At 70.0% G+C, this 228308-nt stretch carries 206 protein-coding genes, 1 tRNA gene and 1 pseudogene (2 of these 208 only partly in view); 63 read left to right on the top strand and 145 right to left on the bottom strand.

What is annotated here, in order from left to right; all coding sequences use genetic code 11:
* The 4 genes from ACQ3HE_RS13230 to dapA all read right to left on the bottom strand — a co-directional run.
* A protein-coding gene (locus ACQ3HE_RS13230) for an ABC transporter ATP-binding protein (protein ID WP_079707092.1) crosses the window boundary here: on the bottom strand, window positions 1–47 show its start. 658 nt of this gene lie to the left of the window's left edge; 47 of the gene's 705 nt are visible here — the first part of the coding sequence; its start codon is at window positions 45–47; its stop codon lies off the left edge, out of view.
* A complete protein-coding gene (locus tag ACQ3HE_RS13235) occupies window positions 44–1036 on the bottom strand; it encodes an efflux RND transporter periplasmic adaptor subunit (RefSeq protein ID WP_124769515.1) in 993 nt (330 codons plus the stop codon). Before ACQ3HE_RS13235 ends, ACQ3HE_RS13230 begins: the two co-directional genes overlap by 4 nt.
* Before the next feature lie 147 nt (window positions 1037–1183).
* Window positions 1184–2860, bottom strand: a complete 1677-nt coding sequence (locus ACQ3HE_RS13240; RefSeq protein ID WP_064294449.1) for a ribonuclease J — start codon at window positions 2858–2860, stop codon at window positions 1184–1186.
* A 20-nt stretch (window positions 2861–2880) separates the two neighbouring features.
* Window positions 2881–3858: a 4-hydroxy-tetrahydrodipicolinate synthase gene (gene dapA / locus ACQ3HE_RS13245; RefSeq protein WP_124769516.1), complete on the bottom strand. Its 978-nt coding sequence runs from the start codon at window positions 3856–3858 to the stop codon at window positions 2881–2883.
* Between the two features lie 108 nt (window positions 3859–3966).
* Between dapA and ACQ3HE_RS13250 the strand changes: the two genes are divergently transcribed.
* From ACQ3HE_RS13250 to ACQ3HE_RS13265, 4 genes are all read left to right on the top strand, one after another.
* Window positions 3967–4401, top strand: a complete 435-nt coding sequence (locus ACQ3HE_RS13250; RefSeq protein ID WP_430893116.1) for a thioredoxin family protein — start codon at window positions 3967–3969, stop codon at window positions 4399–4401.
* A complete protein-coding gene (locus ACQ3HE_RS13255; protein WP_430893117.1) occupies window positions 4398–4898 on the top strand; it encodes a DUF4395 domain-containing protein in 501 nt (166 codons plus the stop codon). The genes ACQ3HE_RS13250 and ACQ3HE_RS13255 overlap by 4 nt, the downstream gene beginning before the upstream one ends.
* Window positions 4899–5026: 128 nt before the next feature.
* Window positions 5027–5452, top strand: coding sequence for an OsmC family peroxiredoxin (locus ACQ3HE_RS13260; RefSeq protein WP_079707096.1), 426 nt, complete (start codon window positions 5027–5029; stop codon window positions 5450–5452).
* 39 nt (window positions 5453–5491) lie between these two features.
* Window positions 5492–6382, top strand: coding sequence for a TIGR01777 family oxidoreductase (locus tag ACQ3HE_RS13265; RefSeq protein WP_124769520.1), 891 nt, complete (start codon window positions 5492–5494; stop codon window positions 6380–6382).
* A 23-nt stretch (window positions 6383–6405) separates the two neighbouring features.
* Here the strand turns inward: ACQ3HE_RS13265 and ACQ3HE_RS13270 are convergent, their stop codons facing one another.
* The 10 genes from ACQ3HE_RS13270 to ACQ3HE_RS13315 all read right to left on the bottom strand — a co-directional run bounded on the left by ACQ3HE_RS13270 (window position 6406) and on the right by ACQ3HE_RS13315 (window position 17231).
* Window positions 6406–6828, bottom strand: a complete 423-nt coding sequence (locus ACQ3HE_RS13270) for a hypothetical protein (protein ID WP_430893118.1) — start codon at window positions 6826–6828, stop codon at window positions 6406–6408.
* A gap of 11 nt (window positions 6829–6839) precedes the next feature.
* Window positions 6840–7658, bottom strand: a complete 819-nt coding sequence (dapB, locus tag ACQ3HE_RS13275; protein WP_430893119.1) for a 4-hydroxy-tetrahydrodipicolinate reductase — start codon at window positions 7656–7658, stop codon at window positions 6840–6842.
* A 47-nt stretch (window positions 7659–7705) separates the two neighbouring features.
* Entirely contained in the window at window positions 7706–8308 is a 603-nt protein-coding gene (locus ACQ3HE_RS13280; RefSeq protein WP_071262315.1) for a histidine phosphatase family protein, read from the bottom strand.
* Window positions 8309–9676, bottom strand: a complete 1368-nt coding sequence (locus ACQ3HE_RS13285; protein WP_430893120.1) for a M16 family metallopeptidase — start codon at window positions 9674–9676, stop codon at window positions 8309–8311. It lies immediately after the preceding gene.
* A gap of 70 nt (window positions 9677–9746) precedes the next feature.
* Window positions 9747–10826 (bottom strand): aldo/keto reductase, encoded by a 1080-nt coding sequence (locus ACQ3HE_RS13290; RefSeq protein ID WP_079002693.1) that lies wholly within the window; start codon window positions 10824–10826, stop codon window positions 9747–9749.
* Between the two features lie 171 nt (window positions 10827–10997).
* Window positions 10998–11843 (bottom strand): HpcH/HpaI aldolase/citrate lyase family protein, encoded by an 846-nt coding sequence (locus tag ACQ3HE_RS13295; protein WP_430893121.1) that lies wholly within the window; start codon window positions 11841–11843, stop codon window positions 10998–11000.
* Window positions 11840–12337, bottom strand: a complete 498-nt coding sequence (locus tag ACQ3HE_RS13300) for a MaoC family dehydratase (RefSeq protein WP_430893122.1) — start codon at window positions 12335–12337, stop codon at window positions 11840–11842. The genes ACQ3HE_RS13295 and ACQ3HE_RS13300 overlap by 4 nt, the downstream gene beginning before the upstream one ends.
* 7 nt (window positions 12338–12344) lie before the next feature.
* On the bottom strand, window positions 12345–13511 hold the full coding sequence (locus tag ACQ3HE_RS13305; RefSeq protein ID WP_159879087.1) for an acyl-CoA dehydrogenase family protein: 1167 nt from the start codon (window positions 13509–13511) through the stop codon (window positions 12345–12347).
* Window positions 13508–15619 carry an acetyl/propionyl/methylcrotonyl-CoA carboxylase subunit alpha gene (locus tag ACQ3HE_RS13310; RefSeq protein ID WP_430893123.1) on the bottom strand — a complete coding sequence of 704 codons (2112 nt, stop codon included), beginning with the start codon at window positions 15617–15619 and terminating at the stop codon, window positions 13508–13510. Before ACQ3HE_RS13310 ends, ACQ3HE_RS13305 begins: the two co-directional genes overlap by 4 nt.
* Window positions 15620–15623: 4 nt before the next feature.
* Window positions 15624–17231, bottom strand: coding sequence for a carboxyl transferase domain-containing protein (locus tag ACQ3HE_RS13315; RefSeq protein WP_430893124.1), 1608 nt, complete (start codon window positions 17229–17231; stop codon window positions 15624–15626).
* A gap of 105 nt (window positions 17232–17336) precedes the next feature.
* Here ACQ3HE_RS13315 and ACQ3HE_RS13320 point away from each other — a divergent pair, with 105 nt between their 5' ends.
* Entirely contained in the window at window positions 17337–17969 is a 633-nt protein-coding gene (locus ACQ3HE_RS13320; RefSeq protein ID WP_124769531.1) for a TetR/AcrR family transcriptional regulator, read from the top strand.
* Between the two features lie 15 nt (window positions 17970–17984).
* Here ACQ3HE_RS13320 and ACQ3HE_RS13325 read toward each other — a convergent pair whose 3' ends face one another.
* The 6 genes from ACQ3HE_RS13325 to ACQ3HE_RS13350 all read right to left on the bottom strand — a co-directional run bounded on the left by ACQ3HE_RS13325 (window position 17985) and on the right by ACQ3HE_RS13350 (window position 25882).
* Window positions 17985–18362, bottom strand: a complete 378-nt coding sequence (locus ACQ3HE_RS13325; protein WP_430893125.1) for a VOC family protein — start codon at window positions 18360–18362, stop codon at window positions 17985–17987.
* Between the two features lie 118 nt (window positions 18363–18480).
* A complete protein-coding gene (locus ACQ3HE_RS13330) occupies window positions 18481–19824 on the bottom strand; it encodes a dihydrolipoamide acetyltransferase family protein (RefSeq protein ID WP_430893126.1) in 1344 nt (447 codons plus the stop codon).
* On the bottom strand, window positions 19821–20867 hold the full coding sequence (locus tag ACQ3HE_RS13335) for an alpha-ketoacid dehydrogenase subunit beta (RefSeq protein ID WP_430893127.1): 1047 nt from the start codon (window positions 20865–20867) through the stop codon (window positions 19821–19823). Before ACQ3HE_RS13335 ends, ACQ3HE_RS13330 begins: the two co-directional genes overlap by 4 nt.
* On the bottom strand, window positions 20864–22012 hold the full coding sequence (gene pdhA, locus ACQ3HE_RS13340) for a pyruvate dehydrogenase (acetyl-transferring) E1 component subunit alpha (protein ID WP_430893128.1): 1149 nt from the start codon (window positions 22010–22012) through the stop codon (window positions 20864–20866). Before pdhA ends, ACQ3HE_RS13335 begins: the two co-directional genes overlap by 4 nt.
* Window positions 22013–22206: 194 nt before the next feature.
* A complete protein-coding gene (locus tag ACQ3HE_RS13345) occupies window positions 22207–24498 on the bottom strand; it encodes a polyribonucleotide nucleotidyltransferase (RefSeq protein ID WP_079707114.1) in 2292 nt (763 codons plus the stop codon).
* A 301-nt stretch (window positions 24499–24799) separates the two neighbouring features.
* Entirely contained in the window at window positions 24800–25882 is a 1083-nt protein-coding gene (locus ACQ3HE_RS13350) for an FUSC family protein (RefSeq protein ID WP_430893129.1), read from the bottom strand.
* A 117-nt stretch (window positions 25883–25999) separates the two neighbouring features.
* Here ACQ3HE_RS13350 and ACQ3HE_RS13355 point away from each other — a divergent pair, with 117 nt between their 5' ends.
* Window positions 26000–27112 (top strand): acyltransferase family protein, encoded by a 1113-nt coding sequence (locus tag ACQ3HE_RS13355; protein ID WP_430893130.1) that lies wholly within the window; start codon window positions 26000–26002, stop codon window positions 27110–27112.
* Here ACQ3HE_RS13355 and ACQ3HE_RS13360 read toward each other — a convergent pair.
* Window positions 27102–28022, bottom strand: coding sequence for an NADP-dependent oxidoreductase (locus ACQ3HE_RS13360; protein ID WP_159879101.1), 921 nt, complete (start codon window positions 28020–28022; stop codon window positions 27102–27104). The genes ACQ3HE_RS13355 and ACQ3HE_RS13360 overlap by 11 nt on opposite strands.
* Before the next feature lie 117 nt (window positions 28023–28139).
* Here ACQ3HE_RS13360 and ACQ3HE_RS13365 point away from each other — a divergent pair.
* Window positions 28140–28625 (top strand): annotated as a pseudogene (locus tag ACQ3HE_RS13365) (DedA family protein); the annotation flags it as partial.
* Between the two features lie 144 nt (window positions 28626–28769).
* Here the strand turns inward: ACQ3HE_RS13365 and ACQ3HE_RS13370 are convergent.
* From ACQ3HE_RS13370 to ACQ3HE_RS13390, 5 genes are all read right to left on the bottom strand, one after another.
* Window positions 28770–30257: an amino acid permease gene (locus tag ACQ3HE_RS13370; RefSeq protein ID WP_430893131.1), complete on the bottom strand. Its 1488-nt coding sequence runs from the start codon at window positions 30255–30257 to the stop codon at window positions 28770–28772.
* 248 nt (window positions 30258–30505) lie between these two features.
* A complete protein-coding gene (rpsO, locus tag ACQ3HE_RS13375; RefSeq protein WP_056012204.1) occupies window positions 30506–30775 on the bottom strand; it encodes a 30S ribosomal protein S15 in 270 nt (89 codons plus the stop codon).
* A 102-nt stretch (window positions 30776–30877) separates the two neighbouring features.
* Window positions 30878–31666, bottom strand: a complete 789-nt coding sequence (locus tag ACQ3HE_RS13380) for a hypothetical protein (RefSeq protein ID WP_124769538.1) — start codon at window positions 31664–31666, stop codon at window positions 30878–30880.
* 148 nt (window positions 31667–31814) lie between these two features.
* On the bottom strand, window positions 31815–32444 hold the full coding sequence (locus tag ACQ3HE_RS13385) for an FMN reductase (protein WP_194645604.1): 630 nt from the start codon (window positions 32442–32444) through the stop codon (window positions 31815–31817).
* Window positions 32441–33604 carry an LLM class flavin-dependent oxidoreductase gene (locus ACQ3HE_RS13390; RefSeq protein ID WP_430893304.1) on the bottom strand — a complete coding sequence of 388 codons (1164 nt, stop codon included), beginning with the start codon at window positions 33602–33604 and terminating at the stop codon, window positions 32441–32443. The genes ACQ3HE_RS13385 and ACQ3HE_RS13390 overlap by 4 nt, the downstream gene beginning before the upstream one ends.
* Window positions 33605–33755: 151 nt before the next feature.
* On the opposite strand from ACQ3HE_RS13390, the gene ACQ3HE_RS13395 reads away from it, so the two are divergent.
* Window positions 33756–34865, top strand: coding sequence for a M4 family metallopeptidase (locus ACQ3HE_RS13395; protein WP_430893132.1), 1110 nt, complete (start codon window positions 33756–33758; stop codon window positions 34863–34865).
* A gap of 41 nt (window positions 34866–34906) precedes the next feature.
* Window positions 34907–35179, top strand: coding sequence for a protealysin inhibitor emfourin (locus ACQ3HE_RS13400; protein WP_064294474.1), 273 nt, complete (start codon window positions 34907–34909; stop codon window positions 35177–35179).
* Between the two features lie 33 nt (window positions 35180–35212).
* Here the strand turns inward: ACQ3HE_RS13400 and ACQ3HE_RS13405 are convergent, their stop codons facing one another.
* On the bottom strand, window positions 35213–36253 hold the full coding sequence (locus ACQ3HE_RS13405; RefSeq protein ID WP_430893133.1) for an LLM class flavin-dependent oxidoreductase: 1041 nt from the start codon (window positions 36251–36253) through the stop codon (window positions 35213–35215).
* Window positions 36254–36421: 168 nt separating this feature from the next.
* Between ACQ3HE_RS13405 and ACQ3HE_RS13410 the strand changes: the two genes are divergently transcribed.
* Window positions 36422–37066, top strand: coding sequence for a hypothetical protein (locus ACQ3HE_RS13410; RefSeq protein WP_430893134.1), 645 nt, complete (start codon window positions 36422–36424; stop codon window positions 37064–37066).
* 37 nt (window positions 37067–37103) lie between these two features.
* Here the strand turns inward: ACQ3HE_RS13410 and ACQ3HE_RS13415 are convergent, their stop codons facing one another.
* Both ACQ3HE_RS13415 and ACQ3HE_RS13420 read right to left on the bottom strand, forming a co-directional pair.
* Complete coding sequence (locus ACQ3HE_RS13415) at window positions 37104–37385, bottom strand: YdeI/OmpD-associated family protein (RefSeq protein ID WP_430893135.1); 282 nt, start codon at window positions 37383–37385, stop codon at window positions 37104–37106.
* Window positions 37386–37469: 84 nt separating this feature from the next.
* Window positions 37470–37901 carry a pyrimidine dimer DNA glycosylase/endonuclease V gene (locus ACQ3HE_RS13420; RefSeq protein ID WP_079707123.1) on the bottom strand — a complete coding sequence of 144 codons (432 nt, stop codon included), beginning with the start codon at window positions 37899–37901 and terminating at the stop codon, window positions 37470–37472.
* A 131-nt stretch (window positions 37902–38032) separates the two neighbouring features.
* Between ACQ3HE_RS13420 and ACQ3HE_RS13425 the strand changes: the two genes are divergently transcribed.
* A complete protein-coding gene (locus ACQ3HE_RS13425) occupies window positions 38033–39349 on the top strand; it encodes an MFS transporter (protein WP_426738528.1) in 1317 nt (438 codons plus the stop codon).
* Window positions 39350–39352: 3 nt separating this feature from the next.
* Here ACQ3HE_RS13425 and ACQ3HE_RS13430 read toward each other — a convergent pair whose 3' ends face one another.
* Together ACQ3HE_RS13430 and ACQ3HE_RS13435 are read right to left on the bottom strand one after the other, a co-directional pair.
* Complete coding sequence (locus tag ACQ3HE_RS13430) at window positions 39353–39883, bottom strand: adenine phosphoribosyltransferase (protein WP_124769542.1); 531 nt, start codon at window positions 39881–39883, stop codon at window positions 39353–39355.
* An 88-nt stretch (window positions 39884–39971) separates the two neighbouring features.
* The gene (locus ACQ3HE_RS13435; RefSeq protein WP_064294480.1) at window positions 39972–40346 is read right to left on the bottom strand and encodes an FKBP-type peptidyl-prolyl cis-trans isomerase; all 375 of its coding nucleotides are present in this window, start codon (window positions 40344–40346) and stop codon (window positions 39972–39974) included.
* A 329-nt stretch (window positions 40347–40675) separates the two neighbouring features.
* Between ACQ3HE_RS13435 and ACQ3HE_RS13440 the strand changes: the two genes are divergently transcribed.
* Window positions 40676–41578 carry a fumarylacetoacetate hydrolase family protein gene (locus ACQ3HE_RS13440; protein ID WP_370281973.1) on the top strand — a complete coding sequence of 301 codons (903 nt, stop codon included), beginning with the start codon at window positions 40676–40678 and terminating at the stop codon, window positions 41576–41578.
* Window positions 41579–41652: 74 nt separating this feature from the next.
* Here ACQ3HE_RS13440 and ACQ3HE_RS13445 read toward each other — a convergent pair whose 3' ends face one another.
* The 3 genes from ACQ3HE_RS13445 to ACQ3HE_RS13455 form a co-directional block, all read right to left on the bottom strand.
* Window positions 41653–43131 carry an aspartate ammonia-lyase gene (locus ACQ3HE_RS13445; RefSeq protein ID WP_086474295.1) on the bottom strand — a complete coding sequence of 493 codons (1479 nt, stop codon included), beginning with the start codon at window positions 43129–43131 and terminating at the stop codon, window positions 41653–41655.
* 191 nt (window positions 43132–43322) lie between these two features.
* Window positions 43323–44225, bottom strand: coding sequence for a phosphodiesterase (locus ACQ3HE_RS13450; protein WP_430893136.1), 903 nt, complete (start codon window positions 44223–44225; stop codon window positions 43323–43325).
* A 73-nt stretch (window positions 44226–44298) separates the two neighbouring features.
* On the bottom strand, window positions 44299–45750 hold the full coding sequence (locus ACQ3HE_RS13455; protein ID WP_430893137.1) for an NCS2 family permease: 1452 nt from the start codon (window positions 45748–45750) through the stop codon (window positions 44299–44301).
* A gap of 135 nt (window positions 45751–45885) precedes the next feature.
* Here ACQ3HE_RS13455 and ACQ3HE_RS13460 point away from each other — a divergent pair, with 135 nt between their 5' ends.
* A complete protein-coding gene (locus ACQ3HE_RS13460) occupies window positions 45886–47163 on the top strand; it encodes a uracil-xanthine permease family protein (RefSeq protein ID WP_079707128.1) in 1278 nt (425 codons plus the stop codon).
* Window positions 47164–47321: 158 nt separating this feature from the next.
* On the opposite strand, the gene ACQ3HE_RS13465 is transcribed toward ACQ3HE_RS13460, so the two are convergent.
* From ACQ3HE_RS13465 to ACQ3HE_RS13480, 4 genes are all read right to left on the bottom strand, one after another.
* Window positions 47322–47657 carry a peptidase gene (locus ACQ3HE_RS13465; protein ID WP_079707129.1) on the bottom strand — a complete coding sequence of 112 codons (336 nt, stop codon included), beginning with the start codon at window positions 47655–47657 and terminating at the stop codon, window positions 47322–47324.
* Entirely contained in the window at window positions 47654–48832 is a 1179-nt protein-coding gene (locus tag ACQ3HE_RS13470; protein ID WP_079707130.1) for an inorganic phosphate transporter, read from the bottom strand. Before ACQ3HE_RS13470 ends, ACQ3HE_RS13465 begins: the two co-directional genes overlap by 4 nt.
* A 144-nt stretch (window positions 48833–48976) precedes the next feature.
* The gene (locus ACQ3HE_RS13475; RefSeq protein WP_430893138.1) at window positions 48977–50821 is read right to left on the bottom strand and encodes a DUF2207 domain-containing protein; all 1845 of its coding nucleotides are present in this window, start codon (window positions 50819–50821) and stop codon (window positions 48977–48979) included.
* Between the two features lie 53 nt (window positions 50822–50874).
* Window positions 50875–51714, bottom strand: coding sequence for an aldo/keto reductase (locus tag ACQ3HE_RS13480; protein ID WP_430893139.1), 840 nt, complete (start codon window positions 51712–51714; stop codon window positions 50875–50877).
* Between the two features lie 76 nt (window positions 51715–51790).
* On the opposite strand from ACQ3HE_RS13480, the gene ACQ3HE_RS13485 reads away from it, so the two are divergent.
* Entirely contained in the window at window positions 51791–53893 is a 2103-nt protein-coding gene (locus tag ACQ3HE_RS13485) for a S9 family peptidase (protein WP_430893140.1), read from the top strand.
* A gap of 60 nt (window positions 53894–53953) precedes the next feature.
* Here the strand turns inward: ACQ3HE_RS13485 and ACQ3HE_RS13490 are convergent, their stop codons facing one another.
* Complete coding sequence (locus tag ACQ3HE_RS13490; RefSeq protein WP_064294489.1) at window positions 53954–54982, bottom strand: 6-phosphofructokinase; 1029 nt, start codon at window positions 54980–54982, stop codon at window positions 53954–53956.
* A 146-nt stretch (window positions 54983–55128) separates the two neighbouring features.
* Between ACQ3HE_RS13490 and ACQ3HE_RS13495 the strand changes: the two genes are divergently transcribed.
* Window positions 55129–55395: a mycoredoxin gene (locus tag ACQ3HE_RS13495; RefSeq protein ID WP_064294490.1), complete on the top strand. Its 267-nt coding sequence runs from the start codon at window positions 55129–55131 to the stop codon at window positions 55393–55395.
* Window positions 55396–55452: 57 nt separating this feature from the next.
* Here ACQ3HE_RS13495 and ACQ3HE_RS13500 read toward each other — a convergent pair whose 3' ends face one another.
* The 19 genes from ACQ3HE_RS13500 to ACQ3HE_RS13590 all read right to left on the bottom strand — a co-directional run bounded on the left by ACQ3HE_RS13500 (window position 55453) and on the right by ACQ3HE_RS13590 (window position 76598).
* Window positions 55453–57636: a DEAD/DEAH box helicase gene (locus ACQ3HE_RS13500; RefSeq protein ID WP_430893141.1), complete on the bottom strand. Its 2184-nt coding sequence runs from the start codon at window positions 57634–57636 to the stop codon at window positions 55453–55455.
* A gap of 165 nt (window positions 57637–57801) precedes the next feature.
* Window positions 57802–58194, bottom strand: coding sequence for a DUF779 domain-containing protein (locus tag ACQ3HE_RS13505; RefSeq protein WP_079707135.1), 393 nt, complete (start codon window positions 58192–58194; stop codon window positions 57802–57804).
* A 121-nt stretch (window positions 58195–58315) separates the two neighbouring features.
* Window positions 58316–59839 carry an acetaldehyde dehydrogenase ExaC gene (exaC, locus tag ACQ3HE_RS13510; protein ID WP_159879125.1) on the bottom strand — a complete coding sequence of 508 codons (1524 nt, stop codon included), beginning with the start codon at window positions 59837–59839 and terminating at the stop codon, window positions 58316–58318.
* 114 nt (window positions 59840–59953) lie between these two features.
* Window positions 59954–61234 (bottom strand): GAF domain-containing protein, encoded by a 1281-nt coding sequence (locus ACQ3HE_RS13515; RefSeq protein ID WP_430893142.1) that lies wholly within the window; start codon window positions 61232–61234, stop codon window positions 59954–59956.
* Window positions 61235–61309: 75 nt separating this feature from the next.
* Window positions 61310–63604, bottom strand: coding sequence for a heavy metal translocating P-type ATPase (locus ACQ3HE_RS13520; protein ID WP_430893143.1), 2295 nt, complete (start codon window positions 63602–63604; stop codon window positions 61310–61312).
* A complete protein-coding gene (locus tag ACQ3HE_RS13525) occupies window positions 63604–63828 on the bottom strand; it encodes a heavy-metal-associated domain-containing protein (protein ID WP_430893144.1) in 225 nt (74 codons plus the stop codon). Before ACQ3HE_RS13525 ends, ACQ3HE_RS13520 begins: the two co-directional genes overlap by 1 nt.
* Before the next feature lie 153 nt (window positions 63829–63981).
* Window positions 63982–64575, bottom strand: coding sequence for a DUF4232 domain-containing protein (locus ACQ3HE_RS13530; protein WP_430893145.1), 594 nt, complete (start codon window positions 64573–64575; stop codon window positions 63982–63984).
* 79 nt (window positions 64576–64654) lie between these two features.
* On the bottom strand, window positions 64655–65653 hold the full coding sequence (locus ACQ3HE_RS13535) for a malate dehydrogenase (protein ID WP_430893146.1): 999 nt from the start codon (window positions 65651–65653) through the stop codon (window positions 64655–64657).
* A gap of 9 nt (window positions 65654–65662) precedes the next feature.
* Complete coding sequence (locus ACQ3HE_RS13540) at window positions 65663–67261, bottom strand: SDR family oxidoreductase (protein ID WP_124769555.1); 1599 nt, start codon at window positions 67259–67261, stop codon at window positions 65663–65665.
* 90 nt (window positions 67262–67351) lie between these two features.
* Window positions 67352–68212 carry an aldehyde dehydrogenase family protein gene (locus ACQ3HE_RS13545; protein ID WP_430893147.1) on the bottom strand — a complete coding sequence of 287 codons (861 nt, stop codon included), beginning with the start codon at window positions 68210–68212 and terminating at the stop codon, window positions 67352–67354.
* Complete coding sequence (locus tag ACQ3HE_RS13550; protein ID WP_430893148.1) at window positions 68209–69705, bottom strand: aldehyde dehydrogenase family protein; 1497 nt, start codon at window positions 69703–69705, stop codon at window positions 68209–68211. The genes ACQ3HE_RS13545 and ACQ3HE_RS13550 overlap by 4 nt, the downstream gene beginning before the upstream one ends.
* Before the next feature lie 6 nt (window positions 69706–69711).
* Entirely contained in the window at window positions 69712–70734 is a 1023-nt protein-coding gene (gene deoC, locus ACQ3HE_RS13555; RefSeq protein ID WP_079707146.1) for a deoxyribose-phosphate aldolase, read from the bottom strand.
* Window positions 70731–71732, bottom strand: a complete 1002-nt coding sequence (locus ACQ3HE_RS13560) for a sugar-binding transcriptional regulator (RefSeq protein WP_083397443.1) — start codon at window positions 71730–71732, stop codon at window positions 70731–70733. The genes deoC and ACQ3HE_RS13560 overlap by 4 nt, the downstream gene beginning before the upstream one ends.
* 146 nt (window positions 71733–71878) lie before the next feature.
* Window positions 71879–73108, bottom strand: a complete 1230-nt coding sequence (locus ACQ3HE_RS13565; RefSeq protein WP_430893149.1) for an MFS transporter — start codon at window positions 73106–73108, stop codon at window positions 71879–71881.
* Complete coding sequence (locus ACQ3HE_RS13570; RefSeq protein WP_079707151.1) at window positions 73108–74040, bottom strand: bifunctional riboflavin kinase/FAD synthetase; 933 nt, start codon at window positions 74038–74040, stop codon at window positions 73108–73110. Before ACQ3HE_RS13570 ends, ACQ3HE_RS13565 begins: the two co-directional genes overlap by 1 nt.
* A complete protein-coding gene (locus ACQ3HE_RS13575; RefSeq protein WP_124769560.1) occupies window positions 74037–74456 on the bottom strand; it encodes a hypothetical protein in 420 nt (139 codons plus the stop codon). Before ACQ3HE_RS13575 ends, ACQ3HE_RS13570 begins: the two co-directional genes overlap by 4 nt.
* Before the next feature lie 102 nt (window positions 74457–74558).
* On the bottom strand, window positions 74559–74927 hold the full coding sequence (locus tag ACQ3HE_RS13580) for a hypothetical protein (protein ID WP_064294504.1): 369 nt from the start codon (window positions 74925–74927) through the stop codon (window positions 74559–74561).
* Window positions 74924–75859, bottom strand: a complete 936-nt coding sequence (truB, locus tag ACQ3HE_RS13585) for a tRNA pseudouridine(55) synthase TruB (protein WP_430893150.1) — start codon at window positions 75857–75859, stop codon at window positions 74924–74926. Before truB ends, ACQ3HE_RS13580 begins: the two co-directional genes overlap by 4 nt.
* 64 nt (window positions 75860–75923) lie before the next feature.
* Window positions 75924–76598, bottom strand: a complete 675-nt coding sequence (locus ACQ3HE_RS13590) for a nucleoside/nucleotide kinase family protein (protein ID WP_430893151.1) — start codon at window positions 76596–76598, stop codon at window positions 75924–75926.
* Between the two features lie 38 nt (window positions 76599–76636).
* Between ACQ3HE_RS13590 and ACQ3HE_RS13595 the strand changes: the two genes are divergently transcribed.
* Window positions 76637–77521, top strand: a complete 885-nt coding sequence (locus ACQ3HE_RS13595) for an HhH-GPD family protein (RefSeq protein WP_430893152.1) — start codon at window positions 76637–76639, stop codon at window positions 77519–77521.
* A gap of 153 nt (window positions 77522–77674) precedes the next feature.
* On the opposite strand, the gene rbfA is transcribed toward ACQ3HE_RS13595, so the two are convergent.
* The 4 genes from rbfA to nusA all read right to left on the bottom strand — a co-directional run bounded on the left by rbfA (window position 77675) and on the right by nusA (window position 82554).
* Window positions 77675–78112 carry a 30S ribosome-binding factor RbfA gene (gene rbfA, locus ACQ3HE_RS13600; RefSeq protein WP_079707157.1) on the bottom strand — a complete coding sequence of 146 codons (438 nt, stop codon included), beginning with the start codon at window positions 78110–78112 and terminating at the stop codon, window positions 77675–77677.
* A gap of 118 nt (window positions 78113–78230) precedes the next feature.
* A complete protein-coding gene (gene infB / locus ACQ3HE_RS13605; RefSeq protein WP_430893153.1) occupies window positions 78231–80990 on the bottom strand; it encodes a translation initiation factor IF-2 in 2760 nt (919 codons plus the stop codon).
* Between the two features lie 287 nt (window positions 80991–81277).
* Window positions 81278–81547 carry a YlxR family protein gene (locus tag ACQ3HE_RS13610; protein WP_430893154.1) on the bottom strand — a complete coding sequence of 90 codons (270 nt, stop codon included), beginning with the start codon at window positions 81545–81547 and terminating at the stop codon, window positions 81278–81280.
* Between the two features lie 5 nt (window positions 81548–81552).
* The gene (gene nusA, locus ACQ3HE_RS13615; RefSeq protein WP_079707160.1) at window positions 81553–82554 is read right to left on the bottom strand and encodes a transcription termination factor NusA; all 1002 of its coding nucleotides are present in this window, start codon (window positions 82552–82554) and stop codon (window positions 81553–81555) included.
* Between the two features lie 207 nt (window positions 82555–82761).
* Between nusA and ACQ3HE_RS13620 the strand changes: the two genes are divergently transcribed.
* Together ACQ3HE_RS13620 and ACQ3HE_RS13625 are read left to right on the top strand one after the other, a co-directional pair.
* Window positions 82762–84471 (top strand): sensor histidine kinase, encoded by a 1710-nt coding sequence (locus tag ACQ3HE_RS13620; protein ID WP_430893155.1) that lies wholly within the window; start codon window positions 82762–82764, stop codon window positions 84469–84471.
* Window positions 84468–85148, top strand: a complete 681-nt coding sequence (locus ACQ3HE_RS13625; RefSeq protein WP_064295346.1) for a response regulator transcription factor — start codon at window positions 84468–84470, stop codon at window positions 85146–85148. Before ACQ3HE_RS13620 ends, ACQ3HE_RS13625 begins: the two co-directional genes overlap by 4 nt.
* A gap of 47 nt (window positions 85149–85195) precedes the next feature.
* On the opposite strand, the gene ACQ3HE_RS13630 is transcribed toward ACQ3HE_RS13625, so the two are convergent.
* From ACQ3HE_RS13630 to ACQ3HE_RS13660, 7 genes are read right to left on the bottom strand one after another with little or no spacing between them, the layout of a single operon-like run.
* Window positions 85196–86953, bottom strand: a complete 1758-nt coding sequence (locus ACQ3HE_RS13630) for a proline--tRNA ligase (RefSeq protein ID WP_079707162.1) — start codon at window positions 86951–86953, stop codon at window positions 85196–85198.
* 41 nt (window positions 86954–86994) lie between these two features.
* Window positions 86995–88089 carry a hypothetical protein gene (locus tag ACQ3HE_RS13635; protein WP_430893156.1) on the bottom strand — a complete coding sequence of 365 codons (1095 nt, stop codon included), beginning with the start codon at window positions 88087–88089 and terminating at the stop codon, window positions 86995–86997.
* Window positions 88086–89126, bottom strand: coding sequence for a VWA domain-containing protein (locus ACQ3HE_RS13640; RefSeq protein WP_430893157.1), 1041 nt, complete (start codon window positions 89124–89126; stop codon window positions 88086–88088). Before ACQ3HE_RS13640 ends, ACQ3HE_RS13635 begins: the two co-directional genes overlap by 4 nt.
* The gene (locus ACQ3HE_RS13645; RefSeq protein WP_137243278.1) at window positions 89123–90121 is read right to left on the bottom strand and encodes a vWA domain-containing protein; all 999 of its coding nucleotides are present in this window, start codon (window positions 90119–90121) and stop codon (window positions 89123–89125) included. Before ACQ3HE_RS13645 ends, ACQ3HE_RS13640 begins: the two co-directional genes overlap by 4 nt.
* Window positions 90112–90579: a hypothetical protein gene (locus tag ACQ3HE_RS13650; RefSeq protein ID WP_079002737.1), complete on the bottom strand. Its 468-nt coding sequence runs from the start codon at window positions 90577–90579 to the stop codon at window positions 90112–90114. Before ACQ3HE_RS13650 ends, ACQ3HE_RS13645 begins: the two co-directional genes overlap by 10 nt.
* Window positions 90566–91456, bottom strand: a complete 891-nt coding sequence (locus ACQ3HE_RS13655) for a DUF58 domain-containing protein (RefSeq protein WP_236555491.1) — start codon at window positions 91454–91456, stop codon at window positions 90566–90568. The genes ACQ3HE_RS13650 and ACQ3HE_RS13655 overlap by 14 nt, the downstream gene beginning before the upstream one ends.
* A 4-nt stretch (window positions 91457–91460) precedes the next feature.
* On the bottom strand, window positions 91461–92462 hold the full coding sequence (locus ACQ3HE_RS13660) for an AAA family ATPase (RefSeq protein WP_430893158.1): 1002 nt from the start codon (window positions 92460–92462) through the stop codon (window positions 91461–91463).
* A gap of 198 nt (window positions 92463–92660) precedes the next feature.
* Here ACQ3HE_RS13660 and ACQ3HE_RS13665 point away from each other — a divergent pair, with 198 nt between their 5' ends.
* Genes ACQ3HE_RS13665 through ACQ3HE_RS13675 form a run of 3 tightly spaced genes read left to right on the top strand, consistent with a single transcriptional unit; the run spans window position 92661 to window position 96194 of the window.
* Window positions 92661–93929, top strand: a complete 1269-nt coding sequence (locus tag ACQ3HE_RS13665) for an acylneuraminate cytidylyltransferase (RefSeq protein ID WP_192018564.1) — start codon at window positions 92661–92663, stop codon at window positions 93927–93929.
* Window positions 93926–94855 (top strand): N-acetylneuraminate synthase family protein, encoded by a 930-nt coding sequence (locus ACQ3HE_RS13670; protein WP_430893159.1) that lies wholly within the window; start codon window positions 93926–93928, stop codon window positions 94853–94855. Before ACQ3HE_RS13665 ends, ACQ3HE_RS13670 begins: the two co-directional genes overlap by 4 nt.
* A gap of 31 nt (window positions 94856–94886) precedes the next feature.
* Window positions 94887–96194, top strand: coding sequence for a DUF6716 putative glycosyltransferase (locus ACQ3HE_RS13675; protein ID WP_430893160.1), 1308 nt, complete (start codon window positions 94887–94889; stop codon window positions 96192–96194).
* 45 nt (window positions 96195–96239) lie between these two features.
* Here ACQ3HE_RS13675 and ispG read toward each other — a convergent pair whose 3' ends face one another.
* From ispG to ACQ3HE_RS13710, 7 genes are all read right to left on the bottom strand, one after another.
* Window positions 96240–97400, bottom strand: coding sequence for a flavodoxin-dependent (E)-4-hydroxy-3-methylbut-2-enyl-diphosphate synthase (ispG, locus tag ACQ3HE_RS13680; protein WP_064295337.1), 1161 nt, complete (start codon window positions 97398–97400; stop codon window positions 96240–96242).
* A 76-nt stretch (window positions 97401–97476) separates the two neighbouring features.
* Window positions 97477–97815, bottom strand: coding sequence for an SHOCT domain-containing protein (locus ACQ3HE_RS13685; protein WP_138944658.1), 339 nt, complete (start codon window positions 97813–97815; stop codon window positions 97477–97479).
* A gap of 134 nt (window positions 97816–97949) precedes the next feature.
* Window positions 97950–98609 carry a response regulator transcription factor gene (locus tag ACQ3HE_RS13690; protein ID WP_430893161.1) on the bottom strand — a complete coding sequence of 220 codons (660 nt, stop codon included), beginning with the start codon at window positions 98607–98609 and terminating at the stop codon, window positions 97950–97952.
* Window positions 98606–99814, bottom strand: a complete 1209-nt coding sequence (locus tag ACQ3HE_RS13695; protein ID WP_430893162.1) for a sensor histidine kinase — start codon at window positions 99812–99814, stop codon at window positions 98606–98608. The genes ACQ3HE_RS13690 and ACQ3HE_RS13695 overlap by 4 nt, the downstream gene beginning before the upstream one ends.
* A 120-nt stretch (window positions 99815–99934) precedes the next feature.
* Complete coding sequence (locus tag ACQ3HE_RS13700) at window positions 99935–101269, bottom strand: M50 family metallopeptidase (RefSeq protein WP_079707172.1); 1335 nt, start codon at window positions 101267–101269, stop codon at window positions 99935–99937.
* Window positions 101270–101354: 85 nt separating this feature from the next.
* Entirely contained in the window at window positions 101355–102434 is a 1080-nt protein-coding gene (locus ACQ3HE_RS13705) for a 1-deoxy-D-xylulose-5-phosphate reductoisomerase (RefSeq protein ID WP_430893163.1), read from the bottom strand.
* Between the two features lie 35 nt (window positions 102435–102469).
* Entirely contained in the window at window positions 102470–103468 is a 999-nt protein-coding gene (locus ACQ3HE_RS13710) for an FKBP-type peptidyl-prolyl cis-trans isomerase (protein ID WP_079707174.1), read from the bottom strand.
* Window positions 103469–103614: 146 nt separating this feature from the next.
* Here ACQ3HE_RS13710 and ACQ3HE_RS13715 point away from each other — a divergent pair, with 146 nt between their 5' ends.
* The gene (locus tag ACQ3HE_RS13715; protein WP_159879177.1) at window positions 103615–104427 is read left to right on the top strand and encodes a lysophospholipid acyltransferase family protein; all 813 of its coding nucleotides are present in this window, start codon (window positions 103615–103617) and stop codon (window positions 104425–104427) included.
* A gap of 21 nt (window positions 104428–104448) precedes the next feature.
* Here ACQ3HE_RS13715 and ACQ3HE_RS13720 read toward each other — a convergent pair whose 3' ends face one another.
* Complete coding sequence (locus tag ACQ3HE_RS13720; RefSeq protein WP_086473942.1) at window positions 104449–104931, bottom strand: OsmC family protein; 483 nt, start codon at window positions 104929–104931, stop codon at window positions 104449–104451.
* Window positions 104932–105013: 82 nt separating this feature from the next.
* Between ACQ3HE_RS13720 and gabT the strand changes: the two genes are divergently transcribed.
* Window positions 105014–106387 carry a 4-aminobutyrate--2-oxoglutarate transaminase gene (gene gabT / locus ACQ3HE_RS13725; RefSeq protein ID WP_430893164.1) on the top strand — a complete coding sequence of 458 codons (1374 nt, stop codon included), beginning with the start codon at window positions 105014–105016 and terminating at the stop codon, window positions 106385–106387.
* Window positions 106384–107388, top strand: coding sequence for an asparaginase (locus ACQ3HE_RS13730; RefSeq protein ID WP_430893165.1), 1005 nt, complete (start codon window positions 106384–106386; stop codon window positions 107386–107388). The genes gabT and ACQ3HE_RS13730 overlap by 4 nt, the downstream gene beginning before the upstream one ends.
* 31 nt (window positions 107389–107419) lie before the next feature.
* Here the strand turns inward: ACQ3HE_RS13730 and ACQ3HE_RS13735 are convergent, their stop codons facing one another.
* Window positions 107420–110470 (bottom strand): FtsK/SpoIIIE domain-containing protein, encoded by a 3051-nt coding sequence (locus ACQ3HE_RS13735; protein WP_430893166.1) that lies wholly within the window; start codon window positions 110468–110470, stop codon window positions 107420–107422.
* A gap of 91 nt (window positions 110471–110561) precedes the next feature.
* Window positions 110562–111356 carry a PP2C family protein-serine/threonine phosphatase gene (locus tag ACQ3HE_RS13740; RefSeq protein WP_229939081.1) on the bottom strand — a complete coding sequence of 265 codons (795 nt, stop codon included), beginning with the start codon at window positions 111354–111356 and terminating at the stop codon, window positions 110562–110564.
* A gap of 193 nt (window positions 111357–111549) precedes the next feature.
* Here ACQ3HE_RS13740 and ACQ3HE_RS13745 point away from each other — a divergent pair, with 193 nt between their 5' ends.
* The 3 genes from ACQ3HE_RS13745 to ACQ3HE_RS13755 all read left to right on the top strand — a co-directional run bounded on the left by ACQ3HE_RS13745 (window position 111550) and on the right by ACQ3HE_RS13755 (window position 115012).
* A complete protein-coding gene (locus tag ACQ3HE_RS13745; protein ID WP_064295326.1) occupies window positions 111550–112032 on the top strand; it encodes an Lrp/AsnC family transcriptional regulator in 483 nt (160 codons plus the stop codon).
* 74 nt (window positions 112033–112106) lie between these two features.
* Complete coding sequence (locus tag ACQ3HE_RS13750) at window positions 112107–113843, top strand: sensor histidine kinase (RefSeq protein WP_430893167.1); 1737 nt, start codon at window positions 112107–112109, stop codon at window positions 113841–113843.
* Complete coding sequence (locus ACQ3HE_RS13755) at window positions 113840–115012, top strand: diguanylate cyclase domain-containing protein (RefSeq protein ID WP_430893168.1); 1173 nt, start codon at window positions 113840–113842, stop codon at window positions 115010–115012. The genes ACQ3HE_RS13750 and ACQ3HE_RS13755 overlap by 4 nt, the downstream gene beginning before the upstream one ends.
* 19 nt (window positions 115013–115031) lie before the next feature.
* Here ACQ3HE_RS13755 and ACQ3HE_RS13760 read toward each other — a convergent pair whose 3' ends face one another.
* Window positions 115032–115670, bottom strand: coding sequence for a hypothetical protein (locus ACQ3HE_RS13760; RefSeq protein ID WP_242664507.1), 639 nt, complete (start codon window positions 115668–115670; stop codon window positions 115032–115034).
* Window positions 115671–115869: 199 nt separating this feature from the next.
* On the opposite strand from ACQ3HE_RS13760, the gene ACQ3HE_RS13765 reads away from it, so the two are divergent.
* Both ACQ3HE_RS13765 and ACQ3HE_RS13770 read left to right on the top strand, forming a co-directional pair.
* Window positions 115870–117366, top strand: a complete 1497-nt coding sequence (locus ACQ3HE_RS13765; protein ID WP_079707182.1) for a glycosyltransferase family 2 protein — start codon at window positions 115870–115872, stop codon at window positions 117364–117366.
* Window positions 117363–117740 carry an Hpt domain-containing protein gene (locus ACQ3HE_RS13770; RefSeq protein ID WP_079707183.1) on the top strand — a complete coding sequence of 126 codons (378 nt, stop codon included), beginning with the start codon at window positions 117363–117365 and terminating at the stop codon, window positions 117738–117740. Before ACQ3HE_RS13765 ends, ACQ3HE_RS13770 begins: the two co-directional genes overlap by 4 nt.
* Before the next feature lie 64 nt (window positions 117741–117804).
* Here ACQ3HE_RS13770 and ACQ3HE_RS13775 read toward each other — a convergent pair whose 3' ends face one another.
* Together ACQ3HE_RS13775 and ACQ3HE_RS13780 are read right to left on the bottom strand one after the other, a co-directional pair.
* Window positions 117805–118743 carry a response regulator transcription factor gene (locus ACQ3HE_RS13775; protein WP_430893169.1) on the bottom strand — a complete coding sequence of 313 codons (939 nt, stop codon included), beginning with the start codon at window positions 118741–118743 and terminating at the stop codon, window positions 117805–117807.
* Window positions 118744–118798: 55 nt separating this feature from the next.
* Window positions 118799–119860: a glycoside hydrolase family 6 protein gene (locus ACQ3HE_RS13780; protein ID WP_430893170.1), complete on the bottom strand. Its 1062-nt coding sequence runs from the start codon at window positions 119858–119860 to the stop codon at window positions 118799–118801.
* A gap of 264 nt (window positions 119861–120124) precedes the next feature.
* On the opposite strand from ACQ3HE_RS13780, the gene ACQ3HE_RS13785 reads away from it, so the two are divergent.
* Window positions 120125–121891, top strand: coding sequence for a BCCT family transporter (locus tag ACQ3HE_RS13785; RefSeq protein WP_430893171.1), 1767 nt, complete (start codon window positions 120125–120127; stop codon window positions 121889–121891).
* A gap of 9 nt (window positions 121892–121900) precedes the next feature.
* Here the strand turns inward: ACQ3HE_RS13785 and ACQ3HE_RS13790 are convergent, their stop codons facing one another.
* The gene (locus tag ACQ3HE_RS13790; RefSeq protein WP_159879191.1) at window positions 121901–122869 is read right to left on the bottom strand and encodes an aldo/keto reductase; all 969 of its coding nucleotides are present in this window, start codon (window positions 122867–122869) and stop codon (window positions 121901–121903) included.
* Between the two features lie 108 nt (window positions 122870–122977).
* Between ACQ3HE_RS13790 and ACQ3HE_RS13795 the strand changes: the two genes are divergently transcribed.
* Together ACQ3HE_RS13795 and ACQ3HE_RS13800 are read left to right on the top strand one after the other, a co-directional pair.
* Entirely contained in the window at window positions 122978–123526 is a 549-nt protein-coding gene (locus tag ACQ3HE_RS13795) for a methylated-DNA--[protein]-cysteine S-methyltransferase (protein WP_430893172.1), read from the top strand.
* Window positions 123523–124110: a DNA-3-methyladenine glycosylase I gene (locus ACQ3HE_RS13800; protein ID WP_430893173.1), complete on the top strand. Its 588-nt coding sequence runs from the start codon at window positions 123523–123525 to the stop codon at window positions 124108–124110. Before ACQ3HE_RS13795 ends, ACQ3HE_RS13800 begins: the two co-directional genes overlap by 4 nt.
* Window positions 124111–124120: 10 nt before the next feature.
* Here ACQ3HE_RS13800 and ACQ3HE_RS13805 read toward each other — a convergent pair whose 3' ends face one another.
* From ACQ3HE_RS13805 to ACQ3HE_RS13880, 16 genes are all read right to left on the bottom strand, one after another.
* Window positions 124121–124882, bottom strand: a complete 762-nt coding sequence (locus tag ACQ3HE_RS13805; protein WP_430893174.1) for a YaaA family protein — start codon at window positions 124880–124882, stop codon at window positions 124121–124123.
* Window positions 124883–124886: 4 nt separating this feature from the next.
* A complete protein-coding gene (locus ACQ3HE_RS13810) occupies window positions 124887–125162 on the bottom strand; it encodes a F0F1 ATP synthase subunit epsilon (protein WP_064295316.1) in 276 nt (91 codons plus the stop codon).
* A gap of 2 nt (window positions 125163–125164) precedes the next feature.
* A complete protein-coding gene (atpD, locus tag ACQ3HE_RS13815) occupies window positions 125165–126631 on the bottom strand; it encodes a F0F1 ATP synthase subunit beta (RefSeq protein ID WP_064295315.1) in 1467 nt (488 codons plus the stop codon).
* 47 nt (window positions 126632–126678) lie between these two features.
* A complete protein-coding gene (locus ACQ3HE_RS13820; RefSeq protein ID WP_064295314.1) occupies window positions 126679–127572 on the bottom strand; it encodes a F0F1 ATP synthase subunit gamma in 894 nt (297 codons plus the stop codon).
* Between the two features lie 3 nt (window positions 127573–127575).
* Window positions 127576–129204 (bottom strand): F0F1 ATP synthase subunit alpha, encoded by a 1629-nt coding sequence (atpA, locus tag ACQ3HE_RS13825; RefSeq protein ID WP_071262368.1) that lies wholly within the window; start codon window positions 129202–129204, stop codon window positions 127576–127578.
* 109 nt (window positions 129205–129313) lie between these two features.
* The gene (locus ACQ3HE_RS13830) at window positions 129314–130111 is read right to left on the bottom strand and encodes a F0F1 ATP synthase subunit delta (RefSeq protein WP_159879195.1); all 798 of its coding nucleotides are present in this window, start codon (window positions 130109–130111) and stop codon (window positions 129314–129316) included.
* Window positions 130111–130662 (bottom strand): F0F1 ATP synthase subunit B, encoded by a 552-nt coding sequence (locus ACQ3HE_RS13835; protein WP_064295311.1) that lies wholly within the window; start codon window positions 130660–130662, stop codon window positions 130111–130113. Before ACQ3HE_RS13835 ends, ACQ3HE_RS13830 begins: the two co-directional genes overlap by 1 nt.
* 30 nt (window positions 130663–130692) lie before the next feature.
* Window positions 130693–130926: an ATP synthase F0 subunit C gene (gene atpE, locus ACQ3HE_RS13840; protein WP_064295310.1), complete on the bottom strand. Its 234-nt coding sequence runs from the start codon at window positions 130924–130926 to the stop codon at window positions 130693–130695.
* A 46-nt stretch (window positions 130927–130972) separates the two neighbouring features.
* A complete protein-coding gene (gene atpB / locus ACQ3HE_RS13845) occupies window positions 130973–131752 on the bottom strand; it encodes a F0F1 ATP synthase subunit A (RefSeq protein ID WP_175117868.1) in 780 nt (259 codons plus the stop codon).
* Between the two features lie 275 nt (window positions 131753–132027).
* Window positions 132028–132513, bottom strand: coding sequence for a Cg1360 family ATP-synthase-associated protein (locus ACQ3HE_RS13850; protein ID WP_085513235.1), 486 nt, complete (start codon window positions 132511–132513; stop codon window positions 132028–132030).
* The gene (locus tag ACQ3HE_RS13855; RefSeq protein ID WP_079707192.1) at window positions 132510–133775 is read right to left on the bottom strand and encodes an MraY family glycosyltransferase; all 1266 of its coding nucleotides are present in this window, start codon (window positions 133773–133775) and stop codon (window positions 132510–132512) included. The genes ACQ3HE_RS13850 and ACQ3HE_RS13855 overlap by 4 nt, the downstream gene beginning before the upstream one ends.
* Window positions 133772–134440, bottom strand: a complete 669-nt coding sequence (locus ACQ3HE_RS13860) for an L-threonylcarbamoyladenylate synthase (RefSeq protein WP_079707193.1) — start codon at window positions 134438–134440, stop codon at window positions 133772–133774. The genes ACQ3HE_RS13855 and ACQ3HE_RS13860 overlap by 4 nt, the downstream gene beginning before the upstream one ends.
* A 73-nt stretch (window positions 134441–134513) precedes the next feature.
* Window positions 134514–135500 carry an MraY family glycosyltransferase gene (locus tag ACQ3HE_RS13865; protein ID WP_430893175.1) on the bottom strand — a complete coding sequence of 329 codons (987 nt, stop codon included), beginning with the start codon at window positions 135498–135500 and terminating at the stop codon, window positions 134514–134516.
* Window positions 135497–137317 carry a polysaccharide biosynthesis protein gene (locus ACQ3HE_RS13870; protein WP_124769589.1) on the bottom strand — a complete coding sequence of 607 codons (1821 nt, stop codon included), beginning with the start codon at window positions 137315–137317 and terminating at the stop codon, window positions 135497–135499. Before ACQ3HE_RS13870 ends, ACQ3HE_RS13865 begins: the two co-directional genes overlap by 4 nt.
* Window positions 137318–137329: 12 nt before the next feature.
* On the bottom strand, window positions 137330–138301 hold the full coding sequence (locus tag ACQ3HE_RS13875) for an NAD-dependent epimerase/dehydratase family protein (RefSeq protein ID WP_430893176.1): 972 nt from the start codon (window positions 138299–138301) through the stop codon (window positions 137330–137332).
* Window positions 138298–139095, bottom strand: coding sequence for a glycosyltransferase (locus ACQ3HE_RS13880; protein WP_191941410.1), 798 nt, complete (start codon window positions 139093–139095; stop codon window positions 138298–138300). Before ACQ3HE_RS13880 ends, ACQ3HE_RS13875 begins: the two co-directional genes overlap by 4 nt.
* Before the next feature lie 125 nt (window positions 139096–139220).
* Between ACQ3HE_RS13880 and ACQ3HE_RS13885 the strand changes: the two genes are divergently transcribed.
* Window positions 139221–139859, top strand: a complete 639-nt coding sequence (locus ACQ3HE_RS13885) for an HAD-IA family hydrolase (RefSeq protein ID WP_240044036.1) — start codon at window positions 139221–139223, stop codon at window positions 139857–139859.
* 181 nt (window positions 139860–140040) lie between these two features.
* On the opposite strand, the gene prmC is transcribed toward ACQ3HE_RS13885, so the two are convergent.
* A complete protein-coding gene (gene prmC, locus ACQ3HE_RS13890) occupies window positions 140041–140949 on the bottom strand; it encodes a peptide chain release factor N(5)-glutamine methyltransferase (protein ID WP_430893177.1) in 909 nt (302 codons plus the stop codon).
* Window positions 140950–141112: 163 nt separating this feature from the next.
* On the opposite strand from prmC, the gene cysK reads away from it, so the two are divergent.
* The 3 genes from cysK (at window position 141113) to ACQ3HE_RS13905 (ending at window position 144276) form a co-directional block, all read left to right on the top strand.
* Window positions 141113–142051 carry a cysteine synthase A gene (gene cysK, locus ACQ3HE_RS13895; protein ID WP_064295302.1) on the top strand — a complete coding sequence of 313 codons (939 nt, stop codon included), beginning with the start codon at window positions 141113–141115 and terminating at the stop codon, window positions 142049–142051.
* A 9-nt stretch (window positions 142052–142060) separates the two neighbouring features.
* Entirely contained in the window at window positions 142061–142627 is a 567-nt protein-coding gene (epsC, locus tag ACQ3HE_RS13900; protein WP_137243300.1) for a serine O-acetyltransferase EpsC, read from the top strand.
* A 92-nt stretch (window positions 142628–142719) separates the two neighbouring features.
* Entirely contained in the window at window positions 142720–144276 is a 1557-nt protein-coding gene (locus ACQ3HE_RS13905; protein WP_079707201.1) for an ABC-F family ATP-binding cassette domain-containing protein, read from the top strand.
* Window positions 144277–144341: 65 nt separating this feature from the next.
* Here the strand turns inward: ACQ3HE_RS13905 and prfA are convergent, their stop codons facing one another.
* The 8 genes from prfA to ACQ3HE_RS13945 all read right to left on the bottom strand — a co-directional run bounded on the left by prfA (window position 144342) and on the right by ACQ3HE_RS13945 (window position 155500).
* Entirely contained in the window at window positions 144342–145421 is a 1080-nt protein-coding gene (gene prfA, locus ACQ3HE_RS13910) for a peptide chain release factor 1 (RefSeq protein ID WP_071262434.1), read from the bottom strand.
* Between the two features lie 109 nt (window positions 145422–145530).
* Window positions 145531–147750, bottom strand: coding sequence for a transcription termination factor Rho (gene rho / locus ACQ3HE_RS13915; RefSeq protein ID WP_159879209.1), 2220 nt, complete (start codon window positions 147748–147750; stop codon window positions 145531–145533).
* A 232-nt stretch (window positions 147751–147982) separates the two neighbouring features.
* Window positions 147983–148939 carry a homoserine kinase gene (gene thrB / locus ACQ3HE_RS13920; protein WP_430893178.1) on the bottom strand — a complete coding sequence of 319 codons (957 nt, stop codon included), beginning with the start codon at window positions 148937–148939 and terminating at the stop codon, window positions 147983–147985.
* A 65-nt stretch (window positions 148940–149004) separates the two neighbouring features.
* The gene (locus ACQ3HE_RS13925; protein ID WP_079002763.1) at window positions 149005–150324 is read right to left on the bottom strand and encodes a homoserine dehydrogenase; all 1320 of its coding nucleotides are present in this window, start codon (window positions 150322–150324) and stop codon (window positions 149005–149007) included.
* Window positions 150321–151727: a diaminopimelate decarboxylase gene (gene lysA / locus ACQ3HE_RS13930; protein WP_430893179.1), complete on the bottom strand. Its 1407-nt coding sequence runs from the start codon at window positions 151725–151727 to the stop codon at window positions 150321–150323. The genes ACQ3HE_RS13925 and lysA overlap by 4 nt, the downstream gene beginning before the upstream one ends.
* 322 nt (window positions 151728–152049) lie before the next feature.
* Window positions 152050–152817 carry an LmeA family phospholipid-binding protein gene (locus ACQ3HE_RS13935; protein ID WP_430893180.1) on the bottom strand — a complete coding sequence of 256 codons (768 nt, stop codon included), beginning with the start codon at window positions 152815–152817 and terminating at the stop codon, window positions 152050–152052.
* Window positions 152818–152935: 118 nt separating this feature from the next.
* A complete protein-coding gene (locus tag ACQ3HE_RS13940) occupies window positions 152936–154606 on the bottom strand; it encodes an arginine--tRNA ligase (protein WP_064295369.1) in 1671 nt (556 codons plus the stop codon).
* Between the two features lie 60 nt (window positions 154607–154666).
* A complete protein-coding gene (locus ACQ3HE_RS13945) occupies window positions 154667–155500 on the bottom strand; it encodes a transglutaminase-like domain-containing protein (RefSeq protein WP_086473968.1) in 834 nt (277 codons plus the stop codon).
* 90 nt (window positions 155501–155590) lie between these two features.
* On the opposite strand from ACQ3HE_RS13945, the gene ACQ3HE_RS13950 reads away from it, so the two are divergent.
* Both ACQ3HE_RS13950 and ACQ3HE_RS13955 read left to right on the top strand, forming a co-directional pair.
* A tRNA-Arg gene (locus ACQ3HE_RS13950) sits at window positions 155591–155665 on the top strand.
* A 55-nt stretch (window positions 155666–155720) separates the two neighbouring features.
* Entirely contained in the window at window positions 155721–156389 is a 669-nt protein-coding gene (locus ACQ3HE_RS13955; protein ID WP_430893181.1) for a 4'-phosphopantetheinyl transferase family protein, read from the top strand.
* Between the two features lie 6 nt (window positions 156390–156395).
* Here the strand turns inward: ACQ3HE_RS13955 and ACQ3HE_RS13960 are convergent, their stop codons facing one another.
* Entirely contained in the window at window positions 156396–157730 is a 1335-nt protein-coding gene (locus ACQ3HE_RS13960) for a M1 family metallopeptidase (protein ID WP_430893182.1), read from the bottom strand.
* Window positions 157730–161734 carry a Pls/PosA family non-ribosomal peptide synthetase gene (locus ACQ3HE_RS13965; protein ID WP_430893183.1) on the bottom strand — a complete coding sequence of 1335 codons (4005 nt, stop codon included), beginning with the start codon at window positions 161732–161734 and terminating at the stop codon, window positions 157730–157732. Before ACQ3HE_RS13965 ends, ACQ3HE_RS13960 begins: the two co-directional genes overlap by 1 nt.
* A 159-nt stretch (window positions 161735–161893) precedes the next feature.
* On the opposite strand from ACQ3HE_RS13965, the gene ACQ3HE_RS13970 reads away from it, so the two are divergent.
* Window positions 161894–163228, top strand: coding sequence for an aminotransferase class III-fold pyridoxal phosphate-dependent enzyme (locus ACQ3HE_RS13970; protein WP_430893184.1), 1335 nt, complete (start codon window positions 161894–161896; stop codon window positions 163226–163228).
* A gap of 230 nt (window positions 163229–163458) precedes the next feature.
* On the opposite strand, the gene ACQ3HE_RS13975 is transcribed toward ACQ3HE_RS13970, so the two are convergent.
* Both ACQ3HE_RS13975 and ACQ3HE_RS13980 read right to left on the bottom strand, forming a co-directional pair.
* Complete coding sequence (locus ACQ3HE_RS13975; protein WP_071262446.1) at window positions 163459–164289, bottom strand: DUF3097 domain-containing protein; 831 nt, start codon at window positions 164287–164289, stop codon at window positions 163459–163461.
* Between the two features lie 185 nt (window positions 164290–164474).
* Window positions 164475–165221, bottom strand: coding sequence for a gamma-glutamyl-gamma-aminobutyrate hydrolase family protein (locus tag ACQ3HE_RS13980; protein WP_064295286.1), 747 nt, complete (start codon window positions 165219–165221; stop codon window positions 164475–164477).
* 277 nt (window positions 165222–165498) lie between these two features.
* On the opposite strand from ACQ3HE_RS13980, the gene ACQ3HE_RS13985 reads away from it, so the two are divergent.
* The 5 genes from ACQ3HE_RS13985 to ACQ3HE_RS14005 all read left to right on the top strand — a co-directional run bounded on the left by ACQ3HE_RS13985 (window position 165499) and on the right by ACQ3HE_RS14005 (window position 171178).
* On the top strand, window positions 165499–167571 hold the full coding sequence (locus ACQ3HE_RS13985) for a TPM domain-containing protein (RefSeq protein ID WP_430893185.1): 2073 nt from the start codon (window positions 165499–165501) through the stop codon (window positions 167569–167571).
* 74 nt (window positions 167572–167645) lie between these two features.
* Window positions 167646–168419 carry a PspA/IM30 family protein gene (locus tag ACQ3HE_RS13990; RefSeq protein ID WP_064295284.1) on the top strand — a complete coding sequence of 258 codons (774 nt, stop codon included), beginning with the start codon at window positions 167646–167648 and terminating at the stop codon, window positions 168417–168419.
* 79 nt (window positions 168420–168498) lie between these two features.
* Window positions 168499–169359, top strand: coding sequence for an arginase family protein (locus ACQ3HE_RS13995; RefSeq protein WP_064295283.1), 861 nt, complete (start codon window positions 168499–168501; stop codon window positions 169357–169359).
* Window positions 169356–170771, top strand: coding sequence for a dihydrolipoyl dehydrogenase family protein (locus ACQ3HE_RS14000; RefSeq protein ID WP_430893186.1), 1416 nt, complete (start codon window positions 169356–169358; stop codon window positions 170769–170771). The genes ACQ3HE_RS13995 and ACQ3HE_RS14000 overlap by 4 nt, the downstream gene beginning before the upstream one ends.
* Window positions 170768–171178, top strand: coding sequence for a hypothetical protein (locus ACQ3HE_RS14005; protein ID WP_064295281.1), 411 nt, complete (start codon window positions 170768–170770; stop codon window positions 171176–171178). Before ACQ3HE_RS14000 ends, ACQ3HE_RS14005 begins: the two co-directional genes overlap by 4 nt.
* A 46-nt stretch (window positions 171179–171224) precedes the next feature.
* Here ACQ3HE_RS14005 and ACQ3HE_RS14010 read toward each other — a convergent pair whose 3' ends face one another.
* On the bottom strand, window positions 171225–171680 hold the full coding sequence (locus tag ACQ3HE_RS14010) for an SIP domain-containing protein (protein ID WP_430893187.1): 456 nt from the start codon (window positions 171678–171680) through the stop codon (window positions 171225–171227).
* 272 nt (window positions 171681–171952) lie between these two features.
* Here ACQ3HE_RS14010 and ACQ3HE_RS14015 point away from each other — a divergent pair, with 272 nt between their 5' ends.
* Genes ACQ3HE_RS14015 through ACQ3HE_RS14035 form a run of 5 tightly spaced genes read left to right on the top strand, consistent with a single transcriptional unit; the run spans window position 171953 to window position 176888 of the window.
* Complete coding sequence (locus ACQ3HE_RS14015; RefSeq protein WP_086473978.1) at window positions 171953–173461, top strand: ABC transporter substrate-binding protein; 1509 nt, start codon at window positions 171953–171955, stop codon at window positions 173459–173461.
* Window positions 173458–174417 carry an ABC transporter permease gene (locus ACQ3HE_RS14020; protein WP_430893188.1) on the top strand — a complete coding sequence of 320 codons (960 nt, stop codon included), beginning with the start codon at window positions 173458–173460 and terminating at the stop codon, window positions 174415–174417. The genes ACQ3HE_RS14015 and ACQ3HE_RS14020 overlap by 4 nt, the downstream gene beginning before the upstream one ends.
* The gene (locus ACQ3HE_RS14025; RefSeq protein ID WP_430893189.1) at window positions 174414–175325 is read left to right on the top strand and encodes an ABC transporter permease; all 912 of its coding nucleotides are present in this window, start codon (window positions 174414–174416) and stop codon (window positions 175323–175325) included. The genes ACQ3HE_RS14020 and ACQ3HE_RS14025 overlap by 4 nt, the downstream gene beginning before the upstream one ends.
* A complete protein-coding gene (locus ACQ3HE_RS14030) occupies window positions 175322–176110 on the top strand; it encodes an ABC transporter ATP-binding protein (protein ID WP_430893190.1) in 789 nt (262 codons plus the stop codon). The genes ACQ3HE_RS14025 and ACQ3HE_RS14030 overlap by 4 nt, the downstream gene beginning before the upstream one ends.
* On the top strand, window positions 176103–176888 hold the full coding sequence (locus ACQ3HE_RS14035) for an ABC transporter ATP-binding protein (protein ID WP_430893191.1): 786 nt from the start codon (window positions 176103–176105) through the stop codon (window positions 176886–176888). Before ACQ3HE_RS14030 ends, ACQ3HE_RS14035 begins: the two co-directional genes overlap by 8 nt.
* Before the next feature lie 33 nt (window positions 176889–176921).
* Here ACQ3HE_RS14035 and ACQ3HE_RS14040 read toward each other — a convergent pair whose 3' ends face one another.
* The 12 genes from ACQ3HE_RS14040 to ACQ3HE_RS14095 all read right to left on the bottom strand — a co-directional run bounded on the left by ACQ3HE_RS14040 (window position 176922) and on the right by ACQ3HE_RS14095 (window position 190095).
* Complete coding sequence (locus ACQ3HE_RS14040) at window positions 176922–177875, bottom strand: oxygenase MpaB family protein (protein ID WP_430893192.1); 954 nt, start codon at window positions 177873–177875, stop codon at window positions 176922–176924.
* Window positions 177876–178044: 169 nt separating this feature from the next.
* On the bottom strand, window positions 178045–178809 hold the full coding sequence (locus ACQ3HE_RS14045; RefSeq protein WP_430893193.1) for a class I SAM-dependent methyltransferase: 765 nt from the start codon (window positions 178807–178809) through the stop codon (window positions 178045–178047).
* Between the two features lie 35 nt (window positions 178810–178844).
* Window positions 178845–180563, bottom strand: a complete 1719-nt coding sequence (locus ACQ3HE_RS14050; protein ID WP_430893194.1) for a dipeptide ABC transporter ATP-binding protein — start codon at window positions 180561–180563, stop codon at window positions 178845–178847.
* Window positions 180560–181432 (bottom strand): ABC transporter permease, encoded by an 873-nt coding sequence (locus tag ACQ3HE_RS14055; RefSeq protein ID WP_430893195.1) that lies wholly within the window; start codon window positions 181430–181432, stop codon window positions 180560–180562. The genes ACQ3HE_RS14050 and ACQ3HE_RS14055 overlap by 4 nt, the downstream gene beginning before the upstream one ends.
* Complete coding sequence (locus tag ACQ3HE_RS14060) at window positions 181429–182520, bottom strand: ABC transporter permease (protein WP_430893196.1); 1092 nt, start codon at window positions 182518–182520, stop codon at window positions 181429–181431. Before ACQ3HE_RS14060 ends, ACQ3HE_RS14055 begins: the two co-directional genes overlap by 4 nt.
* A gap of 71 nt (window positions 182521–182591) precedes the next feature.
* Window positions 182592–184214 carry an ABC transporter substrate-binding protein gene (locus ACQ3HE_RS14065; RefSeq protein WP_430893197.1) on the bottom strand — a complete coding sequence of 541 codons (1623 nt, stop codon included), beginning with the start codon at window positions 184212–184214 and terminating at the stop codon, window positions 182592–182594.
* A 90-nt stretch (window positions 184215–184304) separates the two neighbouring features.
* Complete coding sequence (locus ACQ3HE_RS14070; RefSeq protein WP_430893305.1) at window positions 184305–185795, bottom strand: NtaA/DmoA family FMN-dependent monooxygenase; 1491 nt, start codon at window positions 185793–185795, stop codon at window positions 184305–184307.
* Between the two features lie 114 nt (window positions 185796–185909).
* A complete protein-coding gene (locus ACQ3HE_RS14075) occupies window positions 185910–187340 on the bottom strand; it encodes an amidase (RefSeq protein ID WP_137243320.1) in 1431 nt (476 codons plus the stop codon).
* 109 nt (window positions 187341–187449) lie between these two features.
* The gene (locus ACQ3HE_RS14080; RefSeq protein WP_079707223.1) at window positions 187450–188031 is read right to left on the bottom strand and encodes a GNAT family N-acetyltransferase; all 582 of its coding nucleotides are present in this window, start codon (window positions 188029–188031) and stop codon (window positions 187450–187452) included.
* Window positions 188032–188096: 65 nt separating this feature from the next.
* Entirely contained in the window at window positions 188097–188816 is a 720-nt protein-coding gene (locus tag ACQ3HE_RS14085; protein ID WP_159879257.1) for a uracil-DNA glycosylase, read from the bottom strand.
* Between the two features lie 3 nt (window positions 188817–188819).
* Window positions 188820–189557, bottom strand: a complete 738-nt coding sequence (locus tag ACQ3HE_RS14090) for a Type 1 glutamine amidotransferase-like domain-containing protein (protein ID WP_064295268.1) — start codon at window positions 189555–189557, stop codon at window positions 188820–188822.
* Window positions 189558–189597: 40 nt separating this feature from the next.
* On the bottom strand, window positions 189598–190095 hold the full coding sequence (locus ACQ3HE_RS14095; RefSeq protein WP_071262460.1) for a phosphoribosyltransferase: 498 nt from the start codon (window positions 190093–190095) through the stop codon (window positions 189598–189600).
* A 45-nt stretch (window positions 190096–190140) separates the two neighbouring features.
* Here ACQ3HE_RS14095 and ACQ3HE_RS14100 point away from each other — a divergent pair, with 45 nt between their 5' ends.
* Window positions 190141–191667 carry an MFS transporter gene (locus tag ACQ3HE_RS14100; RefSeq protein ID WP_430893198.1) on the top strand — a complete coding sequence of 509 codons (1527 nt, stop codon included), beginning with the start codon at window positions 190141–190143 and terminating at the stop codon, window positions 191665–191667.
* Between the two features lie 33 nt (window positions 191668–191700).
* Here ACQ3HE_RS14100 and ACQ3HE_RS14105 read toward each other — a convergent pair whose 3' ends face one another.
* Complete coding sequence (locus ACQ3HE_RS14105) at window positions 191701–192477, bottom strand: SDR family NAD(P)-dependent oxidoreductase (protein ID WP_430893199.1); 777 nt, start codon at window positions 192475–192477, stop codon at window positions 191701–191703.
* 204 nt (window positions 192478–192681) lie between these two features.
* Here ACQ3HE_RS14105 and ACQ3HE_RS14110 point away from each other — a divergent pair, with 204 nt between their 5' ends.
* From ACQ3HE_RS14110 to ACQ3HE_RS14130, 5 genes are all read left to right on the top strand, one after another.
* Window positions 192682–194007 (top strand): bifunctional o-acetylhomoserine/o-acetylserine sulfhydrylase, encoded by a 1326-nt coding sequence (locus ACQ3HE_RS14110; RefSeq protein WP_079707226.1) that lies wholly within the window; start codon window positions 192682–192684, stop codon window positions 194005–194007.
* A gap of 284 nt (window positions 194008–194291) precedes the next feature.
* On the top strand, window positions 194292–195497 hold the full coding sequence (metX, locus tag ACQ3HE_RS14115) for a homoserine O-acetyltransferase MetX (protein WP_137243323.1): 1206 nt from the start codon (window positions 194292–194294) through the stop codon (window positions 195495–195497).
* An 80-nt stretch (window positions 195498–195577) separates the two neighbouring features.
* Window positions 195578–196744, top strand: a complete 1167-nt coding sequence (locus ACQ3HE_RS14120; RefSeq protein WP_137243324.1) for a sensor histidine kinase — start codon at window positions 195578–195580, stop codon at window positions 196742–196744.
* The gene (locus ACQ3HE_RS14125; RefSeq protein WP_430893200.1) at window positions 196741–197973 is read left to right on the top strand and encodes a hypothetical protein; all 1233 of its coding nucleotides are present in this window, start codon (window positions 196741–196743) and stop codon (window positions 197971–197973) included. The genes ACQ3HE_RS14120 and ACQ3HE_RS14125 overlap by 4 nt, the downstream gene beginning before the upstream one ends.
* Window positions 197970–198620 carry a response regulator transcription factor gene (locus ACQ3HE_RS14130; protein ID WP_056012577.1) on the top strand — a complete coding sequence of 217 codons (651 nt, stop codon included), beginning with the start codon at window positions 197970–197972 and terminating at the stop codon, window positions 198618–198620. The genes ACQ3HE_RS14125 and ACQ3HE_RS14130 overlap by 4 nt, the downstream gene beginning before the upstream one ends.
* A gap of 36 nt (window positions 198621–198656) precedes the next feature.
* On the opposite strand, the gene ACQ3HE_RS14135 is transcribed toward ACQ3HE_RS14130, so the two are convergent.
* The 7 genes from ACQ3HE_RS14135 to ACQ3HE_RS14165 form a co-directional block, all read right to left on the bottom strand.
* On the bottom strand, window positions 198657–199958 hold the full coding sequence (locus ACQ3HE_RS14135; RefSeq protein WP_430893201.1) for an MFS transporter: 1302 nt from the start codon (window positions 199956–199958) through the stop codon (window positions 198657–198659).
* A 76-nt stretch (window positions 199959–200034) separates the two neighbouring features.
* Window positions 200035–200343: a thiamine-binding protein gene (locus tag ACQ3HE_RS14140; protein WP_079707231.1), complete on the bottom strand. Its 309-nt coding sequence runs from the start codon at window positions 200341–200343 to the stop codon at window positions 200035–200037.
* 2 nt (window positions 200344–200345) lie between these two features.
* Window positions 200346–201575, bottom strand: coding sequence for a glycosyltransferase 87 family protein (locus tag ACQ3HE_RS14145; protein ID WP_079707400.1), 1230 nt, complete (start codon window positions 201573–201575; stop codon window positions 200346–200348).
* Between the two features lie 89 nt (window positions 201576–201664).
* A complete protein-coding gene (locus ACQ3HE_RS14150; RefSeq protein WP_430893202.1) occupies window positions 201665–203206 on the bottom strand; it encodes an FAD-dependent oxidoreductase in 1542 nt (513 codons plus the stop codon).
* Between the two features lie 58 nt (window positions 203207–203264).
* On the bottom strand, window positions 203265–204152 hold the full coding sequence (locus tag ACQ3HE_RS14155) for an FAD:protein FMN transferase (RefSeq protein WP_430893203.1): 888 nt from the start codon (window positions 204150–204152) through the stop codon (window positions 203265–203267).
* Window positions 204153–204172: 20 nt separating this feature from the next.
* Window positions 204173–204700 carry an FMN-binding protein gene (locus ACQ3HE_RS14160; protein ID WP_430893204.1) on the bottom strand — a complete coding sequence of 176 codons (528 nt, stop codon included), beginning with the start codon at window positions 204698–204700 and terminating at the stop codon, window positions 204173–204175.
* A 149-nt stretch (window positions 204701–204849) separates the two neighbouring features.
* Window positions 204850–205713 (bottom strand): ADP-dependent NAD(P)H-hydrate dehydratase, encoded by an 864-nt coding sequence (locus ACQ3HE_RS14165; protein ID WP_138944715.1) that lies wholly within the window; start codon window positions 205711–205713, stop codon window positions 204850–204852.
* Window positions 205714–205853: 140 nt separating this feature from the next.
* Here ACQ3HE_RS14165 and ACQ3HE_RS14170 point away from each other — a divergent pair, with 140 nt between their 5' ends.
* Window positions 205854–206930 carry an NADH:flavin oxidoreductase/NADH oxidase gene (locus ACQ3HE_RS14170; protein WP_159879273.1) on the top strand — a complete coding sequence of 359 codons (1077 nt, stop codon included), beginning with the start codon at window positions 205854–205856 and terminating at the stop codon, window positions 206928–206930.
* 75 nt (window positions 206931–207005) lie between these two features.
* On the opposite strand, the gene ACQ3HE_RS14175 is transcribed toward ACQ3HE_RS14170, so the two are convergent.
* From ACQ3HE_RS14175 to ACQ3HE_RS14185, 3 genes are all read right to left on the bottom strand, one after another.
* Window positions 207006–208055: a hemolysin family protein gene (locus ACQ3HE_RS14175; protein ID WP_064295254.1), complete on the bottom strand. Its 1050-nt coding sequence runs from the start codon at window positions 208053–208055 to the stop codon at window positions 207006–207008.
* Window positions 208052–209371 (bottom strand): hemolysin family protein, encoded by a 1320-nt coding sequence (locus ACQ3HE_RS14180; protein ID WP_137243333.1) that lies wholly within the window; start codon window positions 209369–209371, stop codon window positions 208052–208054. The genes ACQ3HE_RS14175 and ACQ3HE_RS14180 overlap by 4 nt, the downstream gene beginning before the upstream one ends.
* A gap of 149 nt (window positions 209372–209520) precedes the next feature.
* Window positions 209521–210834: an MFS transporter gene (locus ACQ3HE_RS14185; RefSeq protein WP_430893306.1), complete on the bottom strand. Its 1314-nt coding sequence runs from the start codon at window positions 210832–210834 to the stop codon at window positions 209521–209523.
* Between the two features lie 203 nt (window positions 210835–211037).
* Between ACQ3HE_RS14185 and ACQ3HE_RS14190 the strand changes: the two genes are divergently transcribed.
* Window positions 211038–211883 carry a LysR substrate-binding domain-containing protein gene (locus tag ACQ3HE_RS14190; protein WP_079003972.1) on the top strand — a complete coding sequence of 282 codons (846 nt, stop codon included), beginning with the start codon at window positions 211038–211040 and terminating at the stop codon, window positions 211881–211883.
* A 15-nt stretch (window positions 211884–211898) separates the two neighbouring features.
* Here the strand turns inward: ACQ3HE_RS14190 and ACQ3HE_RS14195 are convergent, their stop codons facing one another.
* A complete protein-coding gene (locus ACQ3HE_RS14195) occupies window positions 211899–212198 on the bottom strand; it encodes a hypothetical protein (protein ID WP_430893205.1) in 300 nt (99 codons plus the stop codon).
* Between the two features lie 48 nt (window positions 212199–212246).
* The gene (gene guaB1 / locus ACQ3HE_RS14200; protein ID WP_430893206.1) at window positions 212247–213686 is read right to left on the bottom strand and encodes a GMP reductase; all 1440 of its coding nucleotides are present in this window, start codon (window positions 213684–213686) and stop codon (window positions 212247–212249) included.
* Window positions 213687–213820: 134 nt separating this feature from the next.
* On the opposite strand from guaB1, the gene ACQ3HE_RS14205 reads away from it, so the two are divergent.
* Window positions 213821–217591 (top strand): multifunctional oxoglutarate decarboxylase/oxoglutarate dehydrogenase thiamine pyrophosphate-binding subunit/dihydrolipoyllysine-residue succinyltransferase subunit, encoded by a 3771-nt coding sequence (locus ACQ3HE_RS14205; RefSeq protein WP_430893207.1) that lies wholly within the window; start codon window positions 213821–213823, stop codon window positions 217589–217591.
* A gap of 136 nt (window positions 217592–217727) precedes the next feature.
* Entirely contained in the window at window positions 217728–219431 is a 1704-nt protein-coding gene (locus tag ACQ3HE_RS14210) for a cation:proton antiporter (RefSeq protein ID WP_085513347.1), read from the top strand.
* A gap of 16 nt (window positions 219432–219447) precedes the next feature.
* Here the strand turns inward: ACQ3HE_RS14210 and ACQ3HE_RS14215 are convergent, their stop codons facing one another.
* Together ACQ3HE_RS14215 and ACQ3HE_RS14220 are read right to left on the bottom strand one after the other, a co-directional pair.
* Window positions 219448–219699 carry a zf-HC2 domain-containing protein gene (locus tag ACQ3HE_RS14215; protein WP_079707242.1) on the bottom strand — a complete coding sequence of 84 codons (252 nt, stop codon included), beginning with the start codon at window positions 219697–219699 and terminating at the stop codon, window positions 219448–219450.
* Window positions 219696–220385 carry a sigma-70 family RNA polymerase sigma factor gene (locus ACQ3HE_RS14220; protein ID WP_079707243.1) on the bottom strand — a complete coding sequence of 230 codons (690 nt, stop codon included), beginning with the start codon at window positions 220383–220385 and terminating at the stop codon, window positions 219696–219698. Before ACQ3HE_RS14220 ends, ACQ3HE_RS14215 begins: the two co-directional genes overlap by 4 nt.
* 43 nt (window positions 220386–220428) lie before the next feature.
* On the opposite strand from ACQ3HE_RS14220, the gene aroA reads away from it, so the two are divergent.
* From aroA to bcp, 3 genes are read left to right on the top strand one after another with little or no spacing between them, the layout of a single operon-like run.
* Complete coding sequence (gene aroA / locus ACQ3HE_RS14225; protein WP_430893208.1) at window positions 220429–221778, top strand: 3-phosphoshikimate 1-carboxyvinyltransferase; 1350 nt, start codon at window positions 220429–220431, stop codon at window positions 221776–221778.
* Between the two features lie 4 nt (window positions 221779–221782).
* On the top strand, window positions 221783–222844 hold the full coding sequence (gene rsgA / locus ACQ3HE_RS14230) for a ribosome small subunit-dependent GTPase A (protein ID WP_079707245.1): 1062 nt from the start codon (window positions 221783–221785) through the stop codon (window positions 222842–222844).
* Between the two features lie 13 nt (window positions 222845–222857).
* Window positions 222858–223337, top strand: coding sequence for a thioredoxin-dependent thiol peroxidase (gene bcp / locus ACQ3HE_RS14235; protein ID WP_411558594.1), 480 nt, complete (start codon window positions 222858–222860; stop codon window positions 223335–223337).
* A 38-nt stretch (window positions 223338–223375) separates the two neighbouring features.
* Here the strand turns inward: bcp and ACQ3HE_RS14240 are convergent, their stop codons facing one another.
* Window positions 223376–223801, bottom strand: coding sequence for a hypothetical protein (locus ACQ3HE_RS14240; RefSeq protein ID WP_430893209.1), 426 nt, complete (start codon window positions 223799–223801; stop codon window positions 223376–223378).
* 193 nt (window positions 223802–223994) lie between these two features.
* Between ACQ3HE_RS14240 and ACQ3HE_RS14245 the strand changes: the two genes are divergently transcribed.
* Window positions 223995–224243, top strand: a complete 249-nt coding sequence (locus tag ACQ3HE_RS14245) for a WhiB family transcriptional regulator (protein WP_056012627.1) — start codon at window positions 223995–223997, stop codon at window positions 224241–224243.
* Window positions 224244–224320: 77 nt separating this feature from the next.
* Here the strand turns inward: ACQ3HE_RS14245 and ACQ3HE_RS14250 are convergent, their stop codons facing one another.
* From ACQ3HE_RS14250 to ACQ3HE_RS14265, 4 genes are all read right to left on the bottom strand, one after another.
* On the bottom strand, window positions 224321–225820 hold the full coding sequence (locus tag ACQ3HE_RS14250) for a sensor histidine kinase (protein ID WP_079002802.1): 1500 nt from the start codon (window positions 225818–225820) through the stop codon (window positions 224321–224323).
* A 139-nt stretch (window positions 225821–225959) separates the two neighbouring features.
* Window positions 225960–226295: a histone-like nucleoid-structuring protein Lsr2 gene (locus ACQ3HE_RS14255; protein WP_085513359.1), complete on the bottom strand. Its 336-nt coding sequence runs from the start codon at window positions 226293–226295 to the stop codon at window positions 225960–225962.
* A gap of 208 nt (window positions 226296–226503) precedes the next feature.
* Window positions 226504–227769 carry a CpaE/TadZ family protein gene (locus ACQ3HE_RS14260; RefSeq protein ID WP_430893210.1) on the bottom strand — a complete coding sequence of 422 codons (1266 nt, stop codon included), beginning with the start codon at window positions 227767–227769 and terminating at the stop codon, window positions 226504–226506.
* A protein-coding gene (locus tag ACQ3HE_RS14265) for a hypothetical protein (protein ID WP_430893211.1) crosses the window boundary here: on the bottom strand, window positions 227769–228308 show its 3' portion. Its footprint extends 117 nt past the window's final position; only the last 540 of its 657 coding nucleotides appear in the window; its start codon lies off the right edge, out of view; it ends in the stop codon at window positions 227769–227771. The genes ACQ3HE_RS14260 and ACQ3HE_RS14265 overlap by 1 nt, the downstream gene beginning before the upstream one ends.

A 228308-nucleotide genomic window follows, 5' to 3' on the forward strand; every position in this document is an offset into this window, starting at 1 on the left:
GGGATCTGGACGACCCTGGTGACCCCGCGGAGTTCGAGGAGCGTCACCCGACCGACCCGTCGCAAGCCATGCTGCCGTCCGGAAGCGTGGTGCAGCCTTCGGGCGCGGGTGCGACGGCTCCAGGGACGAACTGGAGCACCGAGTCGCCTTCGGCGACACCGTCGACGATCTGCACCTGCTGCCCGTCGTTCAGTCCCAGCGTGACCGGCCGTTCCTCCTGCGCACCGTCGGCGCCGACGACCCAGACGGTCCCGGTCCCGGCCGAACCCTTGACCGCGGTCGTCGGGAGCACGAGGACGTTCTCGGCGACGCCGCCCGCGAGTTCGATCGTCGCGGCGAGTCCGGCGAAGACCCGGACGTCACCGGGCACCGCGCAGGTGACGGCGGTTCCGCCGGCACCGGGTGTCTGCCCGGATCCACCACCCGTCGTCGGCTCCTCCTCGTCGCCACCGCTCGACGGCGTCGTGACGCGCACCGCCGGACAGACGAACGGGGCCGGGCCGCCGTTGATGGTGACCGTCGCCTCGCCGGGGATGGTGAGCAGACGGTACTGTTTGTCGGCGCTCAACGCCCCGGTGATCGAGAACGTGGCCGGTGACACCTGCGCCACCGCGTCGCCGATTTGCACCGACTGCCCGTGGATGAGCTTGACGTTGCCGAGGGTGCCCGCGACCGGCGCGGTCACCTGCACGTACCGCTCCTTGCCTTCCTCGTCGATCGTCTTGACGTCGAGGATGGGATCGCCCTCCGCGAGGACGGCCCCCTTGGCCGCGAACACCTCGTCAACGGTCCCGGCGACGGTCGACTTCGCCGTGCTGGCCGGGTCGGCGACGACCTGGCCCTCCACGGAGACGGTGTTGACCACGGTGCCGAGGGCCGCCTGGACCTGTGGTTCCACGAGGCTCCCGGTCGGCTGCGTCGGCCCCTCCTCCTGCGGTGCGTCCGGGAAGAACGCGACCTTCACGAGCGCCACCGCGATCGCGGCGAAGACGAGCAGTTTCAGAATGGGGAACACCCAGGTGCGGACAATGCCCACGCCGACCTCCGGAATCCACCGCAGTCGGAGTGACGAGCGGCCATAGGGGATTCCAAGGTAGCAACGCGGAAGGCGGCCGGACATCACCCTCGCGAATGATGTTCGACCGCCTCCTGGCGGGTGGGACCGAGCGGACCCGACCCGTGATCAGGCCTCGATGACGAGCGGGACGATCATCGGGCGGCGACGGAAGGACGTGTTGACCCAGCGGCCGACGGTCCGACGGATCACCTGCGACAGCGCGTGCGTGTCGCGGACGCCGTTCTCCGCCGCCTCGGCGAGTGCCTTGGCGACCTTCGGCTTGATGTCGGCGAAGACCTTGTCGTCCTCGGCGAAGCCCTTCGCGTGCACCTCGGGGCCGGAGATGATGTGCCCGGTCTTCGAGTCGACGACGACGATGACCGAGATGAAGCCCTCCTCCGCCAGGATGCGACGGTCCTTGAGGTCGGCGTCGGTGATCTCGCCGACGGTCGAGCCGTCGACGTAGACGAGCCCGACGTCGAGCTGGCCGACGACCTTCGCGACGCCGTCCTTCAGGTCGATGACGATGCCGTCCTCGCCGATGAAGGTGTTCTGCGCCGGGACACCGCTGTCGATCGCGAGCTTCTGGTTCGCGACGAGGTGACGGTACTCGCCGTGGACCGGGAGCACGTTCTTCGGCTGGAGGATGTTGTAGCAGTAGAGCAGCTCACCGGCGGCTGCGTGACCGGAGACGTGGACCTTCGCGTTGCCCTTGTGGACGACGGTGGCGCCGAGCTTCGTCAAGCCGTCGATGACCCGGTAGACCGCGTTCTCGTTGCCCGGGATGAGGCTCGAGGCGAGGATGACGGTGTCGCCCGGGCCCGGCTCGATCGCGTGGTCGAGGTTCGCCATCCGACTGAGGACGGCCATCGGCTCGCCCTGTGACCCGGTCGACATGTAGACGATCTTGTCCTCGGGGAGGTCCTTCGCCTTCTTGTAGTCGATGAGCAGGCCCTCGGGGACGTTCAGGTACCCGAGGTCGGCTGCGATCCCCATGTTGCGCACCATGGAACGACCGAGGAACGCGACCCGGCGGCCGTGGGCGTGAGCCGCGTCGAGGACCTGCTGGACGCGGTGCACGTGACTCGAGAAGCTCGCGACGATGACACGGCGCTCGGACTTCGCGATGACCTGGTCGAGGACCGGCCCGATGGACCGCTCGAGCGGTGTGAAGCCCGGCACGTCGGCGTTCGTCGAGTCGACGAGGAAGAGGTCGACGCCTTCTTCACCGAGGCGGGCGAAGGCGCGGAGGTCCGTCAGGCGGCCGTCGAGCGGCAGCTGGTCCATCTTGAAGTCACCGGTCACGAGGACGGTGCCGGCGTCGGTGTCGATGAACACCGCGAGCGCGTCCGGGATCGAGTGGTTGACCGCGACGAACTCGAGGTCGAACGGCCCCAGCGCCTCGATCTGGCCCTCCTTCACCGGCAGGGTGTAGGGGACGATGCGGTGCTCCTTGAGCTTCGCCTCGATGAGCGCGAGCGTCAGGCCGGAACCGATCAGCGGGATGTCCTTGCGGAGCTTCAGGAGGTACGGCACGGCGCCGATGTGGTCCTCGTGACCGTGCGTGAGCACGACGCCGACGATGTCGTCGAGCCGGTCCTTGATGGAGGTGAAGTCGGGCAGGATCAGGTCGACGCCCGGCTGGTGCTCTTCGGGGAAGAGCACGCCGCAGTCGACGATCAGGATCTTGCCGTCGATCTCGAAGCAGGTCATGTTCCTGCCGATCTCGCCGAGTCCTCCGATGGGGATGACGCGGAGCGTCCCCGGCTCGAGGACTGGCGGATCGATGATGGTATTGGGCATGTAGCCCCCCTCTGGTTTGTCTAGCGAGTCGTACCGGCGACCTTGGGCAACGCGCCACCGGCGGCGGCGTTGCGGTCTGGCCGGAAGTTGCGGAAGTCGACGCCTGGGATGTCCTTCACCAGGTCGATCTCATCCTCGATCTGCGCAGCCTCCCACTCCTCCGGACCGACCAGCGGAAGACGTACCCGCGGGCTCTGGATCCGGCCGAGGCCGTGCAAGATGTATTTGGCGGCGACGGTGCCGGGGACGTGGGTCATGACCGCGCGCACGAGCGGCTCGAGCTGCCGGTGCGCGGCGGTCGCCGCGGCGAGGTCGCCGGAGTTCACCGCGTCGACCATGTGTCGGTAGGGCGTCGGCGCGATGTTGGCCGTGACGCCGATGAGGCCGGTGCCGCCGATGGCGAGCGTCGGCAGTGCGTTGGCGTCGTCGCCCGCGAAGTACATGAGGTCCGTCTGGTTCATGACCCGGCTCACCTCGCTGAGGTCGCCCTTGGCGTCCTTCACCGCGAGGATGTTCGGGTGCTTGGCCGCACGCAGGATCGTCTCGTAGGTGATGGGGATGCCGGTTCGCCCCGGGATGTCGTAGAGGATGACCGGCAGATCCGTGGAGTCGGCGATCATGCGGAAATGGGTGAGCACGCCGGCCTGGGTGGGCTTGTTGTAGTACGGGGTGACGATCATGTTGCCGTCGGCGCCCGCCTGCTCGCTCTTCTTCGCGAGCTCGATCGCGTGGGCCGTCTCGTTGGAGCCACCACCGGTGATGATCTTCGCGCGCCCGCCCGCGACGGCCTTGCCGACCTCGACGAGCTTGACCTTCTCCGGGTCCGTCAGCGTGGACGTCTCACCCGTGGTGCCGGTGACGACGATGCCGTCGGCCCCCGCGGTCACGACGTCGTCGATGTGTCGCTCGACGGCCTTCCAGTCGACCTCGCCGTCGGCGGTGAACGGCGTCACCAGGGCGACGAGGACTTGACCGAAGGGGTTCTCTGCACGCGACACCCTCTCAGGCTATCGGGTTTCCCTCTTGCGGGTCACCATCCGCACGGCCGTCACCTCGCGTCACACTGGCCGAGGGACCGGCACCCGGAACCTATCCTGACGGACACCATGTCCCCGCTGCCCGCCCTCTCGCTGATCCTCGTCCTCGTCCTGTCCACGACGGCGGTGGGTCTGCTCGTGCGTGCACGGAGCGGGCGTGCGACGCACCGCACTGACGGGGACCGCCTCTCATCGGCGGCACTCGGGACGACCACTCCGCTCGGCCGATCGGCCACCCTGGTGCAGTTCAGCACCGAGTTCTGTGCGCAGTGCCCCGGGACCAGACGACTGCTGCACGAGCTGGCCGACGGGGAGGCGGGCGTGGGCGTCCTCGACGTCGACCTGACCCACCGTCCCGACCTCGCGGACCGCTTCTCCGTCCTGCAGACGCCCACCGTCCTCCTCCTCGACCGCGCCGGGATCGTGCGCGGTCGGTTCTCCGGGGCCGCACGCCGTGCGGTGCTCGCCGGCGAGCTCCGATCCGTCCTCGGGAGACCAGCATGACCTCGAACCCTCCAGCAGCACAGCCGACCGGCATCGACCCGCGCAGCCCGCGGTTCGGCGCGACCGTGACCGCCGTGCTCCTCCTCGTCGCCGTCTTCCTCGCGCTGACGGCGCCGCTCGCCGACACGCTGCCCGCGCGGGCCGGCCAACCGGCCTTCGTCCTCCTCGTCGTCATCGCAGCCCTGTTCGCGTGGGGCGCGTTCGCCGGGATCCGACGCCACCCGTACGGCGTCGTGTTCCGACGCCTCATCCGCCCGAGGCTCGGCCCGCCCGTCGAACTCGAGGCACCTGAACCACCGACCTTCGCGCAGGGCGTCGGGCTCGTGGTGGTCGCGATCGGACTCGTGCTGCACCTCGTCGGGTTGCCGGGATCCCTCGCCGTCTCCGCCGGTGCCGCGTTCGTGGCCGCCTTCCTCAACGCGGCGTTCGGGTTCTGCCTCGGCTGCCGCCTGTATGTGCTCCTCCTCCGCGCCCGCCTCATCGGACGACCAGCGTGATGGTGGCCTGAAGCACCTGTCGACACCGTTTGTCGACGGGGTGACCGTCCAGGTCGATCCGGTTAGGCTGACCCCACGAACACCAGCGCCGATGCGCTCCCGCACGGCCCGACGATGGAGGTTGCACCATGGCGGTAACAAGCGAAGCCACGACGGTCTGGAACGGCACGCTCTTCGAGGGATCCGGGCACACGAGCCTCGACACCTCCGAGGCGGCCGAGTTCGCCGTCGACTGGAAGGCACGCTCCGAGGGGTCCAACACGACGACGACCCCGGAGGAACTGCTCGGGGCTGCACACGCCTCCTGCTACTCGATGGCGTTCGCCAACGAACTCACGAGCGCCGGATTCCCGCCGGAGCGCATCCAGGCGACCGCAGCGGTCTCCTTCACCCCCGGCACCGGCATCACCGGCAGCCACCTGCTCGTCAGCGCGGTCGTCCCCGGCATCTCCGAGGCCGACTTCGAGCGCATCGCCACGGCGGCGAAGGAGGGTTGCCCGGTCTCGCAGGCGCTCGCCGGCATCCCGATCACCCTCGAAGCCAGCCTCGCGTAACCACCACCGTCCAGCAGCACGACCAGGAAGGCGACGCGCATGCGCATCGTGATCGGCGGAGCCTCCGGGCTCATCGGAACGGCGCTCGGGCGCTCCCTCGAGACCGACGGCCATGACGTCGTCCGGCTCGTACGACGTCCGGCGCGTGGTGCCGGAGAAGCGGAGTGGGATCCGCTGGCAGGCGTGCTGGATCCGGCGGTCCTGAGCGGCGCCGACGCGGTCGTCAACCTCTCCGGCGCCTCCCTCGGCAAGCTGCCGTGGACGGCGGCCTACCGATCCACGATCCTCTGGTCACGACTCAGCGCCACCCGGACACTCGTCGACGCCATGAACCGGGCGGAGCAGCCACCGGCCGCCTTCCTCAGTGGTTCGGCGGTCGGGTACTACGGCGACCGTCCCGGAGAGACCCTCACGGAGGACTCCTCCAGAGGGGCCGGATACCTCGCCGACGTCGTCGTCGCCTGGGAGGACTCGGCGCTCGCAGCGCCCGACGCCGTCCGCACCGTGCTGCTCCGCAACGGCATCGTCGTCGACCTGGCAGGCGTGCTCAAGCCGCTGGCACCGCTCACCCGGTTCGGTGTCGCCGGTCCGCTCGGTTCGGGCCGCCAGTTCTGGCCCTGGATCGGGCTGCAGGACGAGGTCCGGGCGATCACCCACCTCCTGACCTCGACGCTGTCCGGACCGGTGAACCTGTGCGGTCCGCAAGCCGCCCGCGCCGACGACCTCATGTTCGAGCTCGCCAGACGGATGAACCGGCCCTATCTGCTCCGCGTCCCGAAGTTCGCCCTCAAGGCGCTCCTCGGCGACGCCGCCGACGGACTGCTGCTGAGCGATCAGCGCGTCGAACCTCGTCGGCTCCTGGACGACGGCTTCACGTTCAGCACGCCGACCGTCGAGCAGGCGTTGGCCGAAGCACTCGCCCGGGACTGAACGACGGGACGCCGCCGCTCCGGTCAGCTCCGCGAGAGCCGGATCGCCTGCCGGATGGCCTGCCGTGCGCGGCGGCGGTCTCCGGCACCGTCGTAGACGAGTCCGAGGCGGTACCAGGATCGCCAGTCGTCGGGAGCGGCCTCGGCCGCGTCACGGTACTTCGGGAACAGCTCGTCTGCGGCATCACGCATCGGCCGGCCGCTCTCGCGGGTCTCGACCTGCTCGGGCGGAAGGCCGCCCTCGGCCTCGAGGCGGACGCCGAGGCGCTCGGCGCCCAACCCGAAGGCGATCTCGCGCCAGAGCGCCCAGACTCCGAGGATCGGCAGGACGATGAGCGCGGCACCCATGGCTACGCCGACAGGCTCGCCGGTGCCGAGGAGGACGACGGCACGGTACCCGACGAGGACGATGTAGAGGACGAGCAGTGCCGCGATGATCGCGACCATGACGCGGGTCTTCACAGGGCGCTGGCCGCCGCGGCTTGGCCGGAGACGTGCTCGGGCGCCCCCTGGGCGGGCCGCCGACCCGCCGGCCCTGGGCGATCGAGTCCGAGGTCGAGCAGACTGTCGAGACCGACGGTGACTCCCCGGGCGTCGCGGGCGGCCACGAGGGCGAGCCGGATGCCCCGCTCGTAGGACGCGGGCGAGATCGTGTCGTGCGTGATCGTGACGAGTTCGTCGACGCCACCGAACACGACCTCCTGGCGGGCGACGACACCCTGGAGCCGCAGGCTGTGGATCGGGATGCTCGAGACCTGCTGTCCCCTCGCCCGCTGGTCGGTGTGCGGGGCGGCGACGGGCCCACGGTCGCCACGAGCGGCCATCATCAGCTCGGCGGTGCGCACGGCGGTCCCGGAGGGCGAGTCCACCTTCGTGTCGCGGTGGGACTCGATGATCTCGATCGAGTCGAAGAAACGGGCCGCGACGGTCGCGAGACTCGTCGACAAGACGGACCCCAGCGAGAAGTTGGGGATGATGACGACGCCCTGCTCGGGCAGCTCGGCGAGCCGGCGGTCGAGTCGCTGGATACGCTCGGCCGACCAACCGCTCGTCCCGACGAGCACGTTGATGCCCTGGGCGACGGCGTGGTCGACGATCCGCTGGCTGACCCCCGGGACCGTGACGTCGACGACGAGGTCCGCCCCGTCCATGTCGCTCAACTCGCTCGACGAACCGAGCGACGCGACCAGCTCGAAGTCGTCGAGTGAACCGATGATGCTGGTGAACAGTCGGCCCATCTTGCCGCTCGCGCCGGCCAGCGCCACTCGTGTCGTCATGCCCTCAGCTTACGTGCTGCCCGTCCGGGAGGAGGCGGGCCGCCCGGCTAGACGATGTGCGGCTCGGGAAGACCCGTGCGGAGCTCCATGGGGAGGTGCGCGAGGTCGTTGTGGGTGATGAGGCTCCACGGACGCCCGGCGCGCTGGTGCAGCACCGTCAGTCCGCCGTTGGCCTGGTTGATGCTCACCCAGCGCCATGCGGGCGCCTGGAGCGCCTCGCGGACGAGCCACCCGATGACGAAGTTGTGCGTGATGAGCAGCTCGTGATGGTCACCGCGCTTCGGCGAGAGGAACTCGGCGGCGGCGTCGGCCATCTGCGCTTCGCCCGCCTCGATCTCCGCCTCGGTGATCGAACCGAAGAAGGGGTCGAACGCCGACGGCGTCTCCGGTGTGCGTCCGCTCGGGACGCAGTCGAAGAGCAGCGACGACGGCTCCGGTGTGACGGCCGGCATCCGCTCCGCGATGATCTGGGCGGTCTCCGCAGCCCGCTGCAACGGCGAGTGCCATGCCGCGGTCATGGGCACACCGCCGAGGCGCTCCGCGAGCAGCTGTGCCTGACGCCGACCGCGTGCCGACAGTGGTCCGTCGGGCAAGCCGTGCTCAGCGTGCTGCTGCTCGCCGTGTCTGACGAGATACAGGTAATGGGACATTCAACGCACCCCCGCGATGATCGGAGCGAAGGTGTCCTCGTCGACGGCTCCGACCGCCGACACCGTGATGGGCTGCGCGGCGAGGTGCTGCGCGAGCTGCTGGACGTCGTCCTGACCGACGGACTGCAGGCGACGGATGCTCTCGTCGAGGTCGATGAACTCGCCGAGGGTCAGCTCCGCTCGACCGAGTCGGCTCATCCGGGAGTCCGAATCCTCCAGGGCCAGCGCCGAGGCGCCGCTCAGCTGGCCGAGCGCCCGCGACAACTCCTCGTCCGTCACGCCGTGCTCGGCGAGCCGGAGGAGTTCGGCGAGCATGAGCTCGGCCACGGTCGCCGCCTTCGCCGTGGAGCAGGCGGCAGCGAGGCCGAAGACGCCGGCGTCCGAGTAGCTGCCGGCGAACGAGTACACCGAGTAGGCGAGCCCGCGCCGTTCTCGGATCTCCTGGAACAGGCGGCTGGACATGCCGCCGCCGAGGATCGAGTTGAGCATGCTCATGGCGAATCGTCGCTCATCGCCCGCGATGAGGCCCGCTCCGCCGATCTGCAGGTGGACCTGCTCGGTGGGTCGGTGCACGACCGAGAGCGGCGAGCCGCCGACGACGGCAGCAGGAGCGAGTGTCCGACGCGCGACCGGTGCGGCCACCGCGTCCGCCGGCCAGCCCGCTTGCACGAGCGCATCCGACACCTGGGCGACGAGCGCGTCGTGGTCGACGGCGCCGGCCGCCGTCACGATGACGTCGTTCGCACGGTAGTTGGCTCGGTAGTGCGCCACGACGGCGTCCCGGCCGACCTCGATGATCGACTGCGGGTGACCGCCGATGGGACGCCCGAGCGGGTGCTCGCCGAGCACGCGCTCGAAGAACCGTTCGTTGGCGACGTCCCCTGGATCGTCGTCCATCATCGCGAGCTCTTCGAGGATGACGCCGCGTTCGTTCTCGAACTCCTCCGGGTCGAGCAGCGAGGAGGTGAGCATGTCGGTGATGACGTCCACCGCCATCGGCAGGTCGCGATCGCGCACCTTGGCGTAGTAGCAGGTGTGCTCCTTGGCCGTGAGCGCGTTGTGCTCGCCGCCGACGGCGTCGAAGGCGACCGCGATGTCGAGGGCGGAACGCGACGGCGTGCCCTTGAACAGGAGGTGCTCCAGGAAGTGCGTCGAGCCGAAGGTCGCCGGTCGATCGGCGGTCGCCGGTTGTTCGTCGCGGGAGCCGACGGCCACCCAGTAGCCGATCGTCGCGCTGCGGCTGCCCGGCATGTGTTCGCTCAGGATCCGCAGCCCGTTGGGCAGGACCGTCCGGCGGACGAGCGCGTCCCCGGATGCGGTGAACGCGAGCTCGGGACGAGTGAGCGGAAAGTCGACGGCGGCGTTCATCACCCCAACCATACGTCAGGTTCCCGGGCGTCGCGCGCGAGCGACCGTGAGCAGGCGCCCGCCGGTCGACTCAGCGCAAGCGACCGGAGACGCGGTCGAGCTCGAGGATCTGCCCGCGGCTCAGCCGCACGTCGGCCGCCGCGATGAGCGAGTCGACGTGAGCCGGCTGGGACGCGCTCGCGATGGGCGCGACGACGCCGGGACGTGACATGGCCCAGGCGAGCGCCGCCGAGGCCACCGTGCAGCGGTTCTCCTCCGCGATCTCGTCGAGGACGTGCAGGACCCGCAGTCCACGGCGGTGGAGATGGGTCGCGGCGCGACTGCCGCGGGTGCTCGGGTCGAGGTCGGAACGAGTGCGGTAGCGGCCCGTCAGGAAGCCGTTCGCGAGGGCGAAGTAGGGCAGGACACCGAGGTGCTGGGCCGTCGCGACGAGCGCGAGGGTGCTCTCGTACGGCTCCCGGTGCATGAGGCTGTAGTGCGTCTCGAGCGCGACGAACTGGGTGAAGCCGCTCGCCGAGAGGATCCGCGCCTCCATGAGCCGTTCAGGGGTCGTGTTCGAGGTGCCGAGGTAGCGGACCTTGCCGGTCTCGATCAACCAGTCGACCGTCCCGAGGCTGTCGGCCAACGGGATGCTCGGGTCGTCGTCGTGGAAGGACAGCAGGTCGATGTGGTCGGTCTGCAACCGTTCGAGCGCCGCCTCGACCGCGCGGATGATGCTCACCGAGCCGAGACCCGGGTAGTCGGGGTGCCGGCCGATCTTCGTCGCGACGACCATGTCGTCCCGGTTGCGGCGCTTCCGCATCCAGTTGCCGATGAGGATCTCGCTGCGTCCGCCCGCGTAGCTGTCGGCGGTGTCCACCATGTTGCCGCCGGAGTCGTGGAACCGGTCGAGGATGTCCGATGTCGTGTCGGGGTCGACGGTCCACCCGAACACGCTGCCGCCGAGCACGACCGGGAAGACCGACAACTCGGAGTCGCCGATCGTGCGCCTCGGTGCCTCAGAAGGCTCGGGGTCCTGGACGGGCGTCGGGAAGGACGGGTGCGGGACGAGCTGCTCGGGACGCCGACTCGCGTCGTCGTCGACGCCGTCCGCTGCTCCGCCGACGAGAGAACTGCCACGGGTGCTCGACGAGCGCCAGAGGTGTGGCATCCCCTGCCCCTCTCTCGGTCCGCCGACCGGTGACGCGCTGCACCGTCGGGATCCGTGCGTGGCGCGACGGGCCGGTGCTTGCTCACCAGGCTAGAGGAGACCGGCGACTTCGGCTGGACGACATCACGACGGGGTGGCAACTGATTCGTAACGATTGCGGGAGTCGGTCGATCACCTCGGATCGACGGACACCTCGGCACGGGCGAGCACGAGTCGCGCGTGCCGCAGGAGCGGCTCGTCGACCATGCGTCCCTCGTGTCGGAACACGCCGGCGGCTCCCGCTGCGGCGTCGAGCAGCGCACGCGCCGCTGTGACCGATCGGGGGTCCGGGCGGTAGGCGGCGCGAACGGTCGGGACCTGTCCGGGGTGGATGCACGCGGAGGCGATACAGCCGACGGCGGCCGCGTCCGCCGCCTCGTCCGCGAGCCCGTCGAGATCGTCGATGTCGAGGTGGACCGCGTCGATCGCGGCCACCCCGGCGGCTCCCGCGGCGAGCAGCACCGACGACCGCGCCTGTCTGACGACGTCCCGGTATCGCCCGTCGGCCCGCCGACTGCTCGTGCCGCCCAGGGAGGCGATGAGGTCTTCAGAGCCCCACATGAGCGCGACGACCGCAGGATGGGCGGCCAACGCGGGTGCCTGCACGACACCGGCAGCGGTCTCGCACAGCGCGATGATCCGGACGTCCGGGATCGCGTCCACGAGCCGGTCGAGCGCCGCGGTCGTCTCCGTCTTCGCAAGCATGACCGTGCGATAGGCGGTGTCCGCGAGCGCCGCGGCGTCCTCGTCGAAATCGACGGTCCCAGCCGGGTCGACCCGGACGACCGTGCGCGAGGGATCGAGCGGATGGTCGACGATCGCCCGGCGGGCGGCCGGCTTGTCGGCAGGGGCCACGGCGTCCTCGAGATCGAGGATGACGGCATCCGCGCGCTCGGCCGCTTTCGCGAAGCGGTCCGGACGGTCGGCCGGGACGAAGAGGATCGCCGGCCCCAGGTCGAACGCTACGGCGCCGGTCACGATGCAACCGAGCACTGGACGAGCGTGCTCCTGGTCGCGGTCGCGACGACGACGCCGTCCTGGTTCCGACCCGTGTGGAGCAGCGTGACGACACCCTCGCCCGGCCTCGACGACGACAGCCGTTTGGCCGTCACCAGCGTCTCGGCGTACAGCGTGTCGCCGTGGCGCATCGGGTTCGGGAAGGCGATGTCGGTGAAGCCCAGGTTCGCGACGATCGTCTGCTCGGTGAGCTGCGCGACCGACAGCCCCACGAGCGTCGAGAGGGTCAGCATCGAGTTCACGAGCCGTTCCCCGAAGGGCCCGGTCGCAGACCACGCGGCATCCACGTGCAGTGATTGCCCGTTCATGGTGAGGGTCGAGAACAGGACGTTGTCGGCTTCCGTGAGGGTGCGCCCTGGGCGATGGCGGTAGGTCGCACCCACCACGAACTCCTCGAAGTACAGGCCCCGCTGCTCGATCACGGGGCCGGGCTGCCCCTCGGACGGTTCGCTCATCATGTCCTCAGGACGCGAAGCCGAGTTCGCGGGCGATGATCATGAGCTGCACCTCGGTGGTGCCCTCCCCGATCTCGAGGATCTTGGAGTCCCGGTAGTGCCGCGCCACCGGGTTCTCGTTGAGGAACCCGTAGCCGCCGAAGATCTGGGTCGCGTCGCGTGCGTTGTCCATCGCGGCCTCCCCGGCGACCATCTTCGCGATGGAGGCCTCCATCTTGTAGGGCGCTCCCCGGAGCATGCGCGACGCGGCGTCGTAGTAGGCCTGCCTGGCGGTGTGGACCCGCGCCTGCATCTTCGCGATCCGGAAGGCGATCCACTGGTTGTCACCGATCGCCCGACCGAACACGACCCGCTCCTTGGCGTAGCGGATCGCCTCCTCGAGGCACCCCTGGGCCGCTCCGACGGCGAGCGCGGCCACGGCGATCCGTCCACCGTCGAGCGCCGTGAGGAAGTTGGCGTACCCGCGCCCGCGTTCGCCGAGCAGGTTGCCCTCCGGCACGCGGACGTCCTCGAACCGCAGCGGGTGGGTGTCGGAGGTGTGCCACCCGACCTTGTCGTAGGGCGGTAGCGCGGTGAAGCCCGGCGTCGGGACCGGCACGAGGATCGACGACAACTCCTTCGTCACCCGGCCGTCGGATCGGACCCGCTCCCCCGTGACGGCCGTGACCGTCACGAGACTGGTGATCTCGCTCCCGGAGTTGGTGATGAACTGCTTCGTGCCGTTGATCACCCACTCACCGTCGACGAGCTCGGCGGTGGTCTCCGTCGCGCCTGCATCACTGCCGGCACGCGCCTCGGTGAGGCCGAACGCGGCGAGCGCCTGCCCGCTCGCGAGCTGCGGGATCCATTCCTCGCGCTGGGCGTCGGTGCCGTACAGGTAGATCGGCATGGCTCCGAGGCCGACGCCGGCCTCGAGGGTGACGCCGATGCTCTGGTCGACGCGTCCGAGCTGCTCGACGGCGAGGCAGAGCGCGAAGTAGTCCATCCCCCCGCCGCCGAGTTCCTTCGGGAACGGCAGCCCGAAGAGTCCCAGCTCCCCCATCTGCGCGATGATGTCGTACGGCAGACGCCGTTCCGTGTCGTACTGATAGGCGGCGGGCGCGACGACCTCGTCGGCGAACGCCTTGACCGTGTCGACGATCCGCTGGTGCTCGGGGCTGAGCTCGGTGTTCATGCTGATGCTCCGTTCGTGGGTGCTGCATCGGTTGGGGCTGCGTTGAGGTGTGCTGCGACGGGGTCTGCGGCGATCGTCGCAACCGACTGACGGGTGGCGACCGTGCCACCCGTGGCGACGTGGAGGGTGACCGTGCCGTCGGTCGTGGCGGTGAGGAGGTGCTCCATCTTCATCGCTTCGACGGTGACCAGCGGCTGACCGGCGGTGACGGCGTCGCCGCTCGTGACGTGCACGGCCGTGACGGTGCCGGGCATCGGCGTCCGCACCTCCGGATCGACCGCACCGGCCGCAGTCGGATCCCCTCCGGCTGGGAGCGCCCCACGCGGGACCACCTCGACCACACTGATGGCACCGTCGAGCGCGATCCATCGTTCGTCCCCCACGCGGACGGTCTCCAACGGGGTGCTGACACCGTCGTGCTCGAACCGCAGGGTGCCGTCCGACCGGCTGAGGACCGCGGCCCGGGTCGGTGCCGCGTCATCGACGGAGACGCTCGCGTCATCGCTCGACCCACGCACCTCGATGCGGACGATGCGTCCGTCCTCACGACGCAGGTGCTGTCGCGTCGGTGCTGCCGCGCCGAGGCGCCACCCACCGGGATCCGACCACGGCGTCCCGAGTCCGGCGGTCCGCGCTGCGGCCTCGAATCGTCGGTCGTCCGTTTCGGCGAGCGCCCCTGCGGTCAGGACCCGCTCGGACGTCGCGGCGGACGGGCTGTCGTCGAGCAGGTCGGCGATGAGACCGGTGTGCAGTCGTCCCGCGACGACGTCCTCGTCGGCGAGGAGCCGCCGGAGGAAGCCGAGGTTCGTGCGGACACCGAAGACCACCGTCGCCGCGAGCGCGGCGTCGAGTCGCCGGAGCGCGGTCCCGCGATCCTCCGCCCAGCACACGATCTTCGCGAGCATGGGGTCGTACCAGGGGCCGACGAACTGCCCGGCGGCGATGCCGCCGTCGACGCGGACGCCCGGCCCGTGCGGCAGACGCACCCGCTCGAGCACCCCGGTCTGGGGCAGGAAGCCGCTCGACGGGTCCTCCGCGTACAGCCGCGCCTCCACCGCGTGACCACGCAGGACGACGTCGTCCTGCGTCATCGCCAGCGGTTCACCGGCGGCGACGCGCACCTGCCACTCCACGAGGTCGAGCCCCGTGACGAGCTCGGTGACCGGATGCTCCACCTGCAACCGCGTGTTCATCTCGAGGAAGGCGAACTCGTCGGGTCGGTCGTCGGCGACGAGGAACTCGACGGTCCCCACCCCTCGGTAGCCGACGCTCCGTGCGACCGTGCAGGCCGCCTCGCCGAGTCGCGCCCGCTGCCGGTCGTCGACGAGCGGCGACGGGGACTCCTCCACCACCTTCTGGTGCCGACGCTGGAGCGAGCACTCGCGCTCCCCGAGGTGCACGACCGCACCGTGGGCGTCCGCGAGCACCTGCACCTCGATGTGCCGGGGTCTCGTGACGAACCGCTCGAGGAGGAGCGTGGCGTCGCCGAAGGCCGCCTCGGCCACCCGGTGCGCGGAGGCGATGGCCGATGGGAGCTCCTCGGCGCGCTCCACCACCTGCATCCCCTTGCCGCCGCCACCACCCGCCGGCTTGACGATGAGCGGGAAGCCGATGGCGACGCCGGCACGGACGAGCGCGTCGTCGTCGAGCGAGGCGTCGGCGACGCCCTCGATGATCGGGACGCCTCGAGCCGCGACGTGGTCCTTCGCCCGGATCTTGTCGCCCATGAGGACTAAGGCGCGCTCGTCCGGTCCGATGAAGACGATCCCGGCAGCGGCGAGCGCCCTCGCGAGCGCGGGTTGTTCGGACAGGAAGCCGTAGCCCGGGTGCACCGCCTCGGCCCCGGTCGTGACGGCGGCTCGGACGACGGCGTCGACGTCGAGGTAGCTGTCCACGGCCGGCGCGGGTCCCAGGCGGACGGCGCGGTCCGCGAGCCTGACATGCGGGGCGTCGCGGTCGGCGTCACTGAAGACCGCGATGCTCTCGATCTCCATCGCCCCGAGCGTGCGGATCACGCGACAGGCGATCTCGCCGCGGTTCGCGACGAGGACGGAGCGGAAGGGACGCGCGGGTGCGCGGCCGGGCGGGTTCGGTGTCTGGATCGTCATGCCGTCACATCCTGAAGAGGCCGAAGCCGGGTTCCGGCAGGGGCGCGCGGGAGCACACCTCGAGCGCGAGTCCGAGGACCGTGCGGGTCCGGGCGGGGTCGATGATGCCGTCGTCCCAGAGCCGTGCGGTCGAGTAGTACGGGTTGCCCTGCTCCTCGAAGTCGGCGAGGATCGGCGCCCGGAAGTCCTCCTCCGCCTGGGCGGTCCACGCCTCACCGCGGGCCTCGAGTTGGTCGCGTTTGACGGTCGCGAGGACACTCGCCGCCTGCTGTCCCCCCATGACGGAGATGCGCGCGCCCGGCCACATCCAGAGGAACCGGGGATCGTAGGCCCGGCCGCACATGGAGTAGTTGCCGGCGCCGAACGAACCACCGATCACCACCGTCAGCTTCGGCACCCGGGTGGTCGCGACCGCGGTGACCATCTTCGCGCCGTGCTTGGCGATGCCTCCGGCCTCGGCGTCACTGCCGACCATGAAGCCCGAGATGTTCTGGAGGAACAGCAACGGGATGCCGCGCTGGTCGGCGAGCTCGATGAAGTGAGCGCCCTTCAGGGCCGACTCGCTGAAGAGCACGCCGTTGTTCGCGATGATGCCGACGGGGTGCCCGTGCAGCCTCGCGAACCCGGTCACGAGGGTGTCGCCGTACTCGCGCTTGAACTCCGAGAAGTCACTGCCGTCGACGAGCCGCGCGATCACCTCACGGACATCGTAGGCCGTCTGCAGCTCCGCCGGGACGACGCCGTACAGTTCCGCCTCCGGGACGATCGGCGGCACGCTCGGACGCACCTCCCACGCGCGCTGGTGGGGCGCCGGCAGCGTCGCGACCGCATCCCGGAGGATGTCGAGCGCGTGCGCGTCGTCGTCGGCGAGGTGGTCCGTGACCCCCGACACCCGGGCGTGGAGGTCGCCGCCGCCGAGTTGCTCCGGCGTCACGACCTCGCCGATCGCGGCTTTCACGAGGGGTGGACCACCCAAGAAGATCGTGCCCTGGCCACGCACGATCACGTTCTCGTCGCTCATGGCGGGGACGTACGCACCTCCGGCGGTGCAGGACCCGAGTACGGCAGCGAGTTGCGGGATGCCGACCGCCGACATCCTGGCCTGGTTGAAGAAGATTCGGCCGAAGTGGTCCCGATCGGGGAAGACCTCATCCTGCGTCGGGAGGTTCGCTCCCCCGGAGTCGACGAGGTACAGGCACGGCAGTCGGTTCGCGGCCGCGATCTCCTGGGCCCGGAGGTGCTTCTTCACCGTCATCGGGAAGTACGAGCCGCCCTTCGCGGTCGCATCGTTCGACACGACGAGCACGTGTCGTCCGTGGACGAGGCCGATCCCGGCGATGACCCCGGCGCCGGGAGTCGCGTCGTCGTACATACCGTGCGCGGCCAAGGGCGCGATCTCGAGGAAGGGGCTCCCCTCGTCGAGCAGGCGGTCGACCCGATCGCGCGGCAGCAGCTTCCCCCGGGCGACATGCCGGGCCCGCGACGCCTCCGGTCCGCCCAGGGCCGCGGCCGCCATCGTCTGTTCGAGCACCGTCACGAGCGCCCGCTGCGCCGCCTCCTGCTCGCGGAATCGGGCTGAGGTGGGATCGGCACCGCTCGTGAGGGTGGGCACTCGGGCTCCTGTCGTCATCGACCGTGAGTGCATTCAGTTACTCATCACTCACTGAAAGAGAGGTTACAGTTCATTAACTGAAAAAGTCCACCCCGAGGAGATCCGATGACCGGTCGTGACACGCCGTCCCCGAACCCGCCGCACCTCGGGCGCTCGGAGGCGAAAGCGGCACGTCGCTCCGCCCTCCTGCGGTCAGCGGCCGGACTGTTCGCCGAGCGCGGCTTCGCCGGGGTGTCGATGGAGGACCTCGGAACGGCCGTCGGCATGAGCGGACCCGCCGTCTACCGCCACTTCCCGAGCAAGCAGGCCGTCCTCGCAGCACTCCTCGTCGGCGTCAGTCAGGACCTGCTGGATGGCGGGACCCGCGAGGTCGAGCAGGCTCCGGACAGCGATCGAGCACTGCGTTCGTTGGTCACCTTCCACGTGGCTTTCGCCCTCGACGACCCCGACGTGATCCGCATCCAGGACCACGACCTCGACAGTCTGGCACCGGACGACCGCCGCGCGGTCCGCACCCTCCAGCGGCGCTACGTCGAGCGGTGGGTGGATGTCCTCACGACGCTGCATCCCACGATCCCAGCGGCGGAACTGCGGGTCCGGGCGCTCGCGGGCTTCGGACTGATCAACTCCACGTCCCACAGCACCTCCCTCGGCAGGAACGAGGCCGGGACACCCGACCGCGAGGCGGTGCGCTCGACGCTCGAGCGGATGGCACTGGCCGCCCTGCTCGCCGCGTGAGGACGCGGAGCAGCGTCAGTCGACGAGCACGGACAGGACGTTCCCCGCTGGATCGGTGAACCAGGCGATGTCCGGGCCGTTCCCGCGCATGATCCCCTTCGCGTCCGTCGGCAGGACGTCGTCGGGGTACAGCTTCGTCACCACGCCCTGCGCCTGCAGCTCGTCGACCGCCGTGTCGATGTCCTCGACCACGAGGTTCAGCACCGTGAACGAGGCTGGTGTGTGGTCCGGCTTGCCGTAGACGAGCACCGACCCGCCGGCGGGGAGCGCTACGTCCAGGAATCCCATGGCGTTGTCCGTGACCGTGAGACCGAGGACGTCCCCGTAGAACGCCCTCGCCGCGTCGATGTCGTCGACCGAGAACCCGCTGAAGACATCCGTGTAGGTGACCATGAGCCGCTCCTTTGCTGATTCCCGATGCGTACACGATGCACGATGCCACGTCGCGGTCGTCGCGTCCAGGCCCGAACGGCCGCCGGGGCGGGCGAGCGCGAGGGCCTGGACTCGACGATCACACCATCGTCAGGACCATCGCCGGATCGGAGAGCATCGTTCCGAGGTCGACGAGGAACCGGGACCCCTGCTCTCCGTCGATGAGCCGATGGTCGAACGACAGCGACAGCGTCACGACGTGTCGCAGCGCGACCTGCCCCTCGAACTCCCACGGCTGGCGACGGACGGCACCGAGCGCGATGATCGCCGCCTCACCGGGGTTCAGGATCGGCGTCCCCGCATCGACGCCGAAGACGCCGACGTTGGAGATCGTGATCGTCCCCCCTCGCAGTTCCGCCGGAGCGGTGCGTCCCTCGCGGGCCGTGCGGACGAGGTCCGACACGGCGTCCGCGAGTTCGAACAGGCTGAGCTCCTCCGCCCGAGCGATGTTCGGCACGAGGAGTCCTCGCGGCGTCGCTGCGGCGATCCCGAGTCCGACGTGGCCGTACTCGACGATCTCCCCGGCAGCCTCGTCCCAACTCGCGTTGACCGCGGGAGTTCGTCTCACGGCGATGCACACCGCTTTGGCGAGGACGGTCAGGATGTTGACCCGGTGGTCCCCGGTCCGAGGCGAGCGGGCGAGCGCGTCCAGCAGCGACATCGTCGGCGTCACGTCGACCGTCAGGAACTCCGTCACGTGGGGAGCCGTGAACGCGCTGCTCACCATCGCCTCGGCGGTCCGACGCCTGACACCCGTGATCGGCCGACGCACCGACCCGTCGGCCGCCGTGGCCGTCGCCTCTGGGGTCCCGGCCGGTGCCGCTGCCGCTCCGCGAGCACGCTCCGGCAGCTGCCCACTCAGGCCGGTCGCAGCGCGCTCGACCTCCTCACGCGCGATCCGACCACCGACGCCGGTGCCGACGAGCGTTCCGAGGTCGACGCCCAGATCACGGGCGAGTCGCCGGACCGGCGGTGTCGCGCGGGGCCGAGAACGCTCCGGCACCGGGGCGGTGTGCGCCGGGGCAGGTGTGTCATCGCCGGCGGACCGGGCACGGCGCCGTGGCCGTTCACCGCTCGCCGTGCGAGGACCGTAGCCGACGAGGACCGGCTCGCGGTCCGCGGCCCCACTCGGACGGTCGACCTCCGCTCGGTCGGCCTCGGGGACCGACGGGGGCGGAGCGGTCTCACCATCGGGGGCGAAGTCGACGAGCGCCTCGCCGACGAGGACCGTCGTCCCCGGTTCGACGTGGAGCCTCGTGACCACGCCGGCGGTCGGCGCGGGCAGTTCGACGAGCGCCTTCGCGGTCTCGACCTCGGCGATCACCTGGTTGAGCTCGACGTGGTCGCCGACGGCGACGCGCCAGGACACGAGTTCGCTCTCGGTCAGACCTTCACCGAGATCGGGTAGGGAGAACCGCTTCATCGCCGTCCCTCCCCACCGGTCACAGGCCGGGCATCGGCCCTGCCCACAACGGAGGCCGAGGACCGACGCCCCAGTGCGCGATCCACCCCGTCCAGGATCCGGTCGAGGTCCGGGAGGAAGTGGTCCTCGAGCGCCGACGCGGGATAGGGGGTGTCGAACCCCGTCACCCGCACCGGGGCCTCTTCGAGGAGGTCGAAGCAGCGTTCGGTGATCGAGGCCGCCAGCTCGGCTCCGACCCCTCCGGAGCGTTGCGCCTCGTGCGTGATGACGAGTCGCCCGGTCTTCTCGACCGAGGCGGCGACCGCGTCGACGTCCAAGGGCGCGAGGGATCGGAGGTCGATCACCTCCAGGTCGACACCCTCGTCGGCCGCGGCCTCCGCAGCCTCGAGCGCCGTCTGGACGAGCGGACCGTAGGCGACCAGCGTCGCGTCCGTGCCGGCGCGAACGGTCCGCGCACGGGTGAACGCGAGCGGATCGGCGGGGAGGTCGTCGAGGACCTCACCCTTCGTCCAGTACCGCCGCTTCGGTTCGAAGAACAGCACCGGGTCGTCGCACGCGATCGCCTGACGGATCATGGTGTGCGCGTCCTGGGGGTCCGAGCACGTCACCACGCGCAGTCCCGCCGTGTGCGCGAAGTACGCCTCCGGGGACTCGGAGTGGTGCTCGACGGCGCCGATTCCTCCGCCGTACGGCACCCGGATGGTGACCGGCATCCGCACGGCGCCCTTCGTCCGGTAGTGCAGCTTCGCCAACTGCGCGACGATCTGGTCGAAGCCCGGATAGATGAACCCGTCGAACTGGATCTCGCACACCGGGCGGAAGCCTCGGAACGCCAGACCGATCGCCGCTCCGATGATCGCGGACTCCGCCAGCGGCGTGTCGACGACGCGATCGGCGCCGAACTCAGCCTGGAGGCCGTCGGTCACCCGGAACACCCCGCCGAGTCGGCCGATGTCCTCGCCGAGCAACAGGACCCGGTCGTCATCGGCGAGGGCGTGGTGCAGTCCGGTGTTGATCGCCTTGCTGAGGGTGAGCGTGGTCATCGGGCACCACCGTCGAACATCGCGAGGTAGGAGCGGTACTCCTCGCGTTGCCGTTCGAGCCCGGGGTGGGCGGTGGCGTAGACCTCGTCGAAGAGCGAGAGCGGGTGAGGGGCAGGCAAGGCGAGGCACCCCGCACGGACCCGGGCGGCCGCGGCGTCGGCGACGGACGCGACGTGGGCTCGGGCCGTCTCGTCGAGGACCCCTTCGGACTCCAGCAGACGCTCGAGACGGGTGATCGGATCCTTCGCACGCCACGACGCGACCTCGCTCTCGTCCCGGTACCGCGTCGGATCGTCCGAGGTGGTGTGCGGCCCCATGCGGTAGGTGACGGCCTCGATGAAGGTCGGCCCACCACCGGAACGTGCGCGGTCGACGGCGATCCGCATCGCCGCCGTCACGGCGACCACGTCGTTGCCGTCGACCCGCATGCTCGGCACCCCGAAGCCCGGTGCCCGGTCCGCGATGGGGCGCTGGGCCTGCAGCCCGACGGGCTCGGAGATCGCGTACTGGTTGTTCTGGCAGAAGAAGACCACGGGTGCCTGGAAGCTCGCGGCCAGCACCAGCGCCTCGTTCACGTCGCCCTGACTCGTCGCCCCGTCGCCGAAGTAGGCCACGGCCACCGCGTCGGACCCGTCGCGCTGACAGCCCATCGCGTAGCCCGTCGCATGGAGCGTCTGGGCCCCGATGATGACCGCCGGCGTCGCCATGCCGACCGCGAACGGGTCCCAGCCCGACAGCGCGGTCCCCCGCCACATCGCCATCAATTGATCGAGTTCGACGCCACGGCAGTACGCGACGGCCTGTTCGCGGTAGCTCGTGAAGACGAAGTCCCCGCGCCGCAGGACCCGCGCCGACCCCACCTGGGCGGCCTCCTGCCCGAGCGACGGCGGCCACAGACCGATCTCGCCCTGCCGTTGCAGAGCCGTCGCCTCCGTGTCGATGCGGCGCGTGACGACCATGTCCTCGTAGAGCGCGAGCAGCTCGGTGTGACCGAGGTCGGCGACGAAGAGGTCGTAGAGGGCGTCCTCCTGACGGACGCCGTCCGGATCGAGGAGCTGGACGCACCCGTGGTCGACCGGGACCGGTTCGCGTGCATCACCGCCCCGCTCGTCGGAATCCTGCGGGAATTGGGTGTGAGTCTCCATCGACACGATGCACGCCGCCTTGAGTTCGGTGACCTCACGGCGGTGCCTCGTGAGCGATGCCGTGCCCTCGCGTCATCGCGAGGTGGTCCGAGGCTACGCCGGATCACCCTGGCGCTCAACCGTCGACACTCCGCTCAACGGCGAACGCCCGCCCCGCGGAAGCGGGACGGGCGTTCGGGTGCAGCTGCTGAGGCTTAGCCTTCGGCCGGGGCCTCGGGGCCTTCGCTGGCAGCGTCGCTGCCGTGCGTGTCGGCCTCATCGGCCACGACCGGAGCGAGCGAGAGCTTGCCGCGGTCGTCGATCTTCGTGATCTCGACGAGGATCTTCTGGCCGACGCCGAGCACGTCTTCGACGTTCTCCACACGCTTGCCACCGGCGAGCTTGCGGACCTCGGAGATGTGCAGCAGGCCGTCCTTGCCCGGGAGCAGCGAGACGAACGCGCCGAACGCGGCGATCTTGACGACGGTTCCGAGGAACTGCTCGCCGACCTCCGGGTTGGTGGGGTTCGCGATCGCGTTGACCTGGGCACGAGCGGCCTCGGCCGACGGACCGTCGACGGCGCCGATGTAGACGGTGCCGTCCTCCTCGATGGAGATGTCGGCGCCGGTCTCGTCCTGGATCGAGTTGATCGTCTTGCCCTTCGGGCCGATCAGCTCGCCGATCTTGTCGACGGGGATCTGGACGCTGATGACGCGAGGCGCGGTCGGCGCCATCTCGTCGGGAGCGTCGATCGCCGCGTTCAGCACGGAGAGGATCGTCGTGCGGGCGTCCTTGGCCTGCTGGAGCGCACCGGTCAGGACCGAGGTCGGGATGCCGTCGAGCTTCGTGTCGAGCTGGATGGCCGTGACGAACTCGGAGGTACCGGCGACCTTGAAGTCCATGTCGCCCAGGGCGTCTTCGGCGCCGAGGATGTCGGTGAGCGCCGCGTAGCGGGTCTCACCGTCGACGACGTCGGAGATGAGGCCCATGGCGATACCGGCGACGGGTGCGCGGAGCGGCACACCGGCGTTCAGCAGCGACAGGGTCGAGGCGCAGACGGAACCCATCGAGGTCGAACCGTTGGACCCGAGGGCCTCCGAGACCTGACGGATCGCGTAAGGGAACTCCTCGCGGCTCGGCAGCACCGGCACGAGTGCGCGCTCGGCGAGGAAGCCGTGCCCGATCTCGCGACGCTTCGGCGAACCGACCCGGCCGGTCTCACCGGTCGAGTAGGGCGGGAAGTTGTAGTGGTGCAGGTAGCGCTTCTTCGTGACGGGCGACAGCGAGTCGATCTGCTGCTCCATCTTGAGCATGTTCAGCGTGGTGACACCCAGGATCTGGGTCTCGCCGCGCTGGAAGATCGCGGAACCGTGGACGCGCGGGATGACCTGCACCTCGGCGTCGAGCGGACGGATGTCGGTCAGGCCACGGCCGTCGATGCGGATGCCCTCGCGGAGGACACGGCCGCGCATGACGACCTTCGAGACGGACTTGTAGGCCGCAGAGAACTGGGTGAGTACCTCGGCGTCGAGCGAACCGGCCTCGACGCGCTCGGTGATCTCCGCCTTGACACGGTCCTTGAGGGCGTCGTCGGCGTTCTGGCGCTCGATCTTGTCGGCGATCTGGTAGACGTTCACCAGTTCGTCGTGTGCGAGACCGGCGACGGCGTCGTAGCTCTCCTGCGTGTACGGGAGGAACACGGGGTAGGCCGCGATCTCCTTGGCCGCCTGAGCGGCGAGTTCGCTCTGTGCCTTGACGAGCTGCTTGAGGAACGGCTTGGAGGCCTCGAGACCGGCAGCCACGACCGCCTCGTCGGGCTTCGTGGCGCCGCCCTTGATGAGGTTCCAGCTGTTCTCGGTGGCTTCCGCCTCGACCATCATGATCGCGACGTCTTCGTTGCCGTTGGCGTCGGTCACGATGCGACCGGCGACGATGATGTCGAAGACGGCCTCCTCGAGCTGGTCGACCTTCGGGAAGGCGACCCACTGGTCGGCCTCGCCGGCCTGGCCGGGGATCAGCGCGAGACGGACGGCGCCGATCGGACCGGAGAACGGCAGACCCGAGATCTGGGTGGACATCGACGCCGCGTTGATCGCGAGGGCGTCGTAGAACTCACCCGGAGCGATCGAGAGGACGGTGATGACGATCTGGACCTCGTTGCGGAGGCCGGTGACGAACGACGGGCGCAGCGGCCGGTCGATGAGGCGGCAGACGAGGATCGCCTCGGTCGAGGGGCGGCCCTCACGACGGAAGAACGAACCGGGGATCTTGCCGGCGGCGTAGGAGCGCTCCTCGACGTCCACCGTGAGGGGGAAGAAGTCGAAGTTGTCCTTGGGGTGCTTTCCGGCCGAGGTGGCCGACAGGAGCATGGTCTCCTCGTCGAGGTACGCGGCGATCGCGCCCTGTGCCTGCTGCGCGAGGCGGCCGGCTTCGAACCGGACCGTGCGCTTGCCGAACTTGCCGTTGTCGAGAACGGCCTCGGCGAACTTGATTTCTGGACCTTCCACAGGTCTCTCCTTCGTACGTGTGCGCTCCCGTCGAGTGACGGGCCGCGCGTCCCGAATGGACGCGCCGTCGAGCGCGGTCGTGCATGATGCAGCGCGCAACACAGCCGCAGTACTTGCTCAAGCCGCCCGGTCTTCCGGGACTTGGCTGGCCACCAGTAGAACACCACCCGCGGATCGCGAGGGATACACCACCGAGGACCAGCTTCCTGTCGGCTGGCTGTGCGCGGAGCGGACCATCACGGTCCGCCGTCGGTCAGCCTAGCAGAGGGGGGTTCGGCGATCCCCGGAACGACACGGATCCTCAGGTGATGGGCGGGGTGCCAGGGGCGTCGGGAGACGCCGCGCGCCGGCGGTCGCGTCCCCACGACACGAGCAGGAGGACCATCGCGACGGCCGCTCCGAGGAGGGTGTCGAGCACGCGCTCCCCCACGATCGCGAGCACCGGTTGCGTCGACGAGGACGTGCTGATGATGAGCACGAGCGGCGTGATGAAGACGAGCGCCAACGCGTAGTGCCGGATGACGACGAGCTCGATCGTGAACTGCAGGGCGGCCAGCACGAGCGCGAGGATGTAGCCGTGCGGCTGGAGCGAGGCCACGGCGAGGAAGATCCCGGCGCCGACGACCGTCCCGAGCACGCGGTGCACGCCGCGTGTCGCGCTCAGGGTGCGCGAGTGCCCGACGCTGAGGATCGCGACGGCGGACCCGGCGATCCAGTACCCGTGACCGAGGCCGAGGACCGCTCCGAGGACCGCACTGATCGCGAGCGCGACCGTGAGGCGTGTCGCAATCCGGCGGTCGGTCGCGCTCAGCCGGTACTCGGGGAACAGCACCCGCATCGGCGTCGGCTTCCCCGCGCCGCGGCGGACGGCGGGCACGAGCAACGGCGCGACGACCACCAGGGAGGCGAAGGCGGAACCGGCCGCCACGAGCAGGACGACCAGTCCGCCGTCGAGCCCGGCGCCGCCGATCGGGACGGGCGCGGTCAGGTGGCCGGCGATGCCGAACACGAGGATGAAGAACAGCGCGCCCGGAGGGCCGAGGACGATGCCCTGCACCAGCCAGATCACCGCCGACCCGACGACGATGAGACCGATCGCGGTCAGCGGCCGTGAACCCGACATCGCGACACCCAGCGCCGCGGCCGTGACGAGTCCTGCTCCGATGAGCGGCAGCACCCGCAGACGGTCCCGGCGGCTGAGGGGCGCGCAGTAGAGCGCGGTGAACGCCCCGAGGCCGGTGAGCAGGCCGAGCGGCGTGAGTCCGAAGAACGTCGCGACCGCGACCGGCACGGCCATCGCGATGGCCGCGGTCAGGGCGGCGGGCCAACGTTTCGGCGACGGCGCGAAGCTGATCAGTGAGGTCTTCAGACCGCGTTCAGCCATCCGGTCCTCCGCTCTCGTGCAACCATCCAACGCTACGCCATCCTGAGCCCGGCGCCCGGGCCCCGTCATCGCGCGGGCCGCCCCGGGCTACGCTGGTGCGAACCCCAGGAGGTGACGTTGACGCATCCCGCGCCGGCAGCCGCTCGCCCGAAGCAGCGGGTCCCGTTCTGGGACAACGCCCGTTTCGCGTGCATCACGCTCGTGGTCATGGGCCACGCGATCCAACGCCTGACCTCCGAGTCCGACACCGCGCTCGTCGTGTACCTGTTCCTCTACGCCTTCCACATGCCGGCGTTCGCGATCATCAGCGGGTACTTCTCGAAGTCGGCCCCTCCCGGACGACGACAGATGCGTCGGGTGATCACGGACATCCTCCTGCCCTACCTGATCATGGAGGGGATCTGGTCCCTCGTGCAGTTCCTCGTCGAGGGCAAACGCGCGTTCAACCCGACCCAACCGTCGTGGACGCTCTGGTTCCTCCTCGCGCTCGGCATCTTCCGCCTCGTCCTGCCCTATCTCGCGCTCCTGCGCTGGCCACTGCTTTGGAGCGTGGTGATCTCGATCGGCGTCGGCTACCTCGACAACGTCGACAGCACGTTCTCGCTCTCGCGCGCACTCGGGATCCTCCCGTTCTTCGTGCTCGGGTGGCAGATCAACCGGTGGCGGCTCGTGGACCGCTGGCGTCTCGTCCGTACGAGGGCCTGGTGGATCCGGATCGCCGCCGCCGCCGTCCTCATCGCTTGGGCGGTCGTCCTCGTCGTCGGGATCGACCTGTGGCGGCGCATCGACCTGCGCTACTGGTTCTTCTACGACCGGGGGTACACCGCGCTCGGCAACGAGGACGGGACGGGCGGCCTGGTGCGACTCGCGGCGATCCTGCTGGCCGTCGTCCTCACCGCGGCGTTCTTCGTGCTCGTCCCCCGCGGCCAGTCGTGGATCACCCGGTACGGACAGTCGACGATGTACGTCTACCTGCTGCACTCCTTCGTGCTCTACCCCCTGCGTGAGTCGGGCGTCCTCACCGACACGGGCAGCCCCGAGCTCGTCCTCATCGGCCTGCTGGTGCTGTCGGTCCTGATCGTCGTCGTACTCTCCAGCGGACCCGTGCGCCGCATCACGAGACCGCTCATCGAACCCCGCGCGGCGTTCATCTTCAGTCGCAAGCGGGCCTTCGACCCGGAGCCCCCTCGGAGCGACCCGACCGGGTCCCGCCGCGACGTCACGAGGTGACGAGGACGACCTTCCCGCGGACGTGACCGTCGATGAGGTGGCGGTAGGCGTCGACGACCCGCTCGATGGGCCACACGCTGTCGATGGGGAGGACGATCTCACCCCGCGCGATCGACTCGCCGAGCGCTGCCAGCTCGTCGAGCGTCGCGTCCTGTCCACCGACGCCGCGGAATCCGTGCTCGGCGGCGAAGGGCCGGTCCGCGATCGTGTTGACCCGCTCCGGCGCGACGCCGAGGTCGCGCGCCAGCTCGAGGGTGGGCCGGCCGTGGGTGTCGATGACGGCGGTGATCCCGCCAGGGGCCGCCTCGAGGACACGCTCGCGCAGCCCGTCGCCGTACTGGACGGGGATGATGCCGAGACCGCGGAGGAACTCCTGATTGGCCTCGCCGGCGGTGCCGAGCACGACCGCGCCCGTCCGCCTGGCGAGCTGCGCCGCGAGCACGCCGACCCCGCCGGCCGCAGCACTCACGAGCACCGTGTCCGGCTGCTGGACGCCGACGGCGGCGACCGATGCGATCGCCGCGCGTCCCGCGATGTCGAGGGCGCCGGCCTGCTCGATGGTGAGCCCGTCCGGCACATGATGGAGGATGCCGGCCGGAGCGATGAGGAAGTCCGCCTGCGCGTGGAACCGGTGTCCGCCGTACACGTGGTCGCCCGTCGCGAATCCCTGGACACCGCTCCCTACGCCGTCCACCACCCCGGCGAAGTCGTTGCCGTTCCCGCTCGGGACGTCCCGGCCGAAGGAGGCGAGCGCTTCGGGTGATGCCGCGAGCTTGTGGTCGACGGGGTTGAGGCCTGCGACGAGGACACGGACGCGGACCTCGTCGTGGCCGGGCACCGGGATGTCGCCCTCGACGAGGTGGAACACCTCGGGGCCACCGAACCGGTCGAACCGCACGAACCTCGCCATGATGCCTCCTCCGCCGGCTTCCGCCGACCTCCATGCTCACACGCTTCCCAGGCGAGGACCACCCCGGCCGCAGGGGACGTCACGCGCCGTTCACCCGGCCGAGCGAGAATCACGGGCATGGCATGGGTCGATGAGCTGCAGACGGCGATCACGGCGTGGTTGCTCGAGATCGCCGCGTCCGGCTGGGTGTTCCCGGCGCTGTACCTGCTGACGGTCGCCGACGCCTTCCTGGTCGTCCTTCCGAGCGAGACCGCGGTGACGGCGCTCGGAGCGATCTCGACGTCGAGCGGCTCGCCGGGCCTCGCCCTCCTCATCGGCGTGGCCTGGGCGGGCGCCGTGACCGGCGACGTGTCCTGCTACCTCCTCGGACGACGGATCGGGACCACACGGTTCGCCTGGATGCGGCGTCCGCGGGTCGCGGGCGCGATCGGACGTGCGGGCGTCGCCCTCGAGCGCCGTGCCGCTGCAGCCATCCTCACCGCGCGCTACATCCCGTTCGCGCGCATCGCGGTCAACCTCGTCGCCGGGGCGAGTGGGCTCCGCCCCCGTCGGTACCTTCCGATCACCGTCCTCGCAGGGCTCGCCTGGGCACTGTGGAACGTGGGCGTCGGAGCCGTCGTCGGCCGGTTCCTCCCGGATCAGCCGGTACTCGCGACCGCTGTCTCGATCGTCGTCGCCGTCGGCCTGGGCGTGGCCGTCGACCGGATCAGCGCAGCCCTGGCCGCACGACGGCGACGACCACTGGCCTCACTCGACGAGCTCGCCCCGCGCCTTCTTGCCGACGATGGAGTGCCGGCGGCTGTAGGCGAAGTAGATGATGAAGCCGAGCGCCAGCCAGACGAGGAACCGCACCCAGGTGAGCGTCGTCAGGTTGAGCATGAGCCAGACGCAGAGCACCGCTGAGAGGATCGGGAGGAACGGCGACCACGGGACACGGAATGCGCGCGGCAGCTTTGGATACTTCTTCCGCAGTACGATCACGGCGATGCTGACGAGCACGAACGCGGAGAGCGTCCCGATGTTGATCATCTCCTCGAGGATGCCCACGTCGGTCAGGCCGGCGATCAGCGCGACGAGCGCGCCGACGATGAGCTGCACCCGCACGGGTGTCTTGCGCTTCTCGGAGGTGACGCTGAGCGAGCGCGGGAGCAGGCCGTCGCGGCTCATGGCGAAGACCACGCGGGCGAGGCCGAGCAGGAGCACCATGATGACGGTCGTCAGGCCGGCGAGGATGCCGATCGAGATCACCTGCGCCGCCCAGTCCGCGCCCACCGCGATGAACGCCGTCGCGAGTGAGGGGTCCTCAGCCTCGGCGAGCGTCGTGTACGGCACCATGCCGGTGAGGACGAGGCTCACCCCGACGTAGAGGACGGTCACGATGGCGAGGCCACCGAAGATGCCGCGCGGCAGGTTGCGCTGCGGGTCCTTGACCTCTTCCGCGCTCGTGGCGACGACGTCGAACCCGATGAAGGCGAAGAAGACGAGTGAGGCACCGGCGAGCAGACCGAAGACGCCGTACTGTGCGGGCGCTGCCCCCGTCATGAAGGAGAACAGCGACTGCGACCAGGCGTCGGACGCCCCGCCCTTCGTCGGGACCTCGTCGGGGATGAACGGCGTGTAGTTCGCGGCCTTGACGAAGAAGGCGCCGACGACGATGACGAAGATGACGATCGCGACCTTGATGATCGTGAAGACGCTCGCGACACGCGAGGACAGCTTCGTCCCGAGGACGAGCAGGGTCGTGAAGATCGCGACGATGACGAACGCGCCCCAGCTGACCTTGAGCCCGAAGACGTCGAGCTCGCTCGGCACGTCCCAGCCCCAGAGCAGGAAGACGTTGCTGAGGTAGATGCCCCAGTACTTGGCGATGACGGCGGCCGCCGTGAGCATCTCCAGGATGAGGTCCCATCCGATGATCCACGCGAGGAGCTCACCGAGGGTGGCGTAGGTGAAGGTGTAGGCGGAGCCGGCGACGGGCACCGTGGAGGCGAACTCCGCGTAGCACATGATGGCGAGGGCACAGGTGACGGCCGCGAGGATGAACGCGAGCGACACGGACGGGCCCGCGTAGTTGCCCGCGGCCTTGGCTCCGACGGAGAAGATGCCGGCGCCGACCGCGACCGCGACACCCATGATCATGAGGTCCCAGGTGCCGAGGGTGCGCTTCAGACTGCGCCCTTCGACGCTGGAATCCGCGAGGGAGTCCTCGATGCTCTTCGTCCGCCAGATGCTCATGGTGCTCCTTGCCGTGGTGCGGTACCTCGTGGCCTCGCTCGAAGCCGACTCTCGACCTTGCCAGATGAGCAGGCCGAGGTCGAGTCGCAGACGGGATGTTCTCCAGCTGCAGCGTTCCTGATCGAACACGAACGGGCCGCCATCCCGGAGGATGACGGCCCGTCACGAAGAAGCTCGCGGTGTCAGCGCCCTTCGACAGGCTCAGGGACCGTGGGTCTCGTGAGCTGGCGGAGGGTTCAGAGTGCTGCCTAGCGGCGGAGTCCGAGGCGCTCGATCAGCGAGCGGTAACGCTCGATGTCGACGGCCTGGAGGTAGCCGAGGAGGCGGCGACGCTGTCCGACCAGGAGCAGCAGGCCACGACGCGAGTGGTGGTCGTGCTTGTGCTCCTTGAGGTGCTCGGTGAGGTCCTTGATGCGGCGGGTCATGACCGCCACCTGGACCTCGGGGGATCCGGTGTCACCTGGGTGGGTTGCGTACTCTTCGATGATCGCCTTCTTACGGTCTCCTTCAAGCGCCATAGTGGTGATCCCCTCTCTGTTCGTTGCGCGGTGCCCGTCGCCTGATGCGTGGGCTCTCTTGATCCGCGGCCGTTCGACGGCAACCTTGAGATTCTAGCAGGTTCAGAGCGTGGGAGGTTCGCGATGCGTCGAGCGCCGCTTCGCGTTCGCCCGTTCCTCCGCTTCGCTGGCTGCGACCCGGCGTCGGCGACGCAGCACGAGGATGAGGGCGAGCGCGATGAGGTCCAGGACCAGGAAGGCGAGGAGCAACCAGACCCAGAGCGGCGGTCCGGCACCGGCGTTCGGCGCGGGTTCAGCCGCTGCCTCGGCCGCCTCGGCGGTCGTCGTGGAGTCGTAGACGAGCCGGACGGGGTCGCCGAGCGTGGCCCCGCCGTCGGCGTTCGTCGACACGAGGGCGAGGGTGATGTCGTACTCCCCCGCGTCCGCACCGCGCAGCCACTGGGTCATGTTGATCCTGGTGGACCATCCGCCGTCGCTCCCGATCTCGATCGGCTGACCGTCGAAGCGGAACTCGGTCGCCCCCGTCCCGCCGGTGGACTGCAGGTCGCACGACGCATCATCGGCCGTGGAGCTGCTGAAGCAGGCCTTCGCCGAGTCGTAGAGGTCGATCGAGCGCCAGTAGGACAGCACGACGTCGGCACCCGGGTCGGCGGTGCCGGTGACGTCGAATCCGCTGACCTGCTCGCCGTCCAGGGTGTAGTCGACGCGGTAGACGGTGTCGCCGTCGGTCGGGCTCTCGATCGTCCCAGTGCCGGCGGCCGACGCGGGAGCGGATGCGGCGAGCGGCAGGACGACGGATCCGGCGCCGATCGACACCGCCACCACGGCGAGCGCCGCGGTACGAGCGGCACGCTGCAGCAGCGAACCGAGTCGACGCGCTCCGGGGATCACCTGGCCACCACTCCCTCCGGCGACGCCGGACGGCGACGCACGCCACCAGTATCCCAAAGACCGGGGCGCCGAGCCTGGGAACGACGGAGGCGGGGACCGCACCGGGCGGTCCCCGCCCGCATCGGCGCGGTCGGACGGAGCCGTCCGATCAGGCCCCGAGACCGCCGAGCAGCTCGGAGAACGGGCGATCGAGGGCGAACGGGTCATCCAGGCGCCCGGAACGGTCCGAGGCCGCCACGAGTGCGCTCAACTCGCCGGCCGCACGGTCGATCCGCGCCGGCAGGGCACCGACCTGCGCGTCGCCCGACCCCCAGTCCTCGGAGGCCGCGAACACGGCGGTCGGCACGGTCACCGCCCGCAGGTAGGCGAACAAGGGACGCACGGCGTATTCGAGGGCGAGCGAATGCCTGGCCGACCCACCCGTCGCACCGAGGACGACGGGCACCCCGGTCAAGGCGGTCGGCTCCACCACGTCGAAGAACGACTTGAACAAACCGGAGTAGCTGGAGGAGAAGATCGGCGTCACCGCGATCACGCCGTCGGCGGCGGTCATGGCTTCGATCGCCTCGGACAACCGTGGACTGGGGAACCCGGTCAGCAGGTTGTTCGTGATGTCCTGCGCGAGGTCGCGCAGCTCGATCGACGTCGTCTCGACCGTGTACCCGTCCTGCTCGAGGCGCGCCACGGTGGCGTCGCGGAGGCGGTCGGCGAGGAGACGTGTGGACGACGGTTGGCTGAGGCCGGCCGACACGACGGCGAGCGTGCGCTTGGCGGTCATCGGGTCGCCCCGACCGCCGCCGCGCCGAACGCCGAACCGGATGCGACCTGGCTCGTCTCGACCGCACCGGAGCGCGAAGCGAGTTCCGCGTCAGCGGCCGCGACCATCGACGCGTGCGTCGGCGCCTCCGGCACGTCGGCCGGACGGTCCTTCGCGAACTCCTTGCGGAGCACCGGCACGACCTCGCCGCCGAGGATCTCGAGCTGGTCGAGCACCGTCGCGAGCGGGAGCCCGGCGTGATCCATGAGGAACAGCTGACGCTGGTAGTCGCCGAAGGTCTCGCGCATCCCGGCGTACCGGTCGATGACCTGCTGCGGGCTGCCGACGGTGAGCGGCGTCTGCTCGGTGAAGTCCTCGAGCGTCGGCCCGTGACCGTACACGGGGGCGTTGTCGAAGTACGGCCGGAACTGGGCGACGGCGTCCTGCGAGTTCTTCGCCATGAACGCCTGGCCGCCGAGTCCGACGATCGCCTGCGCGGCCGTACCGTGTCCGTAGTGCTCGAACCGCTGACGGTACAGCTGGATGAGGCGCATGTAGTGCTCCTTCGGCCAGAAGATGTTGTTCGCGAAGAAGCCGTCGCCGTAGTAGGCCGCCTGCTCGGCGATCTCGGGGCTCCGGATGGAGCCGTGCCACACGAAGGGCGGCACGCCGTCGAGCGGTCGCGGCGTGGACTGGAAGCCCTGCAGCGGGGTGCGGAACTGGCCCTGCCAGTCGACGTAGTCCTCTCGCCAGAGGCGGTGGAGCAACGCATAGTTCTCGATCGCGAGGTTGATGCCCTCGCGGATGTCCTTGCCGAACCAGGGGTAGACGGGCCCCGTGTTGCCGCGGCCCATGATGAGGTCGACCCGGCCGCCGGCCAGGTGCTGCAGCATGGCGTAGTCCTCGGCGATCTTCACCGGGTCGTTTGTGGTGATGAGCGTCGTGCTCGTCGAGAGGATGAGGTCCGTGGTCTTCGCCGCGATGTAGCCGAGCATGGTCGTGGGGCTCGACGGGACGAAGGGCGGGTTGTGGTGCTCGCCGGTCGCGAAGACGTCGAGACCGACCTCCTCAGCCTTCACAGCGATCGCGACCATCGCCTCGATGCGCTCGTGCTCGGTGGGCGTGATCCCGGTGGTCGGGTCGGTGGTGACATCCCCCACCGTGAAGATTCCGAATTGCATCATGCGCTCCCACTCGTTCTTTCATGCGTTTGCATGGATATTCAGGACAACGGCGTTCACGCCCGCGCTATTCCCGGCCCGTTCGGCATCCTGTCCACAGCGCGCCGCGCGAGCCGTACGCCGTGTCGGCGGGCTATGGCAGGATCACCGCATGAACGGCTCACCGAACCCTTCGTCCAGCATGCCGACACCGGCCCCTCGGCACGTGTGCGGCATCGTCCCACCCTGGTTGCTCGAGCGCATCGCCGAACTCGACACTCCACAGCTGGCGCGTGCCGCCAGTGCCGCGCGGTACTCGCTGCTCGCCACGCGACCATACCGCTTCCCCGAGCCCGGGTCGGAGCGGGCCACTCATCCCGTGCGCAGCGCCACGGCTGGCAAGCGTCCGGTCGGCACCCCGGAGCGCAGCATCCACGACGCCCGGCGGACCGAGACCCTCCCGGGCACGCTCGTCCGCTCGGAGGGTGAGCCCGCCACCACCGACGCCGCGGTCTCCGCCGCCTACGACGGCCTCGGAGACACCCACGCCCTCTTCGCCGAGGCGTTCGCACGCGACTCCATCGACGGCCGCGGGCTGCCCTTGCTCGCCACGGTGCACTACGGCGACGACTACGACAACGCGTTCTGGAACGGCGAGCAGATGGTCTTCGGCGACGGCGACGGCGAGGTCTTCCGCAGCTTCACGAGCTCCTTGAGCGTCATCGGCCACGAGCTGGCCCACGGCGTGACGCAGTACACGGCGAACCTCGTCTACGAGGGGCAGCCCGGAGCGCTCAACGAACACGTGTCCGACGTCTTCGGCGCCCTTGTCGAACAGCACGCGCGCGGCGAGGACGCGGCATCGGCGTCCTGGCTCATCGGCGAAGGGCTCTTCACGGACGAGGTCGAGGGCAACGCACTGCGATCCATGCTCGCCCCGGGCACGGCCTACGACGACGACGTCCTCGGCAAGGACCCGCAGCCGGCGCACTTCGACGACTACATCGAGACGACCGACGACAACGGAGGCGTCCACCTCAACTCCGGCATCCCAAACCGGGCGTTCGCGACGCTCGCCGTCGCCCTCGGCGGCAACGCCTGGGAGCGTGCGGGGCTCATCTGGTACGACACCCTCGTCGGCGGCCTGTCGGAGCGCGCCGACTTCGCGACCTTCGCCGCGGCGACGATCGCTGCGGCCGCCGCCAGGTTCGAAGTGGACTCGGAGGAGCACACCGCGGTCGGGCAGGCGTGGGCGCTCGTCGGTATCGAGCCGTCCGCCTGAGCGTCCTGGCAGCGCCCGGGCTCGCGGAGTAGCATCGCGGCATGAAGGTCACGGTGACGAGGAGCGGCGGTGTGGCCGGTCTCACCCGACGCTGGGAGGTCGTCGTCGACGAGCAGCCCGACGTCGACCGGTGGATCGTCCTGCTCGACCGCCTCCCGTGGGACGACACCCCACAAGGACCACCGGTCCCGGATCGGTACGTCTACCGCATCAGATGCGCGCCCAAAGAGGCCACCCTCGGCGAGCAGCAGCTCACCGGTCCCTGGCAGGAACTCGTCGAGCGGGTGCGCGCCGTCCAGCCGCCACGCGACTGACGATTCCTCGCCAGTCGCGCGACGCCGACGGCGTCAGTGCTGCGGGAAGCGCTCCGCCAGCAGTTCGATCGTCCGCTCACGTGCGGGCGCCGAGTTCGACGGCGTGCCCTCCCGTGCCGACCCGACGGGCGACACCATGACCTCGTCGACACCGAAGCGGTCGGCGAGACCCTGCAGCTCCGCCGCAGCCTGGTCGGCGTCGCCGATGATCCAGGCAGCGCGCATCTGCTCGACGAAACCGAGCTCGAGATCGCTCTGCTCGGTCGCGGAGGCCTCTTCGACGGTCGCGATGGGTCCGAGCGGCTTGCCGGAACGCAGTCTCGCCATCTGCTGCAGGTTGGGGAGCGCCAACGCCTCCGCCTCGGCGGCCGTGTCGGCGACCACGGCGTTCGCGGTCAGGAAGGTGCGAGGCGCGTCGAGATGTGCGGACGGCTGGAAACTCGACCGGTAGAGCTCGAGGGCCCGAGCCGTCCCCTGGCCGGAGAAGTGATGCGCGAAGACGTAGGGCAGTCCGAGTGCTGCGGCGAGCGCCGCCGAGTAGTCGCTCGAACCGAGCAACCAAACGTCCGGCACACTGCCGGCCTTCGGCGTTCCCCGCAGGGCGTACTCCTCGCCGGAGGTCATCCGCACGCTCGCACCGTCGACGCCGAGGAGGGCGACGATGTCCTGCACGTTGTTCGGGAACCGGTCGACGTCGCTCGTGTTGCCGGACTGGCGGAGCACGGCGGAGATGACGGGGTCGCTGCCCGGTGCCCGGCCGAGGCCGAGATCGATGCGACCGGGCGCGGAGGCCTCGAGGAGCGCGAACTGCTCGGCGACGACGAGCGGCGCGTGGTTCGGGAGCATCACGCCGCCGGAGCCGACCCGGATCCGCTGCGTGGCGGCGGCCAGGATGCCGATGACGACCGCGGGGTTCGTCGATGCGACGGACGGCATGTTGTGGTGCTCGGCCACCCAATACCGGTGGTACCCCAGCTCGTCGGCGCGCTTCGCCAGGGCGATCGTCGCTGCGAGGGCAGCCGCGGTGTCCTGGTCGGTGCGGACGGGGATGAGATCCAGTATCGAGAGTCGCATGGTCACCTTTCGTCGCGCTGCCGAACGGCGACAGACGCATCAGGGTGCAGCGCTCGGACGGCCTGACATATTCCGCCTCGGCGACCGCAGTGGATTCCCAGGGCGATCCAAGCCAGATGCCACACCTGACGCGTACGCTGGACGCCCGCGACCGTGAAGGAGCACAGCATGGGATTCCTCGATCGACTGCTCGGACGCCCCGAGTCCGATGGACCTGTCCAGGCGACGGCCGGCGGGAACCCGGCTCCGGCCCGCGCGCGGACGGAGGACGAGATCGCCGTCGAACGCTACCGCTACCTCCTGCGGACCGCGCCGCCGGAGACCATCGAACAGGTCCACGAAGAGGCCTTCACGAAGCTCACCCCCGAGCAGCGGGGCATCTTGTACCGACAGTTGTCGGAGGACGCCCCGACCGGTGAGGCACCGGCAGACGGCTCCCCCAAGTCCCTCGCGCGTTCGGCCACCCGGGCCGAGGTGCGGCAGCCCGGGACCCTCGAGCGCAACCTCGGTCCGCAGGGCGGCGGGATGGGCTTCGGCGGCATGCTCGCCAGCTCCATGCTCGGCACCATCGCCGGTGTCGTGGTCGGTTCGGCCATCGCGCAGGCGTTCATTCCGGACACCGTCGGGACCGATCCCGCAGCCGACGCCGGTGGCACCGATCAGAGCGGTGCCGAGGCCGGGGCGGGAGACGGCGCGGCGACAGACGCCTCCGCAGCCGACACCTCCGCCGACGGCGGTGGCTGGGGTGACGGTGGATTCGGCGACGTCGGTGGCGGCGGCGACTTCGGTGGCGGCGGCGACTTCGGGTTCTGAGCCCTACCGGCACCCTTGGAGCGCCGACGCGTGTCCGTCAGCGCCGCTGACCACCCGCGGTACGCGCAGGAGCGGCCGTCCAGAGTTCCACGGCCCGCTGGGCGAGCAACTCGATGACCGCTTCGATCCGTGCATCCCGGTGCGCGTCGTCGGACCGCTCCACCCACATCGCGAGTTCCCGCTGTGCACTGTTCGGCAGGCCGCGGAAGAACGACAATCGACCGGCGTCGTCGATCGCCTCCTCGAGGTCCGGCCGCAGCCGCACCACCGTGCCGGTCGCCGAGAGCGGCGCGGCTCCCACATCAGCGTGTCTGCCCATGCGGCAACGGTAGTGGGTCGGACGGCAGCCGTCGAGCAGCTCGGTCCTGACCGACCTCGGCAGGGTCCTCGGGCCGTCAGGACCTCAGGCGAGTTCCCATGAGGCGACGCCACCACCGACGACGACGAACACCGGGTGCGGCTGCGGTCGCCAGACCTTCGCCCATCGGGACGCGACGTCCGGGCTGCGTCCGAGCAGGTGTCGCCGCAGGTTGCCCCATTCGTAGTCGAGCTGGCCGTCGGTCACGACGAGGGGTTCCGGGAGGACGCCGGAGGCGACGACACGCGCACGGTCGAAGACGATGTCGCGCTCCTGCGCCTCGTCGGCGACACCGTTGAGGTAGGCCGCGATCGCCTCCAACGGTTCGTCGGCCTCGAGGAAGCGCTGGAGCTGCGGGTGTGCACGGAGGCTCGATCCGGGCTCCTGCAGGACCCGCTGGGCGATCAGCCCTTCACGCCAGGACGATGTCAGCGCCTGGGCGTCGAAGTACCGGGGATGGATCGACCAGAGACGCATGTCTCCATCCTGCCCGAGGGCGCTGACAACCGACTCCGGGCAGCCCCTGCCCTCACCGCGGAGCCCTGCCGCGACGCGCGTAGGCTGAGGTGCATGTCTGAGCGCGCTCCATCCCGTCACCCGATGCCCCGGTGAGCGCTGCACCCGGATCCGGGCGGCGCGGGCTCCTCGTCGATCTGAGTCCACTCCGGGAGAGTCCGGCCTTCGCCCGGCTGTGGATCGGCGGGGCGATCACCGGGATCGGCGGCCAGATGACCATCGTCGCCGTCGGCCTCCAGGTCTACGACCTCACCGCGTCGACGTTCGCCGTCTCGCTCGTGGGCGTCATCGCCCTCATCCCGATGATCTGCTTCGGGCTCTACGGCGGCATGCTCGCGGACGCGTTCGACCGACGCACGGTCGCCCTGACGGCCGCCGTGGTCACGTGGGTGTCCACGGCGATCATCGCGGTGCTCGCCTGGAGCGGTTCGGAGCTGGTCTGGCCGCTGTACCTCCTCACGACGATCAACGCCGTGTCGACGACCATCGTCGGGACGACGCGGCAGGCGATCCTCCCCCGGCTGCTGCCGGCCCGCCTGCTGCCGTCCGCCGCGGCGTTGTCCGGCATCGCCGCGGGGGTCATGGTGACGGTCGGTCCCGCACTCGCCGGCGTCCTCGTGGCCAGTGTCGGATTCCGCTGGACCTACACGATCGACGTCGTGCTGTTCGTCGCCGCCTTCCTCGGGATCGCGTCGCTGCCGAAGATCCTGCCCGAAGGCGGCGTCAGTCGACTTCCGGGCCTCGCGAGCCTGGTCGACGGCTGGACCTTCCTCCGGACGGCCCCCAACGTCCGGATGACGTTCATCGTCGACATCGTCGCGATGACGTTCGGCAACCCACGGGTGCTCTACCCCGCCGTCGGCACCCTGTTGCTCGGTGGCGGCGCGATCACCGTCGGGGTCTTGACCGCAGCCGGCGCGGTCGGCACCCTGCTGTCGAGCCTCGTCTCCGGACGACTCGGCCGGATCGACCGTCAGGGCCGCGCCATCGAGCGGGCCATCATCGTCTACGGGCTCGCCATCGCCTGCTTCGGCGCGGTCCTCGCGTGGGTCACGTTCTCCGGAACGGCGACGCACGATGCGGCCGACGCGAACTTGCCCGCCATCGTGATCGCGGCGATCGCACTCGCCGTCGCCGGAGCGGCCGACAACATCAGTTCGATCTTCCGGATGACGATCCTCCAGGCGGCCGTGCCCGATGCCGTGCGGGGTCGGTTGCAGGGCGTCTTCACCGTCGTCGTGACCGGCGGACCCCGCGTCGGCGACCTCTACATCGGCCTCGCCGCGTCTGCCTTCGCGCTCTGGGTACCGGCGCTCGCCGGCGGACTCCTGGTCGTCGTGCTCGTCTGGACGCTCGTCCGCGTCCAGGGGGCCTTCCGACGCTACGACGCCAGGACGCCGACCCCGTAGCGCCTAGGCGGGGGCCGTGGCGATCGAGAAGACGTCGCGACCGCTGAGCGAGGCCCGGCCGGGCAGTCCCTCGAGCTCGAGCACCAGCCCGAGCCCTGCCACCTCGTATCCGGCGCGCTCGATGAGGTTGACCGCCGCGCCGCAGCTGCCGCCCGTCGCGAGCACGTCGTCGAGGATGAGCACACGCGTCCCGGCCGGTAGCTGCTCGGTGCGCAACTCCAGGGCGGCGGCACCGTACTCGAGGCCGTAGTCCTCGCGGAGCACCTCGCCCGGCAGCTTGCCCGCCTTGCGGATGGGGACCAGCCGCGTGTGCGTCGCGTACGCGACCGCCGCGGCGAGCAGGAACCCGCGGGCCTCGACACCGGCGACCGCGTCGAAGCGACCCTCGAAGCGCGCCGCCAGCTCGTCGATGATTGCGCGGAAGGCGTCGGCGTCGGCGAAGACCGGGGTCAGGTCGCGGAACAGGATGCCGGGCGTCGGGAAGTCCGGAATGGTCGCCGTCAGGCGGTCGACGTACTGGGTTGCGGTGGTCATGTGGTCCTCGTTCGGTCTGGGAGACATGCGACACCCCTCGCCTCAGCGACGCGTCGGTCGAGAGAGACGAGGGGTGACCTGCGGATGGTTACTTGACGCCCAGGAGGTCGATCACGAAGACGAGCGTCTGGCCGGAGAGCTGGTGGCCGCTGCCGGCCGGGCCGTAAGCGAGCTCCGGCGGGACCGTGAGCTTGCGACGGCCGCCGACCTTCATGCCGGGGATGCCGTGCTGCCAGCCCTGGATGAGGTTGCGCAGCGGGAAGTTGATGGACTGCCCGCGGCTCCAGGAGGAGTCGAACTCCTCGCCGGAGTCGTAGCCGACGCCGAGGTAGTGGACGTCGACGGTCGAGGAGGCCTGGGCCTCGTCGCCCTCGCCGAGGAAGATGTCCTCGATGACGAGTTCGGTGGGGGCCGGGCCCGTGGGGGCGTCGACCTCGGGCTTGGTGCGTGCTGAATCGGTCATGACTCCATCCAAGCAGTTCCGCCTGATCGGTTCACGCGGATTTCGCTGAGCGCGTGACGCCCCGGGCCGACGCCGGGTGGGGTGGTCGTGGCGCTGCGCCCGGTACTTGGGGGTTGCGGGCCGTGGCACCCGGGTGCATGCTGGAGGCACAGACCAACTCATCGCCCGGGCGACTCGCAGGCATTGCCGCAGCACCGGGCGATGAGTCTGTCCGGGGCCGTCGCCCGGGGATCCGCCTCGCATCCCGTTCCGTCGTGTCCGGGCATCCGCAGCTCGGACCGGTATGTCCACAACGCCCGCGCCCGACGCGCCTGCGATACCGTAGACGGGTGAAGTTCGCCCATTTCGTCGCCACAGACCACCAGCCGAGTACCCCCGCAGAGCCGCGGGTCCGACTCGCCGTCATCAGCGACACCGGGGCGGTGTTCCTCGACGAGATCCTCGAGGACGCCCCGCGCGACCTCCAGGAGCTCATCGAGCGCGGCCCCGCCGAGCTGGACCGCGTGCGGAGCTTCGTCGAGACCTCGCTCGCCCACGGTGTCAGCGGAGAACCCCTCGACGGGCTCGTCCACGCGTCCGCGGTCCTCCGTCCGCCGACGATCCTCGCGGTCGGGCTCAACTACTCGGCGCACTCGCAGGAGCTCAACCTCAAGACCGACAACGCCCCCACCATCTTCGGCCTGTGGGCGAACTCGCTCACCGGTCACGAAGGCACCACGAGCTGGCCGGCGGCGATCAGCGAGCAGGTGGACTACGAGGCGGAGCTCGGTGTCGTCATCGGCCGGGCCGCTCGCGACGTCGATGCGGCCGATGCTCTCGGGTACGTGTTCGGGTACACCGTCGTCAACGACATCACCGCCCGCAACATCCAGTACTCCGAGGCACAGTGGTCACGCTGCAAGTCGTTCGACGGGTTCACCCCGACCGGCCCGGTCGTCGTGACCGCGGACGAGATCCCCGACCCGCAGGACCTCCACATCTCGACCGTCCTCGACGGCGTGACGCTCCAGGACTCCTCGACCAGTCACATGGTCCGCAGCGTCGCGACGCTCATCGAACACTTGTCGGGCTCCGCGACCCTCCTGCCCGGAACGCTCATCTCGACGGGCAGCCCGGGCGGCGCGGGATACTCGCGCGACCCGCAGGTCTTCCTGACCGACGGCGCGACCGTCACTGTGTCCGTCGAAGGCGTCGGATCGCTCACGACGCACTGCACGGTCACCGCCGGGTAACGACTCCCCCACAGCACACGACGAAGCCGTCCGGACCCTGGTCCGGACGGCTTCGTCGTGTACAGCCGCGTCGGTCAGCGGCTCGGGTCGGAGTCCGCTCCCGGGATCGGCAGGTCGATGATCGGGATGGCCGAGGTGATGGCCTCGATCCCCGAGAGCCGCGCGGGCGAGAGCTGCTTCGTCACCTCGTCGCGCGTCATGAGGTTGGCCTCGACCACGAGGTCCGCGACGTTGCGGCCCGTCAGCAGCGCGGTCTTCGCGAGCGCCGCAGCGGACTGGTACCCGATGAACGGGGTCAGGGCGGTGATGACGCCGACGGACGCGCCGACCATCACCTCGAGCCGTTCCTCGTTCGCCGTGATGCCGTCGATGCAGTTCACCCGCAGCGTCTTGCACGCCTGTGCCATCCAGACGATGCTCTGCAGCAGCGAGTGGGCGATGACCGGTTCGAACGCGTTGAGCTGCAACTGCCCGGCCTCGGCCGCCATCGTGACCGTCATGTCGGCGCCGACGACGCTGAACGCCACCTGGTTCACGACCTCCGGGATGACCGGGTTGACCTTGCCCGGCATGATGCTCGATCCGGCCTGTCGGGGCGGCAGGTTGATCTCGCCGAGGCCGGCCTGCGGACCGCTCGACAGCAGACGCAGGTCGTTGCAGATCTTGGAGAGCTTGATGGCACTCCGCTTCAGGGTGCCGCTGAACGACATGAACCCGCCGGCGTCGCTCGTCGACTCGATGAGGTCGGGTGCCGTGGTGAGCGCGAGGCCCGTGATCTGGTTGAGGTGACGGACGACCGCCTCCGCGTAGCGCGGGTCGGCGGTGATCCCCGTCCCGATCGCGGTGGCGCCGAGGTTGACCTCGGCGAGCAGCCAGAGGGTCTCGTGGAGGCGGTCGTAGTCCTCGTTCAGCGTCGTGGCGAAGCCGTGGAACTCCTGCCCGAGGGTCATCGGGACGGCGTCCTGGAGCTGCGTGCGCCCGACCTTGAGGACGTGGGAGAACTCGACGGACTTCGCGCTGCACGAGTCGCGCAGCAGGCCGAGCTCCGTTAGGAGGAACTGCAGTGAGAACGCGAGCGCGATCTTGATCGAGGTCGGGTAGACGTCGTTGGTGGACTGCGACCGGTTGGTGTCGTCGAGCGGGTGCAGGAACTGGTACTCGCCCTTGGCATGACCGGCGAGCTCGAGCGCGATGTTCGTGATCACCTCGTTCGCGTTCATGTTCGTCGACGTACCCGCACCGCCCTGGATCACGCCCACGATGAACTCCTCGTGGAAGTCACCGTCGATGATGATCTGGCACGCGCGGTCGATGAGGTTCGCCTTCGCCGGGTCGAGGACCCCGATCTCGGCGTTCGCGCGGGCGGCGGCCTGCTTGACGCTCGCGATGGCGACGACGAGGTCGGGGTAGACGGAGATCGGACGCTTCGTGATGGGGAAGTTCTCGAGCGCGCGTGCCGTGTGGATGCCCCAGTACGCGTCGGCCGGGATCTCCATCGAACCGAGTGAATCCGACTCCGTCCGAGTCTCGTCGCTGTTCGTCCTGTCCGCCATGTCGTCGTCTGCTCCAAGGGTGGTGGGGATGCTGCTGCTGGTGGTGCTGATCGTCACTCGTGGCTCCGTTGCCTGGTGGGTGGATGTCCCTTCCAGCGTAGCCGGGTGCGATCCGCGATGCCTCTGCGGTGTCTTGGACCCGAGACGGTTCCGTGCCTGCGGTTCCGTGTCTGCGGTTCAGCGCCCGTGGGTCACCGCTTGCGCGAGAACGCCTCCAGCCGCTCGGCAGGGCTCAGCGCTGCCATGCGGTCGATGAACGCCGCACTGAAGGTGTCGGCGGTGGTGTAGTCACCGAGCGGGACCGTGGAGTGGGTGATGCGGTCGTCGTAGACGTGCACCAGGTTGAACGACTGACCGCCGAACATCCCGTTCACCTCCGCGGACGGGAGCGAGAGGTTCATCGAGTAACAGCTCGCGCTGGCGACCTGCACGGGGATGCCGGCGAAGGTGCTCGAGGTGGAGTAGTGCAGATGGCCGCCCAGGATGGCCCGGACGTCGCTCCCGCGCAGCACGGCCTCGAGCCGGTGCTGGTCGCGGAGCTCGAGGATGTCGAAGAACGGGATGCTCGACGGCACCGGCGGGTGGTGCATGGCGAGGATGCTGCCGAGCGGCGCCGGCGTGGCCAGCACCGACTCCAGCCACTGCAGCTGGCTGTCCTCGAGCTCGCCGTGGTGCCACCCCGGGACGGTCGAGTCGAGGCCGATGACGCGCAAGCCGCCGAAGTCCCAGACGGCGTCGAGCGGCTGCTCCCCTGCCGGGAGGTCGAGGAGCGCCGTCCGCATGACCGACCGTTCGTCGTGGTTGCCCATGAGCCAGACGATGGTGGTGCCGAGTCGCTCGGCGACGGGCTCGACCCGCTCCCGGAGCCGACGGTACGCGTCGGCCTCTCCGAGATCCGCGAGGTCGCCCGTGAACACCATCGCGTCGGGCCGGAGCTGCATCCGCTCGATCTGACGGAGGGCCTGTTCCAGGTTGGCCTGCACGTCGACCGCGTCGTAGAGGCGTCGGCCGTCGGCCAGGAGGTGCGGGTCGCTCAGATGGACGATGACCCTGTCGGGAGCCGGGTACTGACCGAAACGGACGTCGGAAGTCATGGTCCGAGTCTAGGAGCCACCGCCGACGTGCTCCGCCGCGGTCGACCACCAGAGGGCGGCCGACCGCGGACGGTCAGGACGCGACGCCGAGGAGCTGCTCGATGGGTCCGCGGGCGAAGAAGACGAGGAACCCGGCTGCGACGACCCACAGCAGCGGGCTGATCTCGCGCGCCTTCCCGGACAGGGAGCGGAGCACGACCCAGGCGATGAAGCCGGCGCCGATGCCGTTGGCGATCGAGTACGTCAGCGGCATGACGACGACCGTCAGGAACACCGGGAGCGCGACCGAGAACTCGGTCCAGACGATGTCCTTGATCTGCGACATCATGAGCGTCCCGACGATGACGAGCGCGGCGGCGGCGACCTCGGAGGGCACGATCTGCGTGAGCGGCGTGAAGAACATGGCGAGCAGGAACAGCGCGCCGGTCACGAGGTTCGCGAGGCCGGTCCGAGCCCCTTCGCCAATGCCCGCGCCGGATTCGATGAAGACGGTCGAGGAGGAGGACGAGGTCGCGCCACCGGCGACCGCGCCGACACCCTCGACGATGAGCGCTGAGCGGAGTCGAGGGAAGTCGCCCTTGGCGTCCGCCACACCGGCCTCCTTCGAGAGCCCGGTCATCGTGCCCATGGCGTCGAAGAAGTTCGTGAACACGAGGGTGAAGACGAGCATGAGCGCGGCGAGGACGCCGATGCGCTCGAAGCCGCCGAAGCTCACCTGGCCGAGCAGGCTGAGGTCGGGGATCCCGACGACCTGGGTGGGCAGGGTCGGGACGCTGAGGTTCCAGCCACCGGGGTTCTCGCCGCCGTTGGAGGCGCCGACCTTGAAGACGGCCTCGGCGATGATGGCGATGATCGTGGAGGCGACGATGCCGCTGAGCAGGGCACCCTTGATCTTGCGCGCGACGAGCACGCCCGTGAGCAGCAGGGAGATGACGAACACGGCGGTCGGCACGGTGGCGACCGAGCCCTCGATCCCGAGGCCGACGGGCGGCGAACCGGCGCCCGTCGAGCGGACGAAGCCGGCGTCGACGAAGCCGATGAAGGCGATGAAGAGGCCGATGCCGACCGTGATCGCGATCTTCAACTGGATGGGCACCGCATTGAAGATCATGGCGCGGAGTCCGGTCGCCGCGAGCAGGACGATGATGAGCCCGTTGATGACGACGAGGCCCATCGCCTCGGCCCAGGTGACCTGACCGACGACGCTGACCGCGAGGAACGAGTTGATGCCGAGTCCGGCCGCGAAGGCGAACGGCAGCCGCGCCACGAGACCGAAGAGGATCGTCATGACGCCGGCGGTCAGGGCGGTCACGGCGGCGACCTGGGCGAAGCCGAGCTGGCCACCGGTGACGTCGGCCGAGCCGCTCAGGATGATCGGGTTGAGGATGACGATGTAGGCCATCGCGACGAAGGTCACGAGGCCGCCGCGCACCTCGCCTCCGACGGTCGAACCGCGCTTGCTGATCTCGAAGAAACCGTCGAGACGCTCTCGGAACGAGCGCGGAGCGGTGGGCGTCGTGGTCACTGGACCTCCTGGGTCTGCATCGAAGCAACCAGCGTACCGGCACGGCGGACCGCCCCGCGACGACCGGGATGCGAGGGTGCCGCTACGATCGGCTGGACCCCTTACCCAGCACCCTCCTCACGGAATCGAGCTCACATGGCGCTGCCCTGGACTCTGCACGGCGACGGCAAGCACGTCCCGACCCACGCGATCGTCGGCCCCGGAGAACGGCTCACCTGGCCGCGGACCATCGGCCTCGGCATGCAGCACGTCGTCGCGATGTTCGGCGCCACGTTCCTCGTCCCCGTGCTGACCGGGTTCCCGCCCACCACGACGCTGTTCTTCTCGGGTGTGGGCACCATCCTGTTCCTCGTCATCACCAAGAACCGCGTGCCGAGCTACCTCGGCTCGTCATTCGCCTTCATCGCCCCCATCTCCGCCGCGGTCGCGAGCCAGGGCATGGGCAGCGCCCTCTTCGGCATCCTCGCGGTGGGGCTCCTCCTGGCGCTCGTCGGCGTCATCGTGCAGGTCACGGGCACCGGGTGGATCGATGCGCTCATGCCGCCGGTCGTCGCCGGTGCCATCGTCGCGCTCATCGGGTTCAACCTCGCCCCCGCCGCGAAGAACAACTTCGTGGCGGCTCCGATCACCGCCCTCGTGACGCTCGCGGCCGTCATCCTGTCGACCGTCGTCTTCCGCGGGATCCTCGGCCGACTGTCGATCGTCATCGGTGTCGTGGTCGGGTACATCGTCGCGGCGATCCGTCAGGAGATCGACTTCTCGAAGATCGCGGACGCCGCGTGGGTCGGCCTCCCCGAGTTCCACCTCGCGGACAACCCGATCTCGAACCCGGCGGTCTGGGCGGTCCTCCCGGCGTTCCTCCCCGTCGTGCTCGTCCTCATCGCCGAGAACGTCGGGCACATCCGGGGCGTCGCGCAGATGACCGACGCCTCGGTGAACAAGCAGACCGGTCGCGCGCTCCTGTCCGACGGTCTGGCGACGATGCTGGCCGGCTTCGGCGGCGGTTCGGGCACGACGACCTACGGCGAGAACATCGGCGTCATGGCGGCGACTCGGGTCTACTCCACGGCGGCCTACTGGGTCGCCGGTCTGTTCGCGGTCCTCCTCGGCCTCTCCCCCAAGGTCGGTGCGGTCATCAACACCATCCCGGCGGGCGTCCTCGGCGGCGTCACGACGGCCCTGTACGGACTCATCGGGATCATCGGCGTGAAGATCTGGCTCGACAACAAGGTCGACTTCTCGAAGCCCGTCAACCAGTTCACCGCGGCGACGGCGCTCATCATCGGCATCGCGGACTTCACCTGGGTGGCGGGTGGCGACGTCAGCTTCAACGGGATCGCGCTCGGCACGATCGCCGCGATCGTCATCTACCACGTGATGACGACCATCGGTCGCTGGCGGAAGACCGCCTGACCCGTCCGGTGCGGCTGCGTCAGCGCGGTGCGCTGGCGTCAGCGCCGGTCGTACGCGTGGGCGCGGGTCTCTGGAGCCCCGCGCCCACGCGTGTGACCCGCGCTCACGCCGGGTAGGTGCGGTTCGCGTCAGCGCGGTGCGCTGGCGAACCCCAGGGGTCAGCCCTGGTGGAAGAACGGCACGATCAGGTAGATGCCGAAGAGGACCGCCGCCGCACACAGGGCGAAGCAGGCGTAGGCACCGGCGCGGGCCAGGTTCTGCTGCGCCGGAGTCAACGGGTTCTTCCGAGCGGCCTTCGCGGCCCGCTTCGCCGCCTTCGCGGCCTCCTCCGGCGTGATGACCGTGATCGCATCGGTGAACTCGGCCGGCGCCACCACGGGCACGCGCCCGGCGGTGGTCAGGAGCCGGAGCCCGAGGGAGTACAGACTGACGATCGCGGTCGCACCGATGAGCGACGTCGCGAAGACGATCAGGAATGCTGCCCAGTCGATCACTTCTTCACCTTCTTGGGCTTGGGGTTGCGCTTGATCTTGACCGCACGACCGGAGTCGGCGACCTCACTGACGACGTTGCTGTGGTCGACCTGGTTCCGGCGCGAGATGAGGAAGATGGTGAGGATGACACCGACCCCCACCACGGCGTCGATGATGATGCCGACGAGGCCGAGGTGGGCGACGGCGGCGGCGAGTGCCCCGACGATGCCGGCCGCGGGCAGGGTCATCAACCAGCCGAGGGCGATGCGCCCGGCGGTCCCCCAGCGCACCTTCGATCCGCGTCGCCCGAGGCCGGAGCCGATGACGGAGCCGGAGGCGACCTGCGTGGTGGAGAGGGCGAAGCCGAGGTGGCTCGACGCGAGGATCGTGGCGGCGGTGCTCGTCTCGGCCGCGAAGCCCTGCGCCGGCTTGACGTCGGTGAGCCCTGTGCCGATGGTCTTGATGATCCGCCAGCCGCCCATGTAGGTGCCGAGCGCGATGGCGAGGGCGCAGACGACGATGACCCAGAGCTCGGGGCCGGTCCCGACCGCCTGCACCCCGACCGCGATGAAGGTGAGCGTGATGACACCCATGGTCTTCTGTGCGTCGTTCGTACCGTGCGCGAGGGCGACGAGGGACGAGGAGAAGATCTGCGCGTACCGGAACCCGTCGCGACCGTCGGGCTTGCCGTCGTAGCGGCGCGTGATCCGGTAGGCGAGCTTCGTCGCCGAGTAGGCGACCAGACCCGCCGTGACGGGGGCGATCAACGCCGGGAGGATGACCTTGGAGAGGACGACACCGAAGTCGATCGAGCCGAAGCCGGCGCCGACGATCGCCGCGCCGATGAGCCCGCCGAACAGCGCGTGGCTGGAGGACGACGGCAGACCGAGGAGCCAGGTCAGCATGTTCCAGACGATCGCGCCGATGAGTCCGGCGAAGATCAGCTCCGGTCCGATCCGGATGCCGCCCTCGCCCTCTCGGATGAGCCCACCCGAGATGGTCTTCGCGACCTCCGTGGACAGGAACGCACCGACGAGGTTGAGGATCGCGGCGAGCAGGACGGCGGTCTTCGGTTTGAGGGCGCCCGTGGCGATCGGGGTCGCCATGGCGTTCGCCGTGTCGTGGAACCCGTTCGTGAAGTCGAAGAACAGTGCCAGTGCGATGACCAGCACGACAGTCAGGGTAACGAGTTCCACTGGTGTCTTTCTCGAGGCGGAGCGAATACGGACACAGTGCTCCCCGACGAGATGTTTGGGGGGAATTCACGTGTTGGATACGGGCGGTTCACCCGCCGTACACGATCCTTACACCCTGCCCGGTCGAGGTCAACTCGACGCCGATCAGCGCCCGCCGCCGCCTCCGCCGCCTCCGCCGCCGCCCGCGAAGCCGCCACCCGTCGAGCCGCCGGACGAGCTCGCTCCCCCACTGGTCGACCAGGACGCCGACGTACTCGACGCCGATCCGGAGAAGCCGGAGAACGCGTTCGCGAACATCGCCGCCTGGAACGGGGTGTTCGAGGCGTACCACGACGGCGCACTCCCGGCCTGCTCGTAGCGGATACCGAGTTCCTTGGCCCACTCGCGCTCCACGCCCCAGAGTACGGCGAAGGGCAGGAGGCGTTCGGTGACCCGGACGAGCTGGCCGGGGTCGCCGAGGTCCACCCGTTCGGCACCGTCGGGGCTCTGCAACATGCGGAAGCGGTCCTGTTCCGCCAGCGCGAGGTAGTCGCGGAGGCCGAGCAACTCGTCCCGCGCATCGGCACCGGTGGCGGTGAGCGGTTTCGGCGCGATGGCCAACACGATCCCCGCGAGCAGCGCGATCCCGGTCACGAAGAGCGCGGCGACCGACCAGCCGTTGTCCGCTCGCTGGGAGTAGGCGACCCCGAAGAAGACGATCCCGGCGACGCCCAGGACGGCGAGCGCCCCCACGATGATCCACGCCCGCCCGGAGGAGACCGAGCGTCGGAGGCCGAGGTCGAGGGCGTTCCGCTTGGCGGCCGCGAGTTCCGCGGTGACCGCCTTGCCGAGCGCCGGGTCGACCTCCTTCATCTCCCGCGGTCGGTTCCGGTCGGGGAAGAGCGCGGCGAGCACGCGTCGTTCCTGCTCATCCGTCGCGCTGTCGTCGAGGTACTGCAGGGAGTAGTCCTTCTTGCCCGGTCCGTCCACGATCCGGAGCTTGCCGCGGACGGCGAGGCTGACGATCTCGGCGGCCATCGACGAGGCGGCGCGACCGGCGAGGTCGCCCGCCAGCAGGAGGTTCATCTGCTTCGGGGCGGAGTACTGCGGCACGATGACGCCACGACCGGGGTGGTCCCGCCAGAAGCGCAGTCGGATCCACAGGAGTGCTCCGAGCCCCGCGGCCGACAGCGCGCCGAGGACGATCGGGACGATGGAGAAGACCGGCGCCTCGCCGGGGCGGGCCGGTTGGACGAACGTGCCCGGTTCGAACCCGATCGCGACCGTCAGCGTCTGCCGGGCCTGCAGCGGGACGGAGGAGGTCGTGAAGACGTCTCCGTCGGCGTCCTCCGCTTGGGAGAGGTCGCACGGCGAGCTGTCGTCCGGATCCCCGCGGTAGCAGGCGCCGTCACCGGTGAGCGCGTCGGCGATGTCGGGCGCGACCCGCACCGTCATGCTGGCGTCGGCGAACGGCTGGTCCCAGCCGGTCCCGGGTGCGTCCCAGTAAAACTCGTCGGAGCGTGTGTCGCGATAGGCGCCGACGACGCCGTGCTGCGTGTAGGTGATGACGTAGCTCTGCGTGCCGCGCACGTAGTCGTCCGTCCCGAGCGAAAGCTCGAGGAAGTCACCGTCGCGGTCGGTCTCCCACTCCACGGGCGCACCGTCGGCGTCGGTCACCGAGACGATCTCCGTGTGCAGTGGTGCCCGGTCGAACTCGTCCGGGATCGCTCGGATGATGCCCTTGTTCTGGTCGGAGTCGGGGAACTCCGCGACGAAGGTCTCGACCGCGCGCAGCTCGGCTTGACCGTCGCCGCCACGGCTCAGGGTGTAGTCGCCGTCGAATGACGCGAAGGTGAAGTCGGACACGTCGGTCCGAGCGTCGGCCGCGGCGGGCGGCGCGCTCGCCAGGGTCGCGACGAGTGGTGCACCCACCGCCAGGGCCAGGGCGACGAGGAGCACCCGCGAGGAGCGGGCACGGACCGGGGACAGGCGACGACGTCTGGGCTTCACCCGGCCAAGTCTAGGAGGGGTGCCGGCGGGCGCGCGGACGCGCCCGCCGGGACTCACATCTCCTCGTGGGTGTTGGGGTCTCCGTCGAAGAGCCTGCCGTCGGTCCGCCCGAGTGCGGTGATCGCCTGCACCTCGGTGTCGCTGAGCTCGAAGCCGAACACGTCGATGTTCGTGCGCTGGCGTTGCGGGGACGCGGACTTCGGGATCGGGAGCACGCCGCGCTGGTGGTGCCAGCGGAGGACGACCTGCGCCGGTGAGACGTCGTGCGCCGCGGCGGCCGCTGCGACGGGTTCCTCGGCGAACGGCGCCTGTGCCTTGCCGAGCGGGCTCCACGCCTCGGTGACGATGCCGTGCTCGCGGTGGAAGGCGAGGAGCTCCTCCTGCGGGAAGTACGGGTGCAGCTCGACCTGGTTGACGGCCGGCAGCACACCCGTCTCGTCGGCGAGGCGGGTCAGGAACTCCTCGGTGAAGTTCGAGACGCCGATGCTGCGGACGAGGCCCTCGCGCTGCAGCTGGATCATGGCCTTCCACGACTCGACGAAGCGGCCGACGGAGGGGTTCGGCCAGTGGATGAGGTACAGGTCGATGTGGTCGAGGCCGAGCGAGGCAAGAGATCCGCGGCACGAGGTGATGGTCTCCTCGAAGCCGTGGTCGCGGCCGGGCAGCTTCGTCGCGACGACGAGTTCGTCACGGGGGACGTCGGTCTCGCGGACCGCGGCGCCGACGGCGTCCTCGTTGCGGTAGTTCACGGCGGTGTCGATCAGTCGGTAGCCTGCGTCGATGGCGGACAGCGTGGCGTCGGTGCCCTCGCGGCCTCGCAGGGGGTACGTGCCGAAACCGATCGCGGGGACGCTCGAACCGTCGTTGAGCGCGAATGTTGGGATGGTCGTCATCACCCCACGCTAGACCCGGCGGCCCTCGGATGGCTCCGAGCGGGCTGGGAGGGCGCGCCTCGACTAGCGTTGGACCATGGCGAAGCTCTCTGCCCCCCGTGCCCAGACCCGACCGACCGAACGCACCCATCACGGCGACACCGTGGTGGACCCGTACGAGTGGCTCCGTGAGAAGGAGTCACCGGAGGTGATCGCGCACCTGGAGGCGGAGAACGCCTACACCGAGCAGGAGACGGCCCATCTGGCCGGACTGCGCGAGCGCATCTTCCAGGAGATCAAGGGACGCACGCTCGAGACCGACCTCTCGGTCCCGACCCGCTCCGGTGCGTGGTGGTACTACGGCCGCAGTGTCGAAGGCCGCCAGTACGGCATCCAGTGCCGCATCCCGGTCGCCGACCCGGAGGACTGGACGCCGCCGACCCTGCCCGAGGGCGGCGCGGCCCCCGGCGAGCAGATCATCCTCGACGCCAACGTCGAGGCGGAGGGCCACGAGTTCTTCTCCCTCGGCAGCTTCGACGTGTCGGACGACGGCACGCGACTGCTCTACGGCGTCGACGTCGAAGGCGACGAGCGGTACGCCGTCCGTGTCCGGGACCTCGCGAGTGGCGTCGACCTCGACGACGAGCTCCTCGGGACCGCGGGCGGGGCGGAGTTCTCCCCCGACGGCACCGCCATCGTCTACACGACGGTCGACGAGAGTTGGCGCCCAGACACCGTGCACCTGCACCGGGTGGGGACGTCCCAGGACGACGACACGGTCCTCTTCCACGAGCCCGACGAGCGGTTCTGGGTCGGCGCCGGATTCACCCGCAGCCGCGCGCTGCTCCTGATCGAGGCCGGCTCCTCGGTCACGAGCGAGACCCGGCTCGTCCCCGCCGACGCACTGTCCGAGGAGGCGCGGATCGTCTGGCCGCGGACCGACGGCGTCGAGTACAGCGTCGAACACCGGGTGGCCGACGGCGCAGACCGGTTGCTCATCCTGCACAACCGGGACGCGCCGGACTTCGAGCTCGTCGAGGTGCCACTCTCGGATCCGCTCGGCACGGCGCGGGTCGTCGTCGCGCACAGCAGCGAGCGCCGGCTCGAGGATGTCGAGGCGTTCGAGGCCGTGACCACCGTCTCCTATCGGCGCGACGGCCTCACGCGTATCGGCCTGCTCGACCCGACGAGTGGCGACATCGACGAGATCGCCTTCGACGAACCGCTGTCCACCGTGGGCTGGCACGGCAACAACGAGTGGGCTCAACCGATGCTCCGGTTCGGATACGGGTCCCTCGTGACGCCGTCAACGGTGCTCGAACTCGACGTCCGGTCCGGCGAACGCTTCGTGCGCAAGCAGCAGCCGGTCCTCGGCGACTACGACCCGGCAAACTACGAGCAGTTCCGGGAGTGGGCGACGGCCGTGGACGGGACCCGCGTGCCGATCTCCATCGTGCGCCGGGTCGGTGTCCAGGGGCCAGGGCCGCTCCACCTCTACGGGTACGGCTCGTACGAGGCCAGCATGGACCCGTCCTTCTCGATCGCGAGGCTGTCGATGCTCGACCGCGGCGTGACCTTCGCGATCGCCCATGTGCGCGGCGGCGGCGAACTCGGGCGTCACTGGTACGAGGACGGCAAGAAGCTCCACAAGCAGAACAGCTTCAGCGACTTCGTCGACGTGGCCGACCACCTCATCCGCGAGGGCTGGACGACGCCTGCCCGGCTCGTCGCCGAGGGCGGCAGCGCCGGTGGCCTCCTCATGGGCGCCGTGGCGAACCGTGCTCCCGACCGCTTCGCGGGCATCCTCGCCGGCGTCCCGTTCGTCGACGCGCTGACGAGCATCCTCGACCCGTCGCTCCCCCTGACGGTCATCGAATGGGACGAGTGGGGCGATCCGCTCCACGACCCCGAGGTCTACGCGTACATGAAGGCGTACAGCCCCTACGAGAACGTCGACCCGGCGAAGCGCTACCCGCGCATCCTCGCGACGACGAGCCTCAACGACACCCGCGTGCTGTACGTGGAACCCGCGAAGTGGGTGGCCCGTCTGCGGGACGCCGGTGCACCGGCGCTGATGAAGATCGAGATGAGCGCCGGGCACGGCGGAGTGAGCGGCCGCTACAACGCGTGGCGTGAGCGCGCCGAGGAGCTCGCCTGGCTGCTCGATGTGCTCGAACTCACGGACACCGATCCGGCCTGATCGGAAGCGACGACGCCCCTGCTCCGTCCGGAGCAGGGGCGTCGTCGGTGCGGCGGGTGTCTAGCCGAAGAGGATCGCCGCTTCGTCGTAGCGCTCCTGCGGCACGGTCTTCAGCTTGCCGAGCGCCTCTTCGAAGCGGCAGTTGACGAGTTCGGTGCCGCGGAGTGCGATCATCGTGCCCCAGTCGCCGGCCATGACGGAGTCGATGGCGGCCATACCGAGGCGGGTGGCGAGCACGCGGTCGTAGGCGCTCGGGACGCCACCGCGCTGCAGGTGGCCGAGCACGGTCGCGCGGGACTCGATGCCCGTGCGGCGCTCGATCTCGGGTGCGAGCACGTCGGCGATGCCGCCGAGACGGGGACGGTTGAACGCGTCGAGTCCCTTCTCGGAGTGCGCGGTCTCCATGGTGTCGAGCGTGAAGCCCTCGGACACGACGATGATCGGAGCGCGACCGCGCTGGTAGACGCTGTCCGCCCACTCGCAGATCTGCTCGATCGACTGCGGCTGTTCCGGGATGAGGATGGCGTGGGCACCCGCCGCCATACCGGCGTGCAGGGCGATCCAGCCGACGTGCCGGCCCATGACCTCGATGACCATGCACCGCTTGTGGGACTCGCCCGTCGTCCGGAGACGGTCGATGGCCTCGGTCGCGATCTCGACGGCGGTGTCGAAGCCGAAGGAGTAGTCGGTGGCGTCGAGATCGTTGTCGATCGTCTTCGGGACGCCGACGATCTTGAGGCCGGCGTCGGTCAGCCGCTTCGCCGCGGCGAGCGTGCCCTCTCCGCCGATGGCGATGAGCGCGTCGATGCCGAGCCGGTCCATGGTGTGCTGGACGTTCTCCGGGCCGCCGTGCGGTCCTTCGAACGGGTTGGTGCGGCTCGTGCCGAGGATGGTGCCACCCTGCTTGGCGAGACCACGCACGCTGTGGCGATCGAGCGGCATCGTCAGGCCCTCGACGACTCCTCGCCAGCCGTCGCGGATGCCGATGAACTCCTGGTTGTGGATCTTCGTCCCCTTGAGGACCGCTCCTCGGATGACCGCGTTCAGGCCGGGGCAGTCGCCGCCGCTCGTGAGCACACCAATTCTCATATCAACAGTCCTCATGGGGATCGGGGCACCTCAGGTGCCGGGAGTCATCCCCGACAATACCGTCTCGCCGACGGTGCTTCATCCGGCGCGGACGGTCCTCCGGCCCAGAGGGTCGGTGCCTCGTCCACCGGGGTTAGGCTGCTGGGATGAGTGCCGACGACTACCTGCCCGCCGATGGCGGCATCACGATGTTCTCCACGACCTGGTGCGGGTACTGCGCCCGACTGAAGCATCAGCTGTCCGCAGCCGGCATCCCGTTCACCGAAGTCGACATCGAGCAGGTCCCGGGGACCGCCGACCTCGTCGCCTCGCTGAACGGCGGCAACCAGACGGTCCCGACGGTGATCTTCCCCGACCGCTCGACCGCGACGAACCCGTCGCTCGCTCAGGTGAAGGCGGCACTCGGCGTCTGACCAGCCGACGACGTCCGGCCGGGCGACCCGTGGTCACCCGGTCGGACGAACCGGCCGTCAGGCGCCCAGTGCCTCGCGGAGCAGGTGGACGAGGGCGTTCAGCTGCACCGAGTCGACCGACGCGACGTCCTGGTCGCTTCCGTCGAGCGCGCGAGCGGCCAGTCCCTGCTTGCTGTCGATGAGTTCCGCGACCTTCGCGTCGATCGTGTGCGCGGCGATGATGCGCCAGGCGGTGACCGGCTCCTCCTGACCGATGCGGTGCACGCGGTCGATCGCCTGGGTCTGCTCGGCGGCTGTCCAGGACAACTCGGCGAGCACGACGTTGGACGCGGCCTGCAGGTTGACGCCGACGCCGGCGGCGGTGAGCGAACAGACGGCGACCGCGACCTCCGGATCGGTGTTGAACGCGTCGATCGCGGCCTGACGCGCCTGCGCGGTCTGGTCGCCGCGGAGCGACACCGTCTTCAAGCCGCGACCCGCGAACAACTGCTCGGCCGCGTTCATGACGTCGATGTGCTTCGCGAAGAACACGACCTTGCCCACGGACCTCGCGAGCTGCGCCGTGTAATCGGCGGCGAGGACGGCCTTGGCCTGACCGATCTTGCGGATCATGGTGAACACGTTCTCCGTGCCACCGGCGGCCTTGGACTCGTCGAGCTCGGCCTGGGCGACCATGCGCATGAGGTCGGTGTTCGGCTCGTGCAGCGCGTCGACGCGCTCACCACGCGACTCCAGGACCCGCACGTAGCGGGACTTGAGCCGTTGCCCGAGCTCGGCCTCCGCGTCGCGGATGGACCGGATCGCCTCGTCGTCGAGCTCGACCGGGAGGTCGGCGACGCGCTTGGCGGGCAGGTCCTTGGCGACGTCGAGCTTCTTGCGGCGCACGATGCCCATGTCGATGACGGCGGACCGCGCGGCGGCGTAGAAGGCGTGCTCGGCCGGGGTCAGGCCGGTGTCCTCGAGCCGCTCCATGAGTTCGGCGGTCGGCTTGCCGTCCTTGATCCAGCCGAGGAACTGCCAGATGGCGTTGAAATCCTCGACGTCGTTGATCAGCGGCGTACCCGTCAGCGCGAGCAGCAGCGGGTCCTGGCCGGGCGTCGCCTTCCGGATCCGGTTCGCGAGTGACAGCACGTGCTGCGAGCGCTGGGAGTGGAGGTTCTTGATGAAGTGCGCCTCGTCGACCACCATGCCGCGGAAGCCGAGCGTCCCGAGCCAGGCGAGGTGGCGGTCGAGGACCTCGTAGTTCACGATGATGACGTCGGCGAAGGCGTCGAGCGCCTGGCCGTCGCCGTGGATGACCGTGGCGCGTCGATGCGGCGTCCAGCGCTCGACCTCGCGCGCCCAGTTCATCTTGACGACGTTCGGCACGATGACGAGGAGCGGGTACGCCTCGGCGACCGAGGCGGCGAGGACGGACTGCGCGGTCTTGCCGAGGCCCGGCTCGTCGGCGAGCAGGAAGGAACGGTGTCCTTCACGGACGCTCTCGACGAAGCGCGCCTGGTGCTTCATGACCTCGAGGCCGCGCGGCGAGAGCCGGTCGAGCTTCGGGGCGTCGGGCAGGTCCATCGAGGCCGCTCCCCCGCCGGAACCGAGCTCGAACGCCTTGTACAGGGGGCCCATGAGCTCCCAGCTGTCGAGTCGTCGACGCACGGTCGGCTGCGGTGCCGCCTGGCTGAAGTCCGGGGCGAGGAACGGATTCGCCAACTGACGTGCCTTGACCGACTGCGGGATGACCTGCTTCTCGACGAGCTCGGCCGGGACGACTGATTCCACGACGGGCTTCTCGACGGTGATGATGAGTTCGTCGGCGCTGAGTTCGGCGCCCGACTCGAGGAGCCAGTCGCGCCGGAGCCGCTGCGCGACGGGGCTCGTCGCGGCGTCGGCCTCGAGGAGCTGGATGAGCGAGGTGTCGCGGGCGGCCGTCTTCGCCAGGATCGTCGCGACGCCGTCGAGCCGCTTCAACAGCTCCGCGCGGGTCGCGTCGCTGTAGGTGGTGTCGGCTTTGACCCGCGCGCGCTCCTCACGGACCAGGAACGCGATCACCTGGTACTTGGTGCGGTTGGTTGGCCCGACCTTGCCCTTCTGCGCCTTCGCCTCGACCTCGCGCACCTTGCGGGCGAGGATGGGGATGATCGGCGCGTCGTCGTCGTGACGCGACGAGGATCCTCTGGGGTTCGAGCGGCCAGATGAACGGGTGCTGGAACGCCCCTGGGAACGGCGTTGCTGGCCGGTGTGCGGCATGCTCCTCCTGAGCAGTCGAAGAGCCTCATCGGCCGAGGGGCCGGAAGAGACGGGCGTCGGGCCCGACTGGTCGTCGTGGAGCAACAGAGCGTTGCACGAGACCGACACGGGCGCCCGACGGGCGTGTGCCCAGTCTACGCCATCGGCCGCATCGGTCGCGAGCGCTCAGTCCGGCGCGCTGTCGACGAGTCCGAACCGCTCCAGTTCGGCGTCGTCGAGCATGCGGGAACGGATGAGGAACCGCTGCCCCGTCGGGGCCTCGACGCTGAACCCGCTGCCGCGCCCCTGCACCACGTCGATCGTCAGGTGCGTGTACTTCCAGTACTCGAACTGGGAACGCGACATGTAGACCTCGACGGGCGCGTCGAGCCCGGGCACGTCGAGCGTGTCGAGCAGGACGTCGACCGCGCCCGTGCGGAACATCCCGACGGGGTAGCACATGGGCGAACTCCCGTCGCAGCATCCGCCGGACTGATGGAACATGAGCGGTCCGTGCAGCGCGGTCATCTCCCGCACCAGTGCGGCCGCAGCGTCGGTGACGTCGACCCGTCCGGTCATGGTGTCCTCCTTCGTCGTGTCGTGCATCCGGCCCTGCCCCTCCGCCGGTCCCTGAGCCTGTCGAAGGGCGCCCTTCGACAAGCTCAGGGACCGGGTGGGGGCTCAGGGACCGGGATGTGGATCAGAAGAAGCCCATCGGCCCCTCCGCATAGCTCACGAGCAGGTTCTTCGTCTGCTGGTAGTGGTCGAGCATCATCTTGTGGTTCTCCCGGCCGATCCCCGACTGCTTGTACCCGCCGAACGCCGCGTGCGCCGGGTACTGGTGGTAGGTGTTCGACCAGACGCGTCCCGCCTCGATCGCCCGCCCGGCCCGGTACAGCGTCGTCGCCTCACGGCTCCACACACCGGCGCCGAGGCCGTAGAGGGTGTCGTTCGCGATGGAGATCGCCTCGTCGTAGTCAGCGAAGCTCGTGAGTGCGAGCACGGGCCCGAAGATCTCCTCCTGGAAGATCCGCATGTCGTTCGTCCCCTCGAAGACGGTCGGCTGGACGTAGAACCCGCCGCTCAACTCACCGCCGAGGTCGGCTCGCTCGCCGCCGATGAGCAGCTTCGCGCCGCCCTGCTTGCCGATGTCCATGTAGGAGAGGATCTTCTCGAGCTGGTCGTTCGACGCCTGGGCACCGATCATCGTGTCCGTGTCGAGCGGGTTGCCCTGCTTGATCGTGCCGATGCGGGTCAGCGCGTCGCCGACGAAGCCGTCGTAGATGGAGCGCTGGACGAGCGCCCGACTCGGGCAGGTGCAGACCTCGCCCTGGTTCAGGGCGAACATGCTGAAGCCCTCCTGCGCCTTCTCGTAGTACTGGTCGTGCTCGCGCGCCACGTCCTCGAAGAACACGTTCGGGCTCTTGCCGCCGAGCTCCAGCGTCACCGGGATGAGGTTCTCGCTCGCGTACTGCATGATCAGGCGACCGGTCGTGGTCTCACCGGTGAACGCGATCTTCCGGATCCGCGGGTGGGAGGCCAGCGGGGCGCCGGCCTCGATGCCGAAGCCGTTGACGACGTTGAGCACGCCGGCCGGCAGCAGGTCCTTCACGAGGTCGACGATGAGATGAATCGACGCCGGGGTCTGCTCGGCCGGCTTCAGCACGACGCAATTGCCTGCGGCGAGCGCCGGTGCGAGCTTCCACACGGCCATGAGGATCGGGAAGTTCCAGGGGATGATCTGTCCGACGACGCCGAGCGGTTCGTGGAAGTGGTAGGCGACCGTGTCGTGGTCGAGTTCCGAGATGCCGCCCTCCTGAGCGCGGATCGCCCCCGCGAAATAGCGGAAGTGGTCGATCGCCAAGGGGATGTCGGCGGCCAGGGTCTCGCGGACCGGCTTGCCGTTCTCCCAGCTCTCGGCGACGGCGATCTCCTCGAGGTGCTCCTCCATGCGGTCGGCGATGCGGTTGAGGATCACCGCGCGCTCGGCGACGCTCGTCTTCGACCAGGCGGGGAACGCCTTCCATCCCGCCTCGACCGCTCGGTCCACGTCGGCCGCGGTGCCTCGGGCGATCTCGGTGAACACGGCTCCGGTGACCGGGGTCTGGTTCTCGAAGTACTGCCCGTTCGCGGGCGGGACGTACTCGCCCCCGATGAAGTGGTCGTAGCGGGGGGCGTAGCTGAACACGGCACCTTCGGTACCCGGGTTGGCGTAGACGGTCATGTCACTCCTTGTCGACGACGTTGTCGGTGGCGCACCGCTCAGGTGCGTGCCGTCGACGCTAGTCGGCCGGAGGTTGCAGGAGGTTGCGTCGAGGACCGCGGACCGGATCGGCCGTCAGGGCGCCGAGAGCTCGGCGTCGATCGCCTCGATGCGGGCGACGAGGCCGGCGCGCTTCGGTGACCGCGGCGGCAGCAGTCGGAGGCAGGCCTGCAGGACCTCGACGTCGTCGGGCGCGGCCGCGGTCCGGATGTAGTCGTGCAGCAGGTCCGCCGAGGCGTCGGTCAGCATCGCCTCGCGGAGGCGCGTCGCGACCCGGTCGCGGAGGTCGACGACACCGGGGGCGGTGGAGTCCGGCAGGAGCGGGCCCGGGTACGCGGCGAGCGCGGCGCGGTGGGCGCCGCGGTCGAGGAGGGACAGCACCTGGTGGGCGTCGAGCTGGAGCGGGGTGGTGAGCCGGTACGGCCGCGAGGCCGGCACGAGTGTCGGCGCGGTCCCGCCGAGCACCTTCCGCAGCCGGACCAGCTCCGCCCGGAGGGTGACCGCCGCCTCGTCCGCGTCGTAGAGCAGCCCGGCGAGCGCGTCGGCGCTCAGGCCCTGGTGGTGCCAGGCCAGCAGGGTCAGGATCTCGGCGTGCCGTCGGCTGAGCTCGGTCGGTCGACTCGCCCCGTGTCCGACCAGCAGGCCGGTGTCACGGCCGAGCACCTGCAGGCCGGGCCGCACCGTGGTCGTCCGGCGGGCTGTGTCCGTGCGTGGGCGACCGGCGAACCGGCGGTCGGCGACCGCGCGCAGCCGCTGCACCATGATCTCGGACTCGACGGCGGCGGCGGTCGCCTCCATGAGCGGCAGCGCATGTGAGGCGACCGCCTGCGGGCCACCGGTGATGTCGATCACGCCGATGATCTGCCGGGTCTCGGGATCGTGCACCGGGACCGCCGTGCAGCTCCACGGGTGCACGAGACGGTTGAAGTGCTCGGCCGCGTGGATCTGGATGCCGTGGTCGAGTTCGAGCGCGGTGCCCGGGGCGCTCGTCCCCACCTCCCGCTCCGACCACCCGGCACCCTCGACGAAGAGCATGCCCTCCGCCCGTCGCCGCAGATGACGGTCGCCGTCCACCCAGAGCAGTCTGCCCATGGCGTCGCCCACCGCGACGAGCATGCCGGAGTCGTCGTCCGCGTCGTTGACCAGCAGCTTGGTGATCACCGGGAGGACGCCGGCGAGCGGGTGCCCGAGCCGGTGGTCGCGCAACTCGTCCTCGTCGAAGGCGAGCTCCGGCATGAGGTTGTCCGGGTCGAGGTGACGGCCCATCGACCGTTCCCACGACTCGCGGACGAGCCGTCGGACGAGTCCGCGCTGCGATTCGGCACGCGCCGGGGCCGCCAGCCACGGACTGGACACCTCACCACCACCCATCCACGTCGACCGGTTCTGCGGACAGTGTATCCGCCGCAGCCCGCCGGTCGACGGGTAACCTCAGGCGGCCGGACGGAACCGGCGGAGGCGCAGGCTGTTGAGCACGACGAACACGCTGGAGAACGCCATCGCCGCACCCGCGATCATCGGGTTGAGGAGGCCGAGCGCAGCGAGCGGGATCGCCGCCACGTTGTAGGCGAACGCCCAGAACAGGTTGCCGCGGATGATCCCGAGCGTCCGCCGGGAGAGCCGGACGGCGTCGATCGCCGTGGCGAGGGAACCGGAGACGATGCTGAGGTCGGCTGCGCCCTTGGCCGCATCCGTACCCGTCCCCATGGCGATGCCGAGATCGGCCGTGGCGATCGCCGCGGCGTCGTTCACCCCGTCGCCGATCATCGCGACGCGGTGACCGGCCGCCTGGAGCCGTTCGACGGCGGCGACCTTGTCGGAGGGGCTCGCGTCCGCGATCACCTCGGTGATCCCGATCTCCCCCGCGACCCGCGCTGCGACGGCCGCGTTGTCGCCGGTGAGGAGCACCGGTGTCATCCCCAGGGACACGGCGCGTCCGATGGCGGCGCGGGCCTCCGGCTTCACGGTGTCGGCGACCTCGACGACGCCGCGGACCTCGCCGTCCCAGGCGACGACCACCACGGTGCTCGCACGCTCCGCGGCTGCAGCCAGGGCGCTCGCCGCGTCCGGTCCGATGCGGAAGCCCTGGTCCTCCGCGAAGGCGGGACGTCCGGCCAACACGGTTCCTCCGGTGATCGTGCCGGTGACGCCGAGCCCCTCGAGGCTCGCGAAGTCCGAGACCACCGGACGAGTTGCATCGCGGCGGGTCGCTTCGGCGACGATCGCCTCGGCGATGGGGTGCTCGGAGGCCGCTTCGAGCGCCGCGCCGAGGGCGAGCACCTCATCCGTCGCACCGGACGCCCAGACCTCCGTGACACTCATCCGCCCGGACGTGACGGTCCCCGTCTTGTCGAGCACGATGCGGTCGATGCCGCTCGCCCGCTCGAGCGCCTCCGGACCGGCGATGAGGATGCCGAGCTGCGCGCCACGCCCCGTCCCGACGAGGAGGGCCACCGGTGTCGCGAGCCCCAGCGCACACGGGCAGGCGATGATGAGGACGGCGACCGCGGCGGTGAACGCCGCCTCCATGGTCGAGCCGGTGAGCGCCCACACGATGGCGGTGCCGAGGGCTATCACCAGGACGACCGGGACGAACACGCTCGAGACGCGGTCGGCGAGCCGTTGGACCCGGCTCTTCCCGAGCTGCGCCGCCTCGACCGCCTGAGCCATGCGCGCCAGCTGCGTCTCGGCGCCGACGGCCGTCGCCCGCACGACGAGACTGCCGCCGCGTGCGATCGTGCCACCGATGACCCGCGAGCCTGCCGTGAGCTCGACCGGGACGGACTCCCCCGTCACGAGACTCTCGTCGACACTCGCCGCCCCCTCGACGACGATTCCGTCGGTGGCGACGGACTCGCCGGGACGCACGAGGAAGTGGTCTCCGACGAGCAGCTGCTCGATCGGGATCCGTTCCTCGGTGCGGGTGGGCGCCATGAGGTCGGTGGGGTCCGGCGCGCGGTCCCGGAGCACGGAGACCTCGGAGGCACCCAGCGTCATGAGGTCGCGGAGTGCCTCGCCTGCCGCACGCTTCGAGCGCTGCTCGATGAGACGGCCGGCGAGCAGGAAGACGGTCACGCCGGCGGCCACCTCGAGGTACAGCGCGCTCGACGGGTCGGCGTCGGGTGCGAAGAAGGTGAACTCGTGCCGCATGCCCGTCATCCCGGCCATGCCGAAGAAGAGCGCCCAGACGGACCACAGGTACGCGGCCCCCGTCCCGAGCGTGATGAGGGTGTCCATCGTCACCGAGCCGTGCCGCAGCGTCGCGAACGTCGCCCGGTGGAACGGGTACCCACCCCAGAAGACGACCGGCGTCGCGAGGGTCAGCGAGAGCCACTGCCAGTGGTCGAACTGCCAGGCGGGGATCATCGCGAGCAGCACGACGGGCAACGCCAGCACCGCACTGACGACGAGGCGGGTGCGGAGCGTCGTCACGGTCGCCGTCGGGTCGGACGTCGTTCCCGACGTCGGAGCCTGCTCCAGGTTCGCCGCGGCGCGTTCGTCAGCGGACGGACGCACCGTCGCCGTGTAGCCGGCCTTCGCGACGGCTGCGACCAGCTCGTCCGCGGTGACGGTGGAGGGCGCGGTCACCGTCGCCCGTTCGGTCGCGAGGTTGACCTGCGCCTCGACACCGTCGAGCGCGGTCAGCCGCTTCTCGACGCGTGCCACGCAGCTCGCGCAGGTCATGCCCTCGATGTCGAGGTCGAGCTGGATGAGTGGCGCGCTCATCAGCGACGACCCACGAGGGTGTAGCCGGCCTCCTGGACGCCGGCACCGATGGCCGCCTCGTCGGCCGACGAGGCGCCCGAGACCGTGACCGTCCCCGCGTCGAGATCCACGGCGACCCCGTCGACGCCGGAGAGCGCGGAGAGCTCGGTCGTGACGGCGGACACGCAGTGCGCGCAGGTCATGCCGTCGACCCGGTAGGTGATGGTTGCGGTGGTTTCGGACATGCGTCCTCCTCAGTGGATCGGAGCCTTCACTATACCCCCAGGGGGTACCTGTTGCAACCGATCCGGCGCGACATGACGGCGAACTGATGAGGCATCGACACCGGGACGGCCGTCGCTCGACCGCGTGCATCCCGGCGCCGAGCGCGGACGAGCTCAGTCGGCCCGCACCGGGCCGATCGTCATCCAGGCGACCGCCGTATTCGAGCAGGCCGGGACGGCTGACGAGGCCACGAAGACCGCCGTGAACGAGTGCGGCGGGTAGACCCGATAGCCGTCGCCGGTCACCGCCTCGCAGTCGTCGAGCGGCCCGCCGTCGGATCCGATGTTGACCGAGGTGAGGGTCGCCGACGCCGAACCTCCCGCTGGAAGCGTCACATCGGTCGGCGCCGCGTCCTCCTGCTGGACCGCTGCGGCGCCCAACTGGGTGCCGTCGCCGTCTCCGACGACCGAGACCCCCGGAGCCCCGCGGAGGACACACGATTCCTGACCGGTGTTCGTGAACACGACGTTGGAGGAGATGCTGCCCGCACCTGCATCGGCCCCCGAGACGGTGACCTGGAGGACGCTGTCCGCGCACTGGCCCGCCGGCGCGTTCGGATCGACCGCAGCCGTCGACGTCGGGCTGCTCGTCGGTGATGGAGCCGCCGACGTCGCGATCGCCGAGGGGGACGGAGCGGGAGACCCCGCGCAACCTGCCAGGAGCAGGACGACGGCGAGCGGTGTGATGGTGAGGAGGGATCGGCGCATGCGCTCACGCTAGCGACCGGGCGAGTCCGACGCCAGGGAGCGACGTCCCCTGTCGACGTCCGGAGACCCTCCGCGGCGTTCAGCCGAGGAGACCGAGCTCACCCACCGCAGCACGCTCCTCCTCGAGTTCCGCCACGGAGGCGTCGATACGCCGCTGCCAGACGGGCGCGATGTCGAGCCCCTCGACGACCTCCCAGCGTCCGTCGACCGAGCGGGCCGGGAACGAACTCACGAGCCCCTCCGGCACGCCGTACCAGCCCTCCGAGGGGAGCGCCACGGACGTCCAGCGCTCCGGCCGGCCCGGGGTCGCCGTGCCGTTCACCCAGTCATGCACGTGATCGATGGCGGCGGCAGCGGCCGAGGCGGCGGACGACGAGCCCCGGACCGCGATGATCTCCGCACCGCGCTTCGCCACCCGTGGGATGAACTCGTCGGCGATCCACTCCTCGTCGACGAGTTCGAGGGCCGGACGACCACCGACCGTCGCGTGGGAGAGGTCCGGCACCTGGGTCGCCGAGTGATTGCCCCAGATCACGACGCCGTCGATCTCGGACACGGCTGCGCCGGTCTTGGCGGCCAACTGCGCGACGGCGCGGTTGTGGTCGAGTCGGGTCAGGGCGGTGAACCGTTCGGCCGGCACCCCGGCGGCGGCCGACTGCGCGATGAGTGCGTTCGTGTTGGCCGGGTTGCCGACCACCAGGACGCGCACGTCGTCGGCCGCACCGGCTCCGATCGCCGCGCCCTGCGGTGCGAAGATCCCGCCGTTGGCCGCGAGGAGGTCGGCTCGTTCCATGCCCGGACCACGTGGACGGGCACCGACGAGCAGGGCGACGTCCACCCCGTCGAAGGCGCGCGACATCTCGGTCGTCGCCTCCACCCCGGCCAGGAGCGGGAACGCGCAGTCCTGCAGTTCCAAGGCCGTCCCCTCGGCCGCTCCGAGACCCTGCGGGATCTCGAGCAGGCGCAGGACGACGGGCCGGTCCGGCCCCAGCAGCTGACCTGACGCGATGCGGAAGAGCAGGGAGTAGCCGATCTGGCCTCCGGCTCCGGTGACGGTGACGACGGTGGGTTCGCTCATACGCCCACGCTACTCCGCGGCCTCCGGGGTGGGTCGTGAGGCCTGCAGGTCCGCCTCGGCGGAGTCGACCGCCTCGTGCTCCTCCGGGGACACCGGCCCCACCCGGCTCTTCCGTTGGGCCGAGGACTCGGACGGCAGCGCGACGGCCGCCTCCGTGATGCGGTTCGCCATCCCGTTGAAGATGATCCCGTGGAACGGCAGGATCGCGAACCAGTAGAGGCGTCCGCCGAGCCCCTTCGGGAAGAAGACGGCGCGCTGCCGGTAGACCGAGCCGTCCCCGACCGGGGTCGCGCTCATCTCCAGCCACGCGAGACCGGGCACGCGCATCTCGGCGCGCAGGCGAAGCATCCGACCACGTTCGAGGTACTCCACGCGCCAGAAGTCGAGGGCGTCCCCGACGCTCAGGTGCTGCGGATCGTCGCGACCACGTCGCAACCCGACACCACCGACGAGCTTGTCCATCCAGCCACGGATCGCCCACGCCAACGGGAAGGAGTACCACCCGTTCTCGCCGCCGATGGACTCGATCACCGAGAAGAGCCGGTCGGCGCCCGCGGAGGTCTTCCGTTCCTTGAGATCGATGTAGACGGTGTGTCCGGCCCAGTCGGGGTCGCTCGGCAGCGGGTCGCTCGGCGCGCCGTCCACGGTCGCGTTCCGCCAGGAGGTCTCGACCTCACCGTCGCGCATGCGCTGCAGCGCGAGGCGCACCGCGCGTCGGTACCCCGTCAGACCGCCCTCCGGCGGCGGGATGACCGCGTCGATGTCGTGGTCGCCCATGACGCAGTCGACGAGCAGCGACTCGATGATCGGCGACGCGAGCCGGCGCGGGATCGGGGTCACGAGGTTCACCCACTGCGAGGCCAACCACGGGGTGAGGACCGGGAGCGGCGCGATCGGGCGCTGCGGGAGGCCGGCCTCGACCGCATAGCCGTTCATCATCTGTCCGTACCGGAGGACGTCGGGGCCGCCGATGTCGAAGGCCCGGTTCACGTCGCGGTCGACCTCGGCGCTCGCCAGCAGGTAGTGCAGGACGTCACGGACCGCGATCGGCTGGATGAAGTTCCGGACCCAGCGCGGCGCCGGCATGTACGGCAGGATGTCCGTCAGATGGCGGATCATCTCGAAGGAGGTCGATCCCGAACCGATGACCACGCCGGCCTGCAGGACGATCGTCGGAACGCCCGAGGCGAGCAGGATCCGCCCGACCTCGGTGCGGGACCGCAGGTGCTTCGACAGCTCGACGCCCTCGGGGTGCAGGCCACCGAGGTAGACGATGCGCGACACCCCTGCCGCGGCAGCGCCGGCGGCCACGTGCTCCGCGGCGTCGAGCTCCGTCTGCTCGAAGTCGCCCTTGCCACCCATGGAGTGCACGAGGTAGTAGACGACGTCGACATCCACGCAGGCCGATGCGACCTGAGCCGCGTCTCCGAGATCACCCTCGACGACCTCCACCTGATCGCGCCAGGGCACGTCGGTGAGCTTCTGCGGCGATCGCACGAGCACCCGGACCGTGTATCCGGCCTCCAGCAGCCGCGGCACGAGCCGCCCGCCGATGTAGCCGGTGGCACCCGTGACGAGCACGCGCTTCGGAGTCGATGATTCGGTCATGGGTGCAACGTTACGACCCGTCGACGACAGCGGCGCCCGGCTGTACAGCCGGGCGCCGCTGTGCAAGCACCACGCGGGTGCCACGAGTCGCTACAGGAGCGCCTTCGTGTGCCAGACGGTCTTCACCTCGGTGAACGCGGTGATCCGGTCGAGACTCGCGGGGACCGAGCCCCGGAAACCGTTCGGGCGGACCACCCGCTTGAGCGTCTCGGCCGCGAGGACCTCGAGCTCGATCCAGTCGAGCTCGCCGGCGCCGGCGAGGTCGATCGCGTTGACGTCGGCACGCGATGCGAGCCACGGAGCCATCTCAGCCGGCGATCCGGTCAGCACGTTCACGACACCGCCGGGGACGTCACTCGTGGCGAGCACCTCGGCGAGGCTGATCGACGAGAGCGGCAGGCGCTCACTCGCGATCACGACGATCGTGTTCCCCGCGACCAGCGCTGGAGCGACGACGCTCACGAATCCGAGGAGCGACGAGTCCTGCGGCGCGATGAGCGCGACGACGCCAGTCGGCTCCGGAACCGAGAGGTTGAAGTACGGACCCGAGACGGGGTTCGCTCCCCCGACCACCTGGACGTACTTGTCCGCCCAGCCCGCGTACCAGACCCAGAGGTCGATGGCCTCGTCGACCTGTGCTGCGGCCTTCGCCTGCGAGACGCCTTCAGCCTGGACGATCTCCTCGATGAACTGCGCCCGCCGACCCTCGAGCAGCTCGGCGATACGGTACAGCACCTGCCCGCGGTTGTAGGCGGTGGCACCCGACCAGCCGGCCAGCGCCGATCGTGCGGCGACCACTGCGTCGCGGGCGTCCTTCCGCGAGGCGAGCGATGCGTTCGCGAGGAACTCCCCCTTGGCGTTCGTCACCTCGTACGTCCTTCCGGATTCGCTGCGTGGGAACTTGCCGCCGATGGCGAGCTTGTAGGTCTTCGGGATGGTGAGCCGGCTCATCGCTGGGCTCCCTTCTTGGCAGCCTTGGGAGCTGCGGTGGGGGCGGACACTGCGGAACCGGCCGGCGCGAGGTAGGCACCGAGCCCGTGGCGACCACCCTCGCGGCCGTACCCCGACTCCTGGTACCCGCCGAACGGGCTGGCTGGATCGAACCGGTTGAAGGTGTTCGCCCAGATGACGCCGGCGCGGAGCTTGTCCGCGACCGCGAGGATCCGGCTGCCCTTGTCGCTCCAGATCCCGGCCGACAATCCGTACGGGGTGTTGTTCGCCTTCGCGATGGCCTCCGCGGGCGTCCGGAAGGACATGACCGAGAGGACCGGCCCGAAGATCTCCTCGCGGGCGATCCGGTGACTGGTGGACACGTTCGTGAAGATCGTCGGCGCGAACCAGAACCCGTTCTCGGGCAGCTCGCAGTCCGGGCTCCACCGTTCGGCGCCTTCGAGCTCGCCGATGTCCGAGAGCTCGCGGATGCGGGCCAACTGCTCGGCCGAGTTGATCGCGCCGACATCCGTGTTCTTGTCGAGCGGGTCGCCGACGCGCAGCGTCTGCAGACGGCTCTTCAAGCGGTCGACGACCTCGTCGTGGATGCTCTCCTGGACGAGGAGCCGGGATCCGGCGCAGCAGACGTGACCCTGGTTGAAGAAGATGCCGTTGACGATGCCTTCGATGGCCTGGTCGATCGGTGCGTCGTCGAACACGATGTTCGCGGCCTTGCCACCGAGCTCGAGCGTCAGGCGCTTGTCGCTGCCGGCGATGGTCTTCGCGATCTCGCGCCCGACGGCGGTCGACCCGGTGAAGGCGACCTTGTTGACGTCGGGGTGGCGCACGATCGCCGCGCCGGTCGCTCCGGCACCGGTGACGATGTTCACGACACCGGCCGGCAGCTCGGCCTGCTGGAGGATCTCGGCGAAGATGAGCGCCGTAAGCGGCGTGGTCTCGGCCGGCTTGATGACGACCGTATTGCCGGCGGCGAGCGCCGGTGCGACCTTCCACGCGAGCATGAGGAGCGGGAAGTTCCACGGGATGACCTGCCCGGCCACGCCGAGGGCGCGCGGGTTCGCCCCGAGGCCCGCGTAGTCGAGCTTGTCGGCCCAACCGGCGTAGTAGAAGAACCAGGCGGCGACGAGCGGGACGTCGACGTCGCGGGACTCCTTGATCGGCTTGCCGTTGTCGAGGCTCTCCGCCACGGCGAGCTCGCGGGCGCGCTCCTGGACGAGGCGCGCGATCCGGAAGAGGTACTTGCCGCGGTCGGCGCCCGACAGCTTCGACCACACGCGGTCGTAGGCACGCCGCGCGGCGGTGACGGCGCGATCGACGTCGGCGTCACTCGCCGCGGAGATCGTCGCGATCGACTGCTCGGTGCTCGGCGAGATCGTCTGGAAGGAGCCACCCGTGCCCTCGGTGAACTCGCCGTCGATGAAGAGGCCGTATTCGGAACGGAGGTGGAGGACGGAGGTCGACTCCGGGGCTGGTGCGTATTCGAGGAAGCTCATGATGTCCTAGTCGATGGTGACGTAGTCGGGGCCGGAGTAGTGGCCGGTGGCGAGTTTCTGACGCTGCAGGAGCACGTCGTTGAGGAGGCTCGAGGCACCGAAGCGGAACAGGTGCGGCTGGAGCCACTCCTCGCCGACCGTCTCGGCGACGGTCACGAGGTACTTGATCGCGTCCTTCGAGGAACGGATGCCGCCGGCGGGCTTCACACCGATCTGCTCACCGGTGAGGCGGTGCCAGTCCCGGACGACCTCGAGCATGAGGAGGGTCACCGGGAGGGTCGCGGCGGGCGCGACCTTGCCGGTGGACGTCTTGATGAAGTCGCCGCCCGCGAGGATGGCGAGCCAGGAGGCGCGCTTCACGTTGTCGTAGGTGTTCAGCTCGCCGGTCTCGAGGATGACCTTAAGGTGCGCCGAGGTGCCGTCGCTTCGACGGCAGGCCTCCTTGACCGCGACGATCTCGTCGAAGACCTGGCCGTACCGGCCGGAGAGGAACGCACCCCGGTCGATGACCATGTCGATCTCGTCCGCTCCGGCGTCGACGGCATCGGCCGTGTCGGCCAGCTTGACCGCGAGGGAGGCGCGTCCGCTCGGGAAGGCCGTCGCGACCGCCGCGACGTTGATCCCGCCGGCGTCGTGTGCCGCACCCGGCTGCGTGTGCGCCGCGCCGAGCGCCTCGACGGCGTACGGCACCATGTCGCCGTAGACGCAGACCGCGGCGACGCGCGGGGTGGACGGATCGCCGGCGTCCGGGGTGATGGCCTTGGCCACGAGGGAGCGCACCTTGCCGGGGGTGTCGGCGCCCTCGAGGGTGGTGAGGTCGATGAGTTCGATGATGCGGTCGAGGGCCCAGGCCTTCGACGTCGTCTTGATCGAGCGAGTACCGAGGTCCGCTGCGCGCTGTTCGAGCCCGACGGCGTCGACGCCCGCGAGGCCGTCGAGGTAGCGTCTGAGGCTGGCGTCGGTGACGGGGCCGTCGACGAGTTCGAGCGCCGTCGGCTTCGCCACGAGGTCGCCTGGTGGAGTGGTCATGGTGCGTTCCTTCCGAGCAGTTCCTGCTCCGGGGTGTGCTGCTTGGCGGATGATGGTTCGTGGTCGGCGAGCAGTGCCGTCGCGGTCGCCTCGTCGGTGACGAGCACGGTGCAGAGGCCGCTGCTGACGACGGCTCTCGCGACGGCGTGCTTCTGGGCTCCGGCGATGACCGCGATGCTGCGACCGGCACGCCGGAGCGCTTCGAGTCCGAGCCCGACCGTGCGCTCGTCGAGTGTGGGGTCGACGATCATGCCCTCGGCGTCGATGTAGCGCCCGACGACGTCCCCGACGGCACCGCGTGCGACCAGGACGTCGACGTCCGCGGCCGTGAGGTATCCGCTGTGGACGAGGGCGGAGTCCGGCCCGGCCACGCCCGCACCGTACAGGTAGGTGTCGGCCGCTGCGGCCGTGCGGAGCACCTCCGCGACCGTGCGGTCCGACTCGATGCTCAGCTTCGTCTCCAGGCGTTCGAAGATCGCCGGGCTCGGGAGCAGGGTGACGTCGCCACGGCCCTTCTCGGCGATCCGTGCAGCCGTGGCGGCCGCGGTGCCGACGCGCTGGTTGAGGCTCACGCCGCCGTTGATCTGCACGACGGAGAGCCCCGTCGCCCAGCCGTCGGACAGGTGGTCGGCGATGTCGCGCAGCGTCCTCCCCCAGCTCACGCCGAGCGTCCGCGGCACCGGTCGCATGGCGCCGAGGTAGTCGGCCGCCGCGCGAGCGACGCGTTCGTGGAGGTCGGCACTGTCGCTCGGGCTCGGCACGACGACCGCGTCCGCGAGTCCGAAGCGCTCGCGGAGCGCCCGTTCGAGCGGGAGGCGGCGTGCGCGCGGGTGCACGATCTCGATGCGGATGTAGCCGAGTTCCCGGGCTTGGGCGAGGAGCCGACCGACCTTCCACCGCGTGATGCCGAGCAGCGCGCCGATCTCGTCCTGGGTCTTCGTCTCGTCGTAGTAGAGCTCCGCGGCGCGCACCGCGAGCAGCTCGTCGCTTTCGATCACCTCGGGCCTCCTCCGGATCGTCTCCAGCCTAGGTCGCCACCACCACCCGGACAACGCCTGTTGGTGCTCATGCTCAGATGAGCAGCGCCCGCTGCGCGGATGCGCATCGCCACTGTGGATCCGTCCGGAGGTCTGAAACAGACCGGTCAGCGACCGCGTGCTGCGAGGTCCGCCTCGATCGTCGTCGGTCGGCCGGTGATGCGGCCGGCGATCGCGCACAGCGCGCCCGTGGCCAGCAGGAGCAGCAACGGGACGGTCCACGATCCGGTCACGGCGTGCAGCAGGCTCACGACCAGGGGGCCGAGTGCGCCGAGGGTGTAGCCGACGCTCTGCACGAAGCCGCTCAGGGCGACCGCGCCCTCGTGGGTCGCCGTCCGCAGGTTGATGAGCACGAGGGCGAGCGGGAACAGCAGCGGGCCGAGCCCGGCCAGCAGCACCCACAGCCACGTGAGCGTCGCCGGCCACAGGAGCAGCCCGAGATAGCCGAACACGAAGCACGCGCTCGCCACGTAGACGAGGACGGCGACGTTCCGCAGCCTCGCGACGAGCATCGGGACGACCAGGCTCGCCGGGACACCCATCGCGGAGAAGAGCGAGAGCAGCAGGCCGCCCTGGGCCGGGGTGACGCCGGCGACGTCACCGACGATGGTGGGAAGCCAGGTGAACATCGCATAGGCGTTCAGCGAGGAGGTGGCGAACACCGCCGCGATGGCCCACGCGATCGGCGATCGGTGGACGAGGACACGCCCGGCGCGGGGCACCTCCTCGATCTCGGGATCCGTCGCGGCGGCGGCCCGGGCATCCCGACGCTCCCGGACGATGAGCGTGATCCAGGGCAGCACGGCGAGCATGGCGACGATGGACCACACCCCGAGCGACACCTGCCAACCCGCGGCATCGGCGACCGGTACGGCGATCAGCGGCGGGATGAACGTGCTGACCGACAGGACCGTCGCATAGAGGGAGGTGACGAGGCCGACGCGGTCGGGGAAGTACTTCTTGACCAGCGGCGGGAGCACGACGTTGCCGATGCCGATCCCGGCGAAGCAGAGCGCACTCCCGATCGCGAGGACGGCGAAGTCGGGGGCGAGCGAGCGCATGAGGTGCCCGGCCACGATCGACCCGAGCGCGATGAGCAGTACCGGCTCGAGGTGCAGCCGACGCACGAGTCGCGGGGTGAAGACGCCGAACAGGGCGAAGCACAGTGGCGGCAGCATCCCGAGGAGCCCCAGCCCGACCGACCCCACGCCGATGTCGCCGTCGATCTCGGCGAAGATCGGCGACAGCGAGGTGACGGCCGTGCGGAGGTTCGCCGCGACCAGCACGATACCGACGAGCGCGAGGGCCCTCCCCCGCCACAGGGGCCGCGGACCCACTAGGACAGCATCCGACGCGCGCGTTCGACGTCGTCGGTCATCTGCACGATGAGCGGCTCGATCCCGGTGAACGCGACCATGCCGCGGATGCGCTCGACGAACTGCACCTCGACCTCGTCGTCGTAGAGGTCGAGATCGGTCTCGTCGAGGACGTAGGCCTCGACCTGCTTCTGCGGGACGCCGTCGAAGGTCGGGTTGTTCCCGACCGAGATCGCCGCCGGATACCGACGTCCTCGCCAGAACAACCAACCCGCGTACACGCCGTCCGCGGGGATCAGACCCTGCGAATCGGGAGACAGGTTGGCGGTCGGGAAGCCGAGTTCCCGGCCGCGCTTGGCACCGTGGACGACGACGCCCCGCACGCCGGGCGGACGACCGAGGAGTCGCGACGCCTCGCGGACGTCACCCTCCTCGAGGAGTTCGCGGATCCAGGTGGACGACACCCGACGCCCGCCGCCGGGACGGACGTCGTCGACGACGCGCACGGAGAAGCCGTAGACCTCACCGAACGACTCGAGCGTGGCGACTGTTCCGAGGCCGCGATGGCCGAAACGGAAGTCTTCGCCGACGAGCACCGTCCTGGCGTGCAATGCTCCGACGAGGATCGAGGTGACGAACTCCTCCGGCGTGAGCTGGGCCAGTGTCTGGTCGAAGCGCAGCAGCAGGGCCGCGTCGACCCCGGCGTCCGCCAGGAGACCGAGCTTCTGCTCGTTGCTCACGAGCGACGCCGGGCAGCGGTCGGGGTTGATGAGACTCAGCGGGTTGCGGTCGAAGGTGACGGCGACGGAGCTGAGACCGGCTGCCGCGGCCTCCTCGAGGAGCGCGGCGACGACCGCGCGGTGACCCGTGTGGACGCCGTCGAACTTGCCGATGGTGACGGCCGACGGTCCGAACGCGTCGGGGACCTGGTCGAGCTCGGTGAACGTGATCATTTGTCGGTACGCCGATGTCCGGCCAACCACCACAGTCCGAGGACCGGGAGGACGAGCGGGATGTAGACATAACCGCGGCCGAAGCCGGACCAGACCGTGTCGTGGGGGAACAGCTCGGGATCGAGCAGGCTCAGCAGGCCGACGATCAGGACCCCGGCGAGCTCGAAGGAGATCGTGGCCCAGGCGATCCGCCGCCAGACGGCGCCTGGAGCGACGAGCGAGACGGTCGCCAGGATGTACACCACCGCGGCGACGGCCGAGAGCAGATAGGCCAGGGGTGCCTCGTCGAACTTGGTCGTGATCTGCACCACGGACCGGCCGGTGGCGGCGAGCGCCAGGATGCCGTAGACGGCGACGAGCACGACCCCGACACCACGGACGCGTGGACGGGCTGGAGCGGTGGTGGGGAGAGGCATGACCCGACGATTCTATGCGACGCAGGCCCTCGCCCAGGCACTTCGCGACGGTCACGCGAGCTGCGGTGCCGTCGTCCTCCACCGCCGTCGGTGCGCCGACGGTCAGCCGAGCTGGACGGTCCAGATCTGCTCCATGCGGTAGAGCATCACCGCGATCGCGAGACAGACGACGCCGAGGACGACCGTCGACCATCGGGTGCGCTCGACGAGCGCCCAGAACCCGCCGGCGATCGGCAGGATCATCGCGGAGACAAGGTAGGTGTAGAACTCGGGCACACTCCCCGTGGCGGTGTTCCCGAACGCGGGCGCGGCGATCGCCACCACCAGCTGCGCGATGAGGAGGACCTCGACGAGTGCCGTCGCCCCCATCGTCAGGTCGTTCGGCGCGCGCCCGGCGAACCCGAGCACGATGCACAGGAGCCCGGCCACGACCGCGACCGCGATCTGGGCGAGGGTGAACCACTCGATCATGCCGGTTCCTCCGCCGGGAAGTTCACGACCGACTTGAGCGAGCCGCCACGGCGCTCCACGAGCCCCACCAGTCGGCCGTCCGGCGCGACGGCTGCGATCGGACCGGTGTGGCCGGCCGGCAGGTCGCGGTCGAGCCGCTTCCCATGGCCGAGGTCGACCGCCTCCTGCTCCGTGAGCTCGAGGGCACCGAACAGGCGCTTCGCGACGTCAGCCGGGTGCAACAGTGCCGTCTCCACGTCGAGGTCGTCGATCGTCGACGCGTCCGCGACGTCGAAGGGTCCGATGCGGGTCCGGCGAAGCGCGGTGAGATGGCCGCCGACGCCGAGGGATGCCCCCAGGTCGCGGGCGAGGGCGCGGATGTAGGTGCCGGACGAGCAGACGACCCGGACGTCGACGTCGACGGCCGCACCATCCCGACGGACGGCCAGCACGTCGAACGCACTGACGGTGACCGCACGGGACTTCAGCTCAACCTCGATCCCCTCGCGGGCCAGGGCGTAGGCGCGCTTCCCGCCCACCTTGATGGCGCTCACCGTGCTCGGCACCTGCTCGATGTCGCCCGTCAGCGGACGGATCGCGGCGATGATCGCATCGTCGTCCACCGCTGCCACCGCGGCCTGGTCGGCGCGCTCGGTGACCTCACCTTCGGCGTCGTCGGTGGAGGTCGCCTCGCCGAGGCGGATGGTCGCCGTGTACTCCTTGTCGAGACCGACGATGAACGTCAGCAGTCGGGTCGACGAGCGCGTGCCCAACACGAGCAGCCCGGTGGCCATGGGATCGAGCGTTCCCGCATGCCCCACCTTGCGCGTGCCGGCGAGCCGTCGCACCCGGGCGACCGCGTCGTGGGAGGTGTGCCCCTGCGGTTTGTCGATGAGGAGGATACCGGGACGGGCGGACGCCGACCCGGGTGCTGCTGTGCTGTTCTCGACCACCTTGCAACGGTACCAGCGGCGGTCGGCACCGCCGGGCGGCCGGAGCACCCCTGGGCGGCGGCGCTCAGCAGAAGTCGGCGAAGATCCGCCGTGGGTGCCGCTCGTCCGTGTTGTCCACGAGGGCGGTCGCCCGCGCGGTCGGGTCGTCGTCCTTGCGGTAGAGCGCCTGCCCGCCCACGTAGCGCGCGTTGGACGGCGCCGTCGGGTCGCCGTCGACGCCGAGGCGCTCGTGCAGCCGCTCGTAGGCCGTCGCCATCGGGACGTCGAGCCAGACCGACGCATGCCAGAGGCCGCGGAGCTCGGGACGGTTCAGGAAGACGCCGTCGACGATGAGGACGGCGTCCTGCGGGCCGGTCGTCCAACGCAAGGGAGCGCCGACGTCGCGCTGCTCGTCGAACCCGACGAGTTGGAAGCCGGCGCTGCCCGCCAGGCGGAAGGGTTCGACGAGCACCCGGCGGAACATCGAATAGTCGAACGAGTCGAGCCAGTAGCCCTCGGCCGAGTCCCGCCCCCGCGCGTACCGTTCCTCGCGAGGACGGTGGAAGTCGTCGATCGAGGCACGGAACACCGCGCGTCCGGCCTCGTCGAACACCTCGGCCAGTCCGTCGGCGAACGCCGCCGTGCCGGAGCCGCTGACGCCGTCCACCGCGATGAGGGTGCGGCCTCGTGGGTAGTCCCGCTGGAACTGGTCTCGCAGCTGCCGGAGCAACTCGATCCGTGGTGTCGTGACGAGCTTCATGGCGCCGAGCCTACCCGCGCGGATCGTAGGCTGGTGCGGTGCCGCCCGAACCCTCCGACCTCGCCCCGCTCGTGACGGGATGGTTCCGCACCAACGCGCGCGACCTCCCGTGGCGACGCCCGGGGTTCCCCGCCTGGGGCACGCTCGTGTCGGAGTTCATGCTCCAGCAGACGCAGGTCAGCCGGGTGATCCCGCGGCTCGAGGAGTGGCTCGGGCGCTGGCCGACGCCCGCCGACCTGGCGGCCGAACCACCGGCCGAAGCCGTCCGCGCCTGGGGCCGACTCGGCTATCCGCGCCGAGCGCTCTGGCTCCATGCGGCGGCCACCCAGATCGCCGAACGGCACGACGGCATCGTCCCGTCGGACGTGGATCAGCTCCTGGCACTCACCGGCATCGGCGACTACACCGCTCGCGCCGTCGCCGTCTTCGCCTACGGGGACCGGCACCCGGTAGTGGACACGAACACCCGACGGGTCATCGCCCGAGCCGTCCGCGGCCAAGGCGAGCCCGGCCCACCGAACGCCAAGGCGGACCTCCCCGCCATGGAGGCGCTCCTGCCGGAGTCCCGCTCGGAGGCAGCCGTCTTCAACGCCGGGCTGATGGAGATCGGCGCGGTGGTCTGCACGGCTCGAGCACCGCGGTGCGAGGAGTGTCCGCTCCGCGAGGTGTGCGCGTGGCGCGCGGCGGGATACCCGGCCTACGACGGACCGGTCAAGACGAAGCAGAAGCAGTTCGCGGGCAGCGACCGACAGGTCCGGGGCATCATCATGGCCGAGCTCCGCTCGACCCACCGCTCACTGACGGACGAGGAGCTCCGGGCGCTCTGGCCCGACGGCGAGCAGTTCGACCGCGCACTCGCCGGACTGGTCGCCGACCGTCTCGCGGTGCGCGTCGACGGCGGGTACACGCTCCCCCACGACTGACCGGTCCCTCAGCCCCACCCGGTCCCTGAGCCCCACCCGGTCCCTGAGCCCCACCTGGTCCCTGAGCTTGTCGAAGGGCGCACGTCGACAGGCTCAGAGACTGGATGAAGGAATCCCGGTCCCTGAGCCTGTCGAAGGGCTGGTGCGAGGTGTCTAGTCCTCGGCGTCCACGTCGCGAGGCTTGACGTAGGGGTCCTCGTCGCCGGCGTAGGCGGCACCGGCGGCAAGCCCGGCCACCTCGGTGTCGCGGTTCTTCGCCTCGCGCAGCAGGTCTTCGATGTGCTGCGCGTTCTCCGGGATCGCGTCCAGGAAGAAGTCGAGGCTCGGGGTCAGCCGGGTGTTGATGTTGCGGCCGATCTCGGCACGCAGCAGGCCCTTGGCGGACTCGAGCGCGGCCGAGGTGTCGGCGCGTTCCTCGTCGGAGCCGTACACCGTGTAGAACACGTTCGCGTGCTGGAGGTCGCCGGTCACCTGTACGTCGGTGATCGTCACGAAGCCGAGCCGCGGGTCGCGGATGCCCTTGTCGAGCCGTTTGGCGATGACTTCCTTGATGCGGTCCGCCAACTTGCGGGCCCTGGGGTTCTCTGCCATCTCGTCCTCCTCTGATGACCGTCGGGCGGAGGGCCGTCCGACGGATGCTGCACACACAATACAAGCAGGAATCCCCGCCGCCCTCCCGGAGGAGGACGACGGGGACCGGCCGAGCGGACTAGCCGCGCGGCTTCTCCTTCATTTCGATCGTCTCGATCTCGTCGCCGATCTGGATGTCGTTGAACTTGCCGAGACCGATACCGGCCTCGAAGTCCGTACGCACCTCGGTGACGTCGTCCTTGAACCGACGCAGCGATTCGATCGCCAGGCTGTCGCCGACCACGACGCCGTCGCGGATGACCCGCGCCTTGGCGTTCCTCGTGATCGTGCCCGAGCGGACGATGACACCCGCGATGTTGCCGAACTTGGAGGAACGGAACACCTCGCGGATCTCGGCGACACCGGACTGGACCTCTTCGTACTCGGGCTTGAGCATGCCGGTGAGGCTCTGCTCGACGTCCTCGAGTGCGTTGTAGATGACCGAGTAGAACCGGACGTCCACACCCTCACGGGCCGCACGCTCGCGGGCCTTCGGGTCGGGGCGCACGTTGAACCCGATGATGATCGCGTTGTCGATCGTGGCGAGGTTGACGTCGGACTCGGTGACCGCACCGACACCGCGGTGGATGATCCGCAGCTGCACGCTGTCGTCGACGTCGATCTTGAGCAGCGACTCCTCGAGTGCCTCGACGGCACCGGAGACGTCACCCTTGATGATGAGGTTGAGCGACTCGACCTTGCCCTCTTCGAGTGCACGGGTGAAGTCCTCGAGCGAGATGCGCTTGCGAGCCTTGGCCAGAGCGGCGTTGCGCTCCGCGGCTTCACGCTTCTCGGCGATCTGACGCGCGGTGCGGTCCTCCTCGGTGACGAGGAAGGTGTCGCCGGCCCGAGGAACACTCGAGAGGCCCTGCACCTGGACGGGACGCGAGGGACCCGCCTCGGCGACGGTGTCGCCGTTCTCGTCGACCATCGCACGGACGCGGCCGTAGGCCGTACCGGCGACGATCGCGTCACCGACGCGGAGCGTACCCGACTGGATGAGGACGGTCGCGACGGAACCGCGGCCTTTGTCGAGCTTGGCCTCGATGGCCACACCGCGTGCATCCTTGTTCGGGTTGGCGCGCAGGTCGAGACCGGCGTCCGCGGTGAGCAGCACGGCGTCGAGGAGGTCCTTGATGCCGGTGCCGGCACGAGCCGAGACGTCGACGAACATGACGTCTCCGCCGTACTCCTCGGCGACGAGGCCGTATTCGGTCAGCTGCTGGCGCACCTTGGCCGGGTTGGCGTCGGGCTTGTCCACCTTGTTGACCGCGACGACGATCGGCACGTTGGCCGCCTGCGCGTGGTTCAAGGCCTCCACCGTCTGCGGCATGATGCCGTCGTCGGCCGCGACCACGAGGATCGCAATGTCGGTGACCTGCGCACCACGAGCACGCATGGCGGTGAACGCCTCGTGACCCGGGGTGTCGATGAAGGTGATCGGACGCTCGATGCCCTCGTGCTCCGCGACGACCTGGTACGCACCGATGTGCTGCGTGATGCCACCGGCCTCGCCGGCGACGACGTTCGCGTTGCGGATGGCGTCGAGGAGGCGCGTCTTACCGTGGTCGACGTGACCCATGACGGTGACCACGGGAGGACGGATGGCGAGGTCCTCGTCGGACTCGTCCTCCAGCTCCTGGTCGAGGTCGATGTCGAAGCCCTCGAGGAGCTCCCGGTCCTCGTCCTCGGGCGAGACCATCTGGATCTTGTAGCCGAGCTCGGAACCGAGCACGTCGAAGGTCGCCTCGTCGAGCGACTCCGTCGCCGTCGCCATCTCACCGAGGTGGAACAGCACGGTGACGAGGTTGCCGGGGCTGGCGTCGATCTTGTCGGCGAAGTCCGAGATGGACGCGCCACGACGCAGACGGATGATGGTGTTGCCGTCGCCGCGGGGGACGCTCACGCCGCCGAGCGACGGGGCTTCCCGCAGCTCGAACTCGGCCCTCTTCGTCCGCTTCGACTTCCGTGCCTTGCTCTTGCCGCCACCGCGACCGAAGGCACCTGCGGTACCACCGCCGGGTCCGCGACCACGACCGCCGCCGCCACCGGGGCGACCCGCGAATCCACCGGCGGGTGCACCACCGGGGGCACCACCGGGACGGAAACCGCCACCGGCGCCACCGGGACGGAAGCCGCCGCCACCGGCGGGACGACCTGCGCCACCCGGACGACCGGGGCCACCGGGACGCTGACCCTGACCGACGCCCGGACGGGGCGAGCCGGGGCGCGGAGCCTGCGGACGCGGGATGTTGCTGGGGTTCGGACGCTGACCCATGCCCTGAGCCGCTGCGAACGGGTTGTTCCCCGGACGCGGCGTGCCGGTCGGGCGCTGGCCCATGCCCTGCGAGGACGCGAACGGGTTGTTCCCCGGACGCGGAGCACCGGGACGGGGGCCGCCCGGCTTCGCGGCGTCGCCGGAGGGCGAGTCGCCGGCGGCCGGAGCCGCGGGTGCCGCCGGAGCAGCAGCTGCGGGTGCCTCCGCCGCAGGGGCGGGGGCGGCCGGAGCCTTCGGGCCTGGGGCGGCCTGCTTCGGCGCAGGCGCAGCGGGCGCCTCGGCCTTGGGGGCGGGTGCCGCGGGGGCCGGAGCCTTGGGAGCGGCGGGACCCGGGGTCGGAGCGCCGGGCGTGGCCGGTCGCTTCGCCGGGGCGGCGGGGGCGGCTGACGCCTTCGCGCCCTCGGCCTCGAGGGCCGCGCGCAGCTTGCGGGCCACCGGTGGTTCGATACTGGAAGACGGTCCCTTGACGAACTCGCCCAATTCCTTGAGCTTCGCCATGGCGATCTTGCTGTCTACTCCGAGTTCGGATGCGATCTCGTGTACACGTGGTTTTGCAGCCACAATTCTCCTGTCTGAGCTTGCACCCAGGCAGGGGCAAGCGTTAGTGGTGGACGGTGCTCATTTCGAGCCGCTCATGAGTTGTCCATTAGCCGTTCAGCCTGTTCTCTCGGAATGCCGCACCCGGGTGGGGCGGCAGCAGGATGGAGGCCCGGGATCCGGGCCTGATACCTGCGGTGGGAAGCACGGTGTGCGCCGGAGCGCTCTCGCGTGCACTCACCATCGTACACCCCGACCCTGGGTGCGGGCTCACCACCGGATCGTGAGCGGGTCGTTCCAGCCCGACGACGTCATTCAGCCGTCGGCGCGGCCGGTTCCGCCGACACGAAGGCCCGGACCGCCGACGCGTCGGGTCCCGTGGTCAGTCTGAGCGCCCTCGTGAACGCCCGACGCTGCACCGCCTGGTCGACGCACGCCGACGTCGGGTGCACCCAGGATCCGCGACCCGGCAGGCGCGCCGCGGCGTCGGGGACGAGCGCCCCCTCGACCGCGACGACGCGCAGCAGTGCCGAGCGCGGCTCGCGACGGCGACAGCCGACGCAGGTCCGCACCGGTTCCATCCGGCTCAGTCCGACTCGAGGATCGAGTCCGGCTGGATGTCGATCTTGGCGCCGGTGAGCTTGGCGGCGAGACGGGCGTTCTGCCCCTCCTTGCCGATCGCGAGCGACAGCTGGTAGTCCGGCACGAGCGCCCGGACGGCCTTCAGTGACTGGTCGATGACGTACGAGCTCGTGACCTTGGCCGGCGAGAGCGCGTTCGCGACGAACGTCGGCAGGTCGGGCGAGTAGTCGACGATGTCGATCTTCTCGGCACCCAGCTCGTCGGTGACCGCGCGGACACGACGCCCGAGCTCACCGATGCAGGCGCCCTTGGCGTTGATGCTCGGGTCGTTCGCCTTCACCGCGATCTTGGTCCGGTGTCCGGCCTCGCGAGCAAGCGAGACGATCTCGACGATGCCGGATGCGATCTCCGGGACCTCCAAGGCGAACAGCTTCCGTACGAGTCCGGGGTGGGTGCGCGAGACGGTGATCTGCGGACCCTTGAGGCCCTTCGTCACGCTCGTCACGTACACGCGGATGCGCGCACCGTGCGGATACTCCTCACCGGCCACCTGCTCCTCGGGCGGAAGGATCGCCTCGATGGTGCCGAGGTCGACGTGGATCATGCGCGGATTCGGGCCCTGCTGGATGACGCCCGCGATGATGTCGCCCTCGCGACCCTTGAACTCACCGAGGACGGCGTCGTCCTGGATGTCGCGGAGCCGCTGGAAGATGACCTGCTTCGCGGCGAAGGCGGCGATGCGGCCGAAGTCGTCCGGCGTGCTCTCGGCCTCACCGATCAGGACACCCTCGTCGTCGAACTCGGGCACGAACACCCCGACGTGGCCGGTCTTGCGGTCGAGCTGGACCCGGGCCGCCGGGACGTCGCCGCGCGCGGTGGTGTCGGTACCCTCGGTGCTCTTCAGGTACGCACTCAGGATGGCCTGCTCGATGATCACGACGAGCTCCTCGAACGGGATCTCCTTCTCGCGTTCGATCGACTTCAACAAACCGAGATCGATGTCCATCGATGGCCTCCTCTATTCAACTGGTGGTGCCGCGGCAAGACGTGCAGCGGCACGACGGGCATGCTGCTGCCGTGCTGCCGAACCCGTCTGTCTACGGTACCGGATGCCGAGGGGTACGTCATCCACCCAGCTGGGAAGCCGCCGCGCGTCCTCGAGGGTCCCGCTCCCGGCTCGACCGTGTCTCGGGGCGGGTGACATGATTGGCCAATGGTCTTGGGCGAGCTGCGGAACGTCATGCGGAGCACGAGGGTGAGGATCCTCGTCGCGATCCTGCTCGCGACGACGCTCGCGATGACGCTCGTGGGCGTCTCCACGTACACGCTCGGCCGGCAGCAGACACTCGCGACCATCGACGCCCGCCTGGAGCACAGCGCCGAGCTCATCGCCTTCATGGTGGTCGGTTCGGGCGACTCCGCCGACGCCCCGGCGACGAGCGACGCGGCCGTCGACGCGGTGATGCGACGCTGGATCTTCGCCGAGGACGAGACCGCCATCGGGGTGCGCGCCGACGGCTCGACGGTCGCACCCAGCGCCCCGTCCGCCTTCCGCCTGGACGACGACCCGCAGCTGCTCGACACCATCACGACCCGGTCGTCCCGCGGCGTCGTCACGGGCGAGGCCACCGGTGACCGCACCGTGCGGTACGCGATCATCCCGGTGCAGGTCGTCGGCGACCCGAGTGTGGCCCACGTCGTCATCGCCACCGACGTGCACGCCGCACTCGCGGAGTCCCGAGGCATCCTCGCCGTCGAGATCGTGGTCGCCGTGGTGTGCCTGCTCCTGCTCGGCCTCGTCGGCTGGCAGCTCGCGGGCGGACTGCTCCACCCCATCCGGCTGCTGCGGGACGCCGCCGCCCGCATCACCGAGTCGGACCTCGACGAACGGATCCCGGTCGTCGGTCGCGACGACGTCTCGGAGCTCACCACGACCGTGAACGGCATGCTGGACCGGCTCGACGAGGCCTTCACCAGTCAACGCCAGCTGCTCGACGACGTCGGCCACGAGCTGAAGACGCCGCTGACCATCGTGCGCGGACACCTCGAGCTCCTCGATCCGTCCGACCCCGCGGAGGTGGCCGCCACCCGGGACCTCGCCCTCGACGAACTCGACCGGATGAGCTCCCTCGTCGCCGACATCACGGAGCTCTCGACGGCCGGACTCGCGTCGACCCTCGACCGGGAGCCGGTCGACATCGAGGCGTTCACCGCCTCGGTCCACGAGAAGGCCACGGCGATCTCGCCCGAACACGAGTGGACCCTGGGCGAGCAGGCCGAACTCACCGCGGACGTCGACGCCGGGCGCTTGGCCCAGGCCTGGCTGCAGCTCGCGGACAACGCCGCGAAGTACTCCCCGGCCGGGTCGACGATCGTGATCTCGAGCCGGTTCGACGAGTCGGACGACCCGGCGCTCGTGCTCTCCGTCTCCGACGACGGGCCCGGGGTGCCGGAGGCGCTCCGCGAACGCATCTTCGACCGGTTCACCCGGGTGAGCGGTGGACGGGGTGTCGCAGGCTCCGGCCTCGGCCTGTCGATCGTGCAGGCGATCGCCGCGGCACACGGTGGGTGGGCCGAGGTCGAGGACACCCGACGGGCCGGCTCCCTCTTCAGCATCCGACTGCCGCTCGCGGTGGCGGACGACGATGAGGGGTCCGACGCTGACCTCGACCTCGACCCGGACGAGACCGCGGCGATCCCCCGCAGCGCGATGGCCCAGGCGATCGCGCTGCGAGAGGCGCAAGCTGCTCAGGACGCCGCTGCGGCGCAGACGACCGCGGCGATGCAGGCCGGGCCGACACCCGGCGATGCACGCCCCGCGAACGACGCACCACCGCGCTCGCAAGCGCCGTCCCCTGAGGACGACTTCCCGGACCTCGTCGACACCTCGGCTCGGCGGAGTGCGCCGGAGGACCACGCATGAGCCGGATCCTGGTCGCCGAGGACGAGACGCGGATCTCCGCGTTCGTGAGCAAGGGCCTGCGTGCCGCCGGACACACGGCGGACGTGACGGTCGACGGCTCGCAGGTCGTCGAGCTGGCGGAGAGCGGCGACTTCGACCTGCTCGTCCTCGACATCGGACTCCCCGGCGTCGACGGCTTCGAGGTGCTCAGACGGCTCCGCGACGACGGCAGCGAGCTCCCCGTCATCATCCTGACCGCCCGCGATTCCGCACGAGACCTCGTGGCGGGCCTCGACGGCGGAGCGAACGACTACATGTCGAAGCCCTTCCGGTTCGAGGAGCTCCTGGCCAGGATCCGCCGACGCCTGGCCGAGCGGGCACCGGCGTCGACCACCGCCGTCCAGGAACGGCTGTCGGTCGGTCATCTGGAGCTCGAGCTGCGCGAACGGCGCGTCCTCGTCGACGGTGTGCCGGTCGAGCTGTCCACCCGCGAGTTCGCCCTGGCCGAGGAGTTCTTCCGCCACCCGGACCAGATCCTCAGCCGGGAGGAACTCCTCAGCCGGGTCTGGGGCTACGACTTCGATCCCGGTTCGAACGTCGTCGACGTCTACGTGCGGTATCTCCGGAACAAGATCGGCAAGGACGCCATCGCGACGGTCCGCGGAGCCGGCTACCGCCTCAGCACGAGAGCGCAGTAGCGGTCGTCATCCCGACAGGAAGACGACCGTTACCGCGCTCTCGCGGCTCAGAGGGCGAGGTCGGCGATCGCGACCCGGTCCTTCGTGCCGGCGGCCCGGTCCCAGAGCTCGACGAAGCCCTCGGTGGCCTCGCGACCGACCACCACCACGACGGGCACGCCGATCAGCTCGGCGTCGCCGAACTTGACGCCCGGGGACACCTTGCCGGTGCGGTCGTCGTAGAGGACGTCCTTGCCGCTGGCCTCGAGCGAGGCCACGAGTTCCTCGGCCACCTCGAAGATCGCCGCGTCGCGTCCTGCTGCGACGACGTGCACGTCGAACGGGGCGACGGCCTTCGGCCAGATGAGACCGCGCTCGTCGTTGTTGCCCTCGGCGATGATCGCGAGGATGCGCGTGATCCCGATGCCGTAGGAGCCCATGGTCACCGTGACGAGCTTGCCGTTCTCGTCGAGCACCTTCAGTCCGAGCGCCTCGGCGTACTTGCGCCCGAGCTGGAAGACGTGTCCGATCTCCATGCCTCGAGCGAGCTCGACCGGTCCGGAGCCGTCGGGCGCGGGGTCGCCCGCGCGGACCTCGGCCGCCTCGACGAAGCCGTCGGCGGTGAAGTCGCGCCCGGCGACGAGGCCGAAGACGTGCTGCTGATCGACGTTCGCGCCGGTGATCCACTCGGTGCCGTCGACGACCCGAGGGTCGAGGAAGTACCGGATCTCCGTTGCCGACTCCTCACCGAGGACGGGCCCCTGCGGGGACCACGGTCCGATGTAGCCCTTGACGAGCCCGGCGTTCGCGGCGAAGTCCGCTTCGGTCGCGGCCTCCACCTCCGCGGGGCTGAAGGCCACCTCGACGCGCTTGAGGTCGACGTCGCGGTCGCCCGGCAGGCCGATGACGACCAGCTCGCGTGTGCCGTCGAGGTGCCGCAGTGCCAGCACGACGTTCTTGAGGGTGTCGGCGGCCGTCCAGGCCCGTCCGTCGTCGCGCGGGTGCCGCTCGTTGGCGAGGTCAACGAGCGTCGAGATCGTCGGGGTGTTCGGCGAATCGAAGACCGTCGCGGGTGCCAGACCCTCGATGGGGCGGGCCTCCGGGACCTCGGTGGTGTAGGCCTCGACGTTGGCGGCGTACCCGCCGGCCGAACGCACGAAGGTGTCCTCACCGACCGCGGTGGGGTGCAGGAACTCCTCGCTCCGTGAACCGCCCATCGCGCCGGCGTCGGCCTGCACGATCTCGTACTCCAGGCCGAGCCGCGTGAAGATGCGCTCGTAGGCGTCGCGCTGCGCCTGGTAGCTCGCGTCGAGCCCGGCATCGGACACGTCGAACGAGTAGGCGTCCTTCATGGTGAACTCACGACCGCGCAGGAGGCCTGCCCGGGGACGGGCCTCGTCGCGGTACTTGTCCTGGATCTGGTAGATCGACAGGGGCAGGTCCTTGTAGGAGGAGTACAGGTCTTTCACGAGCAGGGTGAAGACCTCCTCATGCGTCGGCGCCAGCAGGTAGTCGGCACCCTTGCGGTCGTGCAGGCGGAAGAGGGCGTCGCCGTACTCCTCCCACCGGCCGGTGACCTCGTAGGGCTCGCGCGGCAGGAGCGCGGGGAAGTGCACCTCGAACGCGCCGGCGTTCGCCATCTCCTCGCGGACGATGGCCTCGATCTTGTTCTTCACCCGCAACCCGAGCGGCAACCAGGCGAAGACACCCGGCGCCTGGCGTCGGATGTACCCCGCCCGCACCAGCAGGCGGTGACTCGTCACCTCCGCGTCGGAAGGGTCTTCACGGAGCGTACGGAGGAAGTAATTCGAAAGGCGCGTAACCACCTGTCCATGCTAGTCCGTCACACGTGGGCAGCCCGGAACCGCTACCAGGGGCGATCGGCGAAGTTCCCGTTGTCGTTGTTCCGACCGCGGTTCTTGGCGTCCTCGGTCGACTTGTCCTGCTGGGCGTCCTGGCCGGCGTCCTTCAACTTGTCGACCTTCCCGTCGACCTCGCTGTCACCGGTACCGCTCGAGCCGCTCGAGTCGCCGTCGCCCTGTCCCCCGTTCGAAGGATCCTGCTGGCCCTGCCCGCCGGACCGGTCGCGCTGGTCGGTCGCATCCTGACGTTTGCGGTCGATGCGATCGCCGGTGTCCTGCAGGTTCTCACCGGGCGTACCCTTCGGATCGATCACGTCGGGCTGCTGCCCGGTTCCGCCCTGGTCGCCCTGGTCACCCTGGTCGCCCTGGTCACCTTGACCGCCCTGGTCGTCCTGACCTCCTTGACCACCTTGATCACCCTGGTCCTGCGGGTCCTGCGGGTCCTGGGGGTCCTGCGGGTCCTGCGGGTCCTGGGGGTCCTGGGGGTCCTGGGGGTCCTGCGGGTCCTGAGAGTCTTGCGGGTCCTCGTTCTGATCCTGGGACTCCCCCTCGAAGCAGCCCTCGCCCTCGTCGACGATGCGCTTCGCGGTGTCGTAGAGGTTGATGGCGCCCTGGAAGAACTGGCCCTTCACGTACTCGTCTGCCTGGGTCTCGTACGCGCGCGCCAGGTTGACCCGGACGATGCAGGCGGTCTCCTCCGTCGGCGCGAGCTCGAGCGCCTTGCCGAGGTCGTCGGTCCCCTGCACCCAGTCCTGTCCGGCCGCGGCCGCGGTGCCCCGGTCGAACCAGGCGATCCACGGCTCGACGACGTTCGCCGTGAAGAGGTGGCCCGCGCTCAACTGCGCCCCGGAGTAGTCCTCGGCGCGGTACTCGGCGATCGCCGACTGCGCGACGACCGGCAGACTCACGAACTTGACCCCGACGACGAGGGCGACGAGGACCAGCGGAAGGGACCACCAGAACAGCCGACGGCGCAACCGGGCGACCTCGGCCGGGGCCAGCGGCGGACGCCGCGGTTCCTCGAGTCGTGGCCGTGGCTCCGGGCTGCGCGGCGCATCGTCGGGCCGGTCGGTGCGGGTCCGATCGTCGAAGAGGGTCATGCCTGCCCACCCTTCGTCCGTCGGAGCTCGCCCAGCGCGCCGACCAGGCCGGGGAGCTCGGTGAGGAGCAGCACACCGAACCCGAGCGCGAACACCCAGTACAGCTCATCGGTGCGCCGGATGTCCACCTCGTCCTCGACGGTGACGCCGCCGACGGCGAGGCCGTCGAGTGCGTCGTCGAGCGACGCACCCGGTGTCCTGATCTCCGACTCGACGCCGAGCTGCGACGCGATCGTCTCGAGTGCGCCCGGATCCAGCCGGGACACGGCGGGCTCACCGGTCGAGTAGTCCTGGATGTAGCGGACGCTGCCGTCCTGGTACCCGGAGAACTCGCGCATGGTCCCACCGGCCTCGGTCCCATAGCCGAGCACGCCACCGCCGCCGATGAGCGGTGCGATGCTCTCGAACGACCCGGGGGCCGCGCCACTCGTCTGCTCGCCGTCACCGAGGTAGAACATGATCCGGTTCCGACCCGGCTCCTGCTCCTCGGCCTGGGTCAGCAGCGTGGTCATGAACTCCACCGGTGCGTCGATGCTGCTGCCGCGGGAGTAGGTGGTGATCTCCTGCGTCATCGCCTCCGCAGCCGACCGGAGCGCCGTCGCGTCCGTCGTGAGGGGCATGCGCTGGACGGCCACGGCGTCGAACGTCACGAGGGCGTATCGGGCACCGGCCAGCCGGTCGGCGATACCGGTGATGTCGGCCTTCGCACCGTCGAGTCGGGTCGGCGGCTTCGGGGCGCCGCTCTCGTCCGTCCCCGACGCGGTCTCGTCCGGCCAGTCCTCGGCAGCCATCGAGCTCGTCGTGTCCACGACGAAGTAGACGTCGAGGTCGCCCATCGCGGACGGTGGGCGATGGTTGCCGGGGATGGTCGGTCGGAGGGCGATGATCACGAGCACGACGACCATGGCCAGTCGGGCGATCCAGTGCCAGGCTCCTGGCCGCCGCACCCCGGCGAGGAACTGCCAGACGGCGAAGGCCGCGAGGACGGTGCCGAGCACGGCGACGGCCCAGATCGGCAGAACGGGGTTGATGGTCATCGGCGCAACCTCCAGGCGAGCAGCATGAGCGCCGCGAGGCCGCCGAACGCCGCCAGGACGAACACGAACGGCTCGTCGACCTGCACGAGCTGTTTGGCGCCCTTCAGCGTCTTCGTCTGCTCCGCCGTGATCTGCTGGACGATGCCGCCGACCGCGCCGGGGTCGGCGAGCGCGTAGTAGTCCCCGCCGGTGGACGTCACGACCTCGTCCATCTCCGCGGCGAGGTCGTCGAGGTAGTCCTTGCTGGAGACGTCGCCGGGGTTGATCCCGTACACCGTCACGTCCTGCGCCTTCGCGTAGGCGCCGGCCTCCTTGAGCGTGAGGATCGGCTCGCCGGCGACGTAGTTGTCGGTCGCGAGCACGATCGAGCGCGACCGTTCCTCGCCGACCTGGTCGAACCGCATGACGCAGGACCCGAGACCGTCGCCGATGAGGGACGAGCCGTTCCCGAGATCGGTGCCGTTCCAGTACTCGTAGTCGCTCTCCGGCGAGGTGAGGTCCTCGACGAGGTGGTCGAGCTGCGCTGCCACGTAGTCGTAGTCGCTCGTCAGCGGGAAGTACGTGGTCGCGGACGCGTTGAACAGGACGAGCGCGATCCGCTCACCGTCGAACCGCTGCACGAGCTTCTCGAACACCCCGACCAGCGCGGCGTCGTACTCCGTCATCGACCCGGACACGTCGAGGCAGAGCACGATGTCGCGGTTGCGCAGTTCGGGCTGGAACACCGTCGTGCTCACCACGCGTGACCCGAGGGCCGTGCCGGCGAGCAGCAGCACCCCGAGCGCGGCGATCGTCGCGATGATGAGGCGCCGGTACCGCGACAGCGCGCGACGGTAACCGGGGAGCGCGGTGAGCCGTTCGGAGTGCGCGACCCACAGGGGCTCGGCGTTCGCCTTCCGGCGCCGCCCGGTGCGGGCCACGAGGACGACGACGGCGACCACCGCGGCCACGGCGAGGAGCCAGACGAGCGGCATCCACCAGTAGATCAGCTCCACGTCGTCACCACCTGGCGGGCGAGCGTGGCGGCCTCGGCGACGCTGCCCGTCTCGGCCTCGCGGAACTCGACCGGGTAGTAGGCCGACACGGCACGACTGAGTGGCGCGAGTCCGGCGCGATCGAGGTCTGCGAGGGTCATGACCTGGGCGCGGACGCCGCTGGACTCGTGCGCGTACATCCGGAGGATCGCGCCGAGCCGTTGGTGGGCGCGCCGCGTACTCAGGGCGCCGTCCCCGTGCTCGCGCTCGATCTCGCCGATGAGTGCGAGGTAGCGGTCGCGCAGGACGGTCGGCGACGGCTGCGGCGCCGGGCGCGGCGCGCTCCCGCGCGCGCGACGGCGCACGTGGGCGAGCATCCAGACGTACCACCCGATCACGAGCGCGATGAGCACGAGTCCGAGCACCGGCCAGAGCAGCGTGTACTGGACCGGTGCGTAGTAGCCGTTATCGCCGGGCATGTCGGTGGGCCTCGAGGAGGTGGAAGAGGACGGGGACGACGTCGTCGGCTCCGGTCACGCGCTGACCGCTGATGCCGAGTTCCTCGAGCTGGTCGAGGTGTCGGGCGGTGGCGCTGGTGACGGCCTCGGTGAACTCACGACGCAGCGCGTCGTCCGACCGGATGAAGGCCGGCAGGGACCGCTCGTCGGCGACGTCGACCATCGCCCGACCGGTGTACTCCGCCCGCATGAGGTCGGCGTCGCCGACCGAGATCCAGAGCACCTCGTGCTGGACGTGCAGGCGGCGGAGGATCTCCGACCGCTTCGGCGTGATCTCCTCGTCGTCCGAGACGATCACGAGCAGACAGCGCTGCTTGACCGACCGTGCCGCGTAGCCGAGCAACTCGTCGAGATCGCTCTGGGGTGCCGCGAGCGACGCACGCCGGTCGATGTGCTGCAGCAGGCGCTCGAGTGCCGATTCGGTGCCGGCGGGTCGGACGAGTTCCGGTGCGGCGGCGTCGCCGGCGACGAGACCGACGAGGTCGCCGTGCCGGATCGCGAGGTATCCCAGGATCCCGACCGCGAGGATGGCGACCTCGCGTTTGGTGCTCCCACCCTCGGCGAGCGCCGCGAGATCACGACCTGTGTCGACGACGAACAGCACCTGGTGTTTCCGCGTGGCGATGTAGCGCTTCACGAGTGGAGCGCCGTGTCTGGCCGTCGCCTTCCAGTCGATGTCCTTGATCTCGTCGCCCGGGGTGTACTCGCGGAGGTCGTCGAAGTCGAGGCTCCTGCCCTGGAACACCGAACGGTACTCGCCGTCGAGCATCCCCCGCACGCGGCGGTGGGCGTGGATGAAGAGTTTGGACTTCACCCGGTGGAGCAGCGGGGCTGACACGGGCCTACGGCGCCTGGACCGCTCCGAAGACGGCGTCGATGATCGTCTCGGGCGAGACGTCGTCGGCCGCGGCTTCGAAGTTCAGGATGATGCGGTGCCGCAGCACCTGGTGGCGGTAGCCCTTGACGTCCTCCGGGATGACGTGGTCACGCCCGGCGAGGATCGCGAGCGCCCGCGCGACGGTGCTGAACGCGATGCTGGCACGCGGGCTCGCCCCGTACTCGATGTAGCTCGCGAGCTTCGGCGGCAGGTAGTCGCTCGCATGGCGGGTCACGTAGACCGTCTGGACGATGTAGTTGAGGATCGATGCGTCGAGGTAGACCCGCTTGGCGAGGGACTGCAGGAACAGGACGTCCTCGAGGCTCACCCCCGGGCGGTCCTGGTCGGTCTCGTAGAGCCCGGAGTTCACCCGACGGACGATCTCGGCCTCCTCGCCGATCGTCGGGTAGTCGAGCACCTCCTTGAGGAGGAAGCGGTCGAGCTGCGCCTCGGGCAGGTGGTACGTGCCCTCCTGCTCGATGGGGTTCTGCGTGGCGAGGACGAAGAACGGCTTCGGCAGCGGATAGTGCGTGCCGCCGATGGAGGTCTGGCGTTCCTGCATCGCCTCGAGCATCGCGCTCTGGGTCTTCGCGCTCGACCGGTTGACCTCGTCGAGGAGCACGAAGTTCGCGTGCACGGGGCCGAGCTGGGTCTGGAACGCGCCCGTGCGGGCGTCGTAGATCTGGGTGCCGATGATGTCGCTCGGCAACAGGTCGGGGGTGCACTGGATGCGTTTGAACGAGGCGTTCACCGCTTGGGCGATCGATTCCGCCGCGGTCGTCTTCGCGAGTCCTGGGACGCTCTCGAGCAGGACGTGTCCGCCCGAGACGAGCGCCGCGAGCAGGGTGGTGCGCAGGCCCTGCTGGCCGACCACCTTCGCATCGTAGGCACCGACGATATCGGAGAGGATGCTGCGGGCCCGCTGCAGCTCGGCTGGCGCGATGGGGGTGCTCGGCGTCACGGTCACTGGTCTCCCTGGCGAGGCTGGCGGTCCGGACGGATGACCGTCGAACGCGGATCCGCCTGGTGGAACCCGGCGGTCCGAACAGTCTACGTGTGAAGATCCGGAGCTCGGACGCCTCGGCCACCGGATGGCCACCAGGGCGTCGGCCGCCGTTCGCCCACCGTCCCCCTCGCGTCCACCGCCGCTTCCTACCGTGGATCGATGACATCTGCAGCGCACGGGAGGCACCCGGAGACCGACGGCGCGACGGCGATCGTCCCGGTCAGGGGCGGTTCGAAGGGGATCCACCGCAAGAACCTCAGGACGGTCCGCGGGAGCACCCTCATCGCGCGATCGGTCGAAGGGCTGCTGCGGTCGGGCGGCGTCTCGCGCGTGGTCGTCACGACCGATCACCCGGACCTCGCCGCCGCCGCGGTCGCCGCCGGTGCCGAGGTCATCGACCGGCCAGCCGAACTCGCCGAGGACAGCACCTCCTCCGAGGCCGCGCTCCTCCACGCGCTCGGCGTCCTCGCGGAGCGCGGAGAGCTGACCCCCGTGACGGTGTTCGCGCAGGCGACGTCGCCCTTCCTCGACGTTGAAGCACTCGACGACGCCGTCGCCCTGGTCTCCTCCGGGCGGGCGGACTCCGTCTTCGCCGCGGTGCTCGACCACGGATTCCTCTGGACGGAGAAGACGAAGGGTGCCCGAGGGATCGGTCACGACCACCGCGAGCGTCCCCGACGGCAGGACCGCGCGCCGCAGTACCGCGAGACCGGCTCGTTCTACGTCTTCGACACGGACGGCTTCCTCGAGGCCCGGCACCGCTTCTTCGGCCGGATCGCGCCGGCCGTCACCAGGTCCTTCGCCGCACTCGACATCGACGAGCCGGAGGATCTGCTCGTCGCGGAGGCGATCGCCGGACTCGCCGAACGCCAGCTGGGGATCCCGTCGGGCTCGGAACGCTCGGAGCACCACCTCGACGTCGACGCCGTCGTCACCGACTTCGACGGGGTCCACACCGACGACCGCGCCAGCATCGACGCCGACGGAGTCGAACGGGTGAGCGTCCATCGCGGTGACGGCCTCGGCGTCCGTCAGCTGCGCGAGGCCGGGCTGCCGTTCCTGATCCTGTCGACCGAGCGGGTCCCGATCGTCGCCGCACGCGCGGCCAAGCTCGGCGTCGACGTCGTGTACGGCTCAGCCGACAAGGCGACCGCGCTCCGCGACTGGGCGACGGCGAAGGGTGTCCCACTCGACCGCATCGCGTACCTCGGCAACGACGTCAACGACATCCCGGCCCTCGAGATCGTCGGCTGGCCGGTCGTCGTCGCCGATGCGCACCCGGAGGCCCGTGCCGTCTCCCGGCTCGTCCTGGAACGCCGAGGCGGCGACGGGGCCGTCCGCGAACTCGCCGACCTCGTCCTCGCCGCACGCGCGACCCTCGACCCCCTGAAGCTGTCCACGCTGCAATCGAACGGAGCACGACCATGAGCATCCACCAGGACGCGAACGACACCACCGACCTCGACGGCCGGACGCAGCCGTCTCCCGTGCGCATCGACGGCATCCCCGTCGGCGGCGGCGCCCCCGCGTACGTCATCGGGGAGATCGGTCTCAACCACAACGGCGACGTGGAGCTCGCGAAGCGACTCATCGACGTGGCCGCCGACGCCGGCGCACAGGCCGTCAAGTTCCAGAAGCGCACACCGGAGATCTCGACGCCGGCGCACATGCGCGACGTCCCGCGGCAGACGCCGTGGGGTGAGATGAGCTACCTCGACTACCGCTACCGGGTCGAGTTCGACCGTGAGCAGTACATCGAGATCGGCGACCACGCCACCCTGCGAGGCCTCAGCTGGTTCGCCTCCCCGTGGGACGAACCGTCGGTCGACTTCCTCGAGGACCTGGGCGTCAGCGCGCACAAGGTCGCGTCCGCCTCCGTGACCGACTCGGGCCTCCTGACCCGTCTCGCCGCGACCGGGAAGCCGATCATCCTCTCGACCGGCATGTCGACGCTCGAGCAGATCGACCGCGCAGTCGAGATCCTCCGGGGCTCGCCGCTGGTCATCCTGCACGCGACCTCCACGTACCCCTTGCCCGCCGAAGAGGCGAACCTCCGGATGATCGACAGCCTCGCCGCCCGGTACCGCGGTGTGCCGATCGGGTACTCCGGCCACGAGACCGGTCTGCAGATCTCCCTCGCCGCGGTCGCCCTCGGGGCCACGATGGTGGAACGCCACATCACGCTCGACCGTGCCATGTGGGGCTCGGACCACGCCGCGTCGCTCGAACCGCACGGCTTCTCGAACCTCGTCCGCGACATCCGGGTCATCGAGACCGCCATGGGTGACGGCGTCAAGCGCATCTTCCCCGGCGAACTCGCCCCACTCGCGAAGCTGCGCAGGGTCGATGCCTGATCATGGGCCCCGCCGTCGGGTGATCGGGGTGGTGGACTCCGACTCCTTCGTGAAGTGGGGCGCCGCCACCCTCTCCCGCGCGACCGGCTGGGACGTCGACCTCGTCCTCATCGAGAGTGACGTGTCCGCCACCGACCGGCAGGTGGACATCGCCCTGCTCCACACGGCGTTCGAGGGGAGGACCGTCCGTCGCCTGTCGCTCCGAGGACTCGTCGACCTCATCCGGACCGAGCAGCCGGACGGCGTGTTCGTCTCCACGCGTGGGCCGGTCGCCGAGGTCGTCATCTCGGAACTCCTCGCGCTCGGGCGCGCCACCCGCCCGGTGCTGCTCACCGGTCTCCCCGGCATCTCCATCCCGGCGAAGTGGAAGGGGATCTTCCTCCGCGCGCAGGCGGACGTCTTCGTCCTGCACAGCCACCGCGAGGTCGCCGCCTACCGTGAACTCGCGCTGACGCACGGGGTCGAGCCGGCGTTCGCGCTCGCGACCCTGCCGTTCCTGACGGACACGGCGACCGAGTCACCGGCCGAGCCCGCCCCGCGTACCCGGGTCGTCTTCGCCGCCCAGGCCACCGTCCCGGCCGATCGCGGCGACCGGCTCCGGATCCTGTCCTGGCTGCGGACCCTCGCGAACCGGCACCGCGACCTCGACGTCGTGATCAAGGTGCGCGGCCTCGCCGGCGACCCGCAGACCCATCACGAGCACTACCCCTTCGACACCCTCCTGACCGGTCCGACACCCGACAACCTGCGGGTCGCCACCGGGTCGATGGCGGTCCACCTCGGCCACGCGGCCGGGCTCGTCACCGTGAGTTCCACCGCCGCGATCGAGGCCATCGCGGCCGGGGTCCCGGTCATCCTGCTCGACGACTTCGGTGTGGACCCGGCACTCATCAACACCGTCTTCGAGGGCAGCGGGCTGTTGGCTTCCAAGGACGACCTCATGGCCGCCCGGTTCCGGCACCCGAACCCGGACTGGCTGCAGCAGAACTACTTCCACCCCGCCCCGGAGGACGACTGGATCCAGCGGTCGGAGGAGGCGTTCGCCGCGCGCGACCTCGGGACCCTGCCGATCCGTCCTCGGGCACGACAGAGTCGCGGCGGCATGCTCCGCACCGGTTGGGAGCGGCGTAGGGCGTTCGGGCGGGCCGACACGAGCGCGCTGGGCACAGTCGCCTTCGTCATCGGGCGGCCACTGCAGATCGCTCGCCGTCTGGTCCGTCGCGCTCGTGGCGTCCAGCCGGCCGAGCGCCAACCGATCCCCTCCCGTCGGCTCGCGCCGATCGAGACGGAGACGCCGGTGCGCGCTCCGCACGGGGCTCGTCACCGCACGGCCCGCTGACGGGAGCGCCGCTCGACCGGAGACCGGTCGGGCGACGCTCCAGGCTCAGTTGGAGCCGACCGTCACCACCGGTGCGCCCGTGGAGGTGTCGTCGGCGGGCATCTCGGCGGCCAGGCGGTTGGCCTCCTGGATGAGCGTCGCGACGATCTCCGATTCCGGCACGGTCTTGATGACCTCGCCCTTGACGAAGATCTGGCCCTTGCCGTTGCCGCTCGCGACGCCGAGGTCGGCTTCGCGTGCCTCTCCGGGGCCGTTCACGACGCAGCCCATGACGGCGACGCGCAGTGGGACGCTCATCCCCTCGAGGCCGTCGGTCACGTCGTTCGCGAGCTTGTAGACGTCGACCTGCGCGCGCCCACAGCTCGGGCAGGAGACGATCTCGAGCTTGCGCTCGCGGAGGTTCAGCGACTGCAGGATCTGCAGCCCGACCTTGATCTCCTCCGCCGGCGGCGCGGAGAGCGAGACACGGATGGTGTCGCCGATGCCCTCGGAGAGCAGGATGCCGAAGGCGGTCGCGCTCTTGATCGTGCCCTGGAAGGAGGGACCGGCCTCCGTCACGCCGAGGTGCAGCGGCCAGTCACCGCGCTCGGCGAGCAGCCGGTAGGCCTTCACCATGACGACCGGGTCGTTGTGCTTGACGGAGATCTTGAAGTCGTGGAAGTCGTGCTCCTCGAAGAGGCTCGCCTCCCAGACGGCGCTCTCGACGAGCGCTTCTGGGGTCGCCTTGCCGTACTTCTGCAGCAGCCGCGGGTCGAGGGAACCGGCGTTGACACCGATGCGGAGGGAGACGCCGGCGGCCTTCGCGCGCCGGGCGATCTCGCCGACCTGGTCGTCGAACTTCCGGATGTTGCCGGGATTGACCCGGACGGCCGCGCACCCTGCGTCGATCGCGGCGTAGACGTAGGCGGGCTGGAAGTGGATGTCGGCGATCACCGGGATCTGACTCTTCTTCGCGATGATCGGCAGCACCTCGGCGTCGTCGCGGGTCGGGACGGCCACGCGGACGATGTCGCAGCCCGAGGCCGTGAGCTCGGCGATCTGTTGGAGGGTCGCGTTGATGTTGGTCGTCTGGGTCGTCGTCATCGACTGGACGCTCACCGGGGCATCGCCGCCGACGAGCACCTTGCCGACCTTGATCTGTCGCGACTTGCGCCGCGGGCTGAGCGTCTCGGGAACCGACGGAAGACCCAGATTGATAGCTACCACGAGCCTCAGCTTACGCGCGCGACGCCCCGCAGGCTCCCCGTGAGCTGAATGCCTGCTGGGACGTCGCGATCCACGGTCAACGGGCGGGCGGTGCCTCGCGATTCGCTCGCAGGACGCCGAGCCGTTCCCGGTACTCGACCTCGTCGATGTCGCCCTGGGCGAAACGCTCGGCGAGCGTCTGCTCGGCGCTCCGCGACCCGTCCTGGCGCCAGGCCCACGGCGGGCCCTGGTGGCCGTCCGGGGACGCCCCGGACCAGGCTCGGCGACGCCACCGCCGACCGACGAGCGCGACGATGAGGACGATCACGGCGATCCAGAACGCGGGGATGAGCAGCAGCCAGAGGAGGTGGAAGCCCGGTCCGGGACCACCGGGATGCATGGCGGTCGCGGCGAGCACGATCAGGGAGGTGGACATGGAGGACTCCGTTCGTCGGGCGGACGACGACCGTCGTCCGCATCACGACCCCGAGCCTCCTCCGGATGGTGGCCGAGGGCATCCGACGACGGGACGCATCACTTGGCTCCCCTGGGAGTACGACCGCCGGTCGCTCAGACGCCGGGACTGACGAGCCCGGTCTCGTAGGCGATGACGACGAGCCGGACCCGGTCGCGCGCGGCGAGCTTCGACATGATGCGCGACACGTGGGTCTTCGCCGTGAGCGGGCTGAGGAACAGCGCCCCTCCGATCTCCTCGTTGGTGAGTCCGCGTCCGACGAGACCCAGCACCTCGCATTCGCGCTCCGTGAGCCCGGCGATCACGGCGTCGTCGAGCGGCGCGGCGATCGCTCCGGCGACCTGGGTGAGCAGCCGCCTCGTGACCCCGGGCGACAGCAGGGCGTCACCCGACGCGACCACTCGGACGGCCCGGATGAGCTCGGCCGGCTCGGTGTCCTTCACGAGGAAGCCGCTCGCGCCTGCCCGGATCGCCTGCGCGACGTACTCGTCGAGCTCGAAGGTGGTGACGACGATGATGCGGGTGGCCTCGAGCGCCGGATCCGCGACGATGGCCTCGGTGGCGGCCAGGCCGTCGCCTCCGGGCATCCTGATGTCCATGAGGACCACGTCCGGTCGTTCCCGACGGACGACGATGAGCGCCTCGTCCCCACCGGCCGCCTCACCGACGACCGCGATGTCGGGCTCCGCGTCGAGGAGGGCGCGGAATCCGCCGCGGATGAGGGCCTGGTCGTCGGCGACGACCACGCGGATCATGCGACGCCTCGGACCGGCACCCGGGCCGTGACACGGAAACCGCCGAGCGGACTCCGCCCGGTCTCGAGGGTGCCACCGAGGAGCTCGGCGCGTTCGGTCATGCCGAGGAGGCCGTTGCCGTGCTCCGCGGGGCCGGGTGGGGCACCGACTCCGTCGTCCTCCACGAGCAGGCGGTAGGTGCCGTCGACCTCGACGAGCTCGACGGAGACCCGTCCGGCCTGCGCGTGCCGGAGGACGTTCGTGACGCTCTCCTGTGCGATCCGGTACAGCGCCTGCTGCACGGCCGCGCCGGGCGTGGAGACGAGGCGCAGCTCGAGTACCGCGTCGACGCCCTGGTCTCGGAGGGACTGGACGAGGACTGGTAGTGCCTCGAGATCCGGCCCCGGTCGCCTCGGCGCGCCGGTCGTGGGATCCTGGGCCGCATCGGCACCACGGAGGACGTCGAGGAGGCCACGGACCTCGTCGAGCGACGCCTTGCTCGACCCCTTGATGTTCGTCAGAGCCTCCCTGGCACGTTCGGGCTGGGTGTCCATGAGATGCAGGCCCATGCCGGCCTGGACGGTGATCTGCGCGAGCGAGTGGGCGACCACATCGTGCAGCTCACGGGCGATGCGCACGCGCTCCTCCTGGGCGGCGGAAGCCCGACGTTCACCCTGACGCCGGCGATCCGCGTCGAGCTGTTCGCGCCGGGTGCGGAGTCCCTCGGCGAGGAGGACGGCGACGATGACGAGGGCGGTCGTGGCCCCGACGCGGAATCCCGACACCTTCCAACCGACGGCGAGCGTGACGGTCAGGGCGAGTGCCCACCCGAGTCCCAGCGACGGATAGGTCCAGCCGCGCGCTCCACGGACGATGCCGGAACCCGCGGCGAACGCCAGCGCCACGGCGGGAGGACCCCAGGTGGGACCCGTCAGCATCGAGGCGCTCGACAGTACGGCGACCGCCGCGACCGTCGGCCCGGGCGACCGCCTGGCAGCGAGCAGGCAGAGCACGCCGGCGAGTGCCAGGAGGACGGCCGAGGAACGGGACCACCCCGAGGCACCGGCACCCGGGCCGAAGGAACCGTGGAGGGCGAGCACCGCTGTCGCGGGCACCTGGACGAGGAAGGACACCACCACCGGCGCCCAGAGGCGCCAGACGGGGCGTCCGGGTCGGCGATCGCCCGGCGGCGTCCAGGGTGCCGAACCCGTCTCGACCGATGCCATCCCTGCATGCTACTCGCGGGTCGGAGCCGCCGCGTCGCCCGCACGGAGCCTGCACCGTACTCCCCGGGGAGTACGGCCGTACCGGGATGGGACGGTCCCGCGGGCTCCGGTCGCGTCGGCCTAGCCGAAGAGGTTGACCGGCTTGACGATGTCGGCGTACACGAGGAGCGCGCTCATGCCGCCGAGGACGATCACCACGCCGAAGGTGAGCGGGATGAGCTTCGCCGCGTCCACCGGTCCCGGGTCGCGACGTCGGAAGACCTTCGCGAAGCGGCGACGGATCGCCTCCCAGAGCGCTGCTGCGACGTGCCCGCCGTCGAGGGGCAGCAAGGGGATGAGGTTGAAGACGAAGAGCGCGACGTTGAGCGACCCGAGGATGCCGAACACGGTCGCCGCCTTCGACGCGACGGGGATCTCGTCGAGGCTGACCACCTCGCCCACGACCCGTCCGACGCCCACGACACTCATCGGCCCGTTGGGGTCGCGCTCGCCGGATCCGAACGCGGCCTGCCCGACGTCGATGAGTCGCTGGGGCAGGTTCAGGATGATGTTGGCGGTCCGGGCGATCGTGTCGCCGACGGTCGGCAGGATCGTGGTGACGGGCTGCGCCACCATCTGCTGCTGCGGGGTGATGCCGACGAAGCCGACCTCATGGGTCTTCGCCGAGCCGTCGGCGTTCGTGACGATCTTGCCGGTCTCGGCGTCGACGACGTCCCGCTCGAGCAGCAGCGGCGTCAGGGTGAGGTCGAGTCGCTGCTCTCCGCGGGCGACCTCGAGGGCCAACGGCTTGCCCGGCGAATCCTGCACGGCCGCGGAGATCTCGGCGAAGGTGGAGATCGGGGTGCCGTCGATCGAGAGGATCGTGTCGCCCGGCTTCAAACCCGCGGCGGCCGCCGGACCCTGCGGATCCCCAGCTGCACAGCTCTGGCGGTCGCTGGTGGACGGCAGCACGCACTCGTACACCGAGGTCAGCGTGCTGCTCTGCTGCGGGACGCCGAACCCCGACACGGCGATACCGATGAACAGGACGGCGAGGACGAGGTTCATGAACGGCCCGCCGAGCATGACGACGATCCGCTTCCAGACGGGCAACCGGTAGAAGGTGCGCTCCTCGTCGCCGGCGCCGATCGTGTCGGCACTCGCCTCCCGCGCGTCCTGGACCAGCGTGTCGAAGAAGCCGGTGCTGGCGTTCCGGGCGGCACCGCCGGGCTGCTTGGGCGGGAACATGCCGATCATCGAGATGTAGCCGCCGAGCGGGATCATCTTGACGCCGTACTCGGTCTCGCCCTTGCGGCGCGACCAGATGGTGCGACCGAAGCCGATCATGTACTGGGTGACCCGCACGCCGAACAGCTTCGCGGGCACGAGGTGACCGACCTCGTGCAGCCCGATGGACACGATGAGGCCCACGAGCACGATCACGATGCCGAGGAGGTAGAGGAGGACGGATTCCACGGCGTAACCCTACTCGCGCGGTCGGGTCACCGGCTGCACGCCGGCTGTACGGCCGCTCTGAAGCTTCCGACGATGGACGGGTAGGTCAGCCGATGCGCTGCTGCGCGCGAGCCCTCGCCCAGCGCTCCGCCTCCGCGAGCGCCTCCCGGGTGAGCTCGCCCTCGGGCGCCTCGTGGTCGTCGACGACCGCGCGGACGGTGTCGAGGATGCCGAGGTAGCCCAGCCGACCCGCGTGGAAGGCCGCAACGGCCTCCTCGTTCGCCGCGTTGAACACGGCCGGATAGGTGCGACCCTGCCCGCCCACGAGCTTGGCCAGCCGCACCGCCGGGAAGGCCTCGTGGTCGAGGGGCTCGAACGTCCACTGCTGGCGCGAGGTCCAATCGAGCGGGACGCCGACGCCTGGGACCCGGTTGGGCCAGTCGAGCCCGAGGGAGATGGGGAGCCGCATGTCGGGCGGGGAGGCCTGGGCGATGGTGGAACCGTCGATGAACTCGACCATCGAGTGGACGATCGACTGCGGGTGGACCGTCACCTCGATGCGGTCGTATGGGACGTCGAACAGCAGGTGCGCCTCGATCACCTCGAGACCCTTGTTGACGAGGGTCGCCGAGTTCGTCGTGACGACGAGACCCATGTCCCAGGTGGGGTGGGCGAGTGCCTCGGCCGGCGTGACGCCGGCGAGCGACGCGCGGTCCCGTCCGCGGAACGGTCCTCCCGAGGCGGTCAGGACGAGCCGTCGCACCTCCGTGGCGGTGCCGGATCGGAGGGCCTGGGCGATCGCGGAATGCTCGGAGTCCACGGGCACGATCTGGCCGGGTGTCGCGATCCGCCGGACGAGGTCGCCACCGACGATGAGCGACTCCTTGTTCGCGAGCGCGAGCGTCCTGCCCGTCTCGAGGGCCGCGAGGGTCGGGCCGAGCCCGATGGAGCCCGTGATGCCGTTCAGCACCACGTCGGCGTCGACGCTGCGGATGAGCCGCTCGGCGTCGGCCGCGCCCAGGGCCGTGTCGTCGACGTGGAAGGCGGCGGCCTGCTCGGCGAGGAGCTCGGCGTTCGAGCCGGCCGTCAGGCCGACGACCTCGAAGCGGTCGCGGTCACCCCTGATGACGTCGAGTGCCCGCGTGCCGATCGAGCCGGTTGATCCGAGGATGATGACGCGTCTCACGGCGGTCAGTCTACGTCGGCGGCGGTGCGGGCCGCTCAGCCCGCGGCGGGAGCCGTGGTGCTGCTCGCGTCGAGGATGTCGATGACGAACACGATGGTGTCGTCGGCCTCGATGCCCGCCTGGCTGTTGCCGCCGCTCGGTCCGTACCCGAGGTCGGGTGGGATGACGGCGATGACCTGCGATCCGATGTGCTGGCCGGCGATGGCGCTCGAGAAGCCCTTCACCACGGCGGACAGCTGGAAGTTGGTCGGTCCGTTGCCCCAGCTCTCGTCGAAGACCTCGCCGGTCCGCCAGTTCACACCCTGGTAGTTGATGATGACCTCGGCGTCGGGCTGCACCACCGCCCCGTCGCCCTGCTTGAGGACCGCGACCTGGAGATCGGCCGGAGCGGGCTCCTCGGGGATGGTGACCGTGGGTCGTCCGGCGGTGTCGAGCTCGACCGCGGGCATCCCGGCGACGGGCTCCTGCGGGACGCCGTCCGCCTTGGCGTCGCTGTGCACCGTGCTGAGGACGTCGGCCACGACGACCAGCGGCTGGTCGGCCTGGACCGTGCCGTCGCTCGACCCTGCGGAACCGAACCCGTCGCCCGCCGTGACGAACGCCGCGACGCGGGATCCGACGTTCGTGCACTCGACGGCGCGGACGAGGCCCTTCAGGTACTTCTGGTCGTTGACCACGATCGCCGTCGCCGGGCTCGCACCGTAGGCGGTCTGCGCGACGATCGACCCGGTCACGGCGTTGTAGATCGACATCTCGACGAACGTCGTGTCGCCGGGATCGACCCGCTCTCCGTCGCCCTTGGCCACGATCGTGCGTTCGGTCGTGTCTGCGGCGAGGGTGCCCTTCGCGAAGGTGACCTCGGGGATCGAGCCGAAGTCGCCACTGACGCTGATGGCCTTGGACGCCTTGCCTGCGCTCGTGTCGGCGCACTCCCCCGGACTGGGAAGCGCTTGCGACTGCGACGTCGCCGAACTGCACGCGGTCAGCGACACGAGGGACGCGATGACGGCCAGAAGGCAGAGGCTCTTGCGCACAGGGGAACTTTCGGTCGTTGCTGAGGGGTCGGTCCAGTTTCACCCACCAGGCTCCATGCTGGCTGACAGCGCGCCGAACATCCGCGGTGGGTGGTCACACGTGAGTATGCCGGGTCGCGCATGCGTCGCCGGGTACAGTCGTGCGCATGGCCGATGAGGAGCAGACGCAGCGACGCGCCCAGGAACCCTCCGACCAGACCACGGTCGAACCGTCGACGGACGACACGGTGTCCACGCCCTCGAAACCGGGTGTCGTCTACTACTTCGGACGAGCCGTCCTGAACACGACGGCGAAGCTGCTCTACCGCCCCAAGATCATCGGTCGGAAGAACGTCCCGAAGCGTGGGCCGGTCATCCTGGCGAGCAACCACCTCTCGTTCATCGACAGCATCGCGATCCCGATCAGCGCGCCACGACGGGTGCAGTTCCTGGCGAAGTCCGATTACTTCACCGGACGCGGTCTGAAGGGCTGGGTCTCGCGCACCTTCTTCACCTCGATCGGCGCGGTCGGGGTCGAACGTGGCGTCGGACAGGCGGCGCAGGAGGCGCTCGACCAGGGACGCCGGATCCTCGAGAGCGGCGAGGCCTTCGCCATCTACCCCGAGGGCACCCGGTCGCTCGACGGACGGTTGTACCGCGGCAGGACCGGTGTCGCCTGGCTGGCACTCACCACGGGCGCGACGGTCGTCCCGGTGGGCCTCATCGGCACCGACGACCTCATGCCGGTGGGCACCACGATCCCGAAGTTCAAACCGGTCACGGTGATCTTCGGAGAACCCATCGACGTGAGCCACCATGGACCGGCGACCTCAGGACGCGCCAGACGCAAGGCGACGGACGAGATCATGGCGGCGATCCACGCCCTCACTGGCCAGGAGCTCGCGAACGCCTACAACGAGTCGCCGCCCGCCGACACCGTCGAGCGCATCAAGCGCGCCTTCCGCCCGGAACGGCTCTGAGCCGCGGCGTCCGTCCACTCCTCAGGTGGTCGTCGCGACGACGATCGTCGGTTCATGACGGACCGGGAAGTTCACCGAGTTGGCGATGAAGCACAGCTCGTTCGCGCGGGCGTGTCCTGCGCGCGCCGCCTCGACCATCGACGCATCGGCGACCGTGACCTGCGGACGCAGGACCACCTCCGTGAACGCACCGCTGCCCGCGCCGTCCTCCACCATGGTCCCGACGGCGTCGTCCGTGTAGGCCGTCACCACGACACCGAGGGTCACGGCGACGTGCAGGTAGGACAGGAGATGGCACTGGGCGAGGGCCGCGAGGAGCAGCTCCTCGGGGTTCCATCGACCCGGGTCGCCGCGGAACGGTTTGTCGGCCGAGCCCTCGAGGTCGTGCTTCCCGGCGGCCGTCACCGTGAGCTCCCGGGAGTAGTCCCGGTACCCGCTCGTGCCCGTCCCGAGGTCTCCGTCCCAGCGGACGCCGATGGTGTAGTCGTGGTGGCCCGTGATCATGCCACCAGTATCCCACTGGCCTCTCCGCCGCGGCCCGCGTTCGCGGCCCCGCTGTCGGGAGGTCGCGCTACGCTGGAGGACTATGACTGACACGCTCGACACCACGGACCAGACGACCGCCTCCGCCCCCAGCGTGACGCAGGAGCGTCGCATCGTGACGGCCGTCCCGGGCCCGCGCTCGCAGGCGCTGCACGCCCGCCGGACCGCGGTCGTGTCCGATGGCGTATCGAGTGTCCTCCCGGTGTACATCGAGCGCGCGCACGGCGCGATCGTCGTCGACGTCGACGGCAACCAGTTCATCGACCTCGGTGCCGGTATCGGTGTCACCACCATCGGCCACACGGAGTCCTCCGTGGTCGGCGCCGTCCAGGACCAGGCGGCCGACGTCCTGCACACCCTGTTCACGATCACCCCCTACGAGGAGTACGTGCGCGTCGCGGAGCTGCTCGCCGAGCACACCCCGGGCGACTTCGCGAAGAAGTCGGTGCTCGTGAACTCGGGCGCCGAGGCGGTCGAGAACGGCGTGAAGATCGCTCGCAAGTACACCGGTCGGCGGGCTGTCGCGGTGCTCGACCACGGCTACCACGGTCGCACCAACCTGACCATGGCGATGAACTACAAGGCCGCCCCCTACGCGACCGGCTACGGTCCGTTCGCCGGCGACGTCTACCACGCCCCCAACTCCTACCCCTACCACGACGGCCTGTCCGGAGCTGCGGCTGCGACCCGCACCATCGCCTACCTCGAGAAGCGCATCGGTGCCACCGACCTCGCATGCCTCGTCGTCGAGCCGATCCAGGGCGAGGGCGGCTTCGTCGTCCCCGCGGAGGGCTACCTCCCCGCGCTCCAGGAGTGGTGCACGGCCAACGGCGTCGTGTTCATCGCCGACGAGATCCAGAGCGGCATGGCGCGCACCGGCGAGTACTTCGCGAGCTCGCACTTCGGCCTCGTCCCCGACCTCGTGCTGAGCGCGAAGGGCATCGCCGGCGGTCTGCCGCTCGCGGCGGTCACGGGGCGCGCCGAGATCATGGACGCCAGCCAGCCCGGCGGGCTCGGTGGCACCTTCGGCGGTAACCCCGTCGCGTGTGCCGCGTCGGTCGCGGTCTTCGAGTCGATCGAGTCGCGCGGTCTGCTGGCCGAAGCGGATCGCATCGGTGCCACCCTGACGGCGGCGCTGCTCGAGCTCCAGGGCAAGTACGACATCATCGGCGACGTCCGCGGCATCGGCGCGATGATCGCGATGGAACTCGTCCAGCCGGGTACCGCCTCGACGACGAAGGAGCCCAACCCGGCCGCCGTCAGCGCCATCGCCGCAGCCGCCGCGCAGCAGGGCGTGCTCGTCCTCACCGCCGGCACCTACGGCAACGTCCTCCGTTTCCTCCCGAGCCTCGCCGTCTCCGACGAGCTCATCGCGGACGCGATGACGGTCATCGATCAGGCGCTCGCAGCACTGTGAGCACGGCGGTCCCCCAGACCTTCGGCGTCGCGGACGCGGTGGAGCTGGCTGTCGTCGAGCGCAGCGGCTTCATCGAGTCACGACACGCCGGATCGGCGATCGTCCTCGGTCCGGAGGGCGAGGTCCTCGCGAGCCTCGGAGCACCGGACGCTCCGGTCTTCCCCCGCTCGTGCCTCAAGCCCTTCCAGGCGATCACGATCATGAACGCCGGGGTGTCCCTCGAGGGCGCTCAGGCCGTGCTCGCGACCGCGAGCCATGCGGGCACCCGCAAGCACGTCCAGGTCGTGCGCAGCATGCTCGGCCGGGCTCGGATCGAGGACTCGGCGTTGCAGTGCCCGGCCGATTGGCCCGGTGATCGCGCGTCCCGCGACGAGCTGGTCCGGGACGGCCTCGGCACGAGCCCCCTGTACATGAACTGCTCCGGGAAGCACGCGGCCATGCTGCTCGCCTGCGCGCAGAACGGGTGGGACCAGGCGACGTACCTCGAACCCGACCATCCGTTGCAGCTCGCCGTCCGCGACACCGTCGAGCGCTTCACCGGCGAGAAGCCCGCCGCCAGCGGGGTCGACGGCTGCGGGGCGCCGGTGTACGCCGTCTCCCTGACCGGACTCGCACGTGGCATCGGACGCGTCGTCAACTCCTCCCCCACCTCGCCGTTCGCCCTGTACCGGAACGCCGGGCTGCTCACTGCGGCGGTGCTCGCCAACGGCTGGGCACTCGATGGACCCGGTCGGGCGAACACGCTCGTCATCGAACGCCTCGGCCTGTTCGCGAAGCTCGGTGCGGAAGGCGTGATGGTCATGTCGGCACCCGGCGGCGCGACCGTCGCGCTCAAGGTCCTCGACGGCTCGCTCCGGGCCTCGACGATCATCGCCCTCCGTCTACTCGTCTCGGTCGGAGCACTCGATGCGGCCGCCGTCGACGCCCTCGAACCGGAACTCGACCTGGCCATCCACGGCGGAGCCGCCGTCGTCGGCCGGATCGCCGTCACCGCGGTCTGACCGCCCGGCCGACAGCCTCGGCGGCTTCGGGTCAGGAGCCGAGCAGGTCCACACGCATCGCCTCCTGTCCGGCCCGCCACCACCAAGCACGGCCGCTCGCATAGCCGAGGAGCGGGGGGAGTTCACGGCTCCTGGTCGCCTGCCGGAAGTCGGCGGCGGAGCAGCCGTGGACCACCAGGTCGGCACCGGCTGTGCTCGGCGGAAGGTCTCGCCCGACGACCAACCGGCCCGACAGCCACGTCTCGGGGTCGACGAGGACGACGATCGCGGCGTCGTCCTCCAGGACGTCGCTCTCGACGCCCGCGACGCCCGCGAGCGGTGCGGACGGGAACAGCTGCGCTGCCGGTTCGATGAGCCGCACGCGTCGCTCCGTCCCGGTCGAGCGCTGCAGCATCGCCCGGACCGCTCCGGTCGCGCGCGTGACGATGACGGTCGCGCGTTGCGGGCTCGGTCGCCAGCGGTGGACCCCGGGCGCAGAGGACGGTGACGCCGGCGACGGTGGAGCGAGCGCGATCTGCACTTCCGAGTCCTGCCAGTGCGCGCGGCCGGCGGGTCGGCGTGGATCGAAGCAGGAGGCGGGTGCGCCGGCGACGAGATGATCCTGCCGATCGGCGAGGCGGAGGACGAGCGTGCTGCTCAGCTGAGCCGAGAACCGGTGGACCACACCACCGAGCCGGGAGGCGACGAGGACGACGCTGATCCCGCGGCGTCCCCCGTCTCGAAGCAGGCCGAGCAGTGCATCGCGGAGGGCGGCGCCGTGCTCGTCCCCGGCGGTCGCGAGGAGCGACTCCACGTCGTCGACCAGCAGGAGGGTGCGCTCGGTCGGGCGGAGCGGATCCGACAGCGCCATGACGGTGTCCCAGGCCTGCTCGGCATCCTGGCCGACGCGCTCCACGCGGAAGCGATCGCGCGCGCCGACCTCGAGCGTGTCCAGCAGGGTCGTTCGACCGGAACGTCCGGTGCCGAGCACCAGCAGCGAGCCGTCGTGCTCCGGACACCACACCGCGGGGCGTTGTGCCTGCTCCTCGGGGAGGTCCGCGAGGCCGAACACGATGCCCTCCCCGGGAGGACAGTCGACACCGGTGCTCTCCGAGCCTCCGGCACGTCCCGCCTCGATCGCCGAGACAGCGCTCAAGGCCAGGCGTGCCGGCAGGGGGTCGAGCCATGGTCGCCGAGGTGCAGGCGCGTCGCGCCAGCGCTCACGGACCGCGAGGATGTCGTCGGACGTGGTGACCGCGGACTGGAACACGAGTCGTCGGTCGCCGTTCCAGACGATGCAGCGGCCCGGCGTTCCGGCCGGGATCGCGGCCGCATCGGGCACACCGAGGATCGCGGCGCTGTCGGGGCGCGAGGTGACCCGGAGCGAGAGGCGGAGCGTGCAGTTCGCGAGGATGGCGTCGGCGGCGACCGCCGCAGGACGCTGACTGCAGAGGATCAGATGCAGGCCGAGTGATCGCCCGCGGGCCGCGAGGTCGGCGAACACCTGATGGAGGTGCGGGCTCGCGTCGAGCAGTGCCTGGAACTCGTCGACGACGACGACGAGCCGTGCCGGGCGATGCTCCGGCAGGAGCACGGGGTCGAGCAGGTGCCGCGCCCCGTGTCCGGCGAGCACACGCTCGCGGTGGCGCAGCTCGGCACGCAGACTCGACACGACGCGGTCCGCCGCTCCCGGTTCGAGGTCGGTCACCATCCCGACCACGTGCGGCAGAGTCTCCACCGCTTGGAAGGAGGCGCCGCCCTTGCAGTCGACGAGGAGCAGGGAGAGCTCCTGCGGTGAGCACTGCGCGGCGAGAGCCGTGATCCAGGTGATGAGCAGCTCGCTCTTGCCGCTCCCGGTCGTGCCGCCGACCAGTGCATGGGGTCCGTCCGCTCCGAGGTCCAGCAGCTGCACGCCCTCGACGCCGGTGCCGACGGCGACCCGGAGCGCATCGGGCCGCCAGTCGGATCCCACCGACGGGCGACGGCCCCGCACCGGATGCACCTGCGCGAAGGCGACGTCGGTCGGCAGACTCGAGAGGGTCGGCGACTCCCCCGTCGTGAGTGCGGCGGCGGAGAGCGCCTCGACGACGTGTTCCGCTTCGGCCTCCGCGAGCAGGGTTGGCGACACCGGCACGGACGTGGAGGCGCCGGTACCGTCGGCGAGGACGGTCTGGCCGTCGGTATCGAGGACGAGCAGGTGTCGGCAGCGGGTGGGGATGAGCTCGACAGTGTCGGACAGGGCGACGAGTACACCGCCGGTCGGCGGGCGTCCTCCCGATCGCCCCGCGGCGGACCCGACCGCTTCCCAGCGTTCGACGACCGAGACGAGGGTCGGCTCCGCCGGTCGCCCACCGGGCATCGGGTCGGCGGGGTCCGAGACCGCACGGTGCGGGAGGTCCTCGAGGAACGCCCAGGTGCGGTCGTCGGGAGCCGCGGGCTCACCGGAGAACTGCGCTGCCTGCGGCGGGAGCTGTCGGGCGAGCTGCAGGAGGATGCTGCGGGCCACCGCGCGCGCGAACACCCTCCCACCGACGATGCCGATCCCCTCGACCGCCTCGACCACGACCGGCGCCTCGGACAGCCGTGCCGCCCAATCCCATCGGTCGTCGTCCGCCCCCGCGTCCACTCGGACGGCACTCCTCGTCTCCCCTCGCCCGACGCAGACGAGCGTGCGGCGGGCCTCCGGTACCCGCCACCTGGCACGATCGGGTCCGTCGATGACCCCGAGGAGCCGACCGGCAGGGTGGAGTGCTCGCAGTTCCTCGAGTTCCTCGACGTGTGCTCGCGCGATGTCCTGCTCCAGCTCCTGCGCCGCAGCGTCATACGCCGCGCGCGCCCGCCGTCCGCGCCGACGTCTGGTCCAGCGTGCGTCGATGTAGCCGGCGACGGCGATGAGGGGCCCGAGCGCGGCGAAGACGAGGGTCACGGGTGAGCCGGTGATCGCGAACAGGGCGACCGACCCGACGACCGGGGCGAGACTTGCGAGGATCGGGAGCGACCCGGTGTGCGGCTCTGCCGGCGGGCTGGGGGCACGGAGGCGGGCCGGCGTCGTCGCGGGCCGGTGCGAGGTGGTCGCGGAGGGCGTCACGTCCGAAGGGCTCATGGCTCCAGTGGAGCACTCTGCGGCCCTGACCGGCTGACGGGACGGTCCGACCGGGCGTGAAGCCCGCGCGAGCAGCGGCTGTGGAGCGGGCTCAGGAGGCGGGCTGCTCGACGCTCTCGTCGACCGCTGCGATGTCGAGCACGATGACCGAGACGTTGTCGCGTCCGCCGTTGTCGAGGGCGGCACGCAGGAGAAGTTCGGCCGCGTCGACCGGCGTGGCCCCCTCGGTCAGGAAGTACCAGATCCCGTGGTCGGTGAGTTCCTTCGTGAGCCCGTCCGAGCAGACGAGCCATCGGGCACCGGTCTCGATCGGGAAGAGCTCGACGTCAGGTACGGGGTCGTCCGACGGTCCGACGGCCCGGGTGATCATGTTGCTGTTCGGGTGGAACTCCGCCTCCTCAGGGCTGATCGCTCCCGCGCGGATCAGCTCCTGGACGATCGAGTGGTCTTCGGTGACCTGGACCAGCTCGCCGTCCTGCAGCCGGTACACCCTGGAGTCGCCGATGTTGAAGACCGCGACGCGACCCTCGCCCTCGTCGGCCGTCAGCACGACACCGGTGACGGTGGTGCCCATGCCGAGTTCGCCCTCCTCCGCGGTGTCGATCATGTCCGCGACGGCCATGCGCAGCGCGTCGACGAGGCCGTCGACGGTGAGGATCTCGGCTCCCTCGGTGGCCTTGGTCAGGCGGTGCGCGACCGCGGCACTCGCGACCTCGCCGGCGGAGTGCCCACCCATGCCGTCGGCCACGGCGAACACGGGAGGGAGCGCCACGAAGGCGTCCTCGTTCAACTCGCGTCGCTTGCCGACATCGGTCATGCCGGCCCACGCGAGTGAGACTCGACGCCCGCCGGGCAGCGTGACGATCCGTTGCCCGTGCTCGGTCACGTCTGCTCCTCTAATACGGCTGGCGGTGGCTGATGCACCCTCGACGATAGTACGGTACCGGCCGACCGCAGGACCGCCCCACCCGGCTCGGCGGATTCCGTACGGGGATCGGCGACGACGGATCCGGACGCCGGGGTCGGTCGGTCCTGCGGATCCGCTTGCCGCGACCCGTCCACGCTGTCATGATCGACGCATGACACGAGCGAGCTCCGATGCACCGGCGAAGGCGGCGCCGCCCGACGACACCTCGAAGGCGATCATCGAGCAGCTCCAGACCGACGGACGCCGCTCCTACGCCGAGATCGGGAAGGCCGTCGGACTCAGCGAGGCCGCGGTGCGGCAACGGGTGCAGAAACTCACGGAGTCCGGCGTCATCCAGATCGTCGCGGTGACCGACCCGATGCAGCTCGGTTTCACCCGACAGGCGATGATAGGCGTCCGGGTGACCGGTGACACCCGCGTGGTCGCGGACCGCCTGTCCGCGTTGTCGGCCGTCGACTACGTCGTCCTGACCGCAGGCTCCTTCGACCTGCTGGTCGAAGTGGTCTGCGAGGACGACGAGGAACTGATCGCGCTGCTGAACGACGAGATCCGCACCGTCGACGGTGTCTCCGGAACGGAGACCTTCGTCTACCTGCGCCTGCACAAGCAGCTCTACGACTGGGGCACCCGCTAGAGGGGATCCCCGCACCGGCGCAAGCCGTCCCCAGTATCACGTTCCGCCACCCCCGACAGAGGTACGCTCAACCCATGCCCGCGAAGCCGATCGGAGAACGGACTCCCCCGTCCGGCCCGTCGGCGTCGGGTGACACCGCCTCGGCACCCGGTCTCGCGGACACCGGGCCCACGAGAACGGGCCCGCACGCGGTCGAGGTCCCACGACGCGTCGGTCGGATGACCGGCTACAGCGCCTTCCCACAGCTGCTCTTCGGCCTGGCGGTCGTCGCCATCCTCTTCGCCACGCTCCTGTTCCAGGGCGTCGACGACAACTCCGTCCTCTTCTACATCGGGGTGATCCTGGCGTTCATCGCGACGGCGCTCGCGCCGATCGTGCCGTGGCACCAGGTGCCGCGGCTCCTCATCGCGCTCCCGATCCTCGACATCATCGCCATCGCGCTCATCCGGCAAGGCGAACCCCTGATCGGCGCGGGACTCCTCTGGGTCTTCCCGACCATCTGGATGGCGACGGCCTTCGGCCTCGCAGGTGCCGTGACCGCCATCGTGCTCGTCTGCACGTCGAGCTGGTCATCCCTCGCGATGACCCCGGGGGACATCACCATCGCCAACCTGCCGGCGCTCGTCATCCTGCCCACGGTCCTCGCGTTCGTCGCCGTCTCCACCGCGATGACCGCGAAGCGGACGGAGGCGCAGCGCGTGCTGCTGAACAAGCAGGCCGGCCAGCTCGAGACCGCCCTGGGGCGCGCCCAGGACCAGGAGAGCCGCCTCGCGGAGATCCTCAACGCCGTGAACTTCGGCGTCGTCCGCTTCGACCGCATCGGAGCCCGGGCGATGGTCAACCGGTTCCAGACGCGGCTGCAGGACGAGGTCGGCGAGCTGTCCGACGTCAATCCCGCACTCCCGGTGTGGGCCGAGGACGGACTGACCCTCCTCCAGCCGCAGGACAAGCCGTACATCCGTGCACGCCGTGGTGAGGAGTTCGAGAACCTCACGGTGTGGCTCGGCGCCCCCGGTACCGAGCGGATCGCCCTCGCCCTCACCTCCCGCCGCCTCTACGACCACGAGGGCGGCTACGACGGCACGGTGCTCGTCTCACGCAACGTCACGAGCGAGATCAACGCGATCCGGGCCAGGGACGACCTCGTGGCCTCCGTGTCGCACGAGCTCCGGACGCCGCTGACGTCGATCCTCGGGTACCTCGACCTCGCGCTCGACGACCCGGGGCTCCCACCGCGGGTCGCGAAGCAGCTCACGATCGCCCAGACGAACGGCGATCGACTCCTCGAACTCATCGCGGACATCCTCGCAGCCTCCCGCGACGTGAACCGGACCATGGTGCTCGAACGCTCCGAGTGCGAGCTCCGGGAGATCGTCGACCGCTCGGTCGAGTCGTTGGCGCACGTGGCCGCCGAACGGAGCATCACCATCGTGCGCCACGACGAGGAGGCCGTGCCGTTGTTCGCCGACCCGTTCCGCCTCCGGCAGGTCGTCGACAACCTGCTCTCGAACGGCATCAAGTACAACCGGGACGGCGGCGAGCTGAGCGTCGGTGTCACCGCGGAGGGCGACACTGCCTGGGTCATCGTGCGGGACACCGGCATCGGCATCTCCGAGGAGGACCAAGCGAAGCTCTTCGAGCGGTTCTTCCGCTCCGACCTCGTCCGCAACTCCACGGTGCACGGCAGCGGTCTCGGCCTCGCGATCAGTCGGGACATCGTCCGTCTGCACGGCGGCGACCTCACCGTCCACAGCGTGCTCGGTGAGGGCACGACCGCGGTCGTCCGTATTCCGAGAGGCGGCACCGAATGACCTTCGACAGCCAGACCGTCGCGGTGATCAACGCGCTCGTCATCTTCGTCTGCGGCGCGACGTTCATCGTCAACACCTTCATGCGGAAGGACGACGCGAGCGGGAGGGTGTGGTCCGTGTCCTACATGGCCGGGATGTTCACCAGCTTCTCCTACGTCGTCAGCGCCCTGAGCCAGGAGGCCTGGTGGGCGATCGCCGCCGGGAACGGTGGATACGTGCTGAGCATCGCCGCCCTGTGGTCCGGCGCGCGGCTCTTCAACGGCAAATCGAGTCTGCTCTGGGTCTCACTCATCGGGACGGCGGTCACGATCGTCGCCGCGCTCGCCGCCGGCCCCTCGGGAGGCCCCTGGGCGGGCGCGCCTGCGACGTTCCTCTGCATCGCCCTCTTCGCGGGCCTCGGCGCGGCTGAGACGCTCGTCGGCGCGATGCGGGACAACCCGACCACCCGTGGTTTCACCATCGTGCTCGGCATCGCGTCGGCGTTCTTCGCGGCTCGGCTGGTCGCACTCCTCGTGGAGGGGCCGGACGGTTCGTTGTTCACGACGCTCTTCGGGACCGTGGCCGCCTCGCTGCTGCTCATCGCGCTCCTCATCGTCGCGACCGTGGTGCTCTCGGTCCTGCGGGCCGAGCGCGCCGCACCCGCCAGCCGACGGCACGGGAGCATCGTCGCGTACACGGGCGACGACGTCCTCCTCCAGGAGTCCTTCGTCCGGATCGTCGACGACTGGCTGGAACGGGCGAACTTCCATGACGAGCAGCTCGCGATCCTCCACGTCCGGCTCGACGACCTCGATGAGATGAAGACGGCGTTCGGAGCAGCGTTCAGCAGTGAGGTCGCCGAGGGGTTCATCTCCTCGGTCCGTCGGTACGGCCCGACGCTCTCCGACATCGGCGAGGACGGCGCGGGGTGTCTCCTGATCGCGACCCCCGCAACGGACGCCGACGTCGCACTCCAGGCGGCCAAGGGCATCCAGGACGGCCTGCTCGACCACCCCGTCGAGACCACGCCGCGCCTGCGCCCGACGGCCAGCATCGGGATCGCTCTGACCGACTACCTCGGGTACGACGTCGCCGTCCTCACGCGTGCCGCAAGCGACGCCAGCCTGCGTGCCGCTGCAGCCGGCGGGAACCGCACGGTCCTCGCCTCGTCGACGGCCACGGGCCGCTGACGGCTCGGACCGAGCTCGGTCAGGCCTGCGGGGCGATCGCGATCGTGAGGGTGTCCACCGCAGTCTGCTTCGCATACTCGGCGGACGTCGGCGTCGCCTGCACCAGCAGCTCGTAGGTGATCGTCAACGTGACGCCGGTCGCGGCGCTGTCCACCTCGGGGAGGACGAACGTCTGGCTGTAGCTGTACGGCGCCTTGATCAGGTACCCCGGTGCCACCGTCGACTGGTCGGTGAACGGGGCAGGCGACTCCAGCTGCCCCTTCGGTCCGTGGACCGTCGTGGTGAGCGTCACCCGCGACAGGTAGAGCGCCTGCAGATCGTCGGGGTTGAGCACGCCGCTGAGCGAGAAGCTCACCGGTTTGTTGACGTCCGCGGTCCACGCGTCCATCGACAGTGTGGACCAGTAGTCGACCGTGAGGGTGGCGGAGCCCGCCGTGAGCGTGTGCTTGGCACTCCCGCTCGCGAGTTCGTTGGTGATCGCACTCACCGTCGGCCTCGGCGTCTTCGACACGCGCGGCGAGCTGGTCGGCTGCGCGCCCGGCTCCTCCCACGGAGGCGTGCCGCAGGCGCTCAGCCCGAGGACGAGCGCGGCGGCGGTCGCGGCCTGGAGGGCGTGCCTGACGTGCCGGTTCCGGACCGGGCTTGGGTGGTTCGACATGAGGCTCCTGGCGGGTGTCGGAGGGATGATCGAGTGACCCTCGAGGGTCCGTATGACCCACGAACTGGGGCCAGCGCGAATCTTGAGGAAATCCTGAGCCGACGCTATCGCATTCACGCGCGAAAGCCGCGCCCAACGCGGCAGAGTTGCAACTGCAGCGCGAACCGTTGCACTCGACCCACTCGGAACAGGACCCCTGATGTCAGAACTCGAAGCGCGACCGGACAGCTCTCGGCCCAACGCCCAGCAGCCTGACCCTCGGTACATTCAGACGCAGCCGCTTCTCGCGCCCGAACTTGAAGCGTATGCCAACGAATTCATCGACTCGGTCAACTCGCTCCCCGAGTACCGCGCGACCATCGGGTGCATCATCCCCGCCTACAACGAGGAGGAGTCGCTGCCGGCAGTGCTCGCGTCCCTCCTCGAGCAGACGCGGATGCCCGATGTGATCCACGTGGTCATCAACAACACCACGGACCGGTCGGTCGACGTCGCCGCGCCCTACGCCGGCCCGCACTCCCGGGTCGACGAGGACGGCTACGAGCAGTTCACCGAGGTGTTCATCCACGACATCGGGAAGAACCCCGACAAGAAGGTGGGCGCGCTCAACTACGGCTTCACGCTCGTCGAAGGCTACGACTACCTGCTCGGTGTCGACGGTGACACGGTCGCCGACCCGACCGCGATCGAGTCGCTCGAAGCCGAGATCGTCTCGGACAGTCGCATCGGCGGCATCTCCGCGATCTTCTCGATCGACGACGAGCCGTTCAAGAAGCAGCTCGTCCCGGCGTTCCTCATCGCCGGCCAGCGCACGCAGTTCGCCGCGTTCAACATGCAGAACATGCTCCGAGGCCGCAACATGGCCGTGCTCGGCGGGCAGTACTCGATCTTCTCCGTCCAGGCCCTGCGCGACGCCATGGAGCAGAACCACCAGTCCACCCCGTGGGTCAAGGACTCCGAGGTGGAGGACTCGCTCCTGTCGCTGCAGATCAAGAGCGCCGGCTACCTCACGAAGATCAGCGCCCGCGCCCGTGCCGACGTCGGTGGGATGACCACGGTCCGCTCCCTCGACGCCCAGCAGGTGAAGTGGAACTACGGCGCGATCGAGCTCATGTGGCCCGGCCAGCGCGGCGACACCAAGGGGCAGCCGTTCCACCCGAACTTGCGACTGCGGTGGCTCGAGAACGCGGAGATGCTCCTCAACATCGTCACGCGCATCCTCTTCGTCGTGCTGCTCGCCGGGTCGCTGTCGATCCACGCCTTCGTGTTCAGCCCCGTGTGGCTCATCCCGCCGCTGGTCGCCATCTTCCTCAACCTGCGCATCGCGCTGTCGATGAAGAAGCGGAACGCCCGCGACATCCTCTTCGCGGTCCTCATCTTCCCGGCCGAGTTCTACATGTGGATCCGAATGGGCCACTTCATCCGTGCCTGGTCGAAGTTCGCGTCGAACAAGAAGGTCGACAACTGGGCCGAGCAGGCGAAGGCAGAACGCGGCTCGGGCAACGCGCACCTCGCGCCGCTCCTGTTCGTCCTCGCCGCCATCATCGCGATCGTCGCCGCCTGGACCCAGCTCTCCCCCGTCGTCCAGTCCACGATCCTCTGGGCGGGCTGGCCGGTCCTCGGCGTCATCACCGTGCTGCAGACGCTCAGCATGTTCGGCAAGCTCATCCGTCGTCAGCGCGGCTACCGCGTGTGACGTCCCCCGACCCGGGCACGGTCGACGCCGACGAACTGCGCAGGTTGCTCCGAGAACTCTCGGGCGACCTGCGCAGTCGTCGTCGGTTCGTCCAGACCTACGTCGAGATGTGGCCCACCCGTCTGGCGCGCCTGGGAGCGGCACTCGACGCCGACGACACCGACGAGTCCAAGGTCGTCCTCCTCAGCATCCGCTCCTCCAGCGTCATGCTGGGCGTGATCGGGGTGGCCGGACTCGCGAGTGCCGGTCTCCAGGCGATCGAGCTGGGGCGACTCGAACGCGCGCGCGAGATCCACACCGCCCTCCAGGAGGTCGGCCGTCGCAGCTGCGAACGGCTGCTCGAACTCGACGCGGCAGACGCAGCGGAATCCTGAGCTCCGTCCACCGGGCGTCGTTGGTCGCCGGCGAGGCTCCGTCGCGGTCGGGACCGCGGTGGTCTCAGTCGTCGGAGGTCATGCGGTAGCCGACGCCGCGCACCGTCTCGATGAACCGCGGGGCCACGGTGCTGTCCGCGAGCTTCCGTCGCAGGTTGGCGAGATGCACCTCGATCGCACGCTTGTCGGCTTCGCTGACGTAGTAGGCCGTGATGTAGCTCTCGCCACGGAGCATGAGCGCGAGGTCCGCCTTGCTGCGCACTCGACGGCGGGACTCCATCAGTGCCTGCAACAGGTCGAACTCGCTCCGCGTGAGGTCGACCTCGGTGCCGTCGACCTCGACGATGCGGGTGGCCGAGCTGAGCTTCAGACCGCGGTGGACGAGCCACCCTTCGCCGTCGTCAGGCCCTGCGGCAGCCGGTTGCATGATGATCGGGACGACCGACTGCCCGACGGGCGCGGCATGACGCGCGACGGTCTCGTGCACGATCGTGGGGTCGGGCGACGACACCTGCTGCTGCAGCGGCGGTGCCGCGACCTGGGCGACGGGAGCCGGCTCGACCGCGGTCGGAGCCGGTTGTGCCGGTGCCGCCGCAGCGACGGCCGGAGCATCACCGTTCGCGCGAGGCCGACGCAGCATCGCCTCGATGCGGGCACGGAGCTCGCGCGGACGGAAGGGCTTGGTCATGTAGTCGTCGGCGCCGGAATCGAGGCCCTGCAGGGTGTCGATCTCGTCGCCGCGGGCGGTGAGCATGACGATGTAGGTGGAGCTGATGGCTCGGATGCGCTTGGCCGCCTCGAAACCGTCGATACCCGGCATGCTGACGTCGAGGGTCGTGACGAGGGGGTTGTGCCTCCGCACCGCCTCGACGCCGTCGAGACCGTTCGCGGCGGACACGGTCTCGAAGCCGGCCTGCTCGAGGACGGTCTCGAGCAGTTGGCGGATGTCCGCGTCGTCTTCGATGACGACCGCGGTCCGACGTTCGCTCAGCTCTTCGGTCACGATGCCCCTACCCGTTCCACCCGTCAGCGACGTGCCGGATGTGGCCGTTGCCGACTCACCACGCGCTGAATCCCTTGGCCAGTTGCACGGCCTGCTCCGGCCACCATACCCCAGCAAGGGGGCCACCGTTGCACGCTCCGTCGCTCTCGCCGGGGGCTTTCACCCAGAGGTTCGCGTCGAGGTGTTCGGCCTGCGCGGTGAGGGGCTGCTGCCCCACCGTCCGGCCGGACGGGTTGCACCATTCGCCGTTCGAGCCGCTGCCGTTCCGAGAGGTGTCGATCACGTAATGGGCGCCGTCGAGGAGGCCGCTCAGTTCCTCCGCATAGGCGATCTCGTCCTCGGTCGTGTTGTAGTTGGAGACGTTGGTGGCGAAGCCCGTTGCGTCGGCGACACCGGCCTCCCGGAGGAGCTCGGCCATCTCGGCGGGCGGTCGCCAGTCGGAGTGGCCGCCGTCGAGGTAGACGGGGACGGACGCGTCCGCGAACTGCTCGGTCGCGGCTGCCAGTTGCCGCATCCTCGCGGTTCGGTCACCGCAATCCGGTGCGAGCGCGACGGCATCCGGTTCGAGGATGACCGCGACGCGATGATCCGCGACGGCGGCGACGATCTCGGCGACCCAATCCTGATACTCGTCACTCGACAACCCACCTGCCGACTGGTTGCCGCAATCCCGCTCCGGGATGCCGTAGACCGTGAAGACCGGCATGGAGCCGGCGCGTTCGGCTGACCGGACGATCTCGGAGACAGTGCCCTGCACCGTGTTCATGGGGTAACGCTCCGGGACGAGCCAGATCGCCGTCGGCTCCGCTGCGAGCCGTGACGCTGCCGCGAGTTGGTCGGCGACATCCGTCGGGTCACCGTCGGACCCACCACTCGTCCCGGTCGTGGCGGAACTCGACGGTTGCTCGGTCGTGGCGACCTGATCGGCCGCGGCGGCGCGAGCGGCCAGTGAGGACGGATCGACGTACAACTGCGCGCCGTCGAACGGGCCGGCGGCGGCGTTCGGGACGCGGCTCACGAGCGACACCGCGAGCGCACCGCCGGCGAGGAGCACGGCGACGACGCCGAGGGCGACGGCCGTCCGGGTACGTCGTCGGTCGCGGGGCGTTCTCGGCACGGATCCTCCTGCATGGTCATCCGCAATTGTGCCCGACAAAGCCTCGCCACGGTGCCGATTCGCTCGAATCCGTGCCCCGAGTGGGGGGTGGACGCCGTGGCTGGGAGGCACCGAAGCGTCCGGGGCCGCTCGGCCCGCTCCACGAGCGCGCACGCCGGACTGCACACCAGGGCCCGCTGCGCAACGTTGTCCGGATCGCCGCGGCTCCCTACCCTTGATGATCGGAGCGACGCAGGGTCGCCCCAGGGCCCGAGGAGCACACACGTGAGCACGAAGACCATCCCCACCTCCGATGCGGCCGCCGGTGGTGCGCCGGCGAAGGTCATCCCGTGGGTGCTCGGGCCGTCCCTCGTCGTCATCCTCGGCGTCGCACTGTTCTCGATCCTGCTCCCGAAGCAGGCCGAGGCCGTCTTCGGCTCGATCCAGTCCGGCATCATCGGGAGCCTCGGGTGGTACTACGTCCTCCTCGTCGCGGCCTTCGTCATCGTCGCCATCGTCTTCGCCGTGTCGAAGTTCGGCGACATCAAGCTCGGCAAGGACGACGACGAACCGGAGTTCTCGCTCCTGTCCTGGTTCTCCATGCTCTTCGCCGCCGGCATGGGCATCGGGCTCGTCTTCTACGGCGTCGGTGAACCGCTGACGCACTTCCTCGAGCCGCGCCCCGGCGTGACGGGGTCCGAGCAGTCCCTCGCCCAACAGGCGATGAGTCAGACGTACCTGCACTGGGGACTCCACGCCTGGTCGATCTATGCGGTCGTCGGTGTTGCCCTGGCCTACGCCGTGCACCGAAAGGGACGGCCGATGTCGATCCGCTGGGCGATCGAACCGCTCCTCGGCAAGCGCGTGCAGGGCGGCTGGGGCAACGCGATCGACACCATCGCCGTCATCGGCACCGTCTTCGGCGTCGCGACCTCACTCGGGCTCGGTGTGCTGCAGATCTCCGCAGGACTCGGCTACACGGGCATCGCCGAGCCGAACATCCTCACCCAGGTCATCCTCATTCTCGTGATCACCGGTGTCACGATCTTCTCCCTCGTCTCCGGCGTGCACAAGGGCATGAAGTGGCTCTCGAACACCAACCTGATCCTCGCCGGGCTCCTCCTGTTCTTCGTCCTGTTCGCCGGCCCGACGCTGTTCCTGTTGCGCGAGTGGGTGCAGTCGATGGGCGCGTACCTCCAGAACGTGGTCGGACTCACCTTCAACGTCTCCGCGTACCAGGGTGCTGCCGGCGAGGCCTGGCAGTCCTCGTGGACGACCTTCTACTGGGGCTGGTGGATGTCGTGGGCACCCTTCGTCGGCGTCTTCATCGCCCGCATCTCGAAGGGGCGCACCGTGCGGCAGTTCGTGCTCGGCGTCCTCCTCGTCCCGACCCTCGTGACCTTCCTCTGGTTCGCCGTGCTCGGCGGCACCGCCATCATGCAGTCGCTGGAGGGGCGTGACTTCAGCGGTGCGGACGGTCCCGTGGACCTCAACACCGCCCTGTTCAACATGCTCGCCGGCCTGCCCGGTGGATCGATCGCGACCGTCGGCGCCCTCCTGCTCATCCTCCTGTTCTTCGTGACCTCGGCCGACTCGGGATCGCTCGTGATGGGCATGCTCACGACCGGCGGGACGGAGCCGAGGAACCGGGTCCGGATCGCCTGGGCACTCGTGACGAGCCTCCTGGCCATCTCGCTGCTCATCGCGGGCGGTCTCGCGTCGATGCAGACGGCGGCCATCATCACCGCGCTGCCCTTCAGCGTCGTGATCATCCTCATGTGCGTCTCCTCGTTCAAGGCCTTCGGCATCGAGGTGCGGCGGGAGCAGCGGGCGAAGCGCCGTCTGTTCGCCGCAGAGCTCACCGAAAGCGTCTCAGCCGACGTGAGCGAACAGCTGTCAGATCAGGTCTCGGAGCAGGTCACGGAGCACTTCGGCACGATGACCGCCCAGCTCGACCTCCGGCAGCTCGCGTCTCCGGACGCCCCGGGATCATCGGCCGTGTCCTCGGACCCGCGGAAGCAGGACCCGAAGCAGCCCCGCTCGAAGGACTGACCGGGCGGCTCAACCGACGGGGAAGCGGTCCGAGATCCAGGCCGCTTCCTCGGCGGTCGGCGACCACGCCGAACCGGCCGCGGCGTTCGCGCGGATCTGTTCCGGAGTGGTCGCGCCGGCGATGACACTCGTGAGCCCGTCCTGGGCGAGCAACCAGCCGAAGGTCGCCTCGAGCATGGAGATGCCGCGCTCGTCGCAGAAGGCCTGGTAGGCCTCGATCGCGTCCCAGGGCGCCGTGTCGAGCAGGTGCTTGCGCTGGCGCATGATGCGGCTGTCCGCCGGCCCGCCGTCACGGGAGAACTTCCCCGTGAACAGGCCGTTGTAGAGCGGGAAGTACGGGAGGAAGCCGACACCGGCGGCGCGCATGGCCGGGAACAGCTCGCGCTCCGCGCCCCGGACGAGCAGGCTGTACTCGTTCTGGGCCGAGATGAATGCGGGGTGCCCGGCGGTACGAGCCGCCCAGTCCGCCTCGGTCAGCTGCCAACCGGCGAAGTTCGAGTGGCCGGCGTAGCGGATCTTCCCCTCGTGGACGAGCTCGTCCAGGGCCGCGATCGTCTCCTCGATCGGCGTGAACGGGTCGGGGGTGTGCAGCTGGTACAGGTCGATCCAGTCGGTGCCCAGGCGGCGGAGCGAGCCCTCGACCGCGAGCCGGATGTAGCGACGGGAGCCCTTGGCCCCCCAGTTCGGAATCGGGCTCTCGTAGTCCACATGGCCGAACTTGGTCGCGAGCACGATCTCATCCCGCCGTCCGGCGATCGCCTGCCCGAGGAGTTGTTCGCTCAGCCCGTACTCCCGGCCGTAGATGTCGGCGGTGTCGAAGAGGGTGACCCCGGCGTCGATCGCCGCGTCGACGACGGCTCGCGTGCCGTCCAGGCTCTCGGTGACCGTGCCCTCTCGTCCGAAGTTGTTGCAGCCGATACCGACCGCTGAGACGAGGAGGCCGCTGCGACCGAGTGGGCGATAGCTGAGATCAGACATGCATCCAGGCTAGCCCGAGCGTCCTCCACAGGCACCTGTCGGCCCCCGACGCCGCGGCCAGGACCACGTGACGCATCGCGCCGATCACGGGCTTCCTACGCTCGGTGCATGATCACACACCTCACCATCACCGATCCCGTACTCCCCTGCTCCGTCATCGCCGACCCGACCGCCGAGGGCTTCCTCAGGATGCCGACACCGGTGGGGCGGATCGAGCTCCGCTCCGTCGACGACGCGGTCTCAGCCGTGCGCTTCGAGCACCACGGGCGACTCCCACTCGACGGGGTGGACGAACGCCCCACCGCGGTCCTCCTCGACGCCGCGGAGCAGATCGACGAGTACTTCCGCGGACGACGCACCGTGTTCGACCTCCCGCTCGTCACGACCGGCACGCCGTTCCAGCAGGCGGTCTGGTCGGCGCTCGGCGAAGTGCCGTTCGGCGACACCATCGGGTACGGCGCCCTAGCGGCCGCGGCCGGTGCCCCGCAGGGCGGCCGGGCGGCCGGCCAGGCGGTTCGGGCGAACACCATCGCGCTCCTCATCCCGTGTCATCGCGTCCTCGGAACCGGGCGGATCGTGACGGGCTATTCTGGCGGGGACGGACCGGCCACCAAACGCTGGCTCCTCGACCACGAAGGGATCCCGTACCGCCGATGAGTCCAGCCTCCCCGACCATCGTCGGCACCGATGGCCTGACCCGCTGCGCCTGGGCCGGGACGGACGCGGAGTACCAGCGCTATCACGACGAGGAGTGGGGCGTGCCGCTCCACGGACAGCGGCAGGTCTTCGAGAAGATCAGTCTCGAAGGGTTCCAGGCCGGGCTCTCCTGGATCACGATCCTCCGGAAGCGACCGGCTTTCCGGGAACGGTTCCACGGCTTCGACCTCGACGCCATCGCAGCCATGACGGAGACGGATGTCGAGAGCCTGCTCGATGACGCCCGGATCATCCGGCACCGCGGGAAGATCAACGCGGTCATCGGCAATGCCCGCACCGCCCTCGAGCTGGGCGATGACCTGGACGAGCTCCTCTGGAGCTTCGCTCCCCCGCCACGGCCCGCGCGGTTCGCCGAGTGGACCGAGGTCCCCGCGGTGACCCCCGAGTCCACCGCGCTCAGCGCCCACCTGCGGAAGCGCGGCTACCGGTTCGTCGGCCCGACGACGATGTACGCCCTCATGCAGTCCGGAGGGCTCGTCGACGACCACCTCGTCGGCTGCTGGCGCTCCGAGAGCGCTCCCTGATCCGGAGGGGTCAGACGACGAGGGCGAGCTCGGTCACCCGACCGTCGTCGGCACGGACGTGGACGTCGAGCACCCATCCGGTCGATCGCGCCCAGTCGAGCAACGAGTCGACATCAGGGTGGTCGACACCGGCCTCCAAGAGCGCGCGGGTGAACCGGCCCTTACCCTGCTTGTTGAAGTGGTTGAGCGCCCGGCGTCTGCCGTCGTCGCCGACCGTGAGCACGCGTAGGTAGACGGCCCCGACGCGATCCGGCAACGGCCCGAGCGCCGCGTAGCCTTCCGAGCGCAGGTCCAACAGGACACCCTGGACGCCGTCCAGCTCGCGCGCGACCGGCACCGCCCAGTGACGTTTCAGGACGAACCCGGGGAGCCTGGAGTCGTGGGAGAGCCGATAGGCCGGAATGGCATCGAGCGCGCCGACCGGGCCGAGCAACGCCGAGTGCACGACCAGGTGCTCAGCGGCGAAGCGTCGCGCGTCCGCTGAGAGCGTGGCTGCTTCGAGCGCGTCGTACAGCACCCCCGTATACCGGTCGATCGCCGGCATCGTCGCGGACGTCGCCGCCTCGCGGTTGCGCTGGACCTCACCGAGCTGCTTGGGGCCGAGCTTCAGAGCCTTGACCGTCGCGGTCTCATCGGCAGCGAGCGACACCAGGGCGTCGACTAAATCGTTCCGGGACGAGGAGAGCCCTGGAAACCGCAGCAGGGCGGTGTCCAGGGCTCGTCCGTCGCCGCCGTCCCGCTTCGTCTCCGAAGGGGGAAGGAGGATCAGCACCGAATCAGGAGCTGGTCACGAGCGTGGCGTTGCCGGCCACGACGGTGACGGTGTTGTTCTCGACCGACAGGAAGCCGTCTTCAGCGTTCGCGACGATCTTCGAGCCGTCTTCGAGCGTGACACGGACCTCACCGGCGGCGAGGATGGCCAGCATCGGCTCGTGGCCGGGCAGGATACCGATCTCGCCGTCGACGGTCTTCGCGATCAACTGGCGTGCCGGGCCCGACCACACTTCGTGGTCGGCCGCGACGACGCTCACGGTCAGAGGAGCGGAGGCCATGACTAGCCGTTCTCCTTCTGGATCTGAGCCCACTTCTCTTCGACGTCGGAGATGGCACCGACGTTGAAGAAGGCCTGCTCGGCCACGTGGTCGAACTCACCCTTGGCGATGGCGTCGAACGACTCGATCGTCTCCTTGAGCGGAACGGTCGAACCCTCGACACCGGTGAACTTCTTCGCCATGTAGGTGTTCTGCGAGAGGAACTGCTGGATCCGGCGCGCACGCGACACCGTGATCTTGTCTTCCTCGGAGAGCTCGTCGACACCGAGGATGGCGATGATCTCCTGCAGTTCCTTGTTCTTCTGGAGGATCTGCTTGACCGTGGTGGCGACGCGGTAGTGGTCGGCACCCAGGTAGCGGGGGTCGAGGATACGGCTCGTCGAGGTCAGCGGGTCGACGGCCGGGTACAGACCCTTCGACGCGATCTCACGGGAGAGCTCGGTCGTCGCGTCGAGGTGCGCGAAGGTGGTCGCCGGTGCCGGGTCGGTGTAGTCGTCGGCGGGGACGTAGATCGCCTGCAGCGAGGTGATCGAGTGACCACGCGTCGAGGTGATGCGCTCCTGGAGGAGACCCATCTCGTCTGCGAGGTTCGGCTGGTACCCCACGGCGGACGGCATACGACCGAGCAGGGTCGACACCTCGGAACCGGCCTGGGTGAAGCGGAAGATGTTGTCGATGAAGAGCAGCACGTCCTGCTTCTGGACGTCGCGGAAGTACTCCGCCATCGTCAGCGCGGAGAGGGCGACGCGGAGACGCGTTCCCGGCGGCTCGTCCATCTGGCCGAACACGAGGGCCGTCTTCTCGAAGACACCCGCCTCTTCCATCTCGTGGATGAGGTCGTTGCCCTCACGGGTGCGCTCACCGACACCGGCGAACACCGACACACCACCGTGGTCCTGCGCGACGCGCTGGATCATCTCCTGGATGAGGACGGTCTTGCCGACACCGGCACCACCGAAGAGACCGATCTTGCCACCGAGGACGTACGGCGTCAGGAGGTCGATGACCTTGATGCCGGTCTCGAACAGCTGCGTCTTCGATTCGAGCTGGTCGAACGACGGCGGCTGGCGGTGGATCGGCCAGCGCTCGGTGATCTCGATCTGCTCGCCGGGCTCGGCGTTGAGCACCTCGCCGATGACGTTGAAGACCTTGCCCTTGGTGACGTCGCCGACGGGCACCGAGATGGGCGAACCCGTGTCGGTGACCTCCTGGCCGCGGACGAGGCCGTCCGTCGGGTTCAGGGCGATGGCGCGCACGAGGTCGTCGCCGAGGTGCTGTGCGACCTCGAGCGTGAGGACCATCGTCTGCTCGCCGATCACGACGCTGGTCTTCAGGGCGTTGTAGATGCCCGGGATCGCGTCGTGCGGGAACTCGATGTCGACGACCGGGCCGGTGACGCGGGAGATGCGGCCGACGGCGCCGGCCTTCACCTCTGCAGCGCCCTGCTCGGCAGTTGCGGTGGGAGTCATGTTCTTCTCTTCTCTGTCTCTACAGATACGTGTGCGTGTTGCGATGACTAGGACGAGAGCGCGTCTGCGCCGCCAACGATTTCGGAAATCTGCTGGGTGATCTCGGCCTGCCTCGCGTTGTTGCGGAGGCGGGTGTAGTCGGTGATGAGCTTGTCGGCGTTGTCGCTGGCCGACTTCATCGCCTTCTGCGTCGCGGCGTGCTTCGCGGCGGAGGACTGCAACAGCGCGTTGAAGATCCGGCTCTCGATGTAGTTCGGGAGCAGTGCATCGAGCACGCTCTCGGCATCCGGCTCGAACTCGTACAGCGGCAGCACAGCGGTGTCGGTGGGCTCCTCGACGCCTTCGACGACCTCGAGCGGCAGGAGACGGACGACCTCGGGGGTCTGCGTCATCATGCTCACGAGGCGGTTGTAGACGATGTGGATCTCGTCGACGCCACCCTCGGAGGCGTCCGTGAGGAACGCCTTGAGGATGGACTCGCTGATCTCCTGCGCCGTGGCGAAGTCGGGGTTCTCCGTGTTGCCGACCCACTCCCCTGCAGCCTGCATCCGTCGGAACGTGAAGTAGGCGACGGCCTTCCGGCCCACGAGGTAGTGCGTGACGTCCTTACCCTGGCTACGCAGGAGCTCGGTCAGCTCGGCGGCCTCACGGAGGACCTGCGAGTTGAAGGCGCCGGCGAGGCCTCGGTCGGATGCGAACACGACGACCGCAGCCCGCTCAACCTTCTCCGGCTCGGTCGTGAGCACGTGGTCGACGTTGGAGTACGTCGCGACGGCGGACACGGCACGAGTGATCGCACGAGAATAGGGTCCGGAAGCCGCCACCCGCGCCTGCGCCTTCTGGATGCGCGACGCGGCGATGAGCTCCATCGCCTTCGTGATCTTCTTGGTCGTCTGCGCAGACTTGATCTTCTGCGTGTAGACCCGGAGTTGAGCGCCCATGGACTAGCGGCGACCCTTCACGATCTTCTCCTGGTTGACGTCTTCAACCGGGAGCTCCTCGACCTGCTCCGAACCGAGGGCAGCGCCCTCGCCCGTCTGGAACTCGAGCTTGAACTGGTCGACAGCGGCATCGAGCTTCGAGACGGTGTCGTCGTCGAGCACGTTCGTGTCGCGCAGCGTGGTGAGGACCTCGGTGTTCCGACCCAGGTAGTCGAGCAGTTCGCGCTCGAAGCGGAGGACGTCCTCGACCGGGACGTCGTCCAGCTTGCCCTTGGTTCCGGCCCAGATCGAGACGACCTGCTCCTCGACGGGGTACGGCGAGTACTGCGGCTGCTTGAGCAGCTCGGTGAGGCGGGCGCCTCGGGCGAGCTGACGGCGGCTGGCCGCGTCGAGGTCGGAGGCGAACATCGCGAACGCCTCGAGCGAGCGGTACTGCGCGAGCTCGAGCTTCAGCGTTCCGGAGACCTTCTTGATGCTCTTCACCTGAGCGTCACCACCGACACGCGAGACGGAGATACCGACGTCGACCGCGGGGCGCTGGTTGGAGTTGAAGAGGTCGGACTGCAGGAAGATCTGGCCGTCGGTGATCGAGATCACGTTGGTCGGGATGTACGCCGAGACGTCGTTCGCCTTGGTCTCGATGATGGGCAGACCCGTCATCGAACCGGCGCCGAGTTCGTCGGACAGCTTCGCGCAACGCTCCAGCAGACGGGAGTGCAGGTAGAAGACGTCACCCGGGTAGGCCTCGCGTCCCGGCGGACGACGGAGGAGGAGGGAGACGGCACGGTAGGCCTCGGCCTGCTTCGACAGGTCGTCGAAGATGATCAGGACGTGCTTGCCCTCGTACATCCAGTGCTGGCCGATGGCCGAACCGGTGTACGGAGCGAGGTACTTGAAGCCGGCCGGGTCGGACGCAGGCGAAGCGACGATCGTCGTGTACTCGAGCGCGCCGGCCTCTTCCAGCGCACCCTTGACGGAGGCGATGGTCGAGCCCTTCTGGCCGATGGCGACGTAGATGCAGCGGACCTGCTTGTTGACGTCGCCCGACTCCCAGTTGGCCTTCTGGTTGATGATGGTGTCGATCGCGATCGCGGTCTTGCCGGTCTGGCGGTCGCCGATGATGAGCTGGCGCTGGCCACGGCCGACGGGGATCATGGCGTCGATCGCCTTGATGCCGGTCTGGAGCGGCTCGTGCACCGACTTGCGCTGCATGACGCCGGGAGCCTGGAGCTCCAGCGCGCGGCGGCCGGTGCTGGCGATCTCGCCGAGGCCGTCGATCGGGTTGCCGAGCGTGTCGACGACACGTCCGAGGTAGCCGTCGCCGACGGGGACCGAGAGGACCTCACCCGTGCGGGTGACGTCCATGCCTTCGACGATCTCGTCGAACTCACCGAGGACGACGACGCCGATCTCGTGCTCGTCGAGGTTGAGCGCGAGGCCGAGGGTGCCGTTCGCGAAGCGGAGGAGCTCGTTCGCCATGGCGCCCGGGAGGCCCTCGACGTGGGCGATGCCGTCAGCGGCATCGATCACGCGTCCGACCTCGGTGGCCGCGGCGGTGCCGGGCTCGTAGGCCTTGACGAAGTCCTTGAGAGCATCCCGGATCTCGTCTGGGCTGATCGTGAGTTCTGCCATCATGTTCCTTTTGGTTGTGGAACCCGGGGGTTCCGAGAGGTGCGATCCGTCAGGATCAACGTCTTGAGTTGTGGAGACCGTCGGGCCGGTCCCCGCGCTGCACGGGCCGTTATCCGGCCAGTTGCAGACGGAGGTCGTTCAGTCGGGCAGCAAGGCTGCCGTCGATGACGTCGTCCCCGAGCTGCACGCGCAGTCCACCGACGACGGCGGGGTCGATCACCTGGTTGATCTTCACCTGACGGCCGTAGGCCGTGGCGAGGTGGCGCTCGAGGCGCTGGAGCTGCGACGCCTCGATCGGTGCGGCTGCCGTGACCGTGGCGACCGCGAGGCCCTGCTGGTCGGCGACGATGCCTGATGCGTACCGGAGCAGTTCTCCGATCCGACGGTCTCGCGGCTGCTGCACGAGCTGACCGACGATGCTGACGGTCTGCGGGCTCGCCTTGCCCGCGAGGAGGGACGCCGCGAGGGCGCCCTTCGCAGCGGACGAGCCGAGCTTGCTGCTGAGCGCGAGTTCGAGCTCGTGGTTGCTCGACACGAGCTTCCCGAACTCGAACAGCTCGGCCTCGATGTCGCCCTGCGCGCCGGCGGAGATCGAGGCGGCCCGGAGGCCGAGCTCCTCGATGCCCGCGAGCAGGTCGGCCTCGCTGGACCAGCGGCCGGAGACGACGGTCTGCAGCAGGCCGAGCGCCTGAGCGCTCAGCTGGGTGCCGAAGATCCGCTCGACGACGGTGCGCTTGGCACCGGCCTCGGCTGCGGGGTCGCTGAGCGCCGCGCTCAGGTGGCTCGAGCCGCCGATGGCCCGGCCCGCTGCGAACAGTCCGTCCGCGGTGGCCAGATCGGCCCCGGCGCCGAGGGCGGCGAGGGCCTCCTTCGACGAGGCGAGTGCTTCTCTGGTCGCGCTTCCCATTACTTGGCTGCCTTCTCCGACGCTTCGAGGTCCGCGAGGAACCGGTCGACGACCGCCGTGGCCTTCGCGTCGTCGTTCAGCGTCTCGCCGATGACGCCACTGGCGAGGTCGAGTGCGAGCGTGCCGACCTCGGCACGCAGCGACACGACGGCCGCCTGACGCTCGGCTTCGATCTGTGCCTGAGCGCTCGCGGTGACGCGAGCGGCTTCGACCGTGGCCTGCTCCTTGAGCTCGGCGAGGATCGTCTGACCCTCGACACGAGCCTGCTCGCGGATGCGGCCGGCTTCCTGACGGGCCTCGGCGAGCTGAGCGTTGTACTGCTCGAGCGCCGCTTCGGCCTGCTTCTGCGCTTCATCGGCCTTGGCGATGTTGCCCTCGATGGCCGCTGCGCGGTCGTCGAGGAGCTTCTGCACCTTGGGCAGGACCAGCTTCCAGAAGAAGCCGAGGATGATGATGAAGACGACGGCAGACCAGACGATGTCGTAGACCGCTGGGATGAGAGGGTTCGTTGGAGCGCCCTCTTCAGCAGCGATGATCACTGCATCAAACATCTTGCCTCCTTCGGAGATGTGAAAGGGGGCTTAGACGAAGATGAAGTAGGTCGCGATGCCGATGAAGGCGAGCGCCTCGGTGAAGGCGATACCGATCCACATGAGGACCTGGAGACGACCACCCAGCTCGGGCTGACGCGCGGTGCCTTCGATCGTCTTGCCGACGACGATACCCACACCGATGGCGGGGCCGATGGCTGCGAGACCGTAACCGACCGTCGCGATGTTTCCTTCAAGGGCGGCGAGAACGGTAGTTGCGTCCACGTTTGTTTCCTTCCGTTGGGTGAGACCTGGCGGGTGCCGGGCTCGATTAGTGCTCTTCTGCGACCGCGAGCTGGATGTAGACCGCGGTGAGGAGGGTGAAGACGTACGCCTGGAGAACTGCGACCAGGAGCTCGAAGAGGGTGAAGACGAGGCCGAAGGCCAGCGTCCCGACGCCCATGAGGGCGAACCATCCGCCGAGGTTCACGATGAAGAACTGGGTCGCCGCGAAGAACAGGACCAAGAGCAGGTGCCCGACGATCATGTTCATGAGGAGTCGGAGCGTCAGCGTGAGCGGGCGGATGACGAAGGTCGAGATGAGCTCGATCGGCGTGACGATGATGTACACCGGCCACGGCACCCCGGAGGGGAAGAGGGAGTTCTTGAAGAACTTGCCCGGACTCTTCTTGATACCGGCGTAGATGAAGGTGACGTAGGACACCAGCGCGAGCACCAGCGGGACACCGATGACGGAGGTACCGGCCAGGTTCAGCCCGGGGATGATGCCCGTCAGGTTCATCGCGAGGACCATGAAGAAGATGGTCGTCAGGATCGGCAGGAACCGGAGGCCGTCCTTCTTGCCGAGCAGGTCTTCCGCGATGTTGACGCGGACGAAGCCGAGCCCCATCTCGGCGAGGCTCTGTGCGCGGCCGGGGACGAGGCGCATCTTGCGCGTCGACAGCCAGAAGAACAGGAGGAGCGCGATCACCGCGATGAACCGGATCAGGATGACCCGGTTGATCGCGAAGGGCGTGCCCTCGAAGAGGATGATGTCGGGGAAGAACTCGTCGATCGACGGACCGTGGAACTCGCCATCTTCGGCGGCCATCGGTGCGATCAGGTGCACGGCGTTAGCGAACAGCACGTATCTCCAGTTTCGGGGGCGTGGAGCAGAGCTCTCGCGGCGACGAACAGGGGGGATGTCTCCTCGCCGCACGCCGAAGCGGTGCTAGTGGGAGGATTCGTTGACGAGTCTAGCAAGGAAACCGTGCCCCGACGAACCCAGGGGTGGTATTCCACGGCTATATTCCGAGCCGCGACCTCGGCTGCGCCTCGGATACCGGTTCCGGCATGCTCCCGCGCGACCACGTTGCGACTGCGGCGTCAGCCCTGGTCGGAGTCCTGCGGCGACGCCTTCGGGAGGATGTCGTCCGAGACGTAGGGCACCCGCACCTTCGCAGCCACGACGGCGTCGATCACGAGCGATCCGACGACACCCACGATGACGCTCCCGAACAGGATCGGTGCGTTGACCCACGGCTGGTCCTTCAGGATGAAGCCGAGCACGAGGAAGATGACGAACTTCACGAGCCAGCTGCCCATCACCACCCCGAACAGGATGCCGACGAAGAACTCCTGGCCGGACCAGCGGTTGGCGAAGAGGATGCTCACCGAGGTGATGCCGAGGAACACGAGCGCCATCGCGGTGCCGATGAGCGCACTCGTCAGCCCGCGGGAACCGTCGACGCTCCAGCCGACCACTCCCCCGACGACGGCGATCACGAGCGCGAGGAGCGCGCTGTACCGGAGTGCCGTGCGGAAGACCCGGTTGGCGCTCGCGTGCGAGCCGGCCTGGGCGGGAGGAGTCATGGGTGCTGGTCCTTCTTGGCGAGAGAGTCGAGGGTGTCGAGGGTGTCGCCGCTCACGGGCGCCTCGGGGTCGCGCTGCCCGGAGGCCTCGTCGAGCCGATCGTACAGCGCGGACCCGGGAGCGCCCTCCGTGCCGGTGGCAACGCGCTGCGCGAGCCGGTCGGCCCGCCTGCGGCGACCGATCGGCAGGAGGGTGAACGCCGTGCAGGTGACGACCCCCACGGAGACGAAGAGGACGGCCAGCCACGTCGGGGCAGCGAAGAACGCCAGGCATCCGACGGAGATGACGACCGTCCAGCCGTAGAAGATGAGGACGGCGTGCACCTGGCTGTGACCGAGGTCGAGCAGCCGGTGGTGGAGGTGCATCCGGTCGGCGCTGAACGGTGACTTTCCGGCGCGGAGACGACGGAGGACGGCCAGGACGAAGTCGGCGAGCGGCACGACGAGGATGGCGAACGGCAGCAGGATCGGGATGAACGCGGGCAACAGTTGCGTGCGGCCGAGGGCGGCCGGGTCGACCTGGCCGGTCACGGCGGCTGCGGAGGTCGCCATGAGCAGCCCGACGAGCAGGGCGCCGGCGTCGCCCATGAACAATCGGGCGGGGTGCCAGTTGAGCGGGAGGAAGCCGAGGCACGCACCGACGAGGATCGCGGCGATCAGCGAGGCCAGGTTGAAGTAGTCGCTCGCCCCGGTGGAGGTCACGAGCAGCTGGGTGTAGACGAAGAACACGGTGTTCGCGATGACGGCGACACCGGCGACGAGCCCGTCGAGCCCGTCGACGAAGTTGATCGCGTTCATCACGAGCACGATGGCGAAGACCGTCATCGAGAAGGACACCCACGACGAGCCGACCGTCAGGCCACCGATGGGCAAGGAGTAGATCTGCACACCGAGCCAGGCGACGAGCCCTGCCGCCATGAACTGCGCGGCGAGCTTGATCATCCAGTCGAGGTCCCACAGGTCGTCGGCGACGCCGATCCCGACGATGAACAGGGCGGCACCGAGGATCGCCAGCACCGGCTCCGGATCGGCGAACACGAGGTCGAAGAACGGCAGCTGCCAGGCCACGCCGAACGCGACCAGGATGCCGATGAACATCGCGACCCCGCCGAGCCGCGGCGTCGGCGTCTGGTGGACGTCGCGTTCGCGGATCGGCGGGTGGAGACCGTACTTCACGCCGACCCGCCGCGCGAGGTGGGCGAAGCCGAAGGTGATGCCCGCGCTCACGACGAGCACGATGAGGTACCCGGAGAACTGGCTCATGGTTCGCGCGGCTCGGGGAGCAGATCGCCCACCACGCCGCGGATCGCCTCGCGGGAGACGGCTCCGTCGCGCAGGACGACGATCCGTTCGTCGGCTGTGCCGAGTCGGGTCGCGTCGATGATCGTCGACGACTGCTCGCCGCTCTCGCCGCCGTCGAGGTAGACCGAGACCGAGTCGCCCAGCATCTCGAGCGCGGCAGCGGCGGACGTGGCGGCCGGTCGGCCGGTGAGGTTCGCAGAGGAGACCGCCAGCGGGCCGGTGTCCTGCAGGAGTTCGAGGGTCACCGGGTTCGACGGCATCCGGAGCGCGACCGTGCCCGCGGTCTCGCCGAGGTCCCAGGCGAGCGACGGCTGGGCCTCGAGCACGATGGTCAGGCCGCCGGGCCAGAACGCCTCGACGAGCCGGTGCACGGCATCCGGGACGGACGCCGCCAAGGCCTCGAGCGTGTTCACACCTGACACGAGGACGGGCGGCGGTGACTGCCGGGTCCGACCCTTCGCGTCGAGCAGGCGCTGCACCGCGGCCGGTGAGAACGCGTCGGCGGCCACCCCGTAGACCGTGTCGGTCGGGAGCACGACCAGCTCACCCCTCGCCAGGGCCGTCCGTGCCAAGCGCATCCCGGCGAGCAGCTGCGCGTGATCCTGGCAATCGAAGGTCTGCGGCATGTGGTGGGTCCTGGCTGAACGGGGCCGCCGATCGGTGATCAGTCGGCCGGATGATCGGGGTGACGACGCTCAATCATAGCCTCGGGCGTCTTCCGAGCAGTCTTGGCAGGCACAGGTAGACGGCGAGGACGAGCAGGATGCCGAGGACGGCGAAGACCTGGAAGGGCCAGGCGCCCGTCGCGACGACCACCCCGAGGAGCCCGGTGGCGAGGGTCGCGACGCTGACGACGGCGGTGGACCCGAGGTGGCCGAGTCCGCCGGCGGCGAGACGCTGGTACACGTGGCTGCGATGCGCCTCGTGCAGCGGCTCCCCCCGCCTCCAGCGCGCGATGATCGTCGTGCCGGTGTCGGCGACGTACACGAGGACCGGACCGATCAGCGCGACGAAGGAGATGCCGCTGAAGGCCGCGTAGATGGCGACCGCGACGAGGGAACCGCCGAGCAGGTAGCTGCCGACGTCGCCCAGGAACATCCGGCGCCGAGCGAGGTTCCACGGCAGGAACCCGAGGAACGCGGCCGCCACGACGAGGCCGGCTGCAGTGACGCCCGGGAGACCGGCCACGGCGCCGAGACCGGCGTAGAACCCGCCGACGACCGTGCCGTGCATCGAGGAGATGCCGTTGACGCCGTCCATGAAGTTCGCGATGTTCGTGTAGGCGACGAGCGCCACGATCCCGAGCGGGATCCACCAGGAACTCGCGGCCATCGAGACGACGAGCACCCAGGTCGCCACGAGTCCGAGCACGACCTGCAAGCCGAAGCGCACCCGGACGGGGAGTCCGCGGACGTCCTCCACGGCTCCGATGGCCGCGTTCACGATCGACACGGCGGCGACGATCCAGAGCGGCAGACTGTGGAGCAGGACAGCGGCCGTGCCGAGACCGACGGCGACCGCGAGCGCGACCCCGATCCCTCCCCCGCGAATCGTCGGGGTGACGTGCATGGATCGGTGGTTCGGGGTGTCGACGACCGCCCGACGGAGGAGGATCGGGCGGATGGCGAGCTGGGACAGCAGGCTCACGACGAGCGCGAGCACCCCCGCCAGGATGGCAACCGTCATTGCACCAGGTGGTGGGTGCCGGCGCCCTCGTCGGCGATGGTCTCCCGCCAGACGGCGATGTCGAGGAGTGCCGGGTCGAGCGGCTGGATCCGCGTGTGCGAGACCTTCGGGTGCTTCGAGCGGTCGGCGATCTCGTCGGTGTCGATGAGGACCTCGTGCAGCTTCTCGCCGTGCCGGAGACCGGTGTACACGATCTCGACGTCCTTGCCGGACGCGGCGATCATGCGCTTGGCGACGTCGAGGATGCGGACCGGACGGCCCATGTCGAGGATGAGGACCTCGCCCGGGTCGCCGATCGCGCCGGCCTGGATGACGAGCTTCGACGCTTCGGGGATCGTCATGAAGAAGCGGGTGACGTCGGGGTGCGTGACCGTGACCGGGCCACCGGCCTCGATCTGGGCGGTGAACGCCGGGATGGCGGAACCGCGGCTGCCGATGACGTTGCCGAACCGGACCGAGAGGTACCGCGCGTCGGTCTCCTGGGCGCTCATCCATGCGGTGAGCTTCTCGGCGATGCGCTTGCTGTACCCGAGGACGGTCGTCGGGTTCGCCGCCTTGTCGGTCGAGATGTTGACGAAGGTGCCGACGCCGACCGCCCGCGCCGCGTTGAGGACGTTCAGGGTGCCGAGGACGTTGTTCTTCCAGGCCTCGTCGGGGTACTGCTCGAGCATCGGAGCGTGCTTCAGCGCTGCCGCGTGGAACACGACGTCGGGACGGCGGTCCTCGAAGATCTCCATGAGTGACGGGAGGTCGCGGATGTCGGCGAGCACGACCTCCTTGGTGTCGAGCAGACCGTGTCCGGAGATCGAGAGCTGTGTGGTGTGGAGCCCCGTCTCGTCGCGGTCGAGCAGGACGAGCTCCGCCGGACCGAACTGGTTGACCTGCCGGGCGATCTCGGAGCCGATGGATCCGCCGGCACCGGTGACGAGCACGCGCTTACCGGTGAGGTACCCCGCGATGCTCTCGACCTGCAGGTCGACGGTGTTGCGGCCGATGAAGTCCTCGACGTTGAGGTCGCGCAGGCTCGGCGCGCTCTCGCCCGTCCCGGGAGCCAGCATCGTGTCGATGGGCGGCACGACGAGCACCCGGAGCTTCGCCTCGTCGGCTCGCTCACTGACCTGGCGGATGAAGTCGTTGTCGACGTCCGCGATGCTGATGATGAGTGCCTGCGCACCGGTGCGCTTGACGGCCGCCACCAGGTCGGCTCCCGTGCCGACCACGGCGACCGAGGCGATGCGGAAGTTGCGCTTCGACGGGTCGTCGTCGATGACGCCCACCGGGAGGTAGGGCGACTGCGGGTCGCGCATGAGCCGAGGGATGATCGACATCCCCAGCGCACCGGCTCCGTAGACGAGCACGCGCTGCGCCTCGATCGGCCGACTGCGGCTGTCGACGAAGAGGCGCTTGATGTACCGCGTGATGCCCATGAAGACGATCGCGAACGGGAACGCGATCACCGTCGTGGACCGTGGAACCCCCCACGCGACGCCGAACACCGCGTTGACCGCGATGAGGATCGCGGTGACGATCAGCGCGACGACGATGAGCTGCTTCGCCTCGTAGAAGCTGCCGAAGCTGTGCAGGCCGTGGTAGTAGCTCCACAGGTAGGCCACGATGAGCTGGGCGACCACGGCGATGACGCACAGGAGGACCGTCCCCACGAGGGCCACGCGCTCGTACTCGAGCTCGAACCGGACGAGCTGGGCGACCACGATGGCGAGCACCCAGCACAGTGCGTCGAGGGCGGTCTTCGCGGCGAAACGAGGACCGGGCGCCTGCGTCCATCTACGGGGGGCGTCGGGGAGCGTGGAGGTCATAACGTGTCGATCCTACCGATCGCCGGCTTCGCGTTGGCTGCGCACGGACTGCGCGTCGGGGCCGGGCGCACCGCGCTCCGCCGCGAGGGCTTCGATCGAGGACCGGAGACCGTCGTCCGTCGCCGTCGGCATGCGCTCGTGCCCCAGTGCACCGAGCAGTCGGGCTCCGGAGACGCGGTAGTCCTCGGTGAGCTTCGCGAGACGCCCGGAGTTGAGCGGCACGGCGGGGACGCGATCGCCGACGGCGGCCGCCAACCGCACGAGGGCCGGTGGGAGCGCCAGGCGACGGACCCGGCGACCGGTGACCTCGGCGATGAGGGTGACGAGGTGCCCCGTCGACACGGGCTCGTCGTCGGCGACGAGGTAGACACCCGTCGTGACGGCTGGCGTGTCGATGATGCTCGTGATCGCCCACGTGAGGTTCTGGATCGACACGAAGCTGCGCTCGTTGCGGAAGGCGTCGAGCGGGTACGGGATACCGCGGGACAGCAGACCGAACAGGAGGCGCAGGTTGCCCTTGTCCCCCGGCCCGTGCACCATCGTCGGACGGAGGACGACCGTCCGGCGACCGGCGGGCGGTTCGACGGCGAGCAGGAGCCGCTCTGCCGCGAGCTTCGACTTCCCGTACGGGGTCACCGGGTGGGGCTCGGCGGACTCGTCGAGCACGCCGTCGACCGTCGCCTCGTTGACCGCGGCGACGCTGCTCAGCTGGATGAAGGTGGTGGCGTCCGACGCGAGGAAGGCGACGTACGCGCGTTCGGCGAGGTCGGTGTTGATCCGGCGATACACCTCGGGAGAGGCGGTGCCGTCGAGGTCGTGCGCCTTCCCGGCGAGGTTCACCACGACGTCGACGTCCGCCGGGAAGGGCTCCCCCGTCCACCCGCGCAATGAGAACGGCACGACCTCGTGGCCGGCCGCCTCGAGGACGGGGACGAGGTTCGTCCCGATGAAGCCGGTCGCACCGGTCACGAGCACCCGGCTCATCGTCCGAACCATCCCCACGTGCGGAAGTACACGAACGCCCCCTGGATCGAGTACCACATCAGCTTCCGGTTGTGATGCGAACCCTTCGCGAAGTGGTGGTGGATCGTCGCCCCGGGGTAGTACGCGGTCCGGGACACCTGGAGGAAGCGTCGGGTGAGGTCGGCGTCCTCGATGTACATGAAGATCCGCTCGTCGAAGAAGCCGACGCGGTGCAGGGTCGAGGTCCGGAGGAACATGAAGCACCCCGAGAGGTAGGGCACGTCGAACATCGTCTTGTTGTAGTCGTGCGCCGGGTTCTCGTCGATGTCGCGGTACTCGTAGCGGGCCATGCGCTTCGCGACGAGCGGCTTCAGCGGACCGGGCAGGAACCGGCGGGCGAACAGGTCGAAGACGGAGGGGTTCCGCTTCACCAGGTACTGGAGGGATCCGTCGGGGTACAGCACCTTCGGCATGACGTGCCCGACCTCGGGGTGCTCGAGCATGAACTCGTGGAGCTGCTCGATCGCCTCCGGCTCGAAGTACACGTCCGGGTTGACCACCATGTGGAACTTCGAACGCCCGAGGACCTTCGCGATCGCGAGGTTGTGGGCGGCGCCGAAGCCGGGGTTCGAGGGGTTGTGCAGGTACTCGACCCGCGGGTCGGCCACGAGGTCGCGGAGCTCGTCCGTCGGCGAGTTGTCGACGAGGTACAGCGTCTCGACGAGCGGGCTCCCGAGGGTCGAGTCGATGGCCGCACGCAGCTTGTCGCGATCGTTCCGGTACATGACGATGCAGGCGGTCACAGGACGGTCCACGGTTCACCCTCTCCGGCGGCGGGGACGGCACCGCCGAGGCACGACGGACGTGGGCCCGACGCGCCTGGTCAGTCTACGTGCTGCCCGCGTCCGGTCCTGGGAGCCCAAGGCCGCATACTGGAGTGGTGCCAGAGCGTGTGTTCTTCTTCGACTGCGACAAGACCCTGTACGACTACGACTTCCGGAAACGCCTCCCGGCGCTCTCCCGGTTGACAGGCGTGAGCCAGTATCGGCTCGCGAAGCAATGGTGGGTCGGCGGCCACGAGGCCGCGGCCAACATCGGTGAGTACCCCACCAGCGACGACTATCTGGCGGTGTTCGCCGAGGTCACCGGATACCCGCTGTCCCTCGAGGAGTGGCGCGAGGCCCGCGCGGCGGCGATGACGCCGGTTCCCGGCGTCCTGGCCACCCTCGCCCGTGCCGCGACCCTCGGCACGGTCTCCCTGCTGTCGAACAATCCGATCCCGTTCCGGGACTCCTTCGCGCAGCTGGCTCCCGAGGCCGCAGCCCTCCTCGGCGAGAACGACCTCGTGTCCGCCGTCCTCGGAGCGGAGAAGCCCGAGCCCCGTGTCTACACCCGCGCGCTCAGTCGGTACGGCGTCGCACCCGGCCGCACCATGCTCATCGACGACTCCGCGGCCAACTGCGCGGGCGCCGAGGCCGTGGGGATGCACGCGTTCCAACTGACGAAGGACGCCTCAGGCGCATTCGACGTCGCGGGACTCGACGCCGCGGTCGACGCCTTCGTGGCGGCCACACCCTGACTCGGCCCACCGGGCGATGCGTCCCACCGGCCACCGAACCGAACCACGACTCCCTGGACCGAACCATCGGTCCCTGAGCTTGTCGAAGGGCGGCGGATCCACGGCTCGGACTCGCCCTTCGACAGGCTCAGGGACCGGAAGAGGGGCCTACGGAGCGGAGAAGCGCGGGCTCAACGACGGGTCAGCGGATCGCGATGGTGGTGCGGTCGCGGGTGGTGAGGTCGCGGTGCGTCGCCGCAGCGTGCCAGCCGTCGGCCGTGAGCAGCTCGCGGATGGCCTGCCCCTGGAGTTCACCGTGCTCGATGATGAGCGTGCCGCCCCGGTGGAGCAGGCGCTGCGCGGTGGTGGACACCTGACGCACCACGTCGAGACCGTCCGGCCCGCCGTACAGCGCGGCCGAGGGGTCGTGGAGACGCACCTCGGGATCGCGCGGGATCGCGTCGTCCGGGACGTACGGGGGGTTCGAGATCACGACGTCCACCGAGCCGTCGAGCTCGTGAAAGGCGTCGGCGAGGTGCTCGAAGACCACGGTGGCGTTGTCTGCACCGGATTCGGCGAAGTTCCGTCTCGCCCAGATGAACGCCTCGACCGAGTTCTCGGTCGCGTAGATCGCCGCGTTCGGGACCTCGGTCGCCATCGCCAGCGCGATCGCTCCACTGCCGGTGCCGAGGTCGACGCCGATGGGCCGAGGGATCGGCACGGCTCGGAGCGCGTCGATCGCGAACTGCACGACCGACTCGGTCTCGGGGCGCGGGACGAAGACGCCCGGTCCGACCGCGAGTTCCATCGAACGGAACGCGGCGCGACCGGTGATGTGCTGCAGCGGTTCGCGCGCGGCCCGACGCTCGACCAGCTCGGCGAACACGGTGCGCTCTTCGGCGTCGAGCACGCGGCCGGTGATCGCCGCGGCCTGCACGGCCCCGCGACCGAGGCCGAGCACGTGTCCGAGGAGCAGCTCGGCGTCGACGTCGGGTGACGGCACGGCCGCGCGGGTGAGGATCTCGACGGCGTGCTGGCGCGCGAGTTCGACGGTCGCAGGGTGGCCGGCGGACGGGGTGTCTGCGGCGGCGGCGGAAGGGGTGCTGGGCATGAGCGAGGTCATCATCTGGGGCGGCCTGGTCGGGTGGGCCGCACCGAGCCTACCCCACCGCCTCGGTGCGGCCGCGGGCCGGCAACCCTCGTCGTCACACGGGACCCCGCCGATCGACCAGGTCGTAGGCTGAACCGAGCCCCGTTCGAGGAAGAGGAACACCGTGACCGGCACCGTCTACACCGACATCACCCAGGCCTACGGCCGCACCCCGCTCGTCCGTCTGAACCGTATCGCCGAGGGTGTCGGTGCGACCGTCCTGGCGAAGCTGGAGTTCTACAACCCCGGATCGAGTGTCAAGGACCGCCTGGGCATCGCGCTCGTCGATGCGGCGGAGGCCTCGGGCCAGCTGCAGCCCGGAGGGACCATCGTCGAGTCGACGAGCGGGAACACCGGCATCGCGCTCGCCCTCGTGGGAGCCGCGCGGGGCTACCGGGTCATCCTCACGATGCCCGCCTCGATGAGCAAGGAACGCCGGACCCTCCTCCGCGCCTACGGTGCCGAGCTCGTCCTCACCGATCCGACGAAGGGGATGGCGAACGCCGTGCAGGAGGCGCAGCGCATCGTCGCCGAGAACCCCGGTGCCGTCTGGGTCAGGCAGTTCGAGAACGAGGCGAACCCCGCCATCCACCGGCGGACGACCGCACCCGAGATCTGGGAGGACACCGCCGGCACGGTCGACGCGTTCGTCGCGGGCATCGGGACGGGCGGGACGATCACCGGCGTCGGCGGCTGGCTCCGCGAGCACAACCCCGACGTGCAGATCATCGCCGTGGAACCCGCGGACTCCCCGCTGCTCAGCGAGGGTCGCGCCGGTGGACACAAGATCCAGGGCATCGGCCCGAACTTCGTGCCCGACATCCTCGACACCTCGTTGTTCAGCGAGATCATCCCGGTCGAGACCGACACGGCCTACGCGACCGCACGACGCCTCGCGACCGACGACGGCATCATCGGCGGCATGTCCTCCGGCGCCGCGGTGTGGGCGGCCCTCGAGGTCGGACGCCGTCCGGAGATGGCCGGCAAGACCATCGTCGTCATCATCCCCGACGCGGGCGAGCGCTACCTGTCGACGACGATGTACGACGACCTGCGCGACTAGGCTCGACGCATGGGAATGCTGTCGCGGGTCCGCGAGGACATCGGTGCCGCACGCGCACACGATCCGGCGGCCCGCGGCACCATCGAGATCGCGCTCAGCTACTCCGGCCTGCATGCCGTCTGGGCATACCGGCTGCACCATCGCCTGTGGCGGCGCGGCTTCCGCACCCTCGCCCGGTTCGGCTCCCAGTTCACCCGGTTCCTCACCGGGATCGAGATCCACCCGGGCGCCCGGATCGGCAGGCGGTTCTTCATCGACCACGGCATGGGCGTCGTCATCGGCGAGACGGCCGAGGTGGGCGACGACGTCATGATCTTCCACGGCGTGACCCTCGGCGGGAAGAGCCGCGGCGTCGGCAAGCGCCACCCGACGATCGGTGACGGCGTCGCCGTCGGCGCCGGGGCGAAGATCCTCGGGCCCATCCTGATCGGTGCGGGGACCATCGTCGGCGCGAACGCCGTCGTCACCAAGGCCTGCCCACCCCGCAGCCTGCTGCTCGGCGTCCCGGCGGTCGAGCGCCCGCGCGGGAGCGGCACGCACGGTCTCGCGTTGCTCGATCCCGAGTACCACATCTGATCCGCGCGAGGTGGGGCGGTCCGTCGTCCACGCCTCCCCCGGACGACGATCTCCCGCATCCCACCCGCATCCCCGTTCCTCGAGAGGTCCCCATGAGTCTCATCCGCCTGCACGACGTCACCGTCCGGTTCGAGGAGCGCCCGGTACTCCGCGACGTCTTCTTCCGGCTCGAGCCAGGCGACCGGGTCGGGCTCATCGGCCGGAACGGCTCCGGCAAGTCCACCCTCCTGAAGCTCGCCCTCGACCAGCTCCAGCCGGACTCTGGCACGGTCACCATCGAGGACGGGACGCGGATCGGGTACTTCTCGCAGTTCTCGGAGCTCGACGGCAGCGCCACCATCACCGAGGTCCTCGAGGGACTCTTCGGTCACATCCACGCCATCGAGGCGGAACTCGCATCCATCGACGCCGCGATCGCCGCCGACCCGGACGACCTCGACGGGATGACGAAGCTCATCGAACGGCAGGCCGAACTCTTCGAGGAGATGGAGCGCCAAGACGGCTGGGACTACCAGCGCCACATCGACACCGCCCTCACCACGCTCGGCTTCGACGCCGCGCGCCGCGTGCTCCCCATCGACTCACTCTCCGGTGGTTGGCGCAACCGCGCGGCGCTCGCGAAGATCCTCCTCGAGCGGCCGGACGTCCTGCTCCTCGACGAGCCGACGAACTTCCTCGACGTCGCGGGGGTCGAGTGGCTCGAATCCTGGTTCGGCTCGTTCCGCGGCGCGGCGATCGTCGTCTCGCACGACCGGACCTTCCTCGACGCCGTAGTCACACGCATCGTCGAGGTCGAGAACTTCCACCTCCACGAGTACCCCGGGAGCTTCGACGAGTACGTCGTCCAGAAGCAGTTCCGGCTCAAGAGCCTCGAGGCGCAGTTCGTCCACGAGTCCGAACTGCTCGCCTTCGAGGCCGAGGGCATCTCGGACCGTCGCGAGGCGGCCAAGGCCGCCGGGAAGAAGGACCTCTCCTCGCAGCTGGCGAAGATCAAGAAGGCCAGGCCGCCGCGTCCGGTCGACGACATCATCACCGACATCTACGGCGGCCTGCACATCAAGGACACGCTCTGCCGGATCCAGGGGCTCACGAAGGCCTACGGCGAGCACACGCTGTTCGACGGACTCGACCTCGAGATCGGCCGCCGCGAACGCATCGTCGTCCACGGACCGAACGGCGCGGGCAAGTCCACGTTCCTCCGGATCCTCGAGGGCGACGAACGCCCCGACGCCGGTCACGTCACCTGGACCGGCGGGGTCCGATACGCGTCCTACAACCAGATGGTCGACGAGCTGGACCTCACCGACACGGTGGCGCACGCCGTCGGCGCCATGCCCGACAGCCTCGCCTTCGCAGCGACGAAGAAGTCGGTGAACCGCTTCCTCGGCATGTTCCAGTTCTCCGACGCCGACCTCAAACAGAAGATCGGCATGCTCTCGGGTGGGCAGCGCGCCCGCGTCGCCATGGCCCAGTGCCTGCTCTCCGGAGCTTCGGTGCTCCTCCTCGACGAGCCGACGAACCACCTGGACCTCGCGAGCACGCAGGTGATGGAGCGCGCACTCGTGCACTTCCCCGGCGCCATCGTCGTGGTCAGCCACGACCGGTTCTTCGCCGACAAGGTCGCGACGAAGCGGCTGCGCATCGGCTGAACGACGAAAGCGCAGTCGTGGTCGTCATCCGAGCGGGATGACGACCACGACTGCGCTCCCGAGTCCTAGTCCTGGTCGCCGATGTCGGCCAGGCGTGCCTCCTCGTCGGCGGTGATCGCCGATTCGATGATCGGCCCGAGCGCGCCGTTCATGACGCCGTCGAGGTTGTACGCCTTGTACCCGGTCCGGTGGTCGGCGATCCGGTTCTCGGGGAAGTTGTAGGTGCGGATGCGCTCGGAGCGGTCCATCGTGCGGATCTGCGTCTTGCGGGCCGCGCTGTCGAGTGCCGCCTGCTCCTCCTGCTGACGCGCGAGGATGCGGGCGCGGAGCACGCGCATACCGGCCTCACGGTTCTGCAGCTGGCTCTTCTCGTTCTGCATCGACACCACGATGCCGGTCGGCAGGTGGGTGATGCGCACCGCGGAGTCCGTGGTGTTGACCGACTGACCGCCGGGGCCGCTCGACCGGTAGACGTCGATCTTCAGGTCGTTCTGGCTGATCTCGACCTCCTCCGGCTCATCGACCTCGGGGAAGACGAGGACACCCGTCGTGGAGGTGTGGATGCGGCCCTGGGACTCGGTGGCCGGCACACGCTGCACGCGGTGCACGCCGCCCTCGTACTTGAGGTGCGCCCAGACCCCCTGCGACGGGTCGGTCGCGTTCGACTTGATCGCCACCTGGACGTCCTTGTAGCCGCCGAGGTCGCTCTCGGTGCGTTCGAGGAGCTCGGTCTTCCACCCCTTGGACTCCGCGTAGTGCAGGTACATCCGGAGCAGGTCGGCGGCGAAGAGCGCGCTCTCGGCGCCACCTTCGCCACCCTTGATCTCCATGATGACGTCGCGGCCGTCGTCGGGGTCGCGCGGGATGAGCAGCCGGCGGAGCTTCTCCTGGTTGGTCACCAGCAGCTCTTCGAGCACCGGCACCTCCTCGGCGAACGCCTCGTCCTCCTTGGCGAGTTCTCGAGCGGCGTCGAGGTCCTCCTGCGTCGCCTGCCAGGTGTGGTAGGCCGCGATGATCTTCGACAGCTCGGCGTAGCGGCGGTTGATCTTCTTCGACCGTGCGGGGTCGGCGTGGACCGCCGGGTCGGCGAGCTGATCCTGGAGATCCTTGTGCTCGGCGACGAGCGTCTCAACTGATTCGAACATCGTTCTCTTCCTTCATCACCATCATGCGGCACCGGGGGCGAAACGGGACCGACCCCACCCGTTCCCGATGCCGGTGCGGCGCGGGTACGGATGGGGTCGGTCGGGACCGCTAGCGGTGGTTGTTCTCGTGTCCGTGGCTGTGCGAGGTCGGTGCGGGCATCGACTTCTGCATCTGGACGAGGAACTCCACGTTGGACGTGGTCTCCTTCAGCTTGCCGAGGACGACCTCGAGGGCCTGCTGCTGGTCGAGGCCGGCGAGGGCACGACGCAGCTTCCAGGTGACCTTGACCTCGTCGGGGGCGAGCAGCATCTCCTCGCGGCGGGTCGAGGACGCGTTGACGTCCACGGCCGGGAAGATCCGCTTGTCGGCGAGCTGGCGCGAGAGCCGGAGCTCCGAGTTGCCGGTGCCCTTGAACTCCTCGAAGATGACCTCGTCCATCTTGGAACCGGTCTCGACGAGCGCGGTCGCGAGGATCGTGAGGGATCCGCCGTTCTCGATGTTGCGAGCGGCTCCGAAGAAACGCTTCGGCGGGTACAGCGCCGCGGCGTCGACACCGCCGGAGAGGATCCGACCCGAGGCGGGTGCGGCCAGGTTGTAGGCACGACCGAGACGCGTGATCGAGTCGAGCAGCACGACGACGTCGTGGCCGAGCTCGACGAGACGCTTGGCGCGCTCGATCGCGAGTTCAGCGACCGTCGTGTGGTCCTCGGCCGGACGGTCGAAGGTGGAGGCGATGACCTCACCCTTCACCGTGCGCTGCATGTCGGTGACCTCTTCGGGACGCTCGTCGACGAGCACGACCATGAGGTGGACCTCAGGGTTGTTGATCGAGATCGCGTTGGCGATCTGCTGCAGGACGATGGTCTTCCCGGCCTTCGGCGGGGCGACGATCAGGCCGCGCTGGCCCTTGCCGATCGGTGCGACGAGGTCGATGATGCGCTGCGTGAGCTTCGTCTGCTCCGTCTCGAGACGGAGGCGCTCCTGCGGGTACAGCGGGGTCAACTTGCCGAACTCGACGCGGGCGCCGGCCTCGTCGACGGACAGACCGTTGACGGAGTCGACCTTGACGATCGCGTTGTACTTCTGGCGGCTGCTGCTGTCGTTGTCGCGCGGCTGACGGATGGCCCCGACGACGGCGTCGCCCTTGCGCAGGTGGTACTTCTTCACCTGGCCGAGGGAGACGTAGACGTCGTTGGTGCCCGGGAGGTAGCCGGAGGTGCGCACGAAGGCGTAGTTGTCGAGGACGTCGAGGATGCCGGCGACCGGGATGAGGACGTCGTCCTCGGCGATCTCGGGCTCGACGTCGTCGTTCTGCACGGATCCGCGACGCTTGCGGTCGCGGTAGCGGCTGCGGCCGCCACGACCCTCGGACTCGTCGCCCGGTGCGCCCTGGTTGCCCTGACCGCCCTGGTTGCCGCGGTTCTGCCCCTGCTGCTCCTGCTTGGCGTCGGCCTTCTGGCCGGCGTCGGCGTTCTGGCCACCGGTGTTCTGGTTGCCGTTGTTCTGGCCGCCGTTGTTCTGGTTGCGGCCTCGGCCACGACCGCGGCGCCCGCCGGACGACTGGCCGTCCTGCTGCTCGCCGTCCTGGGTGTCGTCGGCGTCCGTGTTCGCGGCGTCGTCGTTCGAGTCCTGCTCGGAGGCGTTCTGTGCGGCGCGGTTCTGCTCGCCGCCGGCCTGCTCGCCGGTGCCCTGCTCAGCCGTGTTCTGCTCGGCGTCGTCGGCGTTGCGGTCGCGATCGCGTCCGCGACCACGGCGGTTGCCGCGCGAACGCCTCGGCGTCTGCTCGGGGGTCGTCTCGTCGGCGCTCGGCGACTCGGCGGTCGCGGCGGCGTCATCGGACTGCTCGGCGGGAGCCGCGTCGGCCGGAGCGGACGGTGCCTCGGCCTCGACCGGGGCGGGTGCGGCAGCCGGCGCAGCCGGTGCCTCGACGACGGGGGCGCCGACGATCGGGGTCGCGTTCGGGGCGACGGTGGCCGTCGTGGCCCGGCGGGACTTGCGTCGCGCCGGCGGGGCCGCCTTCTCGGCACCGAAGGCCTGGTCGAGCGCGAGGTCGAGCTCGGGCAGCTTGGACTGCACCGGTGCCTCCGGCGCGACTTCGAGCGCGGAGACCGACTCGATGACGTCGGCGGTCTCGGTGACCGCGGCGTCGGTGTCGGTGTCGGTGCTGTTCTGGATGGTCTGGATGGCTTCGACCAGCTCGCCCTTGCGGAGCTTTGAGGCTCCGGCCACTCCGAGAGCGGCGGCGAGACGCTGCAGGTCGGCGACCTTGAGCGTCTTCGGGTCGGCATCCAGCGAGACGCCTGAGGCGCCTTCGTTGACGTCTGTCACGTGTGTCTTCCTTCCCTTGCGTCGAGACAGAGCTGTCTCGCGCAGGCGGCGATCGCACCGGAATCCTGTGCGGCGGGTGGGTGATGTTCACACGACGCAGAGCCTGTGCGGATAGCCCGGTGCGACGACCCGGCGGAGCGCTGCTCAGCAGGATGGAAACACGGTGGGACCCGAACAGACGCGATCAATTGGTGCGAAAGCGATGATTGTGCGGAATTGCCCCGGAAGCCGGTTACGCCGAAGAGGCGGGGTGGGCCGGGTGCCCTCCCACTGTAGCACCCTTGAAGTCGACCGCGAGCATGAGCGACTGCCACGGGGTGGTGGCGTGCTCGGCGACCAGCGCGGTGGCTTCGAGGCGTCGTCCGGGATCGTCCGCGAGGACGAGGATCGACGGGCCGGCGCCGGACACGACGGCGGCGAAGCCGTGCTCACGCAGCAGCGTGATGAGGGTGTTCGTCTCGGGCATCGCGGCGGCGCGGTAGCTCTGGTGGAGCCGGTCCTCGGTGGCTGCGAGCAGGAGCTCGGGGCTCTGCGTGAGCGCGGCGACGAGGAGCGCCGAACGCGAGACGTTGAACGCCGCGTCGGCGTGTGGCACGTTGGCGGGCTGCAGGCTGCGGGCGAGTTCCGTGGACATCGTGTGCTCGGGGACGAGCACGAGCGGCGAGACCCCGCGGTGCACGATGAGCTTCTTGTGCTGCGGGCCGTCGTCCGTCGTCCACGCGATCGTCAGGCCGCCGAACAGCGCCGGAGCGACGTTGTCGGGGTGACCCTCCATCTCCGTCGCGAGCCGGAGGAGGTCGTCCGGTCCGAGCTCGACCCGACCCTCGAGGAGCCCCTTCGCCGCCATGATGCCGGAGACGATCGCAGCGCCCGAGGAACCGAGGCCGCGGCCGTGCGGGATGACGTTCCGCGCGACGACGTCGAGACCGGGGAGGTCGTGGCCGTAGGCACGCAGAGCATGTGCGATCGCGGTGATCACGAGGTTCGACGTGTCGGTCGGCACCTCGCCGGCACCGACGCCAATGACCTCCACGAACACGCCCGGCTCCTCGCGGACCGTGACGGTCAGCTCGTCGTACAGGGCGAGCGCCAGACCGAGCGTGTCGAAGCCGGGGCCGAGGTTGGCGGTGGTCGCCGGCACCTTCACGGTGACGGTGCGTCCGATCGCAAGCGGTTCGGTCTGACTCATAGGGATGCCTGCAATCTGGTGAGAGGTCGTCGAGCGACGCGGTCGGTGGTCGTGCGGTTCGGCACCTACTCGGCTCCTTCGACCCGGAGCACGGACACGACCCGCTCGACGTGGGCGTTCGAGGCGAGCTGCTCGACGGTGGCCGCGAGGGCCGATTCGAGCGCCCGGTGGGTGCCGATGACCAGGGTAGCGGTCGACAGCGTCCCGTCCGAGGAGGCCACGGACTGCTGGAAGGTCTCGACCGAGACACCGCCGTCGCTGAGGATCCCAGCGACCGCGGCGAGCACGCCGGGTTCGTCGGCCACCTCGAGGGTGACCTGGTATCGCGTCGTGACGCGGCCGATCTCGAGGACCGGCAGGTCGGCGTGCGTGGACTCGCCGACACCGGGGCCGCCGGCGACGTGACGACGGGCCGCCGAGACGAGGTCGCCGAGCACCGCGGAGGCGGTCTCCTTGCCACCGGCACCGGCGCCGTAGAACATCAGGCTCCCGGCGTTCTCGGCCTCCACGAACACGGCGTTGTTGCCGCCGTGCACTGCGGCGAGCGGGTGCTCCCGACCGATGAGCGCCGGGTAGACGCGGGCGGACAGGCCCTCCTCGCCGGTCGTCTCGTCGACGATCCGCTCGGCGATCGCGAGCAGCTTGATGACGTAGCCCTCGCTGCGGGCGAGGTCGACCTGCGCCTTCGTGATCCCGGTGATGCCTTCACGGTGGACGGCCTCGACGGGGACGGTGGTGTGGAAGGCGAGACTCGCCAGGATGGTCGCCTTCTGCGCCGCGTCGTAGCCCTCGACGTCGAGGGTCGGGTCGGCCTCGAGGTACCCGAGCTCGCTCGCGACGGCTGCCGCGTCCTCCATCGTGTCGCCGAAGCGGTCCATCCGGTCGAGCATGTAGTTCGTGCTGCCGTTGACGATGCCGAGCACCCGGTTGATGCGGTCGCCCGCAAGGCTCTCCCGCAGGGGTCGGATGATCGGGATCGCCGCGGCGACGGCCGCCTCGTAGTACAGCTGGGCGCCGACCTGCTCAGCGGCGTCGAACAGTTCAGGGCCGTGCGTCGCGAGCAGCGCCTTGTTGGCGGTGACGATGTCGGCACCGGCGTTGATGGCCTGCAGGATGTGACTGCGCGCCGGCTCGATGCCGCCGATGAGTTCGATCACGATGTCGGCGCTCAGGATGAGCTGCTCGGCGTCGGTCGTGTACAGCTCCTTCGGCAGGTCGACGTCGCGAGGTGCGTCGACGTCGCGCACGGCGATGCCGATGAGCTCGAGGCTCGCTCCGGCTCGGGACGCCAGTTCGTCGGCGTGCTCGAGCAGCAGACGCGCCACCTGCGAGCCCACCGATCCGGCACCCAGGAGGGCGACCTTCAGTCCGCGGTATTCGATCATTCCGTGTCCAATCCCGCATCGCGGCTGAGGAGGTCGTGCTCGGTCTCGCCCCGCACGATGACGCGGGCCGCGCCACCCGACACGGCGACGACGGCCGGGCGACCGAGGTAGTTGTAGTTGCTCGCGAGGGACCAGCAGTAGGCCCCGGTCGCGGGGACGGCCAGGAGGTCGCCGTCGCGGACGTCCGCCGGCAGGTAGTCGGCGTTCACGACGATGTCGCCCGACTCGCAGTGCTTGCCGGCGATCCGGACGAGCGCGGGGGACGCGTCGCTCACGCGATCGGCGATCCGGACCGTGTAGTCCGCGCCGTACAGCGACGGCCGGGCGTTGTCGCTCATCCCGCCGTCGACGCTGACGTAGCGGCGGACCGCCGTCTCGCCCTCGTCGTTCCAGGCGACCACGACGTCCTTGATCGTGCCGACCTCGTAGAGCGTGATGCCTGCGCCGCCGATGATCGCGCGTCCCGGTTCGAAGGCGAGCTTCGGGATCCGGACGCCGTGGAGGTCCGCCGCAGCCTGGACTCCGGCGAGGATGTCCGCCGCGAGCTGCTCGATCGGCGTCGGGTCGTCGGCGCTGGTGTAGGCGATGCCGAAGCCGCCACCGAGGTTGAGCTCGGGCACGGGGCCGCCCTCGAGCAGGCGCGCGTGCACGGCGAGCAGGCGGGCGGCTGATTCGGCGAACCCGTCGGACCCGAAGATCTGCGAGCCGATGTGGCAGTGGAGTCCGAGGAAGTCGAGCGAGGCGTGGGCCCGGATGCGCGTGACGGCGTCGACGGCGTCCTCGAGCGGCAGGCCGAACTTCTGATCCTCGTGGGCGGTCGCGAGGTACTCGTGCGTGTGGGCGTGGACGCCGCTGTTCACGCGCAGGCGCACCGACTGGATCCGGCCGGCGCGCTCGGCCGCCGCGGCGACGCGGTCGATCTCGGTGAGGCTGTCGAGCACGATGGCGCCGATCCCGACGCCCACGGCTCGCTCGATCTCCGCGACCGACTTGTTGTTGCCGTGGAAGCCCAGCTGGGCCGGATCGGTTCCGGCGGCGAGTGCGACGGCGAGTTCTCCACCGCTGCAGATGTCGATGCGGAGGCCCTCCGCCGTCATCCACCGCGCGACCTCGACCGAGAGGAACGCCTTCCCCGCGTAGTAGACGGCGACACTCGTGCCGCGGGCCGCCGCTTCACGCTCGAACGCCTCTCTCAGCGTGCGGGCGCGGGCCCGCGCGTCGTCCTCGTCGACGACGTAGAGCGGCGTGCCGAAGCGCTCCCGGAGCGTGCGGACGTCGACGCCGCCGAGCTGCAGGAGGCCGTCGGTGTCGCGGGCGGCCGAGGCCGGCCACACGGCCGGATCGAGCGCGTTCGGATCGACGGGCTCGGCGAGCCAGTCGGGGGCGAGGGGGTTTCTGGCCACGGGGTGTCCTGAGTCCTGTTGAGCGGAAAAGGAGGTTCTCGTTGGGCGAGCGGACCCGGTTTGGCCCCTGAAGCACCGATTTGCAGAGCACCGATGAAGGTGGATGCGCACGACCCGGTGGTTGGTGATCACAGTCGTCCGCACCCATCGCCGCTCGGTTGGAACGACTGTGGTGGAACACGGGCCCGAGGGCCCGACGGCACACCTCACCGCCCGGTCGGAGCAGTGGGTGTACGGAAAGTCTAGCGAGACGCGCGTGCCCGTGCAGCATCGTGACGTCGGGTGGCCTGCTCCCCTCCGCCGCCGGGTGGCGGGGCGAGGTTCAGTCGCAGCTGCCGAGCGTCTGCAGCGATGCCTCGTCGAGTCGGAGCGTCGTCGACGTCAGGGTGGCGGTCGCCGCCTCCGGCGTCACCGCGAGCCCGTCGAGGTCGACCCCCTTTGGCAGGTACTGGGCGAGGCAGATGCTCGGCGGGTCGCCCTGCAGGAACCCGGTCACGAGCGCCCGCAGGTCGATGACGCCGAGGAGGCCGGTGTCGACGTTGACGGACGTCGGCATGAGGTTCACGCGGTCGGCCGTGGTGGTCGGCGCCACGGAGAAGTCGTACGGGATCGTGAACCCGAGGACGGTCGCCTCGCCCGCGTACCCGATCTCGTCGTCGCCGAGGGTGAGCGTGCCCGGGAGCCCGGCCGTCTTGGCGAGGTCCGCCGCTCCGGCAGCATCGATCCTGATGGTCGCGACCACTCGACCGATGGTCTGCTCCGGGTCGAGGGGGACCCGGTCCGCACTGACCCGGAGGTCCAGCGGGACGCCGTCGACGCTCGCGTCCGGTGCACGCAGGTCGACGTGCTCGAACGTTCCGGAGAGGTATTGGGCGATGACCGAGGCACCGCCGATCGACACGGCGACGTCCGCGTCGACGTTGTCCGGCAGGCTCTGCTCGATCTGCGTCGCGACGCGTTCCTCGGCGACGCCGCGCACGATCGTGTCGGCGATCAGGAACGCGCCGACGAGGACGACGAGCACCCCGACGACGATGACGATCGGGAGCCAGGGACGCCTCCGCTGACGCGACGATTGATGCTCACTCATGGTCCGAGGGTAGCGAACCGTCGCGTCACCGGGCCCGCGGCCGGAGCAGGTCGGCGCGGGAGCAGGACCCCTTCCGGGGAATCGTCCTGCGCCCGCGCGGATCTCCCGCGGGATGCGACTACATGCGCTCCGGGGCGGAGACGCCGAGCAGCGCGAGACCGTTGCGGATGACGGTGCCGGTCGCGTCGTTCAGCCAGAGGCGCGTGCGGTGCAGGTCGGTGACCGGCTCCTCCCCCATCGGGACGACCCGGCAGCTGTCGTACCACTTGTGGTACAGGCTCGCGGTCTCCTCCAGGTGCCGGGCGACGCGGTGCGGCTCGCGCAGCTGTGCGGCCTGCGCGACGATCCGCGGGAACTCCTGGAGGACGCCGAGGAGCGCCGACTCCGTCTCGTGGACGAGCAGCTCCGGAGCGAAGGCGCTGCGGTCGACCCCGGCCGAGGCGGCGTTGCGCGCCACCGAATTCGTGCGGGCGTGGGCGTATTGGACGTAGAACACGGGGTTGTCGTTCGTCCGGCTGCGGAGCTGCTCCGGGTCGAGGGCCAACGGCGAATCGGCCGGGTAGCGACCGAGCGAGTACCGCAGGGCGTCCGTCCCGATCCAGGCCTGCAGGTCGTCCAGCTCGATGATGTTGCCGGCTCGCTTGGAGAGTCGGGCGCCGTTCACGCTCACGAGCTGCCCGATGAGCACCTCGATGTCGCGGTCCGGGTCGTCTCCGGCTGCGCCCGCGAGGGCCTTCAACCGGTGGACGTAGCCGTGGTGGTCGGCGCCGAGCAGGTAGATCTTGTGCTGGAAGCCGCGGTCGCCCTTGTTCAGGTAGTACGCGGCGTCGGCGGCGAAGTAGGTGTAGACGCCGTTGGAGCGACGGATGACGCGGTTCTTGTCGTCGCCGAAGTCCGTCGTGCGCACCCAGACGGCGCCCTCCTCGTCGAACACGTGCCCCTGCTCGCGCAAGCGGTCCACGGCCTGGTCGATGAGGCTCGTGCCGTCCTCGCCCGTCGCGTGCAACGTGCGCTCGCTGAACCAGACGTCGAAGTGGACGTTGAAGCGCTCGAGGGACGCGCGGATCTCACCGAGCTGCAGGGCGTAGGCGCGTTCCCGCGCGACCTCGCGGGCGTCCGGACGCTCGAGGAGGTCGGGGATCTCGGCCAGCACGGTCTTCGCGAGGTCGCCGATGTACGCCCCGGGATAGCCGCCCTCCGGCGTCGGCTCCCCCTTGGCCGCTGCGAGGATCGAGTCCGCGAAGGTGTCCATCTGGTTGCCGGCGTCGTTGATGTAGTACTCGCTGACGAGCGTCGCACCGGACGCGCTCAGCACGCGAGCCAGGGAGTCGCCGAGCGCGGCCCAGCGCGTGTGGCCGATGTGCAGCGGGCCGGTCGGGTTGGCCGAGACGAACTCGATGTTGATGGTCTGACCGGCGAGGCTGTCGTTGCGGCCGAACGCGTCACCGGCGTCGACGATCACCTTCGCGAGCGCACCCGCGGCAGCGGCGTCGAGGCGTACGTTGATGAACCCGGGGCCGGCGACCTCGACCGAGGCGACACCGTCGACCTGCACGAGCGCGTCGGCGAACTCCTGCGCGAGCTCGCGCGGGTTGGCCCCCACCCGCTTCGCGAGCTTCATCGCGATGTTGCAGGCCCAGTCGCCGTGATCGCGGTTCTTCGGGCGCTCCAGCACCACGTCGTCGACCGACACCGCGACCTCGTCGGTGATGCCCGCCGCCTCGCGTCGTCGTTCGACGATCGGAACGACGATGGCGTGCAGGGCGGAGGCGAGGTCTTCAGGAGTCACGAGGAGCGATTCTACCCGGGCGCGTCGCACCGGCGACACGGTGGGCCTCGGGGGCGACCGTCAGGCGAGCACGACCGCCTGCGCCGGGTCGTCGGCGGGCAGGACGTCGATCAGGGCGTCGATCCGCATGTCCTCGACGGTCACGTTGCCGTGATGGTTGCTCAACCAGGCCACGTCCGCGGCGTCGCGTCCGGTGGCGATGCGGACGAGCGACTGACGCGGTGCCAGGCCCGTCGCGTCGACCACGTGCCAGGCGCCGTCGACGAAGCCCTCGGCCACCGCGTGGAAGTCCATGGGGACGAGACCCGGGGCGTAGACAGCGGCGTACCGGGCCGGGATGTCGAGCGCCCGAAGCATCGCGATGGTCAGGTGCGCGAAGTCCCGGCACACGCCACGGCCCGCGGCCAGGGTCGACACCGCACTGTCCGACACGGTCGTGGAGCCGGAGACGTAGGAGAGGTGGCGTCCGACCCAGGCAGCCACCCATGGCAGCACCTGCAGACCGCCGGACACCGTGCCGTCCTCGTGCAGGCGACGGTGCTCGAGGAGGTAGCCGAGCTCGGAACGCGCGAGCGAGAACAGCGCGTCCGACTCGCAGTACCGGCTGGGACGGAGGTAGGTCACGGTCTCCAAGGCGTCCACGGGACGCGGCACGGCCTGCCCGACGACCACCGCCTCGTAGTCGACCTGCAAGCGGCCGGGCTCGGCGATGACCCGGTGGAGTCGTGTGTCGTCCGGACCCACGATCTCGGTGACGGCGCACGGGCCGTCCGAGGAGTGCACCTGCAGTCGCTCGCTCGCCAGCGGGGTGCCGCCGGCTGCAGCGATGGAGAAGATGAGGTCGGCTCGATCGTGCACCCGCAGATCGAGCGACGCGGTCAGGGTGCGCTGCATGACCTCATTGTCCCACGCGACCGGGGACGCCGATCCCGCACGTCTCCGGTACCGGCGTGGGTCCCGACTCTGGTAGCTTGGACACGTTCCGCCTTCGTAGCTCAGCGGAAGAGCGCTTCCCTCCGGAGGAAGAAGTCGCTGGTTCGAATCCAGTCGAGGGCACCATCACCATCTCGCGAGGTCCTGCTTCGCATCGCTCCGACTCCGGGACGCGGGGGCCATGCACCGAGCCGATCCCCTCCCGCAGCCGACGGTCCGCTTCCTGCGCTGGGCCAGCGCCGCTGAGCTCGACCTCGCCGGCACGGCCGCCCGGCTGGACGCGTCCGCCCGTGACCGCCTCGACACCTCGTCCGAGGCCGCGGCCCGTCGGTTCCTGTTCGGTCGCGCACTGCTCGTGCGCACCGTCGCGGAGACGATCGGCACCGGCCCCGAGCGGATCGAGGTCACGGCGGTCTGCTCGGACTGCGGTCTCGCGCACGGACGACCACGGGTGCGCACGGGTGACCGGACCGTCCACGTGAGCGTCTCCCACACCGCCGACGCCTCCGCTGTGGCGGTGTCGATCGAGCACCCCGTCGGTGTCGACGTCGAACGGCTCGACGCGGCCCGGTTCGCCGGCGTCGAGGACGTCGCCCTCACCCCCGCGGAACGGGAGCAGTGGCAGCGACTGCCGGACCGACGACGCCTCCGGGCGCTCGCCGAGCGTTGGACGGCGAAGGAGGCCGTGACGAAGGCCCTCGGTACGGGCCTCATGACCGATCCGGCGACGATCGACCTCGGGCCGGATGCCGCACCACACGTCTCCGAGACCGCGGGCCACCGCTTCGTCGTCGACCGCCCGGATCCCGCGCCGGGATTCGTCGTCGCGACGGCCCTCCTGCTCCCCTGACCCGGTTCAGCCGACGGGGAACGGCGGGAGCGCCTCCTGGAAGAGCCACGCGTCGAGGAGCGGCTCGACCGGTGCCGGCGCATGTCGATCGGCCGTCCGGATGAAGTCGTCCGTCGACACGCTCGAGTGCCGGAAGGACGCCACCCAGTCACGCAGGAGGTCGAAGAACGCCTCGTCGCCGAGCAGTCGACGCACGGCGTGCAGGGCGATCGCGCCCCGCTTGTAGACCCGGTCGTCGAACATGTCCGCGGGTCCCGGGTCGCCGACGACGAGGTCCTGCGGCGCCCGTCGGAGCGCCGCGTAGTGCGCCCGAGCACAGGCGTCGGCCGTCTCAGCGCCCGACTCCTCCGACCACAGCCACTCGGCGTAGCAGGCGAAGCCCTCGTGCAACCAGATGTCCCGCCAGGCGGCGATCGTCAGGCTGTTCCCGAACCACTGGTGGGCGAGCTCGTGCGCGATCAACCGCTCCGAACCGCTGACGCCGTCGACGTGGTTGCGGCCGAACACGCTCATCCCCTGCGCCTCGAGGGGGATCTCCAGCACGTCGTCCGTGATGACGACGCCATAGCTGCCGAAGGGATAGGGCCCGAAGGCGCGCTCGAAGCACGCCAGCATGTCGACCTGGTCGGCGAAGTCGTGTCGGAACCGCGCGGTGAGGTCGCGCGGCAGGTGTGCGACGACCGGCACCGTGCTCGTCGCGACCCGAGCGCTGACGGCGAGCCGCTGGTACCGGCCGATCTGCACCGTCGCGAGGTAGGCGGCCATCGGTTCAGGCTGCTCGTAGACCCACGTGGTCCGGCTCGCGCGGGCGAGCCGCGACACCAGCTCCCCGGGGGCGACGACCGTGTACGCCGACGACGCCGTGACACTGATCCGGTAGGACGACTTGTCCGAGGGGTGGTCGTTGCAGGGGAACCAACTCGATGCGCCGCACGGCTGGGACGCCACGATGACGCCGTCCTCGAGTTCCTCCCAGCCGATCTCGCCCCAGGGGCTGCGCACGGGACGGGGCGCACCCGAGTACCGGACGAGCACGGAGAACTCGGCGCCGTCCGCGATGGTGTTCCGGGGCGTCAGCGTGAGCTTGCCCGAGCTGTGCGTCCGCTTCGCCTCGACCCCGTCGACCTGGACACGGGTGACGCGCAGCGCGGCGAGGTCGAGCGAGAACCGCGTGAGCTCCTCCGTCGCGACGGCGGTGAGTCGAGCCGTCCCGGACAGGGCGTTGCGGTCGACGTCGTAGTCGAGCTCCAGCTCGTACCGGACGACGCGGTAGCCACGGTTCCCGCTGGAGGGCGTGTAGGGGTCGCCTGCGCTCCGCAGACGGGCGAGAGCCTCCCCCATCAGGACGCGACCTGGGGCTCCCGGTACTCCGCCGTCGTCACCTCGCGCCACGGGCCGATCGGGTTGCCGCTCCACCGGGTGCCCGCGGGGACGCGTTCGCCGCGCATGACGAGCGAGGCCGGTCCGACCGTCGCGTCGTCGTCGATCCGCGCTCCGGGGAGGATGACGCTGTGCGGCCCGAGCGTGGCGCCCGATGCGAGTTCGACCTGATCCATACTCATGATTCGATCATGGAACAGGTGCGTTTGCACAACGCAGCCCCGGTTGACCGTCGCGCCGTCGCCGAGTCGGACGAGGTCGGCCTCGGGCAGCCAGTAGCTCTCGCACCAGACCCCACGACCGATGCGGGCTCCGAGCGAGCGCAACCACCAGGTGAGGGCGGGGGTGCCGGTGGCGGGTGCCGCGAACCAGGGCGCCGCGACCATCTCGACGAAGGTGTCGGACACCTCGTTGCGCCAGATGAAGGAGGACCAGAGCGGGTGCTCCCCCGTGCGGATCGGGCCGACGATCACCCATTTGGCGACGGTCGTGATCCCGGCCGCGACCGCGCCGGCGGCCAACAGCACGGCTCCGCTGACGGCGATCGCGACACCGAGACCCCAGGTGTCGGCGAACCAGGCGAGCGCGAGGAGCACCAGGAGCGCGATGCCCGTCGTCACCATGACGGGGACGATGCGGCAGAGCTCCCACAGCGCACGGGCGATCCGGAGCCGGAGCGGCGGGTCGTAGGTCCGGTCCAGATCGGCGTCGGACACCTGCCGCCGGAGTCGCATCGGTGGGCTCCCGAGCCAGGACGAGCCGGACTTGGCCTTCCGCGGTGCGGCCGACAGCACGGCGACGAGCCCGTTCTTCGGAACGTGCATGCCGGGGCCCGCCATGCCGGAGTTGCCGAGGAAGGCGCGCTTGCCGACGGACGCACCGGCGATCCGCATCCACCCGCCACCGAGCTCGTAGGAGGCCACCATCGTGTCGTCCGCGAGGAACGCACCGTCGCCGACGGTCGTCATCCGCGGGAGGAGGAGGACCGTCGACGCCTCCACGTTGCGCCCGACCTTCGCCCCGAGCAGGCGGAGCCAGACGGGCGTGAAGAGGCTCGCGTACAGGGGGAAGAGGAGGGTGCGCGCGGCGTCCAGGAGCCGCTCCGTCGCCCACACCTGCCAACCGACCCGACTGCGCACCGGGAAGTAGCCCTCGCTGAGACCGAGGCCGAGCAGCCTGACGAGGCCGATCGTGCTGATCGCCAGGACGACGAACCACACGAGGGTGGCGACGGGCACCCAGAGGAGCGCGCGCCAGGAGAACTCGAGCAGGCTGGTCGCGCCCGACGCGCCCGCCGCCACGACCGCCGCCGCCAGCACGAAGGCGAGGAACGGCAGCACCGACAGCAGCGCCGATCCCGCGCCGTACGCGAACAGCCAGCGTCGGCGACGCGGGGGTCGTTCGGTCGGCCACACCGGTTTCGCCTTGCCGACGCGGACGGCGGGCGACCCCGACCACAGGTGTCCGGAGGGGACGCGGCCGAAGACGGACGATCCCGGCGCGATCTCCGCACGCTTGCCGATCCGGGTGCCGGCGAGCAGGGTGCTGCGAGCGCCGACCGTGCTCTCGGCGCCGATGTGGACGTGGCCGAGTCTGAGCGTGTCGCCGTCGACCCAGTAGCCGCGGAGGTCGACCTCGGGCTCGATCGATGCGCGCGCCCCGACGGTGAGGAACCCGGTGACCGGCGGCACGCTGTGGAGGTCCGCGTCGGCACCGATCTTCGCGCCGAGCGCCCTGGCGTAGCTCGAGATCCAGGGGGCTCCGGCGAGACTCACCGCGCCGACCGTGTCGGCGACGCGTTCGGCGAGCCAGAGTCGCACATGGACCGAGCCGCCGCGCGGGTAGTCGCCCGGGCGGACGCCGACGAGGAGGAGCTTCGCCGCGACGACGGAGATCGCCATGCGTCCGATCGGGGTGATGACCACGAGGAACCCGAGGGCGATCCACCACCAGGAGACCATGGGGAGGTACGGGACGTCCGCGACGAGGCCGAGGACCCGACTGCCGGCGAGGAGGTACACGAGCCACCGGAGTCCGACGAGGATGAGGAGCGGGACACCCAGGAGGGTCTGCGCCCACTGGGTCGCGAGCGGCGTCGGGAGCACGGGGTCCGCGACGGCAGCCCGACTGCGACGCTCGGGGCGTCGGCCGTCGAGTTCGGCTGCCATCGCGCCGAGTCGGGGGTGGCCGTAGATGTCGGCGACCGTGAACTCGGCATCGCGGGTGCGGATGAGCGAGACGAGCTGCGCGGCCGCAAGGCTCCCGCCGCCCAGGCTGAAGAAGTTGTCGCTCTCGGCCGTGACCCGGACCCCGAGGACGGCCGTCCACTGCTCGGCGAGCCACGCGGCGGTGCCCGACAGGGTCGAGGCGTCCTCCCCGTCGGCGGCGTCGAGCGGCCACGGCAGCGCGGCCCGGTCGACCTTGCCGGAGGTGCGGGTGGGCAGCTCGCCGACGACCGCGAGGAGCGGGACGAGCGGTGCCGGGAGCTGCTCACGGAGGGTGTCGAGCGCCCGCTCGACGGAGAACCCGTCGCGGTCGGGCACCGCGAGGTACCCCACGAGGACGGCGTTCCCGGCGGCGGTGCGCTGGACGGCTGCTGCCGCACCCGAGACGCCCGGCAGCGCCTGCAGGGCGGCCTCGATCTCCCCGAGTTCCACGCGCCGACCGCCGATCTTCACCTGATCGTCCGCGCGCCCCTGGAACACGAGTCCTGCGGCCTCGTAGCGGACGAGGTCGCCGCTCCGGTACGCCCGCGACCACCCGATGCTCGGCATGGGCGCATACCGTTCGGCGTCCTTGGCGGGGTCGAGGTACCGGGCGAGTCCGACGCCGCCGATGATGAGCTCACCGACGCCGCCCTCCTCGACCGGGATGCCCTCGGCGTCGACCACGGCGAGGTCCCAGCCGTCGAGTGGCAGTCCGATGCGCACGGGCTGCTCGCCGGTCAACAGCGCGGCGCAGGCGACGACGGTGGCCTCGGTGGGTCCGTAGGTGTTCCAGACTTCGCGACCGTCCACGGCCAGCCGGGCGGCGAGCTCCGGCGGGCAGGCCTCGCCGCCGAAGATGAGCATGCGGATGTTCTCGAGGGATTCGGCGGGCCACATCGCCGCCAACGTGGGCACCGTCGACACCACGGTGATGCCCTTCGCGGTGAGCCAGGGTCCGAGGTCCATGCCGCTGCGGACGAGCGAGCGCGGCGCCGGGACCAGGCACGCGCCGTGTCCCCAGGCGAGCCACATCTCCTCGCAGGACGCGTCGAAGGCGACGGACAGGCCGGCCAGCACACGATCACCGGGGCCGAGGGGTTCCGCCTGGAGGAAGATCCGCGCCTCGGCGTCGACGAACGCGGCGGCAGAGCGGTGCGAGACGGCGACGCCCTTCGGCGTGCCCGTCGAGCCGGAGGTGAAGATGATCCAGGAGTCGTCGCCCGGTCGCGGTGGTTCGAGGACCGGGATCGCCCGGGTGCCCGGGTGGGGTGCCGCGCCCGTCGCGAGTTGCACCCGGTCGGGATCGGCGCCGTCATCGGCCGGGTCCTCCGTGCCTCGGCGCGAACGCTCGAAGACACCGCCGTCGACCAGGACGCCGACGACGGCCGCCTCACCGAACACGAGTCGTGCCCGCTCCTCCGGGTCGTCGGCGTCGACGGGCACGTAGGCCGCTCCGGTGAACAGGATCCCGAGGATCCCGAGGTAGAGGTCGCGGGTGCCCGAGGCGATCCGGACACCGACCCGGTCACCGCGCCGGACCCCGGCGGCGAACAGCCCGGCCGCGACCCGCTCCGCGCTGAGGACGAGCTCGCGGTAGCTGAGCGCTCCCTCCGCGTCCTCGATCGCCGAGGCCTCGGGGTGCGACGCGGCGACGTCACGGAGGACGTCGAGGAGGGTGCGCTCGGCCGGTGCACGCACGCCACCGAGCAGCGCGGGCTGCCGCTCGATGAGGAGGGCGGTGCTGGTGTCGGCGTCCATACGCGATCCCCTGTCGTCCGGCTGTTCAGCGCCGCCAACGGTAGGCAGCGCGCATGGACGGTTGGTGAACACCAGTCAACCGCCAGATGTCGTGGAATCGTCGGAGACGCTCCGTCGGCCCCCGGCATCCTCGGAGGACGCGCGCCTACCATGGCCTGCATGACCATCGACTACTCCGTGCCCCAGGAACGCCAGCTCGTGACCGCCATCCCCGGCCCCCGATCGCTCGCCCTCACGGAACGGCGCCGCCGCGCGGTGTCGCGCGGTGCCGGCAACCTCGCGCCGGTGTGGATGGACCACGGCTCCGGCGGCATCCTCGTGGATGTCGACGGCAACCACATCATCGACCTCGGAACGGGCATCGGCGTGACGACCATCGGGCACGCCCACCCCGACGTCGCCGCAGCCGCAGCCGAGCAGGCGAAGAAGCTCACGCACACGCTCTTCACCGTGACGCCGTACGAGAACTACCTGCGCGTCGCGGAGAAGCTGTCCGAGATCACGCCGGGCGACTTCGAGAAGCGCTCGATCCTCCTGAACTCCGGTGCCGAAGCCGTCGAGAACGCGGTGAAGATCGCGAAGAAGTACACCGGACGTCGCGCGATCGTCGCCCTCGACCACGCCTTCCACGGACGCACGAACCTGACGATGGCGATGACCTACCGGCCTGCGCCCGAGCGCCTCGGGTTCGGCCCGTTCCCCGGTGAGATCTACAGCGTCCCGCTCTCCTACCCCTTCCGCGACGGACTCGACGGACCGGCGGCTGCCGAGGTGACGATCGACTACATCGAGCGGCACATCGGTGCGAGTGAGGTCGCCGCGTTCTTCGCCGAACCGGTCCTCGGCGACGGCGGCATCGTCATCCCCGCGCCCGGCTACTTCGGGCGCATCAGCGAGTGGTGCACCGAGAACGGGATCGTGTTCGTCGCCGACGAGATCCAGGCCGGCATCGGACGCACCGGCGCCTGGTACTCGATCGAGCACCACGGGGTCGTGCCCGATCTCATCACGAGCGCCAAGGGCATCGCCGGCGGCTTCCCGCTGTCGGCCGTGACCGGGCGCGCCGAGATCATGGACGCGGTCCAGCCCGGTGGCATCGGCGGTACCTTCGGCGGCAACCCGGTGTCCACGGCGGCCGCGCTCGCGACGTTCGAGGTCATCGAGCGCGAGGACCTGCTGGGCGAGGCCCGTCGGGTGGAGGCGACCCTGCGATCGCTCATGGGTGACTGGGCCGAGCGGTTCGACATCGTCGGCGAAGTCCGGATCATCGGTGCGATGGCCGGCGTCGAGTTGGTCGTCCCCGGCACGAAGCAGCCGCACCCCACGGCACTGCAGACCGTCATCGACGCGGCGATCGCCCAGGGCGTGCTCGTGCTCGACGCCGGCTCATGGGACTCGGTGCTGCGACTCCTCCCGAGCGCGGTCATGTCCGACGAGCTCCTCCGCGACGCGGTGTCCGTCCTCGAGGACGCCCTGGGGCAGGTCTCCTCCTGACCGACGCGCCACCGTCGCTGGCCGGTGGGGTCGCCAGCGCGGTGCGCTGACGCGAGCGCGGGTCTGTGGCCGCCGAACCCGTCCGCCAGCGCGGTGCGCTGACGCGAACCCGCCCGAATCGGCTCGGGCGCGGTCCGGGCGCGTGAGCGCGGGCCTCCGGAGGGGTGCGCTCGCGGTTGTGACCCGCGGTGACGTCAGCGCACCGCGCTGGCGCAACCGACGAAAGCGGGTCAGTCGACGGTGACGAAGTCGATGAGCTGTTCGACGCGACCGAGGAGTTCCGGCTCGAGGTCGTTGAAGGTCCGGACCTGACCGAGGATGCGCTTCCAGGCCCGGGCGATGTCGGCCTGCGAGTCGTGCGGCCAGCCGAACGCCTGGCAGATGCCCTTCTTCCACTCGATGGAGCGAGGGATGGTCGGCCACTCGCGCAAGCCGACCCTGGCGGGCTTCACGGCCTGCCAGACGTCGACGTACGGGTGCCCGACGATGAGGACGTTCCGGCCGTTCGGTCCGGCCATGACGGCGTCGGCGATGCGCTGCTCCTTCGAGCCGGGGACCAGATGGTCGACGAGGACGCCGACACGGCGGTCCGGGCCCGGCCGGAACTCGGCGAGCGCGGCGTCGAGGTGGTCGACGCCCGCGAGGTACTCGACGACGACGCCCTCCACGCGGAGGTCGTCGCCCCAGACCCGCTCGACGAGTTCCGCATCGTGGCGACCCTCGACGAAGATCCGGCTCGCGCGAGCCACCCGAGCGGTCGTCTCCACCGCGAAGGAGCCGGAGGCGGTGCGCGCCCGCCCCGTCGGTGCGCGCTTCGGCACGACGAGGACGACGGGCTCACCCTCGAGGAGGAACCCCGCCCCCATGGGGAACACGCGTCGCTTGCCGCGGTAGTCCTCGAGCTCGACCGTCTTCGCCTCGACGCGCGTGATCGCGCCGCAGAAGCCGCCGAGTTCCTCGACCACGAGGTCGGTCACCGCCTCGACCTCACGGGCCACCACGCGGTTCTTCTTCCGCCAGTCCCCCGCGAGGACGTCCTGACCATACCTGTCTTCGAACACCCGTCAACGCTAACCAACCCTCCGACCTTTCTCAGGACGGCCCCGGCGTGGCGCGGCCGACACGCCGCAATCCAGGCTCGACACGCCGACGCCGTCCTGAGTCGGGGACAGGTCGAGCGGTGGGTCGCCCGCGGCGGGAGGGCCTGCTGGCGTGGGAAGCCGCCCGGTGCGGAGACACGCCCCGACTAGGCTGCGGCGCGCTCAGCCTCGCGGGCGAGACCGCCGAGCAGGAGCCCGAGCTGGTCGTCCACGGTGCCGGGGTCCTCGGGGTGCCACTGCACGCCGGTGATCGGCAGGGTGCGGTGCTCGATCGCCTCGACGGTGCCGTCGGAGGCCCAGGCGACGGCACGCAGGCCCTCGCCGAGCTCGCCGACCGACTGGTGGTGGGCGCTCTGCACCTGGAGGTGACGGGCACCGAGTCGGAATGCGAGGGCACTCGAGGGGTCGAGCTCGACCTCGTGCGGGGTCATGCTCTCATCGACCGGGACACCCTCGTTGCGGTGGGCGCTGTGCTCACCGAGGTCCTGCACGAGCGTCCCGCCGAGGGCGACGTTGATGATCTGGTGACCGCGACAGATCCCGAGCAGCGGCGTGCCTCGCTCGGCGGCGCGACGGGCGACCGCCAGCTGGGCGCGGTCGGCCTCGGGGAAGTGCTGGCCCTCGGCGCGGTAGCCGGTGGTGCCGCCGTACTGGGCGGGATCGATGTCGGCGCCGCCCATGATGACGACGGCGGAAGCCCCGTCGGTCGAGGCGAGGAGCGCATCGGTGCCGAGGTCGTGCGCGGCCAACCGGGTCACGCGCCAGCCGGCCCGTTCGGCGGCGGCGATGGTCCGTCCGACGAGGATCTGCACGTACTCGTGGTACGCCTGGTCGTCCTCACGGAACCTGGTGACCTCGACGAGCGCCAGCATGGGTGAGACGTGTCCTTGCATGATGCTCCTTCCAGGGGTTCCGTGAGGTGACTCGACCAGTCTCGCCGGGCAGACGCCCTCGCGCGAGCGGCCGCGTCACGGTCGGTAACAGAGTCCGTCACGGTCGGTGTCGGCGTCACGGTCGGTGTCGGCGAAGCCCCGTCACCGCCGCATAGCACAGCTCTGGTTCGGCGCGCTCGCTGGGAGCCCGCTGTAGAGATGTCGAGGGCCCGGACCTAGACTCGGAACCGAGCCGCGGGGTGGGGCTCCAGGGTCCGAACGAGTGACGAGGTGACCGATGCGGGTTCGCTGGGCGGTATCGATCTGGGCGTTCTGCGTGGCCGTGCTCCTCGGAGCGGGGGCCACCGCCGCCTGGGCGGAGAGCCCGGTGCAGCTCGGAGCCGGGCGCGTGTCCGACAGTGCGGGCGTCCTCAGCAGCGGCGAGGTCTCCGAGATCACGACGGCCGTCGACGACCTGGCCGCGGATCACGGCGTCGACCTCTGGGTGGTCTACGTGCCGACCTTCACCGACCCGAGTGACGCCGAGTCCTGGGCGAACCAGACCGCGAAGGACAACAACCTCGGACCGAACCAGTACCTGCTGGCCGTGGCGACGGAGGACCGCGCCTACTACCTCTCCGGCGACTCCAGTGGACCGGTGAGCGGCGATCAGCTGACCGAGATCGAGCAGCAGCGCATCCTGCCGCAGCTGCGTGACGACGACTGGGCCGGCGCCGGCGTCGCTGCCGCCGAAGGCCTGGGTGCCGCCGTCGGCGGCGGGTCGATCGGAGGCAGCGGTGGTGGTTCAGGCGGCTCGGCCGGGTGGCTGACCATCCTGCTGATCGTGGTCGTCGCCGTCGTGGCCGTCGTCCTCCTGGTCGTCTTCCTCCGCCGACGCCGCGCTGCGAACGGCGACGGCGCCGTGATCGCGGGCCGGCAGGGGGCACCGGTCGACCCGCTGGCCACCGCCCCTATCCCCGAGCTCGAACGACTCGCCGGCAGTGCGCTCGTCCAGACCGACGACGCCGTCCGGACGAGCGAGGAGGAGCTCGGCTTCGCGACCGCCTCCTACGGCGAACCGGCCACGGCCGCGTTCACCGCCGCCCTCGCCGGAGCGAAGGACGACCTCGCACATGCCTTCGCGCTCAAGCAGCGGCTCGACGACGCCGAGCCGGACACCGAGCAGCAACAGCGCGACTGGAACCTCCAGATCATCCGGCTCTGCGAGCACGCGAACCACGTGCTCGATGAACAAGCAGCCTCCTTCGACGAGCTCCGCGCGCTCGAGAAGAACGCACCCGCCGCGGTCGAGGAGCTGCGAGCCAGGGCGGCCGCGGCCGGACCGACGGTGACGGCCGCGCAAGACGCGGTGCGCGCCCTGCAGACGCGCTACAGCCCCGACGCCCTCATCACCGTGATCGACAACCCGGCGCAGGCGACGGAGCGTCTCGCCTTCGCCACCGCGGCGATCTCGGACGCAGCTGCACGGCTCGCCGCCGGAGACTCGGGCGAGGCCGCCGTCGGCATCCGAGCCGCCGAGGAAGCGCTCGACCAGGCCACCCAGCTCACCGGGGCCGTGAAGCGGCTGCAGGCCGACCTGACGACCGCCGAGCAGCACCTCGCCGCCCGACTGGCCGAATTGGACGGAGACGTCGCCGCGGCTGGCGGCCAACCGGACCCGACCGGCACCCTCGCCGCGGCGGTCGCGAGCACCACCGCGACGGTCTCCCAGGTTCGCGGCGCGCTCGGCGCACCGAACAACCCGATCGCCCTCCTCGCCCGCCTGGATGCGGCGAACACGCAGATCGACGGTGCTCTCCAAGGGGTGCGCACCGCGGCGGAGCAGCGACAACGCGCTGCAGCCGCCCTCGGACAGACCCTGCAGACGGCGGGCGCGCAGGTGTCGGCTGCCGAGGACTTCATCGTCTCGCGGCGCGGAGCCGTCGGCCCGGAGGCCCGGACGCGCCTCGCCGAAGCCGGCCGCAGCCTCGTGCAGGCCCAGGGCCTCGCCGCCAACGACCCGACGCAGGCGCTCTCCCTCGCCCAGCGCGCCAACTCGCTCGCGAGTCAAGCGGTGCAGCTCGCCCAGGCCGACCTCGGGCAGTTCCAGAGCCAGTCGGCGGGCGGACTCGACGGCATGTTCGGCGGCGGCCAGGGGCAGCAGGGCGGCAACGGGATGCTCGGTGCCGTCCTCGGCGGCATCCTGATCAACTCCGTCCTCGGCGGCGGCGGGTCCCGTTCCGGCGGCGGCATGTTCGGCGGCGGAGGATCGAGCGGCGGCATGTTCGGCGGCGGCTCCGGTCGCTCACGCAGCGCCGGCAGCTTCGGTGGCGGCGGCACCCGTTCCCGACGCGGCGGCGGTCGCTTCTGATCCGCGGCACCACCCACCTCATCACCAGACACCGACCGACACGATCCAGCAGGACACGAGAGAGGAACCACACCATGGCAGAGAAGCAGTCCATCTTCGGACGCATCGCCCAGCTGACCAAGGCCAACATCAACGCGCTGCTCGACTCCGCCGAGGACCCGCAGAAGATGCTCGACCAGATGGTCCGGGACTACACGAACTCGATCGCCGACGCCGAGAGCGCGATCGCCGAGACGATCGGCAACCTCCGGCTCCTCGAGCAGGACCACCAGCAGGACGTCGAGGCGGCCTCCGAGTGGGGCACCAAGGCGCTGGCCGCGAGTCGCAAGGCCGACGAATACCGTCAGGCGGGCAACGCCGCGGACGCCGACAAGTTCGACAACCTCGCGAAGATCGCGCTCCAGCGCCAGATCGGCGCCGAGAACGAGGCCAAGCAGGCCGAGCCGCAGCTGGCCTCGCAGACGAAGGTCGTCGAGCAGCTGAAGAACGGCCTCAACGGCATGAAGACGAAGCTCGAGCAGCTGAAGACGAAGCGCAGCGAGCTCGTCGCCCGTGCCAAGACCGCGGAGGCCCAGCGCAAGGTCGCGGATGCGGTCGGCAGCATCGACATCATGGACCCGACGAGCGACCTGAGCCGCTACGAGGACAAGATCCGCCGCGAGGAGGCGAAGGTGCTCGGCCAGCAGGAGCTCGCCGCCTCGAGTCTCGACGCGCAGTTCAACGACCTCGAGGACCTCGGCGAGCTGACCGAGGTCGAGGCCCGCCTCGCCGCGCTGAAGGGCGGCGGTTCCGCGTCTCCCGCGATCGAGTCCTCCGGACCCGAGTACACGCCGAACGCCGGACAGTAGTACCGATCCGACGGGCCCTCGGGACCTCCCGAGGGCCCGTCGCCCTCGCCCCCTCGCACCATCTCCAGGAAGGCACCGCATGACGAAGTTCGTCGTCGTCCCCCAGTGGCAGGGCTCCGGCTCGTCCAGGGCCATGCAGTTGATCGATGGAGCCGAGGCGATCCGCGGCGACCTGCCGACGGCGGCCACGACACTCGTCCACGTGCCGACGGAGGCCGGCGAGGCCCTCGACACCGACATCCGGCGCGCCAGTTCCCTCGTGACGACCGCGGAACTCCAACGTCAGGCGCTCGTCGGGATCGACGAGCCCGTCATCACCATCGGCGGGGACTGCGGCGTCGAACTCGCGTCGGTCGGTGAGGCCCTCCGACGCGACCCCGGCATCGCCGTCGTCTGGTTCGACGCCCACGGCGACCTCAACACCCCGCTCAGCTCGCCGTCCGGGTCGTTCAGCGGCATGGTCGCCCGGGCACTGACCGGCGAAGGCGCCGCGATGCTGCTGCCCGAGGCCCCACTCGATCCCGCCCGACTCGTCCTCGTGGGGGTGCGTGACCTCGACGACGGTGAACTCGCCCACATCGAGGAGCGTGGCATCCCCATGGTCTCCTCGGTGATGACGAGCGCCGCCGAGGTGGTCGCCGCCGTCGAGGCGACGGGCGCCGACCGCGTCTACCTGCACGTGGACGTCGACGTCCTCGACCCCGCCGTCATCGCCGGCGTCAGCTCGGCCGTCCCCTTCGGTCTCGAACTCGGCACCCTGCTCGACTGCATCACCGCCCTCCGCGCCCGATTCGGCTTCGCCGGGGCCGGGGTCACGGGCTTCTCACCCGGCTCCCCCGACGCCGCAGCCGACGACCTCGGCACCATCCTCCGCATCATCGGCGCGATCAGTCGCGAACCGAAACCTGACAGCACCAACCCGACAGGAGTCACCCCATGAGCCGTACCGTCGATCTCGTCGTCATCGGAGCCGGACCCGTCGGCGAGAACGTCGCCGACTACGCCCACAAGAGCGGTCTGAGCGTCGTCATCGTCGAGAGCGAACTGGTCGGCGGTGAGTGCTCCTACTGGGCCTGCATGCCGTCCAAGGCCCTCATCCGCTCGGGAGCCGCCCTGCGGGCCGCCAAGCGCACGGGTGGAGCCATCCCCGAGGACACCGCGCTCGATCCGCTTAAGGTCCTCGCGCGACGGGACTCGTTCACGAGCGACTGGTCGGACGACGGCCAGGTCGAGTGGCTCGAGGGCGCCGGCATCGAGCTGGTGCGTGGGCACGGTCGCCTGACCGGCCAACGCGAGGTCACCGTGACGGCCGCCGACGGCTCGACGACGGTGCTCACGGCGACGCACGCCGTCGCGGTCTGCACCGGCTCCGCCGCGCTCCTGCCCGACATCGCAGGGCTGGCGGCGGTGGAGCCGTGGACGAGCCGCGAGGCCACGAGCGTCCAGACCCTGCCAGCGTCCGTCGCCTTCCTCGGTGGCGGCGTCGTCGCCGTCGAGCTCGCGACCGCCTACCGCTCGCTCGGGGTCGACGTCACGCTCGTCGCCCGCAGCGGCCTGCTCGGCAACACCGAGCCGTTCGCCGGCGAGCTCGTCGAGTCCTCCCTGCGTGAACTCGGCGTGACGATCGTGCACGCGTCCCCCACCGCCGTCTCGCGGGCCGCCGACGGTGCCGTCACGCTTGAGTTCGACGACCGGGACGCGGTGACGACGGCGGAACTCGTCGTGGCCACCGGCCGGACGCCACGGACGGACGACCTCGGGCTCGAGACCGTCGGCCTGGAACCGGGTGCCTGGATCGAGGTCGACGATCAGCTCCTCGCTCACGGCAGCGACTGGCTCTACGCCGTCGGCGACGTCAACCACCGGGCTCTCCTGACGCACCAGGGCAAGTATCAGGCACGCGCCGCGGGCGCGGTCATCGCGGCACGGGCGAACGGCGAGGACGTCGACACCAGCCCGTGGAGCGACCACGCGGCGACCGCCGACCACCGTGCCGTGCCGCAGGTCGTCTTCTCCGAACCGGAGGTCGCCGCCATCGGACTCACTGCCGCGCAGGCCGAGGCGGCGGGGATCGACCACCGGGTGGTCGACTACGACCTCGGTGGCATCGCGGGCTCGAGCCTCCACGCCGACGGCTACACCGGGCAGGCGAGGATGGTCGTCGACGAGGAGCGCGGCGTGATCATCGGGATGACCTTCGTGGGTCAGGACGTCGCCGAACTCGTCCACGCGGCGACGATCGCCGTCGTGGGTGAGGTGCCGCTGCACCGCCTCTGGCACGCGGTGCCGTCCTACCCGACGATGAGCGAGATCTGGCTGCGACTCCTCGAGACCTACCGGAGCGGTGCGTGACCCGTCCCGGCGACGTCGATGAGCCGCGGAGCCGTCGTTCCGGCGGCCCGTGGCTCGACTCACCCCTCAGCCGGATCGGGTACTGGTACGCCACGCTCACCGGGCTCGTCTGGGGCGCACTCTGGAGCACCGGTCCGGTCGAACGCCGGGGCGGGATGATCGTCTTCCGCGGGATGCCGTCGTGGACGTTCGGCCGAGGTGGCTCATGCGTCGGCGGGGTGTACCTCACCGACCGGAACGTGTCGACCCGGGTGCTCGAACACGAGGCGGTGCACAAGCGGCAATGGCAGCGGTACGGCATGCTCTTCCCACTGATGTACGCGATCGCCGGTCGTGATCCGCTCCGGAACCGCTTCGAGATCGAAGCCGGCCTCGAAGCGGGAGGCTACCTGCCGAAACGCCGCTGACGAGCGTCGCGGCGTCTGTGCGCTGCCGTGCCGGTTCGAGGTCGTGTCAGTGCGATGCGCGCTCGACCGAGTTCGAGCGCTGACGCGCGCCGATGCTCGCCAGCGTCATCCTGAGGTCGTTCCGGAGGCCCGTGAGGTGCTCCGTCTCGCCGCCGATCCACACGCGGTAGTCGGCCGCGTCGTGTCCGTCGACGTCGAGCATCTCGCTCGCCCAGGCCCGGGTCGCTCGTGCGACGGCCTGACCGCGTGCGCACCGGCTGCCCGTTCCAGGTTCCCCCGAACGCGCTGCGCGGACGAGCCACGTCACGACGACGCGTCCCGGCGAGTCGAGGGTGGTGATCGACGCGGCGTCGTCGACCTCGACGAACACCTGACCGCGGGCGCAGATGGGGAGCAGCGCGAGGACCTCCGCCAGCTCGCCGACCGACGACTCGTCGCCCGCGAGCAGCACGTGGCGTGCGTCCGCGACGGCGAACTCCGCCGGATCCTCGAAATAGCTCACACGATCAGTATAGGCGAGCCTAAGCTCACCTCGGCCCCCGCGCAGGGTCTTCCAAGGCGGCGGAGCACATCACGATCCGATCACTCTGTGACGCCCCCTGACACCGTGGCTGGCACCACACACGTCGACTGGGTACGCTCGCTGGAGCCCCAGCGATGCGGCTTTCCGGACGCGGTCCAGTATTCACGCGGCCCAGGCGGGAATGCCCGCTGCCCGGAACCGGTTGTGCGTCTCCAGATGCCGGCCACTCCAGCATCCCCGAAAGGACCTCCATGCGTCATCGTCAGCTGCGTCGTCAGCTCCTCACCGCCGCGATCGCGGTCACCGGCGCCGCCCTCGTCCTCACCGGCTGCGCAGGCCCGGCCGCGACGCCGACGCCCGACGCCGACGCGACCCTGCGGGTCGGTCTCGTCCTGGAGCCCTCCGACCTCAACATCCGCACCACCTCCGGCGCCGCGCTCGACCAGATCCTCATCGACAACGTCTACCAGGGCCTCGTGTCCCGCACCGAGGACAACCAGATCGTCGACACGCTCGCGAAGAGCCACGACATCAGCGCCGACGGTCTCACCTACACCTTCGTCCTCCGCGACGGCGTGACCTTCCACGACGGCGCCGCCCTGACCGCGGCCGACGTCGTCGACTCCATCACGCAGGTGCAGCAGGACCCGACGTTCGTCGACAACGTGGCCCTCCAGAAGGTCGCCTCGATCACGGCCGTCGACGACTCGACCGTGCAGTTGCAGCTCACCTCGCCCGACTCCAACCTGTTGTGGACCCTGACCGGACGCGCAGGACTCGTGCTGGAGTCGGGCGCCACCAACGACCTGTCGACGACCGCCAACGGCACCGGGCCGTTCACCCTGAAGACCTGGAAGCAGGGCGACAGCATCACCTTCGACCGGAACGCGAAGTACTGGGGCGACGCTCCGAAGGTCAAGGAGGTCGTCTTCAGCTACATCCCCGACGCCTCCTCCGCCGTCAACGCCACCCTCGCCGGCGAACTCGACGTGCAGACGGCGCTCGACGCGAACCTCAAGGACCAGATCACCCGCGCCGACGGGTTCAGCATCACCGAAGGCAAGACGACCGACAAGTACACCCTCGCCTTCAACAACCAGCGCGCTCCCCTGAACGACCCCCTCGTCCGGCAGGCGCTCCGCTCCGCCATCGATCACGCCGCGATCGTCGAGGCCGTCGGCGGTGCCGCGGTCGAACAGTACGGACCGATCCCCGAGCTCGATCCGGGCTACGAGAACCTCAGCGAGCTCGTGAAGTACGACCCGGAACAGGCGAAGGCGCTCCTCGCCCAGGCCGGCCAGGAGAACCTGTCCCTGACGCTCACGATCCCGAGCTTCTACGGAACCTCGGTGGCCAACGTCCTGGTGTCCGAGTTCAAAGCCATCGGCGTCACCCTCACCGTCAAGAGCGTCGAGTTCCCGACCTGGCTGAACGACGTCTACACGAACAAGGACTACGACCTCAGCTACGTGAACCACGTCGAGGCACGCGACTTCCAGAACTGGGCGAACCCGAACTACTACTTCGGCTACGACAACGCGCAGGTCCAGTCGCTCTATGCTGAATCCGTAGCGGCGACCGATCCGGCCGTCGCAGCCCAGAAGCTCAAGGAGGCGGCGTACCTCGTGTCGAAGGACAACGCCGCCGACTGGCTCTACACCGCGATCACCCTCACGGTGGTGCGCGACGGCGTGACCGGCTTCCCCGTGGACTCGGTCAACTCGCGCATCAACCTGGCGAAGGTCGCCGTGACCGGGTGACCCGCTTCATCCTGACGAGGCTGGTACTCCTCCTCGTCGGGCTCCTCGCCGCGAGCGCCCTGATCTTCTTCACCATCAGGGTGCTCCCGGGCGACGTCGCCCAGGTCATCGCAGGGACGGACGCGACGCCCGAAGCGGTCGCCGCGATCCGTGAACAGTTGGGACTCGGCCAGCCCGTCCTCCTGCAGTACCTCGACTGGATCGGCGGGTTGCTCCGCGGCGATCTCGGGAACTCGCTCATCACGGGCACCCCCGTCGCCAGCGAACTCGCCCAGAAGGCGCAGGTGACCGTCCCGCTCGGCATCATGGCCCTCGTCATCGCCCTCGCGTTCAGTGTGCCGCTCGGGGTGTTGGCGGCCGTCCGGCGAACCCGCGCGACGGGCGTCGTCATCTCCTTCGCGTCGCAGGGGCTCGCCGCCGTCCCGGTCGTCTGGGCCGGCATGATGCTCGTGCTCCTCTTCGCCGTCGTGCTCGGTTGGCTCCCGGCGCAGGGCTTCCCGCGCGCGGGCTGGAACGATCCGCTGGCGGCGATCCGCGCCCTCCTCCTCCCGGCACTCACGATCGGCGTCGTCGAGGGCGCGGTCCTGCTGCGCTTCGTCCGTTCCGCCGCCCTCGACGCGATCGGCCAGGACTACGTCCGGACGGCGGCGGCGAAGGGGCTGACCCGTTCGCAGGCACTCATCCGCCACGGGCTGCCGAACGTGGCGCTCTCGGTCGTCACCGTGCTCGGGCTCCAGATCGCCGGGCTCATCGTCGGCAGCGTCATCATCGAACAGCTCTTCACGCTGCCCGGCATCGGGCGCATGCTCGTCGCCGACGTCGGCAACCGCGACCTCGTGAAGGTGCAGGGCGAGCTCCTCGTCCTCACCGGGGTGGTCCTCGTGATCGGTGCCGTCGTGGACGTGGTCCACCGTCTCGCAGACCCCCGACTCCGAGAACAGGAGCGGACCACATGACCGCCCGTCAGGATCACCCGCGTCGGCGCGCGGTGTCAGGCGGACTCCGCACGCTCGTGGCCGGCCCGGCCGGCGTGTTCGGGCTCGTCGTCGTCGCCCTCCTCCTCCTGAGTGCCGGCGTCTCCTTCCTCTGGACGCCGTACGACCCCCAGCTCACCGATCCGTTCGCGAAGTGGCTGGCTCCGTCGCCGGCCCATCTGCTCGGCACTGACGAGGTCGGACGCGACATCTTCAGCCTGCTGCTCGTCGGCGCGCGTGTGACCGTGGCCGTCGCGATCGGTTCCGCAGTCGTCTCGACGGTCATCGGGGTCGCCCTCGCCGCCCTCGGTTCGCTCACGCGGCGCTGGGTCCGGGAGACGGTCGCGGTGCTGATCGACATCCTCATCGCGTTCCCGACCCTCCTCATCGCCATGATGATCGCCTCCGTCTTCGGCGGCTCGCTGTGGGTCGTCATCTGGGCGGTGGGCATCAGCTTCGGCGTGAACATCGCCCGGGTGACCCGACCCGAGATCCGCCGAGTCTCGCACAGCGAGTACGTGCTCGCCGGCAAGGCCGCCGGTCTCGGACCGGTGAGGAACCTGACGCGGCATCTGCTGCCGAACGTCGCACCGGTGTTCATCGTCCAGCTGTCGTGGTCGATGGCGGTCGCGGTGCTCGCCGAGGCGGGCCTGTCGTACCTCGGCTACGGCGCCCCCTCCAGTGTCCCGTCCTGGGGTCGGATGCTCAGCGAACTGCAGACCTACCTCGCCGTGCACCCGCTGTCGGTGCTGTGGCCGGGGCTCGCCATCACCATCACCGTCCTCGCCCTGAACCTGCTGGGCGACGCCCTCCGGGACGCGACCGATCCGACCCTCGGTCGCCGGGGACCCGCCTCGACCCCCACCTCGCCCCAGGGGGTGACCGCATGAGTCTCGACGTCCAGGACCTCGTCGTCACGCTCGGCGGCCGCCGGGTCGTCGACGGCGTGAGCTTCAGCGTGCCGGCGGGCGCACGGTTCGGCCTCATCGGCGAGTCCGGATCCGGGAAGTCGCTGACGGCGCTGGCGATCCTCGGACTGCTCCCGGACGGCGCCGCGGTGAGCGGCAGCATCCGCTGGCAGGGCGAGGAACTCCTCGGCCGCGACGACCGCGAACTCGCGCGGATCCGCGGGCGTGAGATCGGGATCGTGTTCCAGGAACCTCGGACGGCGCTCAACCCGATCCGCACCATCGGACGCCAGATCGGCGAGCCGCTGCGCATCCACGAGGGGCTGTCGAAACGGGAGGCGTTCGACCGGGCCGTCGAACTCGCCGCGCGGGTCCGTCTGCCCGACCCCGAGCGCATCGTCCGGCGATACCCGCACCAGCTGTCGGGCGGGCAACGCCAGCGGGTCGCGGCCGCCATCGCCCTCGCCTGCGGACCCTCCCTGCTCATCGCGGACGAGCCGACCACGGCGCTCGACGTCACCATCCAGTCGGAGATCCTCGGCCTCTTCGAGCGTCTCGTGAGCGAGACCGGGGCATCCCTCGTCTTCATCACCCACGACCTCGCGGTCCTCTCCCGGATCGCCAGTGGCGCCGTGGTGCTCGCGCAGGGGAAGGTCGTCGAGGCCGGGCCGGTGGCCCAACTGCTGTCGATGCCGGTGTCGCCCGTGACGCAGCGGCTGTTGGCCGCCGCGAAGACCATGAGCTGGAAGGGCGAGGACGATGACTGAGCCGCTGCTCCACGCACAGGGGCTCGGACGGGTCTACACCAACCCGCGGGAGTCGCTCTTCCAGCGCCCGAGCCGCACCGTCGCGCTCCACCCGAGCGACCTCGTCGTCGCCCCCGGTGAGGCCGTCGGCATCATCGGTGAGTCGGGGTCGGGCAAGTCGACCCTCGTCCGGCTCCTGCTCGCGCTCGACACCCCGAGCTCGGGTTCCGTGGCGTTCGACGGCCGTCCCGTCAGCGCCACGGCGAGCGCCAGGAGCCTGCACTGGTTCCGTCGACAGACGGGCGTGGTGTTCCAGGACCCGTACGCGTCGCTCGACCCGCGCATGAGCGTCGGTCGGATCGTCGCCGAGCCGCTCGCGGCGCTCGGCATCGAGGGCGACCATCGTTCCCGGGTCCGAGGGGTGCTCCGGCTCGTCGGGCTCGACGCCGATGCGGCTGATCGGTTCCCTCATGAGTTCTCGGGTGGTCAGCGCCAGCGCATCGCGCTTTCGCGCGCGATCGTGCACCGCCCGCGCCTCCTCGTCGGCGACGAACCGCTCAGTGCGCTCGACGTGACCGTCCGGGCGCAGATCCTCGAGCTGCTCGGCCGTCTCCGCGAGGAACTGGGGCTGGCGATCGTGCTGGTGTCGCACGACATCGGCGTGGTGCAGCACCTCTGCGACCGGGTGGTCGTGATGCGCGACGGGGCGATCGTCGAGGAGGGTCCGGTCGCCAAGGTCCTCAGTCGGCCCTCACATCCGTACACGACCCAGTTGCTCGCCTCGGTCCCCCGCCTCTGACACCGCCCCGATCCCTGAGCCTGTCGAAGGGCCTCAGGCCGACGGGTCCGCCAGGCGCCGATGCCGGCGCAGAGCCGCGCGCTGGCTCGGCGACTCGCCGTGCAGGACGAGCCCCACGATCCACAGGACGACCCGGGTCGCCGTCACGACCGGCAGCGGGATCGGGCCGAGATGGGCGGTGCGGAGCCCGAGGATGCGGCGGTACTCGGGTGGGATCGTCGCGACGGCTCCCGCGAAGAGGATCCCGTAGGCGGGGAGCAGCGAGCGGTCGAGCGGCGGTCGACGGAGGAACGCCAGGGTCTCGTCTACCCGCGGGCCGCCGGTCAGGTCGCCGGCGTCGAGGTACCCGCGCAGCTGCCTGGCCAGTTCCGCCTCCGAGCGGGGCGGGTCGACGACGCCCATGAGCTCACCCGCGAGCGCCCAGTCGGCCACATAGGCGTCCGCACCACCGGGGATCCGGCCGCCCCAGGTCTGTCGCACGCTCAAGAAGGCGTCGGTGAACGCCAGGTGCACCCAGCGCAGGAGGTCCGGGTCGTTGGCCGCGTACGGGCGCACCACGCCATGGGCGTCGAGGTACTCCCCGACGACGCGTTCGTGGAGCTTGAGCACGTAGTCGCTCGTCCGACGCGCCGTGTCACGGTCGCCGTACGTCACAGTGAAGATCCAACGGATGGTGCCGTCGAGCCGTCCGAGGGGGTCCTCCCGGTACCGGGACCAGTCGTGCACGCCGGCCAGGGCCCCGGGGTGGGCCGCCTGCAGGAGGAGCGCCCGGATGCCGGCGACCATGGTCTCGACACCGCCGTGCACCGTCCAGGCCGCGGAGTCGGGCGTGAAGAACCCCGTGTCGGTGCCGTCCTCGAGATCGAGCGTCCACTGCGGCGGGCGGTCCTGCTCCACCGCGAAGACCGCGAGGATACGTGAGCGGAGCCCGGCGAGCAGGCGGGTGCGCAGGCGGGAGACCGGTCGCCGTCCAGTGCCGACATCCACCACTCGATCGTCCTCCACTCGCCGTCACGACGAGCCTACGTCGGGATGCCGGTGGCCCCACCCGTAGGGGGATCGTCTCCTCTATCCCGGTCCCTGAGCCTGTATCCCGGTCCCTGAGCCTGTATCCCGGTCCCTGAGCCTGTCGAAGGGCGCCTCGGCAGGGGCCCGGTCACCGGGCTGGCTTGCGCGCTTCGATGAGGGTTCGTGACGAGTGCGCGACGAACGGGCCGTCATCCTGCAGGGAACGGTGCAGCTCCTGCAGGCGGTCGAGGTACCGCGCGGAGGTGAATCCGGGCACCATCCAGATCACCTTGCGCAGGAACCAGATGATCGCACCGACGTCGTGGAACTCGATCCGCAGTCGTTCGGTCCGCAGGTCCACGATCTCGAGTCCGGCGGCGCGGGCACCGTCGGACTCGTCGTCAGGGTGACGTGCTCGACGGACGGCTTCGGGCTGCGGGCCGAGGAAGGCCTCGACGAGTTCGAACACGCTCGCCGGTCCGACGTGCTGGGCGAGGTAGCTTCCTCCTGGCGCGATCACCCGCGCCACGTCGCTCCAGTCCACGGCGACGGGATGCCGGCTCGACACGAGCGCGAACGAGCCGTCCGCGAACGGCAGTGGAGCACCCTCCTCCGTGCGAACGACGACGACGCCCCGCGGGTGCAGGCGGGCGGCGGCTCGGGCGAGGTTCGGTGGCCAGGACTCGGTGGCGGCGGCGAGCGGCGGAAGAACCGGCACCGTGTCGAGCACTTCTCCCCCGCCGGTCTCGAGGTCGAGCGACGACGGGACGTCGGCCAGACGTCTCCCCAGCAGTTCGGAGAACCGCCAGGAGGGGCGCTCCTCACTGGCCCGGCCGTCGAGCCAGGAGAAGTCCCACCCGTCGACCGAGGCGGCGTCGGCCTCGGCGACGAGGTCGTCGAACGATCGTGACATGGTCCCCTCCGTGCGTGGCTCCGTGGGCGGTGCGCTCATCCGACGGTCTCGAACCGGCTCGGATCGAGCCGCTCGACGTCGAACCGCGGCACCGCGTCGAGCAGCTCCCGAGTGTACGCGTGCTGCGGATGCCCGAGGACGGCCGAGGCCGGGCCCGACTCAACGACGCGCCCGGTCGACAGCACCGTCACCTCGTCAGCGATCTGCCGGACGAGACCGAGGTCGTGCGAGATGAACAGGTAGCTGAGCGCGTGCTCGTCCCGGAGGTCGAGGAGCAGTTCGACGATCTGCGCCTGCACCGAGACGTCGAGCGCCGAGGTGGGCTCGTCGAGGACGAGCACCGACGGCGCGAGGACGAGCGTCCTCGCGAGTGCGACCCGCTGGCGCTGACCGCCCGACACCTCCCGTGCACGACGCCCCAGCGCACTCGTGGGGAGGGCGACCTGGTCGAGGATGGTCGCGACGCGGCGCCGGCGTTCGGCGGCGCTCCGCACCCCGTGGATCCGCAGGGGCTCCTCGATGATCTGTCCGACGGTGTACCGCGGATCGACCGCCGAGAGCGGGTTCTGGTAGACCAGCTGGAGGTCGCGCGCAAAGGGGTTGGCGACGGCGTTGTCCTGCGGGAGTTCCCGGCCGGCGACCCGCACCGAGCCGTCGTCGAAGGAGGTGAGCCCGGCGACGATGCGCGCGAGCGTCGATTTGCCCGACCCGGACTCGCCGACGAGCGCGTGGATCGAACGCGGACGGAGGACGAGCGACGCGCCGTCGAGTGCGGGCGGCGCCTGCGGATCGCGTCCGAACCGTTTGGACACGTGCGACACCTCGACCACCGCGGGCGCCGCGTTCGTCTCGCCGCGCTGCTCCGCCTGCACCTGCTCGGCCGCAACGCGGATGCGTTCCCGGTAGCGCAGCGGCGACGACGCGGGCGAGTCCGAGAGCAGCCCCACCGTGTAGGGGTGCTGCGGTGCGAGCAACACCTCCTCGGCCGGACCGGACTCGCGGACGTTCCCCTCCTGCAGGACCACGATCGCGTCGCTGCGCTCCTGCGCCAGCGCCAGGTCGTGGGTGATGAAGAGGATCCCGAGCGCGAGCTCCTGCCGGAGGCCGTCGAGGAGGTCGAGGATGCGCCGCTGGACGGTCACGTCGAGCGCGGACGTCGGCTCGTCGGCGATGAGCAGCTTGGGCCTCGCCGCGATGGCGATCGCGATGAGCACCCGCTGCAACTGCCCGCCGGAGAGCTCGTGCGGGTAGGACCGCACGCGGGCCGAGGCCTGACGGATGCCCACGTGCTCGAGCAACTCGATCACGCGCGCGGGGACCTCCGAGCGCGGGGTGTCGCCCGCCACCTGGACCGCCTGGGCGATCTGCACGCCGATCCGCTGCAGCGGGTCGAGTGAACTGAGCGGATCCTGCGGGATGAAACCCAGCGTCGAGCCGCGCAGGGGGCGCCACTGCTTCCGGGAGAAGTCGGCGACCTCGTGTCCGGCGACCGCGACCCGACCGGCGGTGACCGAGCCGTTGCCCGGGAGGAGTCCCGCGACCGCCCGGGCGATCGTGCTCTTCCCCGAACCGGACTGGCCCACGAGCGACACCGTCTCGCCGCGGCCGACCTGGAACGACACGTCGCGCACCGTGTCGGTCGGCCCCCTCGAGCCACGTGTCCGGTACCCGACGGCGAGTCCGTCGACGAGCAACGGCACCGGAGCCGCGTCGACGACATGGAGTGCGCTGTGCTGCAGGGCTGCCTGGTTCATGCGGTGGTCCTCTCGCGGGTGAGTTGGCTGAGACGGCTGATGGCGAGCACGGTGACGGCGATCACGAGGCCCGGGACGACGACGAGCCACGGCGAGGACACGACGTACTGACGACCCTCGGAGACGAGCAGGCCCCACTCCGGGTCGGGCGGCGGAGCTCCGTACCCGAGGAAGCTGAGCGAGGAGATCCAGATGATCGCGAGGCCGAACTGGAGGGCCGTGAGCGACAGCACCGCGGAGTACGAGTTCGGGAAGACGTGCTTCGCGAGGACGTACGCCCGCGAACCGCCGAGATGGTGACTCGCCTCGACGAACGGCAGGTCCTTCACCGTCAGCACCTCGGAGCGCATGATCCTGGTGAACGCCGCGATCGAGGAGATCCCCACGGCGACGGCCGCGTTCAGGGTGCCGAAGCCGAGCGCCACGACGACGACCATCGCGAGGAGCAGCCCGGGGATCGAGAGCAGCACGTCGACGATCCGGCTGATGACGGCGTCGACGAGACCGCCGAACGACGCGGTGACGAGCCCGAGGACCGTGCCGGCGCCGAGTCCGATGAGGACGGCGACCGCCGAGCCGAGCAGGGTCCGACCGGTGCCGTGGATCACCCGCGACAGCAGGTCGCGACCGAGGGAGTCGGTTCCGAACCAGTGCGCGACCGACGGTGCGGCGAGCGCGTTGGCGTCGTCGGGCTCGAGCGGGTCGTACGGTGTGAGGAGGCCGGGTGCGATCACGGACACGAGGACGAGACCGACGACGATGATCGCCAGGACGTCCGCGAGCCCGAGGCGGCCGAGGAGTCGACGGAACGCGTCCGGTCCGTCGTCGGCCGCGGTGACGTCGCGGTCCGCTTGGAGTCGGAGGCTCATGCGTCCACGCTCGCTTTCGTCGGGATACCGCCGGGTACCGCCGTCCCCGTCGCCGCCGCTGTCGCGACAGCGGCCCTGGCGAGGCGGGAGCGTCGTGACCTCCCATGCCCGGGCCGGACGATGCGCGGGTCGAGGACGGGGTAGACGAGGTCGGTCACGAGGTTGATGCCGACGTAGATGGAGGAGATGAGGATGACGACGGCCAGGATCACCGGGGTGTCCTGATCGCGCACGCTCTCGAAGGTGATGAATCCGAGGCCGGTGCGGGTGAACACGGCCTCCACGACGACGGCACCGGCCAGCAACTCTCCGACGACGAGGGCGAGCATCGTGATCGACGGGATCGCACCGTTCTTCAGGACGTGGCCGAGGGCGATCCGGACCTCGCTCGTCCCCTTCGCGCGGAGCACGGTGACGAAGGGTTCGTCCGCAGCCTTCCGGAGTCCCTGGATCAACACCTGCGTCAACGGACCGTTGACGGCGAGCGCCAGGGTCAGCGCCGGGAGCACGTAGGACACGAAGCCCTGATCGCGCACCGACGACACCCAGCCGAGCTGGAAGGAGAAGATCGCGAGGAGCACGAAGCCGATGAGGAAGCTCGGCGCGGAGATGGAGGCGATGGGCGCCGATGCCGCGATGCTCCTGATCGCCCTGACGGGGGCGTACACGGCGGTGAGCGCGATCGCGAGCGACAGCACGATCGTCATGACGAACGCCACGCCCGCGAGCACGATCGTGTCCGAGAAGCCCTGCGCGACGAGGTCCGACACGGCACGACCGCTCACGAGCGAGTAGCCGAGGTCCCCGTGGAGGAGCCGCCCGACCGTCAGCGTGAACTGCTCGAGCGGCGACAGGTCGAAGTGGTAGTACGCCCGCAGTGCTTCGCCGGCGGACGGGGGCAGTGGGTTGAGCGGGCTCGTCAGCTTGTTCTCGATGGGGTCGCCGGGCAGGACGAAGAGGGTGAAGAAGACGAGCGTGTAGACGAGCGCGATGACGAGGAGCGCCTGGGCGACGCGCCTGATCACGTAGTCGCGGTACTGCCGGCGTCGCGTGTCCGCCGCGCTGGCGTTCGGATGCTGGTTGGACATGTGGGGCCTCCTCTCGGAAGGGACGGGACCGGACACGGGAGGGCCGTCCGATCGACGGCCCTCCCGCTCGCTCAGTCCTCGATCGAGGTGTTGTAGAACTCCGGCAGGGCGCCGTCGGAGAGGGAGAAGCCCTTCACTCGCTGCTGGGTGACGAACACCTGGCTGTCGTTGAGGATCGGGACGACGTAGGCCTGGTCGATCAGGTGGTCCTGGATCTGTCCGAGGATCGCCGCACGGGTGTCGTCGTCGGTCGCGGCGTTCTGCGAGTCGAGCAGCGACTGCAGGGTCGTGTCGGAGCCGGCGAGACCGAGGAGGTCCGAGCCGTCCTTGCTGTAGTACTCGCTGAGGCCCTTCGAGGGGTCAGGGTGCGGCCAACCGACCCGAAGCGCCCCGACCTCCGGGTCCGCGAACGCGGTCGCCCAGTAGGTGGAGTAGTCGAGCTCGTTGAGCGACAGCTCGATCCCGACGTCCTTGAACTGGTTCTGGATCTGCTGGAAGAGGCTCTTCGCCGTGTTGTCGTAGACGTCGATGTAGGTCTTCACCGTGAGCCGCTCGCCGTCCTTCGTGCGGTAGCCGTCCGCGTCGCGATCGGTCCAGCCGGCGCCGTCGAGGAGGCGGTTCGCCGCATCCGGGTCGTAGGCGAACTTCGCCGATTCGTCGACGTAGCCGAAGGTGCCCGGCGACAGGACCGACGTCGCGGGCGTCCAGCTGTCGGTGTACTGCGTCTCGATGATCTGCTCACGGTCGATCGCGTGCAGCAGCGCCTTGCGGACGTCGACGTCGTCGAGGAACGGCGCCTGGCTGCGGAGGAACCACTGGTTGCTGAGACCGACACCCGTCTTGGACACGATGTCGTAGCCGGCGTCGACGAGCCCTTGCTCCTCGCTCGGCTGGACGTAGCGGATGACGTCGGCCTCGCCCGACTTCAGGGTGCCGAGCCGGACGCTGTCCTCCTGCACGGGGATGACCGTGACCGAGGCGAGATGCGCCTCGCCCTGGTTCGGAGAGGACGGCGGGGCCCAGGCGTAGCCCTCACGACGGTCGAGCACGATCTCCTTGCCGTAGGTCTCGGAGGCGACGACGAAGGGACCGGAGCCGATGAGGTTCACGAACTTCGACTGCTCCTCCTTGCTCGCGTCGATCGTGGCGTCGGCGACGAGCCCGGATCCCCACCCGGTGAGCACGTTGAGGAAGGGCGCGTACGGCGCGGCGAGGACGACGGTGACGGTGCTGGTCGCGTCGTCCGGCGTCGCGATGAGACCGGGCGGGAACTGCGCGTTCGGGGTCGTCCCCTTCGCCTCGTCGCCGGTCGACTGCCAGTTCAGGTTCTTCGCGACGCTCGAGGCGTCGACGGCGGTGCCGTCGCTGTAGGTGACGCCGTCACGGATCACGAAGGTGTACGTGAGACCGTCGGGGCTGACGGTCCAGGAGTCGGCGATCCACGGTTCGAGTTCGCCCGTCTCCGCGTTCCGGTAGAGCAGGCGGTCGGTGATGTTCTGCTGGAGCGCACGGGTCTGCCACGTGCCCGCCTCCTGCACCTGCGCCGAGGTGGGGATCTCCGCGTCGAGGTAGGTGAGGCTGCCACCGTCCGCGTCTGACGAGGCCGACGCCGCCGAGCAGCCGGTCAGCGCGATGCTCACGGCGACGAGGGCTGCGGCGGCGAGTCGTGCTCGCCGTCTGGTGGTTCGGGTCATGACGGGTACTCCTGTGGGTCGGGGTGGTCCGGTGCTGTGCCGGTGTGGTTGCCCATCCTGGTCGGCACACCGGGCCACCCCGCCGCTCTGTTACGACAGGTTTCCCGCGGGTTCCCTCGATGACGCCGTGTGACCGTCGAGCGCCCTCTCGTGCTGGTCGCCGAGGTTCCGTCCTCCGCGATATCGTGCGGCCGGGTGGTCGTCGGGGAGCCGGGCCGCCCCGCCCGTCAGGCGCTCGCGGAGCGTCTCCCCCGGTCGATACGCGTCGCGCAGCCGCCCTCGGCGACGCAGCTCCGGCACGACGAGTTCGACGAAATCGGTGAGCGTGTCGAGGCTGTGGTACTGCCGCAGGTTGATCCCGTCGATACCGACCTCGTCCAACCATCGCTCGATCTCGTCGGCGACGACCTCGGGGGGGCCGACAGCGAAGAAGTCCCGTTCGAGGTCGCTGCCGACCCGCACGATGAACTCGCCGACGGTGCCGGCCGTCACCTGCGGCGGCAGGGCGTCAGCCGGGACCCCCTCTGCGGCGAGCGCCTCGGCGACGGTCCGGTCCTCCGGGTGCGCCAGCGGATCGAACGGCAGCCCGGCGTGCACGAACCGGCCGACGATACTCGCATGCTCGCGGTACTGCGCGGCCTTGGCCTCGGCCTCCTCCTGCGTCCGCGCGACGATGACGGCCGCCTGGACGACGATCTTCAGCGCGGCCCCGTCGCGTCCGTTGTCGGCCGCTGCCGCACGGAACCGCTCCAGGAGGGGGCCTGCACCACCTGGACCCCGCACGCCCGTGAACACGGCTTCGGCGTGCCGTCCGGCGAACGCGATGCCGGCCGGTGAGGCGGTCGCGGTGTAGAGCAGCGGTGTCCGTTGGGCGCTCGGCTCGGACAGGTGCGGTCCGGCGACCTGGAAATAGCGCCCGACGTGATCGATATACCGCACCTTGTCGGGGTCGGAGTAGACGCCGGCCTCCCGGTCACGGATGACGGCGTCGTCGTCCCAGGAGCCCTCCCAGAGCTTGTAGAGGACGTCCAGGTACTCCTCGGCGATCGCGAACCGTTCGTCGTGCGGGATCTCCTCGGCGAGGCCGAAGTTCCGTGCGGCGTTCGGCAGGTAGGAGGTGACGATGTTCCACGCGACGCGGCCGTTCGTCAGGTGGTCGAGGGTGCTCATGCGACGCGCGAAGGCGAACGGCGGCTCGTAGCTCGTCGAGAAGGTGATGCCGAAGCCGAGGTGCTCGGTCACGGCGGCCATCGCGGGGACGACGAGCAGCGGGTCGTTGTTGGGGATCTGCAGGCCCTCACGCAGGGCGTCGGCCGGGCCGCCGCGGAAGACGTCGTAGGCGCCGACCACGTCCGCGATGAAGATCGCGTCGAACCCGCCCGCCTCCGCTGTCCGGGCAAGTGTCGTCCAGTACCGGATGTCGGTGTACTGGTCGCGTCGGTTGTCCGGCAGGCGCCAGAGGCCGTGGGTGATGTGGCTCACGCAGTTCATCTCGAACAGGTTGAGGATGAGCTGCTTGGGGCTGGACCGCGTTGGGCTGGACTGTTCGCTGATGATCGACTCCTCCGGTGGAGCGGCGATCGGTCCGTCCGGACCGGGCCGCCTCAGCACCCTAGGCGCAGCGGGAGGGACGAGGTCCGGCCGCGGTGTCACATCCCGTCATACGCCACCGGGCGACGCGAGGGCGACGATCGGTCAGCGGGCGACGGACGGGACGCGGTCCTGCCAACGCAGTCGCCGCTCCAGTTGCGCACCGAGGGCGAGCAGGGTGGCCTCGCCTCCGGGACGCCCGATCAGCTGGACGCCCATCGGCAGCCCCTCGGACGTCTCGTGCACCGGGAGCGTGATGGCCGGCAGGCCGGTCGCGTTCACGAAGGAGGTGTGCGGCGCGTAGCGCACCTGCTGCTCGAAGTTCAGCTCGGGCGAGTCCTGGTCGTACCAGCCGATCGGCCGTGGTGTCTGGGCGAGCGCCGGCGTGATGATCGCGTCGAACGGCGCGAACTGCGCGAGGACGCTGCGTTCGAACCGGTGGAGACTGGCGAGCGTCTCCATGAGCCGGGTCGCCGGCAGCGCCCGACCGCGCTCGACGAGGGACCTCGTGATGGGTTCGAGGAGCGCCAGCTCCGCCTCCGAGGACGCCGGGACACCGGCCGCTGAGGCCTGCCAGATCGTCGTGAAGTCGGTCGGGTACCGTTCGGCGTCGCGAAGGGTGAGCTCCTCCAGGCCGTGCCCCATCGCGGTGAACGCCCGGGTGGCGACGTCGACGGCGGCGCGGGCCTCCGGGTCCACCGCCAGCTCGAAGGCGCTGTCCCAGGGTGAGCCGTCGAGGACCGCCAACTGGAACCGGCCCTCGCCGCGCACGGCGTGCCCGAGCAGGGGTCCGTCGTCGGCGTCGGGTGCTCGCAGCGTGAAGTGATGGTCGATGCGTCCGTGCACGCGCTCGATCATCGCGTCGAGCAGGAGCGCCGCGTCGGCGACGGTCCGGGCGATCGGCCCGGGGACGACGAGGCCGGCGAGGCGGTCGACACCGGAGCCCGCGGGGACGAGCCCCCGCGTGGGCTTCAGGCCGACGAGCCCGCAGGCGGCCGCCGGGATGCGGACGGAGCCGCCACCGTCGGAGCCGGGGGCGAACGGGAGGAGCCGCGCGGCGACGGCGGCTGCGGCCCCGCCACTCGACCCCGCCGCTCCGCGGTCGAGGGCCCACGGGTTCCGCGTCGGCACCCCGTCGAGCGGCTCCGTGTAGCCGTAGAGCCCGAACTCCGGGGTCGCGGTCTTCCCGAGGCTCACCGCTCCGGCCCGGTCGAGGACGCCGACCAGCTCGTCGTCGGTCGTCGCCACGACCTCCGCGGTGAGCCGTGACCCGAAGCGGACGGGCTGACCGGCACGGGACACGAGGTCCTTGTCGCCGATCGGGAGCCCCCAGAGCGGTGCGGTCCGAGGAAGTGCCTCGACCGCCTCCACGCGTTCGGCGAGCGATCCGGCGGCGACCGAGGTGAAGGCGCCGATCGCGTCGTCGAGGCGCTCGATGCGGTCGAGGTAGTGCCGGGCGAGCTCCGTCGGTGAGACTTCGTCCCGCTGCAACGCCTGCCACTGCTCGAGCGCCGTCAGCTCGTGGAGTTCCGCCATGCGACCAGCCTAGAGGCGGCGCTCTCCTGTGGTCCCCGTTCCCCGGCCGTTCCGGTCTCTGGTCCCTGTCCGTTCCGGTCCCTGAGCCTGTCGAAGGGTGTCGACCGGTTCAGCGCTTCAAGGACTTCTGGAGGAGGACCGTGCCGATCCAGCGGCCGAACTTGAAGCCGACACGGCCCATGCGGCCCACCTCGGTGAACCCGAACTTCTCGTGGAGGGCGATCGACGACTCGGCGCCCTTGTCGGCGATGACGGCCAGCATCTCCTTGAGCCCGGCGGCCTTCGAGCGCTCGATGAGCTCACCGAGCAGATCGGTGCCGAGGCCCTTGCCGGTCGCCGCCGCTCCGAGGTAGATCGAGCTCTCCACGGTGAATCGGTAGGCGCGCTTCTGCTTCCACGGCGCGCACAGCGCGTACCCGAGGATCTGTCCGGTCGGGTTGACGGCGACGATGAACGGGAGCTGGAGCCGCTGCAGGTAGGCGAACTTGGAGCGCCACTCGGCGAGGGTCATCGCGTCCTCGTCGAAGGTGACCATGCTATTGGCGACGTAGTGGTTGTAGATCGCCCGGATGTCGGGCAGGTCGGCCGCAGTGGCGTCGCGCATCGTGAAGGCGAACGGCGTCTCGGGGGTCGGCGGCTTGCGCAGGTGCGGCGGCAGCCGGCGCCTCGGCTCGTACTCCTCTTCCAGCATCCCCCAAGCCTAACGAGGGGGTGGGTCGGCGGACAGCCCTTGCGGCCGACGCCACGACCCGGTCGTCAGTCGAGCGACCAGTCGATCGGGTCCACGCCGCGGGAGACGAGGAAGTCGTTCGTGCGGCTGAACGGCTTCGAGCCGAAGAAGCCCCGCGAGGCGGAGAGCGGACTCGGGTGCGCCGAGACGATGACGTGGCGGTCGGGGTCGCCCGATGATTCGAGCAGCGGTGCCAGTCGTTCGGCGTCCTTGCCCCAGAGGATCGACACGAGCGGTGCGGGGCGTGCGGTGAGCGCGCGGATCGCCTGTTCCGTGACCGCCTCCCAGCCGTGTCGGCGGTGCGACCCGGCGGAACCCGCCTCGACCGTGAGGACGCGGTTGAGGAGCAGCACGCCCTGTCCGGTCCACGAACTGAGATCGCCGTGTTCCGGCGTCGGGACACCGAGGTCCTCGCGGAGTTCCCGATGGATGTTCGCGAGGCTGCGCGGCACCGGGCGAACCTCCCGGTCCGCGGCGAACGACAGGCCGATCGGATGACCCGGCGTCGGGTACGGGTCCTGCCCGACGATGAGGACCCGGACCGCGCTGAACGGCGTACGGAAGGCCCGCAGGACGAGCTCGGGTGCCGGCAACCATCGGGCACCGGCCGCTGTCTGCGCCGCGAGCCAGTGGTCGATCGTCGCGAGGTCGTCCGCGACGGGTGCGAGCGCGCCGGCCCACCCCTCGTCCATCGACCCCGCCGCGGCGAGCTGTGCCGGGGTGCCGCCGAGGATCCCGTTCGTCATGGACTACTGCTGCTGCGGCTGCTCGGCACCGATCGTGCGGACGACGACCCCGTGCTCGGCGGTGAAGACCTGCCAGACACTGCCGCCACCGAGGACGGAGAGCGCCCCCTGCCCGACGACGAGCGCCGTGTTCTCGTCGATCGCGACCCCGCCGTCGACGACCCCGGCCTCCGTCGCGGCGACGAGCCGCCCGAGGGTGCCCCACTGTGCGGCATGCGCCTCGACCGCGATGTCGACGAGCCCGAGACCGTCGCCGATCGTGACCTCGTCGAGTTCCTCGGACGCCGCCTCGGGGCTCACGGGGACCTCGCCGACACGCCATCCGCCGATGATCGCGTGCTCGGCGGCGATCATCGCGCCGGCCGAGATGCCGAGGTAGGGCAGACCGGACGCGACGAGGCGTCGGATGTCGGTGGCGACCGGTGCGACCGCCTCCGCGTAGGCCGAGGGCAGTCCGCCGCCGACGACGATCCCGTCGACCTCGGCCAGCTGAGCCTGCGCGACCACGCCGCCCTCGCGGACGACCACGCGGATCGCCTCGATCTCACCGGAGCGTGCGACGGCACGTTCCAGGGCGGCGGACTGCTCGAGCCCGTCACCGTCGTGCACGACGACGATCGCGATGCGCGGGGCCAACCGACCGGCGACGACCGCGAGCGCGGCCGCCTCGGCGATGAACGCTGCGTAGACGGTCGACTCGGTCTCTGGGGCGGCCGGACCGCCGAGGAGGAAAACACTCACCCTGAGACCCTACCCGGCACCCCGGATCAGGCGGGGACGATCAGGCCGTGATCGTCGGCAGCGTCGACCAGGGGAAGGAGATCCAGCGGTCGACACGCTTCCACACGTAGTCGGGGCGGAGCACCGTCTGCGGCTTCTCGTACAGCGTCACCGTGCGGACCTCCGCACCGCTCGCCTGCATGAGTTCCAGCACCATCGCGAGCGTGCGACCCGAGTCGGACACGTCGTCGACGAGCAGCACCCGGCTCCCCGGCAACCCGGCCACGTCGAGCAGCGGCGGGAGCACGACGGGCTCGGGGAGACGCGCGTCGACCCCGGTGTAGAACTCGACGTTCAGCGCGCCGCACGCCTTCACGTCGAGGGCGTAGGCGATGGCACCGGCGAGCAGGAGCCCACCGCGCGCGATCGCGACGACGGAGTCGGGCCGGAACCCGCTCGCGACGATCGCACTGGACAGTTCGCGGGCCGCGTCACCGAACGTGGGCCAGTCGAGGACCTCTCGCTCCGGGGACGCTGCGCTGGGGTTCTCGGTCGACATCCTCCAACGCTATCCTGCCGGCCGGGCCGCCTGTACCATCCCCACATGGCGCGAGACAGCACGACGACCGGCGGAGCCTCGGCGACCGGATGGCGGACGTCGATCCGTGGGTCGGCAGCCGGCATCACCGCAGGACTCATCGGCTGGTTGTTCCTCGTCGAGATCACGAGCGGCGTCCTGCAGGGCTACTACGTCCCGCTCATCCCGGACCTCGTCGAGCACCTGGGCATCCACGACGCGGACTTCAACTGGTTCGAGGCCGCGCAACTGCTGTTGTCGGCGCTCGTCGTCCCCATCCTCGCGAAGCTCGGCGACATGTTCGGGCACAAGCGGGTCCTCCTCGTCTCCACCGTGTTGACGGCCGGCGCCAGCTGGTGGCTCGTCCTCGCCGGGGACTTCTGGTCGTTCCTCGCGGCCTGGGCGCTGCAGGGCTTCTACGTCGTGTGGCTGCCACTCGAGATCGCACTCATCTTCGAGCGGGGCCGTCGCTCCGGCACCGGGGCCTCGCAGACCCGCCGGGCCGCCGGCCTGCTCGTCGTGGCGCTCGAGGCCGGCGCCATCATCGGTGCGCTGTCGAGCGGACGCATCCTCACCGCCCTCGGCGGCGACATCCCACTCACGATGATGCTGCCGGCAGTCGCGGTGACCCTCGTCTTCTTCGCCATCCTGTTCGGCGTCCCCGAGTCCGAACCCCTGCCGGGCAGGACTTTGGACCTCGCGGGCTTCGTACTCCTCAGCCTCGCGCTCCTGCTCATCACCTCTGGGCTCACCTTCCTGCGACTCAACGGTCCGCAGACGTGGTGGGTGTGGGGGCTCATCGCGATCGGCGTGCTCGCGTTCCTGCCGTTCGGGCGACATGAACTGCGGCAGCCCGACCCGGCGATCGACCTCCGGGTGCTCCGGCAACCCAACATGTGGCCGGTGCAACTGACCGCAGGGCTCATCGGGATCAGCCTGCTCGGCGCCCAGGCCCCGCTCAGCACCTATGCGGGGACACCCCGGGAGAACGGATACGGACTCGGGCTCGACGCCGGCGACATCTCCACGCTCATCGGCGCCTACCTGATCTCGATGATCGTCGGTGCGCTCCTGTTCCCACTCGTGTCGCGCTGGGCGACGCCTCGGATCGCGCTCATCATCGCCGCCTCACTCGTCGCGGTCGGGTACCTGCTGTTCCTCCCGTTCCACCTCGAGACGTGGCAGGTCTTCCTGAACATGGCGATCGCGGGGCTCGGCTCCGGTGCCCTCGTCGGAGCCATGCCGGCCGCGGCCGCGGCCGCGGCACCTCGCGGGCAGACGGGCGTCGCGTCGGCACTGACCAACTCGACGAAGACGATCGGTGGCTCCTTCGCCTCGGCCGTCTTCGGCGTGGTGCTGTTCGCCGGCGCCGCGCAGGCCGTCACAGCCGGGGCGTCGAGCCTGTCCGGCTACCTCACGGTCTGGGCGATCTGCGGGGCGGGTGCGCTCGTCGCCGCCGTCCTGCTCTGCTTCGTCCCGAAACTCGCCTTTGCGGACGCGGCCCCGGTCGACGCGGAACCCGGGCCACGCATCGATCCCGCTGCCGAGCACTGACCTCCCGCCCGGTCCCTGAGCCTGTCGAAGGGTCTACTCCGCGACACGCAACGGCCCCTTCGCCAGGCGGTACGGGGCGGCCTGGGCGACCGGCTTGATCGTGATGAGGTCGAGGTTGACGTGGGGCGGCAGGGAGGTCGCGTGGACGATCGCCTCGGCGACGTCGTCGGCCGAGAGCGGATCCGGCACGTCCTCGTAGACGGCGTCGGCGCGGTCCTGGTCGCCACCGAAGCGCACGAGCGAGAACTCCTCCGTGTGGACCATGCCCGGCGCCACCTCGATCACCCGGATCGGTTCGCCGTTGAGCTCGAGCCGGAGCACCTCGAAGAGCGCCCGCTCGGCGAACTTCGCCGCGTTGTACCCGCCGCCACCCACGTATGCGACGTGGCCCGCGATCGAGGTGACACCGACGATGGTGGCGGCACCACCCTCCCGGATGCTCCGGCGGAGGATCGGCAGGAGCGCCTGGACCACGCGCTTCGTGCCGAGGACGTTGATGTCGAACATGCGGCGCCAGTCCTCGGCGTCGCCGTCCTCGACGGACGCGAGGCCGAAGGCACCGCCCGCGTTGTTGACGAGCGCCTGGGCGCCACCGAGTACCTCCACCCGGGCGGCGAGCGCGTCGACGTCCGCCTGCACGGTCAGATCCGCGACGACCGCCGTACCGCCGATGTCCGCGACGAGCGCCTCGAGCCGCTCTGCTCGGCGGGCCACCGCCACGACGTCCCAGCCGTCGGCGGCAAATCGCCTCGCGGTCGCCTCCCCGATCCCTGAACTCGCACCGGTCACCACCACACGTCTCGTCGTCATGCCTCCAGGGTAGCCACCGGTCCGAGGCGTTACGCCGTGTTTCCGCGTGGTTGGCGCGTGCAGGTGGGGCCGGTAGCCTCGGGGTCACGACGGAGCACCACCCGGAGCCACGCCCGGCGACATCGCTGTCGGACCGAGCGGCCACACCGGCGGCACCCATCACCCGAGCAGCACCGACCACCCGAGCAGAGGGGACCATCCACCATGAGCGATGCCACGAACGACTGGAAGTTCGAGACGAAGCAGATCCACTCCGGAGCTGCGCCCGACCCGGTCACGAAGGCTCGGGCCACGCCGATCTACCAGACGACGAGCTACGTGTTCGACAACGCCGACCACGCCAAGAACCTCTTCGCCCTCGCGGAGTTCGGCAACATCTACACGCGCATCCAGAACCCGACGCAGGCCGTCGTCGAGGAGCGCCTGACCGCGCTCGAGGGTGGCAGCGGCGCCCTCCTCCTCGCCTCCGGGCAGGCGGCAGAGGCCTCGGCGGTCCTCAACATCGCGCAGGCGGGCGACCACATCGTGTCGTCCTCGTCGATCTACGGCGGCACGTACAACCTCTTCAAGTACACGCTCGCGAAGCTCGGCATCGAGACCACCTTCGTGGAGAACCAGGACGACGCCGAGGAGTGGCGGCGTGCGGTGCGCCCGAACACGAAGCTGTTCTTCGCGGAGACGATCGGCAACCCGAAGATCAACATCCTCGACATCCGCCTCGTCGCCGACGTCGCGCACGAGGCCGGCGTCCCGCTGATCGTCGACAACACGATCGCCACGCCGTACCTCATCCGTCCCTTCGAGCACGGAGCGGACATCATCGTGCACTCGGCGACGAAGTTCCTCGGCGGTCACGGCACGGTCATCGGCGGTGTCATCGTCGACGGCGGCACCTTCTCCTGGACCGGGCACGCGGACAAGTTCCCGGGCCTCACGACGCCGGACCCCTCGTACCACGGCGCGGTCTACACCGACGCCGTGGGCGACTCGCTCGCCTACATCATCAAGGCGCGCGTGCAGCTCCTGCGCGACCTGGGTGCGGCCATCGCCCCGGCGAGCGCCTGGCAGCTCATCCAGGGCATCGAGACGCTCAGCCTCCGCATCGAGCGCCACGTGCAGAACGCCCAGCAGGTCGCCGAGTGGCTCGACGCCCACCCAGACATCGCGAGCGTCAACTACTCGGGTCTGCCGTCGAGCCCCTGGTACGCGGCGGCCAACCAGTACGCCCCGAAGGGTGTCGGAGCAGTTCTGTCCTTCGAGCTGAAGGGCGGGGTCGACGCCGGCCGCGCCTTCGTGAACTCGCTGCAGTTGTTCTCGCACCTCGCGAACATCGGCGACGTCCGTTCGCTCGTCATCCACCCGGCGTCGACGACGCACTCGCAGCTCACGCCGGAGCAACAGCTCACGGCCGGCGTCACGCCTGGACTCGTACGGCTCTCGGTGGGACTCGAGAACATCGACGACATCACGGCCGACCTCCAGGCCGGTCTGACCGCCGCGAAGCAGGTCGTCGAGGCCGCCCGGGTCTGAGTCCGTCCCGAGGCGTCCCCTCCTGGGTTGCGCCAGCGCGGTGCGCTGACGCGAGCGCACCCCACAACCGCGAGCGCGGGTCTCCAGAGACCCGCGCTCGCGTCGTTGGTTGCGCACTCGGGCCGGTTCCGCGTCGCTCGGGCCCGTTCCCCGTCACTCGAGCCCGTTCCGGTGCGCCGGAGCCGACGGGAGTGCACTCGCGCCAGCGCACCGCGCCGACCTCGACCGATCGGGTGACGTAACACGGCCGGTCGACGCCCCAGGGCACGCCACAATGGAGACCTATGGACTGGCAGACCCCGGAAGACAGCGTGCCCTCCCGCTTCGTGACCGAAGCCGAGGTCGGCGCCCTGCTCGCGAACCCGCCCTCGAGCGGCGCCTGGCGCGACGGCGACCGGCCGGGCGACCGGCTCTTCGCCCCGCTCGGCCGCCTCGACTTCGAGCACGGCGGGAGCATCCCGCACGCCAGACTCGCCTACGAGACCTGGGGCACGCTCGACGACGACGGCGGCAACGCTGTCCTCATCCTCCACGCGCTCACCGGAGACAGCCACGTCCTCGGAGGCGCCGGCAACGGGCATGCGACCGCCGGGTGGTGGGCCGGCATCGTCGGTCCGGGACTCGCCGTCGACACGGACCGCTGGTTCGTCGTCGCGCCGAACATGATCGGCGGCTGCCAGGGCAGCACCGGCCCCTCCTCCTTCGCGCCCGACGGCGTCGAGTGGGGTTCGCGGTTCCCGTACACCTCGATCCGCGACCAGGTCGAGGCCCAGCACCGACTGCTCGGACACCTCGGACTCGACCGCTGGGCCGCGGTGATCGGTGGCTCGATGGGCGGCATGCACGCCCTCGAGTGGGCCGCCACCCACCCCGAGCTCGTCGACCGACTGGCCGTGATCGCCGCGCCCCCGGTCACGACGGCCGACCAGATCTCGCTGAACTTCGTGCAACTCGAAGCGGTCCGCACGGACCCGCACTTCCAGGGCGGCGACTACTACGACGCCCCGGACGGCGAGGGCCCGCACCGAGGCCTCGCGCTCGCCCGCCGGATGGCCCTGCTCAACTACCGCAGCCCGGGTGAGCTGAACGCCCGGTTCGAGCGCAGCTGGCAGTCGAGCGTGAGCCCGCTCGGGCACGGCGGACGCTTCGCCGTCGAGTCCTACCTCGACTTCCACGGCAACAAGTTCACGCGACGCTTCGACGCCGGGAGCTACGTGACCCTCGTCGAGGCGATGAACTCGCACGACGTCGGACGCGATCGCGGCGGCGTCGGCGCGGCGCTGCGGGCCTACACCGGTCCATCGCTCGTGCTCGGGATCGACAGCGACCGGCTCTTCCCGGTCAGTGGGCAGGAGGAGATCGCGCTCCACCTCCCCGGCAACCTCGACGGCACACGACCGTCGGTCCTCCGGTCCGACTTCGGACACGACGGCTTCCTCATCGAGAACGCGTTGGTCGCCCCGCATCTCAGCCGGCTCCTCGCCGTCTGACAGCTGCGCCCCGTCTGTCCGACACCCGTTCCGCGGCGGTCGTGTCACCCGATAGGGTGACTCCTCAGAGGAGCGTGAGCATGGATCGGGTGGCGAGGACCCAGCGACGGCTGCTGCTGCGTACGACGCGTCTCTTCGGACTCGCGGGGTGCGTCACGGCCGCGATGATCCTCAGCGTCCCGGGCGTCGTCTCGGGAGGTCGGTACACCGTCCTCCTCGTCCTCGTCGCCGCCCTCGCGCTCACCCACGTGGCCGCCGAGCAGTACGACGGCCGTCGGTGGGTGGTGCTGGTGTTCCTGGTCGGTGTCGGGGTCGTGATCGTGATCGGTCTGTCCGACGGGAACACCGGCCAGGTCGGCTCCGCGAGCGCGATCGCCGCGATCACCTCCCTCGGCATGGGCGCCGTCGCGGCCCGACTCGTGCCGCTCCGGCGCACCTGGCCGTTGCTCCTGACCGCGTTCGTCGTGACGGCGGTCACCATCATCGTCGTCACCGGGCCCACCGCGCTCACGGTCCCGACCATCGGCCTGACAGCGGTCGTGTGGGTCGCGATCGGTGCCTTCGGCGGGTGGCTCGACACGAGCATCCCGCGGCTCATCCGCCGGGTCGACACCATCGGCAACGCCTACAACGCCGAGAGGCTCGCGAGCCAGGCCGAATCACAGCGACGCCAGGACGCACGACTGCTGCACGACACTGCGCTCGCGACCCTCACGATGCTCGCCCACTCCGGACGCGGCGTCGACGCCGCAGCCCTCCGTTCGCAGGCCGGGAACGACGCGCATCTGCTCCGCAGCCTCCGCCTCGGCGAGGAGCTCAGCCCCGTCTCCTCCGGCTCGTACATCCTCCAGCGCGGTGCCGACTTCACCCTCGACGAGGGCATCGAGGCCGTGACGGACCGGTTCGCCGGGCTCGGACTCACGGTCAACGTCTACGGCGGTGGACAGGCGAACCTCGACCCACGCGTGCGGGAGGCGTTCCTCCTCGCGCTCGGGGAGTGCCTGGAGAACGTCCGGCGTCACTCCGGGGTCGACTCGGCCGACGTCACGGTCTCGATCGACGAGCTGACCGCCCGACTCCTCATCACCGACACCGGCACCGGGTTCGATCCGTCGGCCGTGCCGGACGGCCACCTCGGCGTCGCGGAATCGGTCGTCGCGCGCATCCAGGAGGTCGGTGGGCAGGCGCGCGTCTTCTCCGCCCCGGGGGCCGGGACGACCGTCATCCTGGAGGTCCCGCAAGCATGAGTGTCGACGCCCTCGTTGAGGCCACCGGGCCGACCCGGCGCTACCGCCATCGGCGCGCCATCGACCGGCAGCGCTCGTCGCTCGGAACGACACAGCTCGGCATCGGACTGTCGGTGTCCGGCCTCATCCTCGTCGTCTACGCCGCGATCCGATTCGTCGGATCGGTCCACCACTATCCGCGGCCACTGCTCAGCGTCGTCGCCTGGCTGCTGCTCACCGTGGCGATCGCGTCGACCTTCCTCCTGCTCCGCCGTTCCGCGTTCCACCTCTCGGACCGGCTGTTCGTCGCGCTCCTGATCCAGCTGGTGGTGGTCGCCGCCCTCGACCTCGCGAGCGTCTGGAGTCGCGACGCCGTTGGCGTCTATCCGACGGCGGCCGCGGCGGTCGGCGGCGTCCTGCTCGCGGTCGTCGCCCTCCGCCCGGTCCGCGACATCGCCGCCGCGACCGTGGTGCTCGGGCTGATGCTCGTGGGGTCGATCCTCACCGTCACGCGGACCCAGACCGCGACGCTCGGGGCTGAGCTGCTCTTCGCCGCGGTCGCCGTCGTCCCCCCGCTCATCGCCTGCGCGATCGTCTCCCAGTACCGCCGGATCGTCCGCCTCGAACTCGACCGGGTCATGGTCGCCTCCACGGTCGCGAGCGTCCGGGACGCACTCGGGTTCTTCGACTCGGAGGAACTCGTCACCCTCGACCTCGAAGCGGAGGAGCTGTTCGTCGGTGTCGCCGACGGTTCGGTCGACCTCCCCCTCAGCCCCGAGCTCGCGGCGCGCGCCTCACGCCTCGCGACCGAGCTCCGGCGTCATCTGATGTCCGAGGGCAAGGAGTCCTGGCTCGAGCACGCGTTCCAGGAGTCGTCCGTGTTGTCGGACCGCGCGACCCTGCGCGACCCCGAGCGACTTGCGACGTATCTCGCAACGGATCAGCGGGATGGACTGCTCTCTGCAGTATGGTTGCTCCTCGGGGAAGCAGATGCGCAGAGTGCCAGAGCTGTGCTGACGCTCGGACCGGTCGACCGCTCCGAACGACCGGGCCGATCTGGTGCGCTCGTCATCCCGATCGTCCTCGAAGCGGTCGGAGTGCAACGCGCCAAGGTGGATCCCGCGGTGTGGGAAGCGCTCGGACGAGTGGGCAGCTCCACGGACACGTACCAGAAATCCCGGATCAGGATCGAGATCGACAGCACCGTCGACAATCCTGCTGCGGGCCAGCGGAAAGGGGAACGTCAATGACGTCACAGGAGTCTCGCATCAGGGTCGGCATCGTCGATGACCACCGGATGCTGCTCGGTGCGCTCACCGAATGGATCAGGAGCGTCGCCGACGACATCGAACTCGTCGTCGTGACCCCGTCCTGGCCGGAGCTACTGACGCACCCCGCCTTCCCCGTCGACGTCCTGCTGCTCGACGTCGACCTCAAGGACAACGTCCCGGTCGCCGTGAAGCTCGCGACGCTGAAGACCACGGGCGTCACGACCGTCCTCATGAGCACCTACAGCGACCCGGCGGTCGTCCGAGAGGCATTGGCCGCCGGTGCCCTGGGCTACCTCGCGAAGAGCGAGGACGCCGAGACCATCGTGCACGCCCTCCGTGCGGCGTCACGCGGTGAGTCCTACATCTCCCCCGAGCTCGACCTCGCCCTCGCGAGCGGCGCCTCCGGGACCGGCCCCCGCCTCAGCGCGCAGGAGCGTCGCGTCATGGCGCTGTACGCCGCCGGTGAGCCCGTGAAGATGGTCGCCGAGAGCCTCGGCATCTCCGACGAGACCGCGAAGAGCTACCTCAAGCGCATCCGCGAGAAGTACCGCAACGCCGGCATCGACGTCGGCACGAAGGTCGCCCTGCGCAAGCGTGCGATCCTCGACGGCATCATCGTCGACTAGCAGCGCGGTGCGCCGACGCGAGCGCGCGGGTGTCGGTCAGACGGGGATCGGTGCCGTCGGCGGGTTGCGGTCCGCGATCCGGCGATCCTCGGCGTCGTTCGCCCGCAGGAGTTCGCGCCGGAGCTGCCGGCGTTCGACGGAGAAGCTCGTGATGACGATCGCGAGCCCGATCACGGTCAGCACCACACCGGTCCAGACCGGGGCGAGGTAGCCGAGGCCACCGGCGATGACCACACCGCCGAGGAAGGCGCCGAGCGCGTTGCCGATGTTGAGCGCCGAGTGGTTGAGCGCTGCGGCGAGCGACTGGCTGTCGCCGGCGACGTCCATGAGCCTCGTCTGGATGGCCGGACCGAGGCCCTGCGACGCGAAGCCGACCGCGAAAACGAAGAGGAACATGGTCGGGGTCCATGTCGCGGTGAGCGCGAGGGCGGTCAGGACCACGATCATGAGCGCGAAGAAGACGATCAGGGCTCGCTTCACCCCACGGTCCGCCAGATGCCCACCGACCAGGTTGCCGATCGTCATGCCGACCCCCATGGTCGCGAGCGCCCACGGGACGAGCGTCGCCGACTCCCCCGAGACCTCGGTCACCAGGGGCGCGAGATAGCTGTAGACGGCGAAGAGCCCGCCGAACCCGATGGACCCGAACCCGAGCACGAACCACACCTGGCCGCGTCGGAAGACACGGAGTTCCCGACGCATCGTCTGCTGCGGGTTGCCCGCCTGCACCGGCACGGCGAACCAGATGGTCACGGTCGCGAGCGCGAAGATGCCGGTGACGATGAGGTAGGCGGAGCGCCACCCGAACTCCTGGCCCACCCAGGTCGCGAACGGCACGCCCACGACGTTGGCGATCGTCAGCCCGGTCATGACGAGCGCGACGCCCTTGCCGCGCTTCCCCGGCCCCATGAGACTCGCGGCCACGAGGGCGGCCATGCCGAAGTAGGCGCCGTGTGGCAGGGCCGCGACGAACCGGGCCAGGAGGACGAGGCCGAAGCTCGGCAGGACCGCAGACGCGAACGTGCCGACGGTGAACGCGACGCCCAGCCAGAGCAGGACGGTCTTGCGCCGGTATCGCGCGACGAGCGCGGCGATCGTCGGCGCACCGACCACGACGCCGAGCGCGTACGCCGTGATCAACCAGGCGGCCTGTGCGTTCGCCTGCTCCTGGCTGCGAGCGGCCAGCTCGGGCAGGAGGTCGATCGCGATGTTCGGCAGCAGACCCATCGCCACGAACTCGGTCGTACCGATGCCGAAGGCCCCGACGGCGAGCGCGAGGATGGCAAGACGAACACGGGTCGGCGACAGCTGCGTCGACCCGTCCAGGATGGTGGGCATGGATCGAGTGTACGGGAATCCTCGAATCGATTCGAGTCCCCGAGCGGCGAAACCGGACGACCGCTCGGGGGTGGGCTCAGCCGTCGTTCTCGAGCGCGGCGTCGAGGCGGTCGAGCTTGGCGGTCAGCTCACCCGTGTAGCCGGGACGGATGTCGGCCTTGAGGACGAGCGAGACCCGGCTGCCGTAGGCGCCGACCGCCTCGGTGGCGTCCTTGATGACCGCGAACACCTCGTCCCACTCCCCCTCGATGGTCGTGAACATGGAGTCGGTCCGGTTCGGCAGGCCGGACTCGCGGACGATCCGCACGGCCGCGGCGACCGCGTCGTGGACGGAACCGTCCGAGTTGCCGGAGCCGCTGGGGGCGACGGAGAAGGCGACGAGCATGGTCACTCCTTGTGGGTTCGAGCGGGGACGGGGATGGACACCGACGAGACGTCCTCGTCGTGGTGGGACGGGGTGAACAGTGCGTGGACGGCCCAGCCGGCGAGGACCAGGTAGGCGAGGTTGCGGACCGTCAGCACGGTCACGAGGACCGGGTCGACGTTGAGCAACCACAGGTACAGGTAGGGGTAGACGAGCTGCGTGAGCGCGGCGATCATCAGCGCGAGCACGGCCGGCGCGACGAAGCGCCGACGCTGCAGGACGATCCCGAGGATCACCGGTGCAGCCAACCACATCGCGAACTGCGGTGACCCGACCTTGTTGAAGATGATGAGCGTGAGGACGAAGAGGAGCGACAACGGCGCGAGCACCTGCACGAGGGGGCGTCCGGACCGCACCGCGAGCACCCCGAGGAGCACCGCCCCGGCGACGGCGAGGCCGAGCAGCGGCGTCATGACGGCGATCGCCGTGTCGACACCCGGGCCGGTGACCTGGAAGGTCAGGATGTCGCGGTCGTAGTAGACGAAGCTCTGCGGGACACCCAGGACGGCGAGCCACAGGTAGGCGTTGCCGATGGGCGACTCGATCTGAAGACCACGTCCGGTCTGCTCCGTCACGAAGCTGACGGCGTTCGCACCGCCGAGCACGAGGCCGACCCCGAGGACCACGACCGACGTCGCCGCCGCCGCGACCAGGACCTGTCCGCGATGGCGGTGCGCCAGGACGATCGCGCCGATCAGGGCCGCCGGCCAGATCTTCATCCAGGCGGCGAGCGTCAGGAGGACGGCGGCGACGCGCGGGCGGCCGGCGACCCAGAGGAGCCCGACGATCGCGATGGGGACGGTCACGGAGTCGATCCGGGCGAGCGCGATCGGTCCGAGCAGGAGGAGGAACGCGAGCCACCACCATGCCGCGATCAGCCGTGGGCGCGAGTGGCCGTTGCCGAGGAGGACCGCGAACGCCCCGGCGTTCATCGCGGTCACCAGCAGGAGCCAGCCGACGCCGTACCCGGCGCTGCCGAGCAGCAGGGGGATCAGCATCGGCACGATCGCGAGGATCGGATAGACCCAGGGCTCGTCGATGGCGGGGATCGGGCCGCCGGACGTCGCCTGTTCGACCCACGGCCGGTACACGAGGACCACGTCGCCGAGCGGGAGGCCCTCCGCCACGAGGCACAGCCAGCCGACGAGGAGGTGCACGAGGCCGAACCCGCACCAGAGGAGCCAACGCCGCATCACGTGGACCATCCTAGGCTCGTGCCGCCGGTGGAACCGGTCCGCCACTCGCTCGACGCCCGAGCGGGTCGGGTCCGCGAGCCTGCTGATCAGTACCCGCTGAAGGCGTCGGTGCGGACGTGTCCGACGCCGATCCCACGCAGGGCTGGCTTCAGGGCCTCGATCATCGCGGGCGGACCGGAGATGAAGACCTCGCGCTCGGCAAGGTCGGGGACGGCCTCGGCGAGGCGCTCGTGGTCGAGGCGCCCGGGTCCGAGACCACGCCAGCCGTCCGGCAGCCGGACGTCGTCCGTCGGTCCCACGACGAGCACCGGTGTCCCCCAGGTCTCGAGCTCGGCCGCGTAGGCGAGCTCCTGCGGGTCGGACACGACGTAGACGAGGACGACGTCGCGCTGGTCGGCACGGAGGTGCAGTCGTGAGAGCTGGCTGACGAACGGGGTGATCCCGATCCCGGCGGCGAGGAGCAGGATCGGCTTGCTCGTGTCCTTCGGCAGGACGAAGTCGCCCCACACACCGGTCGCCGAGAGGCTCGCGCCGACCGGCAGCGCGTTCAGCGCCCGCTTGAAGCTACTGGCCCGCTCGGGCACACGCATGGCCACGCGGATCGTACGGTCGTCGTCGGGTGGCGAGGAGATGCTGAAGACGCGCCTCGAGCCGCGGACGTCGGCTCCGCGGTGCGGCAGCGACAGCTCGAGGTACTGGCCGGCCGCGAACGGGATCGATCGCTTCGAGCTGAACTGGTACTCGACCGCCGTCGGGGTGAGCGCGCGGGTGCCTTCGAGCGTCAGTCGCATCCCCCGACGACGGGCGACGATGAACGCCAGCACGTTGCCCACGATGAGCGCGAGCTCGGGGGTCGACGCCACCTGGCCGAGCGTGAACGGGATGGAGAACAGCGCCGCGACGATCGCCGCCTCGGCGAGCTGCTGCCAGCGCCGCGGTGGAAGCGTGAGCGGCTCGGTGAGCATGAACGCGGCGAGGAAGAGGATCGGGTAGGACGTGAGCGGAGCCAGCAGTGCCGGTCCCAGCTCTTGACCACCGGTGACGAGCCGGACGGTGACGAGTGCCCAGGAGAGCACGATGAAGACGAGTGCCATCGTGAGTCGCTTCGTCCGGATGAGGACGAGGCCGCCGAGGATGACGACACCGGGCAGCAGCCACGGGTTGGCGACCCACCAGACCGACGGTGACACGCCGGGGAGGGTGACGTAGCTCGCCAGCACACTCATCACGAGTGCGGCGATGGCCGCCGGGTTGAGGACGTGTCGGCCCCGGATCGCGAGCAGGTACTTCGACGCCGAGGCGACCGTGGCGGCGAGGGCGATCCAGGCCAGCGCGGTGGGCTCGCTCGTCGGCCACAGGATGAAGAACAGCAGGAGGGAGGTGATGACGGACGACTCGCTGTGCGGCTGCACCTGGAACAGCGCGCCGAACAGGCGGTTCGTCAGGTAGCCGACGACGAGCAGCGTTGCCAGGGTGGCGAGGAGCTCGAGCGGCTTGTAGAACACCTGCCCGAACAGCGACAGCACGAAGGCGTAGATCGCGAGGGTGCCGAGTGACAGCGTCACGAGGCGGTACATGGTGACCCGCCCGAGGACGGTGCCGAAGAAGGAGCCGGTGCGGCCGTTCATGTGCGGTCTGCTTTCTGGGAGATGGTGCCGTCCGGGCTCAGGCCCTGTGGCGCGTGACTCAGGTGAAGAGTTCGCCGGGGAACCCGACGGACCGGTCGGTGAGACCGGTCGTGAACATGCGGACGCTCTCGAAGGTGAACGCCTCCGCCAGGGTCTCGTGGTCGGTGAAGAACAGCGCGGTGGCCAGTCCGTCGGCGACCATCGCGTCCGGGGCGGTGACCCAGGTCGCCGCGACGGTCCTCGTCGGTTCGCCGGTCCGGCCGTCGATGACATGGTGGAGTCCGTCGCCCCAGGCACGACGATTGGTCGCGGAGGCGCACAGGGCTCCGTCGTCGATCGTCGCGACCCCGATGGCCTTACTGGGATCGTACGGATGCTCGAGCGCGATACGGAGCGGGTCCGCCGGGCGGGACCCGTGCTCGTGACGCAGGTCGCCCGAGGCGTCGACCGTGAAGGACTCGTGACCGTGGCTGCGGAGGAGGTCCGCGACGAGGTCGACGAGCCGCCCCTTGCCGGCCGCACCGATGTCGATCACGAGCGGGAGGCTCGTCTCGAGCACCTCGCCGTCCCACCGGGCCACGTCGTCCCAGTGCGGGGCGGCGACCGCCGGGCCCTGGGGGACGAGCGAGTAGGAGGCGTCGTAGCCGAGCCGTTCGAGCGAGGTGCCGATGAACGGCGTCACGGCCCCGGCGGTGGCATCGTGCAGACGCCGGTACGTGTCGAGCAGTGCGACCGCGTCCTTGCGCGCGTCGTCGGGGAAGGCGGTCGAGACCGGGCCGGCGGCGAACCGCGCGATGAACGCGTCGTCCCGGAACCTCGACCACGTCCGGTCGAACCGGTCGATGCACGCGGCGACGGCCTCAGCGGTCTCGGGCTCGAGCGGGAGAGTCGTGTCGAGCTCCCATCCGGTGCCGATCGCCTCGAAGCGCAGTGTCGTCTCGCTCATCGTCGGTCCGGCCCCGCGGCTCAGCCCTTCGCTTCGGTCTTGATCGTGTCGATGGCCGCGTTGAAGCCGCCGCTCGTGAGCGAGGAACCGGCGACCTTGGAGACCTTGAGGCTGTCGATGTCCTTGCCGACCACCTCGGCTGCGATCCCGGAGATGAACTCCGCCTGGTAGCGCTTGCTGTTCGCGCTCTCGGCGTGCGAGACGACGTCGACCGCCGTGACCTTGTCCTCGGCGAGCGTGACGGTCACCGTGATCGACTCGGTGCCGTTCGGCGACTGGTAGCTGCCGTCCGCGGTGTACGAGCCGTCCTGGTAGTCGGTGGCGCCGGAGCCCGCTGCAGCATCGGTGGAGGTGGTCGCCTCCGGCGCCACCGTGCTCTTCGTCTCGGGAGACGTGGTCGTGGTCGAGCTGCCGGCGTCGGCCGCCGAGCAACCGGCCAGGCTGCCGACGAGGGTGAGGCCGGTCAGGGCTGCGAAGGTCGTCTTCTTCGCCGCCACGGACAGGCGTGGCGTGCGGACGGGAGGCTGGGTGGTGGTGGGGTTGCGCATCGTTCAATCTCCTCGGGCGATGTGTGGGCCGCGGTGCGGCGGCCGCCGTGGCGAGGTCTCTGCCGCGGTGGCACCAGTGTCCTGAGCTTCCCTATGGGCGAGCTATGAGCGTTCTGGGAGTTGTCCTTCGTCCACCGATGAACGACCGTTCAGCGGAGGAGACCACCGACGACGCCGCGCACCGCTTCGGCCACGTCGAGCGCGGCCAGCGGGCCCTCGGCCGCCGCGGCGTCCCCGGCAGCCGCGTGCAGCAGCACCCCGCTGGCGGCGACGCTCGCCAGGCAGCCGGGGTCGGCGAGCACGCGCTCGGCGTTCGTGGCGACGAGCGCACCGATGATCCCGGCGAGGGCGTCGCCGGTGCCGGCGGTCGCGAGCCACGGCGATCCGCCGGAGACCGTGATGGCGTCGCCGTCCGGCGCGACCACGTGGGTCGTGCCGCCCTTCAGCACCACGACGATGCCGAGGCGGGCGGCGACGTCGGCCGCGTACGACACGGGGTCGGCACGGATGGCCCCGACCTCGGCCGGGCTCCCCAGTCCGCTCAACATGGTCGCCAGTTCTCCGACGTGGGGTGTGGCCACGATGCGCCACGACTCGTCGACACCGAACGCCCGCTGGTGCGCACCCGCTGCGACGCGACGGAGCGACCCGGCATCGGCGACGACCGGCTCGCCCCCGTGCAGGGCGGCGTCGAGCAGGGAGCTCTCCTCGCGGGTCAGCTTGCCGGGGTCCATGCCGGAGCCGATGAGCCACGCCTGCACCCGCCCCTCCGCCGTCACGATCTCGGGGCGGCGCTGCAGCACGAGGTTCGCCGGACGGTCCGCGCCGAGGTAGCGCACCATGCCGACGCCGGTGCGGATCGCCGCCTCGACACCGATGACGGCTGCACCCGGGTAGCGGTCGGAGCCGGTCACGACGCCGAGGACACCCCGGGAGTACTTGTCCGAGTCGGCGTCGGGCACGGCGATCCAGTCTCGTGCGTCGGCAGGGGTCCAGAGTCGCGGTTCGGCCATGCCATCACCCTAGGCCAGTCGTCGCGGCGGACTGACGCTGAGCCGTCGATCGTCGGTCATCCTGCAGGCGGGAATCCGAACGCATTCCGGAACGTTGGGCCGAGTGGCGACGCCCGTCGCCCCGAGACCCGAGGAGTTCCGTGCCCCAGCTGTTCGATCCGATCACCATCCGCGACCTCACCATCCCCAACCGCCTGTGGATCGCCCCGATGTGCCAGTACAGCGTCGCCGCCCAGGACGGCGTCCCGACCGACTGGCACCTCGTGCACCTCGGCCAGTTCGCGGCGGGCGGCTTCGGCCTCGTCATCTCGGAGGCGGCTGCGATCAGCCCCGAGGCCCGGATCTCGCCCCAGGACGCAGGCATCTGGAACGACGAACAGCGCGACGCCTGGCGACGGATCACCGCGTTCATCACCGAGCAGGGTTCCGTGCCCGGCATCCAGCTCGCGCACGCCGGCCGGAAGGCCTCCACGTTCGCCCCCTGGGGCACCGACGGTCAGGGCAGCGTCCCGATCGAGGACGGCGGCTGGTCGACCGTCGCCCCGTCGCCCGAGGCCTTCCCGGGCTACGCGGTGCCGGAAGCCCTCGACGATGAGGGCATCGACCGCGTCGTCGACGACTTCCGGGCGGCGGCCGTCCGGTCGGTCGACGCCGGCTTCCAGGTGATCGAACTCCACGCCGCGCACGGCTACCTGCTGCACCAGTTCCTCTCCCCGCTCGTCAACCACCGCGAGGACGGCTACGGCGGCTCGCTCGAGAACCGGGCCAAGCTCCTCCTGCGGGTCGTCGATGCGGTGCGCGAGGTCCTCCCGGCCGGTCTGCCGTTGTTCGTCCGATTCTCGGCCACGGACTGGGTGGACGACGGATGGGACGAACACCAGACCGCGACCGTCGCCGCCTGGTGCGCCGAGCGCGGGGCCGACTTCTTCGACATCTCCACCGGCGGAGCCGTCGGCGGCGTCCGCATCCCGCTCTCCCCCGGGTACCAGGTCCCGTTCGCCGCGCACATCGGGTCGACGGGTGTCGACACGAGCGCCGTCGGACTCATCACCGACGCCCAGCAGGCCGCGGCCATCGTCGCCGACGGGCAGGCGGAGGCGGTCATGGTCGCCCGCGAGGCGCTCCGTGATCCGCACTTCGCGTTGCGCGCCGCCACCGAGCTCGGTGTGGAGGTGGCCTGGCCGGGCCAGTACGAGCGGGCCAAGCCGCGCGCCTGAGCGCGACCCCGACACGACGACGGCCCGCACGCGATCGCGTGCGGGCCGTCGTCGTGTCCGTGCTCCGGCGTCCGATCAGCGACGCCGGGTGGCGTCCTGGACCTCGCCGACGAGCTCCTCGATGATGTCCTCGAGGAAGAGGACCCCGGTGGTGGCGCCCGCTTCGTCGAACACCCGGGCGACATGTGCTCCCGAGCGGCGCATCGTGGTCAGTGCGTCTTCGACGTCCGAATCCTCGAACACCGACACGAGCTGCCTGATGTGCTTCGCGGGCACCGGCCGCTCCTCGTCGCCACTGCCGTCGAGGTCGTCGTACCGCAGGACGTCCTTCAGGTGCAGGTAGCCGATCGGCACCGACTCGTCGTCGACGATCACGTAGCGGGAGTAGCCGTACTTGGCGACGGCGCGCTCCACGTCCGAGGGGGTGGCCTCCTCCGTCAGCGTGATGAGGCTCCCGAGCGGCAGGGCCACGTCGTGGACCTTCTTCTCGGTGAACTCGAACGCCGCCACGAGCGCACCCGTCGAGTCGGTGAGCACACCCTCGCGGGTGGACTGGTCGACGATGGTCGCCACCTCGTCGAGCGTGAAGGCACTGGCAGCCTCGTTCTTCGGCTCCACCCGGAACAGACGGAGGACGGCGTTCGCGGTCGCGTTGAGGGACACGATGATCGGACGGAAGACGCGCGCCACGAAGACGAGCGGCGGAGCGAGCAGCAGGACCGCACGATCCGGGATCGAGAAGGAGAGGTTCTTCGGGACCATCTCGCCGAAGACCACGTGGAGGTAGGAGACGAGCAGCAGCGCGATGATGAACGCCACCGTGCCGATGGTCTCCTCGGGCCAGCCGGTGAGCGCCAACGGCACCTCCAGCAGGTGGTGGATCGCCGGCTCGGAGACGTTCAGGATGAGCAGCGAGCAGACGGTGATGCCCAACTGACTCGTCGCCAACATGAGCGTGGCGTGTTCCATGGCCCACAGCGCGGTCTTGGCGCTCCGGCTCCCCTGCTCGGCGAGGGGTTCGATCTGCGACCGACGCGCGGAGATGACCGCGAACTCGGCGCCGACGAAGAAGGCGTTCGCGAGCAGCAGCACCACGAGCCAGGCGATTCCTGCCCAGTCGCTCATACGTCACCACCGTCCTCCGACACGACGGGTCTCGGGGTGAATCGGATCCGATCGATCCGTCGGCCGTCGAGTCGCTCCACGCGGAGCGTGCCGTCCTCGAGCTCGAGCTCGTCGCCTGAGACCGCGAGTCGTCCGAGTTCGCTCATGACGTAGCCCGCGACCGTCTCGTACGGACCGTCTTCGGGGACACGCACGCCGGCGCGCTCGAGGAGCTCGTCGGGACGGAGGCTGCCCGGGAAGGTCGTGGAGTCGCGTCCGCGGACCACCCCGGCACGCGAACGGTCGTGCTCGTCGGCGACCTCGCCCACGAGTTCCTCGACGAGGTCCTCGAGGGTGGTCACGCCGGCGGTGCCGCCGTACTCGTCGACCACGACGGCCATCTGGTAGCCGCGTCCGCGCAGCTGCGAGAGCAGTACGTCCAGCTTCATCGTCTCGGGGACGCGCAGGGCCGGCGACTGCAGGGCCGAGACGGGCACCTCGCCGCGTCGGTCGCGCGGGACCGCGATGGCCTGCTTCACATGCACGACACCGGTGATGTCGTCGACGTCGGCATCGGTGACCGGGAAGCGCGAGTGGCCGGTCGACCTCGCGAGGGCGAGCACCGCCTGGGCGGGTTCGCCGCGCTGGATCGACGCGATGCGCGGCCTGGGCGTCATGACGTCCGACGCATCGTGGCTCGAGAAGCGGAGGGTGCGGTTGAGCAGGGTCGCGGTGTCGGCCTCGAGTGTGCCCTCGAGCGCCGATCGACGCACGAGGGACGACAGCTCCTCGGCCGTCCGGGCTCCCGACAGCTCCTCCTTGGGCTCGATGCCCATCGACCGCAGCAAGCCGTTGGCACTGCCGTTGAGGACGACGATGGCGGGCTTGAACACCCAGGTGAAGGCCGTCTGGAACGGGACGACGAACTTGGCCGTCTGTCGGGGCAGCGCGAGCGCGAAGTTCTTCGGGACGAGCTCGCCGATGATCATGCTGAGCAGCGTGGCGAGGGTGATCGCGACGATCGTCGCCACGACGGCGACGACGCCCTCGGGGATCCCGATGGAGCCGAGCGGACCGGCGAGCATCGACGACAGCGCCGGCTCCATGGTGTACCCGGTGAGGAGCGTGGTCAGGGTGATCCCGAGCTGCGCGCTCGACAGGTGCGTCGAGGTGATCTTGAGCGCGGCGATCGTCATCGTCAGGCGGGTCTCGCCACGGTCGCGGCGGGCCTCGAGGTCGGCGCGGTCGAGGTTCACGAGCGCGAACTCGGAGGCGACGAAGAAGCCCGTCCCGATGGTCAGTACGAGGCCGACGCCGAGCATGATCCACTCAGACATGACGATCCCGTCCGTGCTGAGCGGTCGATGCCGGAGTGGGGGTTCCGTCGCCCGGGTGGGCGGTCGTCGCCCGTGATCGGGTCAGCACGGGGCTGGGATGGTGGCCGGGGGATCTGTCTGAAGGAGGGTCGTCCATTGTGCGGACGAGTCTATCGGACATCCGCGGCTGTGGACCCCGGATTTCCGGGGTTCTTCTCAGCCTCCGCGAGACGCCGGCGCTCCTCGGCCGCGCGATGCTTCCGACGCCGCAGGAGGAGGAACCGCACGCCGATGCACGCCGCGGCGAGCGCCGGGACCCCACCCGAGACGATCATGCCCACGTGTGCCCCGGCGACCTCGACGAGCCACCCCATGAGCGGACCGCCGATCGACTGTCCGCCGAGCAGCACCAGGATGTACAGCGACATCACCCGGCCACGGATCGCCATGTTGGACGACAGCTGGACGAGTGAGTTCGCCGCCGTGATGAAGAGGAGGTTCGCGACCCCGCCCGCGACGAGCAGGAGGGCGAAGGGGAGGAGCACGGGCATCGCCCCGGCGGCCGCCTGCAGGACGCCGACCGCCGCCGCCGCGACGATCACGATGCGCAGGTCCACCCCCCCGCGCCTCGTCGACGCGAGCGCACCGGTCAGCGCGCCGACGGCGACGAGGGCGTTGAGGAACCCGTAGCCGCTCGCGCCGATGTCGAAGACGTCCGAGGCGTAGGCGGCGAGCAGGACCGGCAGGTTGAACGCGAACACCGACATGAACGCGACCATGATGACCGTCCACCGGATGGCCGGCTTCCGCATGGCGTACCCGAGTCCCTCCTTGAGCTGGCCCTTCGCCTTCGCGACGACCGGCGTCGGGACGAGTTCCGAGACGCGCATGAGCGCCAGGGTGAGCACGACGCCGGAGCAGGCGAGGGCATTGATCGCGAAGGACCACCCGGAACCGACGGCGGTGATGAGGACACCACCGACGGCCGGACCGACGAGCTGGCCGAGCTGGAAGACGGCGGAGTTGAGGCTGATGGCGTTCCGCAGTCTCGCCGGGCCCACGAGCTCGTTCACGAACACCTGCCTCGCCGGGTTGTCGACGACGGTGACGAGACCGAGCATGAAGGCGATGACGTAGATGTGCCACACCTCGACCGCGCCGCTGAGCGTCAGGATCGACAGCGCGACCGCGAGGACGGCGGCGAGCGACTGCGTGATCATGAGCAGCACGCGCTTGGAGTAGCGGTCCGCGATCACGCCGCCGAGCAGTCCGAACAGCAGCATGGGCGCGAACTGCATGGCGACCGTGATCCCGACGGCGGCGACGCTGCCGGAGAGCTCGAGGACGAGCCAGTCCTGCGCGATGCGCTGCATCCCGATCGCGGTCGTCGCGACGATGTGACCGATCGTGAAGAGTCGGAAGTTCGGGACGCGGAGCGAGGAGAAGGTGTCCCGCCAGGCGGGACGCTCCCCCACGATCGGCATGGGGGCGGTGGGCGGCGGTGGAGCGACGGCGGTGTCGGATGGAGGGGTCACGGAGAGGGCCAGCGTTTCGTATGTCGAGTGCGTGTCGTATGGGTGGAGCCGCGGAGGCCGTCGGCTCCCGTCCACGCTATTGCCGACGCGGCCATTTCCGAGCAGGATGATCCCTATCAGTCCTATTCGATTCCCGAATGATCGGCTCATGCATGTTCGACCCCGCCCTGCTGCGCACCTTCCTGGCCGTCGCCGAGACGAAGAACTTCACGCGTGCCGCCGCGCAGCTCGGGTTGAGCCAGCCGACGGTCAGTCAGCAGATCCGACGGCTCGAGGAGGCCGCCGGCCGGTGGCTCGTCGTCCGGGACACGAGAGCGGTCCGCCTGACCGACAACGGTGATGCGATGGCCGGGTTCGCGCGGACCATCCTCGCTGCACACGCCTCGGCGGAGAGTTACTTCACCGGCTCGGCGATGAGCGGTCGCCTCCGCTTCGGGGCCGCCGACGACCTCGCGATGACCCAGCTCCCCCGGATCCTGCGGCACTTCCGTCAGGGTCACCCGCAGCTGAACCTCGAACTCACGGTGAACCAGAGCGGGCCGCTCTACCGTCGGCTGAAGGCGGGCGCCCTCGACCTCATCTTCATCAAGATGCACCCAGGCCAGAACGAGGGCAAGCTCGTACGGACCGACTCGATGGTCTGGGTCGGTCTCGAGAAGACCACGATCGAGCCGGGCCAGCCCGTCCCCCTCATCGCCTACCAGGACCCGAGTCTCTCCCGGCAGCTGGCGATCGACGCCCTCGAGGCCGCCGGGCGCACCTGGCGGATCACCTGCAGCACCCGGGAGGTGAACGGCGTCCTCGCGGCGGTGCGGGCCGGGCTCGGCGTCGCGGTCTTCCCGCGCAGCCTGATCCCGAGCGACCTCGTCATGCTGAGCAACCGGCTGGAACTCCCGACCCTGGGCGGCGTCGACTTCACCCTGCTCGCGAACCCGTTGGCGGCTGCCGGCCCGGTGGAGGCGCTCTCCTCGGCCATCATGGACCGGTCGCTGGCCTGAGCGAGCACATGGCGGTCAGGCGTCGACGGACTCCGACTGCTCGGCGAACGGCGCCGGGATGAGGTAGGTCTCGCGGACCTCGGCCGATTCGTGCGGGCCGCTGCCGTCGGGCGCGGTGAAGGGTTCGTCGAACTCGACGATCCACGTCGTCAACTGTTCGGTCCACACCGAGACGAACGCCGCGGCACGCTGGCGGCCGGGTGCGACGATGATCCCGGAGACACGCTCCCCCGTCGAGGGATCGGATCCCGGGTCCACGAGCACGAGGACCTGCATGCCGACACCGAACCCGTGCGTCCCACCGTTCACCACCATGGGCCCATCATCCCACCGCGGTCGTGCGCGCCGCACCAGCGCCCCGGCTCACCAGGAGACGGGCAGCGCCTTGCCCTCCTCGTACCCGGCGGCCGACTGGACGCCGACGATGGCGCGCTCGTGGAAGCCGGGGACCGAGTCGGCACCCGCGTAGGTGAACGACGAGCGCACCCCGGCGGTGATCATGTCGAGGAGGTCCTCGACCGAGGGCCGGAGCGGGTCGATCGTGATGCGGGAGGACGAGATGCCCTCGGCGAAGAGCGTCTTCCGCGCGAGTTCGAACGGGTCGAGTCGACCGAAGCGCTCGTGCACGGCCTTGGTCGACGCCATGCCCCAGCTCTCCTTGTAGAGCGACCCGTCAGCGGCGCGCTGCAGCTCACCGGGGGCTTCGATCGTGCCGGCGAACCAGGACCCGATCATGACCGAGGACGCACCGGCCGCGAGGGCGAGGGCGACGTCGCGGGGGTAGCGGACGCCACCGTCCGCCCAGACCTTCGCGCCGAGTGCGCGGGCGGTCGCGGCCGTCTCGAGCACGGCCGAGAACTGCGGACGTCCGACCGCCGTCATCATCCGCGTGGTGCACATCGCACCGGGTCCGACACCGACCTTGAGGATGTCCGCACCGGCGTCGACGAGGTCCTGCACCGCGACGGCGGACACGACGTTGCCGGCGACGATCGGGAGGTCGAGACCGAGGGCACGGACGGCCGCGATCGCCCGGAGCATGCCCTCCTGGTGCCCGTGGGCGGTGTCGATCACGAGGACGTCCACCCCGGCGGCGGCGAGCGCCTGCGCCTTCACAGCGACGTCGCCGTTGATGCCGATCGCCGCGGCGACCCGCAGTCGGCCCGACGCGTCGAGCGCCGGCGTGTAGATGGTCGAGCGGAGCGCGCTCGTCCGGCTGAGGGTGCCGACGACCGCGCCGTGGTGCAGCACGGGCGCGAACTCGAGGTCGGCCGCGACCATGAGGTCGAACGCGGCCCGGCCACCGGTCACGTCGTCGGCGTCGATCGAGGCGAGCGACCCGCGAGCGAGGTCGCCGAGCCGTGCGTCGGGAAGCGCCGTGGCGAGACGTGCGGCCGGGATGCAGCCGGCGAATGCGTCGCGCTCGTCGTGGAGCACGATGCCGTGACCGGCGACCGCGGGGATCAGGCGCAGGGCGTCGGCCGCGGTCTGATCGGCGCGCATGATCAGCGGCGTGTCGAAGGCGACCGGCTGCTCCTTGACCCAGCGGATCGCCGCGTCGAGCTCTTGGAGCGGCATGTCCTGCGGCAGGACGCCGAGTCCGCCGCGCCGCGCCAGTGCCGCCGCGAGGCGTGGCCCGGTGACGGAGTTCATGTTGGCGGAGACGATCGGGATCGTGGCGCCGGTGCCGTCGTCCGGAGCAAGGTCGACGTCGAGTCGACTCGTGATCCCGGAGCGGCTGGGGACGAGGAACACGTCCGAGTACGTCAGGTCGTGGCTGGGAATCTCACCGATGAACCGCATGAGAACACCGTATCCCGACCGGCGTCCGAGCCGCACCGACGACGGAATGGGTTTAGGCTTGATGACTGGATCGTGCGGGCATGTTCCCTGCCTGCAAACAGTGAGAATTCAACGGAGAGAGTGGGCGATCGACGGTGTCGAGCCAGATGACCGGAGTGGGCGCCGATGACGGCGCAACGAACGAATTCGGAGCCAATGAATGGCTCGTCGACGAGATGTACGAGCAGTACCTCGTCGACAAGGATTCCGTGGACCGCTCCTGGTGGCCGATCCTCGAGCACTACCGGCCGGTGAACGGCGCAGCCCAGGGAACGACGGGCGGCCAGTCGGACGACGATGCGGCAGCCGCCGGCGCCACGGCGTCGGCCCCCACCCCTGCGGCGGCGGACGAGGCGGCGGCCCGGGTCAACCCGCCGACGGCCCCGATCCAGGTCATCGGCGCGCAGCCGGTCGCGCGCACCACCTCGGTCCAGGCGAAGCCGGCCCCGATCCCGGCCGACGCCCCGATGACGAGCCCGAACCAGGTCCAGCAGCCGAAGAGCGACCAGACCGAACCCGCTCCGGAGGACGTCGACAAGGTCACCGTGCTGAAGGGCATGGCCAAGTCGCTCGCCACCAACATGGACGCGAGCCTGACGGTCCCGACCGCGACGAGCGTGCGCACCATCCCGGCGAAGCTGATGATCGACAACCGCATCGTCATCAACAACCACCTGAAGCGCGCCAGAGGCGGCAAGGTCAGCTTCACCCACCTCATCGGCTGGGCCCTCATCCAGGCGTTGAAGGACTTCCCGAGCCAGAACGTCTACTACGAGGAGACCGACGACAAGCCCACGGTCGTCGCCCCGGCGCACATCAACCTCGGCATCGCCATCGACCTCCCGAAGCCCGACGGCTCCCGCGCCCTCATGGTGCCGGGCATCAAGCGCGCCGACACCCTCACCTTCAACGAGTACCTCTCGGCGTACGAGGACCTCGTGACCCGCGCCCGCAAGGGCAAGCTCACCGGAGCCGACTTCCAGGGCGTCACAATCTCGCTCACGAACCCCGGTGGCATCGGGACCGTGCACTCGGTCCCCCGTCTCATGAAGGGCCAGGGCTGCATCATCGGCGCCGGCGCCCTCGAGTACCCGGCCGAGTTCCAGGGCGCCTCCGAGCGCACGCTCAACGAGCTGGCGATCGGCAAGACGATCACCCTCACGAGCACCTACGACCACCGCGTCATCCAGGGTGCCGGCTCGGGCGAGTTCCTCAAGGTCGTCCACGAGCTGCTCATCGGCAGCCGCAGCTTCTACCAGGACATCTTCGCCGCGCTCCGCATCCCGTACGACCCGATCCACTGGTCGCCCGACATCAGCGTCGACCTCGCCGACGCCGTCGACAAGACCGCCCGCGTCCAGGAGCTCATCAACGCGTTCCGCGTCCGCGGCCACCTCATGGCCGACATCGACCCGCTGGAGTACGTGCAGCGCTCGCACCCCGACCTCGAGATCGAGACCCACGGCCTGACCTTCTGGGACCTCGACCGCGAGTTCGTCACGGGCGCCTTCGGCTCGGCCCGCACGGCCAAGCTGCGCGACATCCTCGGCGTCCTCCGCGACTCGTACTGCCGCACCACGGGCATCGAGTACATGCACATCCAGGACCCCGCACAGCGCAAGTGGATCCAGAGCAAGGTCGAGCGCAAGTACGAGAAGCCGACGCACGACGAGCAGATGCGCATCCTCGGCAAGCTCAACGAGGCCGAGGCCTTCGAGACCTTCCTGCAGACGAAGTACGTCGGCCAGAAGCGCTTCAGCCTCGAAGGCGGCGAGTCCACCATCGCCCTGCTCGACACCATCCTCCAGGGTGCGTCGCAGGCCCAGCTCGACGAGGTCGCGATCGGTATGGCCCACCGCGGCCGCCTCAACGTCCTCACGAACATCGCCGGCAAGACGTACGGGCAGATCTTCCGCGAGTTCGAGGGAACGCAGGACCCTGCGAGCCACGGTTCCGGCGACGTGAAGTACCACCTCGGCACCGAGGGCACCTTCAAGGCCGAGGACGGCCGCGAGATCCCGGTCTACCTGGCAGCGAACCCCTCGCACCTCGAGGCCGTCAACGGCGTGCTCGAGGGCATCGTCCGCGCGAAGCAGGACCGCGGGCCGATCGGCGCGTTCGGCACCCTCCCGATCCTCATCCACGGCGATGCGGCGATGGCCGGTCAGGGCGTTGTCCTCGAGACGATGCAGCTGTCCCAGCTGCGCGGCTACCGCACGGGCGGCACGGTCCACGTCGTCATCAACAACCAGGTCGGCTTCACCACGCCTCCTGGCGAGGGCCGCTCCTCCATCTACAACACCGACGTCGCGAAGACCATCCAGGCGCCGATCTTCCACGTGAACGGCGACGACCCCGAGGCCGTCGTGCGGGTCGCGGAGCTCGCCTTCGAGTACCGCCAGGAGTTCAAGCGCGACGTCGTCATCGACCTCGTGTGCTACCGCCGACGCGGCCACAACGAGGGCGACGACCCGTCGATGACGCAGCCGCTCATGTACAGCCTCATCGAGGCGAAGCGCTCCGTCCGCAAGCTGTACACCGAGGCGCTCGTCGGCCGTGGCGACATCACCGAGGAGGAGTACGAGGCCGCGCACCGCGACTTCCAGGACCGCCTCGAACGCGCCTTCATGGAGACGCACGCCGAGCAGACCTCGCCGACGCCGATCCCGACCGAGGTCCTCGACGAGGACGGCTACTCCGGCGAACTCGAGACGACCGGCGTCTCCGAGGGCGTCGTGCAGCTCATCGGCGACGCGTTCAACAACAAGCCCGCCGGGTTCACCGTGCACCCGAAGGTGCAGCAGCTCCTCGAGAAGCGTCTCGACATGAGCCGCAACGGCAACATCGACTGGGGCTTCGGAGAACTGCTCGCACTCGGATCGGTACTCATCGAGGGCACCCCGGTGCGGATGTCCGGACAGGACTCCCGCCGCGGCACCTTCGTGCAGCGTCACGCCGTCCTCCACGACCGGGTCAACGGCCAGGAGTGGCTGCCGCTCGCGAACCTCAGCGACAACCAGGCCCGCTTCTGGATCTACGACTCGCTCCTCAGCGAGTACGCGGTCATGGGCTTCGAGTACGGCTACTCGGTCGAACGTGCCGACGCGCTCGTGCTGTGGGAGGCGCAGTTCGGCGACTTCACCAACGGCGCGCAGACGATCATCGACGAGTTCATCTCCTCCGCCGAGCAGAAGTGGTCGCAGCGGTCGAGTGTCACGCTCCTCCTCCCCCACGGCTACGAAGGCCAGGGCCCCGACCACTCGTCCGCGCGGATCGAGCGGTTCCTGCAGCTCTGCGCCGAGGACAACATGACCGTCGCCCGGCCGTCGACCCCCGCGTCGTACTTCCACCTCCTGCGTCGCCAGGCGTACGCCCGCCCGCGTCGGCCGCTCGTCGTCTTCACCCCGAAGGCGATGCTGCGTCTGCGTGGCGCGACCAGCCCGGTGGCGGACTTCACCTCCGGCCGCTTCGAGCCGGTGATCGACGACGCACGGATCACCGACAAGGCCGCGGTCAAGCGGGTGCTCCTGCACTCCGGGAAGATCCACTACGACCTCCTCAGCGAGCTGCAGAAGCAGCCGAACGACGAGATCGCCCTCGTCCGCGTCGAGCAGTTCTACCCGGTCCCGGTGGCCGAGCTGAACGCCGTGGTCGCGCAGTACCCGAACGCCGAACTGGTGTGGGTACAGGACGAGCCGGAGAACCAGGGCGCGTGGCCGTTCATCTGCCTGGAGGCCGCCAAGCACCTCGAGGGTCGGACGATCCGCAACGTGTCGCGCACCGCGTCCGCCTCCCCCGCCACGGGTTCGGCGAAGCGTCACGCCGCCGAGCAGGCGGAGCTCCTCCGCACCGCGCTGTCGCTCTGACCTCAGCCGCACGACCGACGACCGCCTGTTCCGACAGGCGGTCGTCGTCGTCTGCGTCGTCGTCCGGACGCGGGTGGTCAGCACGGCGACAGCGATCCGTGAGTGGGCGGTGAGCCGCCGCCAATAGGCTGACGCCATGGACTTCGCATTCCTCGCCGTCGTCGCGGTGGTGACCATCGTCGCGGTGGCCCGCTTCGCGAACAAGCTGCGCGTGGCAGCCCCGCTCATCCTCGTCCTGGTCGGGCTCGCTCTCAGCTATCTGCCGTTCGTGCCGGACGTCGAGGTCAAGCCGGAGTGGATCCTCGCCGGCGTGCTGCCACCGCTCCTCTATTCGGCCGCCGTCAACGTGCCCCTGGTCGACTTCCGCCGCAACCTCAAGGCGATCTCCGGGCTCTCGGTCGTCCTCGTCGTGGTGTCGTCGGTCCTCATCGGCTGGATCCTGTCGACGATCCTCCCCGACCTGAGCCTGGCCGCCGGCATCGCCCTCGGTGCCGTCGTCAGCCCGACCGACGCGGTCGCCGCGACCTCCATCGGTAAGCGACTGGGCATGCCGTCGCGCCTCGTGAGCGTCCTCGAGGGCGAGAGCCTCGTGAACGACGCTTCTGCCCTCGTCCTCCTGCGCTCCGCCATCGCCGCGACCGCCGGCACGGTCTCGTTGTGGGGTGTCCTGGGCGACTTCGCCTATGCCGTCGCGCTCGCGATCGCGATCGGGATCGTCGTCGGGTTCATCACGGTCCGGATCCGCTCCCGCCTCGGGGACCCGGTCCTGACGACGGTCATCTCCTTCGCCGTGCCGTTCATCGCGTATCTGCCCGCCGAGCACTTCCACGCCTCAGGGGTCCTGTCGGTCGTGGTCGCCGGACTCTACACCGGGCATCAGAGCGCGAAGTACTTCACCGCCCAGGACCGCATCAGCGAGCGCATCAACTGGCGGACGACGCAGTTCCTCCTCGAGAACGGGGTGTTCCTGCTCATGGGGCTCGAGCTCGAGGCCATCGTCTCGCAGGTGGAGCAGGACGACCTCGGCATCTGGTCGTCGATCGGCCTCGGGTTGCTGACCGCCATCACCCTCATCGTCGTCCGCATCGTGTTCGTCGGCGTCCTCGTCTGGTCGTTGCGACGCGATGAACGGGAGGCCCTCGCCCGGCGGCCGAGACTGGAGCAGGTCTCCGCACGCCTCGAGGAGCATCCGACGGAGAACGCACGATCGGCCAAGCGCAAAGCCGCCTTCTCGAGGTCGATCGCCCGGCGGAGCGCCGACCTGGACTTCCTGCAACGTGAAGGACTCGGGTGGCGGGGCGGCGCGGTGCTCGCCTGGGCGGGGATGCGTGGTGTCGTCACGATCGCCGCCGCGCAGTCGCTGCCACTCGACACCCCGTATCGGGCGGAGCTGGTGCTCATCGCGTTCACGGTCGCGATCGTCACCCTCCTGCTCCAGGGCGGATCCCTCCCGCTCGTCATCCGGCTGACCCGGGTCGGCGGGACGGACGAGCAGGCGGCGATGGCGGAGCTGGCCGGTCTCGTCGAGGAGATCTCGACCGTCGGTGTGGCCGCCCTCGACGACCCGCAGCTGCGCACGGACGGCGGGGAGCCGTTCGACTCCGCAGTCGTCGACCGGGTGCGCACGAGCAGCCTCATCCGCGTCGAGTCGGCGGCGGAACGCACCGATGCCGGCGTGGGCCCGCACGAGCAGTTCCGACAACTGCGACGCCGAGTGCTCGACGCCGAACGCGATGCGCTCCTCGATGCTCGGGCGACCGGCAGCTACTCCTCCGAGGTGCTGGCGAAAGCGCAGCGGATGCTGGACGTCGAGGAGTCACGCCTCGACGGCGCAGGCTAATGCGGTCGGTCCGTCGTCAGGCGCTCTCGTGGGTGGCCTGGGTGGCCCGCAGCGACGCCAGGACCTGGTTCTTCAGGTCTTCGGGTGCCGTCTCCTTGCACGCCCGCTGGACGGCCTCGGTGAGGGTCTGCGCGACGAGCGCCTCGTTCTGACACTCCGGGCAGTTCGCGAGGTGCTCGCGGATGTCGGCCGCTTCGGTCGTGCACACCTCGTGACGGAGGTACTCCTCGAGGTCCTTCTTGGCCTTGTCGCAGCCGCAGTCGCTCATTTCTTGCTCCCCTGCTTCGTCACGGTGAACCCCCGGGACTCGGCGTAGTCGGCCAACAGGTCGCGGAGGAGTCGTCGGCCACGGTGCAGACGACTCATCACGGTCCCGATGGGCGTTTTCATGATGTCGGCGATCTCCTGGTAGGCGAAGCCCTCCACGTCGGCGAGGTACACCGCCAGGCGGAAGTCCTCCGGGATGGCCTGCAACGCGTTCTTCACGTCGCTGTCCGGCAGGTGATCGATCGCTTCGGCCTCGGCGGATCGGCTGGAGGTCGCGCTGATCGACTCGGCGCCGCCCAACTGCCAGTCCTCGAGGTCGTCGATGGTGCCCTGGTACGGCTCGCGCTGCTTCTTCCGATACGTGTTGATGTACGTGTTCGTGAGGATGCGGTAGAGCCACGCCTTGAGGTTGGTGCCCTGTTCGAACTGCGCGAACGCGGCGAAGGCCTTCACGAACGTCTCCTGGACGAGGTCCTGGGCGTCCGACGGGTTCTTCGTCATGCGCATGGCAGCGCCGTACAACTGATCGATGAACGGCAGTGCCTGTGCTTCGAACAGTGATCGGGGGTCCGGCTCGGCCGGAAGGGCTTCTGGGTCGACGGAGGTCATCACCGGCCAGTCTACGGCCAGCGCCAGACGGCCGTGATCGGCCTCCGTCACCGGTCGTTCCAGTACCGCTGTGGACATCCGCTCCTCCTTCTGCTCTCGACCCCGACTACTGTTGGAACCAATGTTGACCAATCCGTATTCCGCACCAGATTTCGACGTGTACGGCGATGCCGAACCTGAGCACGACGACGCCGCCTGGCCGGCGCCCGTCGCGGGCGGTCCGGTCGATGCGACCGTCTCGCTCCCGGGCTCGAAGTCGCTCACGAACCGCGAGCTCGTCCTGGCCGCTCTGGCCGACGGGCCCTCCCTCCTGCGCGCCCCGCTCCACTCGATGGACAGCACCAACATGGTCGAGGCGCTGCGCGCACTCGGGACCACCATCGTCGAGCGACCCGCGTCGGGCGCGTTCGGCAAGGACTGGCTCGTCACGCCGGGCGAGCTGTTCGGCAGCACGACCGTCGAGTGCGGGCTCGCCGGCACCGTCATGCGGTTCGTCCCGCCGCTGGCAGCGCTCGCCCTCGGACCGACCGTGTTCGACGCCGACCCCTCCGCCAGGAACCGCCCCATGGCGACCATGATCGCCTCGCTGCAGGCGCTGGGTGTCGACATCAGCGACGACGGCCGGAAGGCGCTCCCCTTCACGGTGCACGGCACAGGCGCGGTCGCGGGTGGCAAGCTCACGATCGACGCGTCATCGTCGAGCCAGTTCGTGTCCGGCCTCCTGCTGGCCGCGGCCCGCTTCGAGCAGGGTCTCCACCTCGTCCACGAGGGCGAGCGCCTGCCGAGCCTGCCGCACATCGAGATGACCATCGCGGCCCTCGCGGCCCGCGGGGTCACCGTGGAACAACCGGCCGTCGGTGAGTGGGTCGTCGCCCCCGGCACGATCGCCGCGCTCGACGTCGACCTCGAGCCCGACCTCTCCAACGCCGCACCGTTCCTCGCCGCGGCGCTCGTCACCGGCGGAAGCGTCACGCTCCGCGGCTGGCCCACCTCCACCACCCAGGTCGGTGCCGACCTGGCGGACCTCCTGCCTCGCTTCGGCGCGACGGTCACCCTGGACGGCGACCGCCTCACCGTCACCGGCGGCGAGCGGATCACCGCTGTCGACCTCGACCTGACCACCGGCGGCGAGCTCGCGCCCGCCCTCACCGCGCTCGCGGCACTCGCCGACGGACCGTCGACCATCACGGGCATCGGGCACATCCGTCACCACGAGACCGACCGCCTCGCGGCCCTCGCGACGGAGATCAACAAGCTCGGGGGCGCCGTCACGGAGCTGCCGGACGGTCTCCGCATCGAGCCGCGCCCCCTCCACGGCGGCGAGTGGTCGAGCTACCACGACCACCGCATGGCGACCACGGGAGCGATCCTCGGTCTCGTCGTGCCCGGGGTCACCATCGAGAACGTCGCCACGACCGCGAAGACGCTCCCACAGTTCACCGAACTGTGGCACGCGATGCTCGGGGGCTGAGCCGATGAGCTGGTGGGACGACGGCGTCGACGACGACGAGCCGGAACTCGACGAGTCGAGCATCAGGATGCGGCCGAACCCGAAGGCGAACCGCCCACGGACGAAGACGCGGCCCGAGCACCTCGATGCACTGACCGCACGCGTCCTCGCGGTCGACCGCGGTCGCTACACCGTGCTCCTCGACGAGGGCACGCCCGAGGAGCGCGTCCTGACGTCCACACGCGCTCGTGAACTCCGCAAGCAGGCCATCGTGACCGGCGACCGGGTCGACGTCGTCGGCGACACCTCGGGTGCCGAGGGCACGCTGTCGCGCATCGTGCGGATCGTGCCGCGCACGACGCTGCTCCGCCGCAGTGGCGACGACACCGACGCCATGGAGCGCGTCGTGGTCGCCAACGCCGACCAGATGCTCATCGTCGTCGCCGCCGCGAACCCCGAGCCTCGGGCCCGACTCGTCGACCGCTACCTCGTCGCCGCCTACGACGCGGGGATCACCCCGATCCTCTGCATCACGAAGACGGACCTCCAGGACCCCGACGAGTTCCTCGCGAACTTCGCCGGGCTCGGCCTGCGCGTGTTCCGCAGCCGGGAGGACGACGTCCCGCTCACCGAGATCACCGAGGCCCTCATCGGCCACGACACGGTCTTCGTCGGCCACTCGGGCGTCGGCAAGTCCACCCTGGTCAACGCCCTCGTCCCGACCGCTGAGCGCGCCACAGGGCATGTGAACGTCGTCACCGGGCGTGGGCGCCACACCTCCTCCTCGACCGTCTCGCTGCGCATCGAGGCGCCCGGAGGGTCCGGGTGGGTCATCGACACCCCGGGCGTCCGCTCGTTCGGTCTCGGACACGTCGACACCGCCAACATCCTGAAGTCGTTCACCGACCTCGCGGAGATCGCCCTCGAGTGCCCGCGTGGCTGCACCCATCTGCCCGACGCGCCCGACTGCGCGATCATCGAGGCCGTCGCCGAGGGACGACTCGGGGAGAACGGCCCGGCACGCCTCGACTCGCTCCAGCGGCTGCTGGGGACCTTCGCGACGATCAAAGCGGACCAGTACTCCTGACTAGGCTTGGGGTATGCCTGAAGCACTCCGTCTCTCCGCCGGCGACCCGGCCCCCGCGTTCACCCTCACCGACCAGGACGGCACCAGCGTGTCCCTGTCCGACTTCGCCGGACGACGGGTGATCCTCTACTTCTACCCCGCCGCGATGACGCCCGGCTGCACCACCCAGGCGTGCGACTTCCGCGACAACCTCGCATCGCTCGGCGGTGCCGGGTACGTGGTGCTCGGCGTCTCGAAGGACTCCGTCGAGAAGCTCAAGGCCTTCCAGGAGGAGGACGGGCTCACGTTCCCGCTCCTCAGCGACCCGGAGCTGACGGTCCATCAGGCGTACGGAGCCTACGGTGAGAAGAACTCGTACGGACGTATCGTCACGGGGGTCCTCCGCTCGACGTTCGTCATCGACGAGACGGGCACCCTCACCCTCGCCCGGTACAACGTCAAGGCCACCGGCCACGTGAAGAGCCTCCGCAAGGCCCTCGGCCTCGACGCCTGACGCGTCGCTGCTGGACCATCACGACCGACGCGTCGCGCTCAGATCTCGCGTCGGGTCACGGCGGCGACCGCGGGCGTGAACAGGAGCCCGAGGACGGCCAGCGACGGCAGCAGCAGGAACCACCCGATCGAGGGTTGCGCGAAGACCCCCTGGAACGCGCCGACGGCGACGGCGATCTGCACGAGCTGCCAGGTGACCGCTCCCCCGCGGATCCAGCTCCGTCCGCGGATCGCGCCGAGGGCGAGCGCCGTGACGAACGCCGTGGCGATGAGCAGGATCACGAAGATCGCCAGCGCGCTCGTGAACGAGGCCGGCGTCGCCGCGACCAGCTCGAAGAGGAACCAGGCCGAGAGCCCGATCATGAGCAGCGCCTCGGCGACGAGCAGGACGATGAAGGCCAGCACCGCCGGACGACGACGCTCCTCCGGGTTCGGAGCGGAGGCGGCGTTTCGATCGGTACTCACAGGGTTCACCCAAACTTGACTATTGATTTGCTCTTACCGATATGAAACCATGTTTGAGGCCGACATGAGGTCCACGAGGGTGTGGACAGATCCCGAATCCCGGACGATCATCCCCCTCGCATTTCGGCTTTCGCTTCCCGAGACCCCTCACTCGGTTGAAGAAATCTCACCATGCAATAAAAGGAGCTCCCCTATGGATTGGCGCGATAAAGCTGCCTGCCTGACCGTCGACCCGGAATTGTTCTTCCCGGTCGGGAACACCGGTCCGGCGGTCGATCAGATCGACAAGGCGAAGGCCGTGTGCGCCACCTGCAGTGTCACGGAGCTCTGCCTCCAGTACGCGCTCGAGACCGGCCAGGACTCCGGCGTGTGGGGCGGCCTCAGCGAAGACGAGCGTCGCGCCCTCAAGCGTCGCGCTGCTCGCGCTCGCCGCGCCTCCTAGTCGCAGACGAGAACCCCGGGTGCCCAACGGCCCCGGGGTTCTCGCATGTCTGCGGCCGTTCGTGACGGACCAGGACCTCAGCTCTTGGCGACCCAGCGCATCGGGATCGCGATCGTGACCTCGGTTCCGCTCCCCATGAGCGTGTGCCAGTCGATGGTCCCGCCCAATTCACCCTGGATGAGCGTCCGCACGATCTGGGTGCCGAGACCGGACCCGACCTTCCCCTCCGGGAGCCCCACGCCGTTGTCGCGGACCTGCACGCTCAGCAGCTCGTCCGTGCGGTCGGCCGTGATCTCCACGTCGCCGTCGCGGCCGTTGAGTCCGTGCTCCACCGCATTGGTCACGAGTTCGGTGAGCGCGAGGGCGAGTGGCGTCGCGTACTCGCTCGGGAGCACGCCGAACGAGCCGGAGGACTTCGGGCGGACCGTGGTGTTGTGCGAGCTCGCCACTTCGGCGATGAGCAGGAGCACGCGCTCGAAGACCTCGTCGAAGTCGACGTTCTGATTGAGCCCCTCGGACAGCGTGTCGTGCACGACCGCGATGGCGGCCACGCGCCGCATGGCCTGCGTGAGGGCGTCGTGGGCGTCCTCCGAGTGGGTCCGCCTGGCCTGGATCCGCAGGAGCGACGCGACCGTCTGGAGGTTGTTCTTCACCCGGTGGTGGATCTCGCGGATCGTCGCGTCCTTGGTGATGAGTTCCTGCTCCTGGTGACGCAGTTCGCTGACGTCGCGGCAGAGCACGATCGCGCCGACCCGCTCGCCGCGGCTCCGCAACGGGATCGCCCGGAGGGAGACCGTCACGCCCTTGTCCTCGATGTCGGTCCGCCACGGCGCCCGACCGGTGACGACGAGTGGCAGGGACTCGTCGACGGTGACGGTCCCCGTCCCGGAGAGCAGATGGGTCGTGACGTCCGCGAGCGACTCGCCCTCGAGTTCCTCGGCGAATCCGATCCGGTTGAAGGCCGAGAGCGCGTTGGGGCTGGCGAAGGTGACGGTGCCGTCGACATCGAGACGGATCAGGCCGTCGCTCGCGCGCGGCGCGCCCCGGCGCGGTCCGGTCGGCGCTCCGAGATCCGGGAAGTCGCCGACCGCGATCATCTCGAACAGGTCGCTCGCGCAGTCGTTGAACGTGAGTTCCTGGCGGCTGGGCGTCCGAGCCTCACCGAGATTGGTGTGGCGGGTGATGACCGCGATCGGTCCGTCGGCATTGGTCGTCTCGGTCGGAGATATCCGCCGGGCGACGGGTACGGCACGAACCCTGGTCGGGGTCTCCTCGTACCAGTCCGGTGCGGACGACTCGATGATCCGTCCACTCTCGAAACAGTCGGTGACCTGCTTGCGCCATTCCTGCTTGATGGATTGCCCGACGAAGTCGCGATAGAAGAGTGTCGCGGCACTCGACGGACGCGAATGCGCGACCGCTATGAAACTGCCGGAATCGGTCGGTACCCAGATGACGATATCGGCGAACGCCAGATCCGCGAGGAGTTGGCTGTCCGCGAGCAGCATGTGCAGCCACTCCACGTCGGCCGCACTGGAGCGGCCCTGGGCGAGAACGAGATCACTGAGCGTCGACACGATTCCAGTCTAGGCTCGGCCGGCCGACACCGAGTGCGCCGGGCGTGCCCTGGCGACCACTGGTCAGGCAGGCGTGGAACGACGACGGCGCTCAGCGGCCCGTGGGGGGCCGCTGAGCGCCGTCGCCGGACGTGATGGGTCAGTTGGCTGCGCGGTAGGCGTCCTGGACCGCCTGGGGGATGCGTCCGCGCGACGACACGGCGTGCCCGTTCTTCGCGGCCCACTCGCGGATCGCGGCGAGGTTCTCGGCGCTGTTGCGGGTGCTGGTGCTCGAGGTGCGGCGCCCACGCTTGACCGGGCGTCCGGCTCCGATGTAGGGCTTCAGCGACTCGCGGAGGTTCTTCGCATTGTCTGCCCCGAGATCGATCTCGTATTCGGTTCCGTCGATCGCGAACCGGACGGTCTCTCCTGCACCGGAAGCGAGTTCGCTGCCGTCGAGATCGTCGATGTATGTGGTGATGACTTTCTGAGCCATGGGGGTCCTCCTGAAGATATCCGTGGTGGGTCCGACGGTTATCCGATCATATCGAACACCACCAAGCGAATTTGAATACCGACACGATACCGGAGTAATTCACTACCCAACGGATAGCGATGCATCGGAGAAGAATGCAGATGCATATATCGGCTAGCCAATGCATATTCGGTTGATCACCCAATTGTATTGAGTGAATCTGTCGAGACTATTCCGCTCGGCGTGACCGACTCCGCGCACGACGCCCGCGTGCTCCACCCGCCGAGCGCCGCGAGCGGTCGCGCACCGGCGCCGGCTCCTGGTCGAGGAGGGTGGACACGAACCGCCGCAACGCGACGGGCAGCGCCCCGCGCGGGGCCTGGTCGCGGAGGCTCCTCCCCGCGATCACCGCGGCGTCCACCACCCGCTGGTCCTCCGGCAGGAGCGCGGCCGCCTCGATCCCGCCGAAGCGGGAGAGCGTGGACGCCAACTGACCGGCCGGGCCGGTACCGAGCGCGACGCCACGCAGCCGGTTCACCACCACCGAGATGCGCGACGGGTCGACGAGTTCGACGAGTTCCGCGTGGCCGCGGAGCAACCTCGTGACCCCGACCGGGTCTGCCGCACCGACCTCGACCACCCGGTCTGCGGACCCGAGGACGGCGAACGCCGCGCCGTTCCGTCTGGGCGCGAACAGGTCGCTCGAGATCTCCTCGTCCGCCTCCAGGCAGAACGCCGTGTCGATCACGATGTCGTCCATCCACGCCCGGCACCGTTCGATGGTCGTCGCGACGCGTTCCGTCGACAGTTCCGTCCAGCGTGCCGCGCGCGAGATGCCGGTCAGGACCCGGAACGCGCCGGACGGCGACGGATGGACTACCGCGATCCGCTCGAGCTGCTCGATGTCGAGCGCCCCACTTCCGGCCAGTCGGCAGGCCGCGGCGAACCCGGGTGCCTCGTCGAGGAGGCCGAGCATGGCCGCGACGGATGACCCGTAGGTGTCCGCATCGATGAGGACGACCCGGCGGCCGCGCGCAGCGAGCTCACTGGCGATGCCTGCGGCGACGGTGGTCGTGCCGGGCGACCCGGCCGCACCCCACACGGCGATGACCCGCCCTGCGGCCTGGGCGACCGGACGAGGGCTGTCGCCGCCGAGGTCGAGCGGCGCGATGCTCCGATCGAGCTCCTCGGGATCGACCGGCAGGAGGACGATGTCGACGAGACCGAGCCCAGCCGCATGGCGCCGTTCGGACTCGCCGGACGCGAGCGCCACGACCCTCGTGCCCACGCGGTCCGCGAGGTCGATGAGTTCGGCGCGCAGGCGGTCGGTCCCGGGTGACACGAGCAGCACGTCGACGGGCGTACCGGCGCCGACGCGCTCCTCGAGTTCGGCGCCGTCGTGACAGCGCCAGGCGACGCGGTGTCCGAGGTCGAGCATCGTCGCGAGGATCTCACCCTCGACCCGTGGATCGAGGGCGAGTCCGACGCGCAGCATCAGCGTTCGCCGGGCTCGGTGGGGACCACGGACAGCAGGTGCGCCGCCGCCGTCGCCGAGAGCACCGTCGCGACGGCGGAGCGCGGGACCGCGAGCTCGAGGGCGACCGAACCACGGCCCGACAGGAGCCCTTCGTCCTCGCCGACCCGGACGACGGTCGCGGCCGAGACCAGCACCTCCGGGACACCGTACCCGTCGCCGTCCGGCGCGGCCGCCCAGAGGTCGACGACGGTCCCCGGCACGATGTCGGCGCCGAGCCGTCCGGCCGGTTCGACGACGAGCGTGGTCACGCCGACGGCGCTCGCCTCGCCGAGCGCGTCGAGCGGCACGAGCTCCCCCGCTGCGATCGTCCGCGTGACGACGATCCCCGGCGGCGGTGCCGCTCCAGCTCCGAGGTACCCGCCCTCGACCGATCCCAGACGTGCGTCGATCACCTGGAGTGAGGAGCGGTCGAGCCGCGTTCCGGGCGTCAGCGTCTCGGACGCCGCATACACCGGGGCCGTCCGGCTCGAGGTCGTGACGAGCCACCACACTCCCAG

Source organism: Plantibacter auratus (assembly GCF_050587365.1).
GTDB lineage: Bacteria > Actinomycetota > Actinomycetes > Actinomycetales > Microbacteriaceae > Plantibacter > Plantibacter auratus.

Coding starts and splice junctions, on each gene's coding strand:
- gabT (WP_430893164.1), top strand. CDS start 105,014: ATGACTGACACGCTCGACACCACGGACCAGACGACCGCCTCCGCCCCC.
- ACQ3HE_RS14045 (WP_430893193.1), bottom strand. CDS start 178,809: ATGTCACGATCGTTCGACGACCTCGTCGCCGAGGCCGACGCCGCCTCG.
- ACQ3HE_RS13650 (WP_079002737.1), bottom strand. CDS start 90,579: ATGCCCGGCGATAACGGCTACTACGCACCGGTCCAGTACACGCTGCTC.
- rsgA (WP_079707245.1), top strand. CDS start 221,783: ATGAGCTGGTGGGACGACGGCGTCGACGACGACGAGCCGGAACTCGAC.
- ACQ3HE_RS13625 (WP_064295346.1), top strand. CDS start 84,468: ATGAGCCGGATCCTGGTCGCCGAGGACGAGACGCGGATCTCCGCGTTC.
- ACQ3HE_RS13870 (WP_124769589.1), bottom strand. CDS start 137,317: ATGACCTCCACGCTCCCCGACGCCCCCCGTAGATGGACGCAGGCGCCC.
- ACQ3HE_RS13735 (WP_430893166.1), bottom strand. CDS start 110,470: ATGAGCCCTTCGGACGTGACGCCCTCCGCGACCACCTCGCACCGGCCC.
- ACQ3HE_RS13285 (WP_430893120.1), bottom strand. CDS start 9,676: ATGAACGCCGCCGTCGACTTTCCGCTCACTCGTCCCGAGCTCGCGTTC.
- nusA (WP_079707160.1), bottom strand. CDS start 82,554: ATGGACATCGATCTCGGTTTGTTGAAGTCGATCGAACGCGAGAAGGAG.
- ACQ3HE_RS13480 (WP_430893139.1), bottom strand. CDS start 51,714: ATGACGACCATCCCAACATTCGCGCTCAACGACGGTTCGAGCGTCCCC.
- ACQ3HE_RS14060 (WP_430893196.1), bottom strand. CDS start 182,520: ATGTCCAACCAGCATCCGAACGCCAGCGCGGCGGACACGCGACGCCGG.
- ACQ3HE_RS13270 (WP_430893118.1), bottom strand. CDS start 6,828: ATGGTCGCGATCATCGCGGCACTGCTCGTCCTCTACATCGTCCTCGTC.
- ACQ3HE_RS13550 (WP_430893148.1), bottom strand. CDS start 69,705: ATGAGCTTCCTCGAATACGCACCAGCCCCGGAGTCGACCTCCGTCCTC.
- ACQ3HE_RS13330 (WP_430893126.1), bottom strand. CDS start 19,824: ATGAAGCGGTTCTCCCTACCCGATCTCGGTGAAGGTCTGACCGAGAGC.
- ACQ3HE_RS13530 (WP_430893145.1), bottom strand. CDS start 64,575: ATGCGCCGATCCCTCCTCACCATCACACCGCTCGCCGTCGTCCTGCTC.
- ACQ3HE_RS14160 (WP_430893204.1), bottom strand. CDS start 204,700: ATGCGCAACCCCACCACCACCCAGCCTCCCGTCCGCACGCCACGCCTG.
- ACQ3HE_RS14035 (WP_430893191.1), top strand. CDS start 176,103: ATGACTGAGCCGCTGCTCCACGCACAGGGGCTCGGACGGGTCTACACC.
- ACQ3HE_RS13250 (WP_430893116.1), top strand. CDS start 3,967: ATGTCCCCGCTGCCCGCCCTCTCGCTGATCCTCGTCCTCGTCCTGTCC.
- ACQ3HE_RS13540 (WP_124769555.1), bottom strand. CDS start 67,261: ATGACCGAATCATCGACTCCGAAGCGCGTGCTCGTCACGGGTGCCACC.
- ACQ3HE_RS14180 (WP_137243333.1), bottom strand. CDS start 209,371: ATGTCTGAGTGGATCATGCTCGGCGTCGGCCTCGTACTGACCATCGGG.
- ACQ3HE_RS13860 (WP_079707193.1), bottom strand. CDS start 134,440: ATGCCGCAGACCTTCGATTGCCAGGATCACGCGCAGCTGCTCGCCGGG.
- ACQ3HE_RS14150 (WP_430893202.1), bottom strand. CDS start 203,206: ATGAACGGCCGCACCGGCTCCTTCTTCGGCACCGTCCTCGGGCGGGTC.
- ACQ3HE_RS13955 (WP_430893181.1), top strand. CDS start 155,721: ATGCACCGAGCCGATCCCCTCCCGCAGCCGACGGTCCGCTTCCTGCGC.
- ACQ3HE_RS13485 (WP_430893140.1), top strand. CDS start 51,791: ATGGCGAAGCTCTCTGCCCCCCGTGCCCAGACCCGACCGACCGAACGC.
- ACQ3HE_RS14190 (WP_079003972.1), top strand. CDS start 211,038: ATGTTCGACCCCGCCCTGCTGCGCACCTTCCTGGCCGTCGCCGAGACG.
- ACQ3HE_RS14000 (WP_430893186.1), top strand. CDS start 169,356: ATGAGCCGTACCGTCGATCTCGTCGTCATCGGAGCCGGACCCGTCGGC.
- aroA (WP_430893208.1), top strand. CDS start 220,429: ATGTTGACCAATCCGTATTCCGCACCAGATTTCGACGTGTACGGCGAT.
- thrB (WP_430893178.1), bottom strand. CDS start 148,939: ATGAGTCAGACCGAACCGCTTGCGATCGGACGCACCGTCACCGTGAAG.
- ACQ3HE_RS14030 (WP_430893190.1), top strand. CDS start 175,322: ATGAGTCTCGACGTCCAGGACCTCGTCGTCACGCTCGGCGGCCGCCGG.
- ACQ3HE_RS13500 (WP_430893141.1), bottom strand. CDS start 57,636: ATGCCGCACACCGGCCAGCAACGCCGTTCCCAGGGGCGTTCCAGCACC.
- ACQ3HE_RS13520 (WP_430893143.1), bottom strand. CDS start 63,604: ATGAGCGCGCCACTCATCCAGCTCGACCTCGACATCGAGGGCATGACC.
- ACQ3HE_RS13505 (WP_079707135.1), bottom strand. CDS start 58,194: ATGACCGGACGGGTCGACGTCACCGACGCTGCGGCCGCACTGGTGCGG.
- ACQ3HE_RS14050 (WP_430893194.1), bottom strand. CDS start 180,563: ATGAACCAGGCAGCCCTGCAGCACAGCGCACTCCATGTCGTCGACGCG.
- ACQ3HE_RS13800 (WP_430893173.1), top strand. CDS start 123,523: ATGAGTCCAGCCTCCCCGACCATCGTCGGCACCGATGGCCTGACCCGC.
- ACQ3HE_RS13580 (WP_064294504.1), bottom strand. CDS start 74,927: ATGATCGAGTGGTTCACCCTCGCCCAGATCGCGGTCGCGGTCGTGGCC.
- epsC (WP_137243300.1), top strand. CDS start 142,061: ATGGGAATGCTGTCGCGGGTCCGCGAGGACATCGGTGCCGCACGCGCA.
- ACQ3HE_RS13385 (WP_194645604.1), bottom strand. CDS start 32,444: ATGACCGCCAAGCGCACGCTCGCCGTCGTGTCGGCCGGCCTCAGCCAA.
- ACQ3HE_RS13495 (WP_064294490.1), top strand. CDS start 55,129: ATGAGTGCCGACGACTACCTGCCCGCCGATGGCGGCATCACGATGTTC.
- ACQ3HE_RS14165 (WP_138944715.1), bottom strand. CDS start 205,713: ATGGCCGAACCGCGACTCTGGACCCCTGCCGACGCACGAGACTGGATC.
- ACQ3HE_RS14140 (WP_079707231.1), bottom strand. CDS start 200,343: ATGCTCGTCGCCTTCTCCGTCGCCCCCAGCGGCTCCGGCAACTCGGAC.
- ACQ3HE_RS13610 (WP_430893154.1), bottom strand. CDS start 81,547: ATGGAACCGGTGCGGACCTGCGTCGGCTGTCGCCGTCGCGAGCCGCGC.
- ACQ3HE_RS13865 (WP_430893175.1), bottom strand. CDS start 135,500: ATGACGGTTGCCATCCTGGCGGGGGTGCTCGCGCTCGTCGTGAGCCTG.
- ACQ3HE_RS13590 (WP_430893151.1), bottom strand. CDS start 76,598: ATGAAGCTCGTCACGACACCACGGATCGAGTTGCTCCGGCAGCTGCGA.
- ACQ3HE_RS13325 (WP_430893125.1), bottom strand. CDS start 18,362: ATGGTCACCTACACGGATGTCTTCAGCGGGTTCTCGGTCGACGACATC.
- ACQ3HE_RS14145 (WP_079707400.1), bottom strand. CDS start 201,575: ATGCGGCGTTGGCTCCTCTGGTGCGGGTTCGGCCTCGTGCACCTCCTC.
- ACQ3HE_RS13335 (WP_430893127.1), bottom strand. CDS start 20,867: ATGACCACGCTCACCCTCAGCAAGGCGATCAACACCGGACTGCACCAC.
- ACQ3HE_RS13690 (WP_430893161.1), bottom strand. CDS start 98,609: ATGATCCGCGTGGTCGTCGCCGACGACCAGGCCCTCATCCGCGGCGGA.
- ACQ3HE_RS13535 (WP_430893146.1), bottom strand. CDS start 65,653: ATGAGCGAACCCACCGTCGTCACCGTCACCGGAGCCGGAGGCCAGATC.
- ACQ3HE_RS14245 (WP_056012627.1), top strand. CDS start 223,995: ATGGATTGGCGCGATAAAGCTGCCTGCCTGACCGTCGACCCGGAATTG.
- atpB (WP_175117868.1), bottom strand. CDS start 131,752: ATGGCCGCCGAAGATGGCGAGTTCCACGGTCCGTCGATCGACGAGTTC.
- ACQ3HE_RS13265 (WP_124769520.1), top strand. CDS start 5,492: ATGCGCATCGTGATCGGCGGAGCCTCCGGGCTCATCGGAACGGCGCTC.
- rpsO (WP_056012204.1), bottom strand. CDS start 30,775: ATGGCGCTTGAAGGAGACCGTAAGAAGGCGATCATCGAAGAGTACGCA.
- rbfA (WP_079707157.1), bottom strand. CDS start 78,112: ATGGCAGAGAACCCCAGGGCCCGCAAGTTGGCGGACCGCATCAAGGAA.
- ACQ3HE_RS14025 (WP_430893189.1), top strand. CDS start 174,414: ATGACCGCCCGTCAGGATCACCCGCGTCGGCGCGCGGTGTCAGGCGGA.
- ACQ3HE_RS13420 (WP_079707123.1), bottom strand. CDS start 37,901: ATGCGTCTCTGGTCGATCCATCCCCGGTACTTCGACGCCCAGGCGCTG.
- prfA (WP_071262434.1), bottom strand. CDS start 145,421: ATGTTCGAATCAGTTGAGACGCTCGTCGCCGAGCACAAGGATCTCCAG.
- ACQ3HE_RS14095 (WP_071262460.1), bottom strand. CDS start 190,095: ATGTCGACCGAGAACCCCAGCGCAGCGTCCCCGGAGCGAGAGGTCCTC.
- ACQ3HE_RS13280 (WP_071262315.1), bottom strand. CDS start 8,308: ATGTCCCATTACCTGTATCTCGTCAGACACGGCGAGCAGCAGCACGCT.
- ACQ3HE_RS13695 (WP_430893162.1), bottom strand. CDS start 99,814: ATGGCATCGGTCGAGACGGGTTCGGCACCCTGGACGCCGCCGGGCGAT.
- ACQ3HE_RS13835 (WP_064295311.1), bottom strand. CDS start 130,662: ATGTTTGATGCAGTGATCATCGCTGCTGAAGAGGGCGCTCCAACGAAC.
- ACQ3HE_RS13855 (WP_079707192.1), bottom strand. CDS start 133,775: ATGAGCCAGTTCTCCGGGTACCTCATCGTGCTCGTCGTGAGCGCGGGC.
- ACQ3HE_RS13715 (WP_159879177.1), top strand. CDS start 103,615: ATGGCCGATGAGGAGCAGACGCAGCGACGCGCCCAGGAACCCTCCGAC.
- ACQ3HE_RS13755 (WP_430893168.1), top strand. CDS start 113,840: ATGACCTTCGACAGCCAGACCGTCGCGGTGATCAACGCGCTCGTCATC.
- exaC (WP_159879125.1), bottom strand. CDS start 59,839: ATGACCGTCTACGCCAACCCGGGTACCGAAGGTGCCGTGTTCAGCTAC.
- ACQ3HE_RS13980 (WP_064295286.1), bottom strand. CDS start 165,221: ATGCAAGGACACGTCTCACCCATGCTGGCGCTCGTCGAGGTCACCAGG.
- ACQ3HE_RS13750 (WP_430893167.1), top strand. CDS start 112,107: ATGCCCGCGAAGCCGATCGGAGAACGGACTCCCCCGTCCGGCCCGTCG.
- ACQ3HE_RS14055 (WP_430893195.1), bottom strand. CDS start 181,432: ATGAGCCTCCGACTCCAAGCGGACCGCGACGTCACCGCGGCCGACGAC.
- ACQ3HE_RS13410 (WP_430893134.1), top strand. CDS start 36,422: ATGGGATTCCTCGATCGACTGCTCGGACGCCCCGAGTCCGATGGACCT.
- ACQ3HE_RS13905 (WP_079707201.1), top strand. CDS start 142,720: ATGAGTCTCATCCGCCTGCACGACGTCACCGTCCGGTTCGAGGAGCGC.
- ACQ3HE_RS13405 (WP_430893133.1), bottom strand. CDS start 36,253: ATGCGACTCTCGATACTGGATCTCATCCCCGTCCGCACCGACCAGGAC.
- ACQ3HE_RS14075 (WP_137243320.1), bottom strand. CDS start 187,340: ATGGCGGAACTCCACGAGCTGACGGCGCTCGAGCAGTGGCAGGCGTTG.
- ACQ3HE_RS13665 (WP_192018564.1), top strand. CDS start 92,661: ATGACATCTGCAGCGCACGGGAGGCACCCGGAGACCGACGGCGCGACG.
- ACQ3HE_RS13570 (WP_079707151.1), bottom strand. CDS start 74,040: ATGATCACGTTCACCGAGCTCGACCAGGTCCCCGACGCGTTCGGACCG.
- ACQ3HE_RS13820 (WP_064295314.1), bottom strand. CDS start 127,572: ATGGGCGCTCAACTCCGGGTCTACACGCAGAAGATCAAGTCTGCGCAG.
- ACQ3HE_RS13430 (WP_124769542.1), bottom strand. CDS start 39,883: ATGACCACCGCAACCCAGTACGTCGACCGCCTGACGGCGACCATTCCG.
- ACQ3HE_RS13525 (WP_430893144.1), bottom strand. CDS start 63,828: ATGTCCGAAACCACCGCAACCATCACCTACCGGGTCGACGGCATGACC.
- ACQ3HE_RS14155 (WP_430893203.1), bottom strand. CDS start 204,152: ATGAGCGAGACGACACTGCGCTTCGAGGCGATCGGCACCGGATGGGAG.
- ACQ3HE_RS13830 (WP_159879195.1), bottom strand. CDS start 130,111: ATGGGAAGCGCGACCAGAGAAGCACTCGCCTCGTCGAAGGAGGCCCTC.
- ACQ3HE_RS14215 (WP_079707242.1), bottom strand. CDS start 219,699: ATGAGCGACTGCGGCTGCGACAAGGCCAAGAAGGACCTCGAGGAGTAC.
- ACQ3HE_RS13400 (WP_064294474.1), top strand. CDS start 34,907: ATGAAGGTCACGGTGACGAGGAGCGGCGGTGTGGCCGGTCTCACCCGA.
- ACQ3HE_RS13370 (WP_430893131.1), bottom strand. CDS start 30,257: ATGAGCATCTGGCGGACGAAGAGCATCGAGGACTCCCTCGCGGATTCC.
- ACQ3HE_RS13795 (WP_430893172.1), top strand. CDS start 122,978: ATGATCACACACCTCACCATCACCGATCCCGTACTCCCCTGCTCCGTC.
- dapB (WP_430893119.1), bottom strand. CDS start 7,658: ATGACGACACGAGTGGCGCTGGCCGGCGCGAGCGGCAAGATGGGCCGA.
- ACQ3HE_RS13635 (WP_430893156.1), bottom strand. CDS start 88,089: ATGACCCTCTTCGACGATCGGACCCGCACCGACCGGCCCGACGATGCG.
- deoC (WP_079707146.1), bottom strand. CDS start 70,734: ATGACCACTCCACCAGGCGACCTCGTGGCGAAGCCGACGGCGCTCGAA.
- ACQ3HE_RS13945 (WP_086473968.1), bottom strand. CDS start 155,500: ATGCAGCGCACCCTGACCGCGTCGCTCGATCTGCGGGTGCACGATCGA.
- ACQ3HE_RS13545 (WP_430893147.1), bottom strand. CDS start 68,212: ATGAGCCGGCTCACCATCCCGAAGACCTACAAGCTCGCCATCGGCGGC.
- ACQ3HE_RS13290 (WP_079002693.1), bottom strand. CDS start 10,826: ATGCCACACCTCTGGCGCTCGTCGAGCACCCGTGGCAGTTCTCTCGTC.
- pdhA (WP_430893128.1), bottom strand. CDS start 22,012: ATGGAGACTCACACCCAATTCCCGCAGGATTCCGACGAGCGGGGCGGT.
- ACQ3HE_RS14015 (WP_086473978.1), top strand. CDS start 171,953: ATGCGTCATCGTCAGCTGCGTCGTCAGCTCCTCACCGCCGCGATCGCG.
- ACQ3HE_RS14135 (WP_430893201.1), bottom strand. CDS start 199,958: ATGCCCACCATCCTGGACGGGTCGACGCAGCTGTCGCCGACCCGTGTT.
- ACQ3HE_RS13445 (WP_086474295.1), bottom strand. CDS start 43,131: ATGGCGGACAGGACGAACAGCGACGAGACTCGGACGGAGTCGGATTCA.
- ACQ3HE_RS13970 (WP_430893184.1), top strand. CDS start 161,894: ATGACCATCGACTACTCCGTGCCCCAGGAACGCCAGCTCGTGACCGCC.
- ACQ3HE_RS13450 (WP_430893136.1), bottom strand. CDS start 44,225: ATGACTTCCGACGTCCGTTTCGGTCAGTACCCGGCTCCCGACAGGGTC.
- ACQ3HE_RS13720 (WP_086473942.1), bottom strand. CDS start 104,931: ATGATCACGGGCCACCACGACTACACCATCGGCGTCCGCTGGGACGGA.
- atpA (WP_071262368.1), bottom strand. CDS start 129,204: ATGGCAGAACTCACGATCAGCCCAGACGAGATCCGGGATGCTCTCAAG.
- ACQ3HE_RS14100 (WP_430893198.1), top strand. CDS start 190,141: ATGGCGCGAGACAGCACGACGACCGGCGGAGCCTCGGCGACCGGATGG.
- guaB1 (WP_430893206.1), bottom strand. CDS start 213,686: ATGCGGTTCATCGGTGAGATTCCCAGCCACGACCTGACGTACTCGGAC.
- ACQ3HE_RS13850 (WP_085513235.1), bottom strand. CDS start 132,513: ATGACTCCTCCCGCCCAGGCCGGCTCGCACGCGAGCGCCAACCGGGTC.
- ACQ3HE_RS14175 (WP_064295254.1), bottom strand. CDS start 208,055: ATGAGCGACTGGGCAGGAATCGCCTGGCTCGTGGTGCTGCTGCTCGCG.
- ACQ3HE_RS13685 (WP_138944658.1), bottom strand. CDS start 97,815: ATGTCCACCTCCCTGATCGTGCTCGCCGCGACCGCCATGCATCCCGGT.
- ACQ3HE_RS13350 (WP_430893129.1), bottom strand. CDS start 25,882: ATGGCTGAACGCGGTCTGAAGACCTCACTGATCAGCTTCGCGCCGTCG.
- ACQ3HE_RS13310 (WP_430893123.1), bottom strand. CDS start 15,619: ATGACGATCCAGACACCGAACCCGCCCGGCCGCGCACCCGCGCGTCCC.
- ACQ3HE_RS14255 (WP_085513359.1), bottom strand. CDS start 226,295: ATGGCTCAGAAAGTCATCACCACATACATCGACGATCTCGACGGCAGC.
- ACQ3HE_RS13395 (WP_430893132.1), top strand. CDS start 33,756: ATGAACGGCTCACCGAACCCTTCGTCCAGCATGCCGACACCGGCCCCT.
- ACQ3HE_RS14260 (WP_430893210.1), bottom strand. CDS start 227,769: ATGCTGCGCGTCGGACTCGCCCTCGATCCACGGGTCGAGGGTGAGATC.
- ACQ3HE_RS13935 (WP_430893180.1), bottom strand. CDS start 152,817: ATGAGTGAGCATCAATCGTCGCGTCAGCGGAGGCGTCCCTGGCTCCCG.
- ACQ3HE_RS13965 (WP_430893183.1), bottom strand. CDS start 161,734: ATGGACGCCGACACCAGCACCGCCCTCCTCATCGAGCGGCAGCCCGCG.
- ACQ3HE_RS14085 (WP_159879257.1), bottom strand. CDS start 188,816: ATGACGAACGGGATCCTCGGCGGCACCCCGGCACAGCTCGCCGCGGCG.
- ACQ3HE_RS13925 (WP_079002763.1), bottom strand. CDS start 150,324: ATGATCGAATACCGCGGACTGAAGGTCGCCCTCCTGGGTGCCGGATCG.
- ACQ3HE_RS13260 (WP_079707096.1), top strand. CDS start 5,027: ATGGCGGTAACAAGCGAAGCCACGACGGTCTGGAACGGCACGCTCTTC.
- ACQ3HE_RS13670 (WP_430893159.1), top strand. CDS start 93,926: ATGAGCATCCACCAGGACGCGAACGACACCACCGACCTCGACGGCCGG.
- prmC (WP_430893177.1), bottom strand. CDS start 140,949: ATGCCCAGCACCCCTTCCGCCGCCGCCGCAGACACCCCGTCCGCCGGC.
- ACQ3HE_RS13320 (WP_124769531.1), top strand. CDS start 17,337: ATGACCGGTCGTGACACGCCGTCCCCGAACCCGCCGCACCTCGGGCGC.
- bcp (WP_411558594.1), top strand. CDS start 222,858: ATGCCTGAAGCACTCCGTCTCTCCGCCGGCGACCCGGCCCCCGCGTTC.
- ACQ3HE_RS14110 (WP_079707226.1), top strand. CDS start 192,682: ATGAGCGATGCCACGAACGACTGGAAGTTCGAGACGAAGCAGATCCAC.
- ACQ3HE_RS14105 (WP_430893199.1), bottom strand. CDS start 192,477: ATGACGACGAGACGTGTGGTGGTGACCGGTGCGAGTTCAGGGATCGGG.
- ACQ3HE_RS13360 (WP_159879101.1), bottom strand. CDS start 28,022: ATGGCGAGGTTCGTGCGGTTCGACCGGTTCGGTGGCCCCGAGGTGTTC.
- ACQ3HE_RS14080 (WP_079707223.1), bottom strand. CDS start 188,031: ATGCTGGAAGAGGAGTACGAGCCGAGGCGCCGGCTGCCGCCGCACCTG.
- ACQ3HE_RS13415 (WP_430893135.1), bottom strand. CDS start 37,385: ATGGGCAGACACGCTGATGTGGGAGCCGCGCCGCTCTCGGCGACCGGC.
- ACQ3HE_RS13490 (WP_064294489.1), bottom strand. CDS start 54,982: ATGAGAATTGGTGTGCTCACGAGCGGCGGCGACTGCCCCGGCCTGAAC.
- ACQ3HE_RS13985 (WP_430893185.1), top strand. CDS start 165,499: ATGCGGGTTCGCTGGGCGGTATCGATCTGGGCGTTCTGCGTGGCCGTG.
- ACQ3HE_RS14125 (WP_430893200.1), top strand. CDS start 196,741: ATGAGTGTCGACGCCCTCGTTGAGGCCACCGGGCCGACCCGGCGCTAC.
- ACQ3HE_RS14220 (WP_079707243.1), bottom strand. CDS start 220,385: ATGTCCACAGCGGTACTGGAACGACCGGTGACGGAGGCCGATCACGGC.
- ACQ3HE_RS13765 (WP_079707182.1), top strand. CDS start 115,870: ATGTCAGAACTCGAAGCGCGACCGGACAGCTCTCGGCCCAACGCCCAG.
- ACQ3HE_RS13995 (WP_064295283.1), top strand. CDS start 168,499: ATGACGAAGTTCGTCGTCGTCCCCCAGTGGCAGGGCTCCGGCTCGTCC.
- ACQ3HE_RS13990 (WP_064295284.1), top strand. CDS start 167,646: ATGGCAGAGAAGCAGTCCATCTTCGGACGCATCGCCCAGCTGACCAAG.
- ACQ3HE_RS13255 (WP_430893117.1), top strand. CDS start 4,398: ATGACCTCGAACCCTCCAGCAGCACAGCCGACCGGCATCGACCCGCGC.
- ACQ3HE_RS13875 (WP_430893176.1), bottom strand. CDS start 138,301: ATGAGCCGGGTGCTCGTGACCGGTGCGACCGGCTTCATCGGGACGAAC.
- ACQ3HE_RS14120 (WP_137243324.1), top strand. CDS start 195,578: ATGGATCGGGTGGCGAGGACCCAGCGACGGCTGCTGCTGCGTACGACG.
- ACQ3HE_RS13300 (WP_430893122.1), bottom strand. CDS start 12,337: ATGAGCGAACCGTCCGAGGGGCAGCCCGGCCCCGTGATCGAGCAGCGG.
- ACQ3HE_RS14195 (WP_430893205.1), bottom strand. CDS start 212,198: ATGGTGGTGAACGGTGGGACGCACGGGTTCGGTGTCGGCATGCAGGTC.
- ACQ3HE_RS13240 (WP_064294449.1), bottom strand. CDS start 2,860: ATGCCCAATACCATCATCGATCCGCCAGTCCTCGAGCCGGGGACGCTC.
- ACQ3HE_RS13575 (WP_124769560.1), bottom strand. CDS start 74,456: ATGCCTCTCCCCACCACCGCTCCAGCCCGTCCACGCGTCCGTGGTGTC.
- metX (WP_137243323.1), top strand. CDS start 194,292: ATGGACTGGCAGACCCCGGAAGACAGCGTGCCCTCCCGCTTCGTGACC.
- ACQ3HE_RS13620 (WP_430893155.1), top strand. CDS start 82,762: ATGGTCTTGGGCGAGCTGCGGAACGTCATGCGGAGCACGAGGGTGAGG.
- ACQ3HE_RS14130 (WP_056012577.1), top strand. CDS start 197,970: ATGACGTCACAGGAGTCTCGCATCAGGGTCGGCATCGTCGATGACCAC.
- ACQ3HE_RS13790 (WP_159879191.1), bottom strand. CDS start 122,869: ATGTCTGATCTCAGCTATCGCCCACTCGGTCGCAGCGGCCTCCTCGTC.
- ACQ3HE_RS13435 (WP_064294480.1), bottom strand. CDS start 40,346: ATGACCGATTCAGCACGCACCAAGCCCGAGGTCGACGCCCCCACGGGC.
- ACQ3HE_RS13390 (WP_430893304.1), bottom strand. CDS start 33,604: ATGCAATTCGGAATCTTCACGGTGGGGGATGTCACCACCGACCCGACC.
- atpD (WP_064295315.1), bottom strand. CDS start 126,631: ATGACTCCCACCGCAACTGCCGAGCAGGGCGCTGCAGAGGTGAAGGCC.
- ACQ3HE_RS13810 (WP_064295316.1), bottom strand. CDS start 125,162: ATGGCCTCCGCTCCTCTGACCGTGAGCGTCGTCGCGGCCGACCACGAA.
- ACQ3HE_RS14185 (WP_430893306.1), bottom strand. CDS start 210,834: ATGCCGATCGTGGGGGAGCGTCCCGCCTGGCGGGACACCTTCTCCTCG.
- ACQ3HE_RS13760 (WP_242664507.1), bottom strand. CDS start 115,670: ATGTCGAACCACCCAAGCCCGGTCCGGAACCGGCACGTCAGGCACGCC.
- ACQ3HE_RS14065 (WP_430893197.1), bottom strand. CDS start 184,214: ATGACCCGAACCACCAGACGGCGAGCACGACTCGCCGCCGCAGCCCTC.
- ACQ3HE_RS13960 (WP_430893182.1), bottom strand. CDS start 157,730: ATGGGGGAGGCTCTCGCCCGTCTGCGGAGCGCAGGCGACCCCTACACG.
- ACQ3HE_RS14210 (WP_085513347.1), top strand. CDS start 217,728: ATGGACTTCGCATTCCTCGCCGTCGTCGCGGTGGTGACCATCGTCGCG.
- ACQ3HE_RS13305 (WP_159879087.1), bottom strand. CDS start 13,511: ATGAACACCGAGCTCAGCCCCGAGCACCAGCGGATCGTCGACACGGTC.
- ACQ3HE_RS13640 (WP_430893157.1), bottom strand. CDS start 89,126: ATGACCATCAACCCCGTTCTGCCGATCTGGGCCGTCGCCGTGCTCGGC.
- ACQ3HE_RS13460 (WP_079707128.1), top strand. CDS start 45,886: ATGGCGCTGCCCTGGACTCTGCACGGCGACGGCAAGCACGTCCCGACC.
- ACQ3HE_RS13745 (WP_064295326.1), top strand. CDS start 111,550: ATGACACGAGCGAGCTCCGATGCACCGGCGAAGGCGGCGCCGCCCGAC.